196 protein-coding genes and 13 pseudogenes (2 of these 209 running past the window's edge) are annotated in these 230,686 nt (G+C 62.7%); 139 read left to right on the plus strand and 70 right to left on the minus strand.

Translation table 11 applies throughout. The features are described from left to right. From BXE_RS07825 to BXE_RS07840, 3 genes and pseudogenes are all read left to right on the plus strand, one after another. Positions 1-512 carry the final stretch of a hemagglutinin repeat-containing protein gene (locus BXE_RS07825; RefSeq protein WP_011487822.1) on the plus strand. The gene continues 9,394 nt to the left of window position 1, outside the view, so the window shows 512 of its 9,906 coding nt (coding positions 9,395-9,906); its start codon lies off the left edge, out of view; the stop codon is at positions 510-512. Between the two features lie 357 nt (positions 513-869). Further along, positions 870-2,381, plus strand: a pseudogene (locus tag BXE_RS46885) (filamentous hemagglutinin); the annotation flags it as partial. 3 nt (positions 2,382-2,384) lie between these two features. Beyond that, on the plus strand, positions 2,385-2,678 hold the full coding sequence (locus BXE_RS07840) for a hypothetical protein (protein WP_038456453.1): 294 nt from the start codon (positions 2,385-2,387) through the stop codon (positions 2,676-2,678). 43 nt (positions 2,679-2,721) lie between these two features. Here the strand turns inward: BXE_RS07840 and BXE_RS47130 are convergent, their stop codons facing one another. Beyond that, positions 2,722-2,994 carry a SymE family type I addiction module toxin gene (locus BXE_RS47130; protein WP_233518799.1) on the minus strand — a complete coding sequence of 91 codons (273 nt, stop codon included), beginning with the start codon at positions 2,992-2,994 and terminating at the stop codon, positions 2,722-2,724. Between BXE_RS47130 and BXE_RS07845 the strand changes: the two are divergent. The 13 genes and pseudogenes from BXE_RS07845 to BXE_RS07895 all read left to right on the plus strand — a co-directional run. Next, positions 2,939-4,006 (plus strand): annotated as a pseudogene (locus BXE_RS07845) (filamentous hemagglutinin); the annotation flags it as partial. The gene BXE_RS47130 and the pseudogene BXE_RS07845 sit on opposite strands and share 56 nt — an antisense overlap. Positions 4,007-4,266: 260 nt before the next feature. After that, positions 4,267-6,085, plus strand: a pseudogene (locus BXE_RS45730) (hemagglutinin repeat-containing protein); the annotation flags it as partial. Between the two features lie 14 nt (positions 6,086-6,099). Next, on the plus strand, positions 6,100-6,540 hold the full coding sequence (locus BXE_RS07860) for a hypothetical protein (RefSeq protein WP_038456443.1): 441 nt from the start codon (positions 6,100-6,102) through the stop codon (positions 6,538-6,540). After that, the gene (locus BXE_RS07865; protein ID WP_148222926.1) at positions 6,537-7,400 is read left to right on the plus strand and encodes a hypothetical protein; all 864 of its coding nucleotides are present in this window, start codon (positions 6,537-6,539) and stop codon (positions 7,398-7,400) included. The genes BXE_RS07860 and BXE_RS07865 overlap by 4 nt, the downstream gene beginning before the upstream one ends. A gap of 19 nt (positions 7,401-7,419) precedes the next feature. Next, complete coding sequence (locus tag BXE_RS45735; RefSeq protein WP_148222927.1) at positions 7,420-7,815, plus strand: hypothetical protein; 396 nt, start codon at positions 7,420-7,422, stop codon at positions 7,813-7,815. Positions 7,816-8,434: 619 nt separating this feature from the next. Then, positions 8,435-10,948, plus strand: a pseudogene (locus BXE_RS45405) (hemagglutinin repeat-containing protein); the annotation flags it as partial. Beyond that, positions 10,945-11,358 (plus strand): hypothetical protein, encoded by a 414-nt coding sequence (locus tag BXE_RS07875; RefSeq protein WP_011487826.1) that lies wholly within the window; start codon positions 10,945-10,947, stop codon positions 11,356-11,358. The pseudogene BXE_RS45405 and the gene BXE_RS07875, both read left to right, overlap by 4 nt. After that, positions 11,355-11,924, plus strand: a complete 570-nt coding sequence (locus BXE_RS07880; protein WP_038456435.1) for a hypothetical protein — start codon at positions 11,355-11,357, stop codon at positions 11,922-11,924. Before BXE_RS07875 ends, BXE_RS07880 begins: the two co-directional genes overlap by 4 nt. Before the next feature lie 55 nt (positions 11,925-11,979). Further along, complete coding sequence (locus BXE_RS45740; protein WP_148222928.1) at positions 11,980-12,264, plus strand: hypothetical protein; 285 nt, start codon at positions 11,980-11,982, stop codon at positions 12,262-12,264. A gap of 195 nt (positions 12,265-12,459) precedes the next feature. Beyond that, positions 12,460-12,616 (plus strand): annotated as a pseudogene (locus tag BXE_RS45410) (IS3 family transposase); the annotation flags it as partial. An 824-nt stretch (positions 12,617-13,440) separates the two neighbouring features. Then, positions 13,441-14,070, plus strand: a complete 630-nt coding sequence (locus BXE_RS07885) for a hypothetical protein (protein ID WP_011487827.1) — start codon at positions 13,441-13,443, stop codon at positions 14,068-14,070. A gap of 48 nt (positions 14,071-14,118) precedes the next feature. Then, positions 14,119-15,873 (plus strand): ShlB/FhaC/HecB family hemolysin secretion/activation protein, encoded by a 1,755-nt coding sequence (locus tag BXE_RS07890; RefSeq protein WP_011487828.1) that lies wholly within the window; start codon positions 14,119-14,121, stop codon positions 15,871-15,873. A 169-nt stretch (positions 15,874-16,042) separates the two neighbouring features. Next, entirely contained in the window at positions 16,043-16,252 is a 210-nt protein-coding gene (locus BXE_RS07895; RefSeq protein WP_007182315.1) for a hypothetical protein, read from the plus strand. 131 nt (positions 16,253-16,383) lie between these two features. Here the strand turns inward: BXE_RS07895 and BXE_RS07900 are convergent, their stop codons facing one another. Next, positions 16,384-19,017, minus strand: coding sequence for an FUSC family protein (locus BXE_RS07900; protein ID WP_038456429.1), 2,634 nt, complete (start codon positions 19,015-19,017; stop codon positions 16,384-16,386). 202 nt (positions 19,018-19,219) lie between these two features. Here BXE_RS07900 and recC point away from each other — a divergent pair, with 202 nt between their 5' ends. The 3 genes from recC to BXE_RS07915 are packed head-to-tail and all read left to right on the plus strand — an operon-like array spanning position 19,220 to position 28,403. Continuing rightward, a complete protein-coding gene (gene recC / locus BXE_RS07905) occupies positions 19,220-22,603 on the plus strand; it encodes an exodeoxyribonuclease V subunit gamma (protein WP_038456428.1) in 3,384 nt (1,127 codons plus the stop codon). Next, complete coding sequence (recB, locus tag BXE_RS07910) at positions 22,600-26,292, plus strand: exodeoxyribonuclease V subunit beta (protein WP_011487831.1); 3,693 nt, start codon at positions 22,600-22,602, stop codon at positions 26,290-26,292. Before recC ends, recB begins: the two co-directional genes overlap by 4 nt. Then, positions 26,289-28,403: an AAA family ATPase gene (locus tag BXE_RS07915; RefSeq protein WP_011487832.1), complete on the plus strand. Its 2,115-nt coding sequence runs from the start codon at positions 26,289-26,291 to the stop codon at positions 28,401-28,403. The genes recB and BXE_RS07915 overlap by 4 nt, the downstream gene beginning before the upstream one ends. Positions 28,404-28,490: 87 nt before the next feature. Here BXE_RS07915 and BXE_RS07920 read toward each other — a convergent pair whose 3' ends face one another. Then, positions 28,491-29,132, minus strand: coding sequence for a VC0807 family protein (locus BXE_RS07920; protein ID WP_011487833.1), 642 nt, complete (start codon positions 29,130-29,132; stop codon positions 28,491-28,493). A gap of 151 nt (positions 29,133-29,283) precedes the next feature. Here BXE_RS07920 and arfB point away from each other — a divergent pair, with 151 nt between their 5' ends. Continuing rightward, a complete protein-coding gene (arfB, locus tag BXE_RS07925) occupies positions 29,284-29,688 on the plus strand; it encodes an alternative ribosome rescue aminoacyl-tRNA hydrolase ArfB (RefSeq protein WP_011487834.1) in 405 nt (134 codons plus the stop codon). On the opposite strand, the gene BXE_RS07930 is transcribed toward arfB, so the two are convergent. Continuing rightward, complete coding sequence (locus BXE_RS07930) at positions 29,685-31,007, minus strand: EAL domain-containing protein (RefSeq protein ID WP_011487835.1); 1,323 nt, start codon at positions 31,005-31,007, stop codon at positions 29,685-29,687. The two genes, arfB and BXE_RS07930, sit on opposite strands and share 4 nt — an antisense overlap. 548 nt (positions 31,008-31,555) lie before the next feature. On the opposite strand from BXE_RS07930, the gene BXE_RS07935 reads away from it, so the two are divergent. Further along, positions 31,556-31,846, plus strand: coding sequence for a putative quinol monooxygenase (locus BXE_RS07935; protein WP_011487836.1), 291 nt, complete (start codon positions 31,556-31,558; stop codon positions 31,844-31,846). A 105-nt stretch (positions 31,847-31,951) separates the two neighbouring features. Here the strand turns inward: BXE_RS07935 and BXE_RS07940 are convergent, their stop codons facing one another. From BXE_RS07940 to BXE_RS07950, 3 genes are all read right to left on the minus strand, one after another. Further along, positions 31,952-32,209: a hypothetical protein gene (locus tag BXE_RS07940; RefSeq protein WP_007182306.1), complete on the minus strand. Its 258-nt coding sequence runs from the start codon at positions 32,207-32,209 to the stop codon at positions 31,952-31,954. Between the two features lie 291 nt (positions 32,210-32,500). Beyond that, positions 32,501-32,740 (minus strand): hypothetical protein, encoded by a 240-nt coding sequence (locus tag BXE_RS07945; protein ID WP_011487837.1) that lies wholly within the window; start codon positions 32,738-32,740, stop codon positions 32,501-32,503. Positions 32,741-32,998: 258 nt separating this feature from the next. Beyond that, complete coding sequence (locus tag BXE_RS07950) at positions 32,999-33,718, minus strand: YdcF family protein (protein WP_233518798.1); 720 nt, start codon at positions 33,716-33,718, stop codon at positions 32,999-33,001. A 265-nt stretch (positions 33,719-33,983) separates the two neighbouring features. On the opposite strand from BXE_RS07950, the gene BXE_RS07955 reads away from it, so the two are divergent. Continuing rightward, positions 33,984-34,307 (plus strand): hypothetical protein, encoded by a 324-nt coding sequence (locus tag BXE_RS07955; RefSeq protein ID WP_011487839.1) that lies wholly within the window; start codon positions 33,984-33,986, stop codon positions 34,305-34,307. A 332-nt stretch (positions 34,308-34,639) separates the two neighbouring features. On the opposite strand, the gene BXE_RS07960 is transcribed toward BXE_RS07955, so the two are convergent. Both BXE_RS07960 and BXE_RS07965 read right to left on the minus strand, forming a co-directional pair. Further along, a complete protein-coding gene (locus tag BXE_RS07960) occupies positions 34,640-34,894 on the minus strand; it encodes a hypothetical protein (RefSeq protein WP_011487840.1) in 255 nt (84 codons plus the stop codon). Between the two features lie 305 nt (positions 34,895-35,199). After that, positions 35,200-35,595, minus strand: a pseudogene (locus tag BXE_RS07965) (transposase); the annotation flags it as partial. 409 nt (positions 35,596-36,004) lie between these two features. Here BXE_RS07965 and BXE_RS07970 point away from each other — a divergent pair. From BXE_RS07970 to truB, 9 genes are all read left to right on the plus strand, one after another. After that, positions 36,005-36,907 carry a LysR family transcriptional regulator gene (locus BXE_RS07970; protein ID WP_011487842.1) on the plus strand — a complete coding sequence of 301 codons (903 nt, stop codon included), beginning with the start codon at positions 36,005-36,007 and terminating at the stop codon, positions 36,905-36,907. Positions 36,908-37,347: 440 nt separating this feature from the next. Next, the gene (locus BXE_RS07975) at positions 37,348-38,574 is read left to right on the plus strand and encodes a pyridoxal phosphate-dependent aminotransferase (protein WP_011487843.1); all 1,227 of its coding nucleotides are present in this window, start codon (positions 37,348-37,350) and stop codon (positions 38,572-38,574) included. Positions 38,575-38,957: 383 nt separating this feature from the next. After that, entirely contained in the window at positions 38,958-40,184 is a 1,227-nt protein-coding gene (scpB, locus tag BXE_RS07980) for an SMC-Scp complex subunit ScpB (protein WP_011487844.1), read from the plus strand. 64 nt (positions 40,185-40,248) lie between these two features. Then, positions 40,249-42,150 (plus strand): 23S rRNA pseudouridine(2605) synthase RluB, encoded by a 1,902-nt coding sequence (rluB, locus tag BXE_RS07985; protein WP_011487845.1) that lies wholly within the window; start codon positions 40,249-40,251, stop codon positions 42,148-42,150. Between the two features lie 559 nt (positions 42,151-42,709). Next, the gene (gene rimP / locus BXE_RS07990; protein ID WP_007182297.1) at positions 42,710-43,168 is read left to right on the plus strand and encodes a ribosome maturation factor RimP; all 459 of its coding nucleotides are present in this window, start codon (positions 42,710-42,712) and stop codon (positions 43,166-43,168) included. Next, entirely contained in the window at positions 43,165-44,640 is a 1,476-nt protein-coding gene (nusA, locus tag BXE_RS07995) for a transcription termination factor NusA (RefSeq protein WP_007182296.1), read from the plus strand. The genes rimP and nusA overlap by 4 nt, the downstream gene beginning before the upstream one ends. 93 nt (positions 44,641-44,733) lie before the next feature. Continuing rightward, positions 44,734-47,703 (plus strand): translation initiation factor IF-2, encoded by a 2,970-nt coding sequence (gene infB / locus BXE_RS08000; RefSeq protein WP_011487846.1) that lies wholly within the window; start codon positions 44,734-44,736, stop codon positions 47,701-47,703. Between the two features lie 218 nt (positions 47,704-47,921). Next, complete coding sequence (gene rbfA, locus BXE_RS08005) at positions 47,922-48,287, plus strand: 30S ribosome-binding factor RbfA (protein ID WP_011487847.1); 366 nt, start codon at positions 47,922-47,924, stop codon at positions 48,285-48,287. Positions 48,288-48,380: 93 nt separating this feature from the next. Continuing rightward, entirely contained in the window at positions 48,381-49,316 is a 936-nt protein-coding gene (gene truB / locus BXE_RS08010; protein ID WP_011487848.1) for a tRNA pseudouridine(55) synthase TruB, read from the plus strand. A 130-nt stretch (positions 49,317-49,446) separates the two neighbouring features. Here truB and BXE_RS08015 read toward each other — a convergent pair. From BXE_RS08015 to BXE_RS08030, 4 genes and pseudogenes are all read right to left on the minus strand, one after another. After that, positions 49,447-51,039, minus strand: a pseudogene (locus tag BXE_RS08015) (DHA2 family efflux MFS transporter permease subunit); the annotation flags it as partial. Position 51,040: 1 nt separating this feature from the next. Next, positions 51,041-52,282, minus strand: coding sequence for an EmrA/EmrK family multidrug efflux transporter periplasmic adaptor subunit (locus BXE_RS08020; RefSeq protein WP_011487850.1), 1,242 nt, complete (start codon positions 52,280-52,282; stop codon positions 51,041-51,043). A gap of 92 nt (positions 52,283-52,374) precedes the next feature. Continuing rightward, complete coding sequence (locus tag BXE_RS08025) at positions 52,375-53,883, minus strand: efflux transporter outer membrane subunit (RefSeq protein ID WP_011487851.1); 1,509 nt, start codon at positions 53,881-53,883, stop codon at positions 52,375-52,377. A 49-nt stretch (positions 53,884-53,932) separates the two neighbouring features. Continuing rightward, a complete protein-coding gene (locus tag BXE_RS08030) occupies positions 53,933-54,451 on the minus strand; it encodes a MarR family winged helix-turn-helix transcriptional regulator (protein WP_011487852.1) in 519 nt (172 codons plus the stop codon). Between the two features lie 320 nt (positions 54,452-54,771). Between BXE_RS08030 and typA the strand changes: the two genes are divergently transcribed. The 6 genes from typA (at position 54,772) to BXE_RS08060 (ending at position 64,863) form a co-directional block, all read left to right on the plus strand. Then, a complete protein-coding gene (typA, locus tag BXE_RS08035) occupies positions 54,772-56,598 on the plus strand; it encodes a translational GTPase TypA (RefSeq protein WP_011487853.1) in 1,827 nt (608 codons plus the stop codon). 598 nt (positions 56,599-57,196) lie between these two features. After that, complete coding sequence (locus tag BXE_RS08040; protein WP_011487854.1) at positions 57,197-60,058, plus strand: 2-oxoglutarate dehydrogenase E1 component; 2,862 nt, start codon at positions 57,197-57,199, stop codon at positions 60,056-60,058. A 142-nt stretch (positions 60,059-60,200) separates the two neighbouring features. Further along, positions 60,201-61,484, plus strand: a complete 1,284-nt coding sequence (gene odhB / locus BXE_RS08045; protein WP_011487855.1) for a 2-oxoglutarate dehydrogenase complex dihydrolipoyllysine-residue succinyltransferase — start codon at positions 60,201-60,203, stop codon at positions 61,482-61,484. 150 nt (positions 61,485-61,634) lie between these two features. Continuing rightward, positions 61,635-63,065, plus strand: coding sequence for a dihydrolipoyl dehydrogenase (lpdA, locus tag BXE_RS08050; RefSeq protein WP_011487856.1), 1,431 nt, complete (start codon positions 61,635-61,637; stop codon positions 63,063-63,065). A gap of 88 nt (positions 63,066-63,153) precedes the next feature. Beyond that, positions 63,154-64,251, plus strand: coding sequence for a cell division protein ZapE (gene zapE / locus BXE_RS08055; RefSeq protein ID WP_011487857.1), 1,098 nt, complete (start codon positions 63,154-63,156; stop codon positions 64,249-64,251). 162 nt (positions 64,252-64,413) lie between these two features. After that, complete coding sequence (locus tag BXE_RS08060; RefSeq protein ID WP_007182282.1) at positions 64,414-64,863, plus strand: transposase; 450 nt, start codon at positions 64,414-64,416, stop codon at positions 64,861-64,863. Between the two features lie 179 nt (positions 64,864-65,042). Here the strand turns inward: BXE_RS08060 and BXE_RS08065 are convergent, their stop codons facing one another. The 4 genes from BXE_RS08065 to BXE_RS08080 all read right to left on the minus strand — a co-directional run bounded on the left by BXE_RS08065 (position 65,043) and on the right by BXE_RS08080 (position 70,921). Then, positions 65,043-65,528, minus strand: coding sequence for a DUF2147 domain-containing protein (locus tag BXE_RS08065; protein ID WP_011487858.1), 486 nt, complete (start codon positions 65,526-65,528; stop codon positions 65,043-65,045). Positions 65,529-65,781: 253 nt separating this feature from the next. Continuing rightward, entirely contained in the window at positions 65,782-67,491 is a 1,710-nt protein-coding gene (locus BXE_RS08070; protein ID WP_011487859.1) for a ShlB/FhaC/HecB family hemolysin secretion/activation protein, read from the minus strand. A gap of 283 nt (positions 67,492-67,774) precedes the next feature. Beyond that, on the minus strand, positions 67,775-69,196 hold the full coding sequence (locus BXE_RS08075) for a collagen-like triple helix repeat-containing protein (RefSeq protein WP_011487860.1): 1,422 nt from the start codon (positions 69,194-69,196) through the stop codon (positions 67,775-67,777). A 216-nt stretch (positions 69,197-69,412) separates the two neighbouring features. Beyond that, entirely contained in the window at positions 69,413-70,921 is a 1,509-nt protein-coding gene (locus BXE_RS08080; RefSeq protein ID WP_011487861.1) for a collagen-like triple helix repeat-containing protein, read from the minus strand. A 657-nt stretch (positions 70,922-71,578) separates the two neighbouring features. Here BXE_RS08080 and BXE_RS08085 point away from each other — a divergent pair. From BXE_RS08085 to BXE_RS08150, 14 genes are all read left to right on the plus strand, one after another. Then, positions 71,579-71,746, plus strand: a complete 168-nt coding sequence (locus BXE_RS08085; protein WP_011487863.1) for a Flp family type IVb pilin — start codon at positions 71,579-71,581, stop codon at positions 71,744-71,746. Between the two features lie 145 nt (positions 71,747-71,891). Continuing rightward, positions 71,892-72,392, plus strand: a complete 501-nt coding sequence (locus tag BXE_RS08090) for an A24 family peptidase (protein WP_011487864.1) — start codon at positions 71,892-71,894, stop codon at positions 72,390-72,392. After that, on the plus strand, positions 72,389-72,886 hold the full coding sequence (locus tag BXE_RS08095) for a TadE/TadG family type IV pilus assembly protein (protein ID WP_011487865.1): 498 nt from the start codon (positions 72,389-72,391) through the stop codon (positions 72,884-72,886). The genes BXE_RS08090 and BXE_RS08095 overlap by 4 nt, the downstream gene beginning before the upstream one ends. 91 nt (positions 72,887-72,977) lie before the next feature. Beyond that, the gene (cpaB, locus tag BXE_RS08100) at positions 72,978-73,928 is read left to right on the plus strand and encodes a Flp pilus assembly protein CpaB (RefSeq protein ID WP_011487866.1); all 951 of its coding nucleotides are present in this window, start codon (positions 72,978-72,980) and stop codon (positions 73,926-73,928) included. Positions 73,929-73,970: 42 nt separating this feature from the next. Next, entirely contained in the window at positions 73,971-75,386 is a 1,416-nt protein-coding gene (locus BXE_RS08105) for a type II and III secretion system protein family protein (protein WP_038456409.1), read from the plus strand. A 132-nt stretch (positions 75,387-75,518) separates the two neighbouring features. After that, positions 75,519-76,760: a fimbrial protein gene (locus BXE_RS08110; protein WP_011487868.1), complete on the plus strand. Its 1,242-nt coding sequence runs from the start codon at positions 75,519-75,521 to the stop codon at positions 76,758-76,760. 3 nt (positions 76,761-76,763) lie between these two features. Further along, the gene (locus tag BXE_RS08115) at positions 76,764-78,173 is read left to right on the plus strand and encodes a CpaF family protein (RefSeq protein ID WP_011487869.1); all 1,410 of its coding nucleotides are present in this window, start codon (positions 76,764-76,766) and stop codon (positions 78,171-78,173) included. Continuing rightward, positions 78,166-79,245 carry a type II secretion system F family protein gene (locus tag BXE_RS08120; RefSeq protein ID WP_011487870.1) on the plus strand — a complete coding sequence of 360 codons (1,080 nt, stop codon included), beginning with the start codon at positions 78,166-78,168 and terminating at the stop codon, positions 79,243-79,245. Before BXE_RS08115 ends, BXE_RS08120 begins: the two co-directional genes overlap by 8 nt. Position 79,246: 1 nt before the next feature. Continuing rightward, complete coding sequence (locus BXE_RS08125; protein ID WP_011487871.1) at positions 79,247-80,260, plus strand: type II secretion system F family protein; 1,014 nt, start codon at positions 79,247-79,249, stop codon at positions 80,258-80,260. Positions 80,261-80,269: 9 nt separating this feature from the next. Next, on the plus strand, positions 80,270-81,124 hold the full coding sequence (locus tag BXE_RS08130) for a tetratricopeptide repeat protein (RefSeq protein ID WP_011487872.1): 855 nt from the start codon (positions 80,270-80,272) through the stop codon (positions 81,122-81,124). Positions 81,125-81,171: 47 nt separating this feature from the next. Beyond that, positions 81,172-81,573, plus strand: coding sequence for a DUF3613 domain-containing protein (locus BXE_RS08135; protein WP_095211911.1), 402 nt, complete (start codon positions 81,172-81,174; stop codon positions 81,571-81,573). 1 nt (position 81,574) lies between these two features. Further along, positions 81,575-83,362, plus strand: a complete 1,788-nt coding sequence (locus tag BXE_RS08140; RefSeq protein ID WP_011487874.1) for a TadG family pilus assembly protein — start codon at positions 81,575-81,577, stop codon at positions 83,360-83,362. Positions 83,363-83,372: 10 nt separating this feature from the next. Beyond that, positions 83,373-84,764, plus strand: a complete 1,392-nt coding sequence (locus BXE_RS08145) for a sigma 54-interacting transcriptional regulator (RefSeq protein WP_007182264.1) — start codon at positions 83,373-83,375, stop codon at positions 84,762-84,764. A 47-nt stretch (positions 84,765-84,811) separates the two neighbouring features. Next, entirely contained in the window at positions 84,812-85,540 is a 729-nt protein-coding gene (locus BXE_RS08150; protein WP_011487875.1) for a DUF2968 domain-containing protein, read from the plus strand. Positions 85,541-85,794: 254 nt separating this feature from the next. On the opposite strand, the gene BXE_RS08155 is transcribed toward BXE_RS08150, so the two are convergent. Further along, a complete protein-coding gene (locus tag BXE_RS08155; protein WP_038456406.1) occupies positions 85,795-85,983 on the minus strand; it encodes a hypothetical protein in 189 nt (62 codons plus the stop codon). Between the two features lie 334 nt (positions 85,984-86,317). Here BXE_RS08155 and BXE_RS08160 point away from each other — a divergent pair, with 334 nt between their 5' ends. Continuing rightward, positions 86,318-86,545, plus strand: coding sequence for a hypothetical protein (locus BXE_RS08160; RefSeq protein WP_038458068.1), 228 nt, complete (start codon positions 86,318-86,320; stop codon positions 86,543-86,545). 20 nt (positions 86,546-86,565) lie between these two features. On the opposite strand, the gene hfq is transcribed toward BXE_RS08160, so the two are convergent. Then, positions 86,566-87,126 (minus strand): RNA chaperone Hfq, encoded by a 561-nt coding sequence (gene hfq, locus BXE_RS08165; RefSeq protein ID WP_011487878.1) that lies wholly within the window; start codon positions 87,124-87,126, stop codon positions 86,566-86,568. A gap of 352 nt (positions 87,127-87,478) precedes the next feature. Between hfq and BXE_RS46445 the strand changes: the two genes are divergently transcribed. The 6 genes from BXE_RS46445 (at position 87,479) to BXE_RS08190 (ending at position 91,828) form a co-directional block, all read left to right on the plus strand. Next, positions 87,479-87,616 (plus strand): hypothetical protein, encoded by a 138-nt coding sequence (locus tag BXE_RS46445; protein WP_167540871.1) that lies wholly within the window; start codon positions 87,479-87,481, stop codon positions 87,614-87,616. A gap of 14 nt (positions 87,617-87,630) precedes the next feature. Next, complete coding sequence (locus BXE_RS08170; protein WP_011487880.1) at positions 87,631-88,161, plus strand: sigma-70 family RNA polymerase sigma factor; 531 nt, start codon at positions 87,631-87,633, stop codon at positions 88,159-88,161. After that, positions 88,161-89,012: an anti-sigma factor family protein gene (locus BXE_RS08175; protein WP_011487881.1), complete on the plus strand. Its 852-nt coding sequence runs from the start codon at positions 88,161-88,163 to the stop codon at positions 89,010-89,012. The genes BXE_RS08170 and BXE_RS08175 overlap by 1 nt, the downstream gene beginning before the upstream one ends. 250 nt (positions 89,013-89,262) lie before the next feature. Continuing rightward, entirely contained in the window at positions 89,263-89,754 is a 492-nt protein-coding gene (locus tag BXE_RS08180) for a hypothetical protein (RefSeq protein WP_011487882.1), read from the plus strand. Between the two features lie 39 nt (positions 89,755-89,793). Then, positions 89,794-91,371, plus strand: a complete 1,578-nt coding sequence (locus BXE_RS08185; protein WP_011487883.1) for an FAD-binding oxidoreductase — start codon at positions 89,794-89,796, stop codon at positions 91,369-91,371. 40 nt (positions 91,372-91,411) lie between these two features. Continuing rightward, the gene (locus BXE_RS08190; protein WP_011487884.1) at positions 91,412-91,828 is read left to right on the plus strand and encodes a hypothetical protein; all 417 of its coding nucleotides are present in this window, start codon (positions 91,412-91,414) and stop codon (positions 91,826-91,828) included. On the opposite strand, the gene BXE_RS08195 is transcribed toward BXE_RS08190, so the two are convergent. From BXE_RS08195 to BXE_RS08230, 8 genes are all read right to left on the minus strand, one after another. Next, a complete protein-coding gene (locus tag BXE_RS08195) occupies positions 91,825-92,859 on the minus strand; it encodes a DUF1571 domain-containing protein (protein ID WP_095211912.1) in 1,035 nt (344 codons plus the stop codon). The genes BXE_RS08190 and BXE_RS08195 overlap by 4 nt on opposite strands. A gap of 37 nt (positions 92,860-92,896) precedes the next feature. Then, a complete protein-coding gene (locus BXE_RS08200; protein WP_011487886.1) occupies positions 92,897-94,711 on the minus strand; it encodes an AMP-binding protein in 1,815 nt (604 codons plus the stop codon). A gap of 216 nt (positions 94,712-94,927) precedes the next feature. Then, the gene (locus tag BXE_RS08205; RefSeq protein ID WP_011487887.1) at positions 94,928-96,229 is read right to left on the minus strand and encodes an acetyl-CoA C-acetyltransferase; all 1,302 of its coding nucleotides are present in this window, start codon (positions 96,227-96,229) and stop codon (positions 94,928-94,930) included. A gap of 151 nt (positions 96,230-96,380) precedes the next feature. Beyond that, complete coding sequence (locus BXE_RS08210) at positions 96,381-97,316, minus strand: MaoC family dehydratase (RefSeq protein ID WP_011487888.1); 936 nt, start codon at positions 97,314-97,316, stop codon at positions 96,381-96,383. Between the two features lie 2 nt (positions 97,317-97,318). Next, positions 97,319-98,734, minus strand: a complete 1,416-nt coding sequence (locus BXE_RS08215; RefSeq protein WP_011487889.1) for a 3-oxoacyl-ACP reductase — start codon at positions 98,732-98,734, stop codon at positions 97,319-97,321. A gap of 165 nt (positions 98,735-98,899) precedes the next feature. Beyond that, entirely contained in the window at positions 98,900-101,398 is a 2,499-nt protein-coding gene (locus tag BXE_RS08220; protein WP_011487890.1) for an acyl-CoA dehydrogenase, read from the minus strand. Between the two features lie 94 nt (positions 101,399-101,492). Beyond that, complete coding sequence (locus BXE_RS08225; RefSeq protein WP_011487891.1) at positions 101,493-102,380, minus strand: TetR/AcrR family transcriptional regulator; 888 nt, start codon at positions 102,378-102,380, stop codon at positions 101,493-101,495. Positions 102,381-102,739: 359 nt separating this feature from the next. Further along, on the minus strand, positions 102,740-103,960 hold the full coding sequence (locus BXE_RS08230; RefSeq protein ID WP_011487893.1) for an MFS transporter: 1,221 nt from the start codon (positions 103,958-103,960) through the stop codon (positions 102,740-102,742). Positions 103,961-104,618: 658 nt separating this feature from the next. On the opposite strand from BXE_RS08230, the gene BXE_RS08235 reads away from it, so the two are divergent. Then, positions 104,619-105,950, plus strand: coding sequence for a chloride channel protein (locus BXE_RS08235; protein ID WP_011487895.1), 1,332 nt, complete (start codon positions 104,619-104,621; stop codon positions 105,948-105,950). A gap of 80 nt (positions 105,951-106,030) precedes the next feature. On the opposite strand, the gene BXE_RS08240 is transcribed toward BXE_RS08235, so the two are convergent. After that, entirely contained in the window at positions 106,031-107,983 is a 1,953-nt protein-coding gene (locus BXE_RS08240) for an AMP-binding protein (protein ID WP_011487896.1), read from the minus strand. A gap of 270 nt (positions 107,984-108,253) precedes the next feature. On the opposite strand from BXE_RS08240, the gene BXE_RS08245 reads away from it, so the two are divergent. Both BXE_RS08245 and BXE_RS08250 read left to right on the plus strand, forming a co-directional pair. Beyond that, on the plus strand, positions 108,254-109,429 hold the full coding sequence (locus BXE_RS08245; RefSeq protein ID WP_011487897.1) for a long-chain specific acyl-CoA dehydrogenase: 1,176 nt from the start codon (positions 108,254-108,256) through the stop codon (positions 109,427-109,429). Next, on the plus strand, positions 109,426-110,103 hold the full coding sequence (locus BXE_RS08250) for a TetR/AcrR family transcriptional regulator (protein WP_011487898.1): 678 nt from the start codon (positions 109,426-109,428) through the stop codon (positions 110,101-110,103). The genes BXE_RS08245 and BXE_RS08250 overlap by 4 nt, the downstream gene beginning before the upstream one ends. Before the next feature lie 22 nt (positions 110,104-110,125). On the opposite strand, the gene BXE_RS08255 is transcribed toward BXE_RS08250, so the two are convergent. Together BXE_RS08255 and BXE_RS08260 are read right to left on the minus strand one after the other, a co-directional pair. Beyond that, the gene (locus BXE_RS08255) at positions 110,126-111,007 is read right to left on the minus strand and encodes an alpha/beta fold hydrolase (protein ID WP_011487899.1); all 882 of its coding nucleotides are present in this window, start codon (positions 111,005-111,007) and stop codon (positions 110,126-110,128) included. Between the two features lie 51 nt (positions 111,008-111,058). Then, positions 111,059-111,883, minus strand: coding sequence for an enoyl-CoA hydratase/isomerase family protein (locus BXE_RS08260; RefSeq protein ID WP_011487900.1), 825 nt, complete (start codon positions 111,881-111,883; stop codon positions 111,059-111,061). Between the two features lie 379 nt (positions 111,884-112,262). Here BXE_RS08260 and BXE_RS08265 point away from each other — a divergent pair, with 379 nt between their 5' ends. The 7 genes from BXE_RS08265 to BXE_RS08295 are packed head-to-tail and all read left to right on the plus strand — an operon-like array spanning position 112,263 to position 120,034. Further along, on the plus strand, positions 112,263-113,360 hold the full coding sequence (locus BXE_RS08265; protein ID WP_011487901.1) for a thiolase family protein: 1,098 nt from the start codon (positions 112,263-112,265) through the stop codon (positions 113,358-113,360). Continuing rightward, on the plus strand, positions 113,357-114,559 hold the full coding sequence (locus BXE_RS08270) for a thiolase family protein (RefSeq protein ID WP_011487902.1): 1,203 nt from the start codon (positions 113,357-113,359) through the stop codon (positions 114,557-114,559). The genes BXE_RS08265 and BXE_RS08270 overlap by 4 nt, the downstream gene beginning before the upstream one ends. Positions 114,560-114,572: 13 nt before the next feature. After that, positions 114,573-115,049 carry a Zn-ribbon domain-containing OB-fold protein gene (locus tag BXE_RS08275; RefSeq protein ID WP_007182235.1) on the plus strand — a complete coding sequence of 159 codons (477 nt, stop codon included), beginning with the start codon at positions 114,573-114,575 and terminating at the stop codon, positions 115,047-115,049. Beyond that, positions 115,046-116,644: an acyl-CoA carboxylase subunit beta gene (locus BXE_RS08280; RefSeq protein WP_011487903.1), complete on the plus strand. Its 1,599-nt coding sequence runs from the start codon at positions 115,046-115,048 to the stop codon at positions 116,642-116,644. The genes BXE_RS08275 and BXE_RS08280 overlap by 4 nt, the downstream gene beginning before the upstream one ends. A gap of 8 nt (positions 116,645-116,652) precedes the next feature. Then, positions 116,653-118,698, plus strand: a complete 2,046-nt coding sequence (locus tag BXE_RS08285) for an acetyl/propionyl/methylcrotonyl-CoA carboxylase subunit alpha (protein ID WP_011487904.1) — start codon at positions 116,653-116,655, stop codon at positions 118,696-118,698. Between the two features lie 14 nt (positions 118,699-118,712). Then, the gene (locus BXE_RS08290) at positions 118,713-119,165 is read left to right on the plus strand and encodes a MaoC family dehydratase (RefSeq protein WP_011487905.1); all 453 of its coding nucleotides are present in this window, start codon (positions 118,713-118,715) and stop codon (positions 119,163-119,165) included. Next, positions 119,162-120,034 carry an HpcH/HpaI aldolase/citrate lyase family protein gene (locus tag BXE_RS08295; protein ID WP_011487906.1) on the plus strand — a complete coding sequence of 291 codons (873 nt, stop codon included), beginning with the start codon at positions 119,162-119,164 and terminating at the stop codon, positions 120,032-120,034. Before BXE_RS08290 ends, BXE_RS08295 begins: the two co-directional genes overlap by 4 nt. Positions 120,035-120,104: 70 nt before the next feature. Here the strand turns inward: BXE_RS08295 and BXE_RS08300 are convergent, their stop codons facing one another. Genes BXE_RS08300 through BXE_RS08335 form a run of 8 tightly spaced genes read right to left on the minus strand, consistent with a single transcriptional unit; the run spans position 120,105 to position 127,994 of the window. Continuing rightward, a complete protein-coding gene (locus BXE_RS08300) occupies positions 120,105-121,721 on the minus strand; it encodes an AMP-binding protein (protein ID WP_011487907.1) in 1,617 nt (538 codons plus the stop codon). Positions 121,722-121,737: 16 nt separating this feature from the next. Then, positions 121,738-122,442 carry an ABC transporter ATP-binding protein gene (locus BXE_RS08305; protein WP_007182229.1) on the minus strand — a complete coding sequence of 235 codons (705 nt, stop codon included), beginning with the start codon at positions 122,440-122,442 and terminating at the stop codon, positions 121,738-121,740. After that, the gene (locus BXE_RS47840; RefSeq protein ID WP_011487908.1) at positions 122,435-123,217 is read right to left on the minus strand and encodes an ABC transporter ATP-binding protein; all 783 of its coding nucleotides are present in this window, start codon (positions 123,215-123,217) and stop codon (positions 122,435-122,437) included. The genes BXE_RS08305 and BXE_RS47840 overlap by 8 nt, the downstream gene beginning before the upstream one ends. Then, positions 123,214-124,191, minus strand: a complete 978-nt coding sequence (locus BXE_RS08315; protein WP_011487909.1) for a branched-chain amino acid ABC transporter permease — start codon at positions 124,189-124,191, stop codon at positions 123,214-123,216. Before BXE_RS08315 ends, BXE_RS47840 begins: the two co-directional genes overlap by 4 nt. A gap of 2 nt (positions 124,192-124,193) precedes the next feature. Further along, positions 124,194-125,066, minus strand: coding sequence for a branched-chain amino acid ABC transporter permease (locus BXE_RS08320; protein WP_011487910.1), 873 nt, complete (start codon positions 125,064-125,066; stop codon positions 124,194-124,196). Next, positions 125,063-126,001: a CoA-transferase subunit beta gene (locus BXE_RS08325; protein ID WP_011487911.1), complete on the minus strand. Its 939-nt coding sequence runs from the start codon at positions 125,999-126,001 to the stop codon at positions 125,063-125,065. The genes BXE_RS08320 and BXE_RS08325 overlap by 4 nt, the downstream gene beginning before the upstream one ends. Further along, positions 125,998-126,828 (minus strand): CoA transferase subunit A, encoded by an 831-nt coding sequence (locus BXE_RS08330; protein ID WP_011487912.1) that lies wholly within the window; start codon positions 126,826-126,828, stop codon positions 125,998-126,000. Before BXE_RS08330 ends, BXE_RS08325 begins: the two co-directional genes overlap by 4 nt. Further along, positions 126,825-127,994 (minus strand): ABC transporter substrate-binding protein, encoded by a 1,170-nt coding sequence (locus BXE_RS08335; RefSeq protein ID WP_038456396.1) that lies wholly within the window; start codon positions 127,992-127,994, stop codon positions 126,825-126,827. Before BXE_RS08335 ends, BXE_RS08330 begins: the two co-directional genes overlap by 4 nt. 450 nt (positions 127,995-128,444) lie before the next feature. On the opposite strand from BXE_RS08335, the gene BXE_RS08340 reads away from it, so the two are divergent. Next, positions 128,445-129,233, plus strand: a complete 789-nt coding sequence (locus BXE_RS08340) for an enoyl-CoA hydratase/isomerase family protein (protein ID WP_011487914.1) — start codon at positions 128,445-128,447, stop codon at positions 129,231-129,233. 31 nt (positions 129,234-129,264) lie between these two features. Here the strand turns inward: BXE_RS08340 and BXE_RS08345 are convergent, their stop codons facing one another. Then, positions 129,265-130,032: an SDR family NAD(P)-dependent oxidoreductase gene (locus tag BXE_RS08345; RefSeq protein WP_011487915.1), complete on the minus strand. Its 768-nt coding sequence runs from the start codon at positions 130,030-130,032 to the stop codon at positions 129,265-129,267. 196 nt (positions 130,033-130,228) lie between these two features. Here BXE_RS08345 and BXE_RS08350 point away from each other — a divergent pair, with 196 nt between their 5' ends. Further along, the gene (locus tag BXE_RS08350) at positions 130,229-130,930 is read left to right on the plus strand and encodes a TetR/AcrR family transcriptional regulator (RefSeq protein ID WP_011487916.1); all 702 of its coding nucleotides are present in this window, start codon (positions 130,229-130,231) and stop codon (positions 130,928-130,930) included. 759 nt (positions 130,931-131,689) lie between these two features. Here BXE_RS08350 and BXE_RS47845 read toward each other — a convergent pair. Next, entirely contained in the window at positions 131,690-131,815 is a 126-nt protein-coding gene (locus BXE_RS47845) for a hypothetical protein (RefSeq protein WP_267886361.1), read from the minus strand. Between the two features lie 740 nt (positions 131,816-132,555). Between BXE_RS47845 and BXE_RS08355 the strand changes: the two genes are divergently transcribed. From BXE_RS08355 to BXE_RS08380, 6 genes are all read left to right on the plus strand, one after another. Then, complete coding sequence (locus BXE_RS08355) at positions 132,556-134,187, plus strand: AMP-binding protein (RefSeq protein ID WP_011487917.1); 1,632 nt, start codon at positions 132,556-132,558, stop codon at positions 134,185-134,187. Between the two features lie 96 nt (positions 134,188-134,283). Beyond that, a complete protein-coding gene (locus tag BXE_RS08360) occupies positions 134,284-134,691 on the plus strand; it encodes a Zn-ribbon domain-containing OB-fold protein (RefSeq protein ID WP_011487918.1) in 408 nt (135 codons plus the stop codon). Beyond that, positions 134,688-135,908: a thiolase family protein gene (locus BXE_RS08365; RefSeq protein ID WP_011487919.1), complete on the plus strand. Its 1,221-nt coding sequence runs from the start codon at positions 134,688-134,690 to the stop codon at positions 135,906-135,908. The genes BXE_RS08360 and BXE_RS08365 overlap by 4 nt, the downstream gene beginning before the upstream one ends. Continuing rightward, entirely contained in the window at positions 135,905-136,864 is a 960-nt protein-coding gene (locus tag BXE_RS08370) for an alpha/beta fold hydrolase (protein ID WP_011487920.1), read from the plus strand. Before BXE_RS08365 ends, BXE_RS08370 begins: the two co-directional genes overlap by 4 nt. Before the next feature lie 5 nt (positions 136,865-136,869). Continuing rightward, complete coding sequence (locus BXE_RS08375; protein WP_148222929.1) at positions 136,870-137,631, plus strand: enoyl-CoA hydratase/isomerase family protein; 762 nt, start codon at positions 136,870-136,872, stop codon at positions 137,629-137,631. 4 nt (positions 137,632-137,635) lie between these two features. Next, positions 137,636-138,142: a thioesterase family protein gene (locus BXE_RS08380; RefSeq protein WP_011487922.1), complete on the plus strand. Its 507-nt coding sequence runs from the start codon at positions 137,636-137,638 to the stop codon at positions 138,140-138,142. Positions 138,143-138,170: 28 nt separating this feature from the next. Here the strand turns inward: BXE_RS08380 and BXE_RS08385 are convergent, their stop codons facing one another. The 4 genes from BXE_RS08385 to BXE_RS08400 form a co-directional block, all read right to left on the minus strand. After that, positions 138,171-138,680, minus strand: coding sequence for a MarR family winged helix-turn-helix transcriptional regulator (locus BXE_RS08385; protein WP_011487923.1), 510 nt, complete (start codon positions 138,678-138,680; stop codon positions 138,171-138,173). 187 nt (positions 138,681-138,867) lie between these two features. Then, positions 138,868-139,962, minus strand: coding sequence for a porin (locus tag BXE_RS08390; protein WP_011487924.1), 1,095 nt, complete (start codon positions 139,960-139,962; stop codon positions 138,868-138,870). Positions 139,963-140,030: 68 nt separating this feature from the next. After that, the gene (locus tag BXE_RS08395; protein ID WP_011487925.1) at positions 140,031-141,602 is read right to left on the minus strand and encodes a solute symporter family protein; all 1,572 of its coding nucleotides are present in this window, start codon (positions 141,600-141,602) and stop codon (positions 140,031-140,033) included. Continuing rightward, on the minus strand, positions 141,599-141,973 hold the full coding sequence (locus tag BXE_RS08400) for a DUF485 domain-containing protein (RefSeq protein WP_011487926.1): 375 nt from the start codon (positions 141,971-141,973) through the stop codon (positions 141,599-141,601). The genes BXE_RS08395 and BXE_RS08400 overlap by 4 nt, the downstream gene beginning before the upstream one ends. A gap of 272 nt (positions 141,974-142,245) precedes the next feature. Here BXE_RS08400 and BXE_RS43305 point away from each other — a divergent pair, with 272 nt between their 5' ends. Further along, complete coding sequence (locus tag BXE_RS43305; protein ID WP_011487927.1) at positions 142,246-142,683, plus strand: nuclear transport factor 2 family protein; 438 nt, start codon at positions 142,246-142,248, stop codon at positions 142,681-142,683. Positions 142,684-143,198: 515 nt separating this feature from the next. On the opposite strand, the gene BXE_RS08410 is transcribed toward BXE_RS43305, so the two are convergent. Next, positions 143,199-144,373, minus strand: a protein-coding gene (locus BXE_RS08410) for an IS3-like element ISBxe1 family transposase (RefSeq protein WP_085953580.1) whose coding sequence is annotated in 2 segments (ribosomal slippage) — positions 143,199-144,118 and positions 144,118-144,373 — 1,176 coding nt in all. Because the reading frame shifts where the segments join, the coding sequence is not laid out codon by codon here. A gap of 75 nt (positions 144,374-144,448) precedes the next feature. Here BXE_RS08410 and BXE_RS08420 point away from each other — a divergent pair. The 19 genes and pseudogenes from BXE_RS08420 (at position 144,449) to BXE_RS08510 (ending at position 167,895) form a co-directional block, all read left to right on the plus strand. Beyond that, the gene (locus tag BXE_RS08420; RefSeq protein WP_267886360.1) at positions 144,449-145,294 is read left to right on the plus strand and encodes a LysR substrate-binding domain-containing protein; all 846 of its coding nucleotides are present in this window, start codon (positions 144,449-144,451) and stop codon (positions 145,292-145,294) included. A 160-nt stretch (positions 145,295-145,454) separates the two neighbouring features. Beyond that, on the plus strand, positions 145,455-146,888 hold the full coding sequence (gene leuC, locus BXE_RS08425) for a 3-isopropylmalate dehydratase large subunit (RefSeq protein ID WP_011487929.1): 1,434 nt from the start codon (positions 145,455-145,457) through the stop codon (positions 146,886-146,888). Beyond that, complete coding sequence (gene leuD, locus BXE_RS08430; RefSeq protein ID WP_011487930.1) at positions 146,888-147,526, plus strand: 3-isopropylmalate dehydratase small subunit; 639 nt, start codon at positions 146,888-146,890, stop codon at positions 147,524-147,526. The genes leuC and leuD overlap by 1 nt, the downstream gene beginning before the upstream one ends. A 44-nt stretch (positions 147,527-147,570) precedes the next feature. Continuing rightward, positions 147,571-148,788 (plus strand): CaiB/BaiF CoA transferase family protein, encoded by a 1,218-nt coding sequence (locus BXE_RS08435; RefSeq protein ID WP_011487931.1) that lies wholly within the window; start codon positions 147,571-147,573, stop codon positions 148,786-148,788. After that, the gene (locus tag BXE_RS08440; RefSeq protein ID WP_011487932.1) at positions 148,785-149,795 is read left to right on the plus strand and encodes a hydroxymethylglutaryl-CoA lyase; all 1,011 of its coding nucleotides are present in this window, start codon (positions 148,785-148,787) and stop codon (positions 149,793-149,795) included. The genes BXE_RS08435 and BXE_RS08440 overlap by 4 nt, the downstream gene beginning before the upstream one ends. Positions 149,796-150,133: 338 nt before the next feature. Further along, a complete protein-coding gene (locus tag BXE_RS08445; protein ID WP_011487933.1) occupies positions 150,134-150,952 on the plus strand; it encodes a helix-turn-helix transcriptional regulator in 819 nt (272 codons plus the stop codon). A gap of 324 nt (positions 150,953-151,276) precedes the next feature. Next, the gene (locus BXE_RS08450; RefSeq protein WP_011487934.1) at positions 151,277-152,989 is read left to right on the plus strand and encodes an FAD-dependent oxidoreductase; all 1,713 of its coding nucleotides are present in this window, start codon (positions 151,277-151,279) and stop codon (positions 152,987-152,989) included. Positions 152,990-153,003: 14 nt separating this feature from the next. Next, on the plus strand, positions 153,004-153,204 hold the full coding sequence (locus BXE_RS08455; RefSeq protein WP_011487935.1) for a hypothetical protein: 201 nt from the start codon (positions 153,004-153,006) through the stop codon (positions 153,202-153,204). Positions 153,205-153,230: 26 nt separating this feature from the next. Beyond that, positions 153,231-154,526, plus strand: a complete 1,296-nt coding sequence (gene hmgA, locus BXE_RS08460; RefSeq protein ID WP_011487936.1) for a homogentisate 1,2-dioxygenase — start codon at positions 153,231-153,233, stop codon at positions 154,524-154,526. Positions 154,527-154,546: 20 nt separating this feature from the next. Beyond that, positions 154,547-155,860 carry a fumarylacetoacetase gene (fahA, locus tag BXE_RS08465; protein WP_011487937.1) on the plus strand — a complete coding sequence of 438 codons (1,314 nt, stop codon included), beginning with the start codon at positions 154,547-154,549 and terminating at the stop codon, positions 155,858-155,860. 4 nt (positions 155,861-155,864) lie between these two features. After that, on the plus strand, positions 155,865-156,509 hold the full coding sequence (maiA, locus tag BXE_RS08470) for a maleylacetoacetate isomerase (RefSeq protein ID WP_011487938.1): 645 nt from the start codon (positions 155,865-155,867) through the stop codon (positions 156,507-156,509). Positions 156,510-157,286: 777 nt separating this feature from the next. Next, positions 157,287-158,264 (plus strand): amidohydrolase family protein, encoded by a 978-nt coding sequence (locus BXE_RS08475; RefSeq protein ID WP_038456391.1) that lies wholly within the window; start codon positions 157,287-157,289, stop codon positions 158,262-158,264. A 365-nt stretch (positions 158,265-158,629) separates the two neighbouring features. Further along, complete coding sequence (locus BXE_RS08480; RefSeq protein WP_011487941.1) at positions 158,630-160,120, plus strand: aldehyde dehydrogenase; 1,491 nt, start codon at positions 158,630-158,632, stop codon at positions 160,118-160,120. 15 nt (positions 160,121-160,135) lie between these two features. Next, on the plus strand, positions 160,136-160,882 hold the full coding sequence (locus BXE_RS08485; protein ID WP_011487942.1) for an SDR family NAD(P)-dependent oxidoreductase: 747 nt from the start codon (positions 160,136-160,138) through the stop codon (positions 160,880-160,882). A gap of 75 nt (positions 160,883-160,957) precedes the next feature. After that, positions 160,958-162,295: an MFS transporter gene (locus BXE_RS08490; RefSeq protein WP_011487943.1), complete on the plus strand. Its 1,338-nt coding sequence runs from the start codon at positions 160,958-160,960 to the stop codon at positions 162,293-162,295. 296 nt (positions 162,296-162,591) lie between these two features. Next, positions 162,592-163,659, plus strand: coding sequence for a porin (locus BXE_RS08495; RefSeq protein ID WP_011487944.1), 1,068 nt, complete (start codon positions 162,592-162,594; stop codon positions 163,657-163,659). A 441-nt stretch (positions 163,660-164,100) separates the two neighbouring features. Further along, entirely contained in the window at positions 164,101-165,147 is a 1,047-nt protein-coding gene (locus BXE_RS08500; protein ID WP_233518796.1) for a citrate synthase, read from the plus strand. A gap of 83 nt (positions 165,148-165,230) precedes the next feature. Beyond that, positions 165,231-165,425, plus strand: a pseudogene (locus BXE_RS47150) (ATPase); the annotation flags it as partial. Positions 165,426-165,969: 544 nt separating this feature from the next. Beyond that, a complete protein-coding gene (locus BXE_RS08510) occupies positions 165,970-167,895 on the plus strand; it encodes a recombinase family protein (RefSeq protein WP_011487947.1) in 1,926 nt (641 codons plus the stop codon). Here the strand turns inward: BXE_RS08510 and BXE_RS08515 are convergent. The 10 genes and pseudogenes from BXE_RS08515 to BXE_RS08560 form a co-directional block, all read right to left on the minus strand. Beyond that, positions 167,864-168,709 carry an IclR family transcriptional regulator gene (locus BXE_RS08515; RefSeq protein ID WP_011487948.1) on the minus strand — a complete coding sequence of 282 codons (846 nt, stop codon included), beginning with the start codon at positions 168,707-168,709 and terminating at the stop codon, positions 167,864-167,866. The genes BXE_RS08510 and BXE_RS08515 overlap by 32 nt on opposite strands. Before the next feature lie 90 nt (positions 168,710-168,799). Beyond that, positions 168,800-170,053 (minus strand): MFS transporter, encoded by a 1,254-nt coding sequence (locus BXE_RS08520; RefSeq protein WP_011487949.1) that lies wholly within the window; start codon positions 170,051-170,053, stop codon positions 168,800-168,802. Then, positions 170,050-170,568 carry an Atu1372/SO_1960 family protein gene (locus tag BXE_RS08525; RefSeq protein WP_011487950.1) on the minus strand — a complete coding sequence of 173 codons (519 nt, stop codon included), beginning with the start codon at positions 170,566-170,568 and terminating at the stop codon, positions 170,050-170,052. Before BXE_RS08525 ends, BXE_RS08520 begins: the two co-directional genes overlap by 4 nt. Before the next feature lie 47 nt (positions 170,569-170,615). After that, positions 170,616-171,086, minus strand: a complete 471-nt coding sequence (locus BXE_RS08530) for a VOC family protein (RefSeq protein ID WP_011487951.1) — start codon at positions 171,084-171,086, stop codon at positions 170,616-170,618. A gap of 363 nt (positions 171,087-171,449) precedes the next feature. Beyond that, positions 171,450-171,841: pseudogene (locus BXE_RS08535) on the minus strand (Lrp/AsnC family transcriptional regulator); the annotation flags it as partial. 165 nt (positions 171,842-172,006) lie between these two features. Next, positions 172,007-172,555: pseudogene (locus tag BXE_RS08540) on the minus strand (transposase); the annotation flags it as partial. 316 nt (positions 172,556-172,871) lie between these two features. After that, positions 172,872-173,723, minus strand: a complete 852-nt coding sequence (istB, locus tag BXE_RS08545; RefSeq protein WP_011487036.1) for an IS21-like element helper ATPase IstB — start codon at positions 173,721-173,723, stop codon at positions 172,872-172,874. Then, on the minus strand, positions 173,720-175,204 hold the full coding sequence (gene istA, locus BXE_RS08550; protein WP_038456258.1) for an IS21 family transposase: 1,485 nt from the start codon (positions 175,202-175,204) through the stop codon (positions 173,720-173,722). The genes istB (BXE_RS08545) and istA (BXE_RS08550) overlap by 4 nt, the downstream gene beginning before the upstream one ends. Positions 175,205-175,423: 219 nt before the next feature. Then, positions 175,424-176,101 (minus strand): annotated as a pseudogene (locus tag BXE_RS08555) (IS110 family transposase); the annotation flags it as partial. Between the two features lie 559 nt (positions 176,102-176,660). Continuing rightward, complete coding sequence (locus BXE_RS08560; RefSeq protein ID WP_233518795.1) at positions 176,661-177,194, minus strand: TetR/AcrR family transcriptional regulator; 534 nt, start codon at positions 177,192-177,194, stop codon at positions 176,661-176,663. A 345-nt stretch (positions 177,195-177,539) separates the two neighbouring features. Between BXE_RS08560 and BXE_RS48040 the strand changes: the two are divergent. From BXE_RS48040 to BXE_RS08570, 4 genes and pseudogenes are all read left to right on the plus strand, one after another. Then, positions 177,540-177,865, plus strand: a pseudogene (locus tag BXE_RS48040) (SDR family NAD(P)-dependent oxidoreductase). Further along, positions 177,826-178,080, plus strand: coding sequence for a hypothetical protein (locus BXE_RS48045; protein ID WP_322787379.1), 255 nt, complete (start codon positions 177,826-177,828; stop codon positions 178,078-178,080). Before BXE_RS48040 ends, BXE_RS48045 begins: the two are co-directional and overlap by 40 nt. 20 nt (positions 178,081-178,100) lie before the next feature. Next, complete coding sequence (locus tag BXE_RS48050) at positions 178,101-178,358, plus strand: hypothetical protein (protein WP_322787367.1); 258 nt, start codon at positions 178,101-178,103, stop codon at positions 178,356-178,358. A gap of 428 nt (positions 178,359-178,786) precedes the next feature. Beyond that, on the plus strand, positions 178,787-179,749 hold the full coding sequence (locus BXE_RS08570) for an SDR family NAD(P)-dependent oxidoreductase (protein WP_011487955.1): 963 nt from the start codon (positions 178,787-178,789) through the stop codon (positions 179,747-179,749). Positions 179,750-180,026: 277 nt separating this feature from the next. On the opposite strand, the gene BXE_RS08575 is transcribed toward BXE_RS08570, so the two are convergent. Further along, entirely contained in the window at positions 180,027-180,938 is a 912-nt protein-coding gene (locus tag BXE_RS08575; RefSeq protein ID WP_011487956.1) for a LysR family transcriptional regulator, read from the minus strand. Between the two features lie 138 nt (positions 180,939-181,076). On the opposite strand from BXE_RS08575, the gene BXE_RS08580 reads away from it, so the two are divergent. The 5 genes from BXE_RS08580 to BXE_RS08600 all read left to right on the plus strand — a co-directional run bounded on the left by BXE_RS08580 (position 181,077) and on the right by BXE_RS08600 (position 185,359). Next, positions 181,077-181,937 carry an NmrA family NAD(P)-binding protein gene (locus BXE_RS08580; RefSeq protein WP_011487957.1) on the plus strand — a complete coding sequence of 287 codons (861 nt, stop codon included), beginning with the start codon at positions 181,077-181,079 and terminating at the stop codon, positions 181,935-181,937. Positions 181,938-181,940: 3 nt separating this feature from the next. Then, on the plus strand, positions 181,941-183,116 hold the full coding sequence (locus tag BXE_RS08585; RefSeq protein WP_011487958.1) for an MFS transporter: 1,176 nt from the start codon (positions 181,941-181,943) through the stop codon (positions 183,114-183,116). A 20-nt stretch (positions 183,117-183,136) separates the two neighbouring features. Next, positions 183,137-183,910, plus strand: coding sequence for an SDR family NAD(P)-dependent oxidoreductase (locus tag BXE_RS08590; protein ID WP_011487959.1), 774 nt, complete (start codon positions 183,137-183,139; stop codon positions 183,908-183,910). A 47-nt stretch (positions 183,911-183,957) separates the two neighbouring features. Continuing rightward, complete coding sequence (locus tag BXE_RS08595) at positions 183,958-184,695, plus strand: SDR family oxidoreductase (RefSeq protein WP_038456387.1); 738 nt, start codon at positions 183,958-183,960, stop codon at positions 184,693-184,695. Positions 184,696-184,864: 169 nt separating this feature from the next. Beyond that, positions 184,865-185,359, plus strand: coding sequence for a hypothetical protein (locus BXE_RS08600; protein ID WP_233518794.1), 495 nt, complete (start codon positions 184,865-184,867; stop codon positions 185,357-185,359). A 43-nt stretch (positions 185,360-185,402) separates the two neighbouring features. On the opposite strand, the gene BXE_RS08605 is transcribed toward BXE_RS08600, so the two are convergent. The 3 genes from BXE_RS08605 to BXE_RS08615 form a co-directional block, all read right to left on the minus strand. Next, the gene (locus BXE_RS08605) at positions 185,403-185,621 is read right to left on the minus strand and encodes a tautomerase family protein (protein ID WP_011487962.1); all 219 of its coding nucleotides are present in this window, start codon (positions 185,619-185,621) and stop codon (positions 185,403-185,405) included. Positions 185,622-185,719: 98 nt separating this feature from the next. Continuing rightward, a complete protein-coding gene (locus BXE_RS08610) occupies positions 185,720-186,619 on the minus strand; it encodes an SDR family oxidoreductase (RefSeq protein ID WP_011487963.1) in 900 nt (299 codons plus the stop codon). A 20-nt stretch (positions 186,620-186,639) separates the two neighbouring features. Beyond that, positions 186,640-187,380: an SDR family oxidoreductase gene (locus BXE_RS08615; protein ID WP_011487964.1), complete on the minus strand. Its 741-nt coding sequence runs from the start codon at positions 187,378-187,380 to the stop codon at positions 186,640-186,642. A gap of 111 nt (positions 187,381-187,491) precedes the next feature. Here BXE_RS08615 and BXE_RS08620 point away from each other — a divergent pair, with 111 nt between their 5' ends. After that, positions 187,492-188,388, plus strand: coding sequence for a LysR family transcriptional regulator (locus BXE_RS08620; RefSeq protein WP_011487965.1), 897 nt, complete (start codon positions 187,492-187,494; stop codon positions 188,386-188,388). A gap of 29 nt (positions 188,389-188,417) precedes the next feature. On the opposite strand, the gene BXE_RS48145 is transcribed toward BXE_RS08620, so the two are convergent. The 5 genes and pseudogenes from BXE_RS48145 to BXE_RS08640 all read right to left on the minus strand — a co-directional run bounded on the left by BXE_RS48145 (position 188,418) and on the right by BXE_RS08640 (position 192,746). Then, positions 188,418-188,588: a helix-turn-helix domain-containing protein gene (locus tag BXE_RS48145; protein ID WP_148222930.1), complete on the minus strand. Its 171-nt coding sequence runs from the start codon at positions 188,586-188,588 to the stop codon at positions 188,418-188,420. A gap of 41 nt (positions 188,589-188,629) precedes the next feature. Further along, a pseudogene (locus BXE_RS48150) lies at positions 188,630-189,310 on the minus strand (AraC family ligand binding domain-containing protein); the annotation flags it as partial. Between the two features lie 218 nt (positions 189,311-189,528). After that, positions 189,529-190,479, minus strand: a complete 951-nt coding sequence (locus BXE_RS08630; RefSeq protein WP_011487967.1) for a Glu/Leu/Phe/Val dehydrogenase dimerization domain-containing protein — start codon at positions 190,477-190,479, stop codon at positions 189,529-189,531. Positions 190,480-190,727: 248 nt separating this feature from the next. Further along, positions 190,728-191,507 (minus strand): glycine betaine ABC transporter substrate-binding protein, encoded by a 780-nt coding sequence (locus BXE_RS08635; RefSeq protein WP_011487968.1) that lies wholly within the window; start codon positions 191,505-191,507, stop codon positions 190,728-190,730. A 105-nt stretch (positions 191,508-191,612) separates the two neighbouring features. Then, on the minus strand, positions 191,613-192,746 hold the full coding sequence (locus BXE_RS08640; protein ID WP_011487969.1) for an L-dopachrome tautomerase-related protein: 1,134 nt from the start codon (positions 192,744-192,746) through the stop codon (positions 191,613-191,615). A 140-nt stretch (positions 192,747-192,886) separates the two neighbouring features. Between BXE_RS08640 and BXE_RS08645 the strand changes: the two genes are divergently transcribed. From BXE_RS08645 to BXE_RS08670, 6 genes are all read left to right on the plus strand, one after another. Then, the gene (locus BXE_RS08645) at positions 192,887-193,786 is read left to right on the plus strand and encodes a LysR family transcriptional regulator (RefSeq protein ID WP_011487970.1); all 900 of its coding nucleotides are present in this window, start codon (positions 192,887-192,889) and stop codon (positions 193,784-193,786) included. A 168-nt stretch (positions 193,787-193,954) separates the two neighbouring features. Beyond that, positions 193,955-194,968, plus strand: coding sequence for a zinc-binding alcohol dehydrogenase family protein (locus BXE_RS08650; protein WP_011487971.1), 1,014 nt, complete (start codon positions 193,955-193,957; stop codon positions 194,966-194,968). Between the two features lie 83 nt (positions 194,969-195,051). After that, complete coding sequence (locus BXE_RS08655) at positions 195,052-195,705, plus strand: oxygen-insensitive NAD(P)H-dependent nitroreductase NfsB (RefSeq protein WP_011487972.1); 654 nt, start codon at positions 195,052-195,054, stop codon at positions 195,703-195,705. 96 nt (positions 195,706-195,801) lie between these two features. Next, positions 195,802-196,089, plus strand: coding sequence for a putative quinol monooxygenase (locus tag BXE_RS08660; RefSeq protein WP_011487973.1), 288 nt, complete (start codon positions 195,802-195,804; stop codon positions 196,087-196,089). 57 nt (positions 196,090-196,146) lie between these two features. Beyond that, complete coding sequence (locus BXE_RS08665; RefSeq protein WP_011487974.1) at positions 196,147-196,506, plus strand: CidA/LrgA family protein; 360 nt, start codon at positions 196,147-196,149, stop codon at positions 196,504-196,506. Further along, complete coding sequence (locus tag BXE_RS08670; RefSeq protein ID WP_011487975.1) at positions 196,503-197,225, plus strand: LrgB family protein; 723 nt, start codon at positions 196,503-196,505, stop codon at positions 197,223-197,225. Before BXE_RS08665 ends, BXE_RS08670 begins: the two co-directional genes overlap by 4 nt. Positions 197,226-197,648: 423 nt before the next feature. Here the strand turns inward: BXE_RS08670 and BXE_RS08675 are convergent, their stop codons facing one another. Continuing rightward, positions 197,649-198,395: an EthD domain-containing protein gene (locus BXE_RS08675; protein ID WP_158340898.1), complete on the minus strand. Its 747-nt coding sequence runs from the start codon at positions 198,393-198,395 to the stop codon at positions 197,649-197,651. Between the two features lie 14 nt (positions 198,396-198,409). Further along, positions 198,410-199,471, minus strand: coding sequence for an LLM class flavin-dependent oxidoreductase (locus tag BXE_RS08680; RefSeq protein WP_011487977.1), 1,062 nt, complete (start codon positions 199,469-199,471; stop codon positions 198,410-198,412). 807 nt (positions 199,472-200,278) lie between these two features. Here BXE_RS08680 and BXE_RS08685 point away from each other — a divergent pair. Then, entirely contained in the window at positions 200,279-201,016 is a 738-nt protein-coding gene (locus BXE_RS08685; RefSeq protein ID WP_011487979.1) for an SDR family oxidoreductase, read from the plus strand. A 14-nt stretch (positions 201,017-201,030) separates the two neighbouring features. After that, positions 201,031-202,026: a 2-hydroxyacid dehydrogenase gene (locus tag BXE_RS08690; RefSeq protein WP_011487980.1), complete on the plus strand. Its 996-nt coding sequence runs from the start codon at positions 201,031-201,033 to the stop codon at positions 202,024-202,026. Between the two features lie 472 nt (positions 202,027-202,498). On the opposite strand, the gene BXE_RS08700 is transcribed toward BXE_RS08690, so the two are convergent. Next, positions 202,499-203,359: an oxidoreductase gene (locus BXE_RS08700; RefSeq protein WP_011487982.1), complete on the minus strand. Its 861-nt coding sequence runs from the start codon at positions 203,357-203,359 to the stop codon at positions 202,499-202,501. 598 nt (positions 203,360-203,957) lie between these two features. Between BXE_RS08700 and BXE_RS08705 the strand changes: the two genes are divergently transcribed. The 3 genes from BXE_RS08705 (at position 203,958) to BXE_RS08715 (ending at position 206,442) form a co-directional block, all read left to right on the plus strand. Then, positions 203,958-204,611 carry a TetR/AcrR family transcriptional regulator gene (locus BXE_RS08705; protein ID WP_011487984.1) on the plus strand — a complete coding sequence of 218 codons (654 nt, stop codon included), beginning with the start codon at positions 203,958-203,960 and terminating at the stop codon, positions 204,609-204,611. Positions 204,612-204,628: 17 nt separating this feature from the next. Then, positions 204,629-204,925 (plus strand): YciI family protein, encoded by a 297-nt coding sequence (locus BXE_RS08710; RefSeq protein ID WP_038456369.1) that lies wholly within the window; start codon positions 204,629-204,631, stop codon positions 204,923-204,925. 584 nt (positions 204,926-205,509) lie between these two features. Further along, positions 205,510-206,442: an HTH-type transcriptional regulator ArgP gene (locus BXE_RS08715; protein ID WP_011487986.1), complete on the plus strand. Its 933-nt coding sequence runs from the start codon at positions 205,510-205,512 to the stop codon at positions 206,440-206,442. On the opposite strand, the gene BXE_RS08720 is transcribed toward BXE_RS08715, so the two are convergent. Together BXE_RS08720 and BXE_RS47850 are read right to left on the minus strand one after the other, a co-directional pair. Further along, the gene (locus tag BXE_RS08720; protein WP_011487987.1) at positions 206,443-207,729 is read right to left on the minus strand and encodes a hypothetical protein; all 1,287 of its coding nucleotides are present in this window, start codon (positions 207,727-207,729) and stop codon (positions 206,443-206,445) included. Then, positions 207,722-208,177 carry a fatty acid desaturase gene (locus BXE_RS47850; protein WP_322787461.1) on the minus strand — a complete coding sequence of 152 codons (456 nt, stop codon included), beginning with the start codon at positions 208,175-208,177 and terminating at the stop codon, positions 207,722-207,724. The genes BXE_RS08720 and BXE_RS47850 overlap by 8 nt, the downstream gene beginning before the upstream one ends. A gap of 28 nt (positions 208,178-208,205) precedes the next feature. Between BXE_RS47850 and istA (BXE_RS08730) the strand changes: the two genes are divergently transcribed. After that, complete coding sequence (gene istA, locus BXE_RS08730; protein WP_011487988.1) at positions 208,206-209,699, plus strand: IS21 family transposase; 1,494 nt, start codon at positions 208,206-208,208, stop codon at positions 209,697-209,699. Beyond that, entirely contained in the window at positions 209,696-210,514 is an 819-nt protein-coding gene (istB, locus tag BXE_RS08735) for an IS21-like element helper ATPase IstB (protein ID WP_011487989.1), read from the plus strand. Before istA (BXE_RS08730) ends, istB (BXE_RS08735) begins: the two co-directional genes overlap by 4 nt. A gap of 69 nt (positions 210,515-210,583) precedes the next feature. Here istB (BXE_RS08735) and BXE_RS08740 read toward each other — a convergent pair whose 3' ends face one another. Then, positions 210,584-211,213 carry a fatty acid desaturase gene (locus tag BXE_RS08740; protein ID WP_052115887.1) on the minus strand — a complete coding sequence of 210 codons (630 nt, stop codon included), beginning with the start codon at positions 211,211-211,213 and terminating at the stop codon, positions 210,584-210,586. Between the two features lie 209 nt (positions 211,214-211,422). On the opposite strand from BXE_RS08740, the gene BXE_RS08745 reads away from it, so the two are divergent. From BXE_RS08745 to BXE_RS08840, 20 genes are all read left to right on the plus strand, one after another. Next, positions 211,423-211,836, plus strand: a complete 414-nt coding sequence (locus BXE_RS08745) for an ACT domain-containing protein (RefSeq protein WP_233518793.1) — start codon at positions 211,423-211,425, stop codon at positions 211,834-211,836. A gap of 337 nt (positions 211,837-212,173) precedes the next feature. After that, the gene (locus BXE_RS08750) at positions 212,174-212,569 is read left to right on the plus strand and encodes a hypothetical protein (RefSeq protein WP_233518792.1); all 396 of its coding nucleotides are present in this window, start codon (positions 212,174-212,176) and stop codon (positions 212,567-212,569) included. 116 nt (positions 212,570-212,685) lie between these two features. Continuing rightward, positions 212,686-212,922: a helix-turn-helix transcriptional regulator gene (locus BXE_RS08755; protein WP_011487992.1), complete on the plus strand. Its 237-nt coding sequence runs from the start codon at positions 212,686-212,688 to the stop codon at positions 212,920-212,922. Further along, on the plus strand, positions 212,912-213,193 hold the full coding sequence (locus tag BXE_RS08760; RefSeq protein WP_038456364.1) for a hypothetical protein: 282 nt from the start codon (positions 212,912-212,914) through the stop codon (positions 213,191-213,193). The genes BXE_RS08755 and BXE_RS08760 overlap by 11 nt, the downstream gene beginning before the upstream one ends. 654 nt (positions 213,194-213,847) lie before the next feature. After that, a complete protein-coding gene (ltrA, locus tag BXE_RS08765) occupies positions 213,848-215,215 on the plus strand; it encodes a group II intron reverse transcriptase/maturase (RefSeq protein ID WP_011487994.1) in 1,368 nt (455 codons plus the stop codon). A 206-nt stretch (positions 215,216-215,421) separates the two neighbouring features. Then, complete coding sequence (locus BXE_RS08770; protein WP_011487995.1) at positions 215,422-215,997, plus strand: hypothetical protein; 576 nt, start codon at positions 215,422-215,424, stop codon at positions 215,995-215,997. Further along, positions 215,997-216,650 (plus strand): lytic transglycosylase domain-containing protein, encoded by a 654-nt coding sequence (locus tag BXE_RS08775; RefSeq protein WP_011487996.1) that lies wholly within the window; start codon positions 215,997-215,999, stop codon positions 216,648-216,650. Before BXE_RS08770 ends, BXE_RS08775 begins: the two co-directional genes overlap by 1 nt. A 50-nt stretch (positions 216,651-216,700) precedes the next feature. Continuing rightward, positions 216,701-217,042, plus strand: a complete 342-nt coding sequence (locus tag BXE_RS08780) for a TrbC/VirB2 family protein (protein WP_011487997.1) — start codon at positions 216,701-216,703, stop codon at positions 217,040-217,042. A 17-nt stretch (positions 217,043-217,059) separates the two neighbouring features. After that, the gene (locus BXE_RS08785) at positions 217,060-217,380 is read left to right on the plus strand and encodes a type IV secretion system protein VirB3 (protein WP_011487998.1); all 321 of its coding nucleotides are present in this window, start codon (positions 217,060-217,062) and stop codon (positions 217,378-217,380) included. Position 217,381: 1 nt separating this feature from the next. Then, a complete protein-coding gene (locus tag BXE_RS08790; protein ID WP_011487999.1) occupies positions 217,382-219,850 on the plus strand; it encodes a VirB4 family type IV secretion/conjugal transfer ATPase in 2,469 nt (822 codons plus the stop codon). Continuing rightward, positions 219,847-221,016 carry a type IV secretion system protein gene (locus BXE_RS08795; RefSeq protein ID WP_011488000.1) on the plus strand — a complete coding sequence of 390 codons (1,170 nt, stop codon included), beginning with the start codon at positions 219,847-219,849 and terminating at the stop codon, positions 221,014-221,016. The genes BXE_RS08790 and BXE_RS08795 overlap by 4 nt, the downstream gene beginning before the upstream one ends. Positions 221,017-221,032: 16 nt before the next feature. Further along, positions 221,033-221,746, plus strand: a complete 714-nt coding sequence (virB5, locus tag BXE_RS08800; RefSeq protein ID WP_011488001.1) for a P-type DNA transfer protein VirB5 — start codon at positions 221,033-221,035, stop codon at positions 221,744-221,746. Positions 221,747-221,952: 206 nt separating this feature from the next. Next, entirely contained in the window at positions 221,953-222,657 is a 705-nt protein-coding gene (locus BXE_RS08805) for a virB8 family protein (protein ID WP_011488002.1), read from the plus strand. Next, entirely contained in the window at positions 222,654-223,490 is an 837-nt protein-coding gene (locus BXE_RS08810; protein ID WP_011488003.1) for a TrbG/VirB9 family P-type conjugative transfer protein, read from the plus strand. Before BXE_RS08805 ends, BXE_RS08810 begins: the two co-directional genes overlap by 4 nt. Then, positions 223,483-224,715, plus strand: a complete 1,233-nt coding sequence (gene virB10 / locus BXE_RS08815; protein ID WP_011488004.1) for a type IV secretion system protein VirB10 — start codon at positions 223,483-223,485, stop codon at positions 224,713-224,715. Before BXE_RS08810 ends, virB10 begins: the two co-directional genes overlap by 8 nt. After that, a complete protein-coding gene (gene virB11 / locus BXE_RS08820) occupies positions 224,712-225,830 on the plus strand; it encodes a P-type DNA transfer ATPase VirB11 (RefSeq protein ID WP_011488005.1) in 1,119 nt (372 codons plus the stop codon). The genes virB10 and virB11 overlap by 4 nt, the downstream gene beginning before the upstream one ends. Positions 225,831-225,839: 9 nt before the next feature. Further along, complete coding sequence (locus BXE_RS08825; protein ID WP_011488006.1) at positions 225,840-226,211, plus strand: hypothetical protein; 372 nt, start codon at positions 225,840-225,842, stop codon at positions 226,209-226,211. Next, complete coding sequence (locus BXE_RS08830) at positions 226,208-227,938, plus strand: type IV secretory system conjugative DNA transfer family protein (RefSeq protein WP_011488007.1); 1,731 nt, start codon at positions 226,208-226,210, stop codon at positions 227,936-227,938. The genes BXE_RS08825 and BXE_RS08830 overlap by 4 nt, the downstream gene beginning before the upstream one ends. Next, a complete protein-coding gene (locus BXE_RS08835) occupies positions 227,935-229,797 on the plus strand; it encodes a PriCT-2 domain-containing protein (RefSeq protein WP_011488008.1) in 1,863 nt (620 codons plus the stop codon). The genes BXE_RS08830 and BXE_RS08835 overlap by 4 nt, the downstream gene beginning before the upstream one ends. Before the next feature lie 58 nt (positions 229,798-229,855). Further along, positions 229,856-230,686: the 5' portion of an LPD7 domain-containing protein gene (locus tag BXE_RS08840; protein WP_011488009.1), read on the plus strand. It continues 657 nt past the right edge of the window; the window shows 831 of its 1,488 coding nt (coding positions 1-831); it begins with the start codon at positions 229,856-229,858; its stop codon lies beyond the right edge, outside the window.

Raw genomic sequence — 230,686 nt, forward strand, 5'->3', positions numbered from 1 at the left:
AAGGGGACAATGCGGCGGTGGCCTCGGGGAACATGAAGACGGCGGCCGCTTACGGCGCTCCGGCTGCTGCTGTGATTGCTCTTGGGCCTGAAGCTGTGACGGCTGCTGCCCTTGCAGGTGGCCTTGACTACACGGGAGGTGTTTACAGTTATGCGACAGGGCTTACAAAGGACGCGCCAAGCGTTACGAATTCGTATATTGCCGGGGTTGTGGGTGGTCTGGCCTATCCTCTCGCAATTGGAGATGCAGCGATTGCCGGAATGGGAACGGCCGGGAAGATTGCGGCCAATGCATATAACGCCGGGGTAACGGGTGTTGGTGCGTTTGGTACGGCCGCAATGACTGGAGGTAATCCGGATATCTCTGCCGGCTTTGCCACTGGATCTGTTGCAACAGGCAGCTTGGTAAAGGCGATGTTCCCTGGTCCCATTGGTAACTTCTTGAACAACTTGATTCAAGGCGCTGCGGGGCCGATACAGAATGCCGTAACCCAAGGTGGGTCAAATAAATGAAACCAGCCTCAACCGAATATGCACAGCAGTCCAGGAAGCTGATTCTCCGAGCGCTAGTAGCATATGCAGGAGCTATTGGAGTGGTTGCCGTAGCATTGGTTATATCCGTTTCTCATGGTTCTGGCTGGAGACCCGCACTGGCTGGAATGCCGCTTTACGTGATTCTATTCGGTGGAGTGACATATCAACTGATCAAGGAATTCCGCGTGCTGAAACAGCAGGAGCGTGACCGCCCGGCCTCCAATGGCAGTGGCGATTAGTGACAATAAGCCCGACCACGGACGGGTTTATTGTTTATAGCGTCGTTCAGTCTGGCGTGGTAACGAGCCTGCCGTGCTGGACCTCAATCCTCACGCGGGCGCGTACATCGCGAGTACGGCCGATGCCTCGAAGAACGGTTTGACCACTGGCACGCTGACGGTGAGCGATATCCAGAACCACTCCGATTACAGCGCCTCGAGCGGCGGCTTCAGTGCGGGCGCGGGGATCGGTTCAACGGGCAAGGCGGTGGGGCCGGGTTCGGTCAGCGGTGCGGGTGGCGTGACGCCGATGATGTCGCAACACGATAGCGGCAGCAGCAGTGCGACGACGAAAAGTGCGATCAGTGCCGGCACGATCAGCGTCACGGACGCGGCGAACCAGGCGCAGGATGTGGCGGGTATCAATCGCGATACGACGGACCTGAACGGCAGGGTGTCGAAGCTGCCGGATGTCAATAATCTGCTGTCGGCGCAGGCGGATACGATGAATGCGGCGCAGGCGGCGGGGCAGGTTGTGGCGCAGGGAATTGGTGCGTATGCAGACGGGAAGAAAGCGCAGGCCGGGCAGCAGGAGAAGGCGGATGAGCTGGCGGGAAATACTGCCGCTGCTGCAGCCGACAAGGCCGAAGCTGCGTCGTGGGATGAGGGTGGGACGAACCGCGTTGTGGCGCACACGATCGGCGGCGCACTGGTTGCCGGGCTGGGAGGTGGCAGTGCGCCTGGGGGCGCGCTCGGTGCAGGCGGATCGGCAGCGCTGGCGGGCAAGCTGAACGGTCTTGCGGACGAGATTGGCAGGCACACTGGATCGATGACGCTGGGCAACGTAGCATCGAATGTGCTGGCTGGTGCGGGTGGAACGTTGCTTGGCGGCAACTCGGGAGCGTTCGCTGCGTCAAACGAGGACTTGTACAATCGGAGTTCAGGCAACGGTGAAGGCAAGGGCGGGACGGGGAACGAATTTATAGACCGTTTCGCCGCATGGTCAGACGATCCGCTGGGTACGTTGAACCGGCAGATGTCGTCGCTGGGCGACGAGTTTGGCGCACTTATGAGGCACGGTGCGCAGACCAAGATGTCCGAATCGCCGGCAAGCCTGATGGCTCAGGGTGCTGCGAACGGAGTCAGTGCTGTCACTGGTGTGGGAGGAGGCAGGCCGCCGGCTGCAAGTCCCGGAATGGTAGTTGTGAATTCGTCGACGGGGCAGGTCGCGAACGCTGCAGTTGGTACGCCGGGTAATGCGACTCTCAATAGTGGCAACGATGATCAGCAGTCAGCGAACAATGGCGCCAGTGATAACAGTCCCTACTCGAACCTTTCAGACTCTCCAAGTGTCGGACCAGGCAAGAACTTCACGGCAGCCCAGAAGCAAAAGATTTATCAGCAAAATATGGAGAGCAACGGTGGGGTGTTGCGATCGGATCAGGATGGAACTGAATTGGTCATGCCAAGCAAGAGCGAGAAAGGGGTTACGCCGCCTTCGAATGAGGCACAGATTGACCATATTGTTCCGCGGAATCCGGCTGATCCGGACGCATCGAAAGGTACGAATAGTTATGGCAACGCCCAAGTACTATCACGGGATCAAAATCGGCAGAAGTCAAACAAATAGCATATGACCTCAAATCAATGGCCTTTCAGTGAGCTGCCGAATGTGGCAGTTATCGCCAATCGTAAGATTGTGCAGGGGCGAGAATGGATTGCTTATGTCTCGCATGATAGTGACGACGGCGCATGGCAATTCCACACGAGCGCACAAGAACCTCCGACGGAAGGCGAAGCGGCTCTCGTCAGTTTGGAGAGCATTATGAAGATTGACGGCACGATCGCAGAGCTTGCCGATCTTCCGCTTGGATGGCATGCATGGCGCAAATCAAAAAGTGAGCCTTGGCAACGTGCGAAGATGTAGTGCAATAAACCCGGCTGTAGCCGGGTTTATTGTTCGTGAAGTTTCAATCTGGTGTGGTGACGAGCCTGCCGTGCTGGACCTCGATCCTCACGCGCTGTCCGGGCGAGAAGCCGGCCTGCTCAAGCCACATGCCGGCGATGCGCAGCCACGAAAAAAACCTTGGTGTACGCCAGTCCCTGCCGGGTTTCGGTTTGCGCGGCTGGAAGCGGATATGGCGCGCTGCGATGTTGTAGGCGAGGCGACGAACCTGCTGGCCGGGTATCAATCGCGATACGACGGACCTGAACGGCAGGGTGTCGAAGCTGCCGGATGTCAATAATCTGCTGTCGGCGCAGGCGGATACGATGAATGCGGCGCAGGCGGCGGGGCAGGTTGTGGCGCAGGGAATTGGTGCGTATGCGGATATGAAGCGTGATCAGGCATCTGATGAAGCGACTGCAGCTTCTTGGGATGAGGGTGGAGCGAACCGCGTTGCACTACATGTCATTGGCGGAGGGCTAATTGGTGGTCTTGGCGGCGGCAGCGCGTTCGGGGCTATCGGTGGCGCGGCTGGTGCCGGTCTTTCCTCTGCGATGGCCGGTGAGCTGGACAGGATCTCAAAGGGAGTAAAAGCGGCAACGGGTTCGGAACTTCTTGGCAATATTTCGGCGAACGTAGTTGCTGGAGTTGGCGGCGCACTGGTGGGTGGAACGGCGGGCGCAGCTACCGGTTCAGCGGTTCAGCTATACAACCAGGGCAACGACAAGCGCAAGAGTCTGGTCGCACAAGTATGTCCGGCAGGCGCGCAGTGTAGTGACGCAACGTTGAGTGCAGCGATTCAGGCGCAGGGAGCAAATGCCGGCGAGGCCTCCGCAAACATGAAAGCTGGCGCCCTTTATGGCGTTCCTGCGGCTGCCGTGGTTGCGCTCGGACCAGAGGCCGTAACGGCGGCGCTACTGGCTGGAGGCTATGATTACGCGGGCAATTACTATAATTTCAAGACTGGGCTTAGCAAGGACGCACCAAGCGTTACGAATTCATATATCGCTGGAGTTGTTGGCGGCTTGTCATCTCCCTTCCTGATCGGGGACGCCGCAATTGCTGGAATGGGAATGGCTGGAAAAATCGCGGCCAATGTGTACAACGCTGGGGCGACGGGTGTCGGTGCGTTTGGGAGTGCTGGGATGACCGGAAGTAATCCAGATCTATCTGCGGGTGTCGCCGCATCCACAACAACTGCTGGCTCGTGGGCAAAAGCGGTATTGCCACCGCCTCTGGGGAATTTTGCTAACCAGCTTTTGCAAGGCGCAGCCGGGCCGATACAGGGCGCAATTCAATCGGGAAAATGATTATGGAGACTCCGGTGCTGCGGAAGTTCATCGTTCGGTACGTTAAAGCATATATCTCTGTGTTTGCTGTTATTGGCGTAGTTGTCGCAATTTCTGAATTCCAGGGTGCGGGCTGGAGGCCTGCATTAGCTGGCGTTCCGGCGTACATTTCTCTTTTTGCCCTGGTTACGTATGCCATGGTTAGGGAACTCCGCGAGCTAAGAAAGGATGGCAATAGAGACAAATCGTAGCGTCAGTATTCTGGGATGAGCGCGAGGTGTATCAGTTCAGGTGGCGATACGAACATCGTGGGCTCGAATGTAAAGGGCAATCACGTTTCTGCGGATGTGGGCGGGAACCTGAACATTGCCTCGGTGCAGGATACGACGGTGAGTAGCGCGCATCAGCAAAGCTCGGGCGGTGGTTTCAGCATCAGCCAGGGCGGGGGCGGCGCGAGCTTCAGCAGCCAGCACGGCAGCGCGAACGGCAACTATGCCGCAGTGAACGGGCAGGCCGGGATTCAGGCAGGCTCCGGTGGTTTTGATGTGAACGTGAAAGGCAATACGGATCTGAAGGGCGCGTACATTGCCAGCGATGCGGACCCGTCGAAGAACACCCTTGCCACGGGTACGCTGACGTACTCGGACATGCAGAATCATTCGGACTACAGCGCGTCGACAAGCGGCTTCAGTGCGGGCACGCAGGGCGTCATGCCGATGCTGGGTCAGTCGGCAAGCGGCAGTTCCAGTGCGACGACGAAGAGCGGCGTGAGCGCGGGCACGATTACCATTACCGATTCCGCGAATCAGAAGCAGGAAGTGGCGAGCCTGAACCGGGATACGTCGAACCTGAACGGTACGGTGTCGAAGCTGCCTGACGTGAACACGGTGCTTGGCAATCAGGCTGATGTGATGAACGCGGCCAATGCGGCAGGGGAAGCGGTGGCGAAGGACATCGGCACGTACGCGGACTACAAGCAGAAAGCGGCGCTTGACGGCGCGAAGGCGGCGAACGCGCTCGGAGAAACCGGTACGGCGGCGCAATACGGGCAGGATGCGGCGGACTGGGGAGAAGGGGGCGCGGATCGCGTCGGTATGCACATTGTGGCAGGCGCGGTGCTTGGCGGGCTGGGTGGTGGCAACTTTGGCAGCGCGCTCGGCGGGGCGGCAGGTGCGGGGGTTTCGGCTGGACTCGCGCCGAGGTTGAATGAGTTGAGTAATTCGATTGCCAATGGGGATCCGACCGGCAATGCGACGGCTGACAGGATGCTCGGGCAGGTTGTTTCGAATCTGGTGGCGGGGGGCGGCGGGTGCGGCTGCAGGGGGTGGTGCAGGTGCTTTTGCTGCGTCGAATGCGGATATGTACAATCGGCAGTTGCATCCTGAGGAAAAGCAGGCAATCAAAAATCTGGCCAACGGGGACACCGATAAAGAACACCGCTTGGAAGCGGCTGGATGTGCCTTGGTTCACTGTGCGGCCGAATTTGCGCCGGGTACGGTGGACTACGCTAAATATTCAGCGCTGGAGGCAGAAGGTGCAGGCTACACCACCGAACAGGCTCAGTTGCGGAACTACACCGGTACGTCTGTCTCGCTTGCGGGCTATGGTGGCATGGTGCGGCAGAACTCGGGGGGATTGTTCCAATATCCTGTGGCTGATTCAACTGCTGACAACAAGGCAATGCAGGCTGCAATGGAGGCTCAGCGCCCCGGGTCAGTTGACTATTTGACGGTACAAGGTGGCGGACTTGGGGTCAGCGGCGCATTAACTGTCAATCTTCATAACGGCAATGTTTACTTGTCGGGCTCAGGCTCGGTGCCTGTCGTGCCAGGCGCGTCAATTGTTGGGGGTATGGTCGCCTCCAACCCGGGATTACCTTCGGGACAGAAAGGAAGCAACACCGACGACTTTTTGGCGGGCGCATCTGCTGGAGGCGGTGCGTGCGCGTTCGGTGTCTGCGGGGGCGTGAACCACGGAATCGGTGGTGATACTGCCTTCGAGGTAGGCGTAGGAACAGGTGGGATAACCAAGGCGCCTAATCTGAGTGGGTATGGCGGCACAGGATACGGCAATCGTATTGGCAAAATGCCTGGGTATTGATTGGAGCGTATTACATGCGAAATCTAAAGATCTGGATTGGTGGGCTGCTTGTGCTGGCATTTGGATACATTTTCTTTCATGGCGTACTACTCAAAAACCCAACCGATGTCTCGCGCAAGTTTAATTTGATGAAGTCTGACATGGACTACATGCTCGGGATGGGTGGGAAGGTGGTATTCCGAAAAGACTTGGATCGCGGAAGCGTAGCGTCCCTGACGCGAAACATCAGTGCCAACTCGTGGACTGATCAATTATTTGACAGATATCAGATGGCGCTTGAGGGCCGAGGATGGAAAGTCAGGCAGCACACCGACAACGAAAAATGGGAGGCATGCAAACTCGGTGCGCTAGCCAGGCTCGACATTAAGCCAGAATTCTTCCCGGCGCTCTCCACCAACACGTATGAAGTCCGCTTTGAGTACAGCTCCGCAACGATTGGCGAATGTGGCCCTTGAGCGATAGCACTTCTGATAACCAAGCCTACACAGACCGGTTCAATCGGCTGTTGCATTCTGATGAACGTCAATGGGCGAAGGCCAATGCAAGCAAGTTCGCGCAGTTCTACAAGGACCAGACCGGCCAAGACCTTACTGTCGATCAGGCGCAGAACATGTTGCTGGCGAACGGCTACCGTCTGGTCGATTCAGTGGCCAGCAAGGGACCCGGCGGCGATGCCACCGCCGTGGCGTTTATCAGCCAGAATGCAGGCAAAATGTTCACGGCGACTACAGCCGAGTACAACAACCCGTTCCTCTATAGCAATGCCGATCATTCGCTGTCGCCCGAACAGCAAGCGCTTCCAGGTCACCAAGCACATCCGCAAATTGGTGTGGCAGCAGGCGGTACGCTAGCGATGGTCACACTTGGGACAGTCATGCCTGTTGTTGCAACCGGTTGGGCGATTAACTCGCTGTACGACTATGGCGGTGACACGCTGGCATACGTGACTGGTCTGAGCAAGGATGCGCCGAACACCTCAAAGTCACTTACAGTTGGTTTTGTTGCAGGTCTGGCCGGACCGGCTGCGTTATCTCTCGATACCCTTGGAAATGGGATTGGTGCCAAAGTGGCGGTTGGGGTATACAACGGCATACTAAATGGGACGGCGGCCTACGGCGGAAACGCAATCGCGAATCCATCAAGCGACCCATCTGCTAACGCAACTACCTGCGCAACTTCTTACGGCATCGGTACGATGGCACAAACGCTGATGCCGGGCAAAACCGGCGACATCGCGAACCACGTCATTCAGACCTTGTCGGGGCCGACTCAGACGGCGGTTCAAAACGCAAACAAGACGACCGGAAAGAAATGACCAACCTTGGCAATATCTGATGAACATCTTATCCACTCCATTCGAACTTATTAATGGTGGCGGCTCAAGTGCCGTCTCGGGCGCATTACTTCTAGCTGTGGAATGTTTGATTGTCTGTTTGGCATTTCTGACTATTCGGCGTCTCGCCATTTTTGCAGGAGCAAAGAAAATGCGAGTTACAGGACATGTGAAACGGAAATGGGTAATACCCGAACATCGTGAATGGCAAGGGAAGGCATACGTCACTGTACTTGCAAAGAACGCACTCGAAGTGAATGTTGAGAATCGTTCCTTGCAATTCTGTCCCGTCGCATGGAAATACGACCGGGTTAACGAAGGCGACGAAATCGACATCGTTGTACAGCGGGGCCGTTTTGAGGGCGAGCTACGAATCCTGGATATCGGGCCATTCTGATTGACCCATCAAGGACATGTACAACCGGCAACTACACCCCGACGAGCGACAGTGGGCGAAAGATAACGCCAAACAGTTTGCCCAGTTCTACGAGGACAAGACTGGCCAGTCGATCACGGCGGATCAGGCGCAGAACATGTTGCTGGCCAACGGCTATCGTCTCGTTGATGCTGCGGCGAGCAAGGGACCTGGTGGTGATGCGACTGCGGTGGCGTTTATCAGTCAGAACGCAGGTGGCATGTTCACCGCTACTTCAGCCGAGTACAACAGTCCCTTCCTTTATGGTAACAAGGATGGTTCGCTGACGCCGGAGCAACGGGCATTGCCGGGAGCCGTCGCTAATCCTAAACTCGGCCTCGCTATTGCGGGCGCGTTGGCGGCACCGGCGGTCCTTCCTGCACTGGCAGCGATACCGGGTGCGCCGATCTTCGGGATTGACGGGGCATTGGGTTCGGGGACCTGGACATCATCGGTGGGAACCGGCGCGATTAGCGCGGGCATCAACGCGGGCTCGCAGTATTGCCAGAACGGGACGGTCAATCCCATTGACGTGGCCGTTGCTGCGATATCGGGAGGCGTTGGCGCATCCGGCGGGCTGGGATGGAACGTGTTCGTGAATGGCGTGGGTGGTTCGGCAGGCACGGCGATCAATAACGCGATCCAGCAGTCGCAGGCGGCGGGTAGCAGTCAGGATGGACGGGCCAAGGCCCTGCACACGATTGCCGCGGTCGGCAACGCCGGCAGCGCGGTCGGGTCGCTGGCGGGTGGCGGCGCTCCGGATATCAGCGTGCAGTTGAGCTACGGCACGAGCAGGACGAAGAACACTTTCACGGAAGACCAGACCACGCAGACCGGCTCGACCGTCAAGGCCGGTGGCATGGCATCATTCACCGCGACCGGTGGCGGTGATGGGGCAGCGTCGTCGAATAATGGCAACGTGACGGTCGCCGGTTCGAGTGTCAGTGGCAACGATGTCATGCTGAGCGCGAAGAACGATGTGAATCTCCTGAACACGACGAACACCGATTCGACGCGCAGCACCAACGAATCGAGCAGTGCGAGCGTGGGCGTTTCGTACGGCACCAAAGGTTTTGGTGTGTCGGCGTCGATGAGCAAGGCGCACGGCGATGCGAATTCGGATGCGGCGATGCAGAACAACACGTATGTGAGCGCGACCAATAACGTGCCGATCAGTTCCGGCGGCGATACGAACATCGTCGGCTCGAATGTAAAGGGCAATCACGTTGCTGCGGATGTGGGCGGGAACCTGAACATTGCCTCGGTGCAGGATACGACGGTGAGTAGCGCGCATCAGCAAAGCTCGGGCGGTGGTTTCAGCATCAGCCAGGGCGGGGGCGGCGCGAGCTTCAGCAGCCAGCACGGCAGCGCGAACGGCAACTATGCCGCAGTGAACGGGCAGGCCGGGATTCAGGCAGGCTCCGGTGGTTTTGATGTGAACGTGAAAGGCAATACGGATCTGAAGGGCGCGTACATTGCCAGCGATGCGGACCCGTCGAAGAACACCCTTGCCACGGGTACGCTGACGTACTCGGACATGCAGAATCATTCGGACTACAGCGCGTCGACAAGCGGCTTCAGTGCGGGCACGCAGGGCGTCATGCCGATGCTGGGTCAGTCGGCAAGCGGCAGTTCCAGTGCGACGACGAAGAGCGGCGTGAGCGCGGGCACGATTACCATTACCGATTCCGCGAATCAGAAGCAGGAAGTGGCGAGCCTGAACCGGGATACGTCGAACCTGAACGGTACGGTGTCGAAGCTGCCTGACGTGAACACGGTGCTTGGCAATCAGGCTGATGTGATGAACGCGGCCAATGCGGCAGGGGAAGCGGTGGCGAAGGACATCGGCACGTACGCGGACTACAGGCAGAAAGCGGCGCTTGACGGCGCGAAGGCGGCGAACGCGCTCGGAGAAACCGGTACGGCGGCGCAATACGGGCAGGATGCGGCGGACTGGGGAGAAGGGGGCGCGGATCGCGTCGGTATGCACATTGTGGCGGGCGCGGTGCTTGGCGGGCTGGGTGGTGGCAACTTTGGCAGCGCGCTCGGCGGGGCGGCAGGTGCGGGGGTTTCGGCTGGACTCGCGCCGAGGTTGAATGAGTTGAGTAATTCGATTGCCAATGGGGATCCGACTGGCAATGCGACGGCTGACAGGATGCTCGGGCAGGTTGTTTCGAATCTGGTGGCGGGGGCGGCGGGTGCGGCTGTAGGGGGTGGTGCAGGTGCTTTTGCTGCGTCGAATGCGGATATGTACAACCGGCAACTACATCAGCCCGAAAAAACGAAGGCACAGCAGATTGCAGCGGCGGCAAAGGATCAAGGGCTGATGAACCCTGATGGTTCGCCGATCACGGCGGCACAGATCGAAAACGCCATGCGTGGGGCGAACAATAGCCAATATGGTGAGATCGCTGCGACGGGCGTCGTTGTGCCGTTGAACGCGGGTACGCCTGCGGGTGCGGTTTATGACACGGCCGGGATGAAGCTGGTGGCGGACAGCACGGGGAGTTATCTGGTGCAAGATCCGTCGATGTTGGCGACACCATCAAAAGCGCTGCAAGACTTGATTACCCAGAACACGGGCGGCTCAAATTCGCCGTATAGCTGGAATGCGCCATCTACCCAAAATGCAGCCGGGCCAAGGATCGATGCTACTGGGCCGTTCACTCCGGCGGCAAATGGCTGCATTACGGCTGAATGTGCGGCCGGTATGCCCAACTCAGATCCACGCAGCAATCCCGACGTTACCGTGCAGGCGGGCTTTCACGTGCCGGTCTCTCCAGGAATTGCTGTCGGGCCGAATTTCTCGTACACGCCGAGCGATGGTTCGGCTTCGCTTAAGCCGGACGTCACAATCGGTAGTTTGGGGGATTTCGGAGCGAGCATCAATTTTTCGGGCGATTCGCGTTATTCAGGTCCAACGTCGGTCGGGGTGGGCATTGGCAAATACTTTGGCGTCCAAGTAGTCCCGAGTAATGTAACGGCGTGGCAGGAAAAATCCTGGTATGACGCGACGCGCTACATAAATGGTGTTTCAGTCGGTATCGGCGCGGGCTTCAGTACACCTGTCAACGCTTCGGTCGATCCGACCTATCAATCTCCGGTGAAGCGATGAAACCATTCTTTCAGACAACGCTTAGCCCTTCAGCAGGGGCGGTCGTGATTGGATTGCTGATTGTCGGCGTAATTGTGGTCTTTGTTCTACTGCCCGCAATTTCGCGAATAGCTGATAGAAGCGCCGGCCAGCTTATTGCGCAAGCGCGCGTCATCGCATCGTTCGGTCAGTCGGCTTTCCGTTCAGGGGGCGCGTTTTATAGATTCAGCGTTTACGAGCAGCATCTTGTTGTGTGTTTTATAACTGCGCGGTCGTATTCCTACAAAGACGTTCGGCTGGTACAGGAGAAGTATGTGCAACGGGGGAAATTGACGGTAGATCTAGAGGGTATTCGCGTTGTCCTGTGGGGCAATGCCGAGAGTCTTGAACGCTTAGCGACGGGCCTGTCCGAACGGATAGCAAATCAATGACGGCGACAACGTTCGGTGCGACTCCTACGGGCGGTAGCAATACGGTTCGGTTCAACAGACAACTTCACCCGGATGAAAAGAGCGCGATAGCAAAACAGGCGAACGGCGACCAGGCGGAACAGGACAAACTGACAAAGGCGGCATGTCTCGCAGTGAAATGCTGGGCCGAGTATCCGCAGGGAAGCGACCAGTACAATGCCAACTATGTGAGTCAGCTTGAGGCGACGCAGCTTGGGCCGGAGATTGAGTGGGTGAACCGTCAGCAGGAAGGGGGATTGTTCAACTACTCGCCGGGGCAGAAGATCACGGACATGGTGAAAAGTGATCCGCTGGGGACCGCAAAAGATTCGGCCAAGGTGGTGCTCGGCGGAGTGACGGCCAAGACCGGCGCAGGTATTTGCGCGACGACTGGTGCAGGAATGATTGCCGTTGGCCTGAGTGATATAGCCGAAGGTGCGGATGGGTTGTACAACCGTTACAACGGCATCAATTCGCCGGGAGTGAATCCGTTGCAGTATGGGTTTGCCGGACTTTGTGAACTTCCAGGTGGATTACTTCGTGGGTAGTGTGTGGGGAACGTTCACACGGGATGGGAATGCGTTCTTCGGTACGGGCGTAAATATGGCGCTTCCGAATCCGGTTCAAGCATCAGCTAGCATTACTGCTGGATGGCTTAATCAATCCAGCGTTGCACCAGGCCAGACGAATAACTTCGCCGGGGGCTATGCTGGTGACATGTCTGCCGCTTATGGCATATTTGGTGCTGGCATTATGAACTCGCCGGGCAATGGAACCGCGACAGTTATTGGCGTTGGTGGTGGAGTGAGCGCAGGCAAGAACACCAATATTGGCGGCACTGGAGGTGGGTATAGCAGTGACCAGGGCAAAACAAGAATGGGGTGGTAACTATGGTTGGTATTCCTGGCTCAACGCCTAAAACAAGAGGCCAGAAAATAGTGAGTGCGGTTGTCTTCACGGCGCTGATGAGCTTCATCGCGTACGTGGTGGTAAAGAATATCTTCTTTAGCTGAAACAACAAACCCGGCCTTGCGCCGGGTCTGTTGTTTATGGGGTCATTCAGTCCGGCGTGATGACGAGCCTGCGCTGGACTGCCATGACCGGGAAGCTATCAGTTGGGCAGCGACTACTGGCGGCCATAGCGGCCGTCGTGCGTGATGTGATGCTGGCAGCGGTCGAGCAACGCTTCGACACGACGCCGGCAAGTGCACCCATCGAATGGCTGTCCGGGCAGGAGTCCGATGTATTCGAGCATCGCGTCGGTGGCCTGCATCCACGGAAAAGCAGTCCGTTTGCCCTGTTCGTACGGGATGTGATCGCGGCACGGGATGTGACAGGCAAGGCTGCGAGCGCCACGCCCGATGCGGCGACGGGTACGAATCACCATGACGAGACGCAGGAGACGAAGACGAGCGGCTTCACGCTTGGGCCGGGCGGTAGTGCAGGGGATGCGATCAATAACACGATCCAGCAGTCGCAGGCGGCTGCTAGCAGTCAGGATGAACGGGCTCAGGGCCCTCTTTGCGCACGATTGCCGCAGTCGGCAATGCCGGCAGCGCGGCCGGGTCGCCGGCGGGTGGCGGTGATCGCCAGATTCATACGTTGCCAACAGCAAACAGGCATTCCCGAGCACAGACGTGAGTCCAAATGCCGCAAGCACACACGACAGCACTGCAAAGCCTTATTGGACCAATCCGTAACAGAGGCGACGACCGCTGCTCCACCTATCAACAGCGCAATTAGCGCACAGTTTTCCGCCAGGAAGATTTATTATTACGGTCCGATTACTTCCAGGGCGGTGTTTAACCTTAACGCAACAAGAGCAGTATCTAAATATTCACGCCGCATACCGAAGCGACCGTCACGTTCACGCCGATAAAGCAATAGAAGTGAACAAGCTCGTCGGGCTGGATAAGTCAATCGCTCTCGACTGCACGTTTCACGTAGGCCAACCCCTTTAAAAGCCGACGAAGTGATCGTCATTCCTTGCCGCACAAGGGGTTAGAGTCCAATCCCATTTCGCATTCCAGCCGGAGAGCCAATGATAATAAAGGAGGCGCAATAATGCGCACATTGACAGCAGGTATCCTCTTCACCTTCGCATTCACCGCCGGATGCGCGCCAGCGCATTACGTCACAACTGGAACTCCCGACTACGATCCTCGTATTTCAGCACGTGTGCGTATCAAGTCGGGCAACGACCAGCAAGCCGCGTCGTTCAGAGTGGGGGCGTGCTACTCCAATGCATGGGAAAGCGACCCACAGCGAGTCAACGTCGACGACGGCTTCATGGCGCGCTACAAATACTCGTCACGCAGCGTCGTGATTGGCATGCCACCGAGTCCCCGGCCCTGGATGCGTGTCGAAGGTCTGCGTTTCAAGGACATGATCCGGGAATACGTGATTCCGGCCGGGCAGCCGATCACGTTGGCGCTGAGTACGGCCGGGGACGCAGGCGGCAAATACGGCGGCTATTCGTGGTCCTGCAAGCCGCACGAGATGACCTTCACGCCGATCGCCGGCCAGGATTACGACGCGTATCTGCTTTTGCAGGACGAAGGGCGTAGGGCCCCGAACTGCTCGATCGAGGTTCGCCACATCGACGCCAGTGGACTGGACGAACCTGTTGAAACGCAGTACGCATCCAGGTGTCCGTCGTCGGGCACAGAGACCGCGCCAAAACGGGGGCCGTGAAAAGCGTCACGCAGTCAGATCAATAATAACCAGTAGAGAACAAGACCAATGCAACACTTACGCGTTGCGAGAGCACTGTCGGCAGGAGTGACGCTGACGGCTTTCGGCGTTTCGGCGCAAACGTCGCCGCCTTTACCCGATTTTGCAAATGCCGCACGCAGCGCGGCGCAGCAACAGCAACTCATCGAGCAGCAACGACAAGCCCAGGAGCGCGCCCAGGCGGTCAATGCGCCCGTCGTCCGCGCAGGTACGCCCAAGGCCGCCGGCTGGCCTGAACTGCCTGCCGGGACTCCCTGCTTCCGCATCCAGTCATTCGTTCTGGACATACCGGAGACCTTGCCCGATGCCGTTCGTGCACAAGGCGCCTCGGCGCTGCCGCAGGACCGCTTTGCCTTTGCCCGCGAATGGCTCGATCACTACAGCGGACAATGCGTCGGCAAGCAGGGCGTCGAGTTGATCGTCAAGGGCCTCGCGCAGGTGATTCTCAGCCGGGGCTACATCACCACGCGCGTCCTTGTCCCGGAACAGGACCTGTCGAAAGGCACGCTGCGCTTCTCGCTCGTGCCCGGTGTTATTCGCCAGTTACGCTTCGCCGACTCCGCAACGCGTGGCACGTGGAAGTCGGCATTTCCGGCACGCGGCGGCGATCTGCTCGACCTGCGCGATCTCGAACAGGGACTCGAACAGATGAAGCGCGTCGCGAGTCAGGATGTCGACATGCAGGTCGTGCCGACCGGAACACCCGGCGAGAGCGATGTGGAGATCACAGTGAAACGCACAAAGCCGTGGAGCGTCGTCGCTTCCATCGACAACTCAGGCACGCGGGCCACCGGCAAGCTGCAAGGCAACCTCGGCGTCGGCATCGACAATCCACTCGGACTGAACGACATATTCAACGTGGGCGCGAATCAGGACCTCGAACTGGGAGACAAAAGCCTCGGCTCGCACGGTTGGAACGGCTCCTATTCGGTTCCCTGGGGTTACTGGACGGCTACGCTCTTCGGCAACACGAATACTTATTACCAGCAGATCGCTGCGGTGAACCAGACGTTTGTATCAAGCGGCAATTCACAGATAGCAGGGCTGAAACTGCAACGTGTGTTGCGCCGCAGCCAGGACGACGTGTTCGGCTTTGAGGCGCAACTGACCAAACGCTGGGGCGCGAGCTTCATCGAGGACACTGAAATTCCGCAGCAGCATCGCGACAACACGTTCATCGAGGCAGGGCTGACCGACCGCCACTACTTCGGCGCCGCACAGTTCGACGGCACGCTGGCCTACCGGCAGGGCATCGGCTGGCTCGGTGCGATGCCCGATACGACGAACGGCCCGACGTACCGCTTTCACATGGCCGTGCTCGATGCGAACCTGTCGGTGCCGTTTTCTGTCGCGAGCCAGAGCCTGCGATATGTGACGACCTTTCACGGTCAGTTCACGAACAACACGCTGAACTACATCGATGACCTGACCATCGGCAGCCGCTACACGGTGCGCGGCTTCGACGGGGAAACGCTGCTCGCGGCGGAGCGCGGTTTTTACTGGCGAAACGAACTCCAGCTACCGATCGGCCAGACGCGACATTCGTTCTATGCGGGCGTCGATTATGGCCAGGTTTTCGGCCCCAGCACCGCCTTTCTCGCGGGTACGCAACTGGCGGGCGTTGTGATCGGTCTGCGCGGGAGCATGCCGGCTCGCATCGGCAGTTTCGCGTACGACCTTTTTGCCGGTACGCCGATTTACAAGCCGTCTGGATTTCCGACCGCGCGAGTCGCCGCGGGTTTTCAGTTGACCGCACAGTTCTAGACCGCTGGGCGTTTGTCAGTCCCACCGTTCGGATCTATAGCCATAGCGCGCTTGCATGCCCTTTGACACCTGGTCTGTGCCCATTGCAAGCCGAGTGCAAGCTCGGTGAGCGTAGAATGCCGCCTTCCCAGACCCCATCCGCGACAGCCTCGCGAACCGAGCCCGCCTCATGAACAAACCGCCGCGCAAGAAGAACCCGACCTTTGGCATTGCTGTCTTCATCGTGGTCGCGGTACTGCTGGTGATCGCCACGCTCTTCTATAACGCCATCAAGGAAAAGCACGATTTCGACAGCCAGAACGAACCGGCACCGTCGATTTCATCGGACGCGGCGGCAGCGGCCACCGCGGCGAAGCCGGCAAGTGGCGCGGCTCAGTAAGACTGCACGCACTCTGGTTTGAGCGTCGCGCCTGATCGTCGAGCGACGCTCGACGCGAGGCAGAACGCCGACCTATCCAAAACGTAAGAGCCCGCCGACCGCGCAACGCGCGATGTCGGCGCCACGCCGTTTCACTCATCCGGCAGGCGAATCACGCTTGCATCCTTGCGGATCAATGCCGCCGCCGCCAGCATCTGCTTGCATTGATGCGCAAGCAATTTCATATCGTGCACGGCGTCCGCCGAATAGTCCGGCGACTTTTCCGTTTCGACCACCATCGCATCGAGCTCACGGTTCAACTGCTTGATCTGCTCGGCCTGATCGGCGGGCGGCGCCGTGCCGGTTTCGGCTTCGGTGAGATTGTCGCGCACCACGCTCAGCGCGCGTTGAAGCGGCTGTAGCGAGATGCCTTCGGCCTGTTGTTGCGCCGTGGTGCGCAGCAGCGGCGCGGCCGCGGTGATCTGCGAAGCGAGTACGTGGCTGCGTACCAGCAGGCCGTTCAGTTCCGGCACGAACTTTTGCGCGGACTTCGGTTCGAGCATCATGCGTTGAAACGCCTGGCCCAGATTGGCGAACGCTACGTGGACGTTCTTGCGGGCGAGCCGGTAGCGGTAATCGCGATCGAGCGCGGTTGCCGCGGCTGCGGCGGCAGCGGAGGCGCCGGAGGCCGGCTTCGCGGTGGGATTGCTGACCGTGGTCGTGCCTGCGCCGACGTCGGCAGGCGGTATTGCTGCGCTGGCATCCACGGCCGCTTGAGCGTTTGCGCTGTTGCCTTCAGAGGCGCTTGCGCGGCCGCTTGAGGCAGCGCTTACGCCTTGGCTTGCAGCACCGCTTGCGCCACCGCTTGAGGCAGCGCTTACGCCCTGACTTACCGCACCGCCTGCTCCGCCGTTCGGACCAACACCTACGCCGCTGCCCGCCGCAGCGCCTGCGCCACCGCCTGCCGTGGCGAGCGCCGGTTTGCCGAAGTCGATCGCTGGATCGGCCATCGCCGCCGCGGGCGCACGTGCGCCGGCCTCGGTCACGGTGGCGACCACCGCGGCGGCCGGCTTGCCGCTCCACCACCAGCTTGCTTCCAGATATTGACGCGTCGCGCTGATCATGTTGTTGACGAGCTTGCCCATCAACCGGTATTCCCAGTACGGGAACAGGTGGCTTGCCGCAATTGCGATCGCGCAGCCCACCACGGTATCGATTGCGCGCTCGCCGATGATGCGCATGCTGCCCGGCGCGAGCAGATGGAACATGAGCAGCACGTACGACGAGGTGAACACCACGCTCGCCGTGTAATTGAACAGCAGCAGACTGTAGCTCATGACCATCGACGCGAACATCACGATCAGCAGGATGTGAGGTTCCTTGACGAACACGATCAGCGCGATGCTCGCCGCGCAGCCGATCAGCGTGCCGACGATCCGCTGCCCGTTGCGCTGCTTGGTGAGCGAATAGCCGGGCTTCAGAATGATGACGGTGGTCATCACGATCCAGTAGGCGTTGGTGAGCGGCAGCAGACGGCCGAGCCAGAAGCCCACGGCGACCGCGATGGTCACGCGCAGCGCATGGCGGAAGCTCGGCGAGGCCATTGTCAGGTTCGAGAAGATCTGGCCGAACGGCACGCGGCGGCTCGACACGAAACGCGTGAGCGCCTGGTCGAGCCGCAATTCGGTTTCGGTCGTGCTCGGTTCGCTGGAGAGACTCTTGCGCATCTTGTCGATCAGGCGCGTGGCGCTCCAGATGCGCCGGAAAGTCGACGAGATCGCCGAATAGGCCTCATGGTTTTTTGCCGGCAGGTTCTGCTTGCGCATCAACTCGATTTCGAATTCGATGGCGCGCAATTCCGCCTTGACGTTCACGCGCGTGCGCGGCGCCTGGTTTTGCAGCACTGCGAGCCCGATCTCCTCGAGGTCGGCGGCCGCTTTGCGGATCAGATCGCGGTAGAACACCAGCAGATCGGAGCCGCCGAACGTGTTGCGCACCAGCGGGTAATCGGTGTGCGCGCCGACGAACAACTCGTGCAGATCGACCGTGTTGATGAACAGATTGAACAGCATGGCGCGGCGCGGTTCGAGCTTGCCGCTCTTGAGCTTGGGCAGGTTGCGCAGCACGATGTCGCGCGCGGCATCCTGGCGTTCAACCGCGGCGATCTGCTTGTCGACCAGGTTGCGATAGCACTCGTCCAGATCGTTATCGAGGTCGTAGAACTGGGCGCGGGCCAGCAGATAGTCGGCGCATGCGAACACGCTTTCGGCCAATGCCTGCTGTTCGATGCGGTGCATCATCCAGCGGCTCACGAAGGTCGACCAGTAGGTGTACCAGAGGCCGCCCACCAGAATCCACGAGGCGTTGACGAGCGCCTGCACCGGCGTGAAATGATCTTCCAGCGTCATGACCATCATGAACAGCGTGGCAAAGCTGATCTGCGGCCAGCGGTTGCCATACACGACGATCAGGGACAGCAAAAAGGTGAGCGGCACCACGGTGCACCACAGCGCCACCGCGTTCACGGTGGCGAGGCCGGTGGCGAGCGCGGACAGGAAGCCGATCACCGTGCACGCCAGCATTTCGTTGTGCTTGTACTTGAGCGGGCCCGGCATGTCGACCACACACGCGCCGAGCGCGCCGGTGGCGATCGTGAAGCCGAGATCGCGATCGTGAAACACGATCAGACACAGTACCGCCGGTAACGACACGCCGACTGCGATGCGCAGGCCGCCATAAAAGTACTGGCTGTAGAGGAATTTTTTTATTTCGACCGAATAGCGCATCGACTGCCTGGATTCCATTCACTGAGAAAGCCGCGGTTGAAGGGCAGACCCGAACTGCCGTCGAGTCTAACTGATTTCATGGGTGATCTGACCTCGTCCGTTCGGCCAGGTTCTGCGTTGGGCACGCGTTTGTTATGCTGTCGCTTCACTGTCTGTCGCGGCTTGAGCGTTCCGCCCGCGCCGCATGCAAACCCCGGGATCCATGCTCCAGCTCTTCTACTCGAACCGCTACGAAACGCTTGTCGGCGCGCTGCTCGACGACCTGGCGCAAGCGCCGTCCGACCCCTGGACCGCGCAGCCCGTGATCGTTCCGAGCGCTGCCGTGCGGCGCCGTCTCGAGCTCGATATCGCCACGCGCCAGGGCATCTGCGCGAATGTCAACTTTGGTTATCTCGCGCAATGGCTGTGGGCGCAGATCGGCGGCGTGATCGAGGTACCGAAGCATTCGCCGTTCGCGCCCGACCGGCTCGTATGGCGCTGCTACCGGTTGCTGGGCCCGGGGAACGACGGGGACGAAGCGCTGCCCTGGAATGCGTCGCCGCGTCTGCGCACGTATCTCGATGCGGCAGACGCCTCGATGCGCTACGAACTCGCGCGGCGCGTGGCGACCGTGCTCGACCACTATCTGACGTATCGGCCGGAATGGCTGCTGCAATGGCAGAAGGGCGGCTCGATCTTCGCGAGCGGTGCGGCGGACGACTCCGGCCCGCGTCTCGTCGGCGCGAGCGAAGCGGCGCGCGAAGACGAGCGCTGGCAAGCCGCATTGTGGCGCGTGGTGCTCGCGGAAGTGGCGGGAAACGGGCAAACGGCCGCAGCCGCGTTGCCGCCCGCTTACCGTTTTCTGGATGAAATCGGCACGCTCGATCTCGAAGCCATCTCGAACGCACAGTGGCCCGAGGCGGTCAGCGTTTTCGCGCTGCCCACCATGCCGCCGTTGCACGTGGCGCTGCTGCGCGCGCTTTCGCGCTGGGTCGACGTGCGTCTGTACGTAATGAACCCGTGCCGCGAGTTCTGGTTCGACGTGGTCAGCGAAGGGCGCGTTCAGGCGCTCGACGCCACCGGCCAGCTCGACTATCAGGAAGTCGGCCATCCGCTGCTTGCCGAGTGGGGCCGGCAGACCCAGGCGCAGTTGCATATGCTGCACGAGCTGACCGAGAGCGCGGCCTCCGGCGAGACCGGCGATTTCACGGAAAATCCGCAACCGAGCTGGCTTGCCGCCGTGCAGAACGGCATCCTCGATCTGCGCAAGGAGACCGACACCGACGAACTACCGAGCGAGCAAGGCATTGAGGTCCACGTCTGCCACAGTCTGTCGCGGCAGCTCGAAGTGCTGCACGATCGCCTGCTGGGCTGGTTCGACGAATTCGACGATCTGCAACCGTCCGACGTGCTGGTCGCCGTATCCGATCTCGCGGCGGCCGGCCCCCTGATCGACGCCGTGTTCGGCACCACGCCGCCCGGCGACACGCGCCGCATTCCGTATCGGATCACCGGCTTGCCGCCGTCGCAGGCCAATCCGGTCGCGCGGTTGCTGCTCGATTGGCTGGCCTTGCCCGAGCGCAGCGTGGGCGCGCCGGACCTGATCGAATGGTTGCGCGTCGACGCCATTGCCGTGCGTTACGGGATCGACGCGAGTTCGCTCGAAGCCGCACAGGAATGGCTGGCCGCGGCCGGCGCGCGTCGCGGGCTCGCACCGGTGGAGCCGACTGGCGAACATGTGCCGATCGCGCGTCATACGTTGGCGGATGCGCTTACGCGTCTGTATCTCGGCTACGCCATGCCGGACGGCGGCGAACCGGTCGACGCGTGGCTGCCGGTCGAAGGCGCCGACGGCGCGGATGCCGAACTGCTCGGCCGCCTGTCGCGTTTCGTGGACGACATCGACAGCTTCGCGGCGAATTGCGCGGTCGAACGCACGCCTGCCGAATGGACCCAACTGCTGCTCGACACGCTCGCGCAGTGTTTCGACGGTGGCGTCGAATTCGCCGATTCGCTCGCCGCCGTGCGCGACGCGATCGACAAAATGGGCGACGCAATGCAAGCCGGCGCGCAAGAGATCGCGATGCCCGCCGCGGTGGTGCGCGGTGCGCTGACCGAAGCGCTCGACGACCCGGCGCGCGGCGGCGTGCCCTGGGGCAGCGTGACGTTTTCGTCGTTGACCAGTTTGCGCGGCTTGCCGTATCGCGTGGTGTGCCTGCTCGGCATGGACGACGGTGTGCTGCCGAGCCTCGCGCGCGCCGACGAGTTCGATCTGATGGCCGCGTTCGGCAAAGCCGGCGACCGCCAGCGGCGCGACGACGAACGCAATCTGTTCCTCGATCTGCTGCTCGCCGCGCGCGATCGCCTCTTCATTGCTTATACGGGCCGCAGCATTCGCGACAACGCGCCGTTGCCGCCGGCCGCGCTGGTCGATGAACTGCTCGACCATCTTGCGCAGGTGTCGGCGGGCGAGGGCGCGAGTCCGGCCGAAGTCGAGAGCGCGCGGCATGCGTTCATTGTCGATCATCCGTTGCAGGCGTTCGCATCGGACTATTTCTCGCCGCAATCCGGTCTCTTCAGCTACGACGCGGATCGCGCCGAACTGGCCACGCTACTGGCCGCGCCCGCCCATCCCGCTGCCGCGCCTTTCTTCGATCGACCCTTGCCGCCTGAAGAGCCGGCGCCGATCGCCTTCGACGAATTCGTGCGCTTCTGGCGTCATCCCGCGCGGGCGTTGTTGCGCGACCGGCTGGGCATCGTGTTGTCGGACGCACAGGGCGAATTGCTCGACACCGAGCCGTTCGAACTGGATTACGCCGGGCGCGATGCATTGGCGGATCGTCTTCTGCCAGTCCTGCTCGGCGCCGATACGGACGACAACGTCATCTTCGAACGCGTACGCCGCGTGGCGGCGGCCAGCCCGGAATTGCCGGGCGGCGCGACCGGCGCGGTGTGGCGCGCGCGTGAGCTCGGCGCGTTGCGCCAGCTCGCCGACAGCGTGCGCCGCGAAGTGGCTTCGGGTGTCGAGCGTTTGCCGTTCGTGCTCGACATCGCACCGCGCTGGCCCGAGAACACGGAGATTGCCGGCCCGCTTTTCGGCCCGCATGACGCGCTGCTGCGGCAAGCCGCACAAACGCCGCTGCAACTGCACGGCAGTCTGAATCTGCTTACCGAAACAGGACAAGTGATTTTCCGCTACGCCAAACCTACCGCACGCGACTATCTGTCGGCGTGGCTCGCGCATCTGGTGTATTGCGCCGCACGGCCGGACGGTCCGCGCCGCACCGTATGGCATGGCAGCGGCGAGAGCTTCGAGCTCACGCCGGTCGCCGCGCCGCTCGACGAACTGGCGCCGCTTGCCGCGTTGTTCAAGGCAGGGCGCATGCTGCCGTTGCGCTTTTTCCCGAAGAGCGCGTGGACCCGGGTCAGCGAAAGCGAATCCGCGGCGCTGGGCGTCTGGATCAACGACCGCGTGCGCGGCGAGTCCGACGACCCCGCGTTGCGCATCGCCTTGCGCGGCACGCCGCTCACGCTCGAAGAACCGTTCGGCAGTCTCGCCGCGATCGTGTTCAAGCCGCTCATCCAGCATCTGCGGAGCGCGTCATGAGCGGGGGCAAGCGGAGTTACGCGCTGGTGGCCGAGGAACTCGACGTCTTCGCCTGTTCGCTCGACGGCGTGAATCAGATCGAGGCTTCGGCGGGCACCGGCAAGACCTGGAATATTTGCGCGTTGTACGTGCGGCTGCTGCTCGAAAAGAACCTGAATGCGGATCAGATCCTGGTCGTCACGTTCACGAAGGCGGCGACCGCGGAATTGCACGAGCGCATTCGCAGCCGTCTCGCCGAACTGCACCGTGCGATCGAAATGGACGACGACGGCGGCGATCCGTTCATCGGCCGTCTCTTTGAAACGACGCTGGCGCCGGAGCGCGGCATCGGGCGCGAGTCCGCCTTGAAGGTGGTGCGGCGTGCGCTGCGCACCTTCGATCAGGCGGCGATCCACACCATTCACGCATTCTGTCAGCGCGCGTTGCAGGAAGCGCCGTTTGCCGCGGCCATGCCGTTCGCTTTTGAAATGGAAGCCGACGACGCGGCCTTGCGCTTCGAAATGGCGGCTGATTTCTGGCGCGAGCAGGTGGAGCCGGTGGCGCATGCGCATCCTGCATTTGCCGCGTGGCTGGTGGCCAAACGCGCCGGTCCCGCTTCACTCGACGAGCAACTCGCGCGGCGTCTGAAAAAGCCGTTGGCGCAGTTGCGCTGGGGCACGCTCGACACGAGCGGCAATGGCGCGGATCCGCAAGCCGGTTTCGACGCGGCCTGCGCGCTCTGGCATGCGGAGCGCGACACGATCGTCAGTTTGCTGGCCGAGGCGCAGGAGCGCTTGAGCAAGACTTCGCACAAGCCCGATCATGTGAGCGCCGCCATCGCCGCATGGACCGAATACTTCGCGCAGGGCGACTGCCATGCGCCGCCGCCGAAAGCGGCGTTGAAGCTGACGGCTTCGGCCTTGAAGAAGGCCACCAAGGTGAAGTTCGAGCCGCCCGTGCATGCGTTCTTCGAACACGCTGAAGCGCTGGCGGCGGCCGTGGTCGCGGCCGAAGCCGCGCAACGCGCGCGCTGGCTCTCGCTCGTACAGACCTGGCTCGACTACGCACCCGCCGAACTGGTGGCACGCAAGCGCACGCGCCGGGTCGTGTCGTTCGACGATCTGCTGTCCAACCTGTATCGCGCGCTCGCCGCGCACCCCTGGCTTGCCGACGCTCTGCGCGCGCGTTATCCGGCTGCGCTGATCGACGAGTTTCAGGACACCGATCCGCTGCAGTTCGCGATCTTCAGCCGCATCTTCGCGCCGGCCGGCCCGCTGTTTCTGGTCGGCGATCCGAAGCAGGCGATCTACAGTTTTCGCGCGGCGGATCTGCATACCTATCTGGCGGCGCGCGAGGCGGCATCGGCGTGCTACACGCTGGCTGTCAATCAGCGCTCGACCGCGCCCATCGTCGAGGCATGCAACCGGCTCTTCGAAGCCAATCCTCACGCATTCGTGCTGGACGGTCTCGACTATCAGCCGGTGCGTGCGGGCGAACGGCGCAGGCCACCGTTCTCCGACCCGCAGGCGAGCGCCGGCGACTTCCGTATCTGGACCTTGCCGCAGGGCGACGCCGCATTGAACAAGCGCGAGGCTCAGCGCGAAGCGAGCGAGGCGTGCGCCGCCGAGATCGTGCGCCTGCTGCGCGGCGCGCGCGAGGGCACGGTGACGATCGGCGACGTGCCGCTCGCGCCGGGCAACATCGCCGTGCTGGTGCAAACGCACAAGCAGGGCAGTCTGATCAAACGCGTGCTGGCCGCGTGGGGTGTCGGCAGCGTGGAACTGGCGCAGGCGTCGGTGTTCGCCACGCCCGACGCCGAGCAGATCGAACGCGTCCTCGCCGCGGTCGATACGCCGGGCGATCTGCGCCGTTTGCGCGCCGCGCTGGCAACGGACTGGCTGGGTCTCGACGCCGCCGCGCTGTGGCGTCTCGAGCAGGTGGCCGACGCGCCGTCGCCCGCCGACGACCCCGCGCACGCCGCCGACGCGATGGGCTGGGTCGAACGTTTTTCGCGTTACCGCACGCTGTGGCATGAGCGCGGCTTCGCGGTAATGTGGCGCACGCTGATGCGTGAGCTGCGCGTCGCGCAACGGCTGGTTGCCGGACCGGACGGCGAGCGTCGTCTGACAAACGTGAACCACCTGGCCGAACTCGTGCAGGCGCGCGCCGCGACGCAACCGGGCATTGCGCCGACCTTGCGCTGGCTCGCCGCGCAACGCACCCAGGGCGGTGGCGAAGAGGCGCAATTGCGCCTCGAATCGGATCGCAACCTCGTGCAGATCGTGACGGTCCACAAATCGAAAGGGCTCGAATATGCGGTGGTGTTCTGTCCGTTCCTGAACGACGGCGCGTTGCGCGAGCCGCCGTCGTCCGGCTTGCCGGATGCGCGCGAGTATCACGACGAAACAGGCACCGCGGTGCTGCACTACGGTTGCGACGACGAAGAGGCCGAGCATGCGTCGCGCTACGCGGTGCGCGAGCAGGCGGCGGAGCGGGCGCGGCTCGTCTACGTGGCGTTGACGCGCGCGGTGTATCGCTGCTATCTGGTCGCCGGCACGTATCAGTCGTCGCGCTCCACCAGGGAATCGCGCCGCAGCGTGCTGAACTGGCTGGTGGGCGGCAGCGGTCACGGTTTCGACGACTGGCTCGCCGAGCCGCCCGACGAAGCCGCGTTGTCGGCGCGCTGGCAGGCGCTGGCGGGCGGGCCGATCACGCTGCAGCCATTGCCGAAGCCCGAGCGCCGCGTGCCGCTGGAAAGCCTGCAGGACCGCAGCGCGCATATGCAGGCGCGGGCCAATCGCAGGCCGCTGCGCGATCAGTGGCGCATGGCGAGTTTCAGCGGCCTGATCGCCGCGGGCAGTAAAGCTGATGAAGCGCACACGCCGGTGGAAGAAGTGCGCCCCGATCACGACGAAATTGCCGATGTGCTCGTGGTCACGCCCGCGCCTGCACCGCACCCTCAAGCTCACGCGGAAGACGATATTCTCGCGTTCCCGCGCGGCGCGGCGGCGGGCGACTGTCTGCACCGCATGTTCGAACTCGCCGATTTCACCGAGCCCCCTACGTGGACCGACGCCATTCGCGGCGCGCTGCGCGAGCGTCCGGCGCCGGCTGCGCCTGAGCTCGCCGCGCGCCTGCCCGCGATGATGCACAACCTGCTCCGGGACGTGGTCGCCACCGAACTGCAGCCTGGCATGAGACTCGCGGATCTGGATCCGCGCCGGCGCTTGAACGAGCTGGAGTTTCTGTTCGCTGCACCGTCGCTGGATTTCCCCGCGTTGCGAGAGCTGCTGATCGAACACGGCTACCCCGACGTCGCACTGGAACCCGGCGTGTTGCGCGGGTTCGTCAAAGGATTTATCGACATGATCGTCGAGCACGACGGACGTTTCTGGATCGTCGACTGGAAGTCGAACCATCTGGGCGACACGGCCGCCGACTACGCCGCCGCGCCGCTCGAAGCGGCGATGGCGAGTCACGCGTATCACCTGCAGGCGCTGCTTTATACGGTCGCATTGCATCGTTACCTGAAAACGCGGGTGCGCGATTATTCGTACGACACGCATATCGGCGGCTATCTGTATCTGTTCGTGCGCGGCGTGCGTCCGCATTGGCACGACGCCGAAGGACCGGCGGGCGTGCACAGGCGGCGGCCGGCATTCGAGCTGGTCGCGCTGCTCGATGCGGCCATGATCGGAGGTGTCGCATGAGCACGTTCGAACAGAGCGCATCCGCGCCGCCCGAGCTCGACGATATCGGCGTGAATTTGCCAGCGCCGGCCGATTTCAGCACCGCGCTCGCGGAAGGTTTCGCGCGTCGCATCGGCACGCTGGCGCGGCGCGGCGGTGCATCGGCGGAGGCGGTCAAGTGGGCGGCGCGGGGCGCGTTCGCCGCGAGCCGCGCAACGGCCGAGGGCCATGTGTGCGTGCCGCTCGCGTTGCTGGCGCGGCGCTTCGAGGCATCGGGCGCCGAAGTGCGCGCGGCGCTGTTCGCAAGCGGCATGGCGAGCGACGGCTCGCAAAGCGCGGCAGCGTTGCGGCCGCTGGTGGTGGATGGGCAAGGGCGGTTGTATCTGGCTCGCTATTACGACTACGAGCGGCGGCTTGCGCGCGCGCTGGTCGCGCATGCTGGAGCGGGGGTCGGTACTCGCGCCGCTCCCGGTGCTGAAGCAGGCGGCAACGCGCAGACTTTGCACGAGCGCCTGCTGCGCTACTTCGGCACGCCGAAAGACAATGAAGTGGACTGGCAACGTGTCGCGGCGGTCATGGCGCTGTCGGGACAACTTACTATCGTCAGCGGCGGACCCGGTACCGGCAAGACCACCACCGTGGTCGGCGTGCTTGCCTGCCTGCTCGATGCGCGCGCGGATCTGCGAATCGCACTGGGGGCGCCCACGGGCAAAGCGGCACAACGCATGCAGGAGGCCTTGCTCGCGCGTGCCGGCGATCTGCCGCCCGAACTCGCCGCGCGTTTGCCGCAGACGTCGTACACGTTGCATCGTCTGCTCGGTTCCGGACCGGGCGGGCGCTTCCGGCATCATCGGGACAATCCGCTGCCTTACGATGTCGTGGTGATCGACGAGGCGTCGATGATCGACGTCGCGATGGCCGCGCATCTGCTCGACGCCCTTGCACCGCAGACGCGTCTCGTGATGCTGGGCGACAAGGACCAGCTGGCCGCGGTCGAAGCCGGCGCGGTGTTCGCCGAACTCAGCGCGCGTCCGGCGTTCACGCAAGAGGGTGTGCGGCGGCTCGCGGAGGCGCTCGGTATCGACGAAACACGGCTGACGCAGGCGTTGCCGCACGCGTCGCGCAGCCTGGGCGAAGAGCAGGCCGGTTCTTTCCCGCAGTCCAATGCGCCGCACGGTTTCGAAGCGCGGCCCGACGATCTGTTCGCCTATGCCGACTCGCCGGAGGTTTTTAATGAACCGCTCGCGGGTGAGCTTTCTGAAGGCGCCGCGTCATCGCCCGGTCCGGCACCGCACGCGCTGAACCCGCTCGCCGACTGCGTCGTCTGGCTCGAACGTAACTATCGGTTCGGTCTCGAATCGCCGATCGGCCGGCTGTCACTCGCGATCCGCAACGGCTCGTCGAGCGCGGCGCTCGACGTCCTGCGCATCGATCCCGCGGAATCTTGCGCAGCGGCGCTTTACGAAGACACCCATGCAACGCTTGCCGAGCGCACCGTCGCGCGTCTTGCCGCAGGCTTCGCGCCCTACGCCGACGCGCTGGCCGCGGCGCTCGCAGCCGACACGCCCGACCCGTTGCCGCTTTTCGACGCGTTGAACCGTTTCCGCATTCTGTGCGCGACCCGTTCGGGGCCGCGCGGCGTCGATCAGGTGAATGCGGCGATGGCGGCGCAGGTGCGGCGCTCGGCCGGTGTGACGCTGGCAGTGGGCGCGCAGTGGTTCGCCGGGCGTCCCGTGATGGTGACGCGCAACGACTATGCACTGGGTCTCTTCAACGGCGACATCGGCATTGCGCTGCCGGGCGCGAGCGGCGCGTTGCGCGTGCATTTCCGTACCGGCGACGGCGGCTTGCGGGCGGTATCGCCGGCGGCGCTTCCGCCGCACGACACCGCATTTGCGCTCACGGTTCACAAGTCGCAGGGCTCGGAGTTCGAGCACGCGGTGCTAATGCTGCCGTCGGCGTTCAGCCGGGTGTTGTCGCGCGAGCTGGTGTACACGGCGATCACTCGCGCGCGCGAGCGGGTGGAAGTGGTCGGCGCTCGCGCCGTGCTGGCGCAGGCCATTGCCACGCCGACCCAGCGCGATTCGGGATTGGCCGCGCGAATAGCGGAGGCGTGGCACGGCGCTGAATAGCACGATGTGGGAGCCAGGCGCGTTGCCGGCAGGCCTGCTAGCTAAATGAGCAGCATGGCAGAACGCCGCACGGCGCGCGGGCCTCGTTCAACCCGCCACCCCGCCCGACTGCACGCGCGCCTCGACCCGCGCGCGCATGGTCTTTCGATACCACAGCGTCCACAGCGTCAGGCCGCCGTAAATGCCGTAGCCAATGAACGGGGACACCACGAGGAAGCGCTCGACCGGCCAGGTGAGCGCCATCCACGCACGCAGCGCCGTTTCGCCGGTCAGGCCGATGCCCCATACCAGCGTCATCAGGCGCATTGCGGCGACCAGCGCCGGGCGCTCCTGCCACAGCGCTTCGAAGCGTGCGGCGCCGCCTTCCATTTCGCGGGCAACGGTGGCGCGCGCGAGGTAGAAGATCAGCGGACGGCGCATGGGCAGCGAGCACAGAAACACCACGCCGACCGCGCCGGACACCAGCGACTCGCGCAACAGCAGCATGCGCGGACTGCCGCCGAGCGCCATCGCCGCGACCGAGAGTACGATGCCGGCCACCACCATCACGCTCAGCGCGTCGACGCGCCGGAATCGCACGAGTTCGACCAGACTCCAGACGATCGGCGGCACGGCGGACGCGATCAACGCGCCGGTCTCGCCCAGATGCGGCAACGCGAGCCGGTAAGCGAGCCACGGCAACAGGAAGTTGACGGCCAGTTCCAGCACAAAACCCGGACGGAGCTTCATGTGAATTTACGCTGTAAGCGAAAAACGCAGTATCGATGAAGCCACCGCGCCGATGCAAATGGTTTTTCGCACGCGCAAGCGCGCCCGATAGTCCGTAATCGGCGTTGGGGCGCACTGTGTACACTCAAGTCTTCCAGCCCAATCTCGTGTCATGACATCCCGTTATCCGATCCCACCGAACGAAATCGAACTGACCGCAGTGCGCGCGCAAGGAGCGGGCGGCCAGAACGTCAACAAGGTGTCGAGCGCCATTCATCTGCGCTTCGACGTGCGCGCTTCGTCATTGCCGGAGGTGTTGAAAATGCGCCTGCTGGCGCTGTCCGATCACCGGCTCACACGCGACGGCGTCGTGATCATCAAGGCGCAGGAGCATCGGACTCAGGAGATGAACCGGGCGGCGGCGCTGGCGCGGCTCGATGAACTGATCGAAAGCGTCAGCGTGACGCGCAAACCCCGCTTCGCGACCCGGCCGACGCGCGCGTCGAACCTGCGGCGCCTCGACAGCAAGGCCAAACGCAGCGAGATCAAATCCGGCCGCGGCCGGGTGGACGATTAGCGCTTGCTGCCGCGTCCTGTCGGCGAGCGCGCGTCCGGGGTACTGGCGGTCGGCACGAAGTCGACGCAAAGCACATGAGTGCCGTCATGCTCGAATGCGAGAGCGGCGGTATAGCAGTCCTGGCCGTCGGCGAGCGAGTAATGCGGGCCCATCATCGCGACCCGCCCCGGCGCGGCGAGCGCGTGCTTGAAATAGGCCCGGCGCGACCAGTTGCTGCGCGTGTCGGTATACAGCGGCGCGAGCCGCAGCGGCGGCGGCGGCACCGAGGCGGCCGTGACCGAGGGCAGGGTCTGCTCGCCCTGTCCGTCGGTGATGAACACCCGGCGCGCTTCAGGCAGGTGCCACACCTTTTGCGCGGCCTGGCGCAGATCGCCCGTGGCTTTGTAAGTCTCGGCGGCGGCGAGTACCGCCTCGGCGAAACCTTCGAAGCCGAGCCGCTGGTGGCCGGCATGCCGGCGTTCGTAGGCCGCGAACTTGCTCCACATCGATTCGATCAGCGCCGGCACTTTCGCGCAGGCCGCCTGCACTGAACTCTTCGGCTGACCGAGCCAGAAGCCCTGCACGAAATCGACATCGGCTTCCATCAGGATCATCAGTTCTTCGTCGGTTTCGACGCCTTCGGCCAGCACCAGCGTGCCTGACTGATGGAGCATCGCGATCAGGTGGCTGATCATCGAATCGTCGCCTTCGCGCCTGCCGGCGCGCGCCACCAGCGAACGGTCGAGCTTGACGATGTCGGGGCGGAAGCGCCACACGCGGTCGAAGTTCGAGAAGCCGGTGCCGAAGTCGTCGATCGCGATCAGGAAATCGCGCGGCTGCGAGGCGGCGAGCATGCTGGCGACGGCGGATTCGTCGTCCGCGGGCTGTTCGAGCACTTCGATCACGATGCGCTCCTGCGGCAGACCGAAGTGCGCCGACAGTTCGTCGATGAACGCACGTTGCGGCCAGCCGGTTTCGAATACCTGTGGACGCGTGTTCAGAAACAGCCAGCCGGTGCTGATGCCTTGCTCCATGAAATTGGCCACATGCAGGCAGCGCGCGATCCGGTCGAGCTCGCGGGCGTCGGCGGCCGAACGGGTGCCGGAAAAGAGCACTTCCGGCGAAACCGGCAGGCCGACCGGATCGAACGCGCGCAGCAGTCCCTCGTAGCCGACGACGCACTGGTGTGTCACCGACAGCACGGGCTGGAACACGCTGTGCAAAGTCAGCGCGCGCCACGTCGCGGTCCAGCCGGACTCGTGCCGGACAAGATGCGGGAGCAGGCCGCTCAGGGTCAATTCGCTGACGGATGGCATAAAGGCGGGCAGGAGAGCAGACATGGCGGCTTCGCGGCAAGCGGGTGACGGGGCGCGCCAGATGCTGCGGCGCGCAACGGAGGCACGGCCCTCACGCAGGCAGGGCGGATCGGATACAGCCCGGGAACGCGGAGAGCAATGCCAGCCATGCTGGACTCCGGCGGAATAGTCAAAACCAGTCTAGCAGTTTGCAATTCGCGTGAATGTGCGGGTAATCACAGACGCGGGGTCATATCGCGCTCATGCCGGGCGCCCCGCCAACCGGTTCCCCAAGGGCCGTCCGGCGCGCTGCCGCCGGCCTGTCGCGCGAGTTTTGCGCCCTGCTTGCCTTGCACAAAACCGGTTGCGTTCATCGCAATCAATCGCCTGTATGAAAACCAGCGTAACAGGGCGCCGGGCGGACACCCGCCAAACTCCAGGCGAGGGCGGCTCTGACGTGGCACGCACAAACGCGTTACCGGCGCTGCGCGGATGGCGAGGTATGGACGGCGAAGGCGGTGGCCTGCACGCCGGTCCTGCACGTTTGACGAGCGCCCGGTATGCTCCTGCTTTCTTTGAAATGGAGGTTGGGCATGTCGGAAATCGCGGTGGTCGCAATCTCGGTGGCGAAGCCGGGCTACGAGGAGCAGTTGCGTCAGGTGCTCGAAGGCCTGGTCGGGCCGACGCGCAAGGAGCAGGGCGCGTTGCAATACGATTTGCACCGCGACGTGCAGGAGCCGCGCCGGTTCGTGTTCGTCGAGCGCTGGGAAAGCCGGGAAGCACTGGCGGCGCATGCGCAATCCGCGCACATTACGGCTTACCGGAAAGCGGTGGCGGATTGGGTCGAGCACGCGGAAGTTCGCGTGGTGTCGAAGATCGTCTGAGCGGACGACGGACGGCGGACGGCGGACGGCGCGTCGCACAATCGCACGCGGGTTGCCGGGCCGGTTCGGCCGGCAACCCGCGTGCCGTTTCATTACAGCGGGTTGTTAATGCGTGGCTTGCGGAACGTCGAGGATCAGGATGATGGTCCAGTCGGCGTCGCCGTCGTGGTGATACTGCCGTTCCGCGACGATAAACGGCTGTTGCTTGCCGTCCGGCCCGAGGAACAGCACGTCGCCTTCCATCGGCAGGCATTCGACGGGCGGCAGCGCCAGAAACGCCTCCTGACCGCCGCGCGGCATCAGTTTTTCGATTTTGCGAGATGCGGCTTCAGTCCATTCGATATCAAGCTGGATGTTGCTCATGCTGTCCTCCGCACCAGGGTGCGCACGGGTTAGGGATTCCGGCTGGGCGCCGGTCGGTGCGCGACTTTAGCACACCGTCGGCGGCGCGCCGCAAGGCTTGAGCGGCCTGTTCGCGGCTGGTGGGCACGCAGCGCTGAGCCGGGACTCGCGAGTCCGTTGCCAGCCCGTTCGCTAGCGCTCTCGCCGGTCCATTAGACAACAAAAAGCCGAAGCCGGCGGTGCCGGCTTCGGCTTTTCACCTTCGCGGCATGGCCGCAGGTGAGTCGGTAATTGCGCTTGCGACCCGGGTGCTTAAGACCCGGCGTCCGCCTTGGGAGCCTTCTTGTGATGCATGCCTCCCTTGTGGTGTTTCATTGGCGCGGCCGGTGCGCTTTCCATTGCTTGCTGGCGGTTTTGCAAATCTTGCGCACGCTGCTCGACGTCGGCGGCCTTGGCCGGATCGGTGCTCATCATGACGCCGTTGTCCTGCGCATAAGCCGCGCCCGTTACGGCACTGAGGGAAACCAGGATCGCCAGGGACACTTTCTTCATTGCTACCTCCGCAGAGTGGTTGTGGACCCGAGTAGTTGCCTGTCCAGATGGAAAGACACTGCATTCTAATCAGCAATATCCGCTCCAGCAGACGGATTTGTAAGTGCGATGACAATTCGTTACATCTTGTTACGATCAGGCGCCGTCGCGATGCGGGCTGATTTCACGTGTGTGTCACAACAAGGGTTTAGCGCCGGACAACAACCTTCGCATTTCTAAATAAACCGGCTTGCGATGCTGTATGGATGTGTCTGGATTCTAGAACCAGCCGATTGCGCGATAGACATGAAATTGTGCAATCCCGATCAGTTCATGCAGTGCGATCTCCGCGCTCACCAGATTGTCATAACGCGGTAGTACACCGAGACGTGCGCGCCGCGCGTTGGAAATCATGGGTTGGGGGGCAAAGCCGAAGCGGTGGAAGTCGAGCATGGCGCGCGGCATCTGGTAGGCGGAGGTAACGAGGATCAACGAATCGTAACGTGAGCCCTCCAGAATGGCGGACACGTTACGCGCATTTTCATAGGTGGTACGGCTGCTGTTTTCCAGCACGATGTCCGCGCGCGGCACCTGCTGGCGCAACAGATAAGGCAGATAGGTATCGGCCTCGGTCGCGCTGTGCCGCTGCGGATTGCCGCCGCTCACGATCACGTGGCAGGTGGCCTCCGCACGTTTGCAGGCGGCATAGTTCTGCGCGCTCGCCGTGATGCGTGCGAGCACGTCGCGCGGTGGCACGAGCACGTGGTTGTCGTCGTAGACCGTGCCGCCGCCCAGCATGATGATCGCGGTGCGCGGCGCGAACCGGGCGGGCGCGTCGGTCTGCGAGCGCGGCTGCGCGAGATGCAGCAGGGGCGCGGTCAGCCAGCCGGCGGCGAGCAGCCAGAACAAGGCTGCGGTACAGACGGCGAGCGGCCGCCTGACACGCTTCCATAGCACGATTGCTGCAAAAAAAAGCGCTAATAAAATGAATAGAATCAATTTAAATGGGGTAACGTATGTCTTTCGGGACAAATCCACGGGCTTGTTATCGCGCCGCAGCGGTTGCATCGTCGGTTCGTGGACAGAACGCTAACATGCCGTTCAGTCGGGGGTTCCGAAAACGAGACCAGGCAGCACCTGGCGGAATTCGGTTGCACAAGTGGCAGCCAGCTTCCAGCCAAGGGCGGGTGCTATGCGCGTCGCTGGTGGCGCGGTGACGTGTTGGCATGGATGTGTCATAGCTGCACTTTAAGAAAGAAGTGAGATGACCACGTATTCCAACGAAGCGGTACTTGAAGCGCTGCGGCGGGCGCAATATCGCCAGGTCCCTTGGGCCAGAAGGCCGGGCGTCTTTCAATATCTTCGCGCACTAGGCTTGATGGACACCGTTCGGCAGCGCACTGTCGCACCGGCTCCGGGTTTTCATGCACCGGTTGATATCGCCGTGCTCACCGAGCGGGGCAGAGCGGAGTTCGCGCGGCTAGCACACGACGAGCGCCTGCTCAGCTGGACTGCACAGCGAATGAACGACTACGTCGTCGCTACAGCCGACACGCGGGCTGCCGCCGCGCTCGAAGTCCGGCCCTAGGTCCGGCAGGCTGGCAGGCATTGTTTCCCCGGCCGCTCGACGCGGCCGGCGGTGATTCCGTTGCTCCAATCTTCTACTGCGTAATCCACGTGTAACGCACCTGTGCCGCGCCGGACGCTTTGCGCGTCCGCAGGCGCTGGTTGCGCACAATGGCCGCAAGAAAGGCGCAAAAAAAGCCCGTATCGCGAGGATACGGGCGTACCGGAATTACTACTGCCACGCTGTGCTAATGGCGCTAAATCAGACTGCCATAAGGCGGGGTGGTTCCCCCAATTAATCGATGTCCGCAACGCTGTCTTGCGGGCGGGAGTCGCTACCCATACGCAGGTTGCCTAATGCCGGCGCGTCGGATCCTGGCGAGGCGCCTCCGGCCGCGTGCGAACGTTACTGGCGATATCGCCGCGCAAGTCTCCGCGTGGCGCAGGCGGCGTGAATTCGTGCGCGCGCGTATCGCCTTGCTGCCAGGCTTCGACAGTGGCCGCCCGATCCGGCCGCCAGTTCCAAGCCTGTTGGCGCTGCTGTGCGAGCGCCGGTGCGGCCATTGATGAAACGACAATGCCGCACAGAAGCAGTGACATTGGTTTCATGCTGAGCTCCCGTCAAGCCGATTGACTCAAGGCCTGTTTGCATACACATAAGGTATGCCCAGTCGCGAAAGCACGCTGTAAGTAATAGTAAATGGATGTTTCACCAGCAACCAACGCGCTGCTTCAGACGTCTGAAGCAGCGCACAGTCGGGCTGGGGGTGACAGGAGGGACGACTCTGTTGGGCGCGCCGGAGAGCGGTGCCCATGACGGATGCGGCGAGCGCCGGCTTGCAGCGCAATGCGACCCGAGGAACAGATATACGCCGGGCGCCCGCAAGCGCCCGGCCGTGAAGCAGTTCGCGTCAGGCCATCTTGACCGGCGCGCGCCACGATTCCGGATTGGTCCAGAACGCGCCGCGCAGACGGTCACGGCTCGGCGGTGCCGGCGGCTTCGCGGCGGTGGCGCCGATACGGCCGCGCAGCGAAATTTCGCGGCCGCTCGTGCCGAGTCGCTTGACTATTTCGGCGAGCGTACCATCGGCTTGCCACTCGTCGAAGCGACGGCGGCAAGTCGGCGGCGACGGATAACGGCCCGGCAGTTTGGACCAGCCTTCGCCCGTCGACAGCACCCACAGCACGGCGTTGACAACCGCGCGCGCTTCCACGCGTGGCCGACCGCGCCGTTCGCTCCGTGCTGGCTCCGCACAGAACAACGCTTCGACCAGCGCCCACTCGTTGTCTCTCAAATCGTCGAACAGCATCATGTTTCACCTCAGCGAAGCTAACTCCGGTGCGCTGCCCCGCGCCGCGCACTCTCCATGCACCCGATAGGCGGGTGCCAAGGAGGGTCGGGCTTGCCACGGTCTGCTTTGCAGTCAGAATCATGGCGCCGACCCTTGTGTGCAGGTAAATGCAGGAAGTGTGCCAAGTTGAGTCCAACCGCCTGAAAGCCCCGTGACAGCGGGCCAGCGCGGGCGCTAGCTAGGGGCGTATAAGAATCCAAAAAACCCATCTCGCAAATCGGGACAATCACCAATCTTGTGCAATCAGGCCCGGCCAGCGTGCGTTCGCGCCTTATTGCCGCATTGCAGCGTGATCGCTGAAAGCGAACATGGTGCTGACTTTCGCCATACAATGCGCATCAAATGATGCAATTGATGAGGTCGGTAAATGAATGTCACGCTGCGCCAGCTTAGGGTTTTCATCGAGGTCGCCCGTCTGCAAAGCTTCAGCCGGGCCGGCGATGAAATCGGCCTGACGCAGTCGGCCGTCAGCCGCTGCGTGCGCGAACTGGAGAGCGAGATCGGCCTCAAGCTGATCGATCGCACCACCCGCGAGGTGCAGCTCACGGACGTGGGCGGCAACCTGGTGTCGAGCGTGTCGCGTCTGCTGACGGATCTGGACGACGCACTGCGCGAGATTCGCGAAATCGGCGAGCAGCGTCGCGGACGGGTGGTGGTGGCCGCGAGCCCGACGGTGGCCTGCCGGCTCATGCCGCGCGTGGTGGCCGCGTGCGGGCAGCAGTTTCCCTACGTCGCGCTGGGTCTGCGCGACGACGTTCAGAGCGACGTGGTGCGCAAGGTCAAGTCGGGCGAAGTCGACTTCGGCGTGATCATCGGCCCATTCGCCGCGGACGACCTGCTCAGCGAATCGCTGATGACGGACTCGTTCTGCGTCGTTTGCCGCGACGATAATCCGCTGGCGGCCCAGGAGCGGGTAGCCTGGACGGACCTGGAAGGCCAGCAGCTCGTCATGCTCGATTACGCGTCGGGCAGCCGGCCGATCATCGACGCCGTGATGCAGGAATACGGCGTGAGCGCCACGGTGGTGCAGGAGCTGGGGCATTCCGCGACCGTTTTCGGGCTGGTCGAGGCGGGTGTCGGCGTGAGCGTGCTGCCGTGGCTGGCATTGCCGCTGCCGGCTGGCGCCTCGCTGGTTGCCCGGCCGCTCGTGCCGCGCGCCGAGCGAACGGTCGAACTGGTGCGCCGGCGTGACCGCTCGCTGTCGCCGGCGGCGGAGGCGGTGTGGGGGCTGATTCGCCAATTGCCGGGGCGGGCGGAGGACCTGGCGTAGTTCCGGGTTATTTGCGGCACGGTGAGCTTGATGCTTCGCTGGGCTTGGCAAGCGCGCGTTGGGAGGCAAAAAAGCGCGTCATGAGCGAGCTTTCCGTGGTTGATCGTCCACGGAGATTTCGAGGCGGCGTATGCGCAGCCGGCGGCTTTGAGGTTGGCGACTTCGCGTTCGGCGGTTCTTAAGCCCGGCGCCCTTAACCCGGCACCCTTAACCCGGCACCCTTACCCGGCACCCTTAACCGGCACCCTTAACCGGCACCCTTAACCGGCACCCTTAACCCGGCGCCCTTAACCCGGCGCCCTTAACCCGGCACCCTTAACCGGCACCCTTAACCCGGCGCCCTTAACCCGGCGCCTTCGCCGTCTCGAAACGAAGCGCCGCGCTAAACTGTCGCCTCCGCTGAATTTCACTCCACGCCCTTCATCCGTCTGGAAGCATCAATGAGCGAATCGGATCTGCCCATGCCGTCCTTCCCTAATGCGCGCGACGCCGTGCGCGCGCTGCGTCCTTCGCAGATCCGTGAAGTCGCCAACGCCGGCTTCGGCGTCGACGACGTACTGCCTTTCTGGTTCGGCGAGTCCGATCGCGTCACGCCGGCCTTTATCCGCGACGCCGCGAGCGCCGCGCTGGCCGCGGGCGCGACCTTCTACACGCACAACCTGGGCATCGCACCGCTGCGCGCCGCGCTCGCGGGCTATGTCAGCAAGCTGCACGGCGCGACAGCGCCGGAGCACATCGCAGTGACGAGCGCGGGCGTCAATGCGTTGATGCTCGCGGCGCAGCTCGTGGTGGGCGCGGGCGACCGCGTCGTGGCGGTCACGCCGCTCTGGCCGAATCTGGTCGAGATTCCGAAGATTCTCGGCGCGCAGGTCGAAACCGTTGCGCTGGGCTACGGCGAGCACGGCTGGCAGCTCGACCTCGAGCAATTGCTGGCGGCGCTGACGCCCGACACGAAAATGCTGCTGATCAACTCGCCGAATAATCCGACCGGCTGGGTAATGAGCCGCGACGAGCAGCGCGCCGTGCTGGCGCATTGCCGGCGCCACGGCATCTGGATCGTCGCGGACGAAGTCTACGAGCGCCTTTACTACGCGGACGCCGATCCCGCCGATCCCGGCGCGCCGCCGCGTACCGCGCCGTCGTTCCTCGATCTCGCCGCGCGCGACGAACGCGTGATCTGCGTCAATTCGTTTTCCAAGGCGTGGTTGATGACAGTCTGGCGGCTCGGCTGGATCGTCGCGCCCGCCTCGTTGATGGACGATCTGGGCAAGCTCGTCGAGTACAACACCTCGTGCGCGCCGGCGTTCGTTCAGCACGCGGGCATCGCGGCTATCGAACAGGGCGAATCCTTTGCGCGGGATCTGGTGCGCGACCTGAAGGCGTCGCGCGATCATCTGGTGCGCGCGCTCAGTGCCGTGCCGGCCGTCGACGTGAAGGCGCCGCCGGGCGCGATGTACCTGTTTTTCTCGATGCCCGGCGCGTCGCACAGTCTGGAGCTGTGCAAGGCGATGGTGCGCGATGTGGGACTCGGCGTGGCGCCTGGCAGCGCGTTTGGTCCACAAGGCGAGGGTTTCGTCCGCTGGTGCTATGCCTGCGACACGGCGCGGCTGGACGCGGGCGTCGAGCGTCTGAAGCGATTCCTCGCGCACCGGGCAACGGCCCGCTGAGTGCAGGGCGGAAAAGGCTGCTGCGCAAAACACTTTTGAGCAAACTCGAGCCAAGCGGGCGAACCACAGCCGGAAAGCGCGGCTTTCCGTTCAATCAAGCCCCGCTTTTTCGCCAAAGCACGTCCGTGAAGGCAGGGCCGGAAAATGCGCGGGGGATTTCATCTTTACGCACTGATTGTTTTTGCGTAATATGGCGCTCAGTCACGCGATTCCTTTCAGGAATATCGCTGCTCCGTCCGGCTGGGTTTGGTTCGATTGTCTGTTTCGCCTCCCCCCGGTGCGTGCTCCCATCAATATGACCGATCAGAATCGGGCGAGCGCGTCTTCAGTTCCACATCGTCTGTTTGATCCGGTTCTTTGACCACAGGGTCTGACCTAGCTGCATGAATACCCAAGAGGCGAAGATCGTCCTCGAGACTGCCTTGATCTGCGCGCAGGAGCCGTTAAAGCTCGGCGAGTTGCGCAAGCTCTTTGCCGACGGCGTGTCGGCAGACACCGTTCGGACTTTGCTCGAAGACCTCAGGCAGGATTGGTCTGGGCGCGGTGTGGAGTTGGTCGGGCTGGCGTCGGGCTGGCGGTTTCAAAGCAAGCCCGCAATGCGTTCGTATCTGGATCGCTTGCATCCTGAGAAACCGCCGAAATATTCGCGCGCGGTGCTCGAAACGCTCGCGATCATTGCCTACCGGCAGCCGGTCACGCGCGGCGATATCGAAGAGATTCGCGGCGTCACGGTGAATACGCAGGTCGTCAAGCAGCTCGAAGACCGTAACTGGATCGAAGTGATCGGTCATCGTGACGTGCCGGGCCGTCCCGCGCTGTACGCGACTACGCGGCAGTTCCTCGACGACCTGGGGCTGAAGGCGCTCGACGAATTGCCGCCGCTTGCGGATCCGTCGGCGCAGCTGAACGCGGATCTGCTCGGCCAGCATGCAATCGAATTCGCCGACGCCGATACCGTGCAGGCTGTAACCCCGGGCGAAGATGGCGCGCTCGAAGAACAGGTAGATTCCGGCGTAATTGAAGCGGGCGCTGCCACAGACACGCTTGTCGGCACAGCTGCCACTGGCGAGCCGCAGGATATTCCTCCGACCGTGGGCGAGCCGTTGCAGTCCGATTCCGCAGACGCAGGCGCGAACAGCCATGCCGATGGTAGCCAGCCCGAAACGGCAGGCGAGACGTCGGGAACGGAAATCGCTGGCGAACTGGCCGAGGCGCATCCGAAGCAGCACGCCGAGCCGGTGGAATCGGCACACGCGGCCAAAGTGGCCGAAGTGGCCAAAGTAACCGACAGCGCAGTGGAAATCGCACCGGCATCCGGCTCGCATCCGGACGCGCCTGATGCGCCCGCCGCGCAGGAACATGCCGAAACGGCGCACGTGGAAAACGTTGCAGTGCAGACCGGCTCCGCCGGGGCCGCAGAGAATCACGATCCGGTCTCCCAGACCGATCCGGCAATACCCGCGCACGACTCGGGCGTACTCCGCAATACGGAGCACGCCGCCGAGCCGAACCCGACCAAGGCGGCGCACGGCGATCCAGAGGATCGTCGCGATGCGGCGCAGGACGCAGGCATTCTGACCGACGACGAACCCGAGTCGCGCAGCGCCTGACGTAACCGAACTTTTTTTGCCACGCCCGCAACGGGCGTGCGCGACCTGACATTTTGAGGTTGTTTTGACACATACCCACGACACCGATTCGTCCGAATCCGAGCGCGCCGTGCCATCGGCTCGCGCCGACGAAACGCGCACCACTCAAGCGTCGGCAGGCGAGGGCGAGCGCCCGGCGCAGACCACGGAAGCAGACGGTGAAGACCGTCCGCGCCGCGGCCTGCGTCGCGGGCCGCGCAGCCTGATCGCGCGGCGCCGCGCCGGCGCGAAGACGAAGGGCGCCGAAGGCGCCGCCGCGCAGGAGGCGCCGGTTGTCGGCGAGGCGCCACCGGATGGCGAGGTCGTCGCGCAAGTGCGTATGCCGCGCAAGGATGCAGGCGCCAAGGGTCAGGGATCGCGGCGCAATGCAGGCGGCGCGCGCCGCGAAGGCGCGCCGCGTGAAGGTGCCGCACGTGAAGGCGCACCTCGCGAAGGCCAGCGCGAGCGTCAGCCGCGTGAAGGTCAGCCGCGCGAAGGCGGCCAGCGTCAGAATCGCCGCGGCGGTGAAGCGCCGGCGGTTGCGACGGAGGCGGGTCAGGACGATCTGTTCTCGTACGTCACGTCGCCCGCCTTCGACGCGGACAACAGCGCCACCGGCGGCGTGCGCGCTCCGATGCTGCGTCGTGGCAAGCCGGTCGCGCCCAAGCGCGTACTCGCCGCGGACGACGACGCACCAAAGCTGCACAAAGTGCTGGCCGAAGCCGGCATGGGTTCGCGCCGCGACATGGAAGAGCTGATCGTTGCCGGCCGGGTGTCGGTGAATGGCGAGCCGGCTCATATCGGCCAGCGCATCATGCCGACCGACCAGGTTCGCATCAACGGCAAGCCGGTCAAGCGCAAACTGGCCAGCAAGCCGCCGCGTGTGCTGCTGTATCACAAACCGACCGGCGAAATCGTCAGCCATGCCGATCCGGAAGGCCGTCCTTCGGTGTTCGACAAGCTGCCGCCGATGAAAACCGCCAAGTGGCTCGCGGTCGGCCGTCTCGATTTCAACACGGAAGGTCTGCTGATGCTGACCACGTCGGGCGATCTGGCGAACCGTTTCATGCACCCGCGTTATAGCGTCGAGCGTGAATATGCGGTGCGCGTGGTCGGCGAACTGGCCGAAGGCATGCGTCAGAAGCTTCTGCATGGCGTCGAGCTGGACGACGGCCCGGCGAACTTCCTGCGGATTCGCGACGGCGGCGGCGAAGGCACCAATCACTGGTATCACGTCGCGCTCGCCGAAGGGCGTAACCGCGAAGTGCGTCGTATGTTCGAAGCGGCCGGCCTGATGGTCAGCCGCCTGATCCGTACCCGTCACGGCCCGATCTCGCTGCCCAAGGGGCTCAAGCGCGGTCGTTGGGAAGAGTTGGAAGACAACCAGGTGCGTGCACTGATGGCGTCGGTGGGCCTGAAGGCGCCGACTGAAGAGCGCGGCAGCCGCAATGCGGCGCCGGAACGCAAGCAGCCGGATCCGATGCAAACGTCGATGGGTTTCATTAACCGTGAGCCGGTGTTGATGTCGCATGGCCGTTTCGATCAGCAGCCGCCACGCGGCCAGGGGCGGCGCGGTGGTGCGGCAGGCGGCGGTTTTGCTGGCGGCGCGGGCGCGGGTTTTGGCGGCGGCTATGGCAATCGCGGTGCCGGCCGCAGCGCCGGTGGCTTCGGCGGCCCGATGGGCGCGGGTGGGGGTGCGGGCGGCCCGCGTGGCGGCCGTGAAGTCGACGGCAACCGCGCGCCGTCGGGCAATGGCAATCGTGCGGCAGGCGGCGGCAAGCGTGTCGGCGGTGCCGGTGCCGGTGCCAATCCGGGCAATGGCGGCAACAACCGCGGCCCGGCCGGCAATCGGGGCGGCAACGCCAATCGCGCGGGCGGCGGAAACGCCAGTCCGGGCGGCGCCAATCGCGGCGGCGGCGCACCGCGCGGCCGTTCGCGTGGCCGTTGAGCAGTGGCCGTCGAGCAGTGGCCGTCGAGCAATAGGCAGGTCCTGCATGGCGGTCGGCCGCTCATCGTTCTTTAGCGATTTTCGTCAGCCACCGTCGTAGCCGATCGACGCCCCCGGTTTCGTGCCTCCCAGTTTTCATACGGCACATAAAAACATGGCATCGGCGGAAGTGGGGGCAGATTTCACTTGCCTAGCCAGTTCCGTGTGAATACGAGGCGGCGCGGGCCGCCTTGCAAAAGGCCGCAAGCGTCGCCATATCGTTGCAGGATTCGCATGAAATCAAGCGGAAATGCGCGTTGGGCGGCGTTCTGCGGTTTGCGTTTGTCCTGAAAAATGGCTACAATCGCGAAGTCGCTGGGCGTGCGGCTTTTTATGTGCGGCTCAGGTGCGACCACCGGTAATAAGATGATGGGCGTTTAGCCCATTTTTTTTTGCCGCTCAGTTCTCAGTGGTTCGGCATCTCGGGTAGCACGAACGTGCGCCGGCTTGGCGCGCGGCCCGCATTGGTTGTTTGCAGAACAGGCGGCAGGCTCGCTGCGCGAACATCTAAGAGGGCATTGTGCAACTGACGGAACTGATTGAAACCACGGTCGTGGGACTCGGCTACGAGCTCGTCGATCTCGAGCGCACCGGGCGCGGCATGTTGTGTATTTATATCGACCAGCCGGCCGGCATTGCGATCGAAGACTGCGAGAAAGTCACGCGTCAGCTCCAGCATGTTCTGACGGTCGAAAATATCGATTACGAGCGGCTTGAAGTGTCGTCGCCGGGTCTCGACCGCCCGCTGAAGAAATTGGCGGATTTTGAACGCTTCGCAGGCAGCGAAGTGGTAATCACATTGAAAAAGCCATTGGACGGACGGAAATCGTACCGGGGCATTCTGCATGCTCCGCAAGGCGAGACGATCGGTCTGGAATTTGAAGGGAAGGAAGGCGCCGCGATGCTCGATTTCACGCTCGCGGACATGGACAAAGCACGCCTCGTTCCGAAAGTTGACTTTAGGAGCCGCAAACAATGAGTCGCGAAGTGTTGATGCTGGTGGATGCGCTGGCACGCGAGAAGAATGTCGACAAAGACGTGGTATTTGCCGCGCTCGAAGCGGCTCTCGCTTCGGCCTCCAAGAAACTCTTCGAAGAAGATGCGGATATCCGCGTCCATATCGACCGTGAAAGCGGCGAGCACGAAACGTTTCGCCGCTGGAAGGTGGTGCCGGACGAAGCCGGTTTGCAGGAGCCGGATCAGGAAATCCTGCTGTTCGAAGCACGCGAGCAGAAGCCCGAGATCCAGCTCGACGAGTACATCGAAGAGCCGGTGCCGTCGATCGAGTTCGGCCGTATCGGCGCGCAGGCCGCCAAGCAGGTGATCCTGCAGAAGGTGCGCGACGCCGAACGCGAACAGATCCTGAACGACTTCCTCGAGCGCGGCGAGCACATCATGACCGGCTCGGTGAAGCGCCTGGATAAAGGCAACTTCATCGTCGAAACCGGCCGTGTCGAGGCGCTGCTGCGCCGCGACCAGCTGATTCCGAAGGAAAACCTGCGCGTGGGCGACCGCGTGCGCGCCTACATCGCGAAGGTCGATCGCACCGCGCGCGGTCCGCAGATCGAACTCTCGCGTACGGCGCCCGAATTCCTGATGAAGCTGTTCGAAATGGAAGTGCCGGAAATCGAACAGGGTTTGCTGGAAATCAAGGCGGCCGCGCGAGATCCGGGCGTGCGCGCCAAGATCGGCGTGGTCGCATACGACAAGCGCATCGATCCGATCGGCACCTGCGTCGGCATTCGCGGTTCGCGCGTGCAGGCTGTACGTAACGAGCTCGGTGGCGAAAACGTCGACATCGTGCTATGGTCGGAAGATCCCGCACAGTTCGTGATCGGCGCGCTCGCGCCGGCAGCCGTCCAGTCGATCGTCGTCGATGAAGAAAAGCATTCGATGGACGTCGTCGTAGACGAAAACGAACTGGCGGTCGCGATCGGCCGCAGCGGCCAGAACGTCCGTCTTGCCAGCGAACTCACCGGCTGGCAGATCAACATCATGACGCCGGACGAATCTGCGCAGAAGCAGAATCAGGAACGCGGCGTACTGCGTGACCTGTTCATGGCGCGTCTCGATGTCGACGAAGAAGTGGCCGACATCCTGATCGACGAAGGCTTTACGAGCCTCGAAGAGATCGCCTATGTGCCGCTCAACGAAATGCTCGAAATCGAAGCATTCGACGAAGACACCGTTCACGAACTGCGTAATCGCTCGCGCGACGCGCTGTTGACGCTGGCGATCGCGAATGAAGAAAAGGTCGAAAATGTAGCGCTCGACCTGAAGAGCCTGGACGGCATGGACGCCGACCTGCTCGCAAAACTGGCCGAACATCAGATCCAGACGCGCGACGAACTCGCCGAGCTGGCTGTGGATGAACTGGTCGAGATGACCGGAATGGAAGAGGATGCCGCTAAGGCGTTGATCATGAAAGCACGTGAACACTGGTTCCAGTGAGAAATGACCATGGCGCACTAAATTGAAGCGGCCGTCAGGCCGCATGACCCGATGCTAACCGCAAGGAATCGGTCCTTGCATTAAGAGGAATGAATGGCGAGTAACAACGTAGCCCAATTTGCCGCGGAACTGAAAATGCCTGCAGGCGTGCTGCTTGAGCAGCTGCAGGCGGCGGGCGTCACAAAAGCGAGCGAAGACGACAGCTTGTCCGAAACGGACAAGGCGCGTCTGCTCGACCACTTGCGCAAGTCTCACGGCTCGACTGATGCTGACAAGCGCAAGATCACGCTGACGAAACGGCATACGTCGGAAATCAAGCAATCCGATGCGACGGGCAAAGCTCGCACCATTCAGGTCGAGGTGCGGAAGAAGCGCACTTTCGTCCGCCGCGACGAAACCTCCGCTGAAAACGGAGATGCATCGAATCATGTGGCCGAGGCCGAGGTCGACGATCTGGAGCTCCAGCGTCGTGAAGAGGAAGCTCGTCACGAAGCCGAACTGCTCGAAAAGCAGGCTCAGGAGCTGAAGGCGCGCCAGGAACAACTCGAACGCGAAGAAGCGGAACGTCAGGCGCGTGAAGCGGCTGCCGAAGTCGAGCGTCGTCGTGCCGAAGAAGAAGCAGCGAAGAAGCGCGCAGCGGCTGCGGCCGAGGCGGCGGCTCGCGAGCAGCAGACCCAGGCTTCGAAGCCGGCACAAGCCGCACAACCGGCCGCCGCAAAGGCGGAGCCGGTAGCGGCCAAGGCAGCGGAGCCGGTGGTCGCGAGGCAAAGCGAGCAGGACGACGAGCGCGCTGCCGCGGAACGTGCAGCGCAACGCGAAGCCGCGAAGAAGGCAGAAGACGCAGCGCGACAGGCTGCCGAGAAAGCGCGTGCCGAGCAGGAAGAAATCGCCAAGCGCCGTGCCGCGGCTGAAGCCGAAGCGCGCGCAATTCGCGAAATGATGAACACGCCGCGCAAGGCGCAGGTCAAGGCGCCGGAACCGGCACCGAAGCCCGCCGAGCCGGCCAAGGCCGCGGAAGCCAAAGGCACGCTGCACAAGCCGGCGCGTCCGGCGGGCGAGGCACCGGCACGTCCGGCAGCCAAGAAGCCGGCGGCTGCGGCTCCGGCTGCCACGACCACGCCTTCCGCCGGCGACAAGAAGAAGCCGGGCGGCGGCAAGGGCGGCTGGCAGGACGACGCAGCCAAGCGCCGCGGCATCAAGACCCGTGGCGATACGAGCGGCGGGGTCGATCGCGGCTGGCGCGGTGGCCCGAAGGGCCGCGGCAAGCATCAGGATCAGAACACCACGTTCCAGGCGCCGACCGAACCGATCGTGCGCGAAGTGCACGTGCCGGAAACCATCACGGTCGCCGATCTGGCGCACAAGATGGCGGTGAAGGCGTCGGAAGTCATCAAGTCGATGATGAAGCTCGGCCAGATGGTCACGATCAACCAGATGCTGGACCAGGAAACGGCGATGATCATCGTCGAGGAACTGGGCCACCACGCGGTTGCGGCCAAGCTGGACGATCCGGAAGCCATGCTGGTCGAAGGCGAAGTGTCGGATGCGGAATCGCTGCCGCGTCCGCCGGTCGTCACGGTCATGGGTCACGTCGACCACGGCAAGACCTCGCTGCTCGACTACATTCGCCGCGCCAAGGTTGCAGCGGGTGAAGCGGGCGGGATTACGCAGCATATCGGCGCCTATCACGTCGAAACGCCGCGCGGCGTCATCACGTTCCTCGACACGCCGGGTCACGAAGCCTTTACGGCCATGCGTGCCCGCGGCGCGAAGGCGACCGACATCGTGATTCTGGTGGTGGCAGCCGACGACGGCGTGATGCCGCAAACGAAGGAAGCCATCGCCCACGCGAAGGCCGGCGGCGTGCCGCTCGTCGTGGCAATCAACAAGATCGACAAGCCGGATGCGAATCCGGAGCGCGTCAAGCAGGAACTCGTCGCCGAAGGCGTCGTGCCGGAAGAATATGGTGGCGATTCGCCGTTCGTGTCGGTGTCGGCCAAGACCGGCGCGGGCATCGACGACCTGCTGGAAAACGTGCTGCTGCAAGCCGAAGTGCTGGAACTGAAGGCACCGGTCGAGGCGCCGGCCAAGGGTCTCGTCATCGAAGCGAAGCTCGACAAGGGCAAGGGTCCGGTTGCGACGATCCTGGTGCAGTCGGGTACGCTGAACCGTGGCGACGTGGTGCTGGCAGGTAGCGCTTACGGTCGCGTGCGAGCCATGCTCGACGAAACCGGCAAGCCGACCAAGTCGGCGGGTCCGTCGATTCCGGTTGAAATTCAGGGTCTTTCCGAAGTCCCGCAGGCTGGCGAAGAAGTCATCGTCATGCCGGACGAACGCAAGGCGCGTGAAGTCGCGTTGTTCCGTCAAGGCAAGTTCCGCGACGTCAAGCTGGCCAAGCAGCAGGCCGCGAAGCTCGAGAACATGCTGGAACAGATGGGCGAAGGCGAAGTGCAGTACATGCCGCTCATCGTCAAGGCCGACGTGCAGGGTTCGCAGGAAGCGCTGGTGCAGTCGCTGCTCAAGCTTTCCACCGACGAAGTGCGTGTGCAGATCGTGCACGGCGCCGTGGGCGGCATCAGCGAGTCCGACGTCAACCTGGCAACGGCTTCGAAGGCGGTGATCATCGGCTTCAACACCCGTGCGGACGCGCAGGCTCGCAAGCTGGCGGAAGCCAACGGCGTGGATATTCGCTACTACAACATCATCTACGACGCAGTGGATGACGTGAAGGCCGCGATGTCGGGCATGCTGGCGCCGGAGAAGCGCGAAGTCGTGACGGGTACGGTCGAAGTGCGTCAGGTCTTCAAGGTACCGAAGATCGGCGCGGTGGCCGGCTGTATGGTCACGGACGGTTTCGTCAAGCGCTCGTCGTCGGTGCGCGTGCTGCGCAACAACGTCGTCATCTTCACGGGCGAGCTCGATTCGCTCAAGCGTTTCAAGGACGACGTGAAGGAAGTCCGTCAGGGCTTCGAGTGCGGTATGTCGATCAAGAACTTCAACGACATCGTCGAAGGCGATCAGTTCGAAGTCTTCGAGGTCACCGAAGTCGCGCGTTCGCTGTAATTCACGCGGCACGGCTCTAGGGGCGGAGCGGGCTTTAACGCCCGCTCCGCCCGTTGTTTTTGGTGCCACGCGTTTGTCGCGCGGAGCGCCCGCCGTCGAGCTTCCGGTTATTCGGGCCGCCTTGATGCCGCCCGGATAAAACGGCCGCACCAAGGGGTCTGTACCGCGCCGGCGCGAATCACTTTTTTGCATCCGTTAGATGCGGATCACATAACACCATGCCTAAAAAACGTTCTTCTCCTAATCGCAACGTGCAGATCGCAGATCAGATCCAGCGCGACTTGTCCGAGCTGCTGCGCGAGGTCAAGGATCCGCGCATCGGTCTCGTCACGATTCAAAGTGTCGAGCTGACGCCGGACTATGCACACGCCAAGGTCTATTTCACGACGCTCACCGGCGATCCGCAACAGACGCTCGAAGCGCTCACGCATGCGGCCGGCCATCTTCACAATCAGCTGTTCAAGCGCTTGCATATTCATACCGTGCCGACGCTGCATTTCCACTACGACAAGACGATCGAGCGGGCTGTCGAGATGTCGCGTCTGATCGACGAGGCGAACGCCAATCGCGCGAAAGAAGACTGAGCACGCGCTTAGCCGCGGCGCTCGCTGCCTTGCCTGAGTCGCATTGCGCTCAGAGCTGTTTTCCGAATTCATCGAAGACTTCGTCTTTCCGTCATGACCGCATCTCAACGCCCCCGCGTGCCGCGTCGCGCGCTCGACGGCGTGCTGCTGCTCGACAAGCCGCTCGGCCTGTCGAGTAACGACGCGCTGATTCGCGCGAAGCGTCTCTATCTGGCAAAAAAAGCGGGCCACACCGGTACGCTCGATCCGTTGGCCACCGGTTTGCTGCCGCTTTGCTTCGGCGAAGCCACCAAGTTTTCGCAGGACCTGCTCGAAGCCGACAAGACGTATGAAGCCACCATGCGCCTCGGGATTCGCACGACCACCGGCGACGCCGAAGGCGAAGCAATCGACACGCGTGAAGTGACGTGCGACGAGGCGGCGATTCACGCGGTGCTGCCGGCATTCATCGGCGAAATCACCCAGGTTCCGCCGATGTATTCGGCGCTCAAGCGTGACGGCAAGCCGCTGTACGAGTACGCGCGCGCGGGCCAGACCGTGGAGCGGGAAGGGCGCCAGGTGACGATCCTGAAGCTCGAGATACTCGCTTGCGCGTTGCCGGACGTGACGTTTCGCGTGACATGCAGCAAGGGGACGTATGTGCGCACGCTGGCCGAAGATATCGGCGAGGCGTTGGGTTGCGGCGCGCATCTGGTGGCGCTGCGGCGCACGGGCGTCGGCGCGCTGACGCTTGAAAATTCGGTGACACTCGACGCGTTGTCCGACGCCGCCGAAAGCGAGCGCGACGCCTGGCTGCAGCCGGTGGATGCATTGCTGTCCACCTTTCCGCTCGTGCAACTGAACGAAGACGCGACGCGCCGCTTTCTGCACGGTCAGCGGTTGAAACTGTCCGAGTTGACCATCACGGGCGACGCGGTGAATGCGCCGCGTGTTCGGGTGTACGCCGCGCAAGGGCGCCTGCTTGGCGTCGCGAAACAGGGCGAGGGCGTGCTGGCGCCCGAGCGGCTGGTCGTCACCACAGCGGGCTAAATACCGCACAGTCGGTAGACCGTGCGCGCAACGCGCACGGCCGATCGAAGGCAAAGCAAAAAAGGCGGGACCGCTATCGAGCGGTCCCGCCTTTTTGCATATGGTCTGCTGCGGCGACTGGCGCCGACAATCAGTGTGCCGCCGCGGCCGCCGCGCCTGCGTCGCCACCGGCGCGCTCAGGCCTCGTGATCCAGATCAGCGCGATCAGCGCGACAAAGATACCGGCGGATACAAAGAACAGATCGTTCACACCCAGCTGCGCCGCCTGCTGCGTCGCCATCGTGTTGAACAGGCCATACGCTTGCGGTTGGGTGAAGCCCGCCGCGCCCATCTGCCGGATCGACTGGTCGAACACCGGGTTGTATGCGTTAGCCTGTTCGGCCAGTTGCGCGTGATGCATGATCGTGCGGTGATCCCACGCGGTCTGGAAGATCGACGTGCCGATGCCGCCGCACATGATCCGCACGAAATTCGACAGGCCCGACGCCGCCGGAATCCGGTTGCCCGGCAGTCCCGACAAAGTGATCGACACCAGCGGAATGAAGAACCCGGCCATGCCGATCCCTTGAATCAGGGTGGGCACCAGCAGCGAATACGTATCGACGCCGGTCGTATAACGCGAGCGCATCCAGAAACACAGTGCGAACACGAGGAACGACAGCGTCGCGATATAGCGTGGATCGGTGCGCGGCAGCACCTTGCCGGTGATCGGCGACAGCAGCACGGCGAACAGGCCGACCGGCGCCATGACCAGACCGGCTTCCGTCGCCGTGTAGCCGATATCGGTTTGCAGCCATAACGGCAGCAGCACCAGATTGCCGAAATAGAGCCCGTAACCGATGGACAGCGCGACAGTCCCGCCGGTGAAATTGCGCCGGCTGAACAGCGACAGGTCGACCACCGGGTGCTCGGCCGTCAACTCCCACACGATGAAAAACGCGAGCGCGATCACCGCGACCAGCGCCAGTACGACGATGGTCGTCGACGAAAACCAGTCGAGATCCTTGCCTTTGTCGAGCATGACCTGTAGCGAGCCGACCCAGACGATCAGCAGACCGAGACCGACGCCGTCGATCGGCGCTTTTCTGATAACCGAATCGCGGTTGCGGAAGATCATCCACGTCGCCACGGCGGCAATCGCACCGACCGGAATGTTGACGTAGAAAATCCACGGCCACGAGATGTTGTCCGAAATCCAGCCGCCGAGAATCGGGCCCGCCACCGGCGCGATCAGCGTGGTCATCGCCCACATGGATAACGCCATAGGCGCTTTGGCGCGCGGATAGCTCGCGAGCAGCAGCGTTTGCGACAGCGGGATCATCGGGCCGGCCACCGCGCCCTGCAACACGCGCGAGGCGAGCAGGAACGGCAGGGTCGGCGCGAGCCCGCACATCCACGACGAGATCACGAACAGAATGATCGACGCCATGAACAGGCGCACCTGGCCGATGCGTTCGGTCAGCCAGCCGGTGAGCGGCACGGAGATCGCGTTGGCGACCGCGAACGAGGTGATGACCCACGTGCCCTGGTCGGACGACACGCCGAGGTCGCCGGAAATCGACGGAATCGAGACGTTCGCGATCGACGTATCCAGCACGTTCATGAAAACGGCGAGCGACACCGCGATGGTGCCGATCACCAGTTGCGCGCCCTCGAGCGGCGGATGAGGGACTTGCGCCTGAGCCTGAGCCATTGAGGAAGCCTTGTCTGATTCGTCGCGCGGCTTACATCAGCTTCGCAGCGGCAGGCTTCGCGCCGCCGGCCTGGGCCGACTTCTGCGAGCCGCCGTTCGGGCCTGCGTTTTCCGAAATGATGCGGGCGATTTCCGCGTCGGCCTGGTCGCCGTATTTCTCGAACACGTTGGTCTGATAGACCGTGTTCGGTGCCTCGCCGAGCTGGCCGCCGTTGTCGTCCTTGATGGTCACGTCGGCTTGCATCGACAGGCCGATACGCAGCGGGTGCTGTTCGAGTTCTTTGGGATCGAGCGCGATCCGCACCGGCAGACGCTGCACCACCTTGATCCAGTTGCCGGTGGCGTTCTGCGCGGGCAGCAGCGAGAACGCCGAACCCGTGCCCGCCGAGAAGCCGACCACCTTGCCGTGAAACACCACCGACGAGCCGTACACGTCGGCCGTCAGTTCGACCGGCTGGCCGATGCGCATGTGCTTGAGCTGCACTTCCTTGAAGTTCGCGTCGACCCACACGCCGCCGAGCGGCACGATCGCCATCAGCGGGGTGCCCGGCGAGACGCGCTGGCCGACCTGCACCGAGCGTTTCGCCACGTAGCCCGTGACCGGCGCCGGCAGGTTGTTGCGCGCGTTGCTCAGGTACGCGTCGCGGACCTTGGCCGCGGCGGCCTGCACGTTCGGGTGATTCGCGATCGTGGTGTTGGCGGTCAGCGCGCGGTTCGACGCCAGTTGCTGCTGGGCGGCGTCGACGGCGGCTTGCGCGCTCTTCACGGCGTCGCGGGCATGCGAGATTTCTTCCTGCGACACGGCGCCGGTTTGCGCGACCGTCAGACGGCGCTTCAGGTCGTCCTGGGCGCGCGACAGATCGGACTGGCGCTGGGCCACTTGCGCCTGGTATTGATTGTCGTCGGCGAACAGGCCGCGCACCTGGCGCACCGTCTGCGCGAGATTCGCTTCAGCCTGTTCCAGCGCGACGCGGGCGTCGGCCGGATCGAGCACGACGAGCGGGTCGCCGGCCTTCACCGTTTGCGTGTCGTCCGCGTTCACGGCCACGACCGTGCCGGTGACTTGCGGCGTGATCTGGACGACGTTGCCGTTCACGTAGGCGTCGTCGGTGTCTTCGTGGAAGCGCGCGACGAGGAAGTAGTACAGGCCGTAAGCGATCGCGGCGATCAGGATCACGATCACAAGCAGCGTCATCATGCGCTTGCGTTTGCCGTTGTTCGCCGGTTGTGCCGGCTGTGTGTTGGTAGCCGCGGGCTGCTGGGGAGTGCTCATTGATGTGCTCCGGGTTCTCTCAGACGTCGTCGTTTATTCGGATGTTCGTGCGGGTGTTCGTGCGGGTGTCGAGCGGGCCGTGGTTCACGCGCTCAATTGGCCGCTGCGGTCGCGGTGGCCGCCGATGCCGGGGCGTCGGTCGGCACCACGAGACCGGTCTGCGTCGCGTCGAAACCGCCGCCGAGCGCCTTGATGAGGCCGATCTGCATATCGCGGCGGCGCATCTTCAGGCTGGTTACCGTCTGTTCGGCGGCGAGGCGGTTCTGGTCGGCGGTCAACACCTGCAACTGCGGCGACAGGCCGGCCTTGTACCGGATCACCGCCAGTTGATACGCCTTGGTCGAGGCGTCGAGCGCGCGCTGTGCGTCGCCCTGCTGCTGGTCGATCGACCTGATGGACGACACTTGCGTCGCGACGTCCGAGAGGGCGTTGATCAGCGTCTGGTTGTAGTTCGCCACGTCCAGTTCGAAGTCGGCGTAGCGGCCTCGCAGTTGCGAGCGCAGCGCGCCGGCGTCGAAGATCGGCAGGTGGATGGCCGGCCCGAACTGGATCTGCCGGCTGGCCGAGGTGAGGAAGCGGCCCCAGCCGAACGCGTCGAAGCCGAAACCGGCGGCGAGGTTGACGTCCGGGAAGAACTCGGCTTTCGCTTCCTTCACGTCGTGCATCGCGGCTTCGACCTGCCAGCGCGCGGCGACAATGTCCGCGCGGCGCGCCACGAGGTCGGCGGGCAGATTGTCCGGCAGCGCCACGGCGTCGCCGCGGCTCAGCGTCGGCTGGGCGATCTGCAGGCCGCGATCCGGGCCCTTGCCGAGCAATGCGCCCAACTGATAGCGCACCACCGTGATCTGGCCGTCGAGGTCGGTCAGATTGGCCTGGCTGGTCGCGATGTTGCCGTTCGCGGTTTGCCGCTCGACATTGGTGTCGAGGCCGGCGGTGACGCGGCCGTTGGTGATGCGGCCGATATCCTCGCGGTTGGCGATTTCACGCGCGGCGATATCGCGCAACGCGTACAGCTGCGCGAGCTGGTTGTAGGTGCTGGCCACCGACGCCGCGAGCGTCACCCGTGCCTGCTGCATGTCGGCCTCGGCGGCCTTTTCCTGCGACACGGCCTGGCCCAGACGCTGGCGATTCTTGCCCCACAGGTCGAGGTCCCACGAAGCGCTCGCGAGCACATTGTTCTCGCTATACCAGGTGCCGCCGTACGGAGGCGGGTAGAGCGCGTTCGCGGAGAAGAGCTCGCGATTCCACGAATAGCTGCCGTTGACCTTCGGATACAGCGCCGAGCGCGAGCTTTCGATATAGGACGAGGCCTTGGCGATACGCGCCTGTGCCTGCGCGATCGACGGGCTGCCTTCCAGCGCTTCCGCGATCAGCCTGGGCAGTTGCGGGTCGCCGAACTGATTGGCCCAGTCGAGCGACGGCCACTGACCACCCTGAGCGGGCAGGCTTTGCGCGGACTCGTACTGGGCCGGCGACGATATCTGCTTGTCGCTTTTCATACCGAAGTAGTTCGCGCACCCCGTGAGGGCGAGCGCCGTCACCGCGGCGGCGACAGCGGCCCGGCTCGAAAGCGCGGACGCGGACAGGGAAAGGGATTTCATCGCTCGACTCTTTGAGTGGAATGTAATGATGGACACTGCAAGCAATTTCTTACGATTTACTGTCAAAATTGCTTGCTGCATCACGGGTTAGTCCCGTTTGTTCGCCGGAGTTGACGAGCACGCGGCGCAGCATGCTCTTCAGAAAACCTACTTCTTCCGGGGTGAAGCCGCCAAGCAGACTGTCCAGCACGCCATTGAAAATTGCCGGCATTCTGGCGGCGATCTCGAGACCTTCCGGGGTCAGCGCGAGGCGCACGACCCGTCGGTCCTCGTTGCTGCGGATCCGCGTGAGCAGGCCGCGTTTTTCCAGCCGGTCGATCAGACGCGTGATGGCGCTTGCGTCGATACCATATTCACGGGCCAGTTCGGCCGCCAGCAGGCACTTGCCGCTCGCCACCATGAACAGGATGCTGCCCTGCTGGCTGGTAATGCCCAATTCGGCCATGCTGCGCTGATTGATCAGGTTCGACATGGTCGATTTCACTCGCGAGAGCAGATAGCCGACACTTTCGCCAAACTGATACTCGCTGATGACGTCCGGCGTAGGTGTAGAGGACGGCTCGGTCATGATTCTCGTGCGAATGCAATGGTTGACTAGGCAGGATTATAGTGGCCGGTTCGTTGACGCGGCAAGTGTTATTACAGCTTAGACAAGGGTCTTTTCCTGCTCAAGCGACAATCCGCGCGGTTTCGCGTAGGGTTTCGCCCGCCTGCTTACGCTCCATTTCCGATGCGCCGCTCAGTGGAAACCGGTCGGCCTATCAGGGAATACCAGAAAGCTTCATTTGCGCGTGCTATAATGTTGGGTTCCCAAAAGTGCGCTTTGGGCTTTGTTGGCTTCGTACACAATGCTGCTTTGCTGGCGCACTCAACTGTCTCCAGGTTCCTATGACTCGCGCCCTACGCAACATCGCCATCATTGCCCACGTCGACCACGGCAAGACCACGCTCGTCGACCAGCTTCTCCGCCAGACCGCCACGTTCCGCGACAACCAGCAGATCGCCGAGCGCGTGATGGACTCGAACGACATCGAAAAAGAACGCGGTATCACGATTCTGTCGAAGAACTGCGCGGTCGAATATGAAGGCACGCACATCAACATCGTCGACACCCCGGGCCACGCTGACTTCGGCGGCGAAGTGGAGCGCGTGCTGTCGATGGTCGACTCCGTGCTGCTGCTGGTCGACGCCGTCGAAGGCCCGATGCCGCAAACGCGCTTCGTGACCAAGAAGGCACTGGCGCTCGGCCTGAAGCCGATCGTCGTGATCAACAAGGTGGACCGTCCGGGCGCGCGGATCGACTGGGTGATCAACCAGACGTTCGACCTGTTCGACAAGCTGGGCGCAACCGACGAACAACTCGATTTTCCGATCGTCTACGCATCGGGTCTGAACGGCTACGCAGGCTTGACCCCGGACGTGCGCGAAGGCGACATGCGCCCGCTGTTCGAAGCCGTGCTGCAACACGTGCCGGTTCGTCCGGCCGATCCGGACGCACCGCTGCAACTGCAGATCACGTCTCTGGACTATTCGTCGTATGTCGGCCGTATCGGCGTGGGCCGTATCACGCGCGGCCGCATCAAGCCGGGCATGGCGGTCGCCGTGCGTTCGGGCCCCGACGGCGCGATCCTGAACCGCAAGATCAACCAGGTGCTGTCGTTCAAGGGCCTCGAGCGCGTGCAGGTCGACTCGGCTGAAGCCGGCGACATCGTGCTGATCAACGGCATCGAAGAAATCGGCATTGGCGTGACCATCTGCGCGCCGGAGCAACCGGAAGCGCTGCCCATGATCACCGTGGACGAACCCACGCTGACCATGAACTTCCTCGTCAATTCGTCGCCGCTGGCCGGTCGCGAAGGCAAGTTCGTCACGAGCCGTCAGATCCGTGACCGCCTGATGAAGGAACTGAACCACAACGTCGCGCTGCGCGTGAAAGAAACCGGCGACGAAACCACGTTCGAAGTGGCGGGCCGCGGTGAACTGCACCTGACCATTCTGGTGGAAAACATGCGCCGCGAAGGCTACGAGCTGGCCGTGTCGCGTCCGCGCGTGGTGATGACGGAAGTGGACGGGGTGAAGCACGAGCCGTACGAAAACCTGACGGTCGACATGGAAGACGCCCATCAAGGCGGCGTGATGGAAGAGCTGGGCCGCCGCAAGGGTGAAATGCTCGACATGGCGTCGGACGGCCGTGGCCGTACGCGTCTGGAGTACCGTATTTCGGCGCGTGGCCTGATCGGCTTCCAGTCGGAATTCCTCACGCTCACGCGCGGTACGGGTCTGATGAGCCACACGTTCGACTCGTATCAGCCGGTCAAGGAAGGCGCGGTCGGCGAGCGTCGCAACGGCGTGCTGATTTCGCAGGACGACGGCGCGGCAGTCGCGTACGCATTGTGGAAGCTGCAGGATCGCGGCCGCATGTTCGTGTCGCCGGGCGAGCCGCTGTATGAGGGCATGATCATCGGCATTCACAGCCGTGACAACGACCTGGTGGTCAACCCGATCAAGGGCAAGCAGTTGACCAACGTGCGTTCGTCGGGTACGGACGAAGCGGTGCGCCTCGTGCCGCCGATCCAGATGTCGCTGGAATACGCGGTCGAATTCATCGACGACGACGAACTGGTCGAAGTCACGCCGCAGTCCATCCGTCTGCGCAAGCGTTATCTGAAGGAACATGAGCGCCGCAGCGCGAGCCGTAAGGGCGCGGTGGACTAAGCGGGATCGCGGGTGCGCTTGAGGCGGTGCTGTTACTGGCCTCGGTGTCGCGTGCATAAAAGGAAGCCGTTCCGGACAAGTCCGGAACGGCTTCTTTCGTTTACCTGCCAGCTGTGACAGCTTGCGTTTGCCGGCCCGTGGTCCAGATTTGTCCACGCCGGGGCTCGGAGTCCGGAGTGGTTGAGTCCGAAATGTTGCGGCAATTCATGGGGTTCGGGCATGGGGCGGTCGGGCGGCGGGGTTTGTGCTGAGCCGCGGTCGCGCGCAGTCGGCGGGTTCCCATCGGTACCGCCTCTCGTCCTGTCGCGGATGAATTGATCGACAGGCGGCGGAGGCGACTTGCACGCGATCGTTGCGCGTGCCGTCATGCACTCTTGCAAATTCTCGAAACGGCCCGCAAAACCCGTCCCGGCGGGCTCTGGCGCCGGTCCGTCTGCTATGTGCACTATCCGTTCTGTGATATGCTCCCCGGGTGCAAAGTTTTAGGTCCTTCCAAGCAAGACTTGATTCGCGCAATCCGCTAAACGGTCAGGCCGTGTCGCGGAAGGTTCTGTAACCCGCTATTTCTCGAGAAACTCGAAGAAAGGTGAGCGTAAAAATGATGAAGCAATTCCAGTCGAACTCTTACCTGTTCGGCGGCAATGCTCCGTACGTAGAAGAAATGTACGAAGCGTATCTCGATAATCCGGCGTCAGTGCCCGAGAACTGGCGCAGCTATTTCGACGCATTGCAGAACGTCCCGGCATCGGATGGCAGCAATGCCAACGACGTGGCCCACGGCCCGATCGTCGAATCGTTTGCTCAACGGGCCAAGGCTAATGCCTTCATCCCGCGCGGAGCAGGTGGCGGCGAAGATCTCGCTACCGCTCGCAAGCAGGTTTATGTGCAGTCCCTCATCGGCGCATATCGCTTCCTCGGCTCGCAATGGGCCAATCTCGATCCCCTGAAGCGCCGCGAACGTCCCGCCATTCCCGAACTCGAACCCGCGTTCTACGACTTCACCGAAGCCGACATGGACCAGGAGTTCAGCGCCACGAATCTGTATTTCGGATTCGAGCGCGCTTCGCTGCGCGAGATCGTCAAGGCATTGCGCGACACGTACTGCGGCACGATCGGCGCCGAGTACATGTACATCAGCGATCCGGAACAGAAGCGCTGGTGGAAAGAGAAGCTCGAATCGATCCGTTCCACGCCGAACTTCTCGAACGAAAAGAAAAAGCACATCCTCAATCGCCTGACGGCCGCTGAAGGCCTCGAGCGCTTCCTGCACACCAAGTACGTCGGCCAGAAACGCTTCTCGCTCGAAGGCGGCGAAAGCTTCATCGCGTCGATGGACGAAGTCGTGCGTCACGGCGGCGCCAACGGCGTTCAGGAAATCGTCATCGGCATGGCTCACCGTGGCCGTCTGAACGTGCTGGTCAATACGCTCGGCAAGATGCCGGCCGACCTGTTCGCCGAATTCGAAGGCAAGCACGTCGACGACCTGCCGGCCGGCGACGTGAAGTACCACAAGGGTTTCTCGTCGGACGTCTCGACCGAAGGCGGCCCGGTTCACCTGTCGCTCGCGTTCAACCCGTCGCACCTCGAAATCGTCAACCCGGTGGTCGAAGGTTCGGCCAAGGCACGTATGGACCGCCGCGGCGACGACAGCGGCCTGCAAGTGCTGCCGGTGCAGATCCACGGCGACGCGGCCTTCGCGGGCCAGGGCGTGGTGATGGAAACGCTGAACCTCGCGCAAACGCGCGGTTACGGCACGCACGGCACGCTGCATATCGTCATCAACAACCAGATCGGCTTCACGACGTCGGATCCGCGCGACTCGCGCTCCACGTTGTATTGCTCGGACGTCGTCAAGATGATCGAAGCGCCGGTGCTGCACGTGAACGGCGACGATCCTGAAGCGGTGGTGCTGGCTACGCAGCTGGCAATCGACTTCCGCATGCAGTTCCACAAAGACGTCGTCGTCGACATCGTCTGCTTCCGCAAGCTGGGTCACAACGAGCAGGACACGCCGGCTGTCACGCAGCCGCTGATGTACAAGACCATTGCGAAGCACCCGGGCACGCGCGCGCTGTACGCTGAAAAGCTGGTGCAGCAAGGCGTGATCACGGCGGCCGACGCAGACGAATACGTCAAGGCCTACCGCAAGGCGATGGACGAAGGCCATCACACGGTCGACCCGGTGCTCTCGAACTACAAGAGCAAGTACGCGGTGGATTGGGTGCCGTTCCTGAACCGCAAGTGGACCGACGCTGCCGATACCGCAGTGCCGCTCGCGGAACTGAAGCGCCTTGCTGAACGCATCACCACGATTCCGGAAAACTTCAAGGTTCACCCCCTGGTCGAGCGCGTCATCAACGACCGTCGCGCGATGGGCCGTGGTGAAGCGAAGCTCGACTGGGGCATGGGCGAACACCTGGCATTCGCGTCGCTGGTCGCCTCGGGCTATGCAGTTCGCCTGACCGGCCAGGACTCGGGCCGCGGCACGTTCACGCACCGTCACGCGGTGCTGCACGATCAGAACCGCGAACGCTGGAACGACGGCACGTACGTGCCGCTGCAAAACATCGCCGAAGGTCAGGCGAAGTTCACGGTGATCGACTCGGTGCTGTCGGAAGAAGCGGTGCTGGGCTTCGAATACGGTTATTCGACCGCTGAGCCGAATACGTTCGTTGCATGGGAAGCGCAGTTCGGCGACTTCGTGAACGGCGCGCAAGTCGTGATCGACCAGTTCATCTCGTCGGGCGAAGTGAAGTGGGGCCGTGTTTCGGGTCTCACCATGCTGCTGCCGCACGGCTACGAAGGCCAGGGTCCGGAACACTCGTCCGCACGTATCGAGCGTTTCCTGCAACTGTGCGCGGATCACAACATGCAGGTCGTTCAACCGACCACGCCGGCGCAGATTTTCCACCTGCTGCGCCGTCAGATGATCCGCCTGTTCCGCAAGCCGCTGATCGTCGCCACGCCGAAGTCGCTGCTGCGCCACAAGGAAGCCGTGTCGGATCTGTCGGAACTGGCGAAGGGCGCGTTCCAGCCGATCCTCGGCGAAATCGACGAAGCCATCGACGCGAAGAAGGTCAAGCGCGTGGTCGTGTGCTCGGGCCGCGTGTACTACGACCTGCTCGCACATCGCCGTGAATCGAAGTCGAACGACGTCGCGATCATCCGTATCGAACAGCTCTATCCGTTCGCGCACAAGCAGTTCGAAGCGGAAATGAAGAAGTACGACAACGCGACCGAAGTGGTCTGGGTGCAGGACGAGCCGCAGAATCAGGGCCCGTGGTTCTACATCGAGCACCACCTGAAGGACGGCATGAAGGAAGGGCAGAAGCTGGCATACAGCGGACGTCCGGCTTCGGCCTCGCCGGCAGTCGGCTATTACGCGAAGCACTACGAGCAGCAGAAGGCGCTGGTCGAAGGCGCTTTCGGCCGCCTCAAGAGCGCGTCGATCGCTAAATAAACACTAGAGCCGAACCGGGAAAGCGCAGTGCGCTTTCCCGTGCCGCATCCGGAAAGATCAGGTGCGGCATTCGAGGTTCGCAGGCGGTCGTAGGGTCCCCAGATCGCGCGCCGTCACCCGATACGTATTCAGGATATTCATAATGGCTATTGTTGAAGTCAAGGTCCCCCAGCTTTCCGAGTCGGTTTCGGAAGCCACCATGCTGCAGTGGAAGAAGAAGCCCGGCGAGGCTGTTGCTCAAGACGAAATTCTCATCGAAATCGAGACCGACAAGGTCGTGCTCGAAGTGCCGGCACCCTCGGCCGGCGTGCTCGCGCAAGTCATCGCGAACGACGGCGACACCGTCACGGCTGATCAGGTGATCGCCAAGATCGACACCGAAGGCACGGCAAGCGCCGCTGCTGTCGAAGCCGAAGTCAAGCCCGCTCCGCAAGCCGCACCGGCACCCGCCGCTGCACCGGCTCCGGCGGCTCAAGCCGCATCCGCAACGGGTGCGAACACCGCTGCTTCGCCGGCCGCCGGCAAGCTGATGGCCGAGAAGGGTCTGGGCGCGGGCGACGTCGCCGGCACGGGCCGCGACGGCCGCATCACCAAGGGCGACGTGCTGACCGCGGGCGCACCGGCTGCGAAGGCTGCCGCCCCGGCTCCGGCCGCCGCACCGAAGGCAGCGAAGCCGTCGCTGCCGGACGTCAAGGCGCCGGCCTCGGCTGAGCAATGGCTGAAGGACCGTCCGGAACAACGCGTGCCGATGTCGCGTCTGCGTGCGCGTATCGCCGAACGTCTGCTCGAGTCGCAGCAAACCAACGCCATTCTCACCACGTTCAACGAAGTGAACATGGCGCCGGTCATGGACCTGCGCAACAAGTACAAAGACAAGTTCGAAAAGGAACATGGCGTGAAGCTCGGCTTCATGTCGTTCTTCGTGAAGGCGGCGGTCCACGCGCTGAAGAAGTTCCCGCTGGTGAACGCGTCGATCGACGGTAACGATATCGTCTATCACGGCTACTTCGACATCGGTATCGCTGTCGGTTCGCCGCGCGGTCTGGTGGTGCCGATCCTGCGCAACGCGGATCAGCTGAGCCTCGCTGAAATCGAGAAGAAGATTGCTGAATTCGGCCAGAAGGCGAAAGACGGCAAGCTGTCGATCGAAGAAATGACCGGCGGCACGTTCTCGATCTCGAACGGTGGCGTGTTCGGTTCGATGCTGTCGACCCCGATCATCAACCCGCCGCAATCCGCGATTCTGGGCGTGCACGCCACGAAGGAACGCGCCGTGGTCGAAAACGGCCAGATCGTGATCCGCCCGATGAACTATCTGGCGCTGTCGTACGACCACCGCATCATCGACGGTCGCGAAGCGGTGCTGTCGCTGGTCGCCATGAAGGATGCGCTGGAAGATCCGGCTCGCCTGCTGCTCGACCTGTAAGCGCCGGTTCGGATGGTGCCGGCTTGTCATCGTGCAAGCCGGCACCATATAAGCAACGGGTAAGCATCACGTCTTTCGCATTCCGCAGTACAGGAACGGCGCGCGCCGCGAAGCGTGGCCGCGCGCCGTTCCGCCATCAAAAGGATTGTCATGTCCAAAGAATTTGACGTCGTCGTGATCGGCGCAGGCCCTGGTGGTTATATCGCCGCCATCCGCGCAGCGCAGCTCGGCAAGACCGTCGCATGTATCGAAAAATGGAAGAACCCGGCCGGCGCGCTGAAGCTCGGCGGCACGTGTCTGAACGTGGGTTGCATTCCGTCGAAGGCGCTGCTCGCGTCGTCGGAAGAATTTGAGAACGCGTCGCATCACCTCGCTGACCACGGCATCTCCGTGGAAAACGTGAAGGTCGATATCGCGAAGATGATGGCCCGCAAAGAAGGCATCGTCGAGAAGATGACGAAGGGCATCGAATTCCTGTTCCGCAAGAACAAGATCACGTGGCTCAAGGGCCACGGCAAGTTCACCGGCAAGACGGACGCCGGCGTGCAGATCGAAGTGAGCGGCGAGGGTGAAACGGAAACGGTCACGGCAAAGAACGTGATCATCGCCACGGGTTCGAAGGCACGCCATCTGCCGAACATTCCGGTCGACAACAGGATCGTCGCCGACAACGAAGGCGCGCTGAGCTTCGAATCCACGCCGAAAAAGCTGGCTGTGATCGGCGCTGGCGTGATCGGTCTGGAACTGGGTTCGGTGTGGCGCCGTCTGGGCGCGGAAGTGACCGTGCTCGAAGCGCTGCCGGAATTCCTCGGCGCGGCCGACCAGGCGCTCGCGAAAGAAGCGGCCAAGCAGTTCAAGAAGCAGGGTCTGGACATCCACGTCGGCGTGAAGGTCGGCGAAGTGAAGACGACCGACAGCGGCGTGACGATCGCCTACACGGACAAGGACGGCAACGCGCAGACGCTCGAAGCCGATCGCCTGATCGTGTCGATCGGCCGCGTGCCGAACACCGACAATCTCGGCCTCGAAGCGATCGGCCTGAAGGCGAACGAGCGCGGCTTCATCGACGTGGACGAGCATTGCGCGACGGCGGTGCCGAACGTGTACGCGATCGGCGACGTGGTGCGTGGCCCGATGCTCGCGCACAAGGCGGAAGACGAAGGCGTACTGGTCGCTGAAATCATCGACGGTCAGAAGCCGCATATCGACTACAACTGCATTCCGTGGGTGATCTACACCGAACCGGAAATCGCGTGGGTCGGCAAGACGGAACAGCAGCTGAAGGCTGAAGGCCGCGAGATCAAGACGGGCCAGTTCCCGTTCATGGCGAACGGCCGCGCACTCGGCATCAACAAGGCAGATGGTTTCGTCAAGATGATCGCCGACGCGAAGACCGACGAACTGCTCGGCGTGCACATCATCTCGGCGAACGCATCGGACCTGATCGCGGAAGCCGTGGTGGCGATGGAATTCAAGGCGGCTTCGGAAGACATCGGCCGCATTTGCCATCCGCACCCGTCGCTGTCGGAAGTCATGCGCGAGGCGGCACTCGCTGTCGACAAGCGCGCGCTGAACATGTAATCACGCGCACGCCTGACTGACAGTACTCCGGCATTACCACAAAGGCGGGCGGGTTCACTCCCTCCCGCCTTTCTATTTGCAGCACAACATGAACGTCACCGAATACTACGAAAAAGAACTGCAGACGCGGGGTTACCAATCGGACCCGGCGCAACGCGCGGCGGTCGACCGTCTGCAGCGGTGCTATGAAGAGTGGACCGAGTACAAGTCGCGCCGCTCGAACGCGTTCAAGAAGCTGATCATCCATCCGGATCTGCCGCGCGGCGTGTATATGTGGGGCGGCGTAGGGCGCGGCAAGAGCTTCCTGATGGACAGTTTCTACATGATCGTGCCGGTGCAGCGCAAAACGCGTCTGCATTTCCACGAGTTCATGCGCGAAGTGCATCGCGAACTGGAAGAACTGAAGGGCACGGCCGATCCGCTCGACGAACTCGCGCGCCGGATTGCGAAGCGTTACCGCCTGATCTGTTTCGACGAATTCCACGTGTCGGATATCGCCGACGCCATGATCCTGTACCGCCTGCTCGACAAGCTGTTCGAAAACGGCGTGCAGTTCGTGATGACGTCCAACTACGATCCGGACACGCTGTATCCGGACGGACTGCATCGCGACCGGATGCTGCCGGCGATCGAACTCATCAAGGAAAAGCTCGACGTGATCAACGTCGACGCCGGCATCGACTACCGGCAACGCACGCTGGCTCAAGTCGAGGTGTATCACACGCCGCTTGGCGCCGCCGCCGACAAGGCGTTGCGCGACGCGTTCGGGCGCCTTGCCGCGGTCCCGGACGAAAGCCCGATCCTGCATATCGAAAAACGCGAGTTGAAGGCGCTGCGCCGTGCCGACGGTGTGGTGTGGTTCGACTTCGCCACGTTGTGCGGTGGTCCGCGCTCGCAGAACGACTATCTGGAACTGGCGAGCCGTTTTCACGCCGTGGTCCTCTCCGGCGTACCGCAGATGTCGGCGCGTATGGCCTCGGAAGCGCGCCGCTTCACCTGGCTGATCGACGTGTTCTACGACCACAAGGTGAAGCTGCTGATGTCCGCCGCGGTGCCGCCCGAGCAACTGTATGTCGACGGTCCGATGGCCAACGAATTCGCGCGCACGGTGTCGCGCATCGTCGAAATGCAGTCGAAGGAATACCTCGACGCGCCACGGCGGATCGTCGACACGTCGTTGACCTGAGGCGCCGCCAGGCAAGGCCGGCGCGCTTTTGCGATAGATCGTCGCGCTGCGTCGGCCGACGGGGTGCCTTTACTCGGCGTATTTTCAAGATTCGGACTGGTCTTATTTTCCGGCTGCGGACGACTGGATATCTTTTGTCAACGTTCTGACAAAGGAGAAACCATGAATCCCCATCGTGATATCAACGACGAAGAATGGCAACGTATCGCACCGCTGCTGCCGGAACTGCGTCCGCGCTCGGAACTGCGTGGCCGGCCGCTCGCCAATACGCGCTCGGTGCTCAACGGCGTGCTGTGGGTCATGTACAGCGGCGCCACCTGGTCCGCCATGCCGCGTCGATACCCCTCCTATCAAACCTGCCATCGGCGCTTCAAGGCGTGGTATGAATCCGGCGTGCTCAAACGCGTGATGGAACAACTGTTCGGCGCGGCGAGCGAAGAGCTTTGCGCGCTGATGGAAGCGCGCATGCGTTCGCATGTGAATGCGGAACAGAAAAGCGTGGAGGCGGAAAAGGCGCCGGTTGTCGCACCGGCGGTGTACAGCCCGGCATCGCCGCAGCCGCTGCCGTCATCACCGTTCGCGTTCAATTCGCCCTTCAAGCACGCTGCATGACCGACTCAACCGGGTGCCTTCAGGCAAAAGAACCGGTCGAACGATTGCGATCGTCGGCCGGTTCAAGGGGTTTTGCCAGGGCTCTGCAGAAGCCCCAACGCAAGCCCCAACGCGCCGGTGGCTATGAGCCCGGCCGGAGCCGCGTCGCGTCAGGGTATCAAATCTGAACTACCCGCGCATCATTGCTGACGCACCCACGTCTGCGAGCGGCCGAGCAGCGAGACGCCAATATAGCCACGCACGACCAGTTTGTTGCCACCGTCTTCCAGGTGCATCTTGCACTTGTAGACCTTGCCGTTTTCCGGGTCGAGAATCTGCCCGTGGTCCCAGGCGTCGCCATCCCTTTTCATATCGCTGATGATCGTCATGCCGAGGATCGGCTGATCCTTGCGCGCGTCGGTGCATGCCGTGCAGCGGCGATCCGGCTGGTCGTTGGCGCCGAGCCCCTTGATCACCTTGCCGCTGAGCGAACCGCTGCCGTCCTGCGCGATCTGCACGAGCGCTTTCGGCTGGCCGGTGTGATCGTCGATGGTTTGCCACGTGCCTACGGGGCTGTCGGCCTGCGCCATAGCCGTCACGGCGCTGGCGAGCAGTACGCCGGCGAGCGCGGCATGTTTGACCGTGCGAAGCGCCATTGCGCGAGCGCGTTGAGTGAATTGTGTCATTGTCTTCCTCCTTGATTAAAGACGGCGCGATCATGGTCGCGCGGCGTTATCGGCGTCTGGGGCATCCGGGCGTTCTTCGGACCTATCCGCCGTGATGCCTGGTCCTTCAGATTCTATTTCTATTTCCCTGATGCGCCACCCGCGGAATGCGGCTTGCGCGCCGCCGGTCGCAACATCGTCAGCGCAGAATACGTGAAAGTGCGCGTGCCGTTTGATAGTGGACCCTCTAATCAGCACGCGGCACTTTTGCGGATCAGTTCAGCTGGTACGAGAATGTCGCGTTGATGCGCGGACTGCGTGACGCGCTTTCCACCGGTGCGTCGCCAATCGCTTTGGCCACCGACAGATCCAGGCTGTAGTACTTCGCATCCGAGATACGGAAGCCGAAGGCAATCGACGAAAGCTTCGAAGGCGACGGCGTGCCCGCATGCAGATAGACGCGCGCCATGTCGAACGAGACATAGGGTGTGAGCGTGCGCAGATAGGTGAAGCCGGGCGTGAACGCACGGTTGACTTCCAGCATCATGCCCCAGCCCGAATCGCCCGATGCTTCGCCGGGCTGATAGCCTTGCGCAAAACGCTGCGCGCCGAACGAGATCTGTTCCGAAGTCGGCAGCGACACGCCGCTGTACTGACCGGTCAGCGAGACCGCTGTGCCGATCTTCAACGGCCACTCGTTGGTTTGCGAAAAGCTGGCGCCGGTGCGCACGAAATTGATCGACGCCGGATTGGTGACGGGCGAACCCGGCACATTAGAGTCGCCGGATTTCGATGCGCCCAGAATGTCGAACGCCTTCGCCACGTTCACACTCGCGCGGCGCACCTGGCCGGTCTGCACGCTGGTGTAGTCGGCCTGCAACTGCATGACCCGTACTTGCGAGCGGAAGCCGAGCTGCGCACCGGTGTCCTGGTTATGGTAGCGATCCTCATCGTGCGACGCATAGACCGAGGCCGTGCCGATCACGCTTTGTGTGTTGCTCAAGAGGATCGGATACGCCAGCGAGCCGCCCACCTTGTCGTTGATGACCGTGCGTTCGATGGAAGAGGGAAGGCCGGGATTGTCGGTCGGATTGCCGCGATAGTGCGAGGCGTCGATCTTCGCGATCAGCCCGTTGCTGCCGATCGGCACCGCACCGTGGGCGGCGAGATAGGTGACGTTGTCACGCCCCTTCGGCAGCAAGGCCGACACGCTCAACTGTTCGCCGAACGAGGTCAGTCCGTTTTCGGTGGCGGTCAGCAAGCCTTGCACGCCGGGGTGATTGAAATCGATGCCGGTGCTGACGTCGAATGGCTTGCGCTCCACGTTCAGTTCGAGCGTGGTGGCGCCGTCGGTGTTCTGCGGCGGCGGCACGTTGGCCGCGACTTTCACGCCCGGCAGCAGGCCGAGCACGTTCACGTAGCGCTCGAAGGTGGCGCGCCGCAACGGCCGGTCGGCAGTGATGTGATCGGCGATCGCGCGGATCTTGTCTTCCACGGCGCCGGCCTTGCCCGTCACCTTGACCGCGGACACGTAGCCTTCCACTACCGTCACGCGCACCACGCCGCCTTCGAAGGTTTGCGCCGGAATGAACGCGAACGAGAGCGCGAAGCCGCGGTCCTGATAGAGCTTCGTGACGCCGTTGGCGACCTGGATCAGATCGCCGATGGTCGTGTCCTTGCCGACGAGCGGCGCGAAACGTTGGGCGACGTCGTCGAACGGAACGGACTTCACGCCCTCCACCTGAACACGTGACGGCGTGATGTGGCGGGCGAGCAATGCCTCGAGCTGGGGCGCTTGCGGCGCGACTTGCACGGTCACGTTCGGCCCCTTGTCGGGCGCCTTGATCTGCGGCAGCGAATCCATCGGATTGCCGCCGACGGCCGAACCGCCTGGGCGGGACTGCGCGTGTGCCTGCATCTGCAGGGCGCTCGCCGCAAGCGCCGCGAGTACGACGGTCCATGTGCTGCCATACCCGAGTTTCATCGGATTTTCCTCGTATGCCGTTCTTGTGTCGCGCACGCTCCGCCTGGCCGGGCGGGTCGCGAACGCTTATAGGTGGCTCGACGCGTACTGCGATGCTTGCATGTATTACGTCACGTGCTCCGCAAGGCTTGAGCCTTGCCTGAAAAAACGCGGAGCACGCGGTGAGTCGGGCTGCTTATGCGCATTGCCTGCGCGCTGTTTCATGCGCCATCCGATGAGCTGCTTTCAAGCCGGTCTCATCGAACGGCTGACGTGCGCGACAGCCGTGAAACACTTAGGCTTACTACTTATGGCTGGCCGGCAACACGCCGCCGAGCAGGGTCGTCAAGCCGCTCGCCGGCGAGCCTGACGTGCTCGTCGAACCTGCCGCGGAACTGAGCGTGCCGGTCAACTGGCCGACCAGCGCGGTCACCGGCGCGAGCGCCTGACCGCCGCCGCCCGAGGTGCCGCTCGTGACGCCGGAAAGCGCGCCGGTCAGCGTCGACAGCGGATTCGATGCGCTACCCGAGCCACCCAGAGCCGAAGTCAGTGAGCTCAACGGCGTGCCGTTCAGACCCGAAGTCAGCGAACTCAACGGTGAGCCGTTCAGACCCGAAGTCAGCGAACCCAGCGGCGTGCCGTTCAGCGCCGAGGTCAGACCGGCCAGCGGCGTGCCGCCGAGCAGCGTCGACAGCGAGCCGAGCGGATTGCCGCCGAGCCCGAGACTCGCCAGCGAACTTTGCAGCGGGCCGAGCGGGTTGCTGCTGGCGGGCGGCCCGTTGGCGACGTTCACGCTGGTGCTGCCGACGAGGCTCGTGATCAGCCCGGGAATCGGCATCGCGCCATTCGGGCCGTTCGGATTGACGAGACCACCGGCGTTCGTCACCGTGTTGCCCAGCGAACCGACCAGCGTGCCGAGATCGGCGCCGAGCGGATTCTTCGTGGCGCCGCCCACTTGCGAGCCGGCGGAGCCCAACGCGCCGCCCACTTGCGCGAGCACGCCGCCGAGCGGCGCGCCAAGGCCGGTCTGTGTGCCGACCGCTTGCGTGACGAGTCCGGCCGTCGTCACGATCGGCGTGATGGCGGTGCTGATCGGCTGGGTGATCTGCTGCACGGGCACCGAGCCGAGCGAATTGCCGAGCGTCGCGCCGCCGGCGTTCAGCGCGCCCGCAGCGGTGGAGAGCGTGCTGGCCAACGGTGTCGTGAGCGGCGCCAGCGGCGCGAGATTGCCGCTGCCGAGTCCGCCGACCGCGGTGCTCAAGCCTTGCACGACACCGCTCGTCGAGCTGACTACCGAGCCGAGTCCGGCGACCGTGGTGCCGACCGGATTGGCCGTCGTGCCGGTCTGGCCGACGCCGCCGCTCACGGCATTGGCGAGCGCATTCAGCGTGCCGCTCGTGCTCGATACGGCATTGCCGAGACCTTGCGTGACCTGCGGACTCAGACCCGGAATGGTCTGCGAGGCGATCGCCGTGCCGAGGTCGTTCGTGGTCTGCGCGGCAGCGGTGGCGAGGCCGGTAGTGCCCGTCCTGGTGGTGCCGCCGCCGGTGGTGGTCGAACCGGAGCCGCTGCCGCTACCGGTGCTCGACGTGGTCGGCGGCGCGCTGACGGTGCTGCCGCCGCACGCCGCGAGCAGGGCGGCGACCGCCACGGCGATCAATGGCGTGCGCAACGACGACACAGTCGCGCACGTCGCGTGGAAAGAAAAAAGCCGTTGGGTGGACATGTGTGCTCCTCCGTGTCTTCTGGATGTCGTATGCGGTGCTTCCAGTGCGCCGGTGCAACCGGTGTCTGAGCGGCGCGGCCCAGTTCGGCCAGGCGTCGGCGCTGCGCCGGGACGCGGCTGGCGGGCCGCGCTTCGGGCTGGGCTTCGGCTGGCGCTTCGACCCGTGCTTCGACCTGCTATCCCACTACGTTTTATTGTTGTTCCCGGGCGTCCTGCTTACTTCTTGCCCAACCCGCCGAGCAGACCGCCAACGAGCGAGGTCACCGGCGCGAGCAGGTTGCCCGTCGCGCCTTTGCCCGTGCTGGTCGACAGCGACAGACCGGCGCCCGGGCTCGTGGAGGCGGCGGCTGTCGTCGTGGTCGGCGTGGCGGTTGCCGTGGTGGCGATGCCGCCGCCGAGCGCGCCCGTTACGCCAGACAGCAAGCCGGTAACCGGTGCGAGCGGGCCGCTGCCGCCGCCGGCCGCGCCGGAGAGGCTGCCGGTCACGCTCGAGAGCAAGCCGGTGACGGGGGCGAGCGGGTTGCCGTTACCCGATGCGCCGCCCACTGCGCCGGTCACGCTGCCGAGTGCGCCGGTGAGCGGAGCGAGCGGACCGCCCGCAGTGCCGCCGGTCAAGCCGCCGAGTGCGCCGGTGAGCGGAGCGAGCGGACCGCCCGCGGTGCCGCCGGTCAGGCCACCGAGTGCCGTGGTAAGCGGCGCAAGCGGATTACCGCCGCTGCCGCCCGTGAGCAGGCCGCCCACCGAAGCGACCGTCGCGCCCGTGTCGGTTACCGTATGGCCGAGTGCGGCCGTGACCGGATTGCCGCCGGTCGCGCTCAACAGCGTGCCGGCCTTGCCGAGGCCGCCGCCGAGCGTCGAGAGCAGGCCGTTCAGCGGTGCGCCGAGACCCGTGGTGTTGCCGACCGTCTGGGTGGTCGCGGCGACCATCGACGTAATCGGCGTGATCGCCGTGCTGAGGGTTTGCGTGACTTGCTGGACCGGGCCTGTGGAGAGAGCGGTGGTGAGCGTGCTGCCGCCGTTGGTGAGTGCTCCGCCGAGCGTGTTGACGACGCCGCCGAGCGGCGAGGTGAGCGCCGATAGCGGAGCCAGCGGGCCGCTGCCGAGGCTCGTCACGAGGTTGCCCGCGTCCGTCACCGCGCCGCCGACATGACCCACCACACCGCCGAGACTCGAAACCGTCGTGCCAACTGCATTGCCGCCCGCGCCAAGCTGGCCGAGCCCTTGCGAGACGCCGCCGCCGAGCGTGGACACGGCCGCGCCGACCTGCTGCACGATGCCGCCGGCAGCCTGCGTGGTTTGCGAGCTGACGCCGGGCACGGTCTGCGAGCCGATCACGGTGCCGATGCTGCCGACCGTCGAGCCGACGTCGCTGACCACACCACCCGTATTGCCCGCCACCGTGCCGAGCGCGTTGGCGACCGCGGTGGTGCCCGTGCCCGTGCCCGAGCCCGTTCCTGTTCCGCTGCCGGTCCCTGTGCCGGACGTTCCCGCGCCGTTGCTGCCGGTGGTGGTGCCCGAGCCCGAACCTGAGCCCGAGCCGCCCGAACCCATCGATCCGCTGCCGCCCGAGGTGGAAAGCGTGCCGCCCGCGGAGCCGCTACCGTTGCTGCCGGTGCCGGAACTCAGGCTGCCGGAGCCGCCGCATGCTCCAAGAGAAAGCATCGCAGCTACGCTGGCTGCAATCAGGGTTGCCCGTATCGTGGTGTTGGTCGTTTGAATGTTCATGTCGCCCTCGCATCGCATGTGTTGTTGGATATTGCTGCGTGCCTGTCTCTGCACGAGCCGTGCCATTTCAACCGGGCAATGCGGAAGATTTTTTCGGCGTGTCGCGTCGCGCCTTGTCTAATAAGGCTTTGCGAGAAATTGATGGAATATCTACCGAATCAGAATCGGCTCACAAAATGCGCTGCGCGGGGCGGTTGCGCGAGCGGCGTAACGTAACGAGCCGCTCGCGCCGTTACGATGTACGGCGTAACGCAGTTGCACGAAAACACATCCGCGCGCTTGAAACGTTCTGTTCAAACAAATAATTAGTGGCCCGAATCTAACTCATGGTTATACCTATGTGCTGCAACGCACGGACTGCCGTTAATCTGGGAGAGTGGTTAAAACGCCGACGCTGAGAGCATCGAAGCAGCGAACAATTGCTTAAATATGATTGTTCGGCTATAAAACCCGGAAGCATCGGAGATCGACGAGGGGGGTGGGTTATCGAACAGACAGCTCATACGCATCCGTTTTATTGACGACGGCTGCAACCTGAAGCCGCTGCAGTGCAACAAACAGAGCCGGCAATGAGAGACCAACGGCTCGTGCACCGGGCGCACTTCACTGACCGGTGCAGCACGTATACGAATGAAATAATGAAGTCCGAGGGTTCAAATGAAAAAATTCACACAGCGCTTCCTGAAAGAAAACAAAGGCGTGACAGCCATCGAATATGGACTGATCGCGGGTCTTGTCGTACTCGTCATCGCCGGGGCGGTGTCGTCGGTCGGCTCGAATATCTCGGCTGTCATGACGAAAGTCGCGAGCCTGATTACCACCTGATCGTGAAAGGCAAACCGTAAACGTTGCGCGAAGCGGCTGGCGTTCCGACGTCCGTCCGTTTCGTCGACGTATTAACGCGTGCTGGAATAGTTAATGTGAATTGCATTGCAATTCGCATGGCGTAGCTTCGCCTGTCGAGTGCGAAATGAATGTTTTCGTCGGTATTTTGTTATTTGTCGCCTGGGCCGCGGCGGTCGCGATTAGCGACTGCCGTTGGCGGCGTATATCCAATTCAATTGTCGTTGCGGGTTTGGCGGCGGCATTCGGCTGCGCGTTATTTCAATGCGGCCCTTTTGGTATTTCGCCGGCTCGCGCGGGTATTGGAGCATTGATCGGACTCGCCGCGTTATTGCCTTTTTTTGTGCTCGGTGTGATGGGTGCCGCCGACGTCAAAATCTTCGCCGTTTTGGGTGCATGGTGCGGCATGCAAGCATTGCCTGGCCTGTGGATGGCCGCGAGTCTCGCTGCCGGCGCGCACGCGCTGTGGTTGCTGATCACGACCCGCACACGCCTCGCGGAGCTCGTCCGTCGATCCGGCGCGACCTTCGAGTTGGCCGGCAAAGCCTCCACGCCGTATGCCGCGTGTCTGAGCGTGGCCGCGAGCGGCTGGCTCGTGCTGCATGGCATGGCCGGGGGGCTGCGATGACACCCGCCGCGACACGACGCGCGTGCCTGCAACGCCAGCCTATCCGCACGCGCCGTGCGGGTGTGCAGCGCGGTGCCACGGCCGTCGAATTCGCCCTGGTGTTCCCGCTCTTTTTCATGATCCTGTACGCGATCATCACCTTCAGCCTGATCCTCGTGGCGCAGCAGAATCTGACGATGGCCGCGGAAGAAGGCGCGCGCGCCGCCTTGAACTGGCAGAGCAACACGTCGCTGCAAACCGCGCTGACCAATCGCGGCAACGCGGCCTGCGCGGCGGCGAAGCTGGTGGCCGCGAAGCTGGTGCAGTCCGCGCAATGCACGCCTTCTTCCTCCACATGCGGACCGGGCGGCGCCATGCAATGCGTGAACGTGCTGCTCACCTATAACTATCAAGCCAATCCGATCGTGCCGATCCTGCCGCTGCTGGGCATCGTGGTGCCGAAGTCGCTGTCGAGCACCGCCACCGTTCAACTCAATCCGGAGAACATTCAGTGATGCGCGCGCCGGTTCCAGGCTTCGTGGTCCGTGAACGCGTGATTGCGCGCGCGCACGGCTTTGCATCGTTTAACCGGGGCCGCCATTCGCCATGCCGAACCTGACCAGGATTTTTGCCGGCGTGCTGATCGCGGTGGCGCTCGTGCTCGGCCTGTTCGCGTGGACGCTGTCGCGCCGCCCGGCGCCGGTGGCCGTCACGCCCGCCGTGCACGCGAGCTTTCCGGTGGTGGTGGCGACCCGCGCGCTGGCGCCGGGCAAACCCATTACCGTCGACGATTTGCGCATCCAGTCGCTGCCCATCAATCCGAACGGCGCCTTCACGGAGCCGGCGCAACTGGCCGGCCGTGTGCCGAACGCGGAGATCGGCGCGGATTCGCCGGTGCTGGAAAGCCAGTTGTCGTCGGGGCTTGCCGAGCGTGTCGAGGTCGGCGAGCGCGCGCTCGCCGTGCGGGTGGACGAGGGCAATGCGGTCGGCAACCGGTTGCGGCCGGGCAATTTCGTCGACGTATTTTTCACGCTCAAGCGCGACGGCGGCAGCATGGGTAACGGCGGCGAAATCGACCGGACCCAGGCGCGCTTGCTGATGTCGAAAGTGCGCGTGCTTGCATTCGGCAACGCCACCGCGAGCGGCGACAGCGCGGGCGACCCGAACGGCATGGTTCGCACGGCGGTGCTCGCGGTGCCGGTTGCCGATGTCGATCGTCTGACGCTGGCCGAGAGCGCCGGCCGTCTGATCTTCGCGCTGCGCAATCCGAAGGATACCGAAGTAGTCGATCAAAGCGTGTTGCCGGCCTATCCGGGCGTGCTGAAGACGGCGGCTCATGCGGGCGCGGCGGAGCCGCTCCAGGATTCCACGCGCGCCGCAGCCGGCGTCGCGCTCGACACGTTGTCGGGCAGCGCCAACGCGGGCGGCGCCGGCGCTGCCGCGAGGCTGCCGCCGCTGCCGCGCATGCCGCCGACGCGCGTGGCGGGCAATACCAACAGTACAAAGAGCGGTATCGAAGTGATACGGGGTGGGCGCGCCGAGACGGTCGCCTGGTAAAGCAGTTTCAGGGAGCGGGCGGCCGGTCGCGTCCATAACTACATGACAGAACGGATTTTTGTTTTCCGCAAGGCGGCGTGGCTCGGGGTGGCCTTGCTGGCCGTATCGGCGGCGACTGATGCAGCCGGGCCGGCGCAGCGGGGGCAAGCCGCGCAAGCGGCGCAGGCGGCTCAAGCCGCCCAGCCGACGCTCGCCGCACCCGCGCAGCGCATCGCCCTGACGGTCGGCGCGCAGCAGCAGCTTGCGGTTGGCCACACGCTGCAGCGTATCGCGATCGGCGATCCGTCGGTGGCCGATGTGCTGATCATCAAGGGCGACAAGCGCGGCGGCGTGCTGCTGGTCGGCAAGGCGGCCGGCACGACGAATCTGATGCTGTGGGCGCGCGACCGTGACGCGCCGCTGCAATATACCGTCGACGTGACCACGCCGGCCGCCGCCTCGCTGCTGGGACCCGATACGCCGGCCGTCAAGGTGCTCGGCGGCACGGCCGTGGTGTCCGGCACGTCCGCGACGATGGAGGCTCACCAGCGCGCCGTGGTCGCGGCCGAGGGCTCGCTCGGCAAGGACGGCGCGGTATTCGACACTTCGACGGTGGCGAGCCGCGCGGTCGTGCAGGTGGACGTGCGGGTGGTCGAGTTCAGCCGTTCGGTGCTCAAGGAAGTCGGCTTCAACTTCTTCAAGCAGAACAACGGGTTCACGTTCGGTTCGTTCGCGCCGTCGGCGTTGAGTTCGGTATCGGCGACGGCGGGGCAGGCGCCGAGCATGACGGGCGTGACGCCGATTTCCTCGGCGTTCAACCTGATTTTCAACTCCGCCACGCATGGGCTGTTCGCGAACCTGAGCCTGCTGGAGAGCAACAACCTCGCGCGCGTGCTGGCCGAGCCGACACTCGTGGCGTTGTCCGGTCAGAGCGCGAGCTTCCTCGCCGGCGGCGAAGTGCCGATTCCGGTGCCGCAGGCGCTCGGTACGACTTCGATCGAATTCAAGCCGTACGGTATCGGGCTCACGCTCACGCCGACCGTGCTGAGTCCGCAGCGCATCGCGCTGAAAGTGGCGCCGGAGGCGAGCCAGCTGGACTTCGCCAACGCGGTGACGATCAGCGGCGTGTCGGTGCCCGCGTTCATCACGCGGCGCGCGGACACCACCGTCGAACTCGGCGACGGCGAGAGCTTCGTGATCGGCGGGCTGATCGACCGCGAGACGGCTTCGAATGTCTCGAAGGTGCCGTTGCTCGGCGATCTTCCCGTGATCGGCACGTTCTTCAAACAGTTGAACTATCAGCAGAACGAGAAAGAGCTGGTGATCATCGTGACGCCGCATCTGGTCTCGCCGCTTGCGAAAGGCGCGACCTTGCCCTCGACGCCGGGCGAGCAGTCCGAGCAGCGCAACGGGCCGGTGTGGCGTTCGCTGATCGGCGGCGTGGCGGCGCGCGATTCGGCGCCGGGATTTTCGAAGTGAAGCCGGCAGGCGCTGTCGCGGCGCACCGGGTGAATACAGGCGTGAGCCGGCGTGCGTGCGAACCGCGCGCGCACGCCGGCAGGCAGTACGACGCGGGGGCGTTGCCGCCCATGCCGCATAAGGAAGTCCAATATGAACGCGAGAACGCATTCATTGACTGAACGGGCGGTCACCGACTATTTCGTGTTCGCGTCGCTGACCGACGAACACGTGCATTGGCTCGCCGATACGCTGGTGGCGGCCGGTGTGGTCGAAACGGCCACGCTCGATCCTTCGATGCTGACGCAGCGCATCGCGACGCTCAATCCGTCGCTGGTGTTCGTCGATTTTTCCTGCGGCCGCGCCGCGGCGGCGAGCGCTGCCGCGAGCGCGGTGCGCGCCGCCTATCCGGGCATGCAGATCGTCGCGCTGGGTTCGCTCGCCGAGCCCGAAAGCGCGCTGGCCGCGTTGCGTGCCGGCGTGCGCGATTTCATCGATCTGTCGGCGCCCCGCGAAGACGCGCTGCGGATCACGCGCCAGGTGCTCGACAACCTCGTCGAGCCGGTCAGCCGGCATGGCCATGTCACGGCGCTGCTGGGCGCGCGCGTCGGCATGGGCGTAAGCACGCTGGCCGCGAACCTCTCGGTGATGCTGCAGCGGCGCGACGTCGCGCAGGGCAGGCAAGCCGCCTTGCTCGATCTCGGCCTGCCGGCCGGCGACGCCTCGCTGCTCCTGAATACGCGCAGCGAATTCAGTTTCGTCGAAGCCGTGCGCAATCTGCGCCGCTTCGACCAGACCTTCGTGCATACGGCGCTGTCGCATCACGCGAGCGGCCTCGCGCTCACCACGCTGCCGCCGAACCTGGCCGATATGCGCGAGGTCTCGTATTCGTCGTCGATCGGTTTGCTGACTCGCCTGCGCGCGTTTTTCGACCAGCAGATCATCGATCTCGGCGGCTTCACGAATGGCGAGTTCATCGCCCATGTCGTGCAGGCCGCGGACGAAACCTGGCTGCTGTGCGATCAGGGCGTGGCCTCGATCGTATCGGCCGTCGGCGTGCTCGACGCGCTGCGCGAAGAAGGCGTGGACACCGCCAATGTGCGGCTGATCGTCAACAAGTTCGACGCGGATCTCGGCCTCGCTCCCGCGCAGATCGCGCAGCGTCTGGATATTGCGTTGCTCGGGACCTTGCCCGAGCGGCGTATCGCGCTCGGGCAGGCGGCCAATCAAGGGCATCTGCTGGTCGACGTCGCCGCGCGCGACCCGTATGTGCGCGCGCTCGAGCCGTTGATCGCGCGGCTCGGCGGCGCGCAGCGCGCCGTGGCGCAGGCACGCGGCAAGGCGGCATTCGGCGCGCTCAGGCGCCTCATTCCAACCACTCACAAGCGGTCATAGACGATGGCAAAAGACATCGAATTTGCCGACGACGCGCCTTCGTTCGCGCATAGCCAGCAGTTCCAGGATATCAAGAACGCTGCGCACGAACATCTGCTCACGCGTATCGAAGAACTCGGCTCCGAGTTCGGCCGCTGGTCGCGTAACGCGATCAACCAGTTCGTCGATCTGGAGATGGACAGCTTCGTCAGGCTGCGCCGGATACCGATCAACGAGAGCGAGGTGCGCCTGATCGCCGAGGCGCTGACCAAGGAGCTCGCGGGCTTCGGTCCGATCGAGGATCTGCTCGCCGATCCGGCCGTCGAAGATATTCTGATCAACGGCTACAACGACGTGTACGTGTCGCGCCACGGCATTCTGACGCGCATTCAGGTGCGCTTTGCCGACAACGCGCATCTGCTGCGGATCGTGCGGCGCATTCTCGCGCCGATCGGCCGGCGTCTGGACGAATCGAACCCGATGGTCGATGCGCGTCTGCCGAACGGCGGCCGCGTGAACGTGGTGATCGAGCCGCTCTCGATCGACGGGCCGATCGTCTCGATCCGCAAATTCCGCAAAGATCCGATGCGGCCCGACGATCTGCTCGGCAACGGCACCTACAGCCCGGAAATCGGCGCGTTGCTCGAAGCCGCGGTGGCGGCGCGCTGCAACGTGCTGGTGTCGGGCGGCACGAGTTCGGGCAAGACCTCGCTTCTCAATGCGCTGGCGTTTCACATTCCCGAGGCGGAACGCGTCGTGACCATCGAGGACACGGCGGAGCTTTCGCTGAACCATCCGCACGTGGTGCGGCTGGAAAGCCGGCCGGGCGGCTTCGACGGCGCGGGCGTCGTGACGATTCGCGACCTGCTGCGCAATACCTTGCGGATGCGGCCGGACCGCATCATCGTCGGCGAAGTGCGCGGCGGCGAGGTGCTCGAAATGCTGCAGGCGATGAACACCGGCCACGACGGTTCGATGGGCACCGTGCACGCCAGCTCGCCGCGCGAATGTCTGTACCGGCTCGAAATGCTGGCGGGCTTCGCGGGCTTTCAGGGCACCGAGTCGAGCCTGCGCCGCCAGATCGCCAATGCGATCGACTTCATCGTGCAGATTGGCCGGCTCTCCAACGGGCGCCGGCGCATTCTGTCGATCACGGAAGTGACGGGGCTGTCGGACAACATCATCGCCACTCAGGAGTTGTATCGCTACGAGCCGATCCTGAATGCCGATGGCGACGAACTCGACAACTGGGTTTCGCTCGGCATTCATCCGCACTCGCCGAAGCTGGCGCGCTTCCGCCAGGCGCTCGGCGGCGGGGCCGGCAATGCGTTCGGCAATGCGGGTTTCGGCGGCGGTTTCGGTGGTTCGGGCGGTGGTGGCTTCGGCGGTTCGGGCGGTGGTGGCGGCGGGTTTGGCGGAGGCTTCAATGTCTAGCGCGGTTCTGGTCTTCGCGGCGCTTGCGCTGCTCTGCGCGGCGCTTGCATTGCTGCTCTGGCAGCGCAGCGCGCAACGCAAAGGCCAGGTGAGCGCGGAACGCTATATCGACAGCCGCGTGGCGTCTTCTGGTGGCGGCGCCTTTGGCGTTGCTTCCGCCATGCCGGCCGGCGCTGGCGTCGTCGGCGGCGGTGCGGGCAGCGTGGGCAGCGGCCCGGCAAGCGGCGCGCGCGCCACGCCCGCGCGCGCCGCCACGACGCACGCCGTGATTGCACCGCAGGCGCCGCCTGCGGATGCCGGCTGGCTCGCCTATTGGCGTTATCTGCAGGCGCGCGCGCGCTTCATGGTGCGGCATGCGTTGGCGCGTGCGGGCATTGCCAATGCAAAAGGGCCCGCCGCGCTGGCGGGCACGCTGGTGTTGCTGCTGTGCGGCTGGGCCGCGCTGGTCGGCGGCGCGCTCGCGGCCGGCGTTGCGTTGTGCGCCTGCGTGATGTTCTTCTATTTTCTGCTGACGCTGCGCGTGAACAAACGCCGCCAGCAAATCGTGCGGCAGTTGCCGCTGTTTCTCGACGGCATCGTGCGTCTGATCACGCTCGGCAACAGCGTGCCCGCGGCCTTTCAGGCCGCGCTGCAAACGACCGAGGCGCCGTTGCGCGAATGCCTCGACTACGTGTCGCGGATGCTGCGCACCGGCGTCGAAATCGACCGTGCGCTTTCCCAGGTCGCGCTGATCTACGGCGTGCGCGAACTCGAACTGGTGGGCGCCGTGCTGCGCCTGTCGGTCAAATACGGCGGCCGCGCCGACGTGATGCTCGAACGGATGGCTTCGTTCATGCGCGACCTCGAACACGCCGAGCGCGAACTGGTGGCGATGTCGGCGGAAACGCGGTTGTCGTCCTGGGTGCTGGCCATGCTGCCGGTGGGCATCGGCGGTTTTCTGATCCTCTCCAATCCTAAGTATTTCGCTTCGATGTGGTTCGATCCGACCGGCCGGCAACTCGTCTATCTGGCGTTTGCTTTGCAACTGGGTGGGGCATATCTGCTCTATCGCCTTGCGAACCTGAGGAATTGACATGCAGACCCAACAACTCGTCGCGCTCGCGCTCGCTCTGGCCGCGCTCGGTTTGCTGCTGATCGCCGGACTGGTGCTGGCGCGCATGGCCGCCGCGCGGCGCAGCGAACGCACGCTGCGCCACGCGCTCGACGAGCGCGCGCTGCAAAGCGCGGCGCTCGCCGCCGCCGCGGCGGCACGCGGCGCAGAAGGCGCGCAGGGTGGCGCAAAGCGTGCCACGCGGCACGCACCGCCCACGGGTCTCAAAGGTCTGCTGGAGCGCTTCGCGCACACCGGGATTCGCTGGCTCGACACGCCGTTCGGCCGCCAGATCGTCGCCGAAGAAGATCGCCGGCTGCTCGAACAATGCGGTTTCGTGGATACGCGCACGCGCGGCCTCTTTCTGGTGGCGCGGCTCGCAGGTGCGATGGTGTTGCCCGTGCTGGCCGGCATGCTTACGCGCGGTCAGTTCGAGGGCTCGCGGTATGTGGCGCTGGTGATCATCGCCGCGATGGCGGGCTTCATGCTGCCGAAATTCGTGCTGCGGCGGCGTGCCGGCAAGCGCCGCAACGGCGTGGTCGACGAATTGCCGTTGCTGGTCGATCTGCTGCGGCTTCTGCAAGGCGTGGGTTTGTCGCTCGATCAGAGCTTGCAGGTGGTGGTCAACGACTTTCGCGGCATGCTGCCGGTGCTCGCCGGCGAGCTGGAAATCGCCCAGCGTCAGTTCACTGCCGGCCGCACGCGCGAGCAGTCGCTGAACCGGCTCGCAACGAGTTACGACAACGAGGATCTGCGCGCGGTTATGCGTTTGCTGGTGCAGGTGGACCGGCACGGCGGCGCCGTGCAGGAACCGCTCAAGCAGTTCGGCGACCGTCTGCGCGAAACGCGCCGCGCAATGTTGCGCGAACGCATTGGCCGGCTCGCCGTGAAGATGACGGGCGTGATGATCGTCACGTTGCTGCCCGCGTTGATGATCGTCACGGCCGGCCCCGGCGTGCTGGCTGTCCAGCATTCGCTGGGCGCGGCGAAGCACTGAGGATTTGCCATGACTCACACTCTCCCGTTCGATTCCGTCAAACATGGCGCGCGCTGCGCCGCCGTGCTGGCCTTGCTGGCGCTGCTCGGCGCGTGCGCGTCCAGAGACCTGACGGGCTACGGCGTCGGCCCGCAGGCCGAGCGTGCCGTGCTGGCCCAGCAGGCCAACAAGGATCCCGCGCCGGACACGCCCGGCATGTACCTCGGCCTGATCGACCAGATGCAATCGCAAGGACTGTACTTCGCTTCGCTCGCGCATATCGATGCGTACGACAAGCAGTACGGCGCGAGCCCCGACTCGATCCTGCTGCGCGCCGACGCGCTGCGCATGACCGGGCAGCCGGCCGCCGCCGCGGCCGCGTACGGAGAACTATTGAAGACGCCGCTCGCCACGCGCGGCTATCGCGGCCTCGGTCTGATCGCCGGCGCGGCCGGCGACTTCGCGCGTGCCGCGCAGGCGTTGCAGCAGGCCGCGCAGCTCGCGCCGACCGACGCGGCAACGCTGTCGGACCTCGGCTACGCAAGGCTGCGCGACGGCGACGTGGACGGCGCACGCGTGCCGCTCATGAAAGCGGCCGAACTCGACCAGAGCAATCCGAAGATCGTCAGCAACCTCGTGCTCTATCTGCTCGCGAGCGGCGACCAGGCGCAGGCGCTGGCGGTGATGAACCAGCAGAAGCTCGCACCGGACGTGCGCGCCGCGATTCGCAGCGATGCGGCGAAGGTGGCCGCGGCAGGACGTGCGCAGGCACACGGCGCGCCGGCGCAACAGCAATCGGGCGCGGGGGGCACGGGCACGCGCACGGTCGCGAGCGCGCAGGGCATCGAGCCCGCGCCGCGCCTGTTGCAGCGTTTCTCGCAATGAGCGCGCCGCGACTTCGGGCTGATGCATCAGGCAATCTTGGAGCAACGATGAAAAACAGAATCACGAAGCGGGGTTGGCGGGCGTCGATGCCGGCCCGGTGGCTGGCCATGACCGCGGCGGCCGGCGTGCTGCTGGGCGCCTCCGTCTGCACGATGGCGCAGACGGACGAATCGGCGCAGCCGGTTCAGGCCGCGCAGCCGGCGGTACGCGCCAGCGAAGTGGGTCATGCGACCCGCGCATGGCTCGACCTGCAGAGCAGCAATGCGCAAGCCGCGCCGGCGCTGCCGACGCTCGGCGCCGAAGCCGGGCTGGCCTATCGCCGCTACATGGAGTCGTTCAAGAGCAAGATTCCCGATCTGTACGGTTCCGCATTAAACGCCGGCAACGGCGGCAGCGGCGCGATGGCCGTCAACAGCGAGCTTGGCGGAAGCGGCGGCGGATCGAACTGACATGCGCAAATTGCCTTCCGCCATGACGCTCGCCGCGCGCAACGCCCGTCCCCGGTGGACGGGGCGTGTGCCTGCGCGCCGCCAGCATGGCGCCATCGCGATGCTGGCGGCGATCTGGCTGAGCGTGGCGATTGCGGCGCTCGGCGCGCTCGACGTCGGCAACGTGTATTTCGCGCGCAGGCAGTTGCAGCGCACGGCCGATCTGGCGGCAATGGCGGCGGTCCAGTTGATCGGCTCCACGGGCGGCTGCGCGACCGCCACCACGGCCGCGCAGCAGAACGCCGCGGCCAACGGCTTCACGGCCGGCAGCACCACGACCATCAGCACCACGTGCGGCCGTTGGGACACGAGTTCGAACACGTACTTCGGCACCAGCGGCAATCCGCTCAATGCGGTGCAGGTGAAGACGACCCAGGTCGTGCCGTATTTCTTCGTCGGACCGAGCCGTAACGTCTCGGCGACGGCTACCGCGTTCGCGTCCAACATCGACGCGTTTTCGCTCGGCACCGGCATTGCGTCGATCAATACGCAGCAGTCGGCGCTGTTGAACGCGATCCTTGGCGGCTTGCTGAACACGAGCGTGTCGCTGAGCGTGGGCGACACGCAGAGCCTCGCGACGGCGCACGTCAAGCTGGAAGATCTGAAAGTGGCGCTGGGCGCCGCGACGATGAAGGGGCTGCTCGGCACCACGGTGAGCTTTCAGCAACTGATGGTTGCGATGGTCACCGCGCTGCAGACGGGCGGCGATACGATCAATGCGGCGATTCTGCAGCGGTTGGCCGTGGCTATTCCGGGCGGCCAGAACATCACGATCGGCGATGGCGTCACGTCCGCACCCGGGTTGCTCGCGCTCGGCCTCGCCAATCCGGATGCCGCGGCGAGCGCGACGGTCAACGCGTTCGATGCATTGCTGGTTGCCGCGCAGATCGCGCAGCGCAGTCCGGACGGCACCTTGGGCAAGGCCCCGGTGATCAACGTGGCGGCGGGGCTCGCGGGCGTGGCCGGGATTTCGCTGCAGATCGTCAATCCGCCCGTGCTGGCGGTGGGCGAGGGCGGCACGTCGGCCGACGGGACATACCGGACGAACGCGCACACGGCGGTGGTCAACGCGAGTGTGAATCTCTTGCCGCTCAACTTGCCGACGATCACGGTGGGCGGCGCGCCATTGCTCGCGGTGACCCTATCGGCATTGAACACGCCTTTGAACGTCTCGGTGCAGGCCGCCCAGGGTAGCGCGTCCCTGACGTCGGTCGATTGCGAGAGCACCAAGGCGGCCACGAATGCCACGATCAAGGTCGCGCCTGGGATTGCCGCGCTCTGTATTGCCGGCGACGCGTCCTGCAGCAAGCCGGTCAACGTGGTGTCGTTGTCGGCGGTCGTGCTCGGCATCACGGTGCCGGCGGGGACGGTTGCGCTGAACCCGATCAAAGCCAGGCTCGATCCGGGCACGCTGACCCCGCTTGTCTTCAACGGTTCGTCGGGCAGTTTCGACGCCAGCAAAAGTGCGAATTCCAACGCTATCGGCAGCGATGGCGCCGTGCTGACCTCGACGTTGCTCAATAGCCTGTCGGGCGCGCTGGTCGTCAATGCGCTGGGTGTCGATCTAGGTGGCGTCGTGTCACTGATCCTTTCGGGCCTGACAGGCCTCCTCGTGCCGGTTCTCCAACCCGTCTTCAACCTCCTCGACGCAGTCCTCGTCCCCACACTGTCCCTGTTGGGCGTTCAGGTCGGCACCGCCACGGTCCACAACATGTCGCTGACGTGCGGCGTCGCGCAACTGGTCAACTAGCCTATCCAAGATGAGAACCACCACCAAAATCGAGGAACTCGATATCTACGTCTGGGAGGGCAAGGCCGACATCGTCGACCGGGTCGCGCGCTGCATGGCGAGCTTCGACGTCGAAGTGATCCGTGCTGACGATATCGCGATCTCGCCCGAGCGGACCGCGCTGCGGCCGTCGCTCGCAATCATCAGCGTATCCGTGATCGACAGCGGCGCGCTGATCCTGCGCGACTGGCAGGCGGCGCACGGCATCCCGGTAGTGTGGGTCGGCGCCGCGCCGCGCGAACACGATCCGGCCACCTATCCGTCCGAGTACTCGCATATCCTGCCGCTCGACTTCACCTGCGCCGAATTGCGTGGCATGGTCATGAAGCTCGTGCTGCAAATGCGCGCGCACAGCGCGAAGACGCACGAGTCCGACGCGATGATCGCCAACTCGGAGTGCATGCAGGCGCTGCTGCACGAAGTCGACACCTTCGCCGATTGCGACACCAGTGTGCTGGTGCATGGCGAAACCGGCGTCGGCAAGGAGCGCATCGCGCAACTGCTGCACGAAAAACATAGCCGCTACGGGCAAGGCCCGTTCGTCGCGGTGAACTGCGGCGCGATTCCGGACGGGCTGTTCGAGTCGCTGTTCTTCGGTCACTCGAAAGGCTCGTTCACCGGCGCGGTGGTCGCGCACAAAGGCTACTTCGAGCAGGCCGACGGCGGCACGCTGTTCCTCGACGAAATCGGCGATCTGCCGCTCTATCAGCAGGTCAAGCTGCTGCGCGTGCTCGAAGACAGCGCGGTGACGCGCATTGGTTCGGCGACGCCGGTGAAGCTCGACTTCCGGCTGGTGGCGGCGACCAACAAACTGCTGCCGCAACTGGTGAAAGACGGCACGTTTCGCGCCGACCTCTACTACCGGCTTGCCGTGATCGAGTTGAAAATTCCGTCACTGGAAGAGCGGGGCGCCGTCGACAAGATCGCCATCTTCAAGGCGTTCATTGCGCAGATCGTCGGCACCGAGCGTCTCGCCGCGCTGCCCGACCTGCCGTACTGGCTCGCCGACGCCGTCGCGGACACCTACTTCCCCGGCAACGTGCGCGAACTGCGCAACCTGGCCGAACGCATCGGCGTGACCGTGCGCCAGATCGGTGCGTGGGACGCGGCGCGCCTGCAACGCCTGCTCGCGCTCGCGCGCACCAGTCAGCCGGTGCCGGCCGAAAGCGTCGCCGAGGTGCTGGTGGACCGCAGCAAGTGGGACATGGCCGAACGCAACCGCGTGCTGGCCGCGCTCGACGCAAACGGTTGGCGGCGCCAGGATACCGCGCTCTACCTGGGCATCAGCCGCAAGGTTCTGTGGGAGAAGATGCGCAAATACCAAATTTTCGACGAAGAGCCCGAAACACGCGAAAGTGAGTAATAATGAGACGGTTGTACTAAAACAAAAACTGTTCAAGCAGGAATTACATGGACCGAAAGTCGAAACTACGACAGATTGCCTTCGCCGCAGTCATCGCGATCGGGGCAGCGCAGGGCGTGAATGCGCAGTCTCTGCCGGACAGCAGCGCGGGTGCTGGCGCCGGGGGCGGCGTTGTTTCCCAGCCGGGCGCGACGGTGGCGTTGCCGGCAACGCCACCGGCAGGACAGGCTCAGACGTCGGCGCTCACGCCCGACGAAGCGAAGCAGTCCGCCGCGGGCAATGTGGCGGAATTGCAGCAGATGATCCACGGCTCGGATCTGAGCGAATTGCGCACCACCTATAACGGTAGCTACGGCGCGAGCTTGCTGTTTTACGGCAAGGAGATGACGTACTACGTGGCGCTGTTCCAGCAGAAAAATTTCTGGCGTGTCATCAAGACCCAGGACGCCGCGCGTGCCGACATGATCTACAAGGATTTCGTGCGTCAGACGGTGCAGCTGTCGGACGTCGAGATTCGCCGCACGCAGCTCGAGGCGCAGAAAGCGTTTACGGAGCGGATGATCGCGTTGTCGCAAGACCGCGCGAACCGTCTGCAGGCCGATCTGGATGTGGCGCGCCAGCAGCAGACCATCGTGGCGAGCCAGCAGCAGCAGACCCGCGCCGAAGCTACGGCGCTCGCTCAGCAGAAGGCTTCCGCGCAAGATCAGTTGCGTGCCGCGCAGCGTCAGGTGCGTGAACTGCAGCGCCAGCTGGAAAGCGGCTTGCCCTCGCACTGAGGGCGGCGGTCTGAAGAACATCGGGTGGGCAGGGCGGCGCGGAGCAGCAGTACCGGCTGCCTCCCACCTCCCACGCCGGGTGCGCCTGCTCAGAAACGCGTGTCACGCATGGCGCCGCGCGGCCTGGCGATTCCCTCAGATGTCTGGCACACACGAGCGCTCGCGCCTCGCCCACCGCATGTGCGGTGGCGCAACCCCAACCCCTCTTCGCGGCATTGTTTCGCCATGTCCGCGCGAGAGCACTGCGGCAAGTTCTAATGCCGCTTCTTTCCCTCCGAAGGCGCTCCCTTTTCTTCCGCATGATGCGGGTCGCCCGTATCCACGGCGATCGGGTCGCTGGCAGGAAAACTTTCCTCTAGCGCCTCATCGAGCCGGCTGTCTTCCGATTCGGCGGGCGTGGGTGTTTCGGCGCGATGAGTCTCGGGGTGCTTCTTGCTGGTCATGACGTGCTCCGTTAGAAGAGAGTCGGCAATCCAGCATAGCGCAAAGCGGGCATCGGCGAACATCGGCCGAACGGCTTGAGACCGCGCGCCATCCGCGCGAGCATCAAAACCGCGAGCCGAAGCGCGAGGCTGGAGCCGACGCGGCTTCATCAGCCAAAACTTAAAACCAATGCGCATCGACTCGTTTTCCGTGTGTCGATGGAAAGCGGCGCGGAAAAAACAAAATCATTCGCCGACCGCGTGGGCCGGCAGACCGCAACGCATGCCGCGGGCCGGCAGTGTCAGCTCGGGAGGGGCGCAACCAGAACCTGTGAACAACAAGGCAGCGAATAACATGAACCGGAAAAAAACCGCGTGCGCGCAGCGCCTCAATGCGTCACACGTCGTGGAAGCAGAACTGGATCATCTGGATTGGGCAACGAAGCAGCCGGCGCAGCGCATGCTGGACGCCGTATATTGGCGCCGCCGCGTGCTGGCGGTTAAATGTAGATTCGAACTGACGGAACTGCAGGTGATGCGCCTGGAAAAAATCCTGCAGCGGCTCGGCCATTCAGCGGAGTAGCCGAGCGCTGCTGCGGTGGCTCACTCGGTGCTGCCGCCGTTACCACCGTTACCACCGTTACCACCGTTACCACCGTTACCACCGTTACCACCGTTACCACCGTTACCGCCACTACCACCGTGATTGCCGCCATGATTGCCACCGTCGCCGCCCGTGCCGAACAGACGCCGGCGGCGCGTCACGACCACCGGGCCGTCCGACGTGCTGCTGCTACGATCTGACGCAGGCCGGTCCGAAGACGGCGCGCCATACGACTCGCGCGGTTCACGCGGTTCGCGCGGCTCACGATGATCGCGCGGTTCGCGCGAACCGTGCGGCCCACGCGTGGTGTGCTCGCCATGCGAAGGACGCCCCGCGCGCGGAGCCGGACGCGTGCCGGTGTCGAGCTGGATCGTCGAGATGGCGCGCTTGTAGATGCCTTGCAGGCCGACAGGCGTGCGCAGCATCACCAGATACTGATCGAACGACTCGATGCACCCCGTCAGGCGGATGCCGTTGACAAGATAGATCTCAACGCGCTTTCGTTCTTTGCGCGCAGCGTTCATGAAGTCGTTTTGCGGATGCGATTCTGCGGAAGCCATGGACAATTCAGGTTAGGAAGACGGTTGTTCGCCGCGATTCTACCCTGTGTGGGGGCGGAACGCGTCGGCGGGCGAACTGCGTCCACTATAACGGCTTGTGGGCGCATAAGCATCTGATAACTATTGACTGTAACGTTGCGTTACGAATCTGCGGACGAATGCCGCGTTCATCCGCCACTCGCACGCCTTGGCTGCACGGGTGGCGGAAAAAGATGGCGCATCGCCGTGCCTTCGGCGGAATAAACCGGCGCCTGCCCGCGTTATATCAGGCATGGCGGCGCTGCATCGTGCGCGTGGCCGACCGGCTTCCCGGCTCGCACAAGGCGTCCGGGCGCTCATGAGGAGATTCACCATGAAAGTATCCCGCATTCTTTCCGCCGTTTTCGTCGTGCTCGCGCTCGCGGCCGGTACGCTTGCGACGAGTGCCTGCACGACCGATGGCGGCGCCTCCGGCACGAGCGGCGGCAACAGCAGTGGCGGCGGCTACTGAACGCCACACGCCGGGTGAATTTCGAAGCTGAAGTGATTTCGTGGCTCCCGCAGTTGCGCCGCTACGCGCGCGCACTGACGGGCGACCGCGCCTGGGCCGACGACCTCGTGCAGGATACGGCGGAGCGGGCGTTCGCGCGCTGGGCGGCGTTCCGGCCGGACAGCAATCTGCGCGCATGGCTGCTGACGATCCTGCGGCATCTCTATATCGACCAGTTGCGCGGCCGCCGCGAGATTGCCGTCGACGACGAAAGCGCGCCGTGGCGCAACCTCGAAGCGCCTCAGGGCGAAGTGGACGGCCTCGTGCTGCGCGATCTGCAGCGCGCGCTGTATTGTCTGCCGGTCGAACAGCGCGAAGTGCTGTTGCTGGTCTGCGTGGAGGAATTGTCTTATCAGGAAGCGTCGAGCGCGCTCGGCGTGCCGATCGGCACGGTCATGTCGCGGCTGTCGCGCGCGCGAGAACACATGCGCGCGTTGCTGACGGAGGGACCGGCCGAGGGGCCGGCGCGTAAAACTACGCCGTTAAAAGTAGTGAGAAATCCGTGATGAATAGCGACGACTACGATTCCAGCTTGCCCGAAGGGCTCGATCTGCGAGCGCTGTCGGCGTTTGTCGACGGCGAATTGCCGGGCGCGGAGCGCGCCGCGATCGAGGGGCAACTGAAGCTGCATCCGCAGGCCGCCGCGCGCGTGGCTGCATGGCGTGCGCAGAAAGCCGCATTGCGCGCGCTGTGCGGGGCGCCGCCGCGCAGCGAGCGTGACGCGCGCAACGAACGCCGTGAGGACGATGCCGCCGACGAACCGGCCTTCATCGTGTTGCGCCGCAAGACGCCGTGGTGGCAGCGCGCGGGTGTCGCGGCCTGCTGGCTGGCGGCGGGCGCGGGGCTCGCGCTCGCGTTGGGGCCGCTCGCGCCGCGCCTGACCGGCGGCGCGTGGGGTGGTCTGGGCGGCCAGCCGCCGAGCTTCGCCGAGCGCGCGGACATTGCCTACGCGGTGTACACGCCGGAGCGGCGGCATCCGGTGGAAGTGGCCGCGAGCGAAGAAGAGCATCTGATCAACTGGCTCTCCAAACGGCTGAATCGGCCGCTCTCGGTTCCTTCGTTGCAGGAATACGGTTACTCGCTGGTGGGCGGGCGGCTTCTGCCGGGCGAAGCGGGACCGGCGGCGCAATTCATGTACGAGAACGGCAGCGGCGCGCGCCTCACGCTCTACGTCACCGGCACGTCGCGCGACGAAACCGCGTTCCGCCTGTTCCGTGAGGGCAACCGGCGCACCTTCTACTGGATCAACGACGGCACGGGCTACGCGCTGTCCGGGCCGATCGCGGAAGGCAAATTGCGCACCATCGCCATCGACGTGTGCAGCGCGCTCGGCGGCAAACCGGAGTCGTGGCAGTAGCGGCGGTCGCGGGGCCGGTCGGCTGCCGCGCCGGGTCTGCAACACGCCGTAACGCAAACCGTTCGCGCCGCCGCGGCGCATGCGGAATAGCGTCGCGAAGGGCTTCGTTTACTGCTTGCTGGATCGTGTTGTGGCCGCGCACCCATGCGTGTTCACGACACGGTTTCGAGCAAGGCAAACCGACGGTGTCTTCACGGTGCCGACACGTTTTTTGCGGGTCGCAACGCCGGCGCGTCGAGGCAGCAAAATCATGCTCACATTTCATCAGTTCGGCAGCCGGCTGTATCGCGGCATAGTCTGGTTGTGTCTGGGCGCTGCGTGCGCGGCGCCGCTCGCGGCGCACGCGGATGACGACGCGCTGTCAGGCGACGGGTCGACGTGCCGGTTCGTGGCGGGGCAGGCGGAAATCGACGGCGTCATGCAGCAGATCACCGGCCGCGCGTGCCTGCAACCGGACGGCACGTGGCAGATCGTCGATGACGATGCCGCCGCTCAGGCGCTGGCGGATGGCGCGGCCTACTACTACGATCCGTGGTACTGGGGGCCGGCGGTCGTATTCGGTGTCGGCGTGTCGTTCGTGTTCATCGACCGCTTTCATCATTTTCATCACATGGATCATGTGCGCTATGTGCGAGGCGTGCGCGGACCGTATGTGGTGGGCGGCCACGGCGGTTGGCACGGCGCGCCGCCCATGCACGCATGGGGCGGCATGTCGCACGGCGGCGGTGGAATGCGCCGCTAACCCGTTGCCGCCCGCTCGCGTGGCGGCCAAGGAGAGGCTTTGATTCGCAGCTTGCCGCCGAAGGTATCCGCCGCGCAGTTCGAGCGCGCGCTCGCGGCCTGGCGCTCGATTGTCGGTGAGCCGCAGGTGGTGAGCTCGGCGGACGCGCTCGCCGCGTATCTCGATCCGTTCGCGCCCGGCGAGCGCGAAGCGTTTTCGGCCAGCGCCGCGCTCATGCCCGGCTCCGTCGACGAGATCCGCGCGATATTGCGGATTGCCAATCAATTTCGCATTCCACTATGGACCGTCTCGACCGGCCGCAACTTCGCCTACGGCGGCGCGGCGCCGCGCCTCACCGGTTCGGTCGTGCTCGATCTGCACAGGATGAACCGCATTCTCGAAGTGAACGAGACAATGGGCTATGCGCTGGTCGAGCCAGGCGTCAGTTACTTCGATCTGTACGCGTATCTGCGCGAGAAGGGCTACAGGCTGTGGGTGGATCCGCCCGCGGCCGGTTGGGGCAGTGTGGTCGGCAATACGCTCGAGCGCGGCTTCGGCTATACGGACTACGGCGATCACGCGGCGGCGCAGTGCGGCATGGAAGTGGTGCTGGCCAACGGCGACGTGTTGCGCACGGGCATGGGCGGAATCGAAATCGGCACCGCGTGGCAGCTGTATCAGCCGGGTTACGGACCCTCGTTCGATGCGATGTTCATGCAGTCGAACTACGGCATCGTCACCAAGCTGGGCATCTGGCTGATGCCCGCGCCGCCCGCGTATCTGCTTGGCGAAATCCAGTTTCGTCATGAAGCGGATCTCGAAACGATCGTGGAGATTTTGCGGCCGTTGCGGCTCGATGAAACGATCCGCAATCACGCGGTGATCGAAGGCGGCCTGCGCCGCGCGGCCGGCCTGTCCGCGCGCGCGCAGTGGTATGACGGCCCTGGCGCGATGCCCGAAAGCGCGGTGGCCGCGATGCTCGACAAGCTGGATGTGGGCCGCTGGAATCTGCATTTCGCGCTATACGGTACGCCTGAATTGATCGACGCGCGCTATGCGCTCGTGCAGCGCGCGTTCGCCCGCGTGCCGCAGGCGCGGCTCTCCGCCAGGCGTTACGCGGGCGATGCGCAGCCCACCGCGGGCGGCGATCGCAATCTCGCCGGCATTCCGGCAATGACCGCGTTTCGCATGCTCGACTGGCGCGGCGGCGCGGGCGCGCACGTCGACTTCGCGCCGGTGTGTCCGGCGACCGGGCGCGACGCATTGCGTCAATACACGATGGTCAAAACGCGCGCCGCGGAATACGGCTTCGATTACTACGGCGGTTTTACGGCGGGCGCGCGGCATCTGCATCACATTTTCGCGGCGATCTTCGACCGCGACGACGCGAACCAGGTCGAGCAGGCCGGCGCGCTGGTGCGTTCGCTGATCAGCGACGCGCGCGCGGCGGGCTACGGCGAATATCGCACGCATCTCGCATATATGGATTTTGCCGCGGCCCAATACAGCTTCAACGACGGTGCTCTGCTGCGGCTCTCGGAAACGATCAAGGACGCGCTCGACCCGAACGGCATTCTCGCGCCGGGCAAGCAGGGCATCTGGCCGGCGGCGTGGCGCGACCGGCGAGGCTACACCTGAGGCGTGCGCCGCACGCGCTCAATGACGACAGGAGCGATCAATGGACCGCCGCACTTTCATGATGACCGGCGCCTGTCTGCCAACCGTGGCAGGCGCCGCGTGGCCGTGGCTCGCGCACGGCGCGGTTCATGGCAACACAGTGGCGCTCGCCGATTCCACGCTGGCCCACGGCGCCGCGCTCGCCGGCTATGCCGTGCACAGGCAGTGGCGCGTGTTCGAAACCGGCGACGATATCGGCATGCTCTGGTACACGACACTCGCACCGCTTCTTCGCGCGACGTCCACGCATGCGCCGGCCTCGCTGATCGGCCTCACGCGCGTTTCGGATTATTTCGTCCTGAGCGAACTCGCGACGAGTGCGGGACACCGGATCGAACACACTCGCGAACAGGGCGCGGACGCTCACGCGCAACCGGCCCATGTTGCGTTCGTGTTCGCGCCGCGCGTGCCGCGCTAGAACCTGTATGCCTTGTTCTTCGGATCGAACGTCGAGTCGTCGAAGGTTTTCGGCGTGATGGTTTCGAACACGATTCTCTCGAAGATATTGCCGTCGTTGTCGTAAGACTCGACGCTGCGGAAATACGGATGCCGCAGATCGAGGCCGAGCGTTTCCTTCTTCGCGTAGAACTGCGGCTGGCCCATCGGCGTTTCGAAGGTGAAAGCCACCACACGTACGCCGTCGATCGTTTTGACTTCCACCGTGGACGAGCGCGGCAAGCCGGCGGCAGCGTACTTTTTGCCTTCGTCGAGATACTGGTTCGCAATGTATTCGGTGCCGAGATCGCGCACGTCATGGTTCGATTGCGAGTGGGCGAGGGCGCCATTCAGCGAAGTCCACAGCGGCATCACATTCAGGATGCCGCCCAGGTGTCCATACAATTCGTCGGTCCGCTTGGACTCGTCGTAGATGACTTCCTGACCCGCGTGGCCGCCGTCGGGCAGCCACGTGGCGTAGATTCGCAGCGGGTCGTGCGTGAGGCGCACCAGCATGTGATCGGGCTTGTCGGGCCAGCTGCCGTGAATGCGTTCGGAACGCGACATGGTGAACTCGTACGACGGATAACCGTTCGGCCCTTCCTTGATATAGCGCGGCAACGCGAGCGGATCGAGCGACTGGAATAGCGCGACCAGTTGGGCGTCGCCGAGCTTTTCCAACGCGCCGCTCTGTTGCGCGGCGCGCAGCCATTTGACCTGCTGATCCAGCGTGAGCTTGCTCACCTGCGAGGCCGGCGTGGCCGGCGCCTTGACGGCGCTGACGGTATCGAGCGCGGGCGGCGTGTCGTCGTTTTGCGCGAACGCGGCGGGAGTGGCCAGCGCGGCCAGTGCGGCCGTGCCGGCCATGAGCGCGGCGAGCAGAAGTCCGCGCGACGGCGCGCTTTGCAACGGTGCATGGCGCGACGCCCACAAGCGGGCGGCTTGCGCTGAATCACGGATGAGGTGCATGAAGGCCGGCGTGCGGCATGAGCGTGCGGACATGCGGTGCTTCATGAATCTCTCCGTAAGGCGATGCGAGGCGCAACCTCTGTCAGGCAGGCTTTTGCTTCGCGAGTTCCTCGTCGCGCAGTGCGCGGCGCAGAATTTTCCCTACGTTGGTTTGCGGCAGCTCGTCGCGGAATTCGACGAGCTTCGGCACCTTGTAGCCTGTCAGGTTCTTGCGGCAATGAGCAATCACCTGTTCGGCCGTCAGCGAAGGATTGCGCCGGACGATGAACACCTTCACCCGTTCGCCTTGCGCGGCATCGGGCACGCCGATGGCCGCCACTTCCCGCACGTCCGGATGCGTTGCGATCACGTCTTCGACTTCGTTCGGATAGACGTTGAAGCCCGACACCAGGATCATGTCCTTCTTGCGGTCGATCAGGCGGATGAAGCCGCGCGAATCCATCACGCCGATGTCGCCGGTGGCGAGCCAGCCGTCGCCGTCGATCACCTTGGCGGTCTCCTCCGGGCGATTCCAGTAGCCCTTCATCACCTGCGGCCCCTTCACGCACAATTCACCCGCCTCGCCGATGTTCGCCCAACTGCCGTCGTCCTTTCTGAAACGCACGTGAGTGGACGGCGCGGGCAAACCGATCGACCCTTCGAAGTCACGCATGTTGGCCAGATCGACCGGATTCATCGAGACGATGGGCGAGCATTCGGTCAGCCCGTATCCTTCGATGATCGGTTTGCCGGTCACCGCCTTGAAACGCTCGGCCACCGATTTCTGCGTGGCCATGCCGCCGGCCATCGCGAGCTTGAGATCCGAGAAGTCGCGCTTGCAGAATTCCTCGTTTTCGAGGAACGCGTTGTAGAGCGTATTCACGGCGGTCATGCCGGTGAATTTTTCGTGACGGATGATCATCATCACGCGCTTCATGTCGCGCGGATTGGCGATCAGAATGTTGCGCCCGCCGAGCCCCATGAAGATCAGCGCGTTCACGGTCAGCGAATAGATGTGGTAGAGCGGCAGCGGCGTGAGCACCGTTTCGACGTCGCCGGTCAGTTGCCCTTCGGACCACGCCTTCGCCTGCAGCAGATTGGCGATGATGTTCTTGTGCGTGAGCATCGCGCCCTTGGCGACGCCGGTCGTGCCGCCCGTGTACTGGAGGAACGCAATGTCCGCATGCGTGGGGCGCACGGGCGTCAACGGCCGCGAGTAGCCGATCGAAAGCGCTTCGAGCAGCGGCACGGCTTTGGGCAGGTTGTACGCGGGCACCATCTTTTTTACGTGCCGCAGCATGAAATTGAGCAGACGTCCCTTCAGATTCAGGCCGTCGGCAAGCAGATCGCCGAGGCCGGTCACGATGACGTTCTGCACTTTGGTGCCGGGCAGCGCGTCTTCAACCGTCTTCGCGAAGTTCTCGAACATGATGATGGTTTGCGCGCCGCTGTCCTTCAGTTGATGCGCGAGTTCACGCACCGTATAGAGCGGATTGACGTTGACCACCACGCCGCCGGCCTTCAGTACGCCGAACAGCGACACCGGGTACTGGAACGTGTTCGGCAGCATGATCGCCACGCGCTCGCCCGGCTTCACGCCGAGGCTTTGCAGATACGCCGCGAATGCGCTGGCCTTGCGGCCGAGCTCGCCGTAGGTCATGTTCGCGCCCACGCTCACGTAGGCCACACGCTCGCGGAACCGGGCGATACATTCGTCGAAGAACTGCACGACCGATTCGTATTGCGCGACGTCGATGTCGTGCGGCACGTCGGCCGGATAGGACGCGTACCAGATGCCGTCGGTGTTGGGCGCGTGGTCGGGCGCCTGAGTCTGCGTGGAAGCAGGCGCCGGGTTTGCTGCGTCCTGCGGCGCGGAATCGGCGGCAGGCGGAAGCGGGGTTTGAGTGGACTGCGTCATGATCGTCTCCCATGCAAAGCGGTCGACCGGAGCCGGCGCTGTGGTGCTGTGGCGCTCGTCCCGGTCCCATGCAAGATAGTGGCTGAAGCTGCAGCTTCACCTGTTTGTGTGTTGATCCTGCGGTCGGTCAGTCAGTCATCGAAGCACTCCGCGCGATTGCGGCAGCGCGCGAAGCAAAAACACGCCGCGAAGCGAGTGGGAAAAACCTCACGCCGCTCAGCGCTCCAGAATCGCGACCACCCCCTGGCCGCCCGCCGCGCAGATCGAAATCAGCCCGCGCGCGGTGCCGGCCGGCTTGTCGAGTTGCGCGAGCATTTTCGCGAGACCGGCGACGATGCGCCCACCCGTTGCCGCGAATGGATGACCCGTGGCAAGCGAGCTGCCATTCACGTTCAGTTTCGCCCGGTCGATCGCACCAGGCGCGCCCGGCAAACCGAGTTGCGTGCGGCAATATTCGTCATCCTGCCATGCCGCGAGCGTGCACAACACCTGTGCGGCAAACGCTTCGTGAATTTCGTACAGATCGAAGTCCTGCAGCGTGAGTCCGGCGCGCGCCAGCATGCGCGGCACAGCGTACACCGGCGCCATCAGCAGGCCTTCTTTCCTGTCGAAGAAATCGACGGCGGCGGTTTCGGACCAGCTCAGATACGCGAGCACGGGCAGTCCATGCCGCGCGGCCCAGTCCTCGCTCGCGAGCAGCACCGCGGAGGCGCCGTCGGTGAGCGGCGTCGAATTGCCGGCGGTCAGCGTGCCGGCGTCGCGGTCGAACACGGGCTTCAGGCTCGCGAGTTTTTCGAGCGTGAGGTCGGCGCGCAGATTGTTGTCCTGCGCAAGACCCCGGTACGGTGTCATCAGATCGTTGACGAAGCCGCGCGCGTACGCCGCCGTCAGCTTGCGGTGGCTGTCGTAGGCGAGCACGTCCTGCGCCTCGCGCGAGATGTTCCAGCGTTTCGCCATCAGCTCGCAATGCTCGCCCATCGAAAGGCCCGTGCGCGGCTCGCCGTTGCGCGGCAGCAGCGGCTTGAAAAACATGCCGGGCCGCAGTTTGCTCAGCGCGCCGACGCGTTGCCCGGTGCTCCTGCCGCGATTCGCTTCGAGCAGGATCTTGCGCATCCGCTCGTTGACGCCGATCGGCGCATCGGAAGTCGTATCGACGCCGCCCGCAATGCCCACTTCGATCTGCCCCAGCGCGATCTTGTTGGCGACGAGGATGGCAGCTTCGAGTCCGGTGCCGCAGGCCTGCTGCACGTCGTACGCGGGCGTCTCTTTGGCCAGCGTGGTGGACAGCACGGATTCGCGCGTCAGATTGAAGTCGCGTGAATGTTTGATGACAGCGCCTGCCGCGACTTCGCCCAGCCGTTCGCCGTGCAGGTTGTAGCGGTCGATCAGGCCTTGCAGTGTGAAGGTCAGCATGTCCTGATTCGACGCGGTCGCGTAGGCGGTGTTCGAGCGGGCAAACGGAATCCGGTTGCCCCCGATTATGGCGACGCGGCGTACGGCTGGCGGCGGGTTGGACATGCTCGGCTCCTTCGGGTCGTTCCCGGGTTTTATTGAATGGTGCGAATGGTGCATATGCTTCGATTGCGGTGATGCCTGATCACGACGGTCCTGATACAACAACGGTTTCAGCGGGTCCGAATTCCACGACTCGATGCCCGGTGCGCATGCCTCATTGCAGTCTCCACTGCATGCGGCCGCGCAAATGCGGTTTCTGCCCGCCCATGTCGCGCACTTCAATGTCGCGTTCGATCAGCGAAGGCGACGCGCTCCACAGTGAAACCTCGCCGGGCAGCAGCATCGGCAGTTTGAATTCGGCGCTGAGCGTGGCTTCCGCGAGCGGCTTCGGCGGTTGCAGCGCGGAGGCGGCGCGCGCCAGCGTCCACATGCCATGCGCGATCGCGCGCGGAAAACCGAAGGCCTTCGCGGACAGCGCGCTCAGATGGATCGGGTTGTAGTCACCGGAAACGCCGGCGTAGTCGCGGCCGAGTTGCGACGGGAGCTGCCAGCGTGCGATGCGTTGCAGCGGTTCGGGCCCGAGTTCGAGCGGATCGAGCACGCTGCCGCTCGCCGGCACGCCGCGCTTCAGATAGACGCTGTCGCCGTCCCACACTGCTTCGCCGCGCCGGTACATGCGGGTATGCAGCACGAACGCCTGGCCTTTGTCGTGGCGCAGCAGCGCGCCGAATTCCACTTCGACGCGCAGCATGTCCTTGTAGGCGAGCGGCCGGCGCAGGCGCACATGGTTGGCCAGATGCACGAGCCCGAGCGCCGGCCACGGAAACGCCGGGTCGGTCAGCATCAGCAGATGCAACGGAAAGGCGAGCAGATGCGGATACGTGAGCGGCACGCCGTGCTCGGGAATGAAGCCGCACACGCGCGCGTAACGCCAGATCTGCCCCGGCTCCAGGGCAACGGCGGGGCGCACGAGACGCAGCGGCGGCAGATGCGTCTCGCGCCCGCGTTTGACGATGCCGGACAACGCGCGCGCATAGAGCTTCGCGGGCGCGGGCAAGGTGTCGATCACGACGGTCCTCGGCCGCACCGCATCCGGCCGCGCTGTGTTCGATGCATGACTGCCGCCGAACGGATCCCCCGGCTCGCTCATGGTCACGCTCCAATCAGGCTTTGTCCGCACACGCGCACGACCTGGCCGCTCACGCCCGCCGATCCCGGATGCGCGAGCCACGCAATGGTCTGCGCGACGTCGACCGGCTGGCCGCCCTGGCTCAACGAATTCATGCGGCGGCCGGCTTCGCGGATCGCGAGCGGAATCTTCGCGGTCATCTGCGTTTCGATGAAGCCGGGCGCGACCGCGTTGATCGTGATGCCGCGTGCGCGCAGTTGCGGCGCCATGCTCTGCACCCGGCCGATCACGCCGGCCTTCGAGGTGGCGTAATTGGTCTGGCCGAGATTGCCGGCAATGCCGCTGATCGACGACACGCCAACGATCCGGCCGCCGTCGCGCAGAATGCCGGCGGCGAGCAGGGCGTCGTCGATCCGCTCCTGCGCGGACAGGTTGATGTCGATCACGCTTTGCCACGCGGCCTCGGTCATCTTCGCGATGGTCTTGTCCTTCGTGATGCCGGCGTTGTGCACGACGATATCCACGCCCTGTTCGTCGAGCGCGGCGGCGATCTGCGCGGGCGCTTCGGGCGCGGCGATGTCGAACGCGAGCGCGGTGCCGTTCAGTTGACGCATGGTGGCGTCGAGCGCTTCACGGGCCGTTGGAATGTCGATGCCGATCACGTGCGCGCCTTCGGCGGCCAGCACGCTCGCAATCGAGGCGCCGATGCCGCGCGCGGCGCCGGTCACGACCGCGCGCCGGCCCGCGAGCGGCTGGTGCCAGTCGAACGTGGATGTTGCCTCAAGGCCCGCGCCGGCCGCGGCCACGCGCACGGCCTGACCCGACACATAAGCCGAACGCGGTGACAGAAAGAACCGCAGCGTCGCTTCAGCGCGGCCTTCGGCGCCTTGCTCCACGTAGACCAGATTGGCGGTGATGCCGCGCCGCGCTTCCTTGCCGAGCGAACGCGTGAAGCCTTCCAGCGCGCGCTGCGCGGTCCACTGACGCGGCGTCGCACAGCTTTCCGGCGGCCGTCCCAGCACGATGATGCGTCCGCACCGGCCGAGCGAGCGCAACGTGTCGTGAAAGAAGCCGTGCAGCGGTTCGAGCTGGGTGCTGTCTTCGATCCCGCTCGCGTCGAACAGCAGGGCTGCGAGTTTGCCCTGGGAGCCGGACTCGGCCGCTTCGAAACGCCCCGTCATCAGACCGTGGCGATTGGCGAGCGGCACCCACAGCCCGGCGCTTTCATGCGCGACGCTCGTCACGCCGATGCCGGTTACGAGATTCGCGAGCGCGTCGAGCAGCTGCGGTTCGCGGCCCGCACCGATCGCCATCAGGCCGCCGAACTCGGGTTGGTCGGCGCGGTAGCGGCGCAGCACCTCGGGCTTCGGCAGGCCGAGCGAGCGCGCAACGCGCGCGCCGAACGGCGAATTGACGAAGTTCAGATAAGAGTCGTTCATATTATTGATTGCTCCGCTGGCCACGCCCCGCAGGCGGCCCCCGTCCCGAACGAAGTCCCTCGCGGGATTGGAGGCGTCGAACGTGTGTCAGTGTGCACCGAGTTCGGCGCACGCGGCGCGCCTTTCCCGGATGTTTTTTACAAGCCGGCCAGGCCGGCGCCGAACTCAGGCCGCGAGCTCCAGCGCCTTTTCCAGCGTCTCCTTGCGTTTTTGCAGATTGGCAAGCATGTCGAAGTCGGCGGGGAAATCGTCCACCTTCACGACTTGTGCGCCATAACGCGCGTAGTCGTCGAGCACGCGGCGTTCGTCGGCGTCGAGCAGGCCTTTTTTCTGCGCCGCGTCGGTCCATGCGGCCAGTTGCGGCAGGCTCTGCGGCATCGGCTCGAGCAGACCTTGTTTGACCGCCTCGCGCAGCTTCTGGTCGATCTGCGTGAAGCGCGGGTTCAGTTCGAACACCAGCTCGCCGTAGCCGAGCGCATCGACATCGGGATGCGGCACGTATGAATCGGACACCAGACGGTTGCGCGCGGCGCCCGGCGTTTGCATCAGTTCGGCGATTTGGCTGCCGAGGCGGTCGGACGGCTCACGGTGCGGCAGCCCGAACGGAAACGCGAGCACGCGCACGAGGCCGGCGGCGACGCGGTTCGGGTAGTTGGCAAGCACGCCGTCGAGCGCGTGTTGCGCCTTGTACAGCGAATCCTCGACGCCCCAGCGGACCAGCGGCAGGTCTTCTTCCTGACGGCCTTCGTCCTCGAAGCGCTTGAGCGTGGCCGAGATCAGGTAGAGCTGCGACAGCACGTCGCCCAGACGCGCGGAGATGCGCTCACGGCGTTTCAGATCGCCGCCGAGCACGAACATCGAGACGTCGGCGAGCAGCGCGAATGCGGTGGAAAGGCGGGTCGCCGCGCGATAGTACGCATGCAGCGGCGCATGGGCCATGCGCGGCCTGGCGATGAACGCGCCACCCGTCACGCCGTACACGAAACTGCGCACCACGTTGGACAGCGTGAAGCTGACGTGGCCGAAGAACGCTGCGTCGAAATCGCGCAGCGCCTTCGCGCGATCCGTTTCGCGCGTGGCGGCCATTTCCTTCAGCACATACGGATGACAGCGGATCGCACCCTGGCCGAAAATGATCAGGCAGCGCGTGAGAATGTTCGCGCCTTCCACGGTGATCGCGATCGGCACCTGCTGATAGGCGCGCGCGAGAAAGTTCGACGGCCCCATGCAGATGCCCTTGCCGGCGGCGATATCCATGCCGTCGTTGATGACGATGCGGGCGCGCTCGGTGATGTGATACTTGGCGATCGCCGAAATCACCGAGGGTTTTTCGCCGAGGTCCACCGCGTGCGCCGACAGGCGCCGCGCGGCGTCCATCACATACAGGTTGCCGCCCATGCGGCCGAGCGCTTCCTGCACGCCTTCGAACTTGCCGACGGCGGTGCGGAACTGGCGGCGAATCGCGGCATAAGCGCCGGTGCCGCGCACGGCGATTTTCGCCATTCCCACATTCGAGGACGGCAGCGAAATCGCCCGGCCCGCTGCGAGGCATTCCATCAGCATGCGCCAGCCGTTGCCGACCTGCGCGCGCCCGCCGATCACCCAGTCGAGCGGAATGAACACGTCCTTGCCCGAGTTCGGACCGTTCTGGAACACCGCGTTGAGCGGCCAGTGACGCCGGCCGATGTTCACACCCGGATGGTCGGTCGGAATCAGCGCACAGGTAATGCCGGGTTCATCGTTCGTGCCGAGCAGATGGTCGGGATCGAGCGCGCGGAAGGCGAGACCGAGCACGGTCGCGATCGGTCCGAGCGTGATGTAGCGCTTGTCCCACGTGACGCGAAAACCGAGCGTCTCGCGGCCTTCGAACGTGCCTTGGCATACGATGCCGACATCCGGAATCGCCGCTGCATCGGAACCGGCGTACGGGCTCGTCAATGCGAAGCAGGGAATTTCCTCGCCGCGGGCGAGGCGCGGCAGATAGTGGTTTTTCTGCTCGTCGGTGCCGTAGTGCATCAGCAGTTCGGCGGGGCCGAGCGAGTTCGGCACCATCACCGAAACGGCGGCGGCCGAGCAGCGCGTGGCGAGCTTCATGATGACCTGCGAATGCGCATACGCGGAGAACTGCTTGCCGCCGTACCGCTTCGGAATGATCATGCCGAGAAAGCCGCGCTCCTTGATGTACTGCCAGGTTTGCGGCGACAGGTCCTGCCAGATCATGGTGGTGTCCCAGTCGTTCGCGAGATCGCACAGCTGCTCGCATTCGACGTCGAGGAACGACTGTTCTTCCGCGCTCAGCGTGGCGGGGCCGTAGCCGAGCAGCTTGTCCCAGTGCGGGCGGCCCGAGAACAGTTCGGCGTCCCACCAGACCGTGCCGGCTTCGATCGCGTCACGCTCGGTCGGCGACATCTCCGGCAGGATCTTGCGGAAGATGTCGAGCACGGGCCTCGCGAGCCACGCGCGGCGCAGCGGCTTGAGCGCGAGCACGAGGGCAGGCAGGACGAAGACGATGGCGAGCAGCGTGGTGGCCACCGCGCCCGCGGCACCGCTCACGTGCGCGGCCGCCACCCAGACGATCATGAAGGCAAGCCACCATGCGGCGCGTGCCTGAACGTAGACGAGCGCGAGAGCGGCGATGACGAGCACTAGGATGAACCACGGCATGACGTTTCCTCCTGTTTCGATGGTGCGTGCGAACGCATCCGGCCTGTTCCGCGTGCGGACGGCTCATGGCGGCGCCGTCCGCAGCGGCTGTTCGCTAGGCCGTGCCGTGCAACGCGTGCTGAAACGCGCCCGCTTCCATGTTGTCGCCACGGCGTTCGCCTTCGGATATGCCCGCCGATGCCGATGCCGATGCCGATGCCGATGCCGATTCGCCTGACGCCCGTGCCGTGCTTGCCGCGCCCTGCGCGCTGCCATCTATCGGGCATTCCGAGCCGCCCTCGGTAGCATCGCCCAGCACTGCGGCGAAGGCGGCCAGTTGCGAGCCGTCGGGCAGCGGCGCCTTGAGCGCGGCCACCATCAGCGAGGCGAGGCGTGCTATGAGCTGCAGGTCGTTCATCGACTTGCCCTGCGAGAACTCGGAAATCAGACTGTCCGTATCGGTACCGGCCAGCACGCCCGAGAGCGCGCCAATCGCAAAGTGAAGGCGCCAGCCGAGTTCCTCACGCGGCAAATGCGGCAACGCGCGCTGGAACGCATCGAAAAAGCGCACCGCCACCGAAGCGTAGTGCCCATTAAGAAAGTCGCGAATGAACGACGACGGGTCGGTATAAGCGCGTCCCAGCAAACGCAGAAATGCTTTACCGCCCACTCGCGGATCGCGTGACAGGCGCAGCGCGGGAATGAACATCGCGCCCAGCACGTGCTCGCAGGTCAGACGCTCGCCGAGCATCGCATCGAAACGATCGAGCAGCTTGAGCCGCTCCTGGTTGAGACGGTCGAGGCGGCGCGACAGCATCGAGTGAATCAGCGACTCCTTGCTGCCGAAGTGGTAGTTCACCGCCGCCAGATTGACTTCGGCGCGCGAAGTAATCTGGCGCAGCGACATCGCCTCATAGCCGCATTCGATAAAGAGCGTTTCGGCGGCGTCGAGGATGCGGGACTTCGTATCGCCGGCATGCCGGCCTGTTGTGCGAACTGCCATATTGCGTCTCCCAGTTGCCGGGCATCCGGCCCGCAAACAGGCGATTCAAATGTGGATTTGAAACGACCGTTTTTTTCAGGATAAGAAGGAATGGTGTGTGCGATCAAGGCTCTGTGTCGACTAACTCCTCTAGAAGACCTGACGAAGGCCGAGCTTTCCCCGCGCGCGGCGCGTCAAACCGCGCGGAAATAAAAAAGGCCGTTCCGATGGAAATCGGAACGGCCTCGTATTGCTTTGCTACTCTGTTTGGCCCAGCTTCTGTTTGCTGACGCATGCTTTGCGTCGCGGCGGTTCGAGCCGCCTTTGCCGCCTATTGTGCCCGATAACGCGCCGGCAAAATAGCCGTTTGGTTCAAACGCTTAAAGCTGTGCCGCAACCTGCTTCGCCGACTGCGTCATGTCGATGCCGCGGCGCTCGCGGCTGAACGGAATCAACGCGGCGATCACCACTGCCACGATGCCGATCACCACCGCCATGATGAGCGCGTAGTTGTTGCCGTGCGCTTCGGCGGCGCTCGCCTGCAGCGGGCCGTTGACCGACGCGATCAGATTGCCGAGCTGGTACACGAGGCCGGGGAACGTCGCGCGAATTTCATCGGGCGAGATTTCGTTCAGGTGCACCGGAATCACACCCCACGCGCCCTGCACGGAGATCTGCATCAGGAATGCGCCGACCGCGAGCAGCAGCGGGGTGGTGGAGAATGCCCACAAGGGCAGCACTGGCAACGCGATCAAGGCCGCGATGAAGATCGCGCGTTTGCGGCCGATCTTCTCGGACAACGAACCAAAGAACAGGCCGCCGCAAATCGCACCGACGTTCAGCGTGATCGTGATCCACGACACCGTATGCGCGTCGAACTGATGCTGCACGCGCAGGAAAGTCGGATACAGATCCTGCGAGCCGTGCGAGAAGAAGTTGAACGCGGTCATCAGAATGATCGCGTACAGCGACAACTTGACGTTCTGCCTGAGCGTGGCCACGAGACCCGGGCGCGCTTTCTTTTCGAGCGTCTTGAAGGCGGGCGATTCCGGCACATGCGCCCGCACGTACAGCACGAGCAGAGCGGGCAGCACGCCGACAAAGAACATGCCGCGCCAGCCGATGTACTGATAGAACACGCCGAACACGACCGAGGCGAGCAGATAGCCGCTCGGATAGCCGGCTTGCAGCAGACCCGAGACGATGCCGCGTGATTTGGGCGGCACGGTTTCCATGGTCAGTGCGCCGCCCACGCCCCATTCGCCGCCCATCGCGATGCCGAACAGCGCGCGCAGCACGAGCAGGGTGGCCAGGTTCGGCGAAAAGCCGGAGAGCAATTCCAGCAGCGAGAAACACGCGATGTTGACCATCAGCGTGGGACGGCGGCCGTACCTGTCGGCGAGCCAGCCGAAAATCAACGCGCCGACCGGACGCATCATCAGGGTCAGCATAATGCCGAAGGCGACCTCCGGGATTTTCGTATTGAACTCGGCCGCGATATCTTTCAATACGAACACCATTAGAAAGAAATCGAATGCGTCGAGTGTCCAGCCCAGATAGGCGGCGATCGTGACGTTTCTCTGTTCCCGTGTCCAGCTCATTGATTGTTCTCCTGAGTCTCCAATCACCCGTGTTCAGCTACGGGCGGCTCCGCAGCCCCGCACGCCCTGTGGCAAAGGCTCCGGGGCGAGTGTACGCCGACTGTTAAACGCTTGCATGAATGAAAGCGCGTTTATCCGTATTAATCCCTGGAGCAAGTTTCATGCGAAATGGCGGTGCATGCTTAATGTCGGGTAAATGTAATTATTGTATTAATGGCGTGTGCAATACGGTTTGTTATTTGTAATCTGTTTCGCGCGCCATTGCACGGTAATCCGTCGGTCTTACTTCAAGCTAATTCGCGCGCGATAGAGGTGACTCGCGGAATTCCGGTTGGCGGCGGCGCGGAGAGATCTTCTTTGTGTGGTTCGCCAGGTAAGTTTGCCAGGTGAGCGTGGTGGCGTCCGCGCGGTTCGCGCGGGCGCGAGTCGTTTTTTCTGGCGCTTTAGATTTAACGCTCTGTTGGATCGGACGAGGTGGCGCGGGCCGAAACGTGGGCGCCTGAGCCTTGCGGCCGGCCGGGAGACCCTGTGGCACCTTGCCTTTCTGGTTATTTATGCACTGCATGAATCAGTCGAGCCGAAAAATCAATTGGATTCATGGTGCATCGCCGAATAACATGGTCGGCATCCCATTCTTTTTTGCTATCGCCGACGCGCCATGTCAGTCAGATCAATCACTTCCGTGCCAGTACGCCGCGAGCGGAGTCCGTTTGCCGTCGTGGCCGCCGTCACGCTGCTCACGGGCCTCGGCGCCGGTTTGGGCGGCATGCTGCTCGCGTTGCTGCTGCACGGCATCCAGCATCTCGCATACGGCTACAGCGTGACGCACGTGATCAGCGCCGAGAGTTTTCTGCAAGGCGTGAGCGGCGCCGCGCCCGAGCGCCGCCTCGTCGTGCTGGCGATCTGCGGTTTGGTGGCGGGGCTCGGCTGGTGGGCGCTGTACCGGTTTGGCCGGCCGCTCGTGAGTATTCGCGAGGCAGTCAAGTCCGACGACCCGCAAATGCCTGTGCTGAGCACGACGATCCATGCATTGCTGCAGATCGTCACCGTCGCGCTGGGCTCGCCGCTTGGCCGTGAAGTCGCGCCGCGCGAGGTCGGCTCGGCGCTCGCCGGCTGGCTGTCGCGCCGCGCGGGTCTTTCGGTGGCGCAGAGCCGCATCATGGTGGCGTGCGGTGCGGGCGCGGGTTTGGCCGCGGTCTATAACGTGCCGCTCGGCGGCGCGGTGTTCGTGCTCGAAGTCCTGCTGGGCACTTTCGGCTGGCCCGCCCTGGTGCCGGCCATCGTGACCTCGTCGGTGGCGGCGCTGGTCGCGCAACTGGGACTGGGCAACGAGCATCAATACCTCGTACCTTCAATGGCGCTGAGCGCGTCGCTCGTGGCCTGGTCCGTGGTGTGCGGTCCGATTCTGGGCGCGGCGGCATGGGGCTTCGCGGAGCTGATGAAGCGCTCGCGCGCGGCCGCCCCGAAGAACTGGCGCCTGCCGGTGTTGTCGCTGCTGAATTTCGCGATGATCGGCGTCCTGGCGATGCATTTCCCGCAGTTGCTTGGCAATGGCAAGGGACCCGCGGGCCTGGCATTCGACGGTGGCCTGACCCTGAGTCTCGCCGCGATGCTGCTGGTGCTGAAGGTGGTGATTACCGCGAGCAGTCTGCGGGCGGGCGCCGAGGGCGGCCTCCTCACGCCGGGGCTCGCGAACGGCGCCTTGCTGGCGATCGTGCTCGGCGGGTTGTGGAGCATGGTGTGGCCGGGGGCGTCGCTGGGTGCGTTCGCGCTGGTCGGCGCAACCGCGTTTCTCGCTGCCTCGATGCAGATGCCGATTACGGCCGTGGTGCTGATGTTTGAATTCACCCGCATGAGCCAGGATTTTCTGATTCCTGTTCTGTTTGCCGTGGGCGGCGCGCTGCTCGGTTTTCGCGCCTGCGCGAAGTGGCTGCCGGCGCTGCAGTCGAGCTTTGGCTGGAACTGGAGCGGGGCGGGCAAAGCGCGATAAGGCGTTGGCCTTTGGCGGCGCGGCACGATGAATGCCGTGCCGTCAAAAGCACAACGCGCCGGTCCGCCGCTGCTCGAACGTTACGGCCTTTTCCTCGCCGCCACCTCGCGGATCAGATTCCCCACCACCTCCAGATCCTCGATTCCCGTCAGATCGCTTTTCGCCTCGCCGGTCTCGACAATCTCTCTCAATAGCCGCCGCACGGTTTTGCCGGCGCGTGTCTTGGGCAGCGCCTTGCAGACGAACACCTGCTCCAGACGCGCGATAGTCCCGATCGCGTCGCTCGCCGCCGCGCAAATCTGCCCGATAGTCGACTCGACCGGCGCCCCGGCTACCAGCGTCACGAACGCCACGGGCACCGTGCCCTTGACCGCGTCGCTCACGCCGACCACCGCCGCATCCGCAATCCCCGGCTGCGATGCCACGACCGATTCGATCTCCATCGTACTTAGCCGATGCGCGGCAACGTTGATGACATCGTCGCCGCGTCCGAGCACCCACAACTGCCCGGTGCTATCGACCACGGCCTCATCGGACGTGTTGTACACGCCGGGATAACGGCCGAAATACGTATTCAGATAGCGTTGATGGTCGTCCCACACCGTACGGGCGAGCGTTGGGAAGGGCGCCGTGAGTACCAGCGCGCCTTTGGTGCCGACCGGTGCAGTCGATCCGTCTTCGAGCAGCACGCGGTACGCGTGTCCCGGCACCGGCGTGCCGCACGAACCCGCTTTCAACGGCTCGACGCCGTAGACGGGATAGGTCCAGGTCGAACCGGTCTCGGTCTGTCCGTACGCATTGACGATCGGCAACTGATCGCCGAGCGTGTTGGATGTCCAGTGATACGTTTCCGGATCGAGCGGTTCTCCTTGCGTCGTAATCAGCCGCAAGCCGTCGATCCGGTTCGCCTTCGCCACCTCGTCGCCGAGCGCGCGCAGCATACGCAGCGCGGTCGGCGCGATCAGGATCTTGGTGACGTGATGCCGGTTGGCGATCTGGTAGAAGCGGTCTTTGCCCGGCGTATCGAGTGCGCCTTCGTAGCACACCAGACTCGCGCCGTGCGCGAGTCCGCCGATCACGGCCTGAATCGGAAACGTCAACCAGCCGACGTCGGCCGCGCACCAGTAGACGTCGTCTTTTGCCGGTCCGACCTGCCATTGCACATTGGCCCATGTGCCAAGCAGAAATCCCGCGACGCTATGCACCACACCCTTGGGCTTCGATTCGGTGCCGCTCGTGAAAATCAGAAATGCCGGCGCGTTGGCTTCGAGCGGCACGCACGGGCAATCGTCGGACTGCGCGGCGACCAGTTCCTTGTAGCCGGTCTCGCCGTCATGCAACGCGGGCGCCGCCCCGGTGCGATCGATCACGACGATGTGCTCCAGCCTCGGTGCCGAGCGCCGCGCTTTGCGGGCGTTTTCGAGTAACGGCACCTGCTTGCCGCGCCGATAACTGGCGTCCGCCGTCACCAGGACTTTGGCCCGCGAGGTTTGCAGTCTCAGCGCGGCGGCGTCGGCCGAAAAACCCGCGAACAGCACGGTATAAATTGCGCCGATCCGGTTGCACGCCTGAATCGCGACGAAAGACTCCAGCATGTTCGGCAGATAGATCGCGACGACGTCGCCCTGACCGACGCCGAGTGAACGTAGTCCGTTCGCAAAGCGTGCGGTGGCGGTGCGCAGTTGCGCATAGCTGAGCGTGGCGCAATCGCCCGGTTCGCCTTCCCACGTGATTGCCGGCCGCGACGCGTAATGCGGATCTTCCGCATAGCGATCGACACAGTTGTCGCACACGTTGAGCATGCCGCCGGCGAAGTATTTGAATTCGGGGAAGTTGCCGTCGCGCACGCTCTCCCACGGGCGCATCCAGCGGAATTTCTTCGCCACCCATTCCCAGTAGGCGTCGGGACCGCCGACGCGTTCGATCTCGCGCGCCTGCGCGAGCAAAGCGGCCTGTTCGGCGACCCGCCATTGTTCAGGCCAGGGTAGAAGCGGTTCGGCAAGCAGCGTGCTCAGCGTATCGGTGGAGCTCATGCGGTGTCTCCTGCGTCTGACTTCACGGATAGATCAACGGCGGATAGATCGGCACGGCCTGCAGACGGATCGGGCGCAACGACGGCCCGGCCCATGCTGCGGATGCGTTTGCGCCTGCTTCTGTCTGCCTGCGCCGCTCGTTCCGCTGGCTCCCGACCGTCGCTGCGCCGGTGTTGAATTTTTCTGTTTATTTTTCTGATTGCACGGATGCCGTTTGGCGTGTGAAAATCTACCTAACGTTTGTTAGATAGTCAAGCATCGGAGGCACTCGTGGGCGCAGAGGATTTCCCTGATCAGCAGCAACGTTCGCCCTATTTCAGCGAAGAACACAGCATGTTGCGCGACGTGATACGTCGCTTCATCGCCAAAGAGGTGCTGCCATTCGCGGATCAGTGGGAGATCAATGGCTATGTGCCGCGCGAGCTGCTGCGCAAGATGGGCGAGCAGGGTTTTCTCGGAATCCGGCAGTCCGAAGCATTTGGCGGTGCGGCAATGAATGTGCTCGGCACAGTGGTGCTTGCCGAAGAATTGGGCCGCTCCACCTTCGGCGGTTTTGCGATCACGGTGCTGGTTCATACGGACATGGCGTCGCCGCATCTGCAGCATGCGGGCAATCCCGCGCAACTCGAACGGCTGATGCCCGATCTCGTCGCGGGCCGCAAGATCGCCGCCGTCGCCATGACGGAAGCGGGCGCGGGTTCCGATCTGGCGTCCATGCGCACCACGGCGCGTCTGGACGGTGACCATTACGTGCTGAACGGCGCGAAGATGTTCATCACCAACGGCGTTCACGGCGACATCTATTTCGTCGCGGCCAAAACCGGCGGACCGGGCCGCAGTCATGGCGGCATCTCCATGTTCATTGTCGAGAAGGGCATGCCGGGCTTCTCCGTCGCGCGGCCGCTGAGCAAGCAGGGCTGGCTGTCGTCCGATACGGCGGAACTGGTGTTCGACGAATGCCGCGTGCCCGTGCAAAACCTGCTTGGCGAAGAGAACAAGGGTTTTTATTCGCTGGTCAGGAATCTGCAGAACGAGCGCATCACGCTTGGCGCGCAGGCGCTGGGCGAAGCATCCAGAGCCATCGAGATCACGCTCGATTACGTTACCCAGCGCACCGCTTTCGGCCAGACGCTGTGGGAGAAACAGGCGATCCGTCAGAAGATGGCGATGCTGCTCGCGAAGGTGGAAGCGGCGCGGCAACTCCTTTACAACACTGCATGGCGCGATGCGCAAGGGCAAACGGTCGTCGCGGAAGTCTCGATGATCAAGGCGCTGTGCGGAGAACTCGTCAACGAAGTGATGTACGCATGCCAGCAGTTTCACGGCGGCTTCGGCTATATGCGTGAAGCGCCGATCGAGCGAATGGTGCGCGATGCCCGTGTGCAGTCGATCGGCGGCGGCGCGACCGAGGTGATGCTCGAAGAAGTTGCGAAGCGGATGGTATGACGTCAATGGTCAGCACGCCCGTTCCCGCCATATCGACGAGGGCAGCCGCATCGGCAGACAGCGGCGATGCCGCGGCGCCCGCAACTGCTGCCAGCGACTCGCGCCGCACGATCCTCGATACGGCTGCACGCCTGTTTCGTAAAGAAGGCTACGCGGCCGTGTCGTTGCGCGACATCTCGGCGGCTTGCGGCATGAAAGCGGGCAGCCTGTATTACCACTTTGCGTCGAAAGACGAGATCGTGTCCGAGGTCCTGCGAATCGGCGTGGAGCGTGTGTTCGCCGAAGTGCGCGCGTCGATCGACGCATTAGGCAAAGACGCCGCGCCCGAGCAGGTGTTTCGTACGGCGGTTCGCGCGCATTTGCGCGCGTTGCTCGAATCGCACGACTATACGTCGGCCAACATCCGCATTTTTGGTCACGTGCCCGCGCAGATCCGGGCGGCGCAATTGCCATTGCGCGACGAATATGAAGCGGTGTGGGCCGACATCATTGCGCGACTTGTACCACGGCGGAAAAAGCGCAGTGACGAGTTGCGTTTCGTGCGGTTCTTCCTGCTCGGCGCGATGAACGGCACGCTCGACTGGTTTCATGCGGGCCACGCTTCAGTCGACGAAGTGGCGCAACGGTATGCGTCGCTGGCGCTGTCGGGCCTGCTGGGCGCAAGCCGGGGCTGACGGCGATAGAAACGGCGATATGTCATTCACCGCCGCGTTGCACGACCCGATCCAGAAACGCCAGCAGTGCGTCGCCGAACACGTCGTTCCGGTCGCCGGCCACCATATGCCCGGCGTCCATCACGTTCACATATTCGCTCTGCGGACACAGCGCGCGAAATTCCCGCGCGCCTTCTTCACTTAATACGTCGGACAATGCGCCGCGCACCAGCAGGGTCGGACACGTCAGATGCCGCGCGCAATTTTCGAGTCGCTGCTGCCGTAACGCGAAGTCCCACTCCTGAGGCTTGAAGCGGGGGTCCCAATGCCATCGATATTTGCCGTCAGCGGCAAGCCGCACGTTTTTCGCGAGGCCGTCGAGATTTTTCCGCCGTGCGCGTTGCGGCTGATAACTGGCGATTGCGTCGGCCACTTCTTCGAGCGACTCGAAGCCCTCGGGCTTTTGCGTCATGAAGCTGTGCACCCGGTCCGCGCCGTCCATCTCCACCCGCGGCGCAATATCGACGAGGATCAGCGCGCTGGCCTCGACGCGGCCTTCACCCGCCGCGATCAGACTGGTGCCGCCGCCGAGCGATGCGCCGATCAGCGCGGCGCGCGGCCTGCCGAGCGCCGCGATCACGCACCGCAAATCCTCGACCATCACGTCTTCGCCGTACGCGCCGTCGGGCGCCCAGTCGGAATCGCCGTGGCCGCGCGCGTCGAACGCGACCGCCCAGTAACCGCGCGCGCCGAGCTTTTCGCCCGCACCTTTCCACGCGTGCCGGGTCTGGCCGCCGCCATGCTGCAGCAGGACCAGCGGGCCGCGAGGGTCTCCCCACGCATCACCCGCAATCGCGACGCCGCCCGCGCCGCGCCATGTGAACATCGGCTCGGGCGTGCCGGGAAGTCTAGTACCTGCTGTCACGCGATGACTCCTTCAAGGAAACGCGATCCCATTGGGCTTGCCGGCAACGGTTCACCAGGAATCGAAAGTCGGCGCGCGTTTTTCGGAAAAGGCCTGCATGCCTTCTTTCCATTCGTCGCCGCCGACCAGCATCGACAACGCCTCGATACCAAAGCGCCGCGCCGTGCGCAGATCGGCGTCTTCGCTCACGTAGATGCTGCGTTTCGATTGCGCGACCGAGCGTGGTCCGAGTTTGCGGATCTCCAGCGCGATGTCAAGCGCGCTTTGCAGCAGCATGTCGCCCGGCACCACCGCCGACACGAGCCCATAACGGTCCGCGGTGGCCGCGTCGAGATGGGTGGCACGCAGAATCCAGTCGAGCGCTTTGCTGCGGCCGACGTGCCGGATCAGTTTCTGCACGCCGCCCGCGCCCGCCACGGCGCCAAGTCTGGTCTCGGGCAAACCGATTTTTGCATGCGAGGCGATCACACGGAAATCGCAGGAGAGCGCCAGCTCGCATCCGCCTCCGAGCGCAAAGCCGTTGATTGCGGCGATGGTCGGAAAGTGCAGTTCTTCGAGCCGGTCGAACAGCACGGCGATATCGGCCAGATAGTGGTCGCGCGCGTCGAACGGCTGATGGATCGACGCTTCGGGCCCCGCGAAATACCGCAGATGCGCGCCACAGCAAAACGCGCGCTCCTGCCCCGTGACGATCAGCGCACGGGTGCTTTCCATGTCGGCGAGATCCAGCGCGTGATCGAACTCGGAGAGCAGTTCGAGCGACAGCGTATTCATCTGCGCCGGGCGCGTGAGCGTAATCAACGCAATCGCGCGTTCGGCCCATTCGAGCCGTACCGCGCTGCCTTCGAACGTCGGTCCTTCAAATGTTCCACTCATAAGGTCTCCGGGTGTGGTGCGCACGGTCACGCTGGCGGCACAGTGCCGGGCGTGCCGATTCCTCTGGAAAGGGTAGGGGGACGACGGCCAGTCTGTCAAGAAAATGAACTGACCATCGGGTTAGTTTGGATCAAGCGGCGTGCTGGAGCGGTCCGTAATACGAGTGATCCAGCGGCATAAATTTGAAAACTAACCGTCGGGTTAGAAGATTGACCATGAAGATTAAGCCCGTTATGATGGGTCCTGGAGACAGCGCGCAACCATTGCCCGTGGCCTTCGCCATGCGTGGCGGGAGCCGGCGGGGCCGGCGTGGCGCGCAGCTCGGAGAACAGCCTGTTGCGCTGGCTTCATCCGCGAAACGGAAAATAAAAGGTCCAACATGGATGTCTATGTGATGGGAGTGGCGATTCATCCAGCGGCAGACGCGATCGGCGATCTGCGGCTGGAAGAAATGGCTTACCGCACCGCGCGCGCCGCGCTCGACAATGCGGGGGTCGAACGCCGCGAGATCGATCATCTGACGCTTGCCGCCAGCGACGAAATCGACGCACGCGGTATCAGCAGCATGCTGCTCGCCGCGCCGTCGGGCGGTTATCTGAAAGACGAAATGCGCGTCACCGATTCGGGCCTCACCGGCCTGCACCTCGGCGCGATGCGCGCGGCGGCGGGCCACTTGCAGCTTGGCCTCGTGGTCAGTTCGAACCAGAGCTCGGTCGTGCCGCTAGAAGACATCGCGCGAATGCGCGGCGAGCCTTTTTTTCTGCGGCCAGTCGGCCTGAACTTCGCGATTGCCGATGGCCTGTTCGCCGGCGCGGTGGCCGGGCGGTACGCCATTTCCGCCGCAACGGCCGCCGAACGGGTGCTCGAACGCATGCGCTCGGCGGCCCGCAACAGCCGCGCCGTAGCGCGTACGCTGCCGCGGCATGACGACATCGCGGGCTCACCCTGTCTCGCTTATCCGCTGCGCGCCGGGCATCGCGCGCCGGTCACGGACGGCGCGGTCGCCATGGTGCTCGCGTCCGGCGCATGGCTGCGCGCGCATCCGCAACACCGGCCGCTCGCGCGCATTGCCGGCATGGCGTGGGGCGTCGACCGTTATCAGCTGGATGCCGAGCGGTTGGCCGGCCTCGATATTTTCCGCAGCGGTCTCGATGACGTGCTGTCGCGCGCGGGTCTCGAAAGCGTCGACGAACTCGAAGTGGTCGAACTCGAAGCGCAAAACGCATGGGCCGACGTGGCCTTCAGCCAGGCGCTCGGCGCCTCGGCGCGTGTGAGCGTCAGCCCGTCGGGCGGCGCATGGGCGCAAAACCCGTTCTTCTGCACCGGCTTGCTGAATGCCGCCGAAGCGGCGCTGCAGGTCGCCGGCCAGGCAGGCGGCCATCAGGTCGACGGCGCGCGGCGCGCGCTCGCTCACGGCGTATCCGGCTTTGCACAACAGACTCATGGCTTTGTCGTCATGGAAGGAATAGCGGCATGAAGGCGCACAACGTAGCGGTTATCGGCGTTGGCCAGACGGAATTCCGGTCGCGCTCGGACAATCAGACTTACGCCGAACTCGCGCAGGAGGCCGTCGCGCTCGCGCTTGTCGACGCCAATCTGCAACCCGAGGAAATCGACGCGGTGGTGTTTTCAATGGCGCCGACCACCTTCATGGGCGTCGCGGACGCGGACAAATGGGCGGTCGATTACACCTGGGCGCGCGGCAAGCCGTTCATGCGCGTGCACACCGGCGGCGCGACCGGCGGCTCCGCGTTGCAGGCGGCGCACGCGCACGTCGCGTCCGGGCAGTACGGCACCGTGCTGGTGGTCGGCGCCGACCGCATCACCGAAACGCCGGACGCGCAGTTCGTGCTGAACCTGATCTGGGACGCGTTCTACGAGCAGGACTTTGCGCTGAACACGGTGACCATGACAGCGCTCGCCACGCAGCGCTACATGCACAAGTACGGCACGACCGAGCGGCAATATGCGAATGTCGTGGTACGTGCCCGCCGCAATGCGTTGAACAATCCTTCCGCGCATCTGAAGGGCGCGATCGATATCGACGCGGTACTCGCGTCGCCGCGCATTTCGTGGCCGTACAAGCTGTTCGATATCTGTCCGCGGTCGGCGGGTGCGGCGGCGGTGGTGATGACGTCCGAGACGCTCGCGCGCGAACGCTGCACGCGCCCGGCGTTCATCACCGGCACCGCGGGCGTGTCGAACACGATATTCATGGGCGATCGCATGGGACCTCACGCCGACACCGACTTCGCCGATTTCGCGGAGTTGCGCCAGGCGGCGCGCGAATGTTTCCGGCAGGCGGGCATTACGGATCCGCTGCGCGAGTTGCAAACGGTCGAAATCTACGACCCATTCAGCTCGTTCCAGTTTCCGCAGCTCGAATCGCTCGGCTTCTGCAAACCCGGCACGGCGCAGCAACTGAGCGACGAAGGCGCATTCGACATGGATGGCGCGATCGCCGTGAATCCGTCCGGCGGCACGCTGTGCACGAATCCGATCGGCGTGACCGGTCTCGTGCGCGCGGCGGAAGCGGCGCGTCAGGTCATGGGCCGCTCCGCCGCGATGCAGGTCAAGAACGTTCACAACGCGCTCGCCACCGCGATTGGTGGGTCGACGCAATTTTTCACGGTCACGATGCTGAGCGACGAGCCGCGCCGTGCCCCGGCGGCCTGACAGGAGATCATTCATGAGCAAGAGCCCAGCAACACCCGAGCCGCGCACATTTCCGGGTGAATGGCATGTGCGCTACAACTATCCGGTAGGCGACGTGGGCGCGCATTTCTTCGACGCGTTGAAGGAGAAACGCATTGTCGCGACGCGCTGCAGTGCGTCGGACATGACGTATCTGCCGCCGCGCGCTTACTGCGAGCGCAGCTTTGAAAAATGCGACGGCTACGTGGACGCCGGCATGGAAGGCACGATCGAAGCGGCGACTATCGTCAGCGCCGCATTCGACAACCTGCCGACGCCGCCCTATGCCATCGCCTATGTGCGGCTCGACGGTGTCAGCACCGCGATGGTCAACTTCGTGCGCGGCATGGATCTCTCGGACGTGCCCGCGGCAGCGGCGAAACTGCAGCCGGGTACGCGCGTGCGTGTCGAGTTCATCGATGCGCCGCAAGGCCGCATTACCGATTTCCACTACGTGCTGGCCGCCGCGTGAGTACCATCCTCTCCCGCATCGATCGCCAGTCCGACGCGTTCAGGAACAACGAAGCGCACTACGACGCGCTGCTCGCCGAACTGCGCGAACGCCACGCGCATGTGCTGGCGGGTGGCGGCGAGCGGCTGGTCGAACGGCATCATGCGCGCAACAAGATGCTCGCGCGTGAACGGATCGACCTGCTGCTCGACCCGCTGTCGCCGTTTCTCGAACTGTCGCCGCTCGCGGCCTGGGGCATGTACGGCAACGCGGTGCCGTCAGCCGGCGTGATTACCGGTATCGGCCTGATCGCGGGCACGCCCTGCATGCTGATCGCCAATGACGCCACCGTGAAGGGCGGTTCGTTCTTCGCCGAGACCGTCAAGAAACACGTGCGCGCGCAGGACATTGCCGGGCATCACCGTTTGCCGGTCATTTATCTGGTCGATTGCGGCGGTGCGTATCTGCCGGAACAGGATCGTGTGTTCCCCGACAAGGACCACTTCGGCAATACGTTCTACCGGCAATGCCAGATGTCCGCCGCGGGCATTCCGCAGATCGCCGCCGTGTTCGGCGGCTGCACGGCGGGTGGCGCATACATACCCGCGCTCGCCGACGAAGTCGTGATGGTACGCGGCCAGGCACGCATTCATCTGGGCGGCCCGCAGATCGTCAAGGCGGCGATCAACGAAATCGTCGACGGCGAGACGCTCGGCGGCGCCGAGATGCACACGCGCGTGTCCGGCGTCTCCGACTATCTGGCGGAAAACGAAGCACAGGCGCTCCAGCGCGTGCGCGACATCATCGCCAATCTGAACCGGCCACGGCCGCTTTCCGGCGCGGTGCGCGAAGTCGTGCCGCCGCGCTATGACATCGGCGAGTTGCGCGGCATCCTGCCGCCGGGGCTGAAGGAATCGTATGACGTGCGCGAAGTGATCGCGCGGCTCGTCGACGATTCCGGGTTCCAGGAATTCAAGCCCGAGTTCGGCAGCACGCTCGTGTGCGGCACTGCATACTGGTGCGGTTATCCGGTTGGAATTCTCGCCAACAATGGCGTGCTGTTTTCAGAGTCGGCCACGAAGGGTGCGCATTTCATCGAACTGTGCAACCAGCGCAATATTCCACTGCTGTTTCTGCAGAACATCACTGGCTTCATGGTGGGTACGGAGGCCGAGCGCGGCGGCATTGCAAGGCACAGCGCGAAGCTCGTCTACGCAATGGCGACTGCGCGCGTGCCGCGCCTCACGGTGATCATCGGCGGCTCGTTCGGCGCGGGCAACTACGGTATGTGCGGTCGCGGTTTCGATCCGCGCTTCCTGTTCGCGTGGCCGAACTCGCGAATCGCGACCATGAGCGCGGACGTGGCGGCGACCGTGCTGACCGACTTGCGGCGCAGCAGTCTGAAAGCCGCCGCCGATGAAGCCGAGATCGCCGAAATCGATCGCGTCACGCGCGAGCAGTTCACCACGCAAAGCGATCCGTATTACGCCACCGCGCGCCTGTGGGACGACGGGCTGATCGAGCCTTCGGAAACGCGCGAAGTGATCGGCCTGTGCCTCGCACTCGCGGCGGCCGAAGCGCCGGCGACGGGTCCTTCACCCGTCTTCCGGATGTAAAGGCAAACATGTTCGAATCCATTCTTATCGCGAACCGTGGCGAAATCGCCTGCCGGATCGCACGCACCAGCCGCCGGCTGGGCATTCGCGTCATCGCTGTCTATTCCGACGCGGACCGTGGCGCGCGCCATGTTCGCGAGGCCGATGTCGCGGTGCGGATCGGTCCGGCGGACGCCACGCGCAGTTATCTCGACGCCGACGCGATCATCCGCGCGGCGCTCGAAACCGGCGCGAGCGCGATCCACCCGGGCTACGGGTTTTTGTCGGAGAGCACGCAGCTTGTCAACCGCTGCGCCGAGCACGGCATTGCGTGGATCGGTCCACGCGGCGACGTGATCGAGCGCATGGGCTCGAAGATCGAATCGAAGCGTATCGCCGCCGACGCGGGCGTGCCGTGCGTGCCGGGTTACCACGGCGATAACCAGAAGCTCGAGCATCTGCTCGAACAGGCGCGCGCAATCGGCGCGCCGCTTCTGATCAAGGCGAGCGCCGGTGGCGGCGGCAAGGGCATGCGGCGCGTCGACGACCTCGACGATTTCGCCGCGCAACTGAGCATGGCGAAGCAGGAAGCACTGCGCGCATTCGGCGACGACCGTGTGCTGATCGAAAAGCTGATCCTGCGGCCGCGCCATCTGGAAGTGCAGCTTGCGGGCGACCGTCACGGCAACCTCGTCCATCTGTTCGAGCGCGAATGCTCGATCCAGCGCAACTATCAGAAGGTGTTCGAAGAAGCGCCGGCGCCGCGTCTCGCGCCGGCCGTGCGCGAAAAACTGCTCGACGCCGCGCTGAAGCTCGGCAACGCGATCGGCTACGACTCGCTCGGCACGGTCGAATTCGTGCTCGCCGAGGACGCCGATACGCCGTACTTCCTGGAGATGAACACGCGCCTGCAGGTCGAGCATCCGGTCACCGAAATGGTCACGGGTCTCGATCTGGTCGAACTGCAGATCCGCATTGCCGCGGGCGAACCGCTGCCGATGCAGCAGGACGCGGTCGCTGTCACAGGCTGGGCAGTCGAGGCGCGCATCAATTGCGAAGACCCTGCGCATGGGCATCGGCCGGAGTTCGGCACGGTTGCGCGATATAGCGAGCCTGCGCTGGCCGGCGTGCGTGTCGACAGTGGTATCGAAAGCGGCTCGGAAATCGCGCCGCACTATGATTCGATGATCGCGAAGGTGATCGGTTACGGCGCGACCCGTACGCAGGCGGTCGAGCGTTTGCGTGCCGGCCTCGGCGCGTTCGAGGCCGCCGGCATCGGCACCAATCAGAGCTTGCTGTGCGCGATCGCGGATCACTCGCTGTTCCGCGCGGGCCGCTTGACCACCGGCTTTCTCGCGGAAGCATTCCCCGGCGGCTGGCACGACGACCCGGCGGACTTCCGCTACGCGGTGTGCGCCGCCGTGCTGCATCGGCTCGCGGCACGCGCGGCGCCGGGTCCCGATTACTGGCACAGGCAAAGCGGACACCGCTTCATGGCGGCGGCGGGGCGGCGGGCGGCCGCGCGCATGCGGGTTGCCCTGGACGGCGACGAACAGCCGGTCAGTGTCGAACGCGATGGCGAGCACTGGCTCGTAAAAACCGGCGACGAGGCCGCGCTCGATCTCCAGGTGCGCGCGCTTGCCGAGGACCAGTTGCTGCTGCTGCCGATGCATGGCGTGCCGCGCCGTTACACGCTCACCGCCGACGGTGCGCATCTATTCGTCAATCACGTCGGCACGCGCTGGCGCGTGCTCGTTGTGAGCGAAGTGGAAGCGCTGGCGCGCGTGGCTGCGCAAGCGGGCGTGCAGGGCAGTGAAGTGGCATCGGAAATGCCGGGCGCCGTGACGGCAATTCATGTCGCGCCCGGCGACCAGGTGGCCGCGGGCGACGTGCTGGTCGTGATGGAAGCCATGAAGCTGATCTTTCCGCTGGTCGCGCCGCGCGACGGCACGATCGCCGTGGTCCGTTGCGCGCTCAACGAAATCGTGCCGCGCGGCCATGTGCTCGTGCAGCTGGAGCCACTGGCGGCACCGGCGGACAGACCGGCGCCGGCGGCCGAATCCATCGACAAATAAAGGGCGATACGGATATGCGCGGACTTTACTTCGAGGAATTCACGGTCGGGATGCGGTTCGATCACGCGCTCACGCGCACCGTCACCGAATGGGACAACATGCAGTTCTCCAACATGACGATGAACCCGCAGCCGCTGCACGTCGACGCGCATTTCGCGGCGTCGACGGAATTCGGCAAGCCACTCGTGAACAGCCTCTTCACGCTAGGGTTGATGATCGGCATCTCCGTGTGCGAGACCACGCTGCGCACGACCATCGCCAATCTCGGCATGACCGACGTGAGCTTTCCCGCGCCGGTTTTTCAAGGCGATACGCTGCACGTGAGAACCGAAGTGCTGTCGTTGCGCGCGAGCGCTTCGCGGCCTCGCGCCGGCATTGTCGAGTTCAGGCACACGGCGTTCAATCAGAACGACGTCGAAGTCGCGCGCTGCACGCGCGCGGCATTCATGCATCGGTCCCCGGCGTGAGCGCGGCGCAATCGTGGCTGTTCGTGCCCGGCGACAGCGCGCGCAAGATCGAACGTGCGCTGCAAGGCGACGCGCACGCGCTGATCTTCGACTGGGAAGATGCGGTGGCGCCCGCGGCAAAAGCGGCGGCGCGGCAGACCACGGCGGCCGCGCTCGCTGCGGCGGGCGCACCGGCCGGGCGCTGCTGGATTCGCGTCAATGCTTTGTCGACAGCGTATTTCGACGACGACATTGCCGCGCTGCCCGGCGCCGCGATTGCGGGAGTCGTGCTGCCGAAAGCGTGCGGCGTGCGCGATATCGAACGGCTCGGCGCAGTGCTGGAACAGTGTGAACGCGCGAACGGGCTTGCTGCCGGCGTATTGCGGATCGTCGCGATCGTGACCGAGTCGGCGGCTTCGGTACTCGCCTTATCGGAATTCCGTGCGCCCGTATCGAGACTGCACGCGGTGATGTGGGGCGGCGAAGATCTCGCGGCCGATCTCGGCGTGGCGAATAATCGCGAGACCCGCCACGACGCTCATGCGGCCTATCGGGCGCCGTTCCAGCTCGCGCGCAATCTGACGCTGTTTGCCGCGGCCGCGGCAGAGTGCCTTGCGATCGACGCGGTCTTCACCGACCTGCATGCGCAGGACGCGCTGCTCGCCGAAAGTGCCGCGGCACGCGCCGACGGTTTCGGCGCAAAGGCGGCGATACATCCGGATCAGGTTGCCGTCATCAATCGTACGTTCGCGCCGACCGCGCAAGAACGGATGTGGGCGCAACAGGTGATCGCGGCGTTGGACCAGCAGCGGGGCGGGCTCGCCGTGCTCAACGGCAAGATGCTCGATGCGCCGCATTTGAGGCTCGCGAAGCGCATTCTTTCGCGCTAGCCATCGGGAAAGAATGATCGGGTGCCGCACGTCGCCGGCCGGAGCGGGGCGGCGTGCGGTAAGCCGGCGATTAGCGGCGTACTTCGATTCCCTCGCGCTCGCGGTCCCAAAGCTGCGCGCGGCGCGCGTCGGCATCGAGTTTCAGCTTGTATTTTTCGAGCTTTTCGCTGGCGGTCTTCGGCAGTTTGTCGATGAACTCGACAAAGCGCGGCACCATGAAATAGCTCATGTGCTCGGCGCTGAAATGCACGACGTCCGCATGCGTCATCGACTCGCCGGGCTTCAGCACGACATACACCATCACGTCGTCTTCGCTCAGTTCGGAGGCGACCGGAATCGCGGCCACTTCATGAATCGCCGGATGGCGGCACAGAATCAGCTCCACCTCGTACGCGGAAATATTCTCGCCGCGCCGGCGAATCGCTTCCTTCTTGCGGTCCATGAAAAACAGGTAGCCGTCTTCGTCCAGATAGCCGCGATCGCCGGTCTTGAACCAGCCATTGTCGAATTCGCGCGCCGTTTCCTTCGGCATCCTGTAGTAGCCCTTCATCATGCTGCCGGGTTTGAGCGGCAGCATGTAGATTTCACCGACCCCGCCGGCGGGCAGGTCGGTGCCGTCGTCGGCGACGATGCGCAGTTCGCATTCGCCGCGCGGTTTGCCGGCCGAGCCGGCTTTTTCCGCCGGGTCCGAGGGCGTGAAGCGCGTCATCGCAAAGTTTTCTGTCATTGCGAACACGGATGTCAGCACCACGCCGAAGCGTTCCTGAAACTCGGAGTAGATCTCTTTGGGCACCGGCACCGCCATGCACAGGCGCAGCTTCGTTTCGCGCTCATGCGGACCGGGCGGCAGCTTCCAGATGATGTTGGTCATCGCGCCGAGCGTATTGAACTGCGTCGCGCCGGTTCGGCGGATGTCGTCCCAGAAGCGCGTGGCCGAAAAGCGTGGCGCGAGCGCGATGGCCGCATCGGCCCAGAGCGCCGCGTAACACGAGTAATACGCGGCGTTGCCGTGAAAGAGCGGCAGGCACGTGTACAGCACGTCGTCCTCCCGATAGCCGAAATCGACCGTCAGCGCGCGACCCACCGCATGACCTTGCGAATGCGGGCATTGCACGCCTTTCGACGGTCCGGTCGTGCCGGACGTGAACATGATGAGCTGCGTGTCGTCGTAAGCGACACGGTCGAGCGGCGGCTGGCTCGCGTCGTCCGATTCGAGCTCGGACAGCGCATGGACGGTGCTTTCCGCGTTGTCCGGAAGGCTCGGCACACCGTTGCCGCCGTGGATGAAATACTGCCTGATTTGCGGCACCTCGCTTCTGATTGCGGCGACCCGCTCGCTCCATTCTTCATCGACGACGAAACACACCGAGTCCGATTTATCGAGGAAATAGCGCATCAGCTCGCCTTTCGCGGCGGTATTGATCGGCACCGCCACCGCACCGATCTTGCTCAAGCCCCACACCACCCAGAAAAACTCCGGGCAATTGGGCAGCATCACCGCAACGTGGTCGCCGTAGCCGATGCCGTGCGCGATAAAGCCGTTGGCGTAGCGGTTGGTGATCGTCTCCAGTTCCGCATAGGTGTACCGGCGGTCCTGCCAGATCAGGAAAGTCCTGTCCGGAATACGCTGCGCCTTGTCCGCCAGGATGCGGCCCATCGTCCGGTCTTCCAGCTCGTAATCCTGCATTGCCGTCTCGCTCCTTCTACTCGCCCAGATAGGCTTTGGTTAGTTCCGGATGGGTCGACATCGCCTGCGCGGTGCCCTGCATTTCGACCCGCCCGTGCTTGAGCACATACACCTGGTCGGCCAGCTTCAGGACCAGATGCGCGTTCTGCTCGACCACGAGAATGGTCATGCCAAGCTCGCGCAGCGTCTGCAAATGCGCGAAAACCTGTTTCGTGATGACGGGTGCGAGGCCGAGACTGACTTCGTCGGCGAGCAATAGCCTGGGGCGCGACATCAACGCGCGCGCGAGTGCGAGCATCTGCTGTTCGCCGCCGCTGAGCGTCGAGCTATCCTGTTTCTCGCGCCGCGCGAGCGACGGGAACATCTCGAGCATTCGCGCATAGTCGTGGGCAATCTCGCTGCGCGAGCGGCGCGTGTGCGCACCGGCAAGCAGGTTTTCGCGCACCGTGAGGTCGGGAAACATGCCGCGGCCTTCCGGCACGTGCGCAATGCCGAGTCGCACGATGTGTTCGGGTTTGGTCCGGCCGATGTCGCCGCCGTCGAAACGGATCGTGCCGCTGCCCGCGCGCACGAGGCCGCTAATGGTGCGCAGCAGGCTCGTCTTGCCCGCGCCGTTGGCGCCGAGAATCCCCACGAGCTGCCCTGCGCCCACTTTCAGCGACACGTTCTGCAGCGCGCGGATCGCACCGTAACTGACACACAGGTCGTTGATTTCAAGCATCGGCCGGCACCTCGCCGAGATAGGCCAGCAGCACACGCGGGTCGCTCAGCACGCTGTCTGCCGTGCCTTCGGCGATCACGCGGCCGGCGTCGAGAACCACCACGTGATTGCACAACCGGCGCACGAGTCCCATGTTGTGTTCGACCAGCAGCACGGACAGTCCCTGTTCGCGCTGCAGATCGAGCACGACGTGCCCGAGATGATCGATCTCGGCGTCGTTGAGTCCGGCGATCGGTTCGTCGAGCAGCAGATGGCGCGCGCCCATCAGGATCACGCGCGCCAGTTCGAGCAGCTTGCGATGCCCATAGGGCAGGCTGCCAGTCACCATGCCGAGGCTTGGGCTCAGGCCCACGCGCGCGGCGACCTGCATCGCAGCGTGGCGCGCCTCGGCTTCCGCGCGCCGCACGCCGGGCAGGCCGATCATTTCGGCGAGCACCGAATAGCGGAGCGTGCGATGGTTTGCGACCATGAGGTTTTCGAGCACGCTGAGTTCCGGAATCAGTTGTGGATGCTGGAATACGCGGCCGAGTCCGAAGCCCGCGATCTGATCGGGACGGCGGCCTATCAGGTTCGTTTCACCGAGCCGGATGGTGCCCGCGCCCGGCCGTGAGATGCCCGAGATGCAGTTGAGCAGCGTGCTTTTGCCGGCGCCGTTCGGGCCGATCAGACCGACGATACTGCCGGGTTCCAGCGTCAGCGAGACGTCCTGCAGCGCATGCACGCCGCCGAAACTGACGCTGATCGATTCGATCGACAGAGTGGCGGACGGATTCATGATCCCGCCTTGCGCCGGGCGCGCAGCAGACTGGTGAGCCCGCCGGGCAGCAGGATCACGACCAGCATCAGCGAGATGCCGAAGATCAGGCCCGGCGCGTCCTTGAAACCGCGAAACGCTTCGGGCACCGCGACGTAGAACGCCGCGCCGAGCAGGGCGCCGCGCACGCTGCCCATGCCGCCGATCACGATCATGGCGAGAAACATGATCGACATGTTGACGTCAAAGCTTTCGGGATTCACGTAGCGCACCACGTTCGCATATAAGCCGCCGGCCACCGCGGTGTAGAACGCGCTCAAGGCGAACGCGACGACCTTGTAGCGCGCCACGCGAATGCCGATGCACGCGGCCGCTGTTTCGCTTTCGCGCAGCATCGAGAGGGCGCGGCCGGTGCGGCTCGACGCGAGCCGGAAAGCGGCCCACGTGCCGGCCGCAAGCGTCGCGGCGATCACCCATGCCATGCGGCTGCCGTCCGCAACGGACATGCCGAACAGCGACGGCATCGGCACCTGCATGCCGCCGCCGCCGCCCGTGACCGTGCGCCACTCGAAAATCACCTTCTGTGTGACGATGCCGAAACCGAGGGTGGCGATCGCCAGATACAGGTCCTTGAGCCGCAGCGCCGGCAAAGCGATCAGCGCGCCGATCACGGTCGCGAACGCGCCAGCGAGCGGAATGGCGAGCCAGAACGGCACGCCCCAGCGCTGCGCGAAAATGGCCGATGCGTACGCGCCGATCGCGAAGAATCCCGCATGACCGAGACTGGTCTGGCCGGAGAAGCCGGTGAGGATCGTCAGGCCGATGGCGACCAGCGCGAAGATGCCGATCAGGTTCAGCAGGTAGACGAAATAGCCGCCGCTGAAGAGCGCGATCAGCGCATACAGAATGACAAAGCCGCCGAGAAACCACTGGTCGCGGCTGCTTTTTGCGCGCGCCGGCAGCGCGGTCGTGGTGGTGTGGTTCATCGTCGGCATGATCAGACCTTGGTCGATTTGACGCGGCCGAAAATACCGGCCGGCGCGACGATCAGGACAACGATGATCAGGATGAACGACAGCGCCTCGTTGAAGGTTCCCGACACATACGCGCCCAGCAGATTCTCGACTACGCCCAGCAACAGGCCGCCGACAAACACGCCCGGCAGGCTCGACAGGCCGCCGAGCACCGCGCCCGCAAAGCCCTTGATGAGCAGCGGCGCCATCAGGTTGACGTCGAGGAACAGGATCGGCGCGACCAGGATGCCCGCCACCAGACCCGCGACGCTGCCCATCGCCCAGGCGAGCGCGAACGAGCGGCTCACCGAGATGCCCATCAGCTTCGCGACCGCCTGGTCCTGGCTTGCCGCGCGCAACGCGATGCCGGCTCGCGTGTGACGCAGAATGAGCGTAAAGACGATGATCATCGCGACCGAGACCAGAATGGTCAGCGCACTGTCGGGCGATACGTTCACGCCGAACAGCCTGAACATCGGCAGGTCGGCCACGGGGCTCGTGAACACATTGGTCAGATTGCCCCAGATCATTCCCGCCACGCTGTGCAACGCCATGTTCAGCCCGAGCGTGGCAATTACCGCATTGATGGTGGGCGAGCCCAGCAGCGGCCGGATGATCAGTTGCTGCACGACGATTCCCTGCAGCGCGGCGAACACGATCGCGGCCGGCAGCGCGATCCACCAGCTCAGCGAATAGGTGTTGAGCATCGTGTACGCGACGAAGGTCGAGAACATCGCCATTTCGCCCTGGGCGAAGTTCGGCACGTCGGTGGCTTGCAGCACCAGTACGACGGCGATGCCGATCAGCGCATAGAGGCTGCCCGAAGCGAGGCCGCCGATGATGAGTTCCGCGGTCATGTGGCGCTCTCCTGTGCGTGCTTCGTGTGCTTCGGGTTCGAGGGCGGATTCGACGCGGCTGGCAGGGCGCTGCCCGCGAGCGCTTTCAGACGCGTTTTGCGCGCCTTGCCGCTCAGCATTTCGAGGAAACGCAGTCCGCGCGGATCGACGAGCGTGTCGAGCAGTTTCAGTTCCTCGGCGGTGGGCGGCGCCGATACGGCCACGTCCGCGTGCCACTTGAGTTCGAAGCCGGTATTGCGCTCGACGTCGGCGCGCGTCACGCCGGGATGGAGATGCGTGACCTGCAGGCGTCCGGCCGGTCCGCTCGCCATCACACACAGATTGGTGATGACGACGATCGTCATGTCGGCACCGCGGCCTTCTCCCGGATGTCCCGCGCCGCTGCAGAAATCGAGCGACGGCACGAACACCTGGCGCGTATGGCGCGGCGCATAGTAGTAGAAACGCTTCGCCGCCGTGGATGCGTCGGGGATACCCGCCGAGCCGGGCAACCGCAGCGTTGGCCGTTCGTGCGCGCCGATGCAGACATTGTTGGTCGCGCCCATCGGATCGATCTGCGCGGGGCGCATGAATTCTGTCCAGCGCGGTTTGCCGCCGAGAAAAATCGCCGGCATGTACAGCAGATTGATCTGCAGATAGTCGAGCCATACTGACGCGCGGGGCACGGTGTCGAATTCGTCGTGGCCGAGCGTCAGTGCGCGCGTGCCCTCCATCAGCGTATTGCCGTTGGGGCACAGGCTCGTGCAATTGGGCGCATGCATGTGTTTGGCGAGCATGTAGGCGGACGTGGAGAGAAACGTGCCGATGCCTTCGGCGAGAAAGTCGCCGTCTTCGATCAGGCGGGCCATTGCGACGACCATCTGGTCGGTCTGCGCGCGCTGTTCGTCTGACAGCAGGAGGTCGCTCATTGCCGCGGAGTCTGTTGTGTCGCTCATACCAGCGCTCCGGTTGCGGTTTCAAGCCACTGCTGCCAGGCGCCGCTATCGCTGGTGCCGGCCGTGCCCGCGGCATCGGCGTAATCGAGTACCGCCGCAAGATCCAGCGGATGCTGCGGAAAGCACGAAGTCGGAAGGCTTCCGCCCGGCACTTCCACGAGATGCGTTACGAAAATGCCCGGCAGTTGCACACCGCCGTCCATTGCGCGAAGTTCGTCGGGCTCGACAATGGTTTCAGCCGTGACGATCGTGATGTCGGCGATCGCCGGCAGATGACGATCGAGCGCAAGCTGGCCCTGCAGGCTGCAATTGCCGAAGCGGTCGGCGGCGCTTGCGTGGAGAATCGCGACGTCCACGTGCAACGCGGGCACCGCGAACAACGTCGCCCCGGTGAGCGGACAGGCAAACGCTTTCAGGTCGGGCCGCACCTTGGGGAGATCCGTGCGGGCGATATCGCCGCGCATCGGCAGGAACGGCACGCGCATGGCGGCAGCCTGCACGCCGTAGCTCAGCGTGTATTCGGTCTCTTCGATCAGTTCGAGCGTGCCGTCCTGCACGCCGCGCGTGAAATGCGGCGCGAAGCCGGCCACTTCGAGGCCTGTATAGCAACTGCGCAGACGCCGCACGCAACCGGCGCCGATCAGCAGATCGGTTTCAATGCCGCCCGTGAGCGTGACGATTTCCAGATCGCGCCGCCCTGCCGCGGCGAGTGCGAGCGCGGCGGCGACCGGCCGCCGGTACAGCGTCATGCCGCCAAGCGCGACGGTGTGGCCGTCGCGCACGGCGGACAGCGCGTCGTTGAGACCGGTCCGTTTGTCGGGATTCATTCGGCCTTCATCCAGTCGGTCTTGATGACCCACTTGCCGTCTTCCGCGCGCATGAACGCAACGGCGTTGCTGCCGGCGTGCTGCGTGGCGGTGAACGTGATCGGGCTCATCAGGCCGGTGTTGAAATTGTTCATCTGTTCGAGCGCGGCGACGATCTTGTCACCGGTCGGCTCACCCTGCACGTGCTTCAACGCTTCGACGAAAATCTCCGCGGCGTTATAGCCGTGCATGCTGTACGTGGTGGGCGGTGTCTTCGGCAGATACTTTTTCTGGCGCGCGATGAAGTCGAGCACCGCCGGTTTTTTCGAATCGAGCGGTTCCATCACCGCTACCGCGATTGCGCCGTTGACGAGCGCGGCGCCCGCCAGCGTGAATGTCTGCGGATCGCCGAGCGCGCTGTGGCCGCTGAATTGCGGCTTCCAGCCCATCTTGTTCGCTTCGCGCATGATCAGCGCGCCGTCGCGCGGAATACCGAAGAACACCACGTCTTCGGCGCCCGACTGGCGAGCTTGCGACACCACACCGCTGAAATTCGACGTGCCGCGATCGAACGGCAGCTTGGTGAACGGCACGTTGTCCTTTTTCATCCGCGCTTCGAAGCCCGCTACCGCGTCCTGACCGAAATCGTCGTTCTGGTAGATGGCGGCGATTTTCGTGTGCTTGAGCGTTTTCACGAGATAGGTGCCCAGTACGTCGGCCTGCAGGCGCACTTCGGGAAGCGACGTGAACACGTAACGCTGTGTCGGCGTGGTCAGTTTGTGGCTGAACGCATAGGGCGCGATGATGGGCAGCTTGCGTTCCTGCGCGTAGGGCAGCATTGCGGTGACGCCCGGTGTGCCGGTGGGCGACACGATGGCGACCACGTTGTCCTGTTCGGCGAGCTTCTTTACGCCGGCGAGCGAGCGCATGGGCTCATAGCCGTCGTCTTCCGCAATCAGTTCGAGCTTGCGGCCGTTCACGCCGCCCTGGTCGTTGATGTAATCGACGTACACCTGAATGCCGTCGCGCACGCCCTGGCCGAGCAGCGACATGCCGCCCGAAGCGGGACCCGTGAAGCCGATCTTGATCGGGTCCGCGGCGAACGCGGGCGCGGCGGCGCAAACGCACGCCGCGCAGGTGAACACGGCTAGCACCGCGCGGAATACCGACGAGCGAAAAGCGGTCATGGGTGTCTCCTGATTCTGATTTTTTCTGGCTTGGGAAGAATCCCGCTTGCCGTTGGTTGTGCCGGCATGACGCCGATGCGGCCCCGTGAAACTTCCGCCTGAGCCCATGCCGCCCACCAGCCTCGCGTTCCAAACCAGCTTAACGCCATGCTGACTGCGATGTCAACCAACTAACCGTGCGGTCAGATAACTTACTTCGTGATATTTTTCTCGCTGTTCATCGTTCTGCCATCAGGGTTTCGGGCCGACAGGCAGGTGGGAGAAAATGTGCTTGAACTACAGGGAAACCCCAATCTCGATGTGTGAAGCGACCCGCGGTTTCGACCCTCGGTAGCTCAATCTGACCAATGAGTCAGTCCAATTGACACGTGGTATTCATGCGGCTATCGTGGGCGGCGAATCCGGGAGGATTGGCGGCCCGGAAAGTGTCGGACAGAGGGAGAACCCAGCATGAGCGAGCCGTCCGTTGTCGCAGTGAGCCGCGCCGGCACCGTCGGCGTCATCGAGCTCGCACGCCCTGAAAAATTCAATTGCCTGTCGCTTGCGGTGTTCGCGGCGATCAGCGCGGCTGTGGACGCGTTCGAGACGCCTGAGTCGGGCGTGCGCTCGATCATGATCTGCGCTCAAGGCAAGAACTTCTGCACCGGCGCGGATCTGGACGAAGTGCTTTCGCTGCGCCAGGAGATCGGCGATATGCGCCGTTTTATCAGCACTGCGCACCAAACCATGAAGCGGCTGTCCACGAGCAGCCTGCCGGTTGTTGCGGCGTGCCAGGGTTTATCGCTAGCCGGCGGCTTCGAATTGATGCTGGCCTGCGACATTGCGATCGCCGCACGAGATGCGCGCTTCGGCGATCAGCACGCACAGTACGGCCTGCTGCCGGGCTTCGGCGCGAGCCAGCGGATTCCCCGTTTGATCGGGTTGCGCCGCAGCATGGATCTGTTCTTCTCGGCGCGCTGGCTCGATGCGCAGACCGCGCAGCAATGGGGTCTCGTGAATCGCGTCGTCGAAGCGGGCGAACTGAGGCAGGCGGCGCTCGACTACTGCGAGGAGCTGGCCACGCGCAGCCGCATCGGGCTTGCAACGATGAAGCGGCTGGCGCGCGAGGGACTGGAAGGGTCGCTGGAGGCGGGACTGAAGCTGGAGGAGGCGGTCGTGCCGGGCGGCCTGCTGGAAGACGACGTGAGCGAAGGACTGGCGGCGTTCCAGGAGCGACGCTCGCCCCGGTTCCGCTCATAGGTTGCGGGCCGCACCCGCGCGGCCTTTCCGATCAGACTGCCGAGATACCGCCCGTGATGCTGATCGCCTGACCGGTGATCTTGGCGGCGGCCGGCGACGCGAGAAACACCACCAGGCCCGCCAGTTCTTCCCTCGTGACCACGCCGAGCTTCGCCATCTTCTCCGCTTTGCCGAACAGCTTGCCGGCAAACGGGTCCGCCATGATCTTGCCGTAATGGTCCGTGCCGCTCGTGATCGACGGCGTGACGACGTTGGCGCGCACGCCGTCGTACTTGCCTTCGGTGGCGAGTCCGCGCGTGAACATGACGATGCCGGCCATTGCCGCGCCGATCACGCTTTCGCCGGGGGTTGGCAATTTGGCGGCGTCCGATGCGATGTTGATGATTGCGCCGTGCCGCGCTTCGCGCATGTAGCGCAACGCGGCGCGGCTGCAAAGAATCTGCGCAAACAGGCAGCGTTCGAGAATGCCGGGAATCTCCGCGACGGCGATTTCATGCAGCAGCCGTGGCATGTCGTTGCCGCCGGTCGAATTGACCAGCACGTCGATACGGCCGAGCGATGCCATTGCGTCCGCCATGATCTTTTCCGCAATCTGCGGCTGCGCGGCATCGCCAATGGAAAGCGCGATAGTCGCGCCCGGAAAGCGTTGTTGCAACTCGGCCTGGGTGGCTTCGGCGCGCGCGGCATGGCGGCCGTTGATAAGGACGCCGGCGGCGCCCGCTTCGAGCAGAGCTTCGGCGCAGGCGCGGCCAAGACCCGCCGTGCCGCCGGTGATGACGGCAGTGGTCTGATTCAGCATCCGGTAGGTCTCGAGAAGAAGTAGAAGAGGTGTCGCCCTAGTTTAACCACAACTTGACTGCAGGGGCAACAGACCGACCTATGGGTTAGAATGGTGTCCGATCAAATTTTTTCAAATCATTTTTTGAATCACTCACTGAAATGAAACAGAAAGACGGCTTGCTTCGGTTTGCGCATGGCTTTTGCGGAGTGCGTGTATGAGCACCTGGAAGAATGCGGTGTTGGGCGCGAGCGAGCAATTCGATCGCAAGCGCGAGGTGCTGTTGCGCGAGGCGGCGGCGTCGTTCAACCGGAGCGGCTATCACGGCACGTCGCTCGCTGAAATCGCGAAGAAACTCGGCGTGACGAAAGCCGCGTTGTATACGTATGTACCGAGCAAGGAAGAGCTGCTTTATTTCTGCCACGATTCGGCAATGGACAGCGCGATGGAGATTCTCGTGCAGGCGCGCGCGGGAACCGGAACCGGCCTGCAGAAACTCGCGGCCACGCTGCGCGGCTATCTGAACCTGATGCTCGGCGAGGACGGCAGCTACGTGGTTCTGCTCGAAGAGAACGCAATGAAGCCCGTGCACATGCGCGCGATCATCAAGCGGCGGGACAGGTTCGAACAGGGGTTGCGCGATCTGGTCGAGGAAGGCATTGCGGACGGCAGCATCGTGTCATGCAATGCGAAGCTCGCCATTTTCATGATCATGGGCGCAATGAACTGGAGCCGGAAGTGGTATCAGCCGAGCGGCAGCTGGTCGGGCGCTCAGATTGCGGTGGCGCTTACCGAGATTCTCGAACGTTCGTTAGCGGGCACACCCGTCGCGCAGCTGATCGCGGATCCGGGCAGCATTGAGGTAGAGGAGCCGGCCGAGGAGGCGCCGGTCGCCAAGGCAAGGCGGCGGCCGGCGTAAAGCCGGCCGGCATGGAACGCCGCCCGCTGGTTCAGATTCGACGCGTTCTGGACACGGGCTTGCCCCAAGTCCGGGATGCGCAAATGCGGGGATCGTCGATACCAGCGAAACAGCAGGGGGCTGAATGCAAAAAACCCCGTAAGACTTTGATCTTACGGGGTTTCTCGAACTACCTCGGCTTAGGTTGAAACTAGGCCGGAACAACTAATGGTGCCAGGAGAGGACTCGAATACTATACTTAAGCAATTGAATTTAAATGGAAAAATTAGTTAATTCGTGTTGCATATACGCATATGTATACGCAAAACGATCGGATTTCCTAGGACGTTGTTTTGTCGTGGATGGTCTCAAACATCAGCGATGCTGGGGTGGCTCATCAGATCGGGGAGATTTGTTCTTTTCGTGGGGTGCAGGTGGTAGGAGGTTCAAATCCTCTCGCCCCGACCAAGGAAAATCAAAGGGTTACGGATGGGAGTCCGTAACCCTTTGTCGCTTTTGGATTTTTTACCCCACTTTTTACCCCACCGCCTTCGCGTTTGCATAACGGATGGGAGCAACGAGCGTGGTAGCGATGGCGCTCCGACCCATATGAGAGTCGACCTCACTGCTCGGCGTTGGTCGCGTGCTAGAGATCATCTCTCGCTGTTCAGCGCCACGCGCAGTTGATTTCGCACCTGTGCGGTCCTCCGAATCCCTCCGTTTCCCCTCAGTAGGCGGTCCGAGTAAATCCGCTCGGTTCCATTTGACACCGCAAAGGCCTCAGAGCAGCAAGGTTTTGGGGATGTCATTCTTCTTGCCGCGCTCCCGCCTCAACTTCATCGGCTGTCCGCGCTGTGGATCGCCAAGCTGGCCGATCCCGGGTATTACGCTGACGGCGGCGGCCATTACTTCCAGATTTCCGGTTCGGGTTCGCGCTCCTGGATCTACCGTTGTGCCGTTCGAGTTAGCTACGGTTCAGGCTGTTGCGTAAGCGATCGATCGGACTTTGTATCTGGATGTTCTGCTTCTCGGTCCATGTTTCTTGTTGGATAAGGATTTCCCGTCGATGCGATGACCGTAAATAACCTCCGGCTACACATCTAGCTACACATTTGAGGACGGGGGCGCAATAGCGCCAGCATGGACCGCGAGCTCTTAGCGTTGCGCGCATCCGCTGTATGGGCGCAAATCTTGGGGATGGATTGCATGCCGTTCGTGCGTAATGTGCGACATGCAGCTGCTCTCTACGGCAAGCGTAGATAGTTATAATCAAAGACATATTAATATATATAAATAGCACTACTGATATTTTCTAAAATGACTGGAATTGGACTTGTCAATTGGGTGATGCACGTGAGAAGACGGATCGTTGATCAGGTACTTAAGTTATTTTTAGATGGGGCTTGGCGAGATCACGGCAGTCAGGAATATGGGCAAGCTTGCGGTACCGGCACAGCCTGCCACGGGCAGCCCGCTTGTGCCTCCCCCAAGGCGAGCACTTTGGCCCGGCGCGACCGCAAGTCGGGTTTTCGCTTCGCCTCTGACCGCGGGTTTATCCAGGCGAGCGTCTCACGAAAGCGAACGAGCATCATTGCGCATATCATTTCATGTGATATGATATAGTTAACACCAAATCGGAGACGACGATGAAATTACAGCCAGAAAGCCACGGTCCTTACGCGGTCATGGAAATGTGCGTCGGGGACGCGCTGGATGAGGCGGCGCGAAAGTGGCCGGAGCGCACAGGTTGGGTTTTTGAGGAAGAGCATATCTCCTATCAGCAGATGAAGGAGCATGTCGACCGGGTCGCCCGTGCGTTGCTCGCGAGCGGGATCGAGCGCGGCGACGTGGTTGCAGTGTGGATGCCGAATCTTCCGCATTTCGCGTTCATTGAGCTCGCCTGCGCAAAGATTGGCGCGATTATCGGCGCGATCAATACGCGTTCGAAGGTCTTCGAGGTCGAGCATTTTATGAAGCATAGCGAGGCGAAGCTCCTCGTGATGGTCGACCGTTTTATCAAGCATGATTTCGTCGCAACGCTGAACGAGGTTTGCAGAGGCGAAGCGAGGCAAATTGGTGGTGACGTTGCGGCCGGCGGAGTCGGGCAGTTGCGCAAGGTGGTGAGCGTGTCGTCGGCGCCTGATAGTCGTGCTCAATCGTGGACCGCCTTCATCGCACTTGGGGAGTCCGTCACGGCCGAGGCACTCGCGACGATTCAGCGTCAGCAGAACATTGACGATCCGATTCTTATCCAGTACACCTCGGGCACGACATCGCTTCCCAAAGGTGCGCTCTGCAACCACCGTTACGTCCTGAACTTCGGTGGGGTGCTGATGCAGAGACTCGGCATGGAGGAAGGCGACGCGTTTCTCAATACCCAACCGTTTTACCATGTTGGGGGATCCTGCGGCGCCGTGCCCGCTCCCCTTACGCTGGGGTGTACGGTCGTCAGCGCCGAATACTACGAGGTCGAGCGCATCCTCTCGCTAATCGAGCGTGAGCGCTGTGTGGCCCGCTCGGGGTATGGCGCGATGTATATCATGGAGATGAATCATCCGCGTTTTCGCGAGTTCGATCTGTCGAGCCTGAAGGCAGGATGGTGTGTCGGTACGGCCGAGCTGATGAACCGAGTTCGCAACGAGATGAACATCCCTGGTCTGCTGCAGATCTACGGTGCGACGGAGGTAGGCGGTACGAGCGCGTGGGTCGATGATCCGTGGGAGTTGCGCTCTAGCAGTTGCGGCTCGCCAATCTACGGCACCGAATTGAAGATCGTCGATCCGGCCACTGGCGCGACGCTTGCGTCCGGCGAGATCGGCGAGATCTGCATGCGCGGTTGGTGGAAGATGAACGGCTATCTCAAGCAGCCGGCCGAGACGGCTAGCACGGTCGACGCTGACGGATGGGTGCACACTGGCGATCTCGGGCATGTCGACGAGGCTGGCAATCTTTATTTTTCCAGCCGGCTGAAGGACATGCTGAAGATCGGTGGCGAGAATGTCTCGGCGCAGGAAGTGGAAGCGGTGCTACTCAGTCATCCGCGCATCGCACAGGTTGCGGTGATCGGCGCGCCCGACGAGCGTCTGACCGAAGTGGTCATGGCGATCGTTGAGCCGCGTCATAACGAGCAGGTCACGGAAGAAGAAGTGATTGCATATTGCGCGCAGCGGATGGCCAACTTCCGCGTGCCACGTTATGTGCGCATTACGCAAACGTGGCCGCTTACCGATAGCGGAAAAATTCAGAAACACAAGTTGCGCGAGCAATATCTCGTCTGACCACGACAGTGGGCGGACCGGTTGTGACCGGCTCCGCGGCCATAAATCTGCGCCAACGTGGCTCGTTGCTACGCAGCGCGTCACAGGAGACAACCGGTGAAGCACGTTACATATCCCCGATCCTCTCTCGACAGTGAGCCGTACTGGGAAGGTTGCCGTCGCAGAGAGTTGCGTTACCAGCATTGCAGTGAGTGCGGCGAAGTCGTGTTTCATCCGCGGGCGCTGTGCCCGTATTGTCTGACGGATGCGCTCACATGGAAGGTATCGGCGGGACGCGCACGGATCTATTCTTTTTCGGTGCAGCATGTCGCGTTGCGGCCGGTCGATGGCGAGGACGCGCCCCGCGTGCTCGGTATCGCCGAAGTCGACGAAGGATTTCACATGTTCGCTGAATTCTTCACCGACGACCTCGATTCGCTGACGATCGGCGATCCTCTCGAAGTTCTGTTTGCGAAAATTGACGACTCGCTCGTACTTCCCAAGTTCAAGGTGTTGCCACGATGAGTACGAACGCATTACGCGGTAAGGCCGCGATCGTCGGTTTCGGCGACAGTTATTGCAAGCGTGGGGAAGTTAAAAGTGCGATGCGACTGGCACAGGAAGCGACGCGCCGGGCGCTCGACGACGCAGGACTCAACAAGGACGAAATCGACGGGCTGCTGACGGGCCGCGCGCCGATGTCCGATCAGCGTCACCAATGGAACAACATCTTCGCGGCGTACAACAAGATCACTCCGCGCTATGCGTCGGAAATCACCATTCATGCGGCAGGCATGAACTCGATGCTCAAGCATGCAGCGCTCGCGGTGACGAGTGGCGTCGCGCGCTTTGTGTTATGCGTGGGCGCCGACGCGGCCGCGAGTCAGCCGACCGTGCGTGCGCAGATCGGAGGCATGGATGCGGACCCCGAATTCGAGCAGCCGTACGAGCCGATCATTCCGACGATCTACGCACAGATGGCATGCCGCCTGATGCACGAATATGGCATGAGCGAAGAGGATTTCTCGGCGGTTGCGGTGCAATGCCAGGAATGGGCTGTACATCATCCGTACGCAGCGAAGGGACACAAGGGCCTTGTGACGATCGACGACGTGATGCGCTCACCAATGATCGCATCGCCTTTGCGGCTCTGGCATTGTGCCCCTTGGGGACCACCCGGGACCGCCGGCGCCGTGATCGTGACGGATGCCGACACCGCGCGCTCGATGTCGGACCGGCCAATCTATCTGCTCGGGGCGGGCGAATGTCAGACGCATGAATACCTGAGCGACCGCATGGCGTTGCGCAGCAGCATCCTTCCGCTGGGTGATCTGCCAAACATTACGTCGACTGGGTGCCGCGTGGCGGGAGACGCGGCGTTCAGTATGGCGGGTTTGCGTCCCGACGACATCAATGTCGTGCAAACGGCGTCTCAGTTTGCACACGTCGAGTTGCAGGTGCTCGCAGAACTTGGCTTCACTGATCTAAGGGCCGCGGGCGAATTCGTGCGTTCCGGCGCGACCGGCCCGCAAGGCGCATTGCCGACGAACACAAACGGCGGATGGCTGTCGTTTGGTCAGCCAGGCGTGTCATGTGTGATGGACAGCATCAGCGAGACGATCCGGCAGTTGCGGGGTGAGGCGCTTGGGTTACAGGTGCAGGATGCTCACATCGGACTCGTGCACGGGAACGGTGGCATGCAGGCGTGCCACAGCGTTGCCATTCTCGGGCGCGAGCCATGAGCGCGCTGGGTCTTGCCGCGATGGGCAGCTATACGGTGGGCGGCCGGGCCGTGACGGTTGAAGGTCGTGCAAAGCGTACCGTTGCCCTGTCAGCGGGTCTTGGCCTTGACTATGATCCGAATGGGCAATTCTGGATCGAACAGGCGTACGTCCAATACTTTGTTCCGTCCACGCAACGCGTCGAATGGCCGCTTGTGCTGATTCATGGTGGCGGCCTGACCGGCAGCGCCTGGGAAACGACACCCGACGGGCGGCCCGGGTGGCTGCACGATTTCCTGGTGGCCGGGTTTGCGGTACATGTTGTCGATAATGTCGAGCGGGGCCGTGCCGGCTTCTGCGCACTGGAAGGCGAGTGGGATGGCATGCCGATCGTGCGCAGCGAGCAGGAGTCGTGGGCGCTGTACCGGATTGGCGATGCGTCGGATTATGTACGCCGCATTCCTTATGCGGGACAGCGTTTTCCGTACACCTGTCTCGGCGAGCTTACGCGTCGCACGGTGCCGCGCTGGCCCGCGACGATCGATGCGCAACGGCGCGCGCTGCTGGCGCTGATTGAGCGGCTTGGCCCGTGCATTGTGCTAGGACACAGCCAGGGCGGCGGTTTCGCGATCGAACTGGCTGCAACACGTCCTGATCTCGTGCGCGCGGCCGTCGCGCTTGAGCCTCATGGGAACTTTTCGTCGATTGGATCGGTGGCGCTCCATAACCGCCCGTTGCTTCTCGTGTCCGGTGATTACTTCGCACAGTCCGCGCTTTGGCGCGATCTCGACGCCAAGGCGCAAGGTGCGCTCCTGGCATGGGGGCGGGCAGGCGGTATCCCGCACACGCTGCGGCTCAACAATCAGGGCCTGCCAGGGCACTCGCATATGATGATGATGGATGAGGGCAGTGAGCGTATTGCGGCGCTGATCGTCGAATGGCTCTCCGATGTGACGGCGGGACAGCCGCGAGGATGAACAGCATGACTCCCGAACTGAATCAGGATAATCCCGGTAACGGCTTCGTCGATGTCGTGGATGAGGGCCGTCTACGTTATGTGACGATCTGCCGCGAAAGCCGTGCCAATGCGTTGTCGGTCGCGATGTTGGGATCACTCGCCGATGCGATTGCGTCGGCTGGCCGTGTGTCCGCAATCGACGCAATCGTACTCCGGTCGACAGGTGTGAACTTTTGCGCGGGCGCTGACATGGGCGAACTGAGAACGCATCGCCGGCAACAATATGACGCATTGCGCACGCTGATCGCCGCACTCGACAAGCGCGCGGTGCCGCTACTGTGTGTGATGCAAGGTAGGGCGCTTGGCGCGGGGTGCGTGTTGTCAGCGCTCGCGGATGTCGTGATTGCGTCCGACGAAGCCACGCAAGGCTTTCCCGAGATGCGCTTCGGTATGTACCCTTCGCTGGTTCATGCGGTGCTTGTACAGAAATTGCCTGAGCCGCTCGTGTATGCGCTTTGCGTCGGCGCGCGGGTGTTGAGCGCGCACGATGCGTGGTCGCTCGGACTTGTTACCGAAGTGCTTCCTGCGGACGATTTCACGAAGTGCGCGCGCGACCGCGTCGAGTTCTATGTGGCGCGGACCGCCGCGGTCCGCTACGGCCGCGAGATGATGGATCAGTCTGCGAGAGAGATGCTGCTGGCGCGCGTGGCGAAAGCGGAACATATCATCGACCGTAACCTTGCCGATCCCGAGGTGGAAGCGATGCTGTCGAGCTACAGGAAATGACGCGATGACTTCGATGTCATCATCGGACGTGAACGACGCCTGGTTCTCTGCGAAGCCGGTTCAGGTGGACGACGCATGGATCGATCACAATGGCCATATGCATTTACCGTTTTATACCGTGTTGTTCATTCGTGCCGTAGGAGAGGTGATGGAGCGACTTGGAATTGGCGAATCGTATACTGCCCAGGGGCTTGGATCTTTCTTCGGTGTAGAAAATCATGTCCGTTACCTACATGAACTGAAGGCTGGTGAGACGGCGCAAGTCGAACTGTGTCTGCTCGAGTGCGATGCGAAGCGGCTACACTGGTGGGCGCGTATGTCGACACATGGTCAAGCGATTGCAGCGACTTTCGAATTGCTATCGTTGCACGTCGATCAGCGTGCGCGGCGTGTTGTGCCTATGCCGGATGGGGTCTACACAGCTGTGCGCGATTTCCCCGCGCGTCATCGCGAACTTGGACCGCCTCCACATGCATGGCGTGTCGGAACGTTGGCGGTCACAGGAAGCTGAAGAGGGCGTCGTCGCGCGTGCTGGGGTTTTATTCGGGTTCGTCGTCGACGGGGAACGTCTCGAAAGCATGGTCCAGTTTGCCGATTAGCTTGAGCAGCTGTTCGGTGCCGTCGGTATGGATCGCATCGGCTATCTCGCGTTCGAAGTGCTCGAGAATTTCGAGGAGGCGCTGATACAGCGTCCAGCCACTATCGGTTAATGTCAGCAGAATGAGGCGCTTGTCGTTCTCGTTGACGGCTCGCGTGAGCCTGCCGCTTGCGGTCAGGCGCTGCGTGGCGCGGCTGACTTTCGCGCGATCCATGCCTGTGTTGTCGGCGATCTGGAACGTCGACATTGGCCCCTTCGATGCCAGCACGTTGATAACACGCGATTCCGGGATGGTAATGCCCAGGTTCTCGGCGTAACGCCTGGATGCGATCGCCGTAATGCGCGTGGTAATTCTCAGCAGCCGGTAGGGTACAAAGTGCTCGAGATCGAACCGGCGCATGGCGGTGTTTGGCGATTTTTTCGACTTCGAGGATGGCTTGCGTGAGGTCATCAGGGGCGTTGGAGGTCTATCAGTAAATATCCCGGCGACGGCCGGGTGTAGCACAAGGCGTCTGCAACTACCGACTGGCTACATGCCTTCCCGGGCGATCGTATCATTTTAATTGAAATCATCATAGTCACAGCAGGCAGGTGCCCGGCCGGCTCGACACTGCCCTGATCCCTCGCGCTGGCGTCCACTAGAACAGCGTACGCATCCCGAACTGAAAGACGCGAGAGGTCGTATCAGGGACCGCGGGTCCGCCGTAATAAACGGCAGCGCCAAGCGAGTACGCGGAACCGTTCTTGTTGTTTACCTGGCTGTACCCGCCGTACACACTGGTCCTTTTTGAGAGCTGGTAATTAATCTCGACGGCCTCGACATACGCGTTTTGTGAGGCACCGAGCCCGTCGGACGTATCTATGATTTTTGACACCTGGCCGATCAGCGCCAGCGAAGGTCTCAGCATGTATTTGACGCCGAGGTTGGCTATCGCGTACCGCTGCGTGTTCTGGATTGTCGCGGGTGTCGTTGTGTCAGGATAGATGTCCTTTGTGTAGCCCGCGTAAAGCTTTGCTGGCCCTATTACAAAGTTGCCACCGACCCCCCATTCCTCGTAGTAGCCCGGATCAGACGCATCCTTCATATGCAGGTAGCCAGCGTGGAGAGCCAGCGGTCCGTTTGCGTAATTCAATGCACCGCTGATTGTGGCGCCACCGCTGATCGAGCCTGGGACACCACCCACGCCGTACATCAGGCCGAACGAAACGCCCTGTACCGTGGGCGACGAATAGACAATTGAGTTATTGGTGCGACATGTGATGATGTCGGTCATCAGTGTGCTCTGCACCGTTCCGTTGCTCAACGTGCGGTCGAAGTTCCAGAAGCTGCCTCCGAGGCCAGCAAAGAACGCATCGTAGTCGCTGACGGCAAGGAATTCCGGAGCGTACTGCCTGCCGAACGTCAGCGAACCCTGTGGCCCCTGCAGGCCCACCCATGCCTGCCGGCCAAACAGCGCTCCGCCTTGCTCAATGACGCCCGTATTCGATGCAAATCCGTTTTCAAGCTTGAAAATGGCCTTGTATCCGTTTCCGAGTTCCTCTACGCCGGCCAGTCCGATCCGCGAACCTGCAAGGCCCCCGTTTGTCATCCGGGTGAGCGTGCCGTTTCCCTGATTCGAAATGTCCATCAGGATGTCGACCATCCCGTACAACGTCACACTGCTTTGCGCGCGCGCGGCGCACGCAAAGCTGCTTAACAGGACCACTACCGCAGCTCTGGTATACGTTTTCATTCTGTCTCCAAGCCGTCACGGTCGAGAACGCCGAGACGGTCTTTAGTCGTTATGGGGATACGGTGAAGTCAGTGGCCGGCTACGGCATCACTCTGTGCGCCCAGGCCGATCTCGGTGTGGAGGCGCAACACGGCGTAGCGGGTCTCGGCATCCTTGTCCGGGCGCAATAGGGTGCCGAGCCAGCACAGTACAAAACCGAGCGGCATGCTGATGATTCCGGGGTACTTGAGCGGAATCAGCGCTGCGGTGCCCATCACCATCGGCGATAGCAGGATGACGGCAATGGACACCACGAGGCCGCCGGCGAGCCCGGCGAATGCGCCACCCCGAGAGAATCGTCTCCAGAACAGTGTGCACACCAGTGCAGGGAGGTTCGCGCTGGCGGCGACGAGGAACGCGAGTCCGAGCAGGAACGTGATGTTGAAGCCCGTTCCGACGGCGATGCTGAACAGCGTCGCGATGATTCCGACGAGTACCGAGGACAGGCGCGCCATTCTGCGCTCCAGACGTTCAACGTCAGGGCGGTTGCGCCAGATAATGCCCGCAAAGAGGTCGTGCGCAACAGTGCCGGAGGCGGAAATCAGCAGGCCTGACACGACCGCGAGAATCGTCAGGAAGCAGACGCCGGAGATAAACGCCATCGCCAGCGCGCCGCCCACCGTCCCGTTGCCACCTGCAAGTACGCCAGCGAGAATCGGCGCGACGAGGTTGCCGCCTACGGCGGCGGCGGCATTGGCGTCGTTGCCGTGCAGCACAGCGCGGGCACCCATACCCAGCACGACGATCATCAGGAAAAACGCGCCCATCACCGCTACGGCCCAGCCCAACGAGCGCCGCGCGGCATTGCCGTCCTTCACGGTAAAGAAGCGGATCAGTACGTGCGGAAGGCCCGCCGTGCCAAGCATGTAAATGAGACCGAACGACAGGGTATCGATGGGATGGCTAGGCGACAGAAGCAGACCAGGCTTCAGATATGCAAGTCCCTTGGTATGCCCGTTAGCCGCGAGCTGCATCAGCGCGCCGATATTCCAGCCGCTCAACGCAAGAATCGCAGTCGACATTGCGATGCCAACGATCAGTAGGATGATGGCCTTCACGATCATGACCCAGGAGGCGCCGAGCATGCCGCCGTATGCGACATAGATCGTCATCAGAATGCCGGTGATCACCACTGCCAGTGCGTACGGCAGACCGGTCAGAGCCTGCAGCAGGATGCCCGCGCCGACCAGTTGCGCGACGAGGTAGAGCAGGCTCACGGCAAGTGATGTGAGCGCGGTGACTCCGCGCAGCGCCTGGTCATGAAAGCGCCTCGACAACAGCTCGCTGAGCGTGAATGCGCCGGCATTGCGCAGGCGCTCGGCAATCAGCAGTAACGGCAGGAAGCCGAAGAGTGCGGCCACGAGTATGAGCGTGCCATCAAATCCATACAGATAGATCAGGCCTGTGGTTCCGAGGAACGTGCCGGCAGACATAAAGTCGCCAGCTATCGCCAGGCCATTTTGTGCTGCCGAGATGCTGCGTCCAGCGGCGAGAAAGTCTGCCGAGGTCTTGGTCCTGCGTGCCGCGCGCGCAATGATGAACAACATGCAGAGCACGAGACCGGCGAACACAGCCATTGTCAGGATTCCGTTTCCTTTCATTTGGACGGATCCTCAAACGGTGCGTTATCCAGTTTCGCGAGCAGCGCAGCGCGTACTCGTTTCTCCAGTGGAGCAAGCCTTCGCCCTACATGACGCAGATAGAGCCCGGTGATCGTCCAGGCGATGGCGTACATCACCAGCATTGCGATAAAGGCGATGGAACCCCAGCCGGGGACCAACGTGCCGAGCCACGTTGGCGCAAATGCCACCAGTGCGAAAAAGCCGAGGTAACTTGCCATGACTGCGACGATGGTGACGGTACCGACGCGTCGACGCAAGTTCGCGAGTTCGTCGTATCCCGGGAGTGACAGGGCGTAATCGCCCGGTTCGTCGGGGCAAATGTCTGATGCGTAAAGCAGGTGAGCTGGCATGGTCTCCTCCAATTGGTGCCGCGTGGCGCCGGTGTGATTTATGTCTCCTATCATTTCATATCATTTGAAATGAAAAGGGAAATGGTGGTTTCCCTGATGTGTGCAATCGGGAGTCATCCAGCGCTTCGATATGCGGTCGGAGGATGGGAGTACTTGCATCATTTCATGTGATATGAGATAAATTGGGAATGCGTCGGATTGTGCTCCCGAATGCATCCGGGCGCACTGTCATAAAGGCCGTGCGCAAAAGTATATTTTGGAAGGAGACTGACATGGCATCCACTCTGGAAGACAAGGACAAGATCCACGACCTGCTCTCGAGCTTTTGCGACAACATGGATCTGCAACGTTTTGACGAGTTCGCGGCCCTATTTACCGAGGACGGCGTGTTCTACGCCGACGACGTCGGCCAACCGAAAGGGCGCGCTGCAATCCGGGCGTTCGCAGAAGGGATCCTTCCGGTGGAAGGCGAAGGTCCCAAGAGAAAGCACATCATGACGAACGTCTTCGTCAATGTAGATGGGGATACGGCACGATCAAACAGCACGTTTATCATGGTGAGAGAGAGTGCATCGGAGATCGTCATTGCCGCGGCTGGTCGATATGAAGACGAACTCGCGCGTGACAACGGAGTCTGGCGCTTCAAGACCCGGCGGCTCATCATTGACTTCCGGATGGACCTCGGTTTGAAGGCCTATCAGGCGGGTTGATTCAGGCTCGGATCAGTTTGGGCCCGCCTTCCGCAGATGCACTTTGATGCACTCTTCGTGAAGAATGATCGGCTTGGCGGAATCGTTAGGCCGCTACTGCGGCCAGCGATCATGCTAGTGACTTGAGGCGGCGTCGTGCAAGAAACGAGGCGCCGCAGGCCAAAGTATGCAACCTGTAGATATGCGGTTGTCGTCATATCAATATCGTTCGACGGACCCGCGCACGGTCAATTCTAAAACGTCAGGTGCCTGTCAAAACTACTGGCCGGAGTCTGGCCGAGCATGCTGCGTGTCGGCGCGGGCAGCTCCGTTCTCTGGAGATTGGGTCGTTCCGCGGCATCCTCGAAATGCCTGTGGTCGTGGCACGCTCGAGATGTCCCATTTGCTCCAGCTGTCACTCTATGTCGCATGAATCTTCATCGTCTCGATCTCGTCTCGCTTTACCTGTTTGCGCTCATCTCGCGTAGCGGCAGTTGACGTTGCCCGCGAATTTCGGATCCCTTAGCTGAGTGAGATTATGCCACCCGTTGGTTCTGGGCAGCGTACCAGTCCCGCTCGAACTGCATCGGACTGACGTAGCCCAACGTCGAGTGCAAGCGCGAATGATTGTAGAAGCTCAACCAGTCGATTACCTCGTCCATCGCTTCCCGACGCGTTGCAAAGCGCTGGCCAAGGATGCGTGCTCGCTTGAGCGATCCCCACAAGCTCTCGGTCGGCGCGTTGTCCCAACAATTTCCTCGACGGCTCATCGAGCTGCGCATGCCGTAGCCCTTAAGCAGGTCCTGGAAGTCACGACTGCAATACTGGCTACCGCGGTCGCTATGGACGATCAGGCCCGCTTCCGGCCGGCGGCGAAACCACGCCATACGCAGCGCGTCAGACACCAGCTCCGTGCGCATGTGCGGCTGCATCGACCAGCCCACCACCTGACGGCTGAACAGGTCGAGGATGACGGTCAGAAACAGCCAACCCTCGTCCGTCCAGATGTACGTGATGTCCGTAGTCCAGACCTGATCTGGACGCGCGGGAGAGAAGTCTCGTTGCAGCAGGTCCGGCGCGACCGGCAGGCTGTGGTTGCTGTCGGTCGTGACCTTGAACCGGCGTTTGGTCTTCGCCCTGATGCCGTGCAGCTTCATGAGCTGTTGGACACGATCCTTGCTGACGCGAATGCCCTGGGCCAGCAACTTCTTCCACACGCGCGGCCAGCCGTACTCGCCTTTGGATTCAGCGTGCACGGCCTTGATGTGCACCAGCAGAGCGTCGTTGCTGATGCGTCGGCGCGCTCGGTCAGTATCGACATCCCGCGCCTTGCGCGCGTGGTAACCGCTGGGGCTGACACCCAGCACCTGGCAGGTCAGGGACACCGGCCATTGTCGGCTGTGAAGCTCGATCCAGGCGTACTTCATGCCGACACCTTTGCAAAGTACGCCGTGGCTTTTTCCAATATGTCGCGCTCCATTTTCACGCGTGCCAACTCCGCGCGCAGCCGGGCAATCTCCATCTGTTCAGGAGAAACCTGTTTGCCTGCGCCGTTCAGCTTCCCAGCGGCATCGGCCTTAACCCAGTTGTGCAGCGTCTTCGGGCTGATACCCAGTATCTTCGCCACCGCCGCCATGCTCTGGCCGCCGCGGACCATGCGCACGGCTTCCAGCATGAATTCCCGCGTATATCGGGCTCTCGGATTACCCATCTTTCCTTCCTCCTTGCGTGAGTTTTACACACTCAGCAAGGGATCCATTTTTTGCGGGCAAGCTCAAGTATCCGGGTGGGCGCCGAGCGCGCGCATCTCGCAATAGGTGCGGCGAGCAAACGGATGGCCGACCTCGAAGCATCAATTGGCGTGCAACTGTTCGAGCGCCACGCCCGTGGCGTTGCGCTGACCGCAGCAGGCGAAGCGCTCGAACGACATACGCAGCGGATCTTGAACGACATGGACCGGATGACCGCTGAGATGTCGGATTATGCGGCGGGTGTTGTGGGCGTCGTCCGGTTGTGGGCCAACACATCGAGTGTGACCCAGTTCCTTCCGACGGACATCGCGGCGTTTAGCGTAGTCCATCCTGATATCCGTATCGAGTTGGAAGAGCAGGATAGCGAGCAGGTTGCTCTGGCCGTGGTAGATGGTGCAGCCGATTTTGGCATTATGGCAGACCGGATGCCAACGCTTGGGCTTCAGGCGATGTTGTATCGCAAGGATCATCTGTTCCTTGTTGTGCCCGATGGTCATCCACTGACTCAGCGCGAATCGGTTTCGTTCGTCGACGCACTCGAGTTCGACTTCGTCAGCCTTGCTCGTAATACGTCGCTGGCGAAGCGTCTTCAGGCCGCCACCGCCTTCTCTGGTGGCCAGATCAAGTTGCGAATCCAGGTCCGCAGCTTCGATGCGATGTGCCTCATGGTAGCCGCAGGGCCTGGCATCGCCATACTGCCCGATGCAGCGGTGGGTCCCCACCTGAGGTCGATGGACCTCTGCAGGATACCCCTGTCGGAAAACTGGACGCGTCGTGAACTTTTCATCTGTGCTCGTGACCTGAACGCGTTGCCCCGGCCCGCGTCGCTGCTCGTCAATCATTTGATTGGAGCCACGCCGGACGCTGTGGCAGTCCGTTGATCGGTATCGAGGTTTTGTGTTTCACGAAAGCCCCGTTCCGCATTAGTGCATTTCGCCTACAGCATCGCGCGTGGACAATAGATGTCCCTATATCGCAGCGTCGCGGGCTGCGGTGATAGCAAAACCAGCATGCTCTCATCCTGAATATGGAGGCTCTCCCATGGAACCTGCGACTTCACCCCGTACGCTGCTCGACAAGCTGTGGCAAAGCCACGTCGTCGCGGAAACGCCCAACGGCCCAACGCTGCTTTATGTTGACCGCCATCTCGTTTACGAGGTGACAAGCCCACAAGCGTTCGAGGCGATTCGCCTGTCGGGCCGCAAACCCTGGCGGCCTGAAACAGTACTCGCGGTCGCTGACCATAACGTACCGACGATCGCCGCGGAGCGCACGAGCATGGACGCGATCGCTGACCCACTCTCGCGCATTCAGGTCGCGCAGCTCGACAAAAATTGCAAGGAGTTTGGTATCAAGTCGTACGGTATCCGGAACCCGCAGCAAGGAATCATCCACGTAGTCGGCCCGGAACTCGGGGCGACGTTGCCGGGCATGACGGTCGTGGCGGGAGACTCGCACACGAGTACCCACGGTGCGTTCGCCGCACTGGCGTTCGGGGTGGGCACGTCGGAAGTCGAGCACGTGCTGGCAACCCAATGCCTGTCGGTTGGGAAAATGAAGTCGATGCTCGTGAACGTTGAGGGCGTACTGCCGGTGGGCGTCACGGCCAAGGACGTGATTCTCGCGATCATCCGCAGGACCGGTACCGCCGGCGGCACCGGTTACGCAATGGAATTCGCGGGCAGCACGATCCGCACGCTGTCGATGGAGGGTCGCATGACCCTGTGCAACATGGCGATCGAGGCGGGCGCCCGGGTGGGGCTGATCGGCGTCGACGATGTCACGATCGACTATGTGAAGGGGCGTCCCTTCGCGCCCGCAGAAGCACACTGGGATGCGGCGGTCGCCTATTGGCGCACGCTGGTCAGCGATGCGGACGCCCGGTTCGACAAGATCGTCAACATCGACGCAACGCAGCTACGGCCGATGGTTACCTGGGGCACGTCGCCCGAAATGGTGGTCACGGTCGACGACGCTGTACCGAATCCGTTGGACGATCCCGATCCCGTTCGCCGCGCCACCATGGCCGGCGCGCTTACGTATATGGGACTTGAGCCAGGTACGTCGCTCAAGAGCATTTCACTCGACAAGATTTTCATCGGCTCCTGCACGAATGCACGCATCGAGGATCTGCGTGCAGCCGCCGCGATCGTCAAGGGCAGGCACGTCGCGCCGACCGTCCAGCTTGCGCTGGTGGTGCCCGGCTCGGGTCTCGTCAAGGCACAGGCCGAGGCCGAGGGGCTGGACGCCATATTCAAGGAGGCCGGCTTTGAATGGCGCGAACCGGGTTGTTCGATGTGCCTCGGCATGAACGACGACCGCCTGCGTCCGGGGGAGCGGTGTGCGTCTACATCTAACCGAAATTTTGAAGGCCGTCAGGGGCCTGGTGGCCGCAGCCACCTCGTCAGTCCTGCGATGGCAGCCGCGGCAGCGATTGCAGGTCACTTCGTTGACGTTTCCCACGGAGGCTTCTAGTGCAACCCTTTACGAAACTGGAGGCGCTGGTGGTGCCGCTCGACCGCGTGAATGTCGACACCGACGCGATCATCCCCAAGCAGTTTATGAAATCGGTGCAACGTAACGGCTTCGGCATCAATCTGTTCGATGAATGGCGCTACTTCGATCACGGAGAGCCGGGACAGGATCCGTCGACCCGTCGGTTGAATCCCGATTTCGTACTCAATCAACCACGTTTCGCGGGTGCGGAGATTCTCCTCACGCGCGACAACTTCGGGTGTGGATCGAGTCGCGAGCATGCAGCGTGGGCGTTGTGGGACTTCGGTATCCGAGCGCTGATCGCACCAGGCTTTGCCGACATCTTCTACGGCAACTGCTTCAAGAACGGCATGCTGCCGATCAAGCTCGATGAACGTATCGTTCAGCAGTTGTTCGATCTCGTTGGGCGTACTCCCGGCCTGAGGCTAGCAATCGATCTGGAGGCTCAGCGCATTCAACCACCAGCCGGTGATGCGATTCCGTTCGACGTCGAGCCCGAGCGCAAACGCCGCTTGCTCAATGGGCTGGACGACGTCGCTCTGACATTGCAGCAAACCGATCAGATCCGTGCGTATGAACGCAATCGCCGCGCCCATGAGCCCTGGCTTTTCGCCTGATGCCAGGCACGCGCGCACGAACCGCAATTTCAGGAGCTTTTGTTATGAGTGGTCAACCTACCTTTCCGACTTCACCCGCTGCGCTGAACGGCGTACGAGTCATCGAGATGGGCCAGCTCATTGCCGGCCCTTTCGCAGGCAAGACGCTCGGCGAGTTTGGTGCCGAGGTCATCAAGATCGAATCGCCGGGTACCGGCGATCCTCTGCGCAACTGGCGTCTGATGAAGGACGGCACCTCCGTCTGGTGGCAGGTGCAGTCGCGCAACAAGCGTTCGGTCGCGCTGGATCTGCGCAGCGTCGAGGGCCAGGATATCGCGCGCAAGCTGATTGCCGAAGCCGACGTGCTCATCGAGAATTTTCGCCCGGGCACGCTCGAAGGGTGGGGGATGAGTTACGAGCAGCTCTTTGAGCTCAACCCCGGACTCGTCATGCTGCGTATCTCGGGGTACGGGCAGACGGGGCCGTACCGTGATCTGCCGGGCTTCGGGGCGATCGGTGAGGCGATGGGTGGCCTGCGGTATCTGACCGGCGAGCCCGGCCGCGTGCCCGTGCGCTGCGGCATTTCGATCGGCGACACGCTTGCCGCGTTGCATGGAGTGATCGGCGTGCTCACCGCTCTCTATCACCGTGACGCGAACGGCGGCAAAGGGCAGGTTATCGATGTCGCGCTTCACGAAGCAGTTTTCAATGTGATGGAAAGCCTGATTCCTGAGTACAGTGCGCTCGGTGTGGTCCGCGAAGCCGCCGGCAGCGCGCTGCCCGGCATTGCACCATCCAACGCGTATCGCTGTACCGATGGTTACGTGCTCATCGCCGGGAACGGCGACAGCATCTTCAAACGGCTGATGGCGACGATCGGGCGGAGCGACCTGGCGAGTGATCCTGCGCTCGCCAACAACGCTGGGCGTGTCGCTCGCGTCGAGGAACTGGATCGGGCCATCGAAGCGTGGACCGGGCGCCGTTCGGCCGAGGATGTGCTGACCGCGCTGATCGAAGCGCGCGTGCCTGCCGGCAAGATCTATACGGCCCGCGATATCGTCGAGGATCCGCACTACCGCGCCCGCGACATGATCTTGCGCCAGGCCACGCGCGACGGCTACGAAGTCGACGTGCCGGGCATCGTGCCCAAGCTGATGGGCACTCCGGGTTCCGTGCGCACATCGGCGCCTAAGCTCGGCGACGATACAGATGGCGTCCTGCGCGAGATCGGTATTTCCGAAACGCGGATTGCCGAACTTCGTGACAAAGGAGCAATTGCATGAACATCTGGGATGGTGGACGCCGGCGCGTCTATATGCAGGAGGTGGGTACGCGCGACGGCTTCCAGTCGGAAGGGATCTTCGTCGAGACACGGGACAAGATCGCGCTGATTGACATGCTTTCGAAGACAGGCATGGCGAAAATCGAGGTGACCGCGTTCGTGTCGCCGCAGGCGATACCCGCGTTACGCGATGCCGAGATTGTGCTGCGCGAGATCGAACGCAATCCAGGTGTTATCTACACGGCGCTGGTTCCAAACGTGCGTGGTGCCGAACGCGCGATCGACGCGCATGCGGACGAGCTGAACCTGGTGATGTCGGCGAGTGAAAGCCACAATCTGTCCAATCTGAGAATGACACGCGACCAGTCATTTAATGCGCTGAAGCAGGTCGCGGCCATTGCTCGCGATGCTGGCCTCCCTGTTAACATCTCTCTGTCTTGTGCATTCGGGTGCCCAATGGAAGGTGATGTGTCTGCGAGCACCGTTCTCGAGTGGGCGGAACGCTTCGTCGAGGAGATCGGCTCACGGGGTGTCACTTTGTGCGACACGACGGGTATGGCGTATCCGCGGCAGGTTGCGGAGCTGACGTCACAATGTGTCGAGCGCTGGCCCCAGACTGAACTCACGCTGCACTTCCACAACACGCGCGGCATGGGCCTCGCCAACGTACTCGCCGCAATCGATGCCGGCGCCAACCGCTTCGACGCATCACTGGGTGGGATCGGTGGATGCCCGTACGCGCCAGGCGCGAGCGGCAACGTGTGCAGCGAGGAGATCGTGCACGCGTTGGAGTTGATGGGCTACGACACTGGCGTTGATCTCGACGCGCTGATCGCCGCTGCGAGGTGCCTTCCGCCGCTGATTGGTCATGATACGCCCAGCCAGATCGTGAAGGCGGGGCGGCGGCTCGACTTGCATCCGCTGCCGGCCGACTTTGCCGCGGTCCGCGAACGGACTATGCAGGGAAAGCTCAAGCCTAAACCGCATTATGGGATGAATATCGGCTAAGGGGGTGACGTCGGATCCAAGCTGGTTCCCGACGTTCCCAACCGAAATTTTGGGGGCGGTACAGGAAAATACAGTTCATGCAACAAACGCTAATTTAATGGCATGCCTTTGCCAAATCCCTATCCACAAGGTTGCTGGAATATAGTGAACCGCTGGTCGTGAAGAGGGGGCGGTCGATCTGCACAATGCAGAACATGGTGGTCCCCCAACACTCGCCACTGCTTCTGGCACGGGAGAGAACGGGGTGGTGTGCCGTGGTCAGATCTTCGGGATACCAAATTGCCGTGCGGGCACCGGCGGCGCTAGAATGAGACGCAAATTCATCATTCCATCTCCAAATGCGCGCCTGGTATCTTGATCGCCCCCCGCCCGTCGGGACGCTGGATCTGAACCGCGCGACCGGCCTGGTCGCGGCGCTCGGCGCGGCTGAAACGAATGCGTTCGCGGCCGCGGTTCTGCGTCTGCTCGGCGATGTCGCGGCAATTTCTCAATGCACGGTATTCGCATACGAGGCGGGTCTGCGTCCGCGCACCGTCGCTGTGGCTGACTATCGCGGCGGGGCCTATTTGCGCGAGGTCGCCGACATCTACGCGCGACGTTTCTATGCGCTCGACGGCAACCAGCAGATCGTCGCTGAGGCCAGCCCGCGCAAGCCCGGCACCTCGCTCACGATGCACCAGCAGGCGATCGACGATATCAAGCATGAAGCCTACAGGGCGGCCTGCTACAGCGGCCCGAACGTGTCGGACCGCATCGCGCTGCTGTCCCGGCAGTCGGAGGATGTCTGGCTGTCCGTGAATCTCTACCGTGACCGCCAATACGGCGTGTTCCGACAGGATGAGATCGCGCGCCTCGAAACCCTCGCACCGCTCGTCGTCCATGCCGCTCAGCAGCACTATGCGCTTTCGGGCCAGCGCCAGGCCAGTATTCCGCAACTGATGCTCGCTCGCCTGCTGCGGCACTGCCCGGCGTTGTCGAAGCGTGAGCTCGACGTGCTGCGCGGCGTGCTCGAGGGACACACTACGAACGAGATCGCCGAACTAATCGGCGTCAAGGCTTCGAGCGTTACGACCTACCAGAAACGCGCGTACCGTCGGCTCGGTATATCGAGTCAGCGCCAGCTGTTCGCGCTCTGCCTCAATTCGCTGCCGGCCTGAGCGGCGGCTGCACATCATCTCGGGGTTTTCCCCGATCCCCGGTCCGGTTGTCCCCAAACATGGGACAAGCGTCCGTCCCGGGCGGCCAATACTCCATTCAATGCGTCATGCCGGTCCATCGACTGGCTTCTACGCACGGCGCTGCCCGTTAGCGCGCAGCGATCAATATTGGAGACTTGCCCGCATGACGTTCCGATCCGAGGCCAGCGGCACTCTGCCGGGTGGCGCGGCGGCTGTGCCGCCTTCCCACGAAGCTGTGATCGACACGATTGAGGCACTGGTATCACCGCTTCAGGCCAGAGGGTTCACAAAGCCACGCACATCATGACCATCGAATTCACTTCCTACCCGTTCACTGCGCAACACTATTCGGCGCGGTTGCCTTCGCTCGGAGGCGGCGTTGAGACAAGCCGTCATGCGGTTGCGATCGTCGGAGGCGGGCCTGTCGGCCTGACGCTCGCCCTCGGTCTAGCGAAGCACGGCATCCGCTGCGTGCTGATCGAGGCCGACGATTCAGTTTGTTTTGGTAGCAGGGCGATCTGTATCTCGCGCCGCAGCCTCGAGATCATCGAACGCGTCGGAGCGCTCGATCGGTTCCTTGAGATCGGCCTGCCCTGGGCGGGTGGACGCAGTTTCTACCGCGACGACGAAGTGTTGCACTTCAAGATGCCGCAAGACCAGAACCAGAAGCTGCCGCCGATGGTCAATCTCGCGCAGTACCACATCGAGCAGTACCTGCTCGAGGCGGCTGAACGCCAGGCCGACTTGATCGACATCCGCTGGCAGACCCGGGTCGAAAAGATCGAGACGCGAGACGACGGCACGACGTTGTACCTGAGCACGCCCGCAGGCGATTACGCACTTGAGGCCGACTGGGTCGCCGCGTGCGACGGTGGCCGCAGCACGATCCGTGAGCAGCTCGGCCTCATGCTCCAGGGCACGAGCTACGAAGGCCGCTACGTGATCGTCGACATCAAGCTCGACAGCGAGCGTCCGACCGAGCGCCTCGCGTACTTCGATCCCGTGTCGAACCCCGGTTCGACCGTGCTGGTCCATAAGCAGCCCGACAACGTCTGGCGCATCGATTACCAGCTTCGCGACGGCGAGGATGCGGATCAGGCCGTCAAGCCCGAGAACGTGATGCCGCGCGTGCAGAGCCTGCTCGACATGATGGGCGAGAAAGGTGCCTGGCAGCCGATCTGGATCACGGTCTACAAGGCCAATGCGCTTACGCTCGAACGCTACCGCCACGGACGCGTGATGTTCGCGGGCGACGCCGCGCATCTCGTGCCGATCTTCGGCGTGCGAGGTGCGAACTCCGGCATCGACGATGCCGACAACCTCGCCTGGAAGCTCGCCTACGTGGTGCGCGGACTGGCCGGCGACGAACTGCTGGACAGCTACTCGGACGAGCGCGTCTACGCGGCCCACGAGAACCTCAGCTACGGCACCAAGAGCACAGAGTTCATGGCACCGCCGAGTTTTGCGTTCGAGCTGATGCGCAATGCAGTGCTCAGCCTTGCGGTCGCGCATACGGAACTGCGTTCGCTGATCAATCCACGCCAGAGCTCGGCGATCACTTATGCCGACTCTTCGCTCAACGAACCGGACCGGGACGGCTTCACCGCCGGCCCGGTACCTGGCGCGGTGCTGCCCGAGTGCCAACTGACCATCGTGCGCGACGGCGAGGCGCGCGAGGCGCATCTGACCGATCTGATCGAGCCGTGTTTCACTGCCTTCGTGTTTGGTGAGAACGGTAGCCTGCCTGCAGCGTTTGCCCGGCTCGAGCAGACCGTGGATGCCACGGGCGTGCGCCTGCGCTGCATCCCGCTCGCCGAGCATTCGCAGAAGGGCTTGCCGGGCCTGCATGGCTGGGATCGCACCGGGCGGCTGTTCGCGATGTATGGCGCACGCGCCGGCTCGGTCTATCTGGTCCGCCCGGACGGGCACGTACTGGGCCGTTGGCACGATGCATCTGCGGAAACGGTCGGCGCTGCCATCGCCCGCGCGCTGCATACGCTCGCGCACGCCATCTGATTCTGGGGAGCGACATGACTGATATCGAACTCGACGCCGTCTACACGCGGCTCTGCAAGACCATGACCGATGTCGGCGAGACGAATGCCTCGCTGTTCCTAGCCCGCTTTGCCCTGCTGGCCATCACGCGCCTCGGCGAAGCTGATGCCGTGCTGAACCTGATCGCCGAAGCGGGCGAGGGTATGGGTGGCGGCGTTGCCACCGCAACCGCCTGAGCGTCCTTCCGGAAGAGAGACCTGAGATGACCTACGAATACATGACCGGTTTCGCGAACGAATTTGCGACCGAAACGCTGCCCGGCGCCCTCCCCGAAAGTCGGAACTCGCCGCAGCGCGCGCCTTATGGCCTCTATGCAGAGCAGTTTTCGGGCACGGCCTTCACGGCACCGCGCCACAGCAACCGCCGCTCGTGGCTCTACCGGATCCGCCCGGCCGCCGTGCACGAGCCGTTCGCGCCGCTTGTCAACACGCGCCTGCTGTCGCGCTTCGACGAGGTGCCGCCGCCGCCGAACCAGCTGCGCTGGAATCCACTGCCTTACCCCGACACGCCGCTTGACTTCATCGACGGCCTCGTCACGATGGCTGGCAACGGCTCGCCCGAGGCCGGCACCGGCTGTGGCATCCATCTCTACACGGCCACCCGTTCGATGCAGGGCCGCTTCTTCTACGACGCCGACGGCGAGCTGCTGATCGTGCCGCAGGAAGGTCGCCTGCTGATCTCGACCGAACTTGGCGCGCTCGAGGTGGAACCGCAGGAGATCGTCGTAATTCCGCGCGGCGTGCGCTTCAAGGTCGAGCTGCCCGACCACCGCGCGCGCGGTTACGTTTGCGAGAACTACGGCGCCCTCTTCAAGCTGCCTGACCTCGGCGTGATCGGCTCGAACGGCCTCGCGAACCCGCGCGACTTTCAGACGCCGGTCGCGCGCTATGAGGACGTCGAAGGTGATTTCGAGCTTGTCGCGAAGTTCCAGGGCAACCTATGGACAACCCGCATCGGCCACTCGCCGCTTGATGTGGTTGCCTGGCACGGCAACTACGCGCCCTACAAGTACGATCTGCGCCGCTTCAACACGATTGGCTCGATCAGCTACGACCATCCTGATCCGTCGATTTTCCTCGTGCTGCAGGCGCCGAGCGATACGCCGGGCGTCGACACGGTCGACTTCGTGATCTTTCCGCCGCGATGGCTCGCGGCCGAGAATACATTCCGCCCGCCGTGGTTCCACCGCAATGTCGCGAGCGAGTTCATGGGACTGATCTATGGCATCTATGATGCGAAGGCCGAGGGTTTCACGCCGGGCGGGGCGTCGCTGCACAACTGCGTGAGCGGCCACGGCCCCGATGCCGAGACCTTCGAGAAGGCGAGCGCATCCGATACCACGATGCCGCATGCCGTGAAGGACACGATGGCCTTCATGTTCGAGACGCCGGCCGTGATCCGGCCGACCCGCCATGCGCTCGAATCGGCCCAACTGCAGCCCGGGTACTACCGCTGCTGGCAGGGCATCAGGAAGCACTTCAACCCGTCGCAAGCGTGATGCGCGCAAAGGAATACAGCATGTCCGTTCTCAACGAAACCCACGATCCGAGTCTCAAGAGCTGGGTCGCCTCGGCCAACGCGGCTGGTAGCGATTTTCCGATCCAGAACTTGCCGTTCGCGGTGTTTCGCCGTAACGGCAGCCCGGAGGCGTTCCGCGGTGGCGTCGCGATCGGCGAGATGATCGTCGATCTCGGCGCGGTCGCGCGCCTGCTAGATGGTGTGGTCGCCGACGCGGCCCGGGCCGGCAGCGAGAGCAGCCTCAATGCGCTGATGGCGCAGGGCTCGGCCGCGTGGTCGGCGCTACGGCTCGCGCTATCGCGCGCGCTGCGCGAGGGCGCGCTGCAGCAGGCCGCGTTCGCGAATGCGCTGGTCGCGCAGGCCGACGCCGAATACACGGTGCCCGCGCGGATCGGCGACTACACCGACTTCTATACCTCGATCTACCATGCGACCAATATCGGCAGGCTGTTCCGGCCGGACAATCCGCTGATGCCGAACTACAAGTGGGTACCGATCGGCTATCACGGCCGCGCCTCGTCGATCGCGGTGTCGGGCCAGCAGTTCCCGCGGCCGGTCGGGCAGACGTTTCCGCCGGGCTCGGAGCAGCCGAGCTTCGGGCCGAGCAAGCGGCTCGACTACGAGCTCGAGCTCGCCGTCTACATTGGCACTGGCAACGCGCTCGGCAGTCCGATCCCGATCGACGATGCGGAGGCGCATGTGTTCGGCATCGGCCTCCTGAACGACTGGTCCGCCCGCGACGTCCAGGCTTGGGAATATCAGCCGCTCGGGCCGTTCCTCGCGAAGAGCTTCGCGAGCACGGTGTCTCCGTGGATCGTCACGCTCGAGGCGCTCGCTCCGTACCGCGTGGCGTTCGAGCGCAACGCGGGCGATCCGCAGCCGCTGCCTTACCTCGATTCGGTGCGGCAGCGCGAGCGGGGCGCATTCGACATCACGCTCGAGCTCGGGATCGAATCGGCGCGGCTGCGCTCGCAGGGCCGGCCGGCCGCGCGCGTAAGCCTCACGAACTACCGCCACGCGTACTGGACGATCGCGCAGATGGTCGCGCATCACACGGTCAACGGTTGCAACCTGCAGCCGGGCGACCTGCTTGGCACGGGCACGCTGTCGGGTCCGACGCTGGACCAGGCGGGCGCGCTGATCGAGACCACGAGCGGAGGCAAGAACCCGTTCGAGCTCGGCAATGGCGAGGCGCGGACTTTCCTCGAGGACGGCGATGCGGTGATCATCCGTGGATGGTGCGAGAAGGCGGGTGCGGCACGCATCGGCTTCGGCGAGTGTCGTGGCGCGATTTTGCCCGCGCGTGCGGTGTGACGCAATGAAGCTCTACAGCTACTTTCGCAGCTCGGCCTCGTACCGGGTACGCATCGCACTGAACCTCAAGGGCCTCGACTACGAGTATGTGCCGATCCACCTGCTGCGCAATGGAGGCGAGCAGCTAACCCCCGCGTATCGTGAACTGAATCCGGACGGACTCGTACCGACACTCGTTGAGGGGGGCGCCCCCCTCAACCAGTCGCTCGCTATCCTCGAATATCTTGAGGAAACGCATCCGGAGCCGCCGCTATTGCCGCGCGAGCCGCTTGCACGCGCTCAAGTGCGCGCCTTCGCGTTGCAGATTGCGTGCGAGATCCATCCGATTAACAATTTGCGCGTGCTCCGGTATCTGACCAGCGAGCTCGGCGCAAGTGAGGGCGCGAAGAACGCGTGGTACCGCCACTGGATCCAGGCAGGCTTCGCTTCGCTCGAAGCGCAGCTCGTGCGAGGTCAGCACACGGGTACGTTCTGTTACGGCGATACGCCGACATTCGCTGACCTGTGCCTCGTGCCGCAGGTGTTCAACGGCCAGCGCTTCGAAATCGATATACAGCACTATCCGACGCTCCAGCGCATCTACGATGCCGCGATGCGACTCGACGCGTTCGCAAACGCAGCGCCGGCCCAGCAGCCCGACGCCGAATAGACTGTCGTTCGCATGATGATGCGCACAGACCTTTTTGCATGCGCCGACACGAGCGCTTCGTCAATCTCGAGTTCGGAACCTTACGGGTACAACACCCTGCCTTGCTGCGAATAGCGGCATTGTCTCGCGCTCGTGAGCCACGCGAGCGCCTGTTGCAACTGTCGAGCGCGCAGATCCGAATTGCGCGGCTTCCTGCGCGAAGTAGCGGAAGACGCTGAGCGCGAATGCGCGTCGCCCGTTGACCGACGCCATGCTGCCGGTGTCAGAACGGCTTCGAGTTCCGTTGCTGTGATGGCCCACCGTCGCATTTCGGGACTACGCTCCCAGCGAGGCCAAGCGATTGGCTGCTGGATAACTGATCGACCACCATCAACCATCCGACACGCGGCTTCGCACCAGAGCGAAATCTGGTGCTGTTGAAAGCTCCAGTATGTTTCCTATAGAGTCCCGGCTAGTCAGGCCATCAGGATTTGCTCCGATCCGCTACGGATTACGGGGGCGTACTTGGGGCATACCCTATTCATTGATTTGAAATATCAATCTTGAGAAATACAGAGGCGATCCGTATCCTCGTTTCTGGAGGCATGTAAATCAGTAAGTGGTCTGACGACGACCGCATGACGTATCGTCGTCAAGATGGCGGTTAACGCAGGTCATCCGAATCGAGAGATCGGATCGAAGGCGATGACCGGTCCATGTCGACGCGTTCGATCTGATGTTTCGAAAACGTGCCATTTTCAATTACCAAGCTTGAGCGGGCTGCCGCCGACCGAATCCATGAGCCATTCTCGAATTGACGTCCATCATCATATTCTTCCGCCGCAATATGTCGAAGCCGTCGGCACTGATGCCATCGCCAGGCAAGGCTCGTCGGGGCGGGTGCCGCAGTGGAGTGTGGATGAGGCACTATCTCTCATGGATAGAAGCGGGATCGGGACTGCGATTACCTCGATAACGGCGCCTGGCGTCTCCGCTCTAGCAGAGGTCGAGGCGGGTGGCCTTGCGCGCTGGTGCAACGAATTTTCGGCGAATATGGTGCGGGATTGGCCTGGCCGTTTCGGTATGTTCGCATGCCTGCCGCTTCAATCAATCGACAATGCGTTGCGTGAAGCGGTGTATTCGCTCGAAACACTGAAGGCGGACGGAGTGTGCCTCCTGTCAAATTACGATGGACGGTATCTGGGCGATCCGGTCATGCGGCCGTTGTACGAGGAGCTCAACCGGCGCAAAGCGGTCGTCTTCGTTCACCCGACGTCTCCCGCGAGTATGGTGCCGATAGACCAGTTGTCGCCGTCGAGTCTGGAGTTTCCTTTCGATACGACCCGCACCGTCGCTTCGCTGATTTTCGGAGGCATCACGACAGACTATCCGGAGATACGGTGGATTCTGTCCCACGCTGGCGGAGCAATGCCGTATCTCGCTGGCCGCATCGAGTTGCTGACGCGTAACAACCCGGCCTTGCGTGAACGTATCCCGGACGGTTTTCGGAGAGCTATGGCAACGTTCTTCTTCGACTGCGCGTTATCAGTTGATCCCGCACAGTTTGCGGCCCTGAGGGAACTCGTTCCGGATAGCCAGCTCCTGTTCGGCACCGACTATCCGTTTGGTCCAAAAGGGCAGATCGCGGAAACGGTTTCGGGTGTTCTCGATGTGGGATTGGAGCCGGGCACGTTGAAGGCGCTGGAGTCCGATAATGCATTGAGCCTGTTTCCGCGCCTACGCGATTTTCAGGAAACGGCGACGGAAGTAGATTGATCCGGCTTGCTGCCGGAGGGTAGATGGCAAGAGTCCTGACCAGTAAATATTAATTACATAGTCATACTTATTATTATCAGGTGGCAAGCTGAAAACGAAGCTACCAGCCATTCTCGGAAGTTATTGCCGACGATCGCGGCCTTGATTTGCGCGACACGTTGTCATCTCTGTGCACCTGATCCGACTCGATGAATTTTTGGACCATCTCTCGTCGGTTTCGCCGCGTTTCGCGCTCGTAAGTAGTGAATAGATATCGGAAGGATTCGGCATTTCGGGTTCTGCGTAAACATGAAGATAGTTGACTGTCCGAATACATCAAGCGGTCGCAAAAGGCGGCGCTGTTTTTTTATATAGGAGTGGGGCACATGGCGGGGGTGAAAGAGTTACAGGCATTTCCGATGGTCATCGGTGGCGAGCGTGTCCCCTCAGCGTCCGGGGTATGGCTCGAAAGCATCGACCCTTATACAGGTGAACCGTGGGCAAAGGTGCCACGGGGCGATGCGACTGACGCAGAGGCTGCTGTGTCTGCAGCGCGTAAAGCACTGACCACCGGGGCTTGGCATCAGCTTTCGGCCACCCAGCGTGGCGCGCTTTTGCGCCGCCTCGCTGATCTGATATCTCGCGACTGGGAACGTCTTGCCGAGATCGAGATTCGGGACAACGGAAAGGTCATCAGTGAAGTCGGTCCGCAGATCCGCTATCTGGCCCAGTACTTCCACTATTACGCTGGACTGGCAGACAAGATAGAAGGAGCGGTGATTCCGGTCGATCGCCCGGGGATGCTTAACTATACGCGACACGAGCCGGTGGGTGTCGTGGTAGCCATCACGCCCTGGAACTCGCCGTTAATGCTGGCTTCGTGGAAGATCGCCCCCGCGCTAGCCGCCGGATGCACGGTCATTCTCAAACCGTCCGAACATACGTCGGTGTCCAGTCTCGTTTTCTCTGACCTGTTCGATGAAGCCGGTTTCCCTCCCGGTGTTGTCAACGTCGTGACAGGATTCGGGGCGGAGATTGGCAATGCACTTGTCTCACACCCGGACGTTGCGAAAGTCGCCTTCACCGGGGGTGATGTAGCTGGTCAGGCTGTATACGAACGTGCGGCGGCGGGATTAAAGCGCGTGACTCTGGAACTCGGCGGTAAGTCGCCCCACATCGTGTTTGACGATGCTGATCTCGACGGGGCGCTCGCCGCAGCCATGGACGGCGTCTTTTCCAGCAGCGGCCAGATGTGCGTTGCGGGTTCGAGACTCATGTTGCACGACCGTATTCATGACGAATTTGTAGCTCGACTTTTGGACCGAGTGCGGACTTTGAAGTTGGGAGCACCGATGAATCCGGCCACCTCGATCGGACCGGTTACTACGCAAGCGCAATTTGAGCGCATTCTGAGCTACATCGACGTCGCGAAACAGGAAGGAGCGCGCTGCCTGGTGGGAGGCGTTGCATCGCCGGAGGCGGAGGGCGGTAGCGGCTGGTTCGTCGCGCCTACCGTTTTTGGTGACGTGAAGAACGACATGCGGATCGCCCGTGAGGAGGTGTTCGGTCCGGTGCTGTCAATCATCCGGTTTTCGACTGACGATGAGGCTGTCCATCTGGCCAATGACAGTCGCTACGGCCTGGCTTCGGGGATCTGGACGCGCGACGTCGGACGCGCCATTTCGGTCGCAGATCGCATTCAGGCGGGAACGGTATGGGTCAATACGTATCGAGCCGTTAGTGCGGCATCTCCATTTGGCGGCATGAAACGCTCCGGGATCGGACGCGAGAATGGGCAGGAAGCCATCATGGGCTTCCTGCAGACAAAAAGTATCTGGATTTCTACGACTTCCAGGCCGGTGGCGGCCTGGTCCTGAAGGGAGACATGAACAATGAATCGCTACGATTTTGCCGGCCGCACTGCTTTGGTGACGGGGGGTGCTCAAGGTATCGGGTACGAAATTGCGCAACGCCTGCTGGAAAGCAATGCTGAAGTGACGCTTTGGGACTTTGACCGGGAAGCCTGCGAGGCAGCACAGCGGACACTGTCGTCGAAGGGCAAAGTGGACATCGACATCGTGGATATCACTGATGCCGAGGAGGTCAGTCGTGCCGCGGGGCGTATGGCGACAGCACGAGGACACATCGACGTTCTGGTGCACAACGCAGGCGGATCTGGACCGGAAGGCACGGTGTCGACCTATGCCGCGGACGACTGGCGTCGTGTCATCGAACTGAACCTCAATGCTACCTTTTACGTGAATCAGGCAGTCGTCAGGCATATGTCGCAACATGGCTACGGTCGTATCGTGAATATCAGTTCGATCGCAGCCTTGGAGGGACCGGCCAAGGCGCCGGCCTATGCGGCCGCGAAGGCGGGGGTGATTTCAGTCACGCGGAGTCTCGCACGTGAAACCGCTACGCAGAATATTTCCGTCAACAGCATCAGTCCCGCGGCGGTAAAGACTCGCTTCTACGACGGCCTGTCCGAGACGTTCGTGACGACAGTGCTGTCCAAGATCGCACGCCAGCGCTTTCTGACCGTCGAAGAGACGGCCTCTCTAGTGTGTTGGTTGGCCTCAGAGGACAACTCCTTTACTACCGGTGAGAACTTTAATCTTGCCGGGGCGCGTAATTGAAGTGGCGAATGCGGACGATATCCCGTTTCGGCGGGCCCCAGATTTCCAACAAATGAGAGACAAGGTTCGGCAATTATGTCCAAGGTAGTCGTTCTGGAAGATGTCGTCGACCGGCAACGGTTTAACACGGTTCGAGTCGCTGTCATCGTCCTGTGCTTTCTGGTCATGTTTTTCGATGGCTACGAACTCAATCTGATCGGATATGTCGGGCCGGCTCTCATTTCGCATTTTTCCATAAGCAAGGCGGCGTTTGGCCCGGTTATTTCCGCCGGCCTCGCCGGGTTCATGCTGGGCGCCCTTATGTTGGGGGATTTGGGAGACCGCTTTGGCCGCAAGCGCGTGATCATCGCCGGGACCATACTTTTCGGCGCGCTCACACTGATTGCTGCCTGGAGCAGTTCGCTGGGTATCTTCATTGCGCTGAGATTCGTCGCTGGGTTAGGTCTGGGAGGTGCGGTGCCTAATGCCGTTGCGCTGAACGCGGAGTTCGCACCTGCGCGTGTGCGAGCAACGACGATCGGGGTGATGTTTGTCGGCTATACGCTAGGCGGCGCCGCCCCGGGATGGGCCGCTGCGGTGTTACTCAAGGAATTTGGCTGGCGCAGTGTCTTCTACTTGGGATCCTGCCTGCCGCTGCTCATCGCTGCGACGATGATCTTCATCTTGCCGGAGTCAGTACGTTTCCTTGCAGCAAACAAACGAATAAAGGAACTGCGCATACTGCTCGCCAAGATGCAGGATGAACCGTTGCCCGTCGGCGATTTCGAAATTTTGTCCAACGAGGTGAAAGCCCCGGGATCGCCGTCGTTGCAACTTTTTAAAGATGGTCGTGGACCAGATACGCTATTTCTCTGGTTCGCATTTGTATCCTGCCTGACCAGTATTCTGTTCGTGATGGCGTGGAGTCCGACCTTAGTTGCCGGACTTGGCATCGATCCGGGGCGTGCTGCGCTGATTGGCGCGATGTGGCAGACAGGTGGTGCGATCGGTTCCTTGCTGATTACACGTCTGCTCGATCGATTTGGAATATTGACGATTGCATTTTCAGTTTTGCTCGCCATACCACTTGTAATTCTGATAGGAAGAGTCGGTACGTCGGAGACAGTTCTGATGATCGTCATTCTGATTGGCGGATTGCTGGGGTCCGGCGGTCAGGTTGGTCTCAATGCGATTGCGGGAACGATCTATCCGACGATGATTCGTTCGACAGGCGTAGGTTGGGCGTTCGGAATGGGGCGGGTTGGCGCCATTCTAGGGCCTCTGATTGGCGGCTCTCTTGTTGCCGCCGGCTTGGATGTTCGAAACCTGTATGTCGTAATGTCCTTGCCGTTTGCCCTGACGGCGCTATCCGTGGCACTTCTGTTTTTCCGAGGTACGAAACGTGCCAGGCTGGTTGATGCGCTCACAGGTTGAATAATTGTAGGACCATGTGGCAGACGATCCCGTTCCCGTACACCCACACACTCTTGAAAATTGACTGATCCACCGAGATCGCTGGTGCTGCCTGGAAGGTCACCGGGTCAAGTACCAGCGTTTTGGGGCAGGAAACCTGGGTTTTCGTCTCAGCACAGAACGGGTAACGGAGGCTTAAAGCCTATCGTTTCACAACCGGTAGACCTGCTGGGGCGATGCGCTACATAGACGTTCTTATGCTTCATCTAGGTTATCTGGCTTGATAAGAATTTTAAGATATTGGAGGGGACTTTCAAATGAAAAGATTTTTAATGGCATTAAATTTAGTTTTACTAAATAATGTGGCTATCGCTCAAAGCAGTGTAACTATTTATGGAAGCCTTGACGAAGGGATCACCTATGTTAGCAACGAGCATGGTGGCCATGCAGCAGTTGTTTCCCCTGTCGCTGTGCCGGACTTTTTCGGGTTTAGGGGTGTGGAAGATCTGGGCGGAGGGATGAAGGCGCTGTTTCGGCTGGAAACAGGCTTCAGAAGCAACAATGGGACAAACCTTGTAGCCGGGGATATGTTCAGCCGTGTCGCGATGGTTGGTTTGTCTTCTCCGTGGGGTGGGGTGACCTTGGGTCGCCAGTTCGACCTGACGAACGAGACGTTGATGCCGAATGCAAACGGCGTTCTGCAATACGCCTACTATTTGATGCATCCAGGAAATCTGGACAACATCGGCGTCACGGAAGTCAACAACTCGATCAAGTACTCGACGCCTGATTTCGGGGGATTATCGTTTGCCGTCGAGTATGGAATGGCAGATTCGACAACGCAACCTGGCCGGGTATTGAGTGTCGACGGGATATACAACCGGGGTCCGTTTCGGGTAGCTGCCGTATATAGCAGCTGGCATGACCGGAGTGTCGATCTTGCTACAACGCTTGGCTACTCGAGCTTCCTTGGACAGACGTTAGGTGGCGGAAAGTTGTTCACTGCAAAGAGCACAGATATCACGGGGATAGCAGGGCGCTACCAGGTGAGCCAATACGTTGCCATTCACGGGATGGTGACTCACATATCGTTTGATGCTCCGCTCGGCTCCGCACATATGGCTACTGCAGAGGCAGGCGCGGATCTGTCGGTTTCGCCGTTTAATACCGTAACTATTGGGGGATATGTCTCTTCCTTGACTGGGACCCATTATCAGGAAATAGGGTTGGGAGATCTGTACAGTTTATCGAAGTCAACGATAGTGTATGCGCAGACGATCTATCAGCACGCGAACGGGCTTGGCCACCCGGCGATGCCGCTTCTGGCTCCATCTGACGACTCAAGTCAACTCATTTTCCGGATCGGCGTACACCACTTTTTCTGAACCCACTTGTATCAGCCGTGACTCCGTTTTGACAGCGTCTTTTGCCGGGCGGCGGATCGCATGTCGGTGAGCCCAGCATTCGGCTCCGGGCCGGAAGATTGAACGTGGAAGGCACATTCGGCATCCTGTTGATCAACATAGATGTTTGGAGCACCATGTCAACACTTCAGACCAATTTGATGGTTTTCTCGTCGCCTGCTGAGGGGTTGCTGTGTACGGGGTCAAGTCAATATGCCGCAAAAGGACCTGTTAAGTCGGGAGGAAGTACTGACAAGGTTGAATATCAAGCCGGGGACACTTTACGCATACGTAAGCAGAGGCCTCATTCGCACCGTTCCCATCGAGAATGGGCGTCGAAAGCTGTACGTTCGTACCGACGTCGAGCGTGTCGGTAGTCGTAAAAGAGGCCGGGAGCCACGCGTCGCGACTGCGGAGTCGACAATGCGGTGGGGCGAGCCGGTGCTGTGTTCGGCAATCACGGAGATCACCACGGAAGGACCCGTCTATCGGAACCGTCCTGCCATGGAGCTTGCACTTTCGGGGGTGTCGTTCGAATCGGTTGCACAGTTTCTCGTTACTGGAGTCTGGCAGGATCGCATAGGTATCTGGCCTGCTTTAAGCCTGCCCGACGACGTGATGCTGCTCGTCGATGCGTATGCGGGGCACCTGGCCGCAGCCGACGTTGGGGCGCTGTTTGGCATGCTCGCGTTTGCCCTCGGAATGCAGGGCCGTGGCGCGACGGAGGTGGCGGACGGCGGAACAATGCGTGGTGCACGCCAACTGATCCAGGCAATGGCGGGTTGTATGGGTTTCCTTGGGCCGCAACGTCGATTCGTCACCCCAAACGAAGATGAAAGCATCGCGGCGTTCTTGTTGCGTGCTGCGGGTGGGGGACAAAGCCGGCCGGACAGCACGCGGATCATGAATTCGGCCCTTGTTCTCCTCGCTGATCACGAGCTCGCGCCCGCAACGTTTGCAGCGCGTATTGCGGCGTCTACAAACGCTGATCTTTTCAACTGCGTGGCAACCGCAATCGGATCTCAGGAAGGGTCATCGACAGGCACCTCGACTCGAAACATCGAGACATTACTGCTGCCCCGTGTAGTAACGACGGATCAGGAAAGACGTTTAGATCTCGTACGCGAATACGGTGCCAGTCTCTTCGGCTTCAATTATCCCCTTTACCCGGCGGGCGATCCTCGCGCCCGACTGCTGCTCGAGCTGATCTCCGGTTTGGGATCGCCATCCGACGAAACGGCCTCGCTACTCGAATTTCTTGAGCTCGCAAGGAGCGGTCTGGAAGCCTATCCGGGTGTGGCTATCGCGCTGGTTGCGCTGACCCGGGCGCTCGGATTGCCGGACGGAGCGGCAATCGCGATATGGATCATCAGCCGTACCGCAGGGTGGGCGGCGCACGTACTGGAACAGCGTACCCAGGCTTTTCTGTTGCGGCCGCGAGCGAAGCACATTGAGGTGGCACGAATGTGATCCCGAGAATGGGGCGACGACTCATTTGGATTTCGCGAAGCGAAGAAGGTTCGGACCAGGACTCAGCTCATTGAACTGGCGGTGGCTTCGTCGCACTAGTCGAATGCGACCCGCAACGCAGCGGCTCGCCGTCTGGCTCTGATCCAATGAAGCCCGATCAGGCGTGCCGGACGGTTCGACTGGCGCACCTGAAACATCGGGTCTTTACTAATGCGTTCAACGTGCCGATCGCGGACAAACAGCCGTGCATGTTCGTTGAACCCGGCGTGACCGAATAGTTGCAGTCGATGGTCGCGCACTGATGCGCGGGAACCGTTCGGCGCGTCGTCCTTCGGGGGCGACGCGTTTTTTTTGTGCGCCCAGCATGGGCGCACTCTTGTGGGGGCAAGTCCCACCGTAAGTTGACCACAGCGAACGAAGCGAAGCGCAACTGCGTGAGGGTGACTGCCGGTGTGGTCCAGCAGCGGGATCAAGGTGCGCCGCAGGGCGGGCCGCTAGCCCCGGCAACAACATAGCAAACTCGTGGGTAAGATGGGGCCTTCGCATATCGAGGGAGTGTCTGGCGCCATGGTCCAGAGAATGTCCTGCCATTGATGCGGTTCTCGTGCTTGAGGCCGTTTGCTCCCGCTAACAGGGAGCCCAATCGATGACACGGGGACGACGCAAACACTGGCGAGTACGTCTCGCTTTCGAGCCGAACCGCTATTCCAGCGAACAACTGGAGAAGACCTACGAGCAACTCAGTCCGGTCGATGCCCGAAGCACGAGGCGCTTATCGGATGCAAAGCCGGCAATGGCGATGGCCGTGAAGCGAGCGAAACGATGAGCAATGCTGCCATGGTCGCGCTTTACGCGCGGGTGTCATCCGAGCAACAAAGCAAACGCGGCACGATAGACAGCCAGATCGCCGCATTGAAAGAGCGAATTCAGGCCGATGGTGCGCAGATTGTGGAGGACATGTGCTTCGTTGACGCTGGAGTCAGCGGTGCAACGCTGGTCAGGCCACACCTGGAGCGACTTCGCGACGCTGCCGCGTTCGGGACGATCGATCGGCTGTACATTCTCTCGCCGGACCGCCTGGCGCGCAAATATGCGCACCAGGCACTGCTGATGGAGGAGCTTTCCTCGTGCGGCGTGCAGGTGGTGTTTCTCAATCACGCTATTGGCACGACGCCGGAAGAGTCGTTGTTGCTGCAGATGCAAGGCATGATTGCAGAATACGAGCGGGCAAAGATCGGAGAGCGTAACCGCCGCGGCAAGCTTCACGGAGCGAAACGCGGTACCGTCAATGTGCTGTCAGGGGCGCCTTACGGATACCGCTATATCCGAAGACAGCTCGACGGGACGCCAGCGCGGTACGTCATCGAACTACCGCAGGCGGCCACGGTGAAGGCGATCTTCGAGTGGGTTGGGCTAGAGCGCCTGAGCCTCGGAGACGTGATACGCCGGCTTGGCGAGGCGGGCATCGTGACGGCATCGGGCAAGCCGTACTGGGACCGCAGCGTGGTATGGGGCATCCTGCGCAATCCGGCTTACATGGGGCGGGCCGCGTTCGGCAAAACCCAGGTGTGCGATCATCAGGTGCGCGTGCGTGCGCAGCGCCACAGCGCTGATGTGCCCCGGAAACCGTATTCAGCGAAACGCGCCGACCGACAGCAGTGGATCGAAATTCCGGTGCCGGCGATCGTTAGCGAAGCACTGTTTGAAATCGTTCAGGAACAGCTTGCCGAGAACCGCAAGCTGGCACGCCAGCGCCGGGATAATGCGCCGCTTCGCCTGCTGCAGGGGCTCACTGTTTGCGGACACTGCCGTTACGCCTACTACGCGAAGAAAGTGAGCAAGTCTGCGGCCAAGGGACATCAGCGCGATTACGCTTATTACCGCTGCGTTGGAACCGACGCCTACCGGTTCGGCGGCGAACGTATCTGCGACACCCTGCAGGTGCGGACAGACAAGCTCGATGAGCTGGTATGGCATCAGGTCGTGGAATTGCTCAGACATCCCGATCGACTGAAAGAAGAGTATGAACGTCGACTCGACGTGATGGAGCGTAGCGAAAAACATGGCTTCGATACTGGCAGTCTGGAAAAGCAGCGGATTCAGCTCGAAAAGGGCAAATCGCGACTGATCGACGGCTACGCCGACGGTATCATCGACAAGGCCGACTTCGAGCCAAGGATGCAGCAATTGAAGAGCCGGCTCGAACAGATTGAAGAGCAGATCCAGGAATCGCGGCGCCACGGAGCAATGCAAAGCGAGCTGTTTCTCGTCATCAGCCGGCTTGAGGAATTTGCAGCCGCTGTCACCGAAAAGCTGGATGCGATTGACCTTGAAACGAAACGCAAGATCGTTCTGGGCCTGGTCAAGCGCGTAGAAATCCACAAGGACGAGATCGTCGTTGTGTTTCGTGTCGATCCGCAACCGCCGGTTCTCGGCAGCGAAAATTCGGATAACTCAGACGATGGAGCGAAAAGTATGCAACATTGTAGGCGGCGTAATCAGTCCTTTGCTGGCCAACCTGCACCTACAATTGGGGTCTGCGGGGAAAACAGCCGGTGCTTTCGGGGAACTGGCGATTGGGACGAACGGTGTACTGACTACTCTCTCGGCACCGATGCTGGCGTCGTTGGAGCGATGAACTCTTGGGGGAGAGCCCGCGTAATATCGCTCCTGTCTAGTCCTGCATGCCGCATTGCCGAACTGTTGGCCGCATGGCTTATTCGCGCGCGTTTCCGAGCGATGCACTGATGCCCTGAGCCGTCTGCTCGACGGCGCGGATGAATGCGGTCTGCGCACGCGGGCCGTCAGGAAAGAGAGGATATATCATCGAAATCCCGACTGATCCTACCGGATAGCCGTTTGCGTCGAGAACCGGCGCCGCAATACAGCACAACTGCGGATTGGCCTCGCCATTGTCATATGCGAGGCCTTCTTCGACGGTCCGGGCCAGTTCCAGCCGGAGCATTTCCGGCGTGGTCAGCGTTGTGGGTGTGTGTTCCCGGAATGTAATCCTGTCGATTAGCCGGTTGCGCTCGTTTTCGGGCAGGTGGGCGAGGATCGCCTTGCCTACCCCGGTGCAATACAGCGGTTCCCAGTCACCGGCGGTCTGTCTGACGGAAACCACATTGTCCGCGGGCATCACCTCAATCAGGACGACACGGTCGTCCTGCAGTACCGCCAGATGCGAGGTCTGCTTCGTCATGACCGACAGCTTCTTCAGAAACGGGCGAGCAACTTCGACCAGCGACGCATCGGTGCGTACCATCCGGCTCCACGCCGACAAGGTCGGGCCAGGCGTATAGGTCTTCAGTGCCGCGTCCTTGACGACGAGACCCGTGCGTTCGAGGGTGTTGAGAAAGCGGAAGGCCGAACTCTTGTCGATGTCGAAATGTGATGCCACTTCGTTCAGCCTCTTCGGCCGTCCGGCCTTAAGGATGTACTCGAAGATGGACAATCCCTTGTCCAGCGACTGGATGATGGTGGTGTCCGGCTTTGCGCCAGCGACCGCCTCGTCGGGCGGCACGCTCGCGGAAGCCGGATTTTTCCTGGCGGCGCGCGGCATGGTTCAGGTTGACAATAGATCAATGATGTCGTCGATTATCTCCCCTATGACTGGCGGACGCAAATGCCCTGCCAGTGCCGCCGCGCCTGGCTAGGGGTTGGCGCTTCCCTGCACCATGGCTGCGTTGTGCGCGAGCCCGAGCGCGCGGTAACCGCCGCGTCGTCTGAAGACGAGGTAGAGCGCGAGAAAGCAGACGCAGAGAACGGCCGGCAATACTGCGAGCGCCCTGAGCGCGCCAGTAGGCCCGAAGCGGTCGAGGTTGCGGCCGATGACCGGCAGCGCCAACGCAATCGACAGGAATCCCCCGCCGCCCATCAGGCCAAGACACAGCGACCCGCCTTTGGGAAATCGTTCGGACGTAATACCGAGCATCGTCGGCCAGAAGAGCGACTTGCCGATACCGAACAACGTGGCGGCCGCGAACGCGATGATGACAGGGGCGCCGCTGCGCAGCGAGCCGAGCGTCCACAGTCCTGTCGCGCACAGTGCGCTGCACGCCAACAGCGCGAGGAACGGCGAGCGATGCACGAAACGGCCGGCCACTGCGCGCATCACGAAGACCAGCCCGGCCGTGTACGCGAGGAACATGATGCCGTCGAGTCCTGTCAGCGCCTTCATGATGGCCGGAAACCACTGGTCGGCGCCGAGTTCGGTAATGGCGGTCAGCCACATCAGGCAGAACATCACGACGAATAGCGGATTGACGGCCTCCGCTGCCATCTGGCGCATCGAAACCCGGTTCGCGGCCCGCTCCGTGGGAGGGAAAGGCTGATTCCACGATATTGCCATATAGACAATCGTCGGAATCACGATGGTGGAGAGCTTCAGTTGCCAGCTCGCGCCGAGTTGTGACAGCGCGAGCGCAGCCAGTCCTCCCACGATCATGCCTGCCGGCCATCCCGCGTGCAGTGCGTTGAGCTGGGTAGTCTTCCGGTCACTGTACAAGGTGGAGACGAGCGGGTTCACGACGCCTTCCACGAGTCCCTGGCTGAGCCCCATCAGGAGGAAGCCGAGATAAAGCAGCGTGGTGCCGGGCTGCGAGAAGATCGAGTCGGCGTGCGTCGTCGGGTGCGGCGCGCAGAGGATCACCACCACGCTGGCGATGAAGCCGAAGCCGGACAGTTTGTACAGGCGCCGCATCCCGATCAGGTCGACCACCAGGCCGCTGACGAAGATCGATGCCGTGAATCCGAAGAAGGCCGGTCCCCAGATATAGCCCATCTGCTCCGCCGTCAGCCGGAACGTCTCGCGCAGCGGTCCTTCGATGTCACCGCGAATCGTGAAGACGAGCGCGGTCGTCAGCATCGACGTGAAGCTGGCAACGAAAAGCCGGTTCCGGTTCATGTGCCACTCCGTTCGTCGTCGAGAATCTGCGCGAAGAAGCCGAGCATGACCGGTGCGTCGAGCGGCATCACGTGATGTCCGAGCGCGGTGCGCGCGTGCAGTCCACGGCGGCCGAGCGCTTCGTGCAGGAGTTCCGACGCTGCGTCCAGCACCTCCGGCATCGCGTCGAATCCTGCCACGCAGCCTACGTGTCCATCAAGGCGAATCAGCCGGACGCGGTCGATTGAGCCGGTCGCCTGCGCGAGTTGCGCGAGCCCGTTCAGTGCGCACAGACGGGCGGCCGCAATGCCATCCTCAACAGTCAGCGTTTCTCCGAGGCGTCCGGCATAGCGCAAGCTGCCGTTTTTGAACGGCAACTGGAACGACGTCGTGACCAGGTCGCCGTATCGCGACCATGGCTGATAGCTGCCGACGGCTGCGGGTGGCGGCGGGAGTTCGATCTGCCGGGCAGCCAGACGCCCGGACGGAAGGTCATCGAAGGCGGCTAAAGCCGCGATATCGGCAGGATGATTCATGCGTGTTGTCTCCTTCATGTGTTGAATGGCGGTACGGCTGCAGCCGGTTACGCGACGCTGGCCGTTGTTGCCGCCGGGTAGTCCGCATGATCCTTCCAGGATGCGGGCTCGGACGAATTGAAAATGAACTCGATGGTTAGGCCGTTCGGGTCCATGACGAATACCTGGTGTTCGCGCAGGTCGGGCACAGTGCGGGCCCGGTATCCCATGCCCAGATCGCGCAGCCGCAACTCGAAGGAAGGGAGGTCGGTGCAGCGGAATGCAATGTGGTCGACGACGCCGGACCCCGTGCTTCCTACGGCATCGCGTTCTCCGAGATAACGGTCGAGACCGGGCTGGCCGCCGGCAGCAATGGCGAGGTGGAGAACCGGTCGCTCTGCTTTGTAAAGCCAGCGTCCGTCGAAAGGAAACGACGGACGCCAGCCGACATGAAGCCCCGCCACTTGTTCGAAGAAGGCGGTGGTCTCGGCGAGGAGCTGGGTGCGCAGGGTGAAGTGGTCGAGGTGTTGGATAGTCATGATGGTATTGATTAATAATCAACGATGTTGATTTTATAGATCGATGTCGTCGGCTTGGAAAGAGGGGTTAACCCGTGAGCCGTCAGCGCCATCCTGGCGAATGGGCAGTTGGGCCGTGGTCGTCGTGGAACCAGCCTCGCGACGTAGATCCGACGGCAACGTCATGGAATCGTATTTGCCGTGGTGCCGGATATTGCGGGCGGCGAGATCGCGCGCTTCCCGATGCGCGGGGAGTGTTTGGTGGTTGCGCGCGTTGCGCGTGTGGGTCTGGGCGCTGCAACGCCTGTGACATGCGAATCGCTGGCGGCGGGTGTGCTGCGGCCTCGAATGGCGCGGATCTGGGCCGCGCCGCTGCGTTCAGCGCTAGTCCGTCGCAAGGTCGTCCGGATCGGTCAGCGTTAGCTCCGACGCCGGCAGTAGCAGCGCTGTCTTGTAGCGCACTTGCTTCAGCGCGAAGCTCGATCGGATATTCGACGCGCCGGGAATCTTCGTCAGGTGTTCGAGGATGAAGCGTTCGAGCGTCTGCATGTCCGGCTTCACGACGCGCCGCAAATAGTCAGCGTCGCCCGTCATCAGATAGCATTCCATCACCTCCGGGCGTTCCGAGATCGCCTGTTCGAAGCGTTGCAGGGCTTCTTCGACCTGCTTTTCGAGGCCACCTGAATGAACACGTTGATCCGAAGGCCGAGCGGTTCCGGGTTCAGCAGCGTGACCTGCTGCTTGATCAGGCCCAGCTTTTCTAGCGTACGTAGGCGCCTGCCTCGCAGGGCTCGGATACTCGCTCGTCTTTCCGTCGTTTGCTGTCGAAGCGATGCGGCGGGCTTCCGGAGAAAACCGGGGGCTTGCCATAGGCGCCTATCTCGCGTGCTTCGACCTCGGGCTTGCTGTCGGCGGTCCGGGGGGTGCCCCTATGTGGTTCGTCAAGCGTTAGGGGCGGATTTCGGTTGATAGAAGGCGCCGTCGCGGAGCATCGCGAACAGCACGTCGCAGCGTCGTCTGGCAAGAGCAATGAGCGCCTGATTGTGGCGCTTGCCCTGCTGGACCTTGCGAGCGTAGTAGTCCCTTGAGACCGGGTCCCGCAACGCGGCAAAGGCAGAGAGGAAGAGCGCTCTCTTGAGCACCTTGTTGCCCCGCCTGGATGGATGTTCGCCCCGGATGGACGAACCCGAGCGTCGTGTGACCGGGGCGAGGCCGGCATAGGCGGCAAGATGGGCGGCTGAAGCAAAGGCTTTGTGAGCGACTTCAGTGAGGAGTCTGGCGGCGGTCCTGACGCCGACTCCCGGCATGCTGGTCAGGACCGGCCAAAGAGGGTGTGCGTGCACTAGGCGTTCAACTTCGCTGGCAACCTCGTCGCGTTGTTTGCGCAAAGACGCGAGTTGTTGGGCCAGACGCGGCATGACGATGGTTGCTGCCTGCGTACCGGGTACGATCACAGCCTGTTCGCTGAGCGCCTGAACGATTTCTGTGGCGCGACAATCTGGATGAGAGACGCGCGACAATCAAGTTGAGAATGTCGCGGCAGGAATGATGATGCCGATGTTGATTGACGCTGGCAAGCGTTTGTTGATTGACGCGCGGTGTTGATTGACGCGGGCGAGCGGGTGTCGCGCGACAATCAAGCTGAAGCCTTCCGTCGTTGAGGATTGCTGTGTAATGTGTGACGCCGCAGGTATTCTGGCTGCGCGACAATCAGGATGAGAATGGGGTGGCGTGGAAGGTGATGGGTTGATTGACGCCGGCTAGCTTTACCTGCGAGCCGCGCGTCAATCAGGATGAGACAGCGGGTCAGTTGGTGAGGTCAATGCCGTGCTGATCCTCCTGTGTCGGTGGCACGCCAACGTTCTTTGGTGTCGCGCGACTGGCCGGGCGTCCCGGTTCCTGCTGCTTGCGCTGCAGGGCCGTACGGCGACGGTAGCTTTCGACGTTCAGCTCAAAGATGGTCGAGTGATGGACCAGCCGGTCGACGGCGGCCACCGTCATGGCCCGGTCGGGGAAGACCTTGTCCCATTCGCCGAACGGTTGATTTGCTGTTATGCAAAGAGAACGGCGTTCATATCTGGCGCTGATGAGCTCGAACAGGACCGACGTCTCGGCCTGATCCTTGCTGACATAGGCGAAATCGTCCAGGATGACCAAATCGAAGCGATCCAGCCGGTTGATGGCGGACTCCAGAGCGAGTTCGCGGCGCGCGACCTGCAACCGCTGCACGAGGTCGGTGGTACGCGCAAACAGGACCTTCCAGCCCTTCTCCAGCAGACTCAGTCCGATGGCCGACGACAAGTGCGACTTGCCACCGCCACTCGGTCCCAGAAGAATCAGGTTGGTGCCGTTACGCAGCCAGCCGTCGCCAGCGCAAAGCGCCGAGACGTGCGCGCGGGACACCATCGGCACCGCGTCGAAATCGAAGTTCTCCAGCGTCTTGCCCGGCAGCAGCTTTGCGTCCCTGAGGTGACGTTCGACCCGGCGTCGATCGCGCTCGGCGATCTCGTGTTCGGCCAGCGCCATCAGCAGGCGCGCTGCCGGCCAGCCTTCCGTGTCGGATCGCTCGGCAAAGCTGGACCAGATCTGCTTGATGGCGGGCAGCCGCAAATCGTTGAGCAGCAGCGACAGGCGGGTGGCGTCGATGTCGAGACTCATGCCGTCACCTCCGTTGCCATGTCAAGCAGGGCTTCGTAGTCGCTCAGCGGTGCCAGCTGGACGTTCACCTCCGGCATGCTGTTCGTGCGCTTCGCTTCGAAACGCGAACACAGTGTGTCCAGGTCGGGTAACCGTCCATCGCCCAGACACTGCTGCAGTGCCTGGGCCAGTTGCGCTTCGCAGTTGTGCTCGTGGGCCAGGCTAAGCAGTTCAACCATGGTCCTGCATGCCTGACGCTCCGGGAGCTGCTCGAGCAGGCGATCGAAGGTCAGGCGATAGGCCTCGCGCGGAAAGATCTGATCGCGATAGACCAGGTTGAGCAGCGCCATGGGCTTGCGGCGCAGCGCGTGGATGACGTGCCGGTAGTTGATGACGTGGCCGTGCTTGCCATTGGGGCCCGCACGGCCGCGCTGCAGTGTCATCAGGGCCGTGCCGCCCAGGAACAGCTCCAGGCGGTCGTCATACAGCCGCACGCGCAGGTGATGGCCTATCAGTCGTGACGGGACGGTATAGAACACCTTGCGCAGGACGAAGCCGCAGGTGGTCGTGACGTACACGCGCGTTTCCTCGTAGTCGCACGTACGCTGGACCGGAAGCGGCTGAAGCAGTGCACGCTCGGCCTCAATGCGTTTGCCATTACGCGCGTTGATTCGACCGACGATCTCGTCGATGAAGCGGCGATAGGAATCGAGATCGTCGAAGTCGTGACTGCCGCGCAGAAGCAACGCATCACGCACTGCGTTCTTGAGGTGCCCATGAGGGCTCTCGATGGAGCCGTTCTCGTGGGCAACGCCACGGTTGTTGCGTGTGGGCTGCATGCCGTAGTGAGCGCACAGCGCATCATAACGCGTGGTCAAATCCTCGCGCGCGTCGGCATCGAGATTGCGGAACGCCGCCGACAGGCTGTCGCTGCGGTGCTCGCGCGGTGCGCCTCCGAGTGCCCAGATGGCGTTCTGAAGCCCTTCGGCCAGCGCGACATAGCTCTCGCCGCCGAGAATGACGTGAGCGTGCTCAAAGCCCGAGCAGGCCAGCCGGAAGTGATAGAGGCGGTGGTCCAGCGCGATACCCGCCACGGTGATGCCCAGGCTGTCCATCTCGGTGAAGTCGGACAAGCCTAGCTGACCGGGCTGGTGTACCTGACGGAACATGACGTCACGTTCCTCGCCATGAAGGGCGCGCCAGTCGCGAATACGCCGCTCGAGAGTGCGACGCACGTTGCCCGGGAGCTCGGGATGGCGCCGAAGCATCTCGTCGAGTACGGCTATCGGCCGGATGCCGGGGGCGGACTGGAGCAGCGGCACGATCTCGGTGTCAAAGATCGCGACGAGGGGATCGGCCCGGCGACGCCCGCGCGGGGCCTTCTTCTGCGATGGCAGTCGCCGGTCCCGATCGATGCGATAACCCGTGGCGGCGCTGAACCCGGCGCGCGCAGCCGCTTGAGCTGGTCCTTCCTTGAGTCTGTACTTCATGTAGAGCCTCATCTGATGGTCGTTGATGTGTCGGCCGGGCAACTCAGCCTCCCTTCGCTACATGGAAGAGCTGTTCATACCCGATTTACCGCGACCACCGACAAGGCACCCCGGCAGCGGGGCGGACTCCTCGGCGCGGCGTTGCGGCAGCGGTTCCGGGCTACGCCCTCCACCGCTGCCGCAACGCCAGTACTCTCATCCAGATTGACGCGCTGCTCTCATCTTGTTTGACGCGCGGCAGATTTCGGTAGCAAGGCTTTTGCCCATGCGAGGTGCAAGTTTGGTGAGGCGGTTGGCGAGTGTTTTCTCGCTGGTCGCGGCAAGCTCGGCGGGCGACGGGTACCGCTCAAGCAGATCGAGCACGGCCGGGTGGTCGAGGCGCGGCCCCAGAACCCGTTCCAGCGCGGGATGAATCTGGGTAAGCAGGCCGCGAATGCGGTTGCTGGTCTGCGTGATCTGTGCGGCGAGATCGTCGTCGAAGCCGCACAGCATGGTGAGTTCGGCGAGTGGTTCGTCAGCCAGTCGAAGTGACCGCAGCGTATGCGGCATTGAGCGAGCGGCTTCAGCAATGATGGCGGCATCGCGGGCATCGGTCTTGGCTTCACCAGCGTGCAGGTCAGCGATGCGGCGCATAGCCAGACCCGGTAGATATGCGACCAGAACACCTTCATCACGGGCGACTGCCACGGGCAACGCGCCGATGGTGGCGGGCTGATCGACGACGAACAGGAGTTGGCCGTGCGTCTTGAGTTCGGTGATGAGGGCGCGCAGCTTGGCCTCATCGTTGGGCAGCGCCTTGTTGTAAAGGCGCTTTCCGGTCCGATCGAGGGCGACGGCGTGATGATGGCCTTTGCCGACATCGACGCCGACGAATACATCGACAGAGCTATGTTGTTGGTTTTCTTGCATCGAAGGCTTTGCAGGTTGAACGGTTTGGCCTGCAACATCGGTGGCAAGTCTCGGCATCCACGTTACGGACGGCCTCAAGATATCCTGGCCGAGCCCCTATTAGCGATCACCAGCCACCCACCAGGCCCGGTGACAACACCCCCCGGATCATGACTGCGACTGGGGGCGGGAATCATGCCGGGCCTGGCTGGCCAAATCCTCCATTATCGAGGAGTGAAGATAGTAACGGGGGCCGGTATCATCGCGCGGTTCTACGGGATCCCCGGTGCGTTCATGGCTGCCGCTGGCGCAGCGCTTGTGTCGCTGTTGCTGCTTTGTGTGGACTGGGTGTTATTGCATCGGCCTTTGCCTGCGCGCTAGGGACAGGAATCTGGCGCGACTGACATGTCACTTGTAGAGATCACGCAACGAACGCCTGTCGGGACGCTGCAGGCAAACGGATATCGCGGCGAAGTCGAGATGGCGTTGCCGTCGCGCTTATTGTGGAGGAGCGCATAGAGGAAGGGCGCTGATCAAGGTGTTCAAGGCCCCTTCCGTTCGCATGATCCCCGCATATGCGTCAGCTTTTTCTGCGCGTGCGCGTCTTTGCGGGCGGGCGGGTGGGAGCGTGTGCCATGTCCGGTTCGTGAAGTGCGAGCGATATCAGACTCCAGATCATTTGCCGCAGCTCTGCACTGTCTTCTGCAACCAGTTTGAAGCCCCGCATCGCGCTTGCCAGGAGATGGGCCGTCTCATCGGATGGCAGGCGCTGACGTGCGGTTCCATGCTCTGCATCGAGGATCGACGCCAGTAGCGATTCGAACCGGCGATATGCGGCCTTGTGCGCTTCCTTGGCCAGTACGGGCGCTGCGTCGGCAATTTCCTGAGCTTCCGGGGATGTCCGGTTTGCGTCGAAGTTCCGGATTGTCCAGACCTCGAAAGCGTGAAGCAGGCGTGCCTCGGTGGCCGCGCGTGCGTTCAGGCCGACCCCGATCTCCTCGATAAGACGCACGCTCTGATGGTCGATGGCGTCGTTGAAAATCTGCTCCTTGCTCTGGAAATAAAGGTACAACCCCGGGCGCGAGACACCGGCGGCTTCGGCGATGTCGTTCATCGAGGTGCGCCTATAGCCGTGCCTCGCGAAGACTTCGAGTGCACGGTCGAGTATCAAGTTGCGTTTCTGATTGTCCATGCCTGGATGATTAGACAGTTTTGGTATGTTCGTCAATTACGTGTATGATTAGACTTAATTTGTATATGTGTCTAATCTGCGAGGCGTGCCATATTGGTACGGTCTGTACATGCAGGGCGTTGAGCATGTGGAGAATGGAAATGCAGCAGCCCATGAATTCAGTTTGGGGTGAACGAACCACGGCGCAGGAAGTTGCTCGAGGACCTGAGCGGCAAGACCATCCTTATCACGGGTGGTCACTCGGGGATCGGGCTTAGATCCACGCGGGTGCTCGCTGCGGCGGGTGCCCGAATCATCGTCGGTGCGCGCGACATAGCCAAGGCGCGTACCGCCCTGGCCGGCACCAGGGCGTTGAGTTGCTGGGCCTGGATCTGTCCGATCCGGCTTCCATCACCCGTTTTTCGACGCAGGTGCTGAAGGTTCATGAAAAGATCGATGTCTTGATGAATAACGCCGGCATCATGGCGCTGCCGAAGCTGATCAAGGACAGTCGGGGGTACGAGTTGCAGTTTTCGACCAATCACCTTGGACATTTCCAGCTCACGGCGCTGTTATGGGACGCACTGAAAAAGCCGGCGGTGCGCGCGTGGTGACGCTCTCCTCGTACGGTCATCGTTATTCGCCTGTGGACTTCGACGATCCGAATTTCGGTTCAAGGCGCTACGACAAATGGAAGGCCTATGGCCAGTCCAAGACGGCCAACGCGCCTTTCTCAGTGGAGCTGGGCAGGCTCGGGCAGCCATTCGGCATTCGCGCCTTTCCGTGCATCCGGGCCGGACTCCGTCGACAGCCCTCAAGCGCTCACTGACGTTCAAGGAGTTGCTGGCCATGCCCTTGCTGTTGTTCAGCAAGGTCTATGTCAAGAACATCCAGGAGGGGGCTGCGACTCAGGTGTGGGCAGCGTTGAGCAGTCAGCTCGACGGCAAGGACGGTGTTTATTGCGCAGGTTGCGATATCTCGCCTGCAGTTACGCCGGACAGTCCGTTAGCCAATACCGTGCGCGATTATGCGGTTGATCCGGATCTTGCAAGAAAGCTTTGGGTGTTGAGCGAAAAGCTGGTGGGCTTCGCGTGGCCGCACGAGTAGCGAGATGCGGACGGGGGCCCGCGACTTACGCGGGCCTCGTGGTAGTGCTGTGTGTGTACCGTACACGTGCTGTGTCGGCACCCAGGGCGGCGCGGCTGTATTGACGGCTGGACTTGATCATTATGTCGCGCACGCACGGCACCGCTGTGGCGGGCATTCCGAGAAGCGGTCTGCGACTCGCTGGTACAGGCTGTTGTGCGCCTGCATCGCTTCGGCTTGAAATTTTCCGACGTTGGACGAGGAACGGAGGTGCGGCTCGAATCCATGAGCCCGCACGGGCTGTTCGCCAGCCATTGAGTCGTGGTGCGCCATTGCCGCCCTGCCCGCACGGATTGTGTTCAACATTCACGACATCACCAAAAAGCTTTGCTTTCATTCCGAAAAAGATATACAAATAGACGAAAAATGTCTATTTTAAAAGGAGATTTATGACCACCCAACAGCAACCCCTTATTTCCGGTTTCGGCGTCGAGACACAGCCAGAAGAGGTAATGGCCGGAATCGACCTTCATGGAAAGGTCGCCATTGTCACTGGGGGCCACTCGGGCATCGGACTGGAAACAACTAAAGCCCTTGTGAAGGCGGGCGCAAAAGTTGTTGTAGGGGCACGCGGCGTGGACAAGGCCATGGAATCGCTGGCTGGCCTCGAAAATGTCGATGTCGTGGAACTGAACCTCGCTGACCCGGACTCGGTGGACAATTTCGCGACCAGTTATCTGCGCACGCACAACAGCTGCGATATTCTCGTCAACAATGCGGGTATCATGGCAACCCCGCTCACGCGCGATAGTCGTGGCTACGAGCTGCAGTTCGCAACCAACCATCTGGGACACTTTCAGCTAACGGTGCAGCTATGGGATGCGCTTGCCGTGGCCGGGAGTGCCCGCGTGGTGGCGCTGTCGTCGCTTGGCCATCGATTTTCGGCAATCAACTTTGATGACCTGAACTACCTTACCCGTCCGTATGATCCGTGGCGCGCTTATGGCCAATCCAAGACGGCCAACGCGTTGTTCGCAGTGCATCTCGACAGATTGGGGAAGGGGGCCGGAATTCGGGGTTTTGCCGTGCACCCCGGGAGAATCCCGACGACCAATCTCAGTCGTCACATGACGGACGAGGAGAAAAAGGCTGCGACTCAGGCTGTACAGGTGGGACCCGACTATGTACCGTCCCCCCTTAAGAGTATCGCCCAAGGCGCCTCGACCAGTCTTTGGGCGGCGACCAGCGCACAGCTTTCTGGTAAGGGCGGCGTATATTGCGCGGATTGTGACATCTCCCCGATTGTTGCTGACGATAGTCCCGATGTGCGTGGCGTGCGCCGTTGGGCGATTGATCCTGATCAGGCAGTGCGCCTTTGGGACGTTTCGCTTGATCTCGTCGCACGTCGATGAAGCGAATGCAGCATCAGACAGAGCCATCTGGAAACGTGGATGTCAACGAGGCGTTGATTATGATGGTTCCTGCTGGCATCACGGTGCTTGAAGTAATGGGGGCGTGCAGCCTGGATGATCTGATATAGGCGTGGTCTGGATGGGGGGACGGTCCGGGGCATAGCAGCAGATGCAAAGGGCCAGGTTTGAGTCATGCCCCGGCGGCTCGCGACCTGGCTGTCCCGGCGCTTCGTCGGGGCCGCTGGCAGCCGGACCCTTGTGATCGCTGTTCTGGCTTTTACCTGGCGGTGAGCGCGGCGACGAAATCGATGAATGCTCGGGTCTTGGCCGGGAGATGGTGACGAGATGGATAGAGCGCATAGAGCGGAAATCTGTCGTCCCGCCAGTCGGGAAACAGCTCGACCAGTTTGCCGCTGGCAATCATCGCTTCCACGCCGATTTCCATGACCTGGGCGATGCCATAGCCTGCGAGACACGCACTGTGCATGGTGCCGACGTCGTTCAGCGTCAGGCGCCCGTTCGTCTGTATCTGGATCTTCTTCCGCTTCTGATGAAATTCCCAGACGAACGGCCGTCCGGTTTCCGGATTCAGGAATTCGATGCAGACGTGCGAGCCACTCTCCAACTCCCTGGGCTGAGCCGGGCGACCATGTCTGCGCAGGTAGGCCGGCGCCGCGACGGTCAGGATGCGCGTATCCAGCAGCTTGCGCGCGACCAGGCTCGAATTGCGCGGCTCGCCGAAGCGGACAGCCAGATCGAAGCCGTCGGACACCATGTCGCCCAGATGATCTCGCGTCATCAGGTCCACGTGTATCGCGGGATACTGGTCCAGAAACGCCTCGAGGTGTGGGCCGAGAATGAGCCGTGAAAAGAACGGATCGACGTTCACACGCAGGTGGCCGCGTACCGTTGCTCTATCCCCGGCAGCCATCGCTTCGGCTTCTTCCAGTCCGGCCAGTAGCGGTGCGATCTGTTCATAGAAACGGCGCCCTTCGTCGGTCAGCTTGACTACCCGCGTCGTACGGTCGAACAGCCGGATACCGAGCCGGGCTTCCAGCCGGGCGACGGACCGGCTCACGCCCGATTGGGACATATCCAGCTGTCTGCCCGCTTCCGCGAAACTGCCCGACCTGACGATTGCCGCGAATACCCCCATGCCGTTCAGGTGACGTTCATCGAATCTGTTCATGGCAATCTCTATCAATCTCTATAAGTGACTTTATGGCATAAATCATATTCCATTCATGTCATTGAGGGTTGGCCTGCAGCCTGCCAGAATCTGTCGCAAACCTTCATCGAAGGTGAATTCTGGAAAGGAGCTTCGATCATGTATGCAATCACCGGTATCACCGGCCAGGTCGGCGGCGTCGTCGCTAGGACCCTGCTCGCGGCAGGGCATGATGTGCGCGCTGTCGTGCGCGATACGGCAAAGGGCGAGATCTGGGCGAAACAGGGATGTGAGGTCGCCGTGGCGGATATGTACGACGCGGCGTCACTCGCCAGGGCATTCAGCGGCGCGGAGGCCGTGTTCGTGCTGATTCCGCCGAGCTTCGACCCCCAGCCTGGCTTTCCCGAGGTCCGTAAAATCGCGGATGCGCTGAGCGCTGCGCTGCGTGAAGCCCAGCCGGGCAGGATCGTCAGCCTGTCGACCATCGGTGCGCAGGCGACGGAAGAAAATCTGCTGAGCCAGCTTGGCATGATCGAAAGGATGCTCGGCACGTTGCCGCTGCCGGTAACGTTTCTGCGTCCGGGCTGGTTCATGGAAAACACGCTGTGGGATATCGCGCCGGCGAAGGAGCAGGGCGTGATCCAGAGCTTCCTGCAGCCGCTCGACCGTCTTTATCCGATGGTCGCGACGGCGGACGTCGGGCACGTGGCAGCGGAACTGCTGACCGAGCATTGGGATGGCAAGCGGGTGGTCGAACTCGTCGGCCCGGGCGAAGGGGTTTCGCCTTATGCGATTGCGGAGGCGCTTGGCCGCCTGCTCGGCCGCGCGGTACGCGCAGAAGCGGTGCCACGCGATCAGTGGGAATCGTTGTTCCTGAGCCAGGGGATGAAGAACCCGATTCCGCGTATCCGCATGCTGGACGGATTCAACGAAGGCTGGATCCGTTTCGAGCACACGCCGCGCCGTGGTTCCACGACGCTCGATCAGGTACTGCTGGGCCTGATCGAACGGGCAGGCTGAGCGATGAGCACGGAAGGGCGGGCGCGAGTCGGCTCGATATCGGTGGGAGGCGTGGTGCCGCAGCTGGCCGGCGCCTGCGGCATCGTTGCTGCAGGAAGCTATCTCGCCCAGCCGTTGACGGCGCGGATTGCCGTTGACTTGCACCTCGCGCCGAATCTGGCGGGGCTCGTCGTGACGCTGAGCCAGATCGGCTACTGCATGGGCCTGCTGTTCGTCTCGCCGCTCGCCGACCGGCTGGAGAACCGGCGCCTGCTGACGGTGGTGCTTGCCGCTTCGGCGGCAAGCATGTTGCTGGCGGCGTTCTCACCGGCCGGCGTCTGGTTTCTCGTTGCGGCTGCGGGTATCGGTGTCAGCTCCGTCGCGGTGCAGTTGATCGTCGCGCAGGCCGCCCGTCTTTGCGACGACGCATCGCGTGGCCGCGTGGTCGGCGGCGTAACCAGCGGCCTGCTGTGGGGCATCCTGGCCGCGTGGCCGGTTGCAAATCTGCTCGGGGATGCGCTGGGCTGGCGGGCACTGTTTCTTCTTGAAGCGGCAGCGGTCTTGATCCTGATTCCCTGGTTGCGCGGCGTCCTTCCCGAGTGGCAGTCGCAGACGCGCATGAATTATCTGCAGATCGTCGCTTCGCTGCCCCGGTACTGGCGTCGATATGGGGAACTTCGCAAGCGTGCGGCGATCCAGTCGCTGCTGTTCGGCGTGTTCAGCATGACGTGGACGTCGCTGCCGATGTGGTTGCGAGACCGCTACGGTTTTCATGCGACGGCGATTGCCTGCTTCGGTCTGGCGGGAGCGGCAGGCGCACTGGTCGCGCCATTGGCCGGGCGCCTCGCAGACCGCGGTCGAACGTTTGTCACGTCGATTGCCGCGACCGCGGCCGTTGCGGCTTCGGGTCTCCTGATGTGCTTCGATCCGCCCTGGTGGATGCTGCTGATCATTGTCGTCGGGATCAGCGGCGGTGTTCAGGCAAGCCACGTCGTTTCCCAGCGGCGCGTGCTCGCACTGGAGCCGACGGCGGCAAACCGCCTGAACAGCCTGTACGTCGGCGGTTTCTTTCTCGGCGGAGCCGCCGGCTCGGCGCTCGCCATGCCACTGTATCGCGGTCACGCCGCGTGGGTCGGGATCGCAGGCATGCTGGCCGGCGGCCTCGCACTGGTCCTCGCGAAGTCATTGAGGTCTTCGTAATCGTACTGCCGGATATTGCTATGTCACGGATCTTCATTACTGGTTCGACCGATGGCCTGGGATTCATGGCCGCCGAATTACTTCTTTCCCAGGGACACGAAGTCGTGCTGCACGCGCGCAGTCCGCGGCGTGCCGACAACGTGCGCCAGCGTCTTCCCGGCGCTGCCGCGATTGTGACCGGCGACCTCTCGCGCATAGCGGAAATGAAATCGGCTGCGGAGCAGGTCAACCGGCTCGGAACGTTCGACGCAGTCATTCATAACGTGGGTATCGGCTACCGCGAGCCGAAAAGAATCGAGACGGAAGACGGACTGCCACATGTCTTTGCCGTCAACGTGATGGCGCCGTACGTGCTGACGGCTCTGATCGAGCGACCACGTCGTCTCGTGTACCTCAGTTCCGGCATGCACCATGGGGTTACCGCGAACCTCGGGGACACACGCTGGAAGCAGCGCCGCTGGAATGGCTCCGAGGCCTACGCCGAGAGCAAGCTGTACGACGTTCTGCTCGCCTTTGCCATTGCCCGCCGCTGGCCCGACGTCATGTCCAATGCGCTGGAGCCCGGCTGGGTGCCGACGCGCATGGGCGGCCCTTCGGCACCGGACGATCTCGATCAGGCACATCGCACGCAGGTCTGGCTGGCCGCCAGTGATGATCCGGGTGCGATGGTCTCGGGCGAGTATTTTTACCACCTGCAGCGGCGTGCGCCGAATCCCGCAACGCGAGATCACAGCACGCAGGACAGGCTGATTGATCTGTGCGAGTCGTTCTCCGGTATCCGGCTGCCCGATTGAGCACGCGGCCAAAGATGCGTCCCGACTGTTTCACAAATGGAAACCCTATGAACATCAAAGGTTGTACGGCACTCGTCACAGGTGCCAATCGAGGCTTGGGGAAGGTTATCGTCGACCAGCTGGCGCAGGCCGGTGCTGCCAGAATCTACGCCGGTATGCGTAATCCAGCTGTGATCGGGCACGACGTCGTTACGCCAGTCGCGCTCGATGTCACGGACGCGGATTCCGTGGCGCGCACGGCAGAGAAGTGCAGCGATGTCGACCTGGTCATCAACAACGCAGGCATCATGCTCGCAACGCCAATGCTTGCTGACGATTCGGAACAGGCGCTGCGCCGCGAACTGGATGTGAATGCGTTTGGCCCATTGCGCATCGCCAAGGCGTTTGCTCCGATCCTGGCGCGCAACGGCGGTGGTGCGATTGTCAACATGCTGTCGGTGGTGAGCTGGTATGTCTATCCGTTCAACGCCACCTATTGCGCTTCGAAGTTCACGGCACTGGCGATGACCGACGCCATGCGCGTGGAACTGAAGGCGCAGGGAACGCACGTGATGGGCGTCTATGCCGGCTTTATCGACACGGATATGGCCGCTCGCGTGACGGGCGAAAAGACCTCACCGGTTCAGGTTGCCGAGCGAATGCTGGCGGGCCTCCGGGCAGGAAAGGATCACGTGCTTGCAGACGCCGCGGCCGAGGAGCTTTGGCGTGCGGTCAGGTTCGAGCCGGAGCGTGTTGCCGCCTGGGCTCAATCGCTTTGGGACGCGGGTCGAGCGTGGGCCGTCTAGTATGACGAGCCGTTGCTCGCGTACCGGCTGGGGTTTCGTTCGTACAGGCCGGTTGGGACGCGCGGTGTGGCTGGCCCGTCGGCGCGGGCGCAACGTAGCTGGGAGCGGAAACGGCGTACAGCGGAGCGATCCGGCGCGATGGTTTCGGTGCCTGGTTGCGCCCGCATGCGTGCTGGCGGCGACGCTGGGAGCGGCGGCCTGCAGCGGTACGCACGAGCCCGATGCCGCGGGCCGGATGACGATGCGCTCGGCAGTGACCTATCGGTTCCTGCTGCGCAATACGCCGTTCTTCACGGCTTTGTCCACCGAACAATTGCAATGGGTCATCCGCCATTCTCATGAATGGGCGGCCGATGCCGGCGCTGTCATCGCAAAATGCGAGGACTCGCGCGCGCCCGACGCGCCATACTGGATTTTGCTCGACGGAGGCTGGCAGGTCGAAACTGGCGGCCGCACGTTCGCGAGAGGTCACGCCGATCCCGGGAAGTGGTTCAGCGGGTCGGAAGGGCAGGGGCAGTCCTGCCAACTCGTCACCAATCAGTTCAGCTATGTGATGCGTATCGATCACGCCGACATGCAACACATGCTCGGCCGCGGGTTCCAATTGGGCTCGCATCTGGATAGCGGGGCGCGCTATTACCGGTCGATTTTCGGAAATGAATAATGCGCAGCCTCATCTCGGGTTGCGAATTATTTAGCGATGCGTATTAACTACCGGCTGGTCGCTTCCTCAACGTCTCCGCCGTAATGATTTCACGGGCGCGATAATATCCGCCATCGGCTACATCTTCAATCAGGATCATGGTCGTCTGACGCGATCCTTCTCCAAAAAAACCCGCCAGCGTGTCGGCGAGGCGCGCAACAAGATCTGCTTTTTGCTGTTCGTCGATGAGACCGGCTGGGATCTTCACATTGGCAAAGGGCATGGCGCTACTCCTGCAAGGTTGGGGGTCTCCGCGATCCCGTCTGTCGTGACACCGCAGACTCGCGGACAAAAACTGGACGATTCATCCCGCGACGCCGATCAAGCCCTGGCTCGCGGCTTCAGCAGATCGGCGAGACCGAAGCGAGTCAGCACCTCGGTACGCATGCGGTCGGCTACCGCGTTGACCACGGCCGCGCCGTCGTCGGACGGGTCGATATGTACGCGGAACGGGCGCTTGCCGAACGGCGTATCGACGACACGCACGATCTCGCGCGCCACCTCTTCCGGATCGGCGTCGGCCGGTTCAGCCGAAATCTGGCCTTTCATGCTGATGTCGGCGATATCGGCCGTCGGGCCCTTCGCGTACTCCGCTGCGCGCGCCGCATCTTCCGGTGCGCCGGCATGCGCGAAGTGGTTGGTGCCTTTGGTGAACGCACCCGGCACGACGATGGTCGACTCGATACCCCAGCGCGCGAGTTCCGACGCATAGCTGACCGCGAGCGCGTCCATTGCCGCCTTGACGGCGAAGTACGGCGCCAGATACGGCGGCGTGCCGCCGCGCGTGCTCGACGAGCCAACCCACAGCAGCAGTGCCTCACCTTGCTTGCGCATATGCGGCAGCGCCGCGCGGTTCAGGCGCTGGGTACCGACCACGTTGACGTCGTAGAGGTGGATGTACTGCTCGGGCAGAAACGCTTCGGCCGGCCCGTAAGCCATATGGCCGGCATTGTGGACGAGCACGTCGAGGCGGCCCGATTCGGCGATCACCTTCGCGACCGCCGCATCGACCGATTCCTGCGAGGTCACGTCGAGTTCGAGCGCACGCAGGTCGACACCATGTTCCTTCGACCAGGCGGCCGTCGCTGCCGCTTGCCTTACGTTACGGCCGGCGATGTCGCGCATGGTGCCGTACACGGTATGGCCCGCGTGGGCGAGTGCCCGCGCAGCCATAAGGCCGAAGCCGCTGGACGCGCCGGTAACGAGAATGATCTTGCTCATGCCTTGCTCCGTTTATTCAGTTAGATGATGCCGCCGTTGGCGCGCAGGACCTGGCCGTTGATCCAGGCGCCGTCGGGACCCGCGAGGAATGCGACCGCATTGGCGATGTCTTCCGGCTGGCCCAGGCGTTCGAGCGGCGCCAGTCTGGTCAGGTGGTCGATGACTTCCGGGGTCTTGCCGTCGAAGAACAGTTCGGTGGCCGTCGGGCCGGGTGCCACGGCATTGACCGTGATGTTGCGGCCGCGCAGTTCCTTCGACAGCACGTGCGTCATGGCTTCGACGCCGGCTTTGGTGGCCGCGTAGATCGCATAGGTCGGCTGATAGAGGCCGACCACGCTGGTCGAGAAGTTGACGATGCGGCCGCCCGGACGGAGCCGGTTGGCGGCTTCGCGCAGCGTGTTGAAGGTGCCCTTCAGGTTGACCTTGACGATGCGGTCGAAGGTTTCGTCATCCATCGACGCGATGGGTTTGAGGCCGATGATGCCGGCATTGTTCACGAGCACGTCGACGCCGCCGTAGGCGGTTTCGGCGGCCTCGAACATGCGGCGTACAGCGGCGGCATCGCTGATATCGGCCTTGGCCGAGCGCGCGCGGCCGCTTGCTTCTTCAATCTGTTCGACGACCGCAGCGGCGGCGGCATCGCTGCCCGAGTAGTTGACGACGACGGTCAAGCCGTCGGCCGCCAGCCGTTTGGCGATGGAGGCGCCGATCCCCCGGGAGGCCCCGGTAACGATGGCGACCTTGCTGGTTTCCTGTGCCATTTTTCACGCTCCTGTACGGGTTGAATGACTGCGGAGGAAAGATAGTCCTTTTTGGTATGGCGGATAAACTGGCTAGAATTGGCATCACAATTCTGAATCTGGAACAATGGAATGGATCGGATCGACGCCATGCGCCTGCTCGTCCGGATCGTGGAGCGCGGCAGTTTTGCTGCCGCCGCGCGGGATCTGGACGTGCCGCGTTCGAGCGTGACGCAGGGGATTCAGGAACTGGAGCGGCGCCTCGGCGCGCAGTTGCTTCAGCGGACGACGCGGCAGGTGCGGCCGACGCTCGACGGCGAGGCTTTCTACCGGCGTTGTCTTGGCATCATTGCGGATGTCGAGGAAGCCGAAGCCGCATTCAACGGCGCAAAGCCGTCGGGTCTGGTGCGAGTCGACGTTCACGGCACACTCGCGCGATATTTCATGATGCCAGCGTTACCGAGCTTTCTGGACACCTATCCGGATATCCAGGTGCAGATCAGCGAGGCGGATCGTCTGGTGGATCTGACTCGCGATGGCGTCGACTGCGTGCTTCGGGTGGGCGAACTTCCGGACAGCTCACTGGTCGGGCGCCGGATTGCCATGCTGAAGCAGGGGACGTTTGCCAGCCCGGAATATCTGGCGCGGCACGGCGTGCCGCAGCATCCTGCTCAACTTGAGGGGCACCGCATGGTTGGCTACCTGTCCCAGATCACGGGCGAGATTATCCCGCTGGAATTCCTGGTGGCCGGGAAGCGCCAGAGCATGACATTGCCGGCCAGCGTCATGGTGACGGGCGCTGAAACGAACATTAGCGCCGCCCGGCTGGGACTGGGTCTGGTCCAGGTGCCGCGCTACCGCGTGGCCGATGATCTCTCGGCGGGAACGCTGGCGGAAGTGCTGGGGAAATTTCCCCCGCGGCCGCTGCCTGTCCACGTGCTGTACACGCGCACGCCCCAGCTCTCGCCGCGCGTGCGCGTGTTCGTGGACTGGCTGGCGAAGGAATTTGCCGCCAGATTATCCGACTGATCAGGTATGAGGAGCGCCCGTGGCATCGGTTACGCGCCTGCCTGCCGCGGAGAGCTTGTGTACGAGCGGGATCGCCTTGCACTGGAGATTTGGCCTGGCGTCGAGCCGTAGCATGCCTTGAATTGCCGGCCGAGATGACTTTGGTCCGCAAAGCCCGCCAGGACGGCCGCATCGGAAATGCTCGTCCCCTCCGCCAACATCGATTTGACGCGCGTGGACGCAGTACGGTTTGATAGCGGTGAGGCGGCAGCCCATACACTTTGGCAAAGCTCCGGCAGAAATGGGCTTGTGACATGCCCGCCTGCTCCGAGAGCGTGGCAAGAGAGACGCTTTCGTCCCAGTGGGTATGCAAGTACGCGAGCGCGTCCTTCATTTGTTGTCGATTGCCGTTGCCCTCGCAGCGCGCATCCGAGCGCCTGGCACAGTCGTTGTAGCGCTTCAGGAGATCGGTCAGCAACCTGTCCCAGGGTGCTTCGGCCGTACGACCCTGACGCCGGAGCACAGGAAGAGGGAGCGTCTCGCCACGCACTAGCGTCGCGAAGCGCTGGACTAGCTCCGCATCATCAAGCGCATGCCCGGGCAACGAAGCGTCAGCCATACCGGCTTGCTGCGCCAGCTCGATCAAAAGTCGTGCGGGCACGTAAGCCATGACGTATTCGCAGGGTTCGTTGCCGACCACACGGCCACCATGTACCTGATGCGGACGTAGCACGACGATCTGACCGGCCCGGGCGACATTGGGTGCGCTGCCGACGACATTGTCCTTCGCACCATGGACGACTGCGGAGATGGCCCATGTGTCATGCATGTGCGGCGCGAAGCGGTGGGACCAGAATCGGGCGTGTAACGTTTCCACGCCGTCCAGCGTGGAAGGCGTGGTCCACCGTGCAAATTCTGCTACTGGATTCAGGGAGCCTGGCATCGGAATACCGGAACGTGAGCGACATCATGTGCGACGGTGAACGCTAACATAGCTATCGAATTCAGGCGCGGTCTCTCCGCGATGGCCTGACAGATTGCGCTGTCAACGGGCGTGGTTGGACCGGGCCGCGGCGAGGCGCCGTTCAGCAACGGCGATGGCTGCGGCCTGCGTCGTCATGTTCAGGCTGCCCGCGTCGTCAAGAACCGTCGCCACGTTTCTCACCACGGTTGCACGGGTATGGGCGTCGGATGCGTCGGGCGTGCGTGATGCAGTTCTATACCCGACGCATACATGAGACCGCCCGCGTTGGCGATGAAGTCCGGGACGTAGACGGTTTCCCGGGATCGCAGCGCATCGGCGATGTCTTCCGTCGCGAGCTGGTTGTTCGCGGCGCCGCAGATCACGCGTGCTGTGAGCCGGGGCACGATCTCGCGAGTCAGCACGCCGCCGAGCGCGCAAGGTGCGAGGACGTCGCAGCGTACCGTCATGGCTTCTTCGGGCGATACCCATGCTGCGCCGATTTCGTCTGCGAGGGGCCGGCGTGTTTCATCGATGTCGGACACCGTCAGGCGCGCGCCCTCGGCGGCATAGGCCCTCGCGATCAGCGTGCCGATTCCGCCGAGGCCAACCACGCTGACATGCAGGCCTTGCAACGAGTCTGCATTCAGAACCTGCCGGACGGCCGTGCGGATCGCCGCATCGAGACCGATATACGTACCGTACGTCGTGCCGCCCGCGCCGCCCGCCCGTTTCGAGAAACCGCCGACATAGGGCGTACGGCGGCGAATGGCGTCCATGTCGGACTCGCCGGACCCGACATCGGGACCGACGTGATAGATGCCGCCCAGCGCATGTACCTGATCGGCGACGTCGAGCAGGATCGCGTCTTTCAGCGATGCGCTAAGATTCGACCCGACCGGCAACGGCACAACGGCCTTGCCGCCCCCCGTTCCATTGTCGATAGCGGCGGCCTTGACAGTCATCGCCTGCGAAAGACGCAATACGTCCGCGACGGCGTCGGCGCCGCGCGCATAGGGCTTGATCCGCAGGCCGCCAATGGCGGGGCCAAGCAACGTTGAGTGCACGCCGATCATGACGGGCAGCCCGGTGCGCTGGCCGGGCTTGATCTGGACATGCTGATGGTCGGTCGGGATGAATAGTTCGCTCACGGAATTTTCCTGGACGAGGGAGGGGCGGGGCAGAAGGGGGCTATGTGCCGGGACCTCGTGACGAGCATTATTTGCAACGCGGCTTTTTCCGGATAGAACGTTTTTGCTCGGAGGGTGATTGAAATTCCCTTCCTTATCTCATGCAGCGATGCGACCTAATGCTGTGCAAGGGCTGTGCAAGGACGACGGTGCGCCGCGCCGGAGATCGTGTTCTCCGCGTGCGGCGACGTTCGGTTTCGTTCAGGGGCTCAGCCGGGTCTACGCGGTAAAGTCCGTGCGGCGTCTACCGGATCGAGCTCGTCCCGCGAGATAAGGTAGTCCAGCCGCGACACTTCTTCGTTGCCGAGGTACGTGCTGCGCAGGTCGAACACTGCGCCCACCGGCAACTGCTGCATCAAGCTATGCCGTGCGACGAGCGTGGCCTCGTCCGCGCCGCCCATCACGCCGTGCGGATCTTTCAGTTGCCGGATCGCGTATTTCTCGTGCAGGAACTGCGGCTTCCACAGCGGGACCACGACCCACTTGCCGAGCCGGACCGCTTCCTCATACGCGCCGACGCAGTCGTCCAGCGTGCCGTTTTCGAAGTGATAGCCCGATTCCGCGAGCGCGTACTGCGTGATCGCGGCGCGCGAGAACCGGCTGATGCCTGCGCCGGGACCGATGCCCTGAATGCGCTTTTCCATCCGCGCGACGGCTTCGGGTTTGCGCAGGTCGTCGATAGTCGAGACGACGTCCTCCGGCACGTAATCCGGTACACCCCAGTACGCATACGGGCGGTAAAGCACGGTGACCTTCTCAAACTGGTCGGCCATCGGATCGAAATAGACGCCGTGGCTGTCCGGCAGCCATGCACTGCACAGCATGTCGGCCGTGCCGTCACGCAATTGCTCGAACGCCCTTTCGTGCGGTGCGGTTGTTTCGACAACCGGCACGCCGTGGCTGGCGAGAATCGAGCGCACCACACCCGATGCTGCGTGATGAAAGGACAGGTCAATCGTGACGAGACGGACTTCGGCTTGTGTACTCATTTTGAGGTACCTCGGGAGCGGCGCCCGGCCCGCAGGCCGGGACGTCCGGTGAACGGACGCGCGCGATGCCGGCTTCCCTGACGACGGCGCGCGGGGGATCTCTGCTTACCGCAGGCCGGCTGGCAGGTTGACCCGGTAGAGCGCGACCGGGAAATGCACGGTGGAGTGGCCGTGGTTGAACGCGGGCGCGCCGTCGATCTGCGGAACCGGCAGATAGATGTGCCCGTGGCCGTCGACGAACGGCGCATCGACCCAGCGCAGGCGCTTGTCGCGCGCGAGCATCGAAATCGTGCCGCCGGGCGCACGCCGCATCAGCGAGTTGTCGGCGAGCGGCGTGTAGTACAGGCTGCCGTCCGCGCCCATTGCGGTGCCGCCGACGGGCGGGTTGTCGAACCACGTGCTTACGTGCTGTGCGAGCGCGTCGTCGCTGAGCGTGTCGTCGTCGAGGTAGCGCGTTTCGATCTGCGAAAGCGGACCCGACAGCGGACCGAAGTAGAAGGTCCGTCCGTCCGGACTCAGTTCAAGCGGGTCGGCGTTCACTTTCAGTGGCTGTCCGTCGCCGGCCGTCAGCACCTTGCCGTTGACGACAATCGTGTCCTGCGCGCGTGCGCGGGCGAACGACATGCCGTCGAAGCGTCGCCGCACGCTGCCGTCGTCGAGATTGAGCACGAGAATCGCACCTTCGCCTGCGTCGGTCAGATACGCGTGATTCCCGTTGATGCGGATGTCGTCGACGTACGTATGCGAGCGAATCGCTTCCTTCGGAAACGTGTAGACGCGGATCACCGTGTCAGTGCGCGGGTCGACATGAACCACCTTCGCGCCGTCCGCGACGGGTGTGCCGCCGAACTCGGGAGAGCCGGTGTCGACGATCCACAGGTCACCGTGCGCATCTTCGTGAATCGCGTTGACGCTGACGAACGTGTGCGCTGCGTCGCTGCCCGGCTTCCAGCCGTTCCAGGCGGCATCCGGGTAGGGCTTCAGCGTGCCGTTCTTTTCAGCGATGGCAACTGCAGGCCCGGTATTGCCGGTCCAGCGCGGCGAGCTGACGATGAAGCGTCCGTGCGCATCGACCGCGACGGCGTTCCACGGCATCTGCGTGTTCTCACGCACGGTGGCGAGCTTTGCCGTCTGCACCATCGGTGCGGATGCGGGCGCTGCATCGGCGAGTGAAACGGCACTGCCTAACAAGGCAGCGACAAACAGGGCTAAACGACGTTGGGTGAAGGTACGCAGCACGTTTTTCTCCGGCAGTGAATGAACGGTTGCGTCGGATTATGGTTGCCGGCTCAGGGCGGAAACAGGCGCAAGCAGCGCAATCAGCTTCGTGATAATTTTGAAAATCGCTCATGCACCTGTCTGCGGGGAGGCACATTTCAATGATCAGACTGGAAGACCTGCGGATTTTCCTTTTCGCCGCGGACAACGGCAGCCTGTCGGCAGCGGCACGCCAGTTGGACCTGACGCCAGCGGTTGCGAGCGTTGGCCTCAAGCGGCTGGAGGCGGAACTCGGCACGCGGCTGCTCGCGCGCTCGACGCGCAGCCTGCGGCTTACGCCGGACGGCGAACGCTATTTGCAGTACGCGCGCAACGTGATGGAGCAGGTGGATGCAGGTCGCAACGCGGTAGCACACGGCCGCAGGATGATCGGCGGCGCGGTTTCACTGTCGGTGCCGTCCGATCTGGGGCGTCACGCGCTGCTCGAATGGCTCGACGAGTTTCAGGTGCAATATCCGGACGTATCGCTGCAGGTCCGCATCGGCGATCACGTGACCGACATGTTCCGTGCACCCATCGGCCTTGCGATCCGCTACGGCGTGCCCGAAGACTCGACGCTGGTCGCGTTGCCGCTCGCGCCGGACAACCGGCGTGTGCTGTGCGCGTCGCCCGCATATTTCGCGCGCCACGGTCGCCCGGAGACGCCGGCCGACCTGCGCAGGCACAACTGCCTGCGCTTTGCGCTGAGCGACACGCTGCATGATCGCTGGACTTTCTTCAGCGGCGGCAAGCCCGACGTGGTGAGTGTGCGCGGCAACCGCAGCAGCGACGACGGAGAACTGGTCCGGCGCTGGGCCGTGGCGGGGTTCGGGATCGCGTACAAGTCAAGGCTGGACGTGCTGAACGACCTGCGCGCCGGCCGCCTCGAAGCGGCGCTGACGGGATTCGACGGAGAAGGCGCGCCGCTGCACCTCGTCTGCGCACATCGGACGATGCTGTCGCCGACGGTCAACGCGCTGCGCGATTTCCTGTTGCAGAGGATCGGTGCCTATCTGGCGTAGGCCGGTTTCAATAGAATTTTGAAACTGATATTGCACTTCGCGCCTGTTACCCGGCGCGATACAGGCTGATCATACGCACCAGTTGGGCAAGTTCCGGGCAGTAAGTATGTCGTCTGCTGTGGCTGGCTGCCCTGATGCGATCTTCCCGTTCAAGCCTGGAGTGCAACGATGAAAGCTATTGGTTACTACCGCAATTTGCCGGTCAGCGATCCGGAATCGCTGGTCGATCTGACCTTGCCCGAGCCGGTGCCGGGCGAGCGCGACCTGCTGGTCGAAGTGCGGGCGGTGTCAGTCAATCCGGTCGACGTGAAGGTGCGCGCCGGCATGGCGCCGGAAGCCGGTCAGCCGAAGGTGATCGGCTGGGATGCGGCTGGCGTCGTGCGCGCGGTCGGCAAGGGCGTCACGCTGTTCAAGCCGGGCGACAAGGTCTGGTACGCCGGCTCGCTGCTGCGGGCGGGAACCAACAGCGAACTGCACGTCGTCGACGAGCGGATCGTCGGGCAGATGCCACAGACGCTCGATTTCGCCGCCGCGGCTGCGTTGCCGCTGACGACGATTACCGCATGGGAACTGCTGTTCGACCGTTTGAACGTGCCGGAAAGCGCGAAGCCGGGCGGCGCGACGCTGCTTGTGATCGGTGCGGCCGGCGGCGTTGGTTCGATTCTCGTGCAACTCGCGCGCAAGCTGACCGGCCTCACGGTGATCGGCACCGCGTCGCGGCCGGAAACCACGCAGTGGGTCAGCGGTCTCGGCGCCCACCACGTGATCGACCATACGAAACCGCTGTCCGAAGAACTGAAGCGCATCGGTTTCGATGGCGTCGACTACATCGCGAGCCTGAACCAGACGGACCATCACTTCGAGCAGATCGTCGCGTCGGTCAACCCGCAGGGGCACATTGCGCTGATCGACGATCCCGAACTGTTCGACTTCCGCAAGCTGAAGACGAAGAGCGTGTCGCTGCACTGGGAATTCATGTACACGCGCTCGATGTTCGCGACGCCCGACCAGATCCGTCAGCATGAACTGCTGAGCCGCGTCGCGTCGCTGATCGACTCGGGTGTGCTGCGCACGACGCTGAACGAAACGTTCGGGACGATCAACGCCGCGAACCTGCGGCGCGCGCACGAACTGATCGAGACCAATCGCGCGCGCGGCAAGATCGTGCTTGAAGGGTTCTGAGCGAAGCGCTTTACGGGTTGGTCCGGCTGTGCCCCATGCTGCCGGGCCGGCTGACATTTTTATCGACGAGGGAGGGCAGCATCGTGAATATTGCAGGCTATGCGAAGAAGCGGTACTCGACGAAAGCGTTCGATCCCGCGCGCAAGGTGCCCGACGAAACCATTGCACAGTTGCGCGAGCTGATTCGTTTCAGCCCGTCGTCGGTGAATTCACAGCCATGGCACTTCGTCGTCGCGTCGAGCGACGACGCGAAGGCACGTGTCGCGAAGGCGGCACAGGGTCGCTTCGCTTATAACGAGCCGAAAGTACGCAACGCATCGCACGTGTTCGTGCTGTGCGCACGTGTGCTGATCGACGATGTGCATCTTGCGAGTGTGCTGTTGCAGGAAGAGAACGATGGGCGCTTCGTCAGCGCCGACGCGCGCAACGCGCAGCGGAACTCGCGGCAGGGTTACGTCGACACGCATCGCTACGAGCTAAAGGACGCGCAGCACTGGATGGAGAAGCAGGTCTATCTCGCGCTGGGGACGCTGCTGCTCGGCGCAGCAGCGCTCGACGTGGACGCCTGCCCGATGGAGGGCTTCGACGCGAAGGTGCTCGACGACGAGCTGGGTTTGCGCGGAAAGGGCTTCACCAGTGTGGCGCTTGTGGGACTCGGCTATAGCGGAGAGGGCGATTTCAACAAGGCGCTGCCGAAATCCCGTCTGGCGGATGAGGTGGTCTTTACGGACATTTGAGTCCGGTAACGGACCAGCGTGCCGCAGAGTATTCAACGCGCCTGTATATAGCGCACTGTCCGGCTTCATCATGCGGTCGACGGGAGATTCACGCTCATGGGTATCAAATTCATCGTCGCGGTGATTACCACCGAACCCGCTCACGCGGATGCCGTCGAACAGGCGCTGCAAGCCGCCGTGCCCGCAGTGCGCGCGGAACCCGGCTGTATTCAATACGACCTGCACAGGGATCAGTCGAAACCAGGCCGGTTTGTCATGATCGAGCAGTGGAGCAACGAGCAGGCGTTGAAGGCGCATGGCGAAGCAGAGGCGTTCCGGAAACTGTCGGCCCTGCTCAGTGGCCGGGCGTCCCTCGAGATCACCGATCTGGCAAAAATTGCGTGACGAACCCGTAGGCTGTGTGCATCGGCAGCCGACCGGATTGCGGAGGGAGTATCTGGCATGCTGGCAGCGATTTCGACGCTTCTGCTGTTCCAGTTCGTTGGCGAGACGCTGGCGACGGTGACGCACGTGCCCGTACCCGGGCCGTTGATCGGCATGGTACTGCTGCTCGCGTGGCTGATGGTCCGTGGCGGGCCTTCGGTAGAGCTGGAGCGTTTCGGTCGCAGCCTGCTGTCGTGGCTGGCGCTGCTGTTCGTGCCGGCCGCCACCGGTCTTGTCACGGGACTCAGACTTCTCGAGGCCGACTGGTGGCGTATTGCGCTTGCCATTGCGGTGTCCACCGCGCTGGGTCTGGCGACGACAGGGTGGTTGATGGACAGGCTGACCAGGCTCATCCATGGCGGGCAGGGGCAACCATGACATTCACACTCGGACCGAGCCTCACTGAAGCCGTGCTGAGGACCCCGGTGTGGGGGCTACTGGCCACGTTGGCTGCATACCAGATCGGGCTGGTGGCTAACCGGCTCGCGAAGGGCAACGTGCTTGCTAATCCGGTGCTGGTGTCGGTGCTCCCGCTCGTGGTCCTGCTGACGGCGACGCACATCCCCTATCAGAGCTATTTCGCAGGCGCGAAATTCGTGCATTTCCTGCTCGGGCCGGCAACTGTGGCGCTTGCGCTGCCAATGTACCGTAATCTGCACCATATCCGCCGCACTGCGGGCGCGCTCGTTCCGGCGTTGTGCGCGGGCTCGATTGTATCTGCGGGTGCCGCATTTCTGATCGGCAAGTATTCCGGCGCCGCGCCAGTGGTGACGGCTTCGCTGATTGCGCATTCGGCCACCACGCCCATCGCGATGAGCATATCGGCCGGGATTGGTGGAGACCCGGCGTTGACCGCCACCTTCACGCTGTTCACCGGAATCATGGGCGTGCTGCTCGTACGCCTGATTTCCGCATTGGTACGCGTAACGGATTCACGTGCGCAGGGGTTAGCTGCAGGTACGGCCGGGCATGGACTGACGACGGCTCATATGCTGTCGATTAACGAAACCGCCGGTGCTTTCGGAGGACTGGCCATCGGCATGAATGGCGTGTTGACCGCTCTCCTGGCACCGATGCTGGCGTCGTTGGTGCGATGAAACCCGATTAGGGAAACGAGTTTGCAAAAACAGCGCCCTCCAGCGGCTACACATACTGAATTGCCAGACTGTTCGGCATCGGTTATGTATAAAAACCCAGTTCGATTTTCCGCAGAATGATCGACGATGAGATTTAAAGTTAGGCTAGGTGTTTTTAGTCACAGGGGAATAAAAGGATCAAGACGGGGCGACGTGCTCTTTTGCTGGGCTTCGTGTGAAACCTATTACCCCAACGGAGCGTCAACCCGCCCGGTTGTGTGAGTTCGATATCGTTCATGGTTGGCCCGGATAGACGGCAGGAAAGGCCCAGCCGCAATCCAGCGGTCTTGGAGATACGTGCTGCGACTGGCAACCTTGCCTGTCAACTTACCGGTTCATGCTCCGCTCACGGGTCTGGCAGCCCAGACGACCAAGCGACAAGCGTCAACTGACGCTACTATGTACGGCCGTGTGGGCACGTTCGCCGCGGACCCACTGCTCCCAGTCCATGCAGCGGATGCTGAAGAACGTTCTCGTGTCGATGAATACGGCGTTGTGCTCCTGCTGGGCTCCGGTCATCAGCGGGTCGGTGAAACAGGCGTGAGCGTCATCGGGTGTCCGGAACCAAGCCTCGACGAAACCATCGACCGGAGGCTGGGTATTTTCATATTCGGCATCCACGAGGGGATTGGCGACGTAGCGGGAGATGCCCTGGGTCGCGATGACGTTCAACGCATGATCGTCCCAATGCCGGCGGAACGCGCTCGGCTCCATGCCAGGTCGCCGTCTCATCGAGGTGATTACCCTGAGACCGCGCCCCGTGTCGAGCGGACCCTTTGGGGCGCCATTGACCGCCACGCGCTCCTCGCAAAGCAGCCAGGCGGAGGAACTATCCAGAAAATCCGCTTCGAGCTTGCAGGCGACGTCTTTGAATGAGGCTGCATTGTGGAGAGTGTCGAAGGCGAGAACATCGACTGCCTCGTAACGGTACCGGAGGTCACTGGGAGGCCCCGATAGTGGCGCGGGCTCTGTGCGCGGTGTCCTTGTATAGAACCGGAATCCGTCACTGTTGCTGGCGAGATCGGCGAGCGTGGCGGCAAAGTCGTCCCAAGCTAATGCGAATCTCGCTGCCTCTGCGGCGGTCATATTCATGCCGTCACGAGGGACCAATGTATGGAAGATCTTGTACATATTCGCGTCCGTTTTCATGGGGCTGTGCGGCCGAGATCCATGTCGGCGTGGATGAACATTTCGCTGACCATTTCCAGGGAACGGATACGGTCCTCAAGGCGGTACATCTGCGTCGTCATCATCAGTTCGTCTGCTCCGGTAGCCTCAAGGAGTTCCGTCAGCACCGAGCGAACGGTTTCGGGGCTTCCGATCGCTTGCCCGCGCCGACGCTGGCGGACAAAGGCCAGGTCTTCTTGCGTCCATGGGTGAGCCGCAACCTCCTCCGGTGAAGGCAGTTTGCCCGGACGTCCCTGGAACAGAAGCCGGAACATGAGGTCAGCCGACCGCGCTATTTGATCGGCTTCCTCGTCGGAGGGCGCACAGACCACCAGTGCCGTGACAATTGCATAGGGCTCGCTGAGAGCCGCAGAGGGCTTGAAGCTGCGCCGGTAATGCTCGAAGGCGGGTGCTGCTTCTCCCCTACCGAAGTGATGCGCGAAGGCGAACGGCAGTCCGAGCGACGCTGCCAGACCAGCGCTTTGGACGCTCGCACCGAGAATCCATAGCGCCGGAGGTTCTTCTGCCCGGGGCGAGACGAATACGTCGCGATATGGATGACCGTCAGGGAAATCGCCACGCAGGAAGCCAGCCAGTTGCCCGAGCTGCAAGGTGAACTGATCGCTGCCGTATCCCGCCAGGGAACGGGCAAGTACCATCGCAGTACCAGGGTCAGGCGTGGCCCTACCGACGCCAAGATCGATACGGCCCGGATAAAGCGCTGCCAGCGTGCTGAACTGCTCTGCGACGACCAAGGGGACATGGTTCGGCAACATCACGCCGCCTGCACCGACATGAATGCTGCGGGTGGCCGCTGCTAGCGCGCCGATTGTCACCACCGGGGCGGAACTGGCAACGCCGGGAACACCGTGATGCTCGGCCATCCAATAGCGGGTGAAACCTAGGTTCTCTGCATGCTGGGCCAGCTTGACGGTCGCTTCCAGGGCTTGGTGCGTGGTAGTCCCGGAGCCGACCATTGCCGTATCGAGGACAGACAGTCGGGGCGGCCTCATTGCTTTCTGCTGATCCCCATTGGGCATTGCACACCTCCAAATTGTTACGGCGATAATGTGTCACTAACAGACATTTGTCAATTTGCGACTATATCAGAACGGCGTTGGCATTGGATTGTTGGTGCGCATGCTGTTCTCTTGCTAAGGCTCCCGGGCGTGCTAACGGCGCGAATGCATGTGTGGCCATGCGTATCTGTGCTTTCGCGCAAAAAACATAAAACCGGCTCGGCGGATACACGCATTCTTGCAAAGCGCATGTGTGCCTTGCTGGTTGCGTGCGGTTTCGCACCGGCGTTGAGACAAACGAAGTCGATGCTCCAGGGGAGCAGTCCTTGCACGGGGACGCGACCATGAATTCCCTCATCACCGACGAAAAACGCGCAACCGCTGGCCAACGGCCTGGTTCGCGTTGCTGCACCGAATTTCGATCCGCTTCCTGTAGTCAAGCAGCTCACGGCCGGATGCCCATGCGATTGAGCAGCACCCGGCATTTGGGCCATCCATGTCGCCGCGGAATCCACGCGGCGGGCAATGAGCGAGCGCCGCGACATCATGCGTGCCGTGAGGGGGCCGGCAATGAGAGCTGGCCGTGTTCCAGCCCAGCGAGGATGGCCGCGCCATCGTGGACGGGGAGAGTAATCGCTAAGCCCTGTTGACACTGCAGGCGAAGTAGATGGGTGCCGTCCGCGTGCGGAAAGTCGCGAAGAAGATGAGATGGGGCAATCGGTGAACAGCCTTTGGGTCAGTCAGTTGCCATCGAAAATAATGTCACAGATTGACATTTGTCTCTTTGTGAACTAATGTCCAATCTTTGAACATGCAAGGTAGCGCACGATGTCAGACGAACAACAGAAGAAAATCGCGTTGGTTACCGGGGCGACCCGGGGTCTCGGATTTGAGACGGTGCGCCAACTCGCGGCAAGCGGGGTGCGTGTACTGCTTGGTGCACGAGACACCCATGCGGGAGAAGCGAAAGCTGCGGAACTGCGTGCCGAGGGGCTTGATGTTCGGCCCATCGCTATCGATTTGAATAATGCCGCTACCTTCGATCAGGCTGCCAAAGAAATTGATGCCCTGTTTGGCCGTCTGGACATCCTCGTGAACAATGCAGGTGTGATGTCCGACGCAGATGGTTTTCCCAGCGTCGCGAATCCCCAGGCGATGCGTGACGTTATCGAAATCAATTTCATCGCAACCGTCATCGTCACGCAGAACATGCTTCCCCTGCTGAGGAAATCGAAACATGGGCGTATCGTCAATGTTTCGAGCAGGGTCGGGTCACTGTGGTGGAATAGTGATCCGGACAACCCCGTCCCGGACAATAAATGGCTTGGTTATGCCGCATCCAAGGCAGCGGTAAACATGTTGACCGTCGAACTTGCCTACGAGTTGCGCGATACCCCTATCAAGGTGAATGCCATCTGCCCGGGCTATGTGAAGACAGAAATGAACAAGGGAGGCGGTTTCCTGACGATCGAAGAGGGCGCGCGCCCCGCCGTTCACTATGCACTTATTGGCGATGACGGCCCTACGGGTGGTTTCTTCGGTGGCGACGGACCGATCGCCTGGTGACGGGGGCATCCAATATGAAATCTGGACACGTCCTTATCCTGAGCGAACCATCGTCGGTCAGACTGTTTCGGGAAATAGAAGAGGCTTTGAAGCAGCATGTTTCCCGGGTCACGCATCTCCAGCACGACGATGAGATCGATCCGGCCGGCGAGCTTTGGCGATCAGCCGATGTATTGTTGGCATACGGCGGCTTTTCCTGCACCCGCGAGTTGATGTCTGCAGCTCCATCCCTTCGCGCCATCGTGAGCCCATGGACGGGGACGGAAGGGTTTGACGAAGCGGCGGCGACCGAGTTGGGCATCGTGGTGGCAAATGGCCAGGCGGAGGAAAATACGTTCAGCATGGCCGAGGCGACCGTCATGCTTATGCTCGCTTGCCTCTACAGCCTGCACGAAACGGAAGATGTGCTGCGGAAGAACCAGGCCCGGCCGCCATATCCAATTGCCCGTATGCTGCGCGGGCGCAGGGTAGGTCTTGTCGGTTTCGGCGGCATTGGTCGTCAGGTCGCCCGGCTGCTTGGGCCTTGGGGCGTTGAAATGGTGGCGTATAACCGCAGCGCCTTTACCGACGCGAACGTGAGCGCCGTCGGTCTTCCCACGCTGCTATCGACCAGTGACATCATTTCGCTGCACATCGGACTTAGCCCCGCTACCCGTCACTTGTTGAACGCGGAAAATCTCAAACTCGTCAGGCCGGGAACGATCCTCGTGAATACCGCTCGTGGTGGCGTGATCGATAAAGCGGCGCTCTATGAATGTGCTCGCGATGGCCGATTCGCCAAAATCGCACTGGACGTCTATGAGCAGGAGCCTTTATCTGAACTCAGCCCCTTGCGGAATCTGCCCAATGCGATATTGACTCCCCACATGGTGGGGCAGACACAGGAAGCGCGTGCCGCTCTCATTGCGCTGGCGGTACAAAACGTCACGCGGGTGATGGAAGGCGAGCCGCCCGTATGCTTCCGTAATCCTGAAGTTATTGCCAACTGGCGCGTGCGGCGAAAAATCTAGAGAGAAGGAGTTTGTCAGGGCGCGAGAAACTAAGCAGGCCCGGATGAGACCGCAGCTGTTCGGGGCGATGACTGAGCACCTTGCCGTCGCGGTTGTTATAAATTGCTTGAGGTCGTGAATTGATACCGTCCAGGCAAGTCAACTACTTGTATGGGCGGGGTTTTGCTCCAGTATGCTGAAGGCGGCCAACCGCCAGCCCAAGCTCCGACAGGCCCGCAAACGACGATATGCTTGCCGGTGACGTGGCCGGTGGAGTCATCGCCAGCGAAGTCTGGGTCCGATACGTTTGGTCCATATACGTCGGGCGCGTTTAAAGACATGTCCGACCAGGTGCGTGCGACGACAAAGGCCAGCAAGCTGCTGTTGGCCTTTGTCGTCAGCGCAGCGGACATATCTATCAAGCAGTCGGGATCGATTTGAGCGACGTCTGGATGGCTATGGCTTGGTTTACGAATTTCGTTGCGATGACCCCTCAGGAATTAACGACAGCGTCGGGATAATCAGCGCTGAGCGTTGTTTTTTCCCAGGCGTCGAACTCATGCTTCTTGTTTTCCAGATCCTTGCGCGCGAGGTCAAGGGCGATTGCGCCAAGCAATAGGTGCAGCGGTGGATTCGACGAAGCAACAACGTCAATTATCGCCTGGGCAGCGCGTACTGGGTCACCTGGCTGCTTGCCCGAAAGTGCAAGCGACATCTTGCGACGCGCACCAGCCGTCTCAGCGTAGTCGTCGATCTCTATCTTGGATTTACCGATCGAGCGCCCGGAGAAATCCGTGCGGAACGGGCCAGGTTCAACCACCGTAACCTTGATGCCAAGCGGAGCCAGCTCGATCGCCAGCGCTCCAGACAGTCCCTCTACTGCGAACTTCGTTGCATTGTAATAACCCGTAGCCGCAAAGCTGACTAACCCACCGATCGACGATAGATTTATGATGTGCCCGCGCTTACGGGCACGCATTCCCGGCAGCACGGACTTTGTCACATTAACGAGACCAAAGACGTTGGTATCGAACATCTCGCGTACAGGCGCCTCTTCACCTTCCTCGATGGCGGCGAGATAGCCATAGCCGGCGTTGTTCACCAGCACATCGATCTGCCCAAATCGTGCCTCGGCCTGTTTCACCGCATGCACGATGGCATCCGCATCCGTCACATCGAGCGGCAAAGCCAGGGCGCGATCCTTATGGCTCGCCACCAGGTCAGCCAGCTTGCTCGCATCGCGTGCGGTGGCGACGACACGGAACCCCTGTTCCAGCAACAGTACGGCCAGCTCGCGGCCGAAGCCAGTTGAGCAACCCGTGATGAACCAAACTGGTTTTTCTTCATTCGTCATCTGCTTCGACTCCTTGTCTGTTGATTCCGGATCACTCAGCGATCAATCGTCGCCACCGTTCTGTCGCCGTGGCGCGTTCCGTCGATTTTCCCGAGCGCTGGAGCATCATCGAGTACTTGCATCTACGTCGAATCGAGCGTGATAGTCACGGCGGCGGCATTCTTTTCCCGTTCGCCGTCCGACGTTGAGCGCCGCATCAGATCGATTCAGGTTAGTTTATGTCACTAAGCGACAAATATCAATAAGTGACTAATGGTATGGAAATTGCGAGTTCCATGGCGCTATTCAGGCCGCTTTTCTATCCGGCCAGCGATGCTGTTTTGGCGCAACGTGCTCACAGAAAAGAGCGCTTTCATCGGTCAGGTGTGAGGCTGCGTCGTCGGTCCGAGCAGATTTCGACCACGACCGATAGCATGCATCCCTTCGCAGCAGAGCCTGCTATCAAACACGACGTAGACGTTCTGTCATCATCTGTCCGTTCCATTCCAGGTCATCTATTAGACTATAAACGACATTTGTCATACGAAGACATTTTGGCTAGAATCCATATAGCCATCATTAATCGGCCGTGGCGGGTAAAGCTTGGGGAGTTAATTCGTTGGGACTGCGCGAACTAAAGAAAGATCGGACCAGGACTCAGCTCCTTGAGGCGGCGCTGGAACTCATTGCGCGCCAGGGGTTCGAGCAGACAACCATCAGCGAGATTGCCGATGCTGTTCAGGTTTCACCGAGGACGCTGCTGAGATACTTTCCAACGAAAGAGGATGTAATCGTCAGTTGGGTCGATCAGGGGATGTCCATCCTCCGGGAGAGTCTCGGAGCGCGCCCGCCGGGCGAAACCGATGCTGAAGCGCTGGTAGCTGCCGCGCGTGAAATGCTGACTGCCTATGAGGCCCGATCGACGTTCTTCCTTGTGATCGAACGCACTATTGCAGCCTCGCCGGGTATTTCCGCTCGCAAGCAGCAGATGATGGAGGGTCTGGCGCGCGACATCTGCGCGCTTTTGGTTAAACGCCCAGCGGCTAGCATCTCATCGGCCCTCATTCGTGATGTCTATGTAGGAACCGTATTTGCCGCCATCCACGCAGCCATACAGGCGTGGGTTGCAACGAACGGTAGCCAGTCGTTGATCGGTCTCTTTGACGAAGCCACCGCCGTTGTGAAATTTGTCGAGCCATCCGGTGCTGACCGTAGAAAACAAGGCGCCAATGCTCGTAACCAGACTGGTCGTGTCCGCCCTGTTGGACGCTAGTTACAAGGAGTCGTGCCATGTTCTATGCCAGTATCGCTCGCGACAAGCCGGATGCGCTTGAGCAGCGCATCGCATTGCGTAATCTTCATTTCGACTATCTCAATTCACTAGGCTCGAAGCTCATCTTTGCTGGAGCATTGTTTGGTGAGGATGACAGAATGGACGGATCGTTGATGGTCGTGGAGACGGACTCGCTGGCGGAAGCCAAGGCAGTGGTAGAACGTGATCCATTTGTTGTCAATGGCTTATATGCCTCTTACGAAGTCAAACGCTGGACTTTTTCCTTCAACAATGCTGTTGAGAAGAAGGGTTAGTGCGTGAACTCTGGGCGCGGCAATGCCGCCGCCTGATCGCCCGGGTGCAACTTCTGCATGCGCCGGTACGGCGACGCACCCAGGACTCGATGTGGAGATGCTTACGTCAGCGCCCGAAGGTCATATTCGTCTCGACCGTGAAGAGGCGTGCGAGTGTGCGTGAACTGGTGTGAGCACGTGCAGCCAGCTTGTCGAGACCGGTGTGAGGGCCGGGATATTGATGCAAGCCATCGATCGCACGTCGCAACCTGCGTCCGTAGCCGTGCGGAGCGAAATTCCGGCCCAATGCTTGGGCTGTCGCACCTGGACCACCACCAGTTGCGCCAATAACTCAAGCGTGCGCATCTGCTTGCCCGTCGAGCTCGGTCGCACTGGTTAGCTTGCGAGTTCGTGCGGCAGATCGAAGACCACAATTGAGCAGCAATAGTCGGACAGGCGCGCAGGAAATGTTGACGCGAATCTCAGGAGAGGAGACACCGATTCGCTGTAGTGTGACCCGTGAACCGTCTTGGGCGGCACCCGGATGGCCAAGGCCAAGGGGGCACAAGCTACCAGCCCTCCTCAGCAATGAAGTTGAGGTTCTCATGATTTTCGACCGACAACAGTTGGAGGCGTTTGCCGCTGTCATTGATAAGCGCCATTTTGGAGAGGCCGCTGCGACGCTGAATGTCACGCGCGGGGCCATTTCGCAGCGGCTCAAGGCATTGGAGGAAGCGATCGGGTCTCCGCTGGTGGTGCGAGACGGAAATATCGCGACGCCAGCCGGAGAGGCATTATTACGACATATCCGAGCGCTCGAGGTACTGGAGGCTGATACTCTGCAGCACATCAAGCCGACCGGTACGCCGAGGCCTCGCGTTGCCATCGCGGTCAATGCAGATTCGTTGGCAACATGGTTTGAGCCGTGTGCCTGGGAAATCGCGAAGCGAAATGTCGCTTTGGAGCTCATCGTTGACGATCAGGATCACACCCTTCCGTCTCTGGCACGAGGTGAGGCGATGGGTTGTGTATCAACCTCATCCGAACCTCCTACGGGATTTCGGGCCGAGAGTATCGGCACGATGGAATACGAATGTGTTGCGACTGCGCAGTTCGCCCAACAGTATTTTTCGCAAGGGCTAGGCTTGCACAGCGTTCTTGGTGCGCCCGCTGTACTCTACAACCGGAAGGACGGGCTGCATGCACTGTTTCTTGAGCGGCTGCTCGATTTCAAGGTGAAAGGTTACGCGACGCATTTCTTTCCGTCTCCGTCAGCGCTGCTGGCGGCAATCGAGAACGGTGTCGGGTATGGTCTGGTCCCCTGCGTTCAGGCGCAACCGTTGATTGAAGCCGGCAAGCTTGTGAGTTTGGCTCCGGCGCACAAAGTCGCGGTCGATCTCTATTGGCATCACTGGGAGACTGCGCCCTCGAACGCACAGGCGATCAGCGACCTTGTGATTCGCCATGCGCGTCAGGTGCTGATCCAGTCTCCCCAACTGGTTGACCCGGCCGTTGACGAAGATACGTCGATCGTTTGATTATCCTGATGAGTTCGGGTCCAGGGGCACAGAGCGCGTGCCGGTGGGTTTGGCCGTATTAATGGACGCTCTCGTTCGCAAAGCCTCAACGAATGCGCAGGGCCAGGCAAGGAGGAGTGGGATCGATTCCGGTAGACGCACCGCGTGGGTCCATTGGATCAGATAGCAGGCCATCGCGATGCTGAAACCAGTCACCATCGACCGTCGTGCCGCACGCTCCGTCACATGGTGGCCTAGCAGGGTTAAGCTGAGGAGTGGGCCGACTGCTGCCAGATAAGCGATGTTCAGCGTGACCATTGTGTCGATGATGCTTTGTCCACGTGCGGCGACCAGGGTGGCTGCGCAAACCGGCAACACCCGGTTGATCGTGGATAGACATTGCGAATGAAGCCATAGGGTGGCTGTTGCATCACTCATTGCCCGGAGGATCGAGCAAGCTGAACCGAGAGCGGCCGTGATCAATACGGTCAGTGTGACAACCAGACAGATGCCATTGGTTCGGTCGACAGCCAGGGTGAGCATGCGCGGAACAACCTGAACCGTATCCTGCAAATCTCGCAGATGCCACTGATCAGCGTTGGTGATCACCGTAGAAGCTGGGAGAAACCCCACGGCGAATATGGCAGCAGCGGCAATCAGGCAGCCAAGACGGGCGCCAGCCGGGGTGCGGGAAGCAATCGGGAATTGCTGGTAGTCGGCGCCGCAGACGACTAGCGCGATGACGGACAAGAACGTCATTCCCGTATGGTCGATTGATGTAGCGCTGATCGACCCCACGAAACTCTCCGGTGCATGCAACCACGTGGTGAGGCCATGCGCCTTGATTAGCGCATAAACCAGGATTGCGTTGCATCCCGCCATGCACAGTGCGAGCACGCCAGAGAGCCAAGATAGCCGAATAAATGAGAGGCCGATGACCAGGCAATCCACGACGAAGAAGGACATGGTATGTGGGGTTCCTGACATGACCAGTACGGACGATGCCCCGCGAATCTGTGCACTCAGTACGCCGGTCATCCAGATGAGGGAAAGAAACGCCACCTGCCGACTGACGGTTGGACCATATCGCGTGTCGAAATGTGCCCATATGGATTGCCCTGTCGACCAGAGTCGCGGTGCAATGAGTGCCAATGCCAGAACCCCGATGGCGCTGGCGACAGCGTAAAGGCAGGCAGCCATACCCTGCTGCAGTGCGAGTTCGCCAGTCCCCATGAGAAATCCGATCCCGCAGCTGGTAGAGACGAGGAGGCTTGCAGTCTGCCAGACGGACAGTGTTCGATTAGCCATGGTTTGTCCCCCAGCCGATGACGCTTGACCGAGAACCTTTCAGATAGGAATGGCATACGAGCGCGCGACCGGCATAGTCGTCGAGCGTCATCAATTGCGCGTGCAATCTGGGCAGTTGGTGGTACGGGACGGCAGGGAAAAGATGGTGCGTCAGGTGGTAGCCGTTGTGATGCGGATGTAACAGCGTCGACAGCAGGCCGTGATTCGGGATTTCGCGTGTGAAGCGGAAGATGCCTTCGGGCTCAAGCCCGTAATGATCCGTCATCTCCCGGAATGTCGTGATGGCATGGAAGACGGTTGCCCGTGCACCGAGTGGGCGGCGACAATTATCTTGGCCGGTCGTTGACGATTGCTTTGGCCGGTGGTGAGGAGTCGTAGGCGGCGAAGCCGCCGGAGACGACGAGCCACCGGCAGCGCTGTGTCGGCGGGGCTTTAGGATTGGGCTGATCGAAGCTTAAAGAAGAAGCGGTCAGCTCATGTCTGGAACCCGCATTACCGACCAACAGGTTTGTCTCTACATGAACAAGCGCAAATGTCATTCGCAGGAAGTCGCCGCCGCCAAGACCGGCATCAGCGTGCGTACGGCGCGACGCATCGAGCGCGATGCCACGCTGCCGTCCCAGAAGCCACGTCAATCATGGCGGACCCGCCCTGATCCCTTCGTCGACGTTTGGGACAGCGAAGTCGTACCGTGGCTGCGCAACGCGCCCAACCTGATGGGCATCACGATCTTGCGCAAGCTGCAGGATGATCATCCGGATCGTTATCCCGATAGCATGCGTCGCACACTGGAGCGACGTATTCGTCAGTGGCGGGCACTCGAAGGGCCTAATCTGGAGGTGTTCTTCCCCCAGGAGCATCAACCCGGCGTGCGCGGACTGTCGGACTTCACCGATATGAGCAAGCTCTGCGTGACGATTGGCGGTGCGCCATTCGGCCACCGGTTGTATCACTTCGTGCTGGCGTTCTCGCGCTGGGAGTACGCGAATGTGATTGAAGGCGGCGAGAGTTTCGAAGCTCTCGCGGCCGGACTGCAGAACGCGCTGTGGCAGGCAGGTGGCTGCCCGCGCGAACATCGCTCTGACAGTCTGTCGGCCGCCTTCAAGAACCTGACCGAACAGCAGGACTTCACGACGCGTTACGCGGCGCTGCTCGATCACTACGGCATGGAGGGTACGCGCAACAATCGCGGTCTCGGTCACGAGAACGGCAGCGTGGAATCCTCGCATCGATATCTGAAGGAAGCGGTCGACCAGGCCCTGATGCTGCGCGGCCATCGCGACTTCGCGGACCGGGTGGCCTACGATGAATTCATCCGTGAGGTGGTGATGCGCCGAAACCGGCGCAACGCTGCGGCGTTTCGCATTGAGCGTGCACAGTTGCAGGATTTGCCTGAACGCCGCACCACTGACTTCGCCGAGGAAGAGGCGCTCGTGACCCGTTGCAGCACTTTCACCGTGCGGGGCATCCTGTACAGCGCGCCGTCGCGCCTGATCGGCCATCGCCTCAAGGTGCGTCTCTACGGAGACCGGCTCGACTGCTATCTGTCAGGCGCACTGGTGCACAGTACGCCGCGAGGCTCCCGTGCAGCCGACAACCGCCACGCGCTTGATTACCGACACTTCATTGACTCACTCAGGCGCAAGCCGCAGGCGTTCAAGGGGCTTGCGTTTCGTGATGCCCTGTTTCCTCGCGAAGCCTATCGCCGGACCTGGGAGCAGCTCGAGGGGAAACTGTCGCAACGTCTGGCCTGCAAGAGCATGGTGGGCCTGCTAGAACTCGCGGGGCACCACGGTGTTGAAGCGGTGCTGGCCGAACGGCTTGAAGCGTTGCTTGCAGCCGGTGAGCTGCCCGATCTGAAGCAGTTGCGCGACGAGTTCGCGCCGCGTCAGGCCTTGTGTCCCGAAGTGGTGGTCGACATGCCACCCGTGGCGATCTATGACGAACTGCTCGACCAGGTGGCAGCATGAACGCTCCCGCCCATGACAACGGCCGTCTGGCCCTGATGCTCAACGAGCTGCGTTTGCCGACCATCGGCAGGTTGTGGCCCGAGTTCGCGGAACGATCTGACAAGGAAGGCTGGCCGGCCACCCGGCTACTCGGCGCATTGCTCGAGCACGAACTGGCTGAACGAGCTAAACGACGTATCGAGCGCCACCGAACCGAGTCACATCTGGACCCGACAAAGACACTTGCGACCTTCGACTTCGGCATGGTGCCCATGGTCTCGAAGGCGCATGTCACTGCGTTGGCAACCGGAGAATCCTGGCTGGAGAAAGGCGCCACGATTCTCCTGTTCGGGCCGCCTGGCGCCGGCAAGAGTCATCTGGGATCAGCCATCGGACACGCGTTGATCGACGCTGGCTACCGGGTGCTGTTCACGCGCACCAGTGAACTCGTCCAGAAGCTGCAGGCTGCACGCCAGAGCCTGCAATTGCCATCCGCGCTTGCGAAGCTCGATCGCTTCGATCTCATCATTCTGGATGACCTGTCGTACGCGCGCAAGGACCAGGCCGAAACCAGTGTGCTGTTCGAACTGATTGCCGAGAGGTATGAGCGCAAAAGTCTTTTAATAACGGCCAATCAGCCGTTCTCTGGCTGGAATGATGTGTTCCCCGACCCCGGTATGACGGTCGCAGCCATCGACCGGCTCGTCCATCACTCGACGATCTTCGAGCTGAACGTCGAAAGCTATCGCCGTCGTAAGGCCAGCGACAAACAGAGCGCTCGCCGGCGACAATTACCCGACGACAATTACGAGGGAGGCGCGACAATTATGAATTAGCCAGCGACAACTAAACCCGTCGACCGGCCAAGATAGTTGTCGCTGACCGGCCGTGCTGCTTGACGCCGTCTAACCGAGCCAGAGGGCACAGAACACCAGCGCGAAGTGCAGATCGACTGCGGCCATAGCCGAGCCTACCGTCATCCACCATGTGAAAATCGCGAGCTGCTGGCGATGGGTAAGATTTCGTCCGTCGAGATGTCCGATCAGGGAGCCACGATATATCGAGAACGTTGTGAGGTAGTGCAAATAGGCGTGGTACCACCGATCGCCGATGCGCGCGCGTCTTGGTAAAAGATCGGGGTCGCGCTGAGGATGTCCTAACCAGGCATGATGACGTGCATGCTGTTCCCGGTAGACCGACAGGCTGCTCAACAGCGGTAGCGCGAGAAACAGATGCGCGAGGCAGTCATTGACTTCGCGGCGAGTGCTCAGATTGCCGTGGCCGGCCTCGTGGAGCAGATTTCCCAATGCACGCTGTCGATTTCCGACGACGACGAGTGCGAGCGGGCTGATGACCCAGCCTATCCGGAAGGTCGCCCAGGCCGAAATGAAAATCACCATCCAGTCGATGGCAATGTCATTGATGGCGCGCCAGGTTTGAGGCTTCGGTAGCCGCCACGCTGGATCACGGGCAAGTATGGCTTGCTTGACCAGGATTCGATCGGCATTGGTTGAGGACGCATCGTTACAGTTCATTGCAGCCCCCTTCGGGCGACGTGAACTCCCCGGGGTTCGGTTTGTCAGATTTTTTAGTATTTCTGAAGCGATGATCTGAGCATAGGCAATGATTCCTCGTCGGACGGGGTGGTTAGGAACGTTGCTGGCTGGATAGATTTCCTCGACACCATAAGGCGAGGAGGGTGGTGTAAGGTGTCAGTGATGAATCGTTGCTGATGGAGGACACGTTGAGCGAGAAAGCCCTGGACAAGCTGTGTGCTGCGATCGAGCCTGAGATGGCCAAAGCCGTCTACGTCTATTGTTCATTTCCCGATTTCGTTTTGCCCGCAGGGTTGTCGGCGCTGTGCACGTTCCGGGAGAGTGAAGGGTTGACTGCGGTGATCGATCTGCAGGATGCTGAGCGCGATGCGATACCGCATACCTTCAAGGCACGCCTCATTACCCTCAAGGTACATTCGAGTCTCGAGGCGGTGGGGTTCCTCGCAGTCGTATCGACGCATTTAGCTCGCGCACGCATCCCATGCAATGCGATTGCCGGCTACCATCATGATCACATTCTTGTCCCCGTCGAGCGCGCTGATGATGCGCTCGCCGTTCTCAACGGGATACGCAATAAAAGCGTGTCCACGCTCTTTGAATAAGTCCCGGAATTCGCTCTGATTCGATGAGTTTTATTGAAGGTCGGATAGTTAACGTGCCGGAAACGATGCATCCCTTGCCCCGCATGAGCTCATTCCCTAGATTATCTCTGTACGTCATACATAAGAGCAATCCAGTATCGGGGACATCGCTACCCTCTCTATGCGCTATGCCGGGAGGAAGGGAGGGCATATGTGCCAATCCAGCCACGAGTGTGTTGATGCAGCCGAGTACGAGACCGGGACCGAATCTGTTGAGCATTGGATAGCGCGCTGTAGTGCCGCCGAAGCTACCGTTACCCGGTTAGCGGCTCGTTTGCGGGGACGCGATCAGCGGATCTTGTTGCTCGAACGCGCACTTGCTCGTACCGTCGCGCTCCACCAGACGCTCGAAGACAGCCTGGAGCAACGTCTGGAGCAGTGCATGGGCTCGTTCGACAGAGCGCCCCCCTCGGAGCCGAGTCGCGGAACAACGTCGGGCGAATTGAACGGGGGCGTCACGGTACATCTTCCTCATTTAACTCGAACGCTTTCTCTGTTGTTTGACGTGATGCGAGAGCAGTGGACAAAGTGGGATCCGGAGCGTCCTCCGAAGTCTTCGACTGTAGCTCGCGCCATTGACGCGAAGTTGGGCCTCAAGGGACAGTCGACCGGCGAAGCATCGCGCAGTGCCCAGACGTTTGCGGCCGCACTGCGACCTGATTCGCTCAACGATGTGGATGGCCGCCACCGCTGACCGATGTTTCCGACGGACTGTTCCGACGACATGACGGAATTGCCCGGCAGACCTTCCTGCTGCTTGAATCGGATCTGTGCCGGGCAGATCCGGGCAAAGCCAGGAGGGCGAAGGTCATGTCGGATTCAATCCGTGTAGCGGGCGCGATCCTGCGTCGCAAACAGGTCGAACAGGTTGTCGGGTTATCGCGTTCGACGATCTACCAGCGCATCAAGGACGGGACATTTCCCAAGGCGATTTCGTTGGGCGGCCGCATGGTCGGCTGGCGCGCGTCCGACATCGAGTTATTCCTGGTCGATCCGGCTGGATATCGGACGCCGGGGCCGTCCCATGGGGAGCACGATGATGATTGATGCTTCCGTTACTTCATTGGAGTCCCGTCTGGACAACTGGGCAAATACGCCGCGTGGCGCGCATGATCCGGTTGATGCGGCGAAGATCGAGGCGGCGTGGATGCGTCTCGATCCGCGCCATAAAGATCTGTTGCGCATGGTGTATCTGTGGCACGCGGGTCGTGAGGTGGTCTGTCGTCGTCTCAGGATTCCGCGCCATCCTCGTAGTCGTTATGAGCTGGAATTGGCTTTGGCCAGGCAGGCGCTCGCACGCCTGCTGGAGAGGAAGTAGACGTAAATTTTTTTCGGAGCTTGTCGGTCAGCCCTGGAATTCGGTGGACAGTGAAGCAGAAATTCTGGCTATTTTGAGGCTTGCAACGCTGCAAAATCGCGCCTAGAGTGCAGTCAACAACTTGTTCCGGTCAACGCGCAAAAGCAAGACCGAGTACGCGCTAGCGGCCCCGATGTACTGACGTATGTGCGTTGACGTGGTGGTCACAATGTGAGCAAAGCCTGCTAACCGGATGGTTGCAGGCTTTTTCGTTTGTGCGCCCAGCATGGGCGCAATCTTGTGGGTGCAAGTCCCACCGTAAGTTGACCACAGCGAACGAAGCGAAGCACAACTGCGAGAGGGTGACCGATCGTGGGAAGGAAGTGTGGAGTGAAGCCGCGAGCCGATGAACAAGAACCGGATAGAAGGCGGTGCCGATCAGGGCGAGCAGCCAAACAACTGCAAAGCTCTCGTGGTCAAGGGTCAGGCGGCGTAAATCCGGCGGTTGTGCGGTGAAGGATTGCGTTCTTACCTGGGGAGATCTCGCCTCATGCCTGAAAGGGCAACGGCGTCGAGCCGGAGCGAGAAGTCAGCAGAGGCCGTAATAGTCACAGGGTAGGCCGATGAGGCTGAGGCTGGTGACGAAGGGCCAAACGGGAAGGAGTGTCCAGCGTCATGTCGATGCGGCAGGTATTGCGTCAGATGTCCGTGCAAACGGGGCGAGCGGGAGTAGCGCGCGGTGAAGCTGCGTGTGTACCTGTGAGCGACGAAGCCTGCGGCCCGCGGCATGAATCCGGGGACACAGGGTCAGCGCTGCTGGAAGCGGCGCTGACGAGAGAGAACCTGAAGCAGGCGTTCAAACGGGTCCGGTCCAACAAGGGAGCTGCTGGCGTGGACGGTCTGGGTATTGACGAGACTGCGCGTCATCTGGTGACGGCGTGGCCCGCGATTCGTGAACAGTTGCTGAAGGGGACGTACCGGCCCAGTCCGGTACGACGGGTGACGATTCCGAAGCCGGATGGGGGCGAGCGCGAGCTGGGCATCCCGACGGTAACGGACCGGCTGATCCAGCAGGCGTTGCTGCAAGTCTTGCAGCCGGTTCTGGACCCTACCTTCAGCGAGCACAGCTACGGTTTCCGGCCCGGACGGCGTGCGCACGACGCGGTACTTGCCGCGCAGTCGTACGTGCAGTCGGGTCGGCGAATCGTGGTGGACGTTGATCTGGAGAAGTTCTTCGACCGGGTCAATCACGACATCCTGATCGACCGTTTGCAGAAACGCATTGGTGACGCTGGCGTGATCCGGCTGATCCGGGCGTATCTGAACAGCGGCATCATGGATGGCGGGGTGGTGCAGCAGCGGGATCAGGGCACGCCTCAAGGCGGGCCGCTATCCCCACTGCTGGCCAACATGCTGCTCGATGAGGTGGACAAGGAACTGGAGCGGCGGGGTCATTGCTTCGCGCGCTACGCCGACGACGCGAACGTCTATGTTCGCAGTCGCCGTGCAGGCGAACGGGTGATGGCGCTGCTGCGACGCCTGTACGGGCGACTGCGCCTGAAGGTCAATGAGACCAAAAGCGCAGTGGCCAGTGTGTTTGGTCGCAAGTTTCTGGGCTACAGCCTGTGGGTGGGTGCGGGTGGGGTGGTCAAGCGCAAGGTGGCGGCCAAACCGCTGCTGGCGTTCAGGCACCGCATTCGTGAACTGACCCGTCGCTCGGACGGGCGCAGCATGAAGGCAGTGGCGGAACAGTTACGGTCCTATGTGCAGGGTTGGAAAGCGTACTTCCGGTTGGCGCAAACACCGAGGGTCTGGCGTGAGCTGGACGAGTGGATGCGCCACCGGTTGCGTGCCATGCAACTCAAACACTGGCGCCGTGGCCCTACCATCTATCGGGAACTGCGTGCGTTGGGAGCTAAACCTGCCGTGGCACATCAGATAGCGGCCAACAGCCGTCGCTGGTGGCGTAACAGCGCAAAGCTGCTCAACAGCGTGCTGACCCTCGCCTACTTCGACCGGCTGGGTGTCCCTCGACTCTCATGACCTCAACCTCCTGAACCGCCCGGTGCGGACCCGCATGCCGGGTGGTGTGGCAGGGGCGCAGTCATATGTGACTGCCCCCTATGCCGATTCTGGTGCTGATCCCCCTTGAACCCGCGGCGTGCCTCCCCGGCCCCGCGGGTTTCTTTTTCCGCACATCCGTTTCGGTACTTCGGTGCTCGATGGACTGAATCGATGGAAGGCGGATCATGAAGATGGATCGGATGATTTTCGGGAAGCTCGGTTTGCGCAGGATGCGTTGCATCGTGCGGCACTGGTCGATTGCCATCGCACTGTTCGTCGGCACATCGATCTTTGCACCGGGCCTGGCGCATGCGGACGACTGGGGTTGTCAGGTGATTCTCTGTCTGGCCAACCCCGGCGGCCCCGAACAGTATAGCGAGTGCGTGCCTCCGATCGAGAAGCTGTGGGTCGCGTTGCGTCACGGCGATCCGTTCCCGGCCTGCGATTTCGGCGCAGGCGGCTCGCAGGGCACATTTGTGGCCAATACCTTCGCGAGCGGAAGCTATTGCCGGGAGGACCTTCTGTATTGGGGCGGCCCCGAGCAGAGCGAATTGCTCTGTCGTGCCACCGGAGCCATCAACGTCGATATCGACAACCAGCTCTATACCCGCGTCTGGTGGGACGTCAGTGGCCAGGGGCGAATGATTACCGAATTCTATGGTGCGGGTAGCACGGAGATGCCGTATGACCCGTCACAGTCTGCCGCGCTGTTCCTGCAGCAGACTGAGCAGCAAGACGACTTCGGTGGCGGAGGTCAGTGATGCTGCCGTTTGACTTCGTTCCGCTCGCGCAGCAGTGCGCGCCCCAGGTCTCGCTGTTGACGATGGCAGCGATCGTTCGGACCGAATCGGGTTTCAACCCGTACGCGATTGGCGTGGTGCATGGCCGGCTGGTGCGTCAGCCGACGAGCGAAGCTGAGGCGGTGGCGACGGTACATGCACTGGACGCCGGTGGCTGGAACTTCAGCGTCGGACTCGCACAGGTGAACCGCGCAAACTGGCCCACCTATGGATTGAATGAGCAAAATGCATTTGATCCATGTCGCAATCTGGCCGTGGGCGCGGCGATCCTGCAGGGTTGTTTCGAACTGGCGCGGCAGGCACGAGCGCATGCATCGAACGATTCGCAATCCGCCCTGCGCGCGAGCCTGTCGTGCTATGCCAGCGGGGACTTCTCGACGGGATATCGGACCGGGTACGTGCGGCGCGTAGTCAGCAACGCCAGTGTCCTTGCACCTTCATCGGAACCCGTTGTCGTTCCGCCCATTGCTCCGATTCCTGTTGTGCCGGTGGGTTCTGATGCTTCAGACCCGCCGGGGCGATCCCGACCGGAAAGGCATCCGGTATCGGAGCCGGCAGATCCGTCAACCGGCAACTCCACGCGGGACCCGAACGATAGCGCAGTGGTGTTCTAGCCCGACGACCAGACGATAGCAGGTAGATCTAGAACGGAAGGGAGTTATTCATGAAATCAGGATTACTAAATAGTCGGAAGCATGTTTCAACCGCTTCGAATGACGTGTGGTCATCACGGCAGGCCGCACGACGGATAACTGCCGGGGCAGCAGCGCTGCTGGTCACGTCGCCCGCCTGGGCCCAGCTCTCTCAGGTCAATACGTTGCTGACCACGATCCAGACGACGCTGCTCGGCGTCGGCGGCGTGATCTGCTCGATTTCCATTATCTGGGCAGGCTTCCGAATGATGTTCCAGCACGCCCGGTTTGGCGACATCGCGAACGTATTCATCGGCGGGCTGTTCGTCGGCTGCGCGACCGTGATCGCCGGCATGCTGATCCCGACGAGCTGATCCGGGAGCGCCGAACCATGAACCCGCTCAAGGATCCCGTCTTCAAAGGCTGCACGCGTCCCGCGATGCTCTGGGGCGTGCCGCTCGTGCTGTTCCTGATGGTCGGCGGCGGCATGCTGATCCCGGCTATCTGGGCGCTGCTCGCGAGTCCGCCGCTGGGTGTCGCGATCCTCTTTCTGATGATCCCCGTATTCGTCGCGATGCGCGTGATCACGCGCCACGACGACCAGCGGCTCGCGCAGTACGTTCTGCGCCTGCGCATGGTGCTGCGTCAGGGCAATCGCCGCTTCTGGGGCGTGCATGCCTATGTGCCCGTTCGCCTGAAGAGGAGGGTGTGACATGCAAGTCGAGCCGCAACTGCTCAGCGTCGCGAACCGGGAAGTGCCGCTTGCTGGCTATATCCCGTACTCGGCGCATGTGACCGATCACGTCATCAAGACGCGCGAGGGGGATTATCTGCAGGTCTGGAAGATCGCCGGTATCGCATTCGAAGCGGCCGATCCGGCCGACATCCTCGCACGTCACGAAGGGTTCAACCAGCTCGTGCGCGGGCTTGCTGGCGGGCATGTGGCGCTGTGGTCGCATCGTCTGCGCCGGCGCGTATCGGATCGCTTTTCGACGGAATACCGCAACCGCTTCTGCGAGGAGCTGGCGACGCGCTATTACGCGAGCTTCGCGGGCTACCGGATGATGGCTAACGAGCTGTATCTGACGCTGGTCTATCGTCCGAACCGCACGCGGATCGGGCGTGTCTTCAGTCGCGCTGCGCGCCGTACGCGCGACGATATCCGGCGCGACCAGCTCGACGCGTTGAAGGTCATGTCCGAACTGGCCGCGCAGGTCGAATCGAGCCTCAAGCCCTACGATCCGGTCGCGCTTGGCGTCTATACCCGGCAAAGTCCCTTTACGCCTGGGCCGCGTCGCTATTCGTCGGCACTGGAGCTGCTTGGCTATCTGGTCAACGCGGTCTGGGAGCGTGAGCCGGTACCGGCGGCCCCGATTCGTGAAGCGCTGCCGACGTCGCGCCTCTTTGTCGGGGCAGAGAAGGTCGAGATCCGCATGCCGGCTGCGACCCGTTTTGCGGCGATGCTGGATCTCAAGGATTATCCGGAAGACACCGAGCCGGGCATGCTCAACGGTCTGTTATACGGCGACTTCGAGTACATCGAGACGCAGAGCTTCACGATCCTCGACAAGCCCAGTGCGAAGGAAGCGCTGGAGCGTCAGCGCAACCAGCTCATCGCGGGCGAGGACGTGGCGGTTTCCCAGGTCGAGGCGATGGAGCGGGCGCTCGATGACCTGATCAACGGCGATTTCGTGCTCGGCGAGTATCACTATTCGCTGGCGGTGCTCGGCGACACGCTGGACGAAGTGTCCAGAAGTGTCGCAAAAGCCCGCACGCAACTGGCTGATGCCGGTTTCCAGACGGCGTTGATCGATCTTGTTGCCGATGCGGCATGGTTTGCGCAGCTACCGGGCAACTGGCGCTACCGGCCACGCGAGGCAAAGCTCACGTCGCGCAATTTCTGCGGCCTGTCGAGCCTGCACAACTTTGCGACCGGCAAGCGCGACGGCAATCCGTGGGGCGAGGCGATCACGATCGTCAAGACGCCCAGCGGCCAGCCGCTCTATTTGAATTTCCACGTCACGCCCGACAAGCAGGACTCGCTCGACGAGAAGGCGCTCGCCAATACGCAGATCATCGGCCGCGCCGGTGCGGGCAAGACGGTGCTCGAACTGTTCCTGCTCGCGATGGCGACCAAGTATGGCATCACGTCCGTGTTGTTCGACAAGGACCGCGGCACCGAGATCGCGATCCGGGCAATGGGCGGCACCTATACCGTATTCCGTCGCGGCGAGCCGACCGGGTTAAACCCGTTCCAGATGGAACCAGGGGAGCCCGTGATCGACTTCTGGGAGCGACTGGTCCGCAAGCTTGTCGACGTCGGCGCGTCGCCGTCGGCGAAGGATGAACTTGATATTTCGCGGGCCGTGCGGGAAGTCGCGCGCATGGACAAGTCCCTGCGGCGGCTCTCGATGGTGCGGCAGCTCCTGCCGAACGTGGGCGAGAACAGCCTGCATGCACGGCTTGCCAAATGGTGCGTGGGCGGGCGGCTCGGCTGGGTGCTCGACAACCCGAGCGACCGCATCGACCTGGCGCATGCGGACCTGTTCGGCTTTGACGATACAGAGCTGCTTGACGACGCAGAGGTTTCGACGCCCGTCACGATGTACCTGCTGCACCGGACGGAGAACCTGATCGACGGCCGGCGTTTCATTTACGTAATGACGGAATTCTGGAAGCGGCTCGGCGATCCAGTCTTCACTGACTTTGCGCTGAACAAGCAGAAGACAATCCGCAAGCAGAATGGGCTCGGGATTTTCGATACGCAGTCGCCGGCCGATGTGCTGCACAGCAAGATCGCCAGTGCACTCGTCGAGCAGAGCGCGACGCTTTTCTTCCTGCCGAACCCGCGTGCCGATTACGACGATTACGTGCACGGTTTCAAGCTGACCGAGGCCGAATTCAATATCGTGCGCAACCTCGGCGAGAACAGTCGCATGTTCCTCGTCAAGCAGGGCCATCGCTCGGCCATTGGCCGGCTCGATCTCGGTGGACTCGGCGACGTGCTTGATGTGCTGTCGGGCACGACCGACAACGTGGAGCTGCTCGACACGATCCGCGCGCAGGTCGGCGACGCACCGGAAGACTGGGTACCCGTGTTTCACGACCAGCTTGCGAAACGTCGCGCGGCACAGGCTGGGGCGCGCCACCCTCAACTGCCAGGGCCGGGAGGTGCGCGATGAGCGGCCTCTTTACCGCCGTTGGCGGCACCCTCGAAAACGGCATGTCGACCTACGTCACGAACGTGTCGTCGGCCCTCTCTGGCGCGCTTGTGCCCGTCGTTACCACGGCCGTCACGGTCTGGGTACTCGCCTATGGTCTTGCGGTGGTGCGCGGCGAAGCTCACGAGGCGGTGCCGGCTTTTGCCTGGCGGGGGCTGAAAGTCGCGATCACGCTCGCATTCGCGCTCAGCACTGGTCTCTATCAGCAGCAGGTCGTTACCGCAGTCAACGGCGCCACGTCCGGGCTCGCACAGACGATCCAGAACGCGGCGAACACGACAGGTGGCGGCAATCCGGGTTGCGGCTCCGTCAACGGTGGCAGCGTGACAGGGCAGGGCGCGGCGACCAGCATCTACCAGACGCTCGACTGCTATGACCAGCAGATTGATCTCGTGATGGATGCCTACTTCGACAAGGCGACGCATGAAGGATTCAGTCCGAGTGGTCTGGCCGCAGCCATTGGCGATTTCCTGTGCGGCCTGGTGGCAGCGCTCGGCGGCTCGATCTTCCTGATCGTTCTCGCGTTCGAAGTGGTGATGGCGCGCATGCTGCTCGATCTTGTGCTCGGCCTCGGTCCGATTTTCATCGCCTGCGCCGCATTCGCACCGACCGCACGCTTTTTCGAGGCGTGGACCGCGAAGGTTGCCAATTACGCGTTGCTGCAGGTACTCGTTGCCGCCTTCCTCGGCATGGCGCTCACGGCGTTCTCCGCTGATCTCACCGCACTTCATGCTACGGGCGGCACACCCGGCGCCGATGCGTCGGCACTCGTGCAAACCATTTCCGCATCCCTGGACGACGCCGCAGCCGCTGCCGCGGCGATTGGCCTGTTCGCAACCGGCGTGTTCCTCGCGATGGTGGGCTGGCAGTTGCCGTCCGTCGCAGCGGGCCTGTCCGGCGGCGCAACCCTGTCTGGCTTCGGTGCATTCGTGGCGGGCCTGGCCTCGCGGCACCTGGTGACCGCGATCGGCCGGGCGATCAGCGGCAGCGGGAAGGGGCCACGGCCGGGTGGCGAGATTCGGGACCGCACTGGTTCAGGTGGCGGATCAGGTGGTGGATCGGGCAGCGGTGCGATGCCGGCTTATCAGCGCGCCTCGCGCGCGAACCTGGGCCGGCAGGGCGAATGAGGACGAGGTGATGACCATGAATGGACGAAACAGATGGGTAGGTGCCGCATTGGTGTCGGCGGTATCAGTGGTATCGGCAGCATGGTGTGCCGGTGCTCACGCGCAAGGTATCCCGGTCTTTGACGCTCAGAACGTTGTGCAGGCCATTGCTACGGTGGCCCAACTGGAGCAGGAAGTGCAGCAGGAAATCCAGATCTATCAGTCGACGGTTGGCACGCGCGGCTTCGGTGCGCTCCTGAGCAACCCGGTCGTCGCAAACTCCCTGCCGTCGAACTGGCAGAGCGTCTATACGGCGATCCAGAACGGCGGCTATTCGGGCCTGACGGGCAGTGCCCAGGCTCTGCGCTCGGCCAGCCAGATCTATAACTGCGAGGACCAGACCGGGATCGATCAGCAGGTGTGCCAGCGTGCGCTCAACAAGCCTTACCAGGACAAGGCGTTTGGCCAGCAGGCCTACCAGACCGAGTTGCAGGAGCTGAACCAGATCCAGAGTCTGGCGCAACAGATCGATGTGACCCAAGACCCGAAGGGCGTCGCCGAGCTGCAGGCGCGCATCCAGGCGGAGAGCACGACGGTCGGCAACGAGATGACTAAGCTGCAGCTCTTCCGGATGCTGGCCGACGCCGAGGACAAGCTCGTGGCAGAGCAGCAGAGCGAGCTGGTGCTGAGCCGGGCGGGCAAGACCAATAGGCTGCAGGACCAGATGGTCCCGGCGTCGTTCAGAAACTGAGGAGGAATCATGTACAAATTATTGGTCGCCATATTTTCAATAAATTTCGTCATCCTTATAAATGGATGTGCTTCTGGTCCGCCAAAGCCTGTCCTGCCGGACGGATCACATCGTGTGCCAGTCAATCGCGTGCCGCCCGTACCTGATGTGCCGGACGTGCAGGTTGCGCCGAACCTGCTCGCTTCCCCGGACGCGGGAGACCGGTCATGAGCGCGCCGCACGACTACGGGCGTGTGCTCGACATCGAGACGTCGCTCACTCACCTGCAGGAACGCTCCGAGCGGCGGGCCTGGCACGTCGCCTATGCAGCGGTCGGCGTGGCCGTGCTCAGTACCGCAGCACTCGCGGTGATGGTGCCGTTCTATCGCGTCGTGCCGCTGCCGATCGAGGTCGATCGCCTGACGGGTGAGTCTCAGGTCATCGATGTGCTCGATGCCCACCATGTGCATACGAAGGAAATCCAGGACAGGCACTGGGTCGAGACCTATGTGCGTGCGCGCGAGCGTTACGACTGGGGCCTGCTGCAGATGGACTACGACAACGTGCTCACCATGAGCGATGACGTGGTCGCGCGCGATTACCGCGGCACCTACAGCGGTCCCGACGCGCTGGACCGGCAACTGGGGTCCGGCGCCGAGCGGCGTGTTCGCATTCTCTCAATCACGCTGCCGCCAGACGAACCGGGTCACGCGGTCGTGCATATCGAGCGCACATCGTTCAGGAACGGCCAGGCCGACGCCGAGCCGACGCAGCGTTTCGTGATCACGTTGGCCTATACCTATCAGCCATCCGTGTTCACGCGCGAGAGCGTGGCCATTGCCAATCCGTTCGGATTCAAGGTCACGGCCTACAGCCGCGATCCCGAATACACGCCGCAGGCGTCGGCGTCGAATGCCGGAGTTAAGCCATGAAAACGTTTCTCTCTGCGCTTCTTTCCGGTGTGGCACTGGTGAGCCTGCTGTTCTCGGGCGTGACCCATGCAGTCGACCTCCCCGGATGGGACGACGACTCGCGTGTACGGCAGGTGATCTATCGCGCGGACGAGGTGGTACGCATTGAGGCGCAGCGCGGCTTTGCCACGCATATCGCGCTGGATCCACACGAGCAGATTCAGGTCGTGGCTCCTGGTGACCGAGACGGCTGGCAGGTCATCGCGAACAGAAGTGATCACGACGTCTACCTGAAACCGCAGCTCGCCGCGCACGACTCGAATCTCGAGATCCGTACCGACCGGCGGAGCTACAGCTTCGATCTGGTGGTGCTGCCACTCCAGTCGAAGTTCGGTAACGACCGTGTGATGTATCGCGTGACCTTCGTCTACCCGGACGAGCTGGCGAAAGAGGCGCATGCGGATTCGGATGCCGGGCTGGTCGCCAGGCGCATGGCGCAGCCGCCTTCCGTGCGCAACGCACGGTACTCGATGCAGGTGATGCCGGATTCGGACGACATCGCGCCGACCGCGGCATGGGACGACGGGCGTTTCACGTATCTGCGTATCCCGAACAACCGACGCATGCCGGCGATCTTCCGGGTGGCTGACGACGGTATCGAAAGCGTGGTCGAAAGGCATGTCGAAGGCGACACGATCGTCGTGCATGAGATCGCGAAGCGTTTCGTGCTGCGGCTCGGCAGTGAAGTCGTCGGTATCTGGAACGACGCCTATGACATGGACGGCGTACCGCCGCGTGACGGCACCTCAGTCGGCGGTGTGAAGCGTGTCCTGCGGAGCCACAACGATGAATGACGATACCCCGAGAAATCTGATTGAGCCCGACGATTCCGCTGGGGCGCGGCCCGGACGCAACCCGAACGATAGTGCATCAGGGGCATCCGCGGCTCGCGGAATGCCGGCGGTGGGCCAATACCGTAGTGCCCGCACGCGCGCCTGGTGGCTGACGCCGATCGTGATCGTTCTGGTCGTCGGTGCCGGTGCGGTCTGGACCGTCCATGGTTTCCTCGCGCGTCACGATGCCGAAGCCAAGGCACGGCGCGATTCGGTGGCCGACGCGTCGAGCCAGGGCCGGGTGTTCAAGGATCTTCCTGCGTCCGCCATCGGTGCGGCATCCGGTCCGGTGCCTACGAGCATTGCTGTACGCCCCGTACCGGCTTCGGCAGTGGCTGTTGCGCCTGTTGGCGTCACGCACGCCGTGACGCCTCGTAGCTACTACGACGCGCCCCTGCTGGTCTCGGGCGGCGGGCAGGAGACGGCAGCTGCGTTGCACGGTGTGCTGGAGGCGGGTGGCGCGGCAGGTGTTGCATCGTCGGTGGCCGCAGCAGTATCCGGTGGCGCAGGCGCCCCATCAGAGGTGGCGGGACCGGCAGGAGGCGCGCTTGCCCAGGCGTTGACGCCGACTGCGACCCCTCGTGTGCGTGCCGGCATGCTCGGCAACCGCAGTCTGGTGCTCGCGCAGGGCGCCAAGATCGACTGCGTGGGCGATACGGCCTTCGATTCGACCGAGGCCGGCATCTCGACCTGCACGGTCACGAAGAACGTGTACTCCGACGATGGTCGCGTGGTGCTGATCGAGCGCGGTTCGCAGATCGACAGCCAGTACCGGTCGAACCTGTCGCCGGGCCAGAAGCGAGTGTTCATGTTGTCGGCACGTGTCAAGACGCCGCACGGCGTCACGGTCGAGATTGATTCGCCTGCAGCCGACGCACTCGGCCGCATGGGCATGGACGGTTATGTGGACAACCACTGGGGCCAGCGCATTGGTGCCGCGATGCTGCTCGGCCTGACCCAGGACGCGATCGGTTATCTGGCGACGCGCGGCGGCAATAGCAATGGATCCGTCGTGTACGAGAACACGCAGCAGCAGGGCAACGACATGGCCACGCGCGTACTCGACAGCACGATCAACATTCCGCCGACGCTGAAGCAGAACCAGGGCGCGGAGTTCACGATCGTGGTCGCGCGCGATCTCGACTTCGGATCGGTCTATACGCTGCAGCCGGAAGGTGCGCAATGACACCCCGCACGGACATGCCGGATTCGTCCCGCGACCCGGGTCTCGCCCGGTTGCCCGAAGACGCCTCCGTGCGCGAGTTGATGCGGCCGTTCGCGCCGCTGCTCGAGGATGCCGACGTGACAGAACTCGTGATCAACCGGCCGCAGCGCGTCCTGACCGAAGACTCGCGTGGTTGGCATGGCTACGACTGCCCGGATCTTGATTTCGACCGGCTGGTGTCTTTCGCCGTGGCAGTCGCTACCCTGACGAATCAGGAGGTCTCGTCCCAGCATCCGATCCTGTCAGCGTTGCTGCCAGGGGATGCACGCATTCAGATCGTGGTGCCGCCCGTCGTACCGCCGCGCACGGTCTCAATTACGATCCGCCGTCCGTCGGCACGCGAAAAGACCCTCGACGAATATCCTGGTGAAGGGCTGTTCGACGACACAGTCTGGCATCGTCCGGATGGTCTTGACGCAGTGTTGGCAGTGTTGCGGCCGACAGACCGGAAGCTCATCCAGTGCCTGGAGGCACGGAACTGGGGTGCGTTTTTTGAGCTGGCTGTCATCGATCGTCTGAATATCGCGATCGTCGGCAATACGGGTTCCGGCAAGACCAGTTTCATGAAGACCCTCTGTCGTTCGATTCCATCGAACGAGCGGGTCATCACGATTGAGGATGTCAGGGAACTCTTCATCCGGCATATCGAGAACTGTGCCCATTTGCTCTATAGCAAAGGGGGGCGTGGTCAGGCGCGTGTAACACCCGCTGACCTGATCGCCAGTACGATGCGGATGCGTCCCGATCGCGTGCTGCTGGCCGAGCTGCGCGGCGCCGAAGCCTATGACTTCCTGAAGCTCCTGACGACGGGCCATGCGGGTTCGATCACGAGCTACCACGCGCCCAATACCGCGGTTGCGATCGAGCGTTTCGCGCTGATGGCCAAGGAACACCCGGAGGCTGCCGCCTGGGACGATGCCGCGCTCAAGCGCCTGCTGTTCCTGACCATCGATGTCGTCGCACACATGGAGTCGCGTTCGTTCTTCAATGCAGCGGGCGAGCAGACAGGCAGGCGCTGGGGCATGACGGAAGTCTGGTTCGACCCGGTGCGCAAGGCACGCACCGCGTTCGTGTAGGGAGCGGCCATGATCCAGTCGCCTTCTCACCTTCAGCATATGCGGACCGCCGCCGTAACGCTTGCCGTGCTGGCTTGCCTGTTCGGCGGACTGGCGGCATCGCTCTGGCTCGCATCATTGTTCCTGTACGCAAGCCTGCGGATCAATCCGCTGCACGCAGGCCTGTGGAGCTGGCTCGACGCCGTACTTGCCTGGCGGCACGGCCTGATGCCGAACACCGGTCGGAAGCTCGCAGGGGCGGCGCTCTTTGGCGTGCTCCTGTCCTTTGGTGGGCCGGCGTTCGGCCTGCATGCATTGTGGGAGCGCTCGGGCCGACGCCGTCTCTATGGCAGCGCTCGCTTTGCGAGCGAGCCGGAAATCCGCAAGGCGGGGCTGCTATGACGATGCGCGCACACGTTGACACCACACCTGCGATCGTCGTTGGAGTATGGCGCGGGCGTTACCTGCGCTTTACCGGCCAGCAGTTTGTGCTGATGGCTGCGCCCGCCCGTTCGGGTAAGGGCGTCGGCATTGTGATTCCGAATCTGCTCAGCTTTCCCGATTCGGTGGTGGTGCTCGATATCAAGCAGGAAAACTACGCCGTTACGGCTGGCTTCCGGCGGGCACACGGGCAGGACGTCTATCTCTTCAACCCGTTTGCCGAAGACGGCCGCACGCATCGCTATAACCCGCTGTCGGCGATCTCGGATGGCCTGTTTCGGGTCGGCGACATTCTCGCAATCGGCTATGCCTTGTATCCGTCGGGCGGCCACGACGATTTCTGGAAAGACCAGGCGAGAAACCTGTTCCTCGGCATCGTGTTGCTGCTGTGCGAATGGCGTGATGCGCGCCGGGCGGCCAAGGGCGAGTCGATTCCCAACTACCCGGTCACGATGGGTGAGGTGCTGCGGCAGTCGTCGGGCAATGGCATGCCGGTGAAGACCTGGCTTCAGCGCGCACTGGTCCAGCATCGCGACCTGCTGTCGGGATCGTGCGTCGACGCGATGAACCGTTTCCTGTCGAACGACGACAAGGTGCTGGCCAGTGTACTGGCGACGTTCAACGCGCCGCTGACGATCTGGGCCAATCCGGTTGTCGATGCGGCGACGAGTGCGAACGATTTCGACCTGCGGGATGTGCGCCGCCGCCGCATGTCGGTCTATATCGGCATCACACCGGACCATCTGTCGGAAGCGGCCCTGCTCGTCAATCTCGTGTTCTCGCAGCTCGTCAACCTGAACACGAAGCAATTGCCCGAAGCCGATCCGGCGCTGAAATTCCAGTGCCTGGTGTTGCTCGACGAGATGACCTCGATCGGCAAGATCCAGATCATCGCGCGCGCCGTCGCCTATATGGCCGGCTACAACCTGCGCCTGCTGTCGATCGTCCAGTCGATCGCGCAGCTCGAATCGGTGTACGGGCGCGCCGATGCCCGCACCTTCATTACGAACCACGCGATGCAGATCCTCTATGCGCCGCGCGAGCAGAAGGATGCGAACGATTACTCGGAAATGCTCGGCACGTTGACCGACCAGTCGCGCAGCGTCAGCCGTTCAAATGCGATTTTCGGTGGCCGGAGTGGATCGAGTGAGAGTGTGTCCGAGCAGCGCCGCCCGTTGCTATTGCCGCAGGAACTGAAGGAGCTGGGGCGCGAGAAGGAAATCATCGTGCTCGAGAACACTCGTCCGATTCTGGCCGACAAGATCTGCTACTGGCGCGATCCCGAGTTTTCCTCTCGCGTGATGACCGCGCCCTCTGTACCGGCCATGAACCTGGCCCATTTCAGCGCCGTGGTCGAACGCCGGCTGCGCTATCTGCGTTCCGACGAAATCGATCCGGAAGGTGCCGGGCTGATCCATCTGCCGCCCGAGTATCTGGAAGTGCTGCAGGCGTGGGATCCCCGTGACCTGCCGCCGAACCTCGCCGATATCAGCGAGGACGAGGCTGTCGCCTACGTGGAGCGGCATTTCGTGCTGCTGGGCATTCCGGCCAGGAAGGTCGAGCGCGTAGGGCGTCGTCTGGGCGCTGACGATCTTGACGTGGCGGAGCTCGATTTCGTTGAACCGGCGCAGCGCGCGGCCCCGAATGGTTCGCAAGCCGGCTCACAGTCGATGGGAGCCCTGCAATGACTGCGCCCTATGTGGATGAAGCGAACCGTGCGCGTGCCGCGCTTGCCGTGATTCCAGCCGACGACTACGAGACCTGGGTCGATATGGCGTTCGCGCTCAAACAGGGATTCGGCGACGAGGGCTTCGAGATCTGGGACGCGTGGAGCCGCACGGCGGCTAACTATGACGAGCGCGCGGCCCGGACGACCTGGCGCTCCGTCAGCGAGTCGGGCGGCAAGACGCTCGCCACCCTGTTCTGGCGAGCGCGCGAGCACGGCTTCGATCTCAGGCGCACGCATTACCCGGACCGTATGACCGCCGTGCTCGCGTCATCTCCCGAGGTACTGGCGCAGCGCGAGCGTGAGGAAGTGCAGCGCCAGGCACGTCACGCAGCCGTTGCTCGCGAAGCTGTATCGATCTGGCAATGGGCGCGGCCGGTCGGACCAGAGCATCCGTATCTTGCGCGCAAGCACGTCGATCCGATGGAAACGTTGCGCGAACTCGATGCGCTGGAACTGCATGCATTGCTCGGCTATGCGCCCGCCAGCGAGGAAAGACCGCTGACTGGCCGCGTGCTGATCGTGCCCGTGTGGAATGGACCGATCTCGACACTGGAGCTGATCGACGAGCAGGGACGGAAGTCGTCACTCGCCGGTGGCGCGAAGAAAGGTGGCTACTGGATGACGGAGCCAAGGCTGGCTCCGGCCGGCGAATCGTCGCTGATCCTGGTCGCCGAGGGTATGGCGACGGCGTTGTCCGCCTCGCGTGCGACGGACTGGTTTGCGGTAGCCGCGCTATCGAGCGGGAATCTCGAAACAGTCGCGCGGAGCCTGCGCGAACGGTACCCCGATGCAGATCTGGTCGTCCTGGGTGAACTGGGCAATGGCGAGGCGCAGGCCCGGCGAGCAGCGGAAGACGCGCGGGCGTATCTGGCCTGGCCGCAGTTCGCTGCGGACGCGCGCATCGACGGCAAGGTGCCGAACGATTTCAGCGACATGGTGGTGCTGTCTGGCTTCGATGCCGTCGGCGAGCACCTGCGTGCGGTGGTTCGCTCTGTTGTGCGGGCCGATGGCGAGTCGAAGTCGGATGTTCCCACCCCATCCGCCGTGACCGTAGTTGAGGTGGACAAGCGTGAGGAGGACGGAAAAATGGGCAACGTCAAGGAAAAGCTGTTGGGCGACGCAGGAGATGGTCCGCGTCGCCGGTCGTCGAAGCGTGGTGCGTCGAAACAGGAAGGGCCGGATGCGCCGGCAACGGAACCGGCATCCTCCGCTGCGGCGCCGTCGGCCGACTCTTCGGCGGCAGCATCGCCGGCTGCTGATCCTCCGGTGGCTGATGCACCACGCTTCGCGTCGACGCGCCCGCCGGTCGGCGAGCCCCTGTTTGGCGTTGGTGACGTTCCCAACGAAGTCAGGGCGCTGGCCGAGCATCGGTTCGGCTCACCGCTCAGGATGGGCACGCCGCGCGAGAACGGCGGACCGTATCGCGGCGAGGTGTTCAACACGGAACACTATCTGATCCAGGAGGTCGCGACGCGCAGCGTCGTGTTCCACCGCAAGGACCGGATGACGTTCGTCAATGACCGTCTGACATGGATGAACGAAAACGCCCGGCTGAACGGCTCCGAATTGCAGGTGGGATATGACGGCAGTCAGGCGAAGGTCTATCCGTGGGACCGTGCGCGCGATCTACTGGATCGCACTGTTGCCTCGTTGAAGAAGTCCGCCCGGGAGCTCAATTTCAGTCCCAACCTGGAGGGCATGCTCGACCAGTTGCAGACGAGATCCTGGGCGCGTATCCGAGAAGCGCGGACCGCGGCACTGGAAAAATCGAAGGAGCAGGGCGCGTCTCGCGAAGCGGGCACGGAACCCGACCGATAACGCACCCCAACGTGGTTCCCACATGAAAAACCATTCCTGAAAGATGCGAGGTGGCGACATGGCGCAGACAACTTCCGCGCAGGAGGCCGATCCGGTCATCAACGTGATCGAGCAGGACGTGCCGGGTAGCAGTGGCGGACCGGCTCCGTCGAACGATCGTCAGGGCACGCTGGATTCGGCCGCGATGGATGCCGTATCCGCCCGGCGTCGGCGCGAGTTTGATGCCGCCCGCGCGAGACTGCGCGATCAGGCAATGCGCGACGATCCCGGCATGTCGCGACAGGCCGGCGGCCACGCACCCGCCGACGCGGCGGGCGAGGTGAATCGCGGTCGTGCGCCGATCGACCAGCCGCCGGAACGCGTGCGCAAGCGCTACTTGCGTGCGGGAAACCAGTATTTCCTGAAGGATGCGCCGTATCAACTCGCGTTCGAGGATCTGGGCCCTTACCTCGTTACCGAACACAACCGCCCGGACGTGGTCGAGTCGATGATTGAAATGGTGCATGCCAAATCGTGGCAGCGTATCCGCGTGTCGGGCCACGAGGCGTTTCGCAGCGAGGTATGGCTGCAGGCGACGCTGCTTGGCATCGAGGTGAGCGGTTATGAGCCGAACGCGGCCGACCTGGCCCGTCTGGCGGATGCCCGGCAGGCTCGCCTGGACAATCGCATTGAGGTCGCGAGGGACGTCGCGGCGACGACCACGTCGGGCACACGCGGTCGAACCGATGCGCGGCCCGTACCTGCAGCGGCTCCATCGGTCGATACGGGCGCCGCCGTCAACGGAGCCTCGTCCCCCGCACCGGGGCATGACGCTGTATCGGAGCCGCGCTCTCCGGCAGCAAGCCGGAACGCTGCAGACGACGAACCTGATGCTCCGCGACGGTATGTT

The organism is Paraburkholderia xenovorans LB400, assembly GCF_000013645.1.
GTDB lineage: Bacteria > Pseudomonadota > Gammaproteobacteria > Burkholderiales > Burkholderiaceae > Paraburkholderia > Paraburkholderia xenovorans.

Bases quoted from the DNA above. Each gene is read 5' to 3' on its own strand.
- BXE_RS48145 (WP_148222930.1), bottom strand. From the start codon at position 188,588: ATGTTGGCGGAGGGGACGAGCATTTCCGATGCGGCCGTCCTGGCGGGC.
- BXE_RS08690 (WP_011487980.1), top strand. From the start codon at position 201,031: ATGAAATCTGGACACGTCCTTATCCTGAGCGAACCATCGTCGGTCAGA.
- BXE_RS08215 (WP_011487889.1), bottom strand. From the start codon at position 98,734: ATGAACGACTCTTATCTGAACTTCGTCAATTCGCCGTTCGGCGCGCGC.
- BXE_RS08345 (WP_011487915.1), bottom strand. From the start codon at position 130,032: ATGCTGAATCAGACCACTGCCGTCATCACCGGCGGCACGGCGGGTCTT.
- BXE_RS08830 (WP_011488007.1), top strand. From the start codon at position 226,208: ATGACGATGCGCGCACACGTTGACACCACACCTGCGATCGTCGTTGGA.
- BXE_RS08375 (WP_148222929.1), top strand. From the start codon at position 136,870: ATGACTCCCGAACTGAATCAGGATAATCCCGGTAACGGCTTCGTCGAT.
- BXE_RS08525 (WP_011487950.1), bottom strand. From the start codon at position 170,568: ATGAATCATCCTGCCGATATCGCGGCTTTAGCCGCCTTCGATGACCTT.
- BXE_RS08635 (WP_011487968.1), bottom strand. From the start codon at position 191,507: ATGAGTACACAAGCCGAAGTCCGTCTCGTCACGATTGACCTGTCCTTT.
- BXE_RS08250 (WP_011487898.1), top strand. From the start codon at position 109,426: ATGACGTCAATGGTCAGCACGCCCGTTCCCGCCATATCGACGAGGGCA.
- BXE_RS08740 (WP_052115887.1), bottom strand. From the start codon at position 211,213: ATGAACTGTAACGATGCGTCCTCAACCAATGCCGATCGAATCCTGGTC.
- virB5 (WP_011488001.1), top strand. From the start codon at position 221,033: ATGAATGGACGAAACAGATGGGTAGGTGCCGCATTGGTGTCGGCGGTA.
- BXE_RS07880 (WP_038456435.1), top strand. From the start codon at position 11,355: ATGACGGCGACAACGTTCGGTGCGACTCCTACGGGCGGTAGCAATACG.
- BXE_RS08150 (WP_011487875.1), top strand. From the start codon at position 84,812: ATGGACCGAAAGTCGAAACTACGACAGATTGCCTTCGCCGCAGTCATC.
- BXE_RS08400 (WP_011487926.1), bottom strand. From the start codon at position 141,973: ATGCCAGCTCACCTGCTTTACGCATCAGACATTTGCCCCGACGAACCG.
- BXE_RS08120 (WP_011487870.1), top strand. From the start codon at position 78,166: ATGTCTAGCGCGGTTCTGGTCTTCGCGGCGCTTGCGCTGCTCTGCGCG.
- BXE_RS08380 (WP_011487922.1), top strand. From the start codon at position 137,636: ATGACTTCGATGTCATCATCGGACGTGAACGACGCCTGGTTCTCTGCG.
- virB11 (WP_011488005.1), top strand. From the start codon at position 224,712: ATGACACCCCGCACGGACATGCCGGATTCGTCCCGCGACCCGGGTCTC.
- BXE_RS08200 (WP_011487886.1), bottom strand. From the start codon at position 94,711: ATGACGCAGTCCACTCAAACCCCGCTTCCGCCTGCCGCCGATTCCGCG.
- BXE_RS08080 (WP_011487861.1), bottom strand. From the start codon at position 70,921: ATGAACATTCAAACGACCAACACCACGATACGGGCAACCCTGATTGCA.
- BXE_RS08450 (WP_011487934.1), top strand. From the start codon at position 151,277: ATGACCATCGAATTCACTTCCTACCCGTTCACTGCGCAACACTATTCG.
- BXE_RS08490 (WP_011487943.1), top strand. From the start codon at position 160,958: ATGTCCAAGGTAGTCGTTCTGGAAGATGTCGTCGACCGGCAACGGTTT.
- BXE_RS46445 (WP_167540871.1), top strand. From the start codon at position 87,479: ATGAAAGTATCCCGCATTCTTTCCGCCGTTTTCGTCGTGCTCGCGCTC.
- BXE_RS08650 (WP_011487971.1), top strand. From the start codon at position 193,955: ATGAAAGCTATTGGTTACTACCGCAATTTGCCGGTCAGCGATCCGGAA.
- BXE_RS08350 (WP_011487916.1), top strand. From the start codon at position 130,229: ATGAGCACCTGGAAGAATGCGGTGTTGGGCGCGAGCGAGCAATTCGAT.
- BXE_RS08805 (WP_011488002.1), top strand. From the start codon at position 221,953: ATGAGCGCGCCGCACGACTACGGGCGTGTGCTCGACATCGAGACGTCG.
- BXE_RS08305 (WP_007182229.1), bottom strand. From the start codon at position 122,442: ATGCTTGAAATCAACGACCTGTGTGTCAGTTACGGTGCGATCCGCGCG.
- BXE_RS08315 (WP_011487909.1), bottom strand. From the start codon at position 124,191: ATGCCGACGATGAACCACACCACCACGACCGCGCTGCCGGCGCGCGCA.
- BXE_RS08775 (WP_011487996.1), top strand. From the start codon at position 215,997: ATGCTGCCGTTTGACTTCGTTCCGCTCGCGCAGCAGTGCGCGCCCCAG.
- BXE_RS08325 (WP_011487911.1), bottom strand. From the start codon at position 126,001: ATGAGCGACACAACAGACTCCGCGGCAATGAGCGACCTCCTGCTGTCA.
- BXE_RS08025 (WP_011487851.1), bottom strand. From the start codon at position 53,883: ATGAAATCCCTTTCCCTGTCCGCGTCCGCGCTTTCGAGCCGGGCCGCT.
- BXE_RS08070 (WP_011487859.1), bottom strand. From the start codon at position 67,491: ATGAAACTCGGGTATGGCAGCACATGGACCGTCGTACTCGCGGCGCTT.
- BXE_RS08285 (WP_011487904.1), top strand. From the start codon at position 116,653: ATGTTCGAATCCATTCTTATCGCGAACCGTGGCGAAATCGCCTGCCGG.
- BXE_RS08320 (WP_011487910.1), bottom strand. From the start codon at position 125,066: ATGACCGCGGAACTCATCATCGGCGGCCTCGCTTCGGGCAGCCTCTAT.
- arfB (WP_011487834.1), top strand. From the start codon at position 29,284: ATGACATCCCGTTATCCGATCCCACCGAACGAAATCGAACTGACCGCA.
- BXE_RS08520 (WP_011487949.1), bottom strand. From the start codon at position 170,053: ATGAACCGGAACCGGCTTTTCGTTGCCAGCTTCACGTCGATGCTGACG.
- BXE_RS07960 (WP_011487840.1), bottom strand. From the start codon at position 34,894: ATGAAACCAATGTCACTGCTTCTGTGCGGCATTGTCGTTTCATCAATG.
- BXE_RS08125 (WP_011487871.1), top strand. From the start codon at position 79,247: ATGCAGACCCAACAACTCGTCGCGCTCGCGCTCGCTCTGGCCGCGCTC.
- BXE_RS08355 (WP_011487917.1), top strand. From the start codon at position 132,556: ATGAAATTACAGCCAGAAAGCCACGGTCCTTACGCGGTCATGGAAATG.
- BXE_RS08230 (WP_011487893.1), bottom strand. From the start codon at position 103,960: ATGAGCTGGACACGGGAACAGAGAAACGTCACGATCGCCGCCTATCTG.
- nusA (WP_007182296.1), top strand. From the start codon at position 43,165: ATGAGTCGCGAAGTGTTGATGCTGGTGGATGCGCTGGCACGCGAGAAG.
- BXE_RS08075 (WP_011487860.1), bottom strand. From the start codon at position 69,196: ATGTCCACCCAACGGCTTTTTTCTTTCCACGCGACGTGCGCGACTGTG.
- istA (WP_011487988.1), top strand. From the start codon at position 208,206: ATGTCTGGAACCCGCATTACCGACCAACAGGTTTGTCTCTACATGAAC.
- BXE_RS07915 (WP_011487832.1), top strand. From the start codon at position 26,289: ATGAGCACGTTCGAACAGAGCGCATCCGCGCCGCCCGAGCTCGACGAT.
- BXE_RS08475 (WP_038456391.1), top strand. From the start codon at position 157,287: ATGAGCCATTCTCGAATTGACGTCCATCATCATATTCTTCCGCCGCAA.
- BXE_RS47845 (WP_267886361.1), bottom strand. From the start codon at position 131,815: ATGGCCGCCGCCGTCAGCGTAATACCCGGGATCGGCCAGCTTGGCGAT.
- ltrA (WP_011487994.1), top strand. From the start codon at position 213,848: ATGTCGATGCGGCAGGTATTGCGTCAGATGTCCGTGCAAACGGGGCGA.
- BXE_RS45735 (WP_148222927.1), top strand. From the start codon at position 7,420: ATGAACATCTTATCCACTCCATTCGAACTTATTAATGGTGGCGGCTCA.
- BXE_RS08480 (WP_011487941.1), top strand. From the start codon at position 158,630: ATGGCGGGGGTGAAAGAGTTACAGGCATTTCCGATGGTCATCGGTGGC.
- BXE_RS08760 (WP_038456364.1), top strand. From the start codon at position 212,912: ATGATGATTGATGCTTCCGTTACTTCATTGGAGTCCCGTCTGGACAAC.
- BXE_RS08780 (WP_011487997.1), top strand. From the start codon at position 216,701: ATGAAATCAGGATTACTAAATAGTCGGAAGCATGTTTCAACCGCTTCG.
- infB (WP_011487846.1), top strand. From the start codon at position 44,734: ATGGCGAGTAACAACGTAGCCCAATTTGCCGCGGAACTGAAAATGCCT.
- BXE_RS08265 (WP_011487901.1), top strand. From the start codon at position 112,263: ATGGATGTCTATGTGATGGGAGTGGCGATTCATCCAGCGGCAGACGCG.
- recB (WP_011487831.1), top strand. From the start codon at position 22,600: ATGAGCGGGGGCAAGCGGAGTTACGCGCTGGTGGCCGAGGAACTCGAC.
- BXE_RS07975 (WP_011487843.1), top strand. From the start codon at position 37,348: ATGAGCGAATCGGATCTGCCCATGCCGTCCTTCCCTAATGCGCGCGAC.
- BXE_RS08385 (WP_011487923.1), bottom strand. From the start codon at position 138,680: ATGACCTCACGCAAGCCATCCTCGAAGTCGAAAAAATCGCCAAACACC.
- virB10 (WP_011488004.1), top strand. From the start codon at position 223,483: ATGAATGACGATACCCCGAGAAATCTGATTGAGCCCGACGATTCCGCT.
- BXE_RS08390 (WP_011487924.1), bottom strand. From the start codon at position 139,962: ATGAAAACGTATACCAGAGCTGCGGTAGTGGTCCTGTTAAGCAGCTTT.
- BXE_RS07895 (WP_007182315.1), top strand. From the start codon at position 16,043: ATGAACAAACCGCCGCGCAAGAAGAACCCGACCTTTGGCATTGCTGTC.
- BXE_RS07955 (WP_011487839.1), top strand. From the start codon at position 33,984: ATGACCACGTATTCCAACGAAGCGGTACTTGAAGCGCTGCGGCGGGCG.
- BXE_RS08645 (WP_011487970.1), top strand. From the start codon at position 192,887: ATGATCAGACTGGAAGACCTGCGGATTTTCCTTTTCGCCGCGGACAAC.
- BXE_RS08510 (WP_011487947.1), top strand. From the start codon at position 165,970: ATGAGCAATGCTGCCATGGTCGCGCTTTACGCGCGGGTGTCATCCGAG.
- BXE_RS48050 (WP_322787367.1), top strand. From the start codon at position 178,101: ATGCCCTTGCTGTTGTTCAGCAAGGTCTATGTCAAGAACATCCAGGAG.
- fahA (WP_011487937.1), top strand. From the start codon at position 154,547: ATGTCCGTTCTCAACGAAACCCACGATCCGAGTCTCAAGAGCTGGGTC.
- BXE_RS08720 (WP_011487987.1), bottom strand. From the start codon at position 207,729: ATGGCTAATCGAACACTGTCCGTCTGGCAGACTGCAAGCCTCCTCGTC.
- BXE_RS07885 (WP_011487827.1), top strand. From the start codon at position 13,441: ATGCGCACATTGACAGCAGGTATCCTCTTCACCTTCGCATTCACCGCC.
- hmgA (WP_011487936.1), top strand. From the start codon at position 153,231: ATGACCTACGAATACATGACCGGTTTCGCGAACGAATTTGCGACCGAA.
- recC (WP_038456428.1), top strand. From the start codon at position 19,220: ATGCTCCAGCTCTTCTACTCGAACCGCTACGAAACGCTTGTCGGCGCG.
- BXE_RS08435 (WP_011487931.1), top strand. From the start codon at position 147,571: ATGAGTGGTCAACCTACCTTTCCGACTTCACCCGCTGCGCTGAACGGC.
- BXE_RS07940 (WP_007182306.1), bottom strand. From the start codon at position 32,209: ATGAGCAACATCCAGCTTGATATCGAATGGACTGAAGCCGCATCTCGC.
- BXE_RS08195 (WP_095211912.1), bottom strand. From the start codon at position 92,859: ATGAAGCACCGCATGTCCGCACGCTCATGCCGCACGCCGGCCTTCATG.
- BXE_RS08395 (WP_011487925.1), bottom strand. From the start codon at position 141,602: ATGAAAGGAAACGGAATCCTGACAATGGCTGTGTTCGCCGGTCTCGTG.
- BXE_RS08670 (WP_011487975.1), top strand. From the start codon at position 196,503: ATGACATTCACACTCGGACCGAGCCTCACTGAAGCCGTGCTGAGGACC.
- BXE_RS08130 (WP_011487872.1), top strand. From the start codon at position 80,270: ATGACTCACACTCTCCCGTTCGATTCCGTCAAACATGGCGCGCGCTGC.
- BXE_RS08770 (WP_011487995.1), top strand. From the start codon at position 215,422: ATGAAGATGGATCGGATGATTTTCGGGAAGCTCGGTTTGCGCAGGATG.
- BXE_RS08175 (WP_011487881.1), top strand. From the start codon at position 88,161: ATGAATAGCGACGACTACGATTCCAGCTTGCCCGAAGGGCTCGATCTG.
- BXE_RS43305 (WP_011487927.1), top strand. From the start codon at position 142,246: ATGGCATCCACTCTGGAAGACAAGGACAAGATCCACGACCTGCTCTCG.
- BXE_RS07945 (WP_011487837.1), bottom strand. From the start codon at position 32,740: ATGAAGAAAGTGTCCCTGGCGATCCTGGTTTCCCTCAGTGCCGTAACG.
- cpaB (WP_011487866.1), top strand. From the start codon at position 72,978: ATGCCGAACCTGACCAGGATTTTTGCCGGCGTGCTGATCGCGGTGGCG.
- BXE_RS08030 (WP_011487852.1), bottom strand. From the start codon at position 54,451: ATGACCGAGCCGTCCTCTACACCTACGCCGGACGTCATCAGCGAGTAT.
- BXE_RS08330 (WP_011487912.1), bottom strand. From the start codon at position 126,828: ATGAATCCCGACAAACGGACCGGTCTCAACGACGCGCTGTCCGCCGTG.
- BXE_RS08495 (WP_011487944.1), top strand. From the start codon at position 162,592: ATGAAAAGATTTTTAATGGCATTAAATTTAGTTTTACTAAATAATGTG.
- BXE_RS07920 (WP_011487833.1), bottom strand. From the start codon at position 29,132: ATGAAGCTCCGTCCGGGTTTTGTGCTGGAACTGGCCGTCAACTTCCTG.
- BXE_RS08615 (WP_011487964.1), bottom strand. From the start codon at position 187,380: ATGGCACAGGAAACCAGCAAGGTCGCCATCGTTACCGGGGCCTCCCGG.
- BXE_RS08105 (WP_038456409.1), top strand. From the start codon at position 73,971: ATGACAGAACGGATTTTTGTTTTCCGCAAGGCGGCGTGGCTCGGGGTG.
- BXE_RS08680 (WP_011487977.1), bottom strand. From the start codon at position 199,471: ATGCCCAATGGGGATCAGCAGAAAGCAATGAGGCCGCCCCGACTGTCT.
- BXE_RS08220 (WP_011487890.1), bottom strand. From the start codon at position 101,398: ATGCCGTGGTTCATCCTAGTGCTCGTCATCGCCGCTCTCGCGCTCGTC.
- istB (WP_011487036.1), bottom strand. From the start codon at position 173,723: ATGAGTCTCGACATCGACGCCACCCGCCTGTCGCTGCTGCTCAACGAT.
- BXE_RS07890 (WP_011487828.1), top strand. From the start codon at position 14,119: ATGCAACACTTACGCGTTGCGAGAGCACTGTCGGCAGGAGTGACGCTG.
- truB (WP_011487848.1), top strand. From the start codon at position 48,381: ATGACCGCATCTCAACGCCCCCGCGTGCCGCGTCGCGCGCTCGACGGC.
- BXE_RS08620 (WP_011487965.1), top strand. From the start codon at position 187,492: ATGGATCGGATCGACGCCATGCGCCTGCTCGTCCGGATCGTGGAGCGC.
- BXE_RS08835 (WP_011488008.1), top strand. From the start codon at position 227,935: ATGACTGCGCCCTATGTGGATGAAGCGAACCGTGCGCGTGCCGCGCTT.
- BXE_RS08040 (WP_011487854.1), top strand. From the start codon at position 57,197: ATGATGAAGCAATTCCAGTCGAACTCTTACCTGTTCGGCGGCAATGCT.
- rbfA (WP_011487847.1), top strand. From the start codon at position 47,922: ATGCCTAAAAAACGTTCTTCTCCTAATCGCAACGTGCAGATCGCAGAT.
- istB (WP_011487989.1), top strand. From the start codon at position 209,696: ATGAACGCTCCCGCCCATGACAACGGCCGTCTGGCCCTGATGCTCAAC.
- scpB (WP_011487844.1), top strand. From the start codon at position 38,958: ATGAATACCCAAGAGGCGAAGATCGTCCTCGAGACTGCCTTGATCTGC.
- BXE_RS08485 (WP_011487942.1), top strand. From the start codon at position 160,136: ATGAATCGCTACGATTTTGCCGGCCGCACTGCTTTGGTGACGGGGGGT.
- BXE_RS08140 (WP_011487874.1), top strand. From the start codon at position 81,575: ATGCGCAAATTGCCTTCCGCCATGACGCTCGCCGCGCGCAACGCCCGT.
- BXE_RS08715 (WP_011487986.1), top strand. From the start codon at position 205,510: ATGATTTTCGACCGACAACAGTTGGAGGCGTTTGCCGCTGTCATTGAT.
- BXE_RS07930 (WP_011487835.1), bottom strand. From the start codon at position 31,007: ATGTCTGCTCTCCTGCCCGCCTTTATGCCATCCGTCAGCGAATTGACC.
- BXE_RS08575 (WP_011487956.1), bottom strand. From the start codon at position 180,938: ATGAACAGATTCGATGAACGTCACCTGAACGGCATGGGGGTATTCGCG.
- BXE_RS08115 (WP_011487869.1), top strand. From the start codon at position 76,764: ATGGCAAAAGACATCGAATTTGCCGACGACGCGCCTTCGTTCGCGCAT.
- zapE (WP_011487857.1), top strand. From the start codon at position 63,154: ATGAACGTCACCGAATACTACGAAAAAGAACTGCAGACGCGGGGTTAC.
- BXE_RS08365 (WP_011487919.1), top strand. From the start codon at position 134,688: ATGAGTACGAACGCATTACGCGGTAAGGCCGCGATCGTCGGTTTCGGC.
- BXE_RS07860 (WP_038456443.1), top strand. From the start codon at position 6,100: ATGCGAAATCTAAAGATCTGGATTGGTGGGCTGCTTGTGCTGGCATTT.
- BXE_RS08825 (WP_011488006.1), top strand. From the start codon at position 225,840: ATGATCCAGTCGCCTTCTCACCTTCAGCATATGCGGACCGCCGCCGTA.
- BXE_RS08560 (WP_233518795.1), bottom strand. From the start codon at position 177,194: ATGAACGACATCGCCGAAGCCGCCGGTGTCTCGCGCCCGGGGTTGTAC.
- BXE_RS08660 (WP_011487973.1), top strand. From the start codon at position 195,802: ATGGGTATCAAATTCATCGTCGCGGTGATTACCACCGAACCCGCTCAC.
- BXE_RS08085 (WP_011487863.1), top strand. From the start codon at position 71,579: ATGAAAAAATTCACACAGCGCTTCCTGAAAGAAAACAAAGGCGTGACA.
- BXE_RS07935 (WP_011487836.1), top strand. From the start codon at position 31,556: ATGTCGGAAATCGCGGTGGTCGCAATCTCGGTGGCGAAGCCGGGCTAC.
- BXE_RS08095 (WP_011487865.1), top strand. From the start codon at position 72,389: ATGACACCCGCCGCGACACGACGCGCGTGCCTGCAACGCCAGCCTATC.
- BXE_RS08530 (WP_011487951.1), bottom strand. From the start codon at position 171,086: ATGACTATCCAACACCTCGACCACTTCACCCTGCGCACCCAGCTCCTC.
- BXE_RS08605 (WP_011487962.1), bottom strand. From the start codon at position 185,621: ATGCCCTTTGCCAATGTGAAGATCCCAGCCGGTCTCATCGACGAACAG.
- BXE_RS08090 (WP_011487864.1), top strand. From the start codon at position 71,892: ATGAATGTTTTCGTCGGTATTTTGTTATTTGTCGCCTGGGCCGCGGCG.
- BXE_RS48045 (WP_322787379.1), top strand. From the start codon at position 177,826: ATGGGACGCACTGAAAAAGCCGGCGGTGCGCGCGTGGTGACGCTCTCC.
- BXE_RS08790 (WP_011487999.1), top strand. From the start codon at position 217,382: ATGCAAGTCGAGCCGCAACTGCTCAGCGTCGCGAACCGGGAAGTGCCG.
- BXE_RS08570 (WP_011487955.1), top strand. From the start codon at position 178,787: ATGACCACCCAACAGCAACCCCTTATTTCCGGTTTCGGCGTCGAGACA.
- BXE_RS08440 (WP_011487932.1), top strand. From the start codon at position 148,785: ATGAACATCTGGGATGGTGGACGCCGGCGCGTCTATATGCAGGAGGTG.
- hfq (WP_011487878.1), bottom strand. From the start codon at position 87,126: ATGGCTTCCGCAGAATCGCATCCGCAAAACGACTTCATGAACGCTGCG.
- BXE_RS07840 (WP_038456453.1), top strand. From the start codon at position 2,385: ATGACCTCAAATCAATGGCCTTTCAGTGAGCTGCCGAATGTGGCAGTT.
- odhB (WP_011487855.1), top strand. From the start codon at position 60,201: ATGGCTATTGTTGAAGTCAAGGTCCCCCAGCTTTCCGAGTCGGTTTCG.
- BXE_RS08685 (WP_011487979.1), top strand. From the start codon at position 200,279: ATGTCAGACGAACAACAGAAGAAAATCGCGTTGGTTACCGGGGCGACC.
- BXE_RS45740 (WP_148222928.1), top strand. From the start codon at position 11,980: ATGGCGCTTCCGAATCCGGTTCAAGCATCAGCTAGCATTACTGCTGGA.
- BXE_RS08700 (WP_011487982.1), bottom strand. From the start codon at position 203,359: ATGACGAATGAAGAAAAACCAGTTTGGTTCATCACGGGTTGCTCAACT.
- BXE_RS08340 (WP_011487914.1), top strand. From the start codon at position 128,445: ATGAGCGAGCCGTCCGTTGTCGCAGTGAGCCGCGCCGGCACCGTCGGC.
- BXE_RS08275 (WP_007182235.1), top strand. From the start codon at position 114,573: ATGAGCAAGAGCCCAGCAACACCCGAGCCGCGCACATTTCCGGGTGAA.
- BXE_RS08300 (WP_011487907.1), bottom strand. From the start codon at position 121,721: ATGCAGGATTACGAGCTGGAAGACCGGACGATGGGCCGCATCCTGGCG.
- maiA (WP_011487938.1), top strand. From the start codon at position 155,865: ATGAAGCTCTACAGCTACTTTCGCAGCTCGGCCTCGTACCGGGTACGC.
- typA (WP_011487853.1), top strand. From the start codon at position 54,772: ATGACTCGCGCCCTACGCAACATCGCCATCATTGCCCACGTCGACCAC.
- BXE_RS08160 (WP_038458068.1), top strand. From the start codon at position 86,318: ATGAACCGGAAAAAAACCGCGTGCGCGCAGCGCCTCAATGCGTCACAC.
- BXE_RS08155 (WP_038456406.1), bottom strand. From the start codon at position 85,983: ATGACCAGCAAGAAGCACCCCGAGACTCATCGCGCCGAAACACCCACG.
- BXE_RS07970 (WP_011487842.1), top strand. From the start codon at position 36,005: ATGAATGTCACGCTGCGCCAGCTTAGGGTTTTCATCGAGGTCGCCCGT.
- BXE_RS08270 (WP_011487902.1), top strand. From the start codon at position 113,357: ATGAAGGCGCACAACGTAGCGGTTATCGGCGTTGGCCAGACGGAATTC.
- BXE_RS08060 (WP_007182282.1), top strand. From the start codon at position 64,414: ATGAATCCCCATCGTGATATCAACGACGAAGAATGGCAACGTATCGCA.
- BXE_RS08585 (WP_011487958.1), top strand. From the start codon at position 181,941: ATGAGCACGGAAGGGCGGGCGCGAGTCGGCTCGATATCGGTGGGAGGC.
- lpdA (WP_011487856.1), top strand. From the start codon at position 61,635: ATGTCCAAAGAATTTGACGTCGTCGTGATCGGCGCAGGCCCTGGTGGT.
- BXE_RS08455 (WP_011487935.1), top strand. From the start codon at position 153,004: ATGACTGATATCGAACTCGACGCCGTCTACACGCGGCTCTGCAAGACC.
- BXE_RS08145 (WP_007182264.1), top strand. From the start codon at position 83,373: ATGAGAACCACCACCAAAATCGAGGAACTCGATATCTACGTCTGGGAG.
- BXE_RS08240 (WP_011487896.1), bottom strand. From the start codon at position 107,983: ATGAGCTCCACCGATACGCTGAGCACGCTGCTTGCCGAACCGCTTCTA.
- BXE_RS08445 (WP_011487933.1), top strand. From the start codon at position 150,134: ATGCGCGCCTGGTATCTTGATCGCCCCCCGCCCGTCGGGACGCTGGAT.
- leuC (WP_011487929.1), top strand. From the start codon at position 145,455: ATGGAACCTGCGACTTCACCCCGTACGCTGCTCGACAAGCTGTGGCAA.
- BXE_RS08335 (WP_038456396.1), bottom strand. From the start codon at position 127,994: ATGACCGCTTTTCGCTCGTCGGTATTCCGCGCGGTGCTAGCCGTGTTC.
- BXE_RS08290 (WP_011487905.1), top strand. From the start codon at position 118,713: ATGCGCGGACTTTACTTCGAGGAATTCACGGTCGGGATGCGGTTCGAT.
- BXE_RS08590 (WP_011487959.1), top strand. From the start codon at position 183,137: ATGTCACGGATCTTCATTACTGGTTCGACCGATGGCCTGGGATTCATG.
- BXE_RS08810 (WP_011488003.1), top strand. From the start codon at position 222,654: ATGAAAACGTTTCTCTCTGCGCTTCTTTCCGGTGTGGCACTGGTGAGC.
- BXE_RS08785 (WP_011487998.1), top strand. From the start codon at position 217,060: ATGAACCCGCTCAAGGATCCCGTCTTCAAAGGCTGCACGCGTCCCGCG.
- BXE_RS08610 (WP_011487963.1), bottom strand. From the start codon at position 186,619: ATGAGCAAGATCATTCTCGTTACCGGCGCGTCCAGCGGCTTCGGCCTT.
- BXE_RS08135 (WP_095211911.1), top strand. From the start codon at position 81,172: ATGAAAAACAGAATCACGAAGCGGGGTTGGCGGGCGTCGATGCCGGCC.
- BXE_RS08210 (WP_011487888.1), bottom strand. From the start codon at position 97,316: ATGAGCGAGCCGGGGGATCCGTTCGGCGGCAGTCATGCATCGAACACA.
- BXE_RS07900 (WP_038456429.1), bottom strand. From the start codon at position 19,017: ATGCGCTATTCGGTCGAAATAAAAAAATTCCTCTACAGCCAGTACTTT.
- BXE_RS08580 (WP_011487957.1), top strand. From the start codon at position 181,077: ATGTATGCAATCACCGGTATCACCGGCCAGGTCGGCGGCGTCGTCGCT.
- istA (WP_038456258.1), bottom strand. From the start codon at position 175,204: ATGAGGCTCTACATGAAGTACAGACTCAAGGAAGGACCAGCTCAAGCG.
- BXE_RS08190 (WP_011487884.1), top strand. From the start codon at position 91,412: ATGGACCGCCGCACTTTCATGATGACCGGCGCCTGTCTGCCAACCGTG.
- BXE_RS07875 (WP_011487826.1), top strand. From the start codon at position 10,945: ATGAAACCATTCTTTCAGACAACGCTTAGCCCTTCAGCAGGGGCGGTC.
- BXE_RS47840 (WP_011487908.1), bottom strand. From the start codon at position 123,217: ATGAATCCGTCCGCCACTCTGTCGATCGAATCGATCAGCGTCAGTTTC.
- BXE_RS08515 (WP_011487948.1), bottom strand. From the start codon at position 168,709: ATGCCGCGCGCCGCCAGGAAAAATCCGGCTTCCGCGAGCGTGCCGCCC.
- BXE_RS08205 (WP_011487887.1), bottom strand. From the start codon at position 96,229: ATGTCCAACCCGCCGCCAGCCGTACGCCGCGTCGCCATAATCGGGGGC.
- BXE_RS08020 (WP_011487850.1), bottom strand. From the start codon at position 52,282: ATGAGCACTCCCCAGCAGCCCGCGGCTACCAACACACAGCCGGCACAA.
- BXE_RS08675 (WP_158340898.1), bottom strand. From the start codon at position 198,395: ATGTACAAGATCTTCCATACATTGGTCCCTCGTGACGGCATGAATATG.
- BXE_RS08110 (WP_011487868.1), top strand. From the start codon at position 75,519: ATGAACGCGAGAACGCATTCATTGACTGAACGGGCGGTCACCGACTAT.
- BXE_RS08795 (WP_011488000.1), top strand. From the start codon at position 219,847: ATGAGCGGCCTCTTTACCGCCGTTGGCGGCACCCTCGAAAACGGCATG.
- BXE_RS08235 (WP_011487895.1), top strand. From the start codon at position 104,619: ATGTCAGTCAGATCAATCACTTCCGTGCCAGTACGCCGCGAGCGGAGT.
- BXE_RS08180 (WP_011487882.1), top strand. From the start codon at position 89,263: ATGCTCACATTTCATCAGTTCGGCAGCCGGCTGTATCGCGGCATAGTC.
- BXE_RS08065 (WP_011487858.1), bottom strand. From the start codon at position 65,528: ATGACACAATTCACTCAACGCGCTCGCGCAATGGCGCTTCGCACGGTC.
- BXE_RS08225 (WP_011487891.1), bottom strand. From the start codon at position 102,380: ATGGCAGTTCGCACAACAGGCCGGCATGCCGGCGATACGAAGTCCCGC.
- BXE_RS08370 (WP_011487920.1), top strand. From the start codon at position 135,905: ATGAGCGCGCTGGGTCTTGCCGCGATGGGCAGCTATACGGTGGGCGGC.
- BXE_RS08260 (WP_011487900.1), bottom strand. From the start codon at position 111,883: ATGAGTGGAACATTTGAAGGACCGACGTTCGAAGGCAGCGCGGTACGG.
- BXE_RS08665 (WP_011487974.1), top strand. From the start codon at position 196,147: ATGCTGGCAGCGATTTCGACGCTTCTGCTGTTCCAGTTCGTTGGCGAG.
- BXE_RS08500 (WP_233518796.1), top strand. From the start codon at position 164,101: ATGCGGTGGGGCGAGCCGGTGCTGTGTTCGGCAATCACGGAGATCACC.
- BXE_RS08595 (WP_038456387.1), top strand. From the start codon at position 183,958: ATGAACATCAAAGGTTGTACGGCACTCGTCACAGGTGCCAATCGAGGC.
- BXE_RS08755 (WP_011487992.1), top strand. From the start codon at position 212,686: ATGTCGGATTCAATCCGTGTAGCGGGCGCGATCCTGCGTCGCAAACAG.
- BXE_RS08710 (WP_038456369.1), top strand. From the start codon at position 204,629: ATGTTCTATGCCAGTATCGCTCGCGACAAGCCGGATGCGCTTGAGCAG.